The 230214-nt window shown below is 57.9% G+C and carries 211 protein-coding genes and 1 tRNA gene; 145 read left to right on the top strand and 67 right to left on the bottom strand.

What is annotated here, in order from left to right; all coding sequences use genetic code 11:
• Positions 1–25 precede the first annotated feature (25 nt).
• The 8 genes from B3Z17_RS04770 to B3Z17_RS04735 all read left to right on the top strand — a co-directional run bounded on the left by B3Z17_RS04770 (position 26) and on the right by B3Z17_RS04735 (position 7108).
• A complete protein-coding gene (locus B3Z17_RS04770) occupies positions 26–574 on the top strand; it encodes a PAS domain-containing protein (protein ID WP_286828776.1) in 549 nt (182 codons plus the stop codon).
• Positions 575–1460: 886 nt separating this feature from the next.
• Positions 1461–2120: a PAS domain-containing protein gene (locus B3Z17_RS04765; protein WP_286828775.1), complete on the top strand. Its 660-nt coding sequence runs from the start codon at positions 1461–1463 to the stop codon at positions 2118–2120.
• 320 nt (positions 2121–2440) lie between these two features.
• Positions 2441–3163, top strand: coding sequence for an RNA polymerase sigma factor (locus B3Z17_RS04760; RefSeq protein ID WP_286828774.1), 723 nt, complete (start codon positions 2441–2443; stop codon positions 3161–3163).
• Positions 3164–3213: 50 nt separating this feature from the next.
• Positions 3214–3828, top strand: a complete 615-nt coding sequence (locus tag B3Z17_RS04755) for a hypothetical protein (protein WP_286828773.1) — start codon at positions 3214–3216, stop codon at positions 3826–3828.
• 179 nt (positions 3829–4007) lie between these two features.
• The gene (gene folE, locus B3Z17_RS04750) at positions 4008–4721 is read left to right on the top strand and encodes a GTP cyclohydrolase I (RefSeq protein ID WP_286828772.1); all 714 of its coding nucleotides are present in this window, start codon (positions 4008–4010) and stop codon (positions 4719–4721) included.
• Positions 4722–4862: 141 nt separating this feature from the next.
• Positions 4863–5792: a TIGR02285 family protein gene (locus tag B3Z17_RS04745; RefSeq protein ID WP_286828771.1), complete on the top strand. Its 930-nt coding sequence runs from the start codon at positions 4863–4865 to the stop codon at positions 5790–5792.
• A 120-nt stretch (positions 5793–5912) separates the two neighbouring features.
• Positions 5913–6782 carry a TIGR02285 family protein gene (locus B3Z17_RS04740; RefSeq protein WP_286828770.1) on the top strand — a complete coding sequence of 290 codons (870 nt, stop codon included), beginning with the start codon at positions 5913–5915 and terminating at the stop codon, positions 6780–6782.
• A gap of 32 nt (positions 6783–6814) precedes the next feature.
• Complete coding sequence (locus B3Z17_RS04735; RefSeq protein ID WP_286828769.1) at positions 6815–7108, top strand: hypothetical protein; 294 nt, start codon at positions 6815–6817, stop codon at positions 7106–7108.
• A gap of 3 nt (positions 7109–7111) precedes the next feature.
• Here the strand turns inward: B3Z17_RS04735 and B3Z17_RS04730 are convergent, their stop codons facing one another.
• Positions 7112–9541 (bottom strand): ABC transporter permease, encoded by a 2430-nt coding sequence (locus B3Z17_RS04730; protein WP_286828768.1) that lies wholly within the window; start codon positions 9539–9541, stop codon positions 7112–7114.
• A gap of 408 nt (positions 9542–9949) precedes the next feature.
• On the opposite strand from B3Z17_RS04730, the gene B3Z17_RS04725 reads away from it, so the two are divergent.
• From B3Z17_RS04725 to B3Z17_RS04705, 5 genes are all read left to right on the top strand, one after another.
• Entirely contained in the window at positions 9950–12769 is a 2820-nt protein-coding gene (locus B3Z17_RS04725) for a hypothetical protein (RefSeq protein ID WP_286828767.1), read from the top strand.
• A 248-nt stretch (positions 12770–13017) separates the two neighbouring features.
• Positions 13018–13458 carry a transposase gene (locus tag B3Z17_RS04720; RefSeq protein ID WP_286828766.1) on the top strand — a complete coding sequence of 147 codons (441 nt, stop codon included), beginning with the start codon at positions 13018–13020 and terminating at the stop codon, positions 13456–13458.
• Positions 13394–14695 (top strand): DNA-packaging protein, encoded by a 1302-nt coding sequence (locus tag B3Z17_RS04715; RefSeq protein ID WP_286828765.1) that lies wholly within the window; start codon positions 13394–13396, stop codon positions 14693–14695. The genes B3Z17_RS04720 and B3Z17_RS04715 overlap by 65 nt, the downstream gene beginning before the upstream one ends.
• A gap of 3 nt (positions 14696–14698) precedes the next feature.
• Positions 14699–15871: a phage portal protein gene (locus B3Z17_RS04710; RefSeq protein ID WP_286828764.1), complete on the top strand. Its 1173-nt coding sequence runs from the start codon at positions 14699–14701 to the stop codon at positions 15869–15871.
• Positions 15872–15910: 39 nt separating this feature from the next.
• Positions 15911–16441, top strand: coding sequence for a hypothetical protein (locus tag B3Z17_RS04705; protein WP_286828763.1), 531 nt, complete (start codon positions 15911–15913; stop codon positions 16439–16441).
• Positions 16442–16449: 8 nt separating this feature from the next.
• On the opposite strand, the gene B3Z17_RS04700 is transcribed toward B3Z17_RS04705, so the two are convergent.
• The gene (locus B3Z17_RS04700; RefSeq protein ID WP_286828762.1) at positions 16450–16725 is read right to left on the bottom strand and encodes a hypothetical protein; all 276 of its coding nucleotides are present in this window, start codon (positions 16723–16725) and stop codon (positions 16450–16452) included.
• 114 nt (positions 16726–16839) lie between these two features.
• Between B3Z17_RS04700 and B3Z17_RS04695 the strand changes: the two genes are divergently transcribed.
• Positions 16840–17808, top strand: coding sequence for an HK97 family phage prohead protease (locus B3Z17_RS04695; RefSeq protein ID WP_286828761.1), 969 nt, complete (start codon positions 16840–16842; stop codon positions 17806–17808).
• Positions 17809–17824: 16 nt separating this feature from the next.
• Here the strand turns inward: B3Z17_RS04695 and B3Z17_RS04690 are convergent, their stop codons facing one another.
• A complete protein-coding gene (locus B3Z17_RS04690; protein ID WP_286828760.1) occupies positions 17825–18565 on the bottom strand; it encodes a hypothetical protein in 741 nt (246 codons plus the stop codon).
• Between the two features lie 79 nt (positions 18566–18644).
• Between B3Z17_RS04690 and B3Z17_RS04685 the strand changes: the two genes are divergently transcribed.
• Both B3Z17_RS04685 and B3Z17_RS04680 read left to right on the top strand, forming a co-directional pair.
• Positions 18645–19190, top strand: a complete 546-nt coding sequence (locus B3Z17_RS04685) for a hypothetical protein (RefSeq protein ID WP_286828759.1) — start codon at positions 18645–18647, stop codon at positions 19188–19190.
• A 248-nt stretch (positions 19191–19438) separates the two neighbouring features.
• Positions 19439–19957 carry a hypothetical protein gene (locus tag B3Z17_RS04680; RefSeq protein WP_286828758.1) on the top strand — a complete coding sequence of 173 codons (519 nt, stop codon included), beginning with the start codon at positions 19439–19441 and terminating at the stop codon, positions 19955–19957.
• 35 nt (positions 19958–19992) lie between these two features.
• On the opposite strand, the gene B3Z17_RS04675 is transcribed toward B3Z17_RS04680, so the two are convergent.
• On the bottom strand, positions 19993–20691 hold the full coding sequence (locus tag B3Z17_RS04675) for a hypothetical protein (protein WP_286828757.1): 699 nt from the start codon (positions 20689–20691) through the stop codon (positions 19993–19995).
• A gap of 159 nt (positions 20692–20850) precedes the next feature.
• Here B3Z17_RS04675 and B3Z17_RS04670 point away from each other — a divergent pair, with 159 nt between their 5' ends.
• The 10 genes from B3Z17_RS04670 (at position 20851) to B3Z17_RS04625 (ending at position 30390) form a co-directional block, all read left to right on the top strand.
• Positions 20851–21156 (top strand): ubiquitin-like domain-containing protein, encoded by a 306-nt coding sequence (locus tag B3Z17_RS04670; protein WP_286828756.1) that lies wholly within the window; start codon positions 20851–20853, stop codon positions 21154–21156.
• Positions 21157–21346: 190 nt separating this feature from the next.
• Positions 21347–22474 (top strand): phage major capsid protein, encoded by a 1128-nt coding sequence (locus tag B3Z17_RS04665; RefSeq protein ID WP_286828755.1) that lies wholly within the window; start codon positions 21347–21349, stop codon positions 22472–22474.
• A gap of 88 nt (positions 22475–22562) precedes the next feature.
• On the top strand, positions 22563–27617 hold the full coding sequence (locus B3Z17_RS04660; RefSeq protein WP_286828754.1) for a beta strand repeat-containing protein: 5055 nt from the start codon (positions 22563–22565) through the stop codon (positions 27615–27617).
• Between the two features lie 93 nt (positions 27618–27710).
• The gene (locus B3Z17_RS04655) at positions 27711–27905 is read left to right on the top strand and encodes a hypothetical protein (RefSeq protein WP_286828753.1); all 195 of its coding nucleotides are present in this window, start codon (positions 27711–27713) and stop codon (positions 27903–27905) included.
• An 80-nt stretch (positions 27906–27985) separates the two neighbouring features.
• The gene (locus tag B3Z17_RS04650; RefSeq protein WP_286828752.1) at positions 27986–28240 is read left to right on the top strand and encodes a hypothetical protein; all 255 of its coding nucleotides are present in this window, start codon (positions 27986–27988) and stop codon (positions 28238–28240) included.
• Positions 28237–28692, top strand: coding sequence for a hypothetical protein (locus B3Z17_RS04645; protein ID WP_286828751.1), 456 nt, complete (start codon positions 28237–28239; stop codon positions 28690–28692). The genes B3Z17_RS04650 and B3Z17_RS04645 overlap by 4 nt, the downstream gene beginning before the upstream one ends.
• Before the next feature lie 33 nt (positions 28693–28725).
• Positions 28726–29007: a hypothetical protein gene (locus B3Z17_RS04640; RefSeq protein WP_286828750.1), complete on the top strand. Its 282-nt coding sequence runs from the start codon at positions 28726–28728 to the stop codon at positions 29005–29007.
• Position 29008: 1 nt separating this feature from the next.
• Positions 29009–29638, top strand: coding sequence for a head-tail connector protein (locus tag B3Z17_RS04635; protein WP_286828749.1), 630 nt, complete (start codon positions 29009–29011; stop codon positions 29636–29638).
• A complete protein-coding gene (locus B3Z17_RS04630) occupies positions 29635–29961 on the top strand; it encodes a phage head completion protein (protein WP_286828748.1) in 327 nt (108 codons plus the stop codon). The genes B3Z17_RS04635 and B3Z17_RS04630 overlap by 4 nt, the downstream gene beginning before the upstream one ends.
• Positions 29962–29976: 15 nt before the next feature.
• Positions 29977–30390 (top strand): DUF3168 domain-containing protein, encoded by a 414-nt coding sequence (locus tag B3Z17_RS04625; protein ID WP_286828747.1) that lies wholly within the window; start codon positions 29977–29979, stop codon positions 30388–30390.
• Position 30391: 1 nt separating this feature from the next.
• Here the strand turns inward: B3Z17_RS04625 and B3Z17_RS04620 are convergent, their stop codons facing one another.
• From B3Z17_RS04620 to B3Z17_RS04610, 3 genes are all read right to left on the bottom strand, one after another.
• Entirely contained in the window at positions 30392–30781 is a 390-nt protein-coding gene (locus B3Z17_RS04620) for a hypothetical protein (protein ID WP_286828746.1), read from the bottom strand.
• Between the two features lie 74 nt (positions 30782–30855).
• Positions 30856–31203: a hypothetical protein gene (locus tag B3Z17_RS04615; RefSeq protein WP_286828745.1), complete on the bottom strand. Its 348-nt coding sequence runs from the start codon at positions 31201–31203 to the stop codon at positions 30856–30858.
• Between the two features lie 72 nt (positions 31204–31275).
• The gene (locus B3Z17_RS04610; protein ID WP_286828744.1) at positions 31276–31626 is read right to left on the bottom strand and encodes a hypothetical protein; all 351 of its coding nucleotides are present in this window, start codon (positions 31624–31626) and stop codon (positions 31276–31278) included.
• 162 nt (positions 31627–31788) lie between these two features.
• Between B3Z17_RS04610 and B3Z17_RS04605 the strand changes: the two genes are divergently transcribed.
• The 14 genes from B3Z17_RS04605 to B3Z17_RS04540 all read left to right on the top strand — a co-directional run bounded on the left by B3Z17_RS04605 (position 31789) and on the right by B3Z17_RS04540 (position 42467).
• Complete coding sequence (locus tag B3Z17_RS04605; RefSeq protein WP_286828743.1) at positions 31789–32187, top strand: phage major tail protein, TP901-1 family; 399 nt, start codon at positions 31789–31791, stop codon at positions 32185–32187.
• Positions 32188–32196: 9 nt separating this feature from the next.
• On the top strand, positions 32197–32562 hold the full coding sequence (locus tag B3Z17_RS04600) for a GTA-gp10 family protein (RefSeq protein WP_286828742.1): 366 nt from the start codon (positions 32197–32199) through the stop codon (positions 32560–32562).
• Positions 32563–32603: 41 nt separating this feature from the next.
• The gene (locus B3Z17_RS04595; protein WP_286828741.1) at positions 32604–32786 is read left to right on the top strand and encodes a hypothetical protein; all 183 of its coding nucleotides are present in this window, start codon (positions 32604–32606) and stop codon (positions 32784–32786) included.
• On the top strand, positions 32783–33736 hold the full coding sequence (locus tag B3Z17_RS04590) for a hypothetical protein (protein WP_286828740.1): 954 nt from the start codon (positions 32783–32785) through the stop codon (positions 33734–33736). Before B3Z17_RS04595 ends, B3Z17_RS04590 begins: the two co-directional genes overlap by 4 nt.
• 29 nt (positions 33737–33765) lie before the next feature.
• A complete protein-coding gene (locus B3Z17_RS04585) occupies positions 33766–34269 on the top strand; it encodes a hypothetical protein (RefSeq protein WP_286828739.1) in 504 nt (167 codons plus the stop codon).
• On the top strand, positions 34269–34820 hold the full coding sequence (locus B3Z17_RS04580; protein ID WP_286828738.1) for a baseplate hub protein: 552 nt from the start codon (positions 34269–34271) through the stop codon (positions 34818–34820). Before B3Z17_RS04585 ends, B3Z17_RS04580 begins: the two co-directional genes overlap by 1 nt.
• On the top strand, positions 34820–38176 hold the full coding sequence (locus tag B3Z17_RS04575; RefSeq protein ID WP_286828737.1) for a phage tail protein: 3357 nt from the start codon (positions 34820–34822) through the stop codon (positions 38174–38176). Before B3Z17_RS04580 ends, B3Z17_RS04575 begins: the two co-directional genes overlap by 1 nt.
• 10 nt (positions 38177–38186) lie before the next feature.
• Positions 38187–38675: a hypothetical protein gene (locus B3Z17_RS04570; RefSeq protein ID WP_286828736.1), complete on the top strand. Its 489-nt coding sequence runs from the start codon at positions 38187–38189 to the stop codon at positions 38673–38675.
• A gap of 16 nt (positions 38676–38691) precedes the next feature.
• On the top strand, positions 38692–39138 hold the full coding sequence (locus B3Z17_RS04565) for a hypothetical protein (RefSeq protein ID WP_286828735.1): 447 nt from the start codon (positions 38692–38694) through the stop codon (positions 39136–39138).
• Positions 39138–39380, top strand: a complete 243-nt coding sequence (locus B3Z17_RS04560; protein WP_286828734.1) for a hypothetical protein — start codon at positions 39138–39140, stop codon at positions 39378–39380. The genes B3Z17_RS04565 and B3Z17_RS04560 overlap by 1 nt, the downstream gene beginning before the upstream one ends.
• Positions 39380–39913: a D-Ala-D-Ala carboxypeptidase family metallohydrolase gene (locus B3Z17_RS04555; RefSeq protein ID WP_286828733.1), complete on the top strand. Its 534-nt coding sequence runs from the start codon at positions 39380–39382 to the stop codon at positions 39911–39913. The genes B3Z17_RS04560 and B3Z17_RS04555 overlap by 1 nt, the downstream gene beginning before the upstream one ends.
• Positions 39914–39976: 63 nt before the next feature.
• The gene (locus B3Z17_RS04550; RefSeq protein ID WP_286828732.1) at positions 39977–40477 is read left to right on the top strand and encodes a hypothetical protein; all 501 of its coding nucleotides are present in this window, start codon (positions 39977–39979) and stop codon (positions 40475–40477) included.
• Between the two features lie 43 nt (positions 40478–40520).
• Positions 40521–40931: a 3TM-type holin gene (locus tag B3Z17_RS04545; RefSeq protein ID WP_286828731.1), complete on the top strand. Its 411-nt coding sequence runs from the start codon at positions 40521–40523 to the stop codon at positions 40929–40931.
• A gap of 396 nt (positions 40932–41327) precedes the next feature.
• Positions 41328–42467, top strand: coding sequence for a hypothetical protein (locus B3Z17_RS04540; protein WP_286828730.1), 1140 nt, complete (start codon positions 41328–41330; stop codon positions 42465–42467).
• A 14-nt stretch (positions 42468–42481) separates the two neighbouring features.
• Here the strand turns inward: B3Z17_RS04540 and B3Z17_RS04535 are convergent, their stop codons facing one another.
• From B3Z17_RS04535 to B3Z17_RS04525, 3 genes are all read right to left on the bottom strand, one after another.
• Complete coding sequence (locus B3Z17_RS04535) at positions 42482–43381, bottom strand: hypothetical protein (RefSeq protein ID WP_286828729.1); 900 nt, start codon at positions 43379–43381, stop codon at positions 42482–42484.
• Between the two features lie 426 nt (positions 43382–43807).
• On the bottom strand, positions 43808–44641 hold the full coding sequence (locus tag B3Z17_RS04530; protein WP_286828728.1) for a response regulator: 834 nt from the start codon (positions 44639–44641) through the stop codon (positions 43808–43810).
• Positions 44642–44811: 170 nt separating this feature from the next.
• Positions 44812–45669: an Hpt domain-containing response regulator gene (locus B3Z17_RS04525; protein WP_286828727.1), complete on the bottom strand. Its 858-nt coding sequence runs from the start codon at positions 45667–45669 to the stop codon at positions 44812–44814.
• Positions 45670–45837: 168 nt separating this feature from the next.
• Between B3Z17_RS04525 and B3Z17_RS04520 the strand changes: the two genes are divergently transcribed.
• From B3Z17_RS04520 to B3Z17_RS04435, 18 genes are all read left to right on the top strand, one after another.
• A complete protein-coding gene (locus B3Z17_RS04520; protein WP_286828726.1) occupies positions 45838–46362 on the top strand; it encodes a DUF6438 domain-containing protein in 525 nt (174 codons plus the stop codon).
• Between the two features lie 247 nt (positions 46363–46609).
• Positions 46610–47683 carry a calcium-binding protein gene (locus tag B3Z17_RS04515; protein ID WP_286828725.1) on the top strand — a complete coding sequence of 358 codons (1074 nt, stop codon included), beginning with the start codon at positions 46610–46612 and terminating at the stop codon, positions 47681–47683.
• 303 nt (positions 47684–47986) lie between these two features.
• On the top strand, positions 47987–48115 hold the full coding sequence (locus tag B3Z17_RS04510) for a hypothetical protein (RefSeq protein ID WP_277620375.1): 129 nt from the start codon (positions 47987–47989) through the stop codon (positions 48113–48115).
• Positions 48116–48160: 45 nt separating this feature from the next.
• Entirely contained in the window at positions 48161–50464 is a 2304-nt protein-coding gene (locus B3Z17_RS04505; RefSeq protein ID WP_286828724.1) for a calcium-binding protein, read from the top strand.
• A gap of 272 nt (positions 50465–50736) precedes the next feature.
• Positions 50737–55227: a beta strand repeat-containing protein gene (locus B3Z17_RS04500; protein ID WP_286828723.1), complete on the top strand. Its 4491-nt coding sequence runs from the start codon at positions 50737–50739 to the stop codon at positions 55225–55227.
• 136 nt (positions 55228–55363) lie between these two features.
• Positions 55364–56113, top strand: a complete 750-nt coding sequence (locus B3Z17_RS04495; protein WP_286828722.1) for a 4'-phosphopantetheinyl transferase family protein — start codon at positions 55364–55366, stop codon at positions 56111–56113.
• A 193-nt stretch (positions 56114–56306) separates the two neighbouring features.
• Positions 56307–57134: a flagellin gene (locus B3Z17_RS04490; RefSeq protein WP_286828721.1), complete on the top strand. Its 828-nt coding sequence runs from the start codon at positions 56307–56309 to the stop codon at positions 57132–57134.
• A 98-nt stretch (positions 57135–57232) separates the two neighbouring features.
• On the top strand, positions 57233–58051 hold the full coding sequence (locus B3Z17_RS04485; protein ID WP_286828720.1) for a flagellin: 819 nt from the start codon (positions 57233–57235) through the stop codon (positions 58049–58051).
• Between the two features lie 93 nt (positions 58052–58144).
• Positions 58145–58987, top strand: coding sequence for a 3-deoxy-8-phosphooctulonate synthase (gene kdsA / locus B3Z17_RS04480; RefSeq protein ID WP_286828719.1), 843 nt, complete (start codon positions 58145–58147; stop codon positions 58985–58987).
• A gap of 6 nt (positions 58988–58993) precedes the next feature.
• Positions 58994–59500 (top strand): KdsC family phosphatase, encoded by a 507-nt coding sequence (locus B3Z17_RS04475; RefSeq protein WP_286828718.1) that lies wholly within the window; start codon positions 58994–58996, stop codon positions 59498–59500.
• A 3-nt stretch (positions 59501–59503) separates the two neighbouring features.
• Positions 59504–60256, top strand: coding sequence for a 3-deoxy-manno-octulosonate cytidylyltransferase (gene kdsB / locus B3Z17_RS04470; protein ID WP_068303746.1), 753 nt, complete (start codon positions 59504–59506; stop codon positions 60254–60256).
• Complete coding sequence (locus B3Z17_RS04465; protein WP_286828717.1) at positions 60253–62346, top strand: capsular polysaccharide biosynthesis protein; 2094 nt, start codon at positions 60253–60255, stop codon at positions 62344–62346. The genes kdsB and B3Z17_RS04465 overlap by 4 nt, the downstream gene beginning before the upstream one ends.
• 201 nt (positions 62347–62547) lie before the next feature.
• Entirely contained in the window at positions 62548–63453 is a 906-nt protein-coding gene (gene cysD, locus B3Z17_RS04460; protein WP_068303740.1) for a sulfate adenylyltransferase subunit CysD, read from the top strand.
• On the top strand, positions 63453–65375 hold the full coding sequence (gene cysN, locus B3Z17_RS04455) for a sulfate adenylyltransferase subunit CysN (RefSeq protein WP_068303737.1): 1923 nt from the start codon (positions 63453–63455) through the stop codon (positions 65373–65375). The genes cysD and cysN overlap by 1 nt, the downstream gene beginning before the upstream one ends.
• Positions 65376–65494: 119 nt before the next feature.
• Complete coding sequence (locus tag B3Z17_RS04450; protein WP_286828716.1) at positions 65495–65878, top strand: DUF805 domain-containing protein; 384 nt, start codon at positions 65495–65497, stop codon at positions 65876–65878.
• 64 nt (positions 65879–65942) lie between these two features.
• Positions 65943–66956: a DUF805 domain-containing protein gene (locus B3Z17_RS04445; RefSeq protein WP_286828715.1), complete on the top strand. Its 1014-nt coding sequence runs from the start codon at positions 65943–65945 to the stop codon at positions 66954–66956.
• Positions 66957–66958: 2 nt separating this feature from the next.
• Entirely contained in the window at positions 66959–67585 is a 627-nt protein-coding gene (locus tag B3Z17_RS04440) for a hypothetical protein (protein WP_286828714.1), read from the top strand.
• 64 nt (positions 67586–67649) lie between these two features.
• Positions 67650–68549, top strand: a complete 900-nt coding sequence (locus tag B3Z17_RS04435; protein ID WP_286828713.1) for an alpha/beta hydrolase — start codon at positions 67650–67652, stop codon at positions 68547–68549.
• On the opposite strand, the gene B3Z17_RS04430 is transcribed toward B3Z17_RS04435, so the two are convergent.
• On the bottom strand, positions 68521–70089 hold the full coding sequence (locus B3Z17_RS04430) for an LTA synthase family protein (protein ID WP_286828712.1): 1569 nt from the start codon (positions 70087–70089) through the stop codon (positions 68521–68523). The two genes, B3Z17_RS04435 and B3Z17_RS04430, sit on opposite strands and share 29 nt — an antisense overlap.
• Before the next feature lie 54 nt (positions 70090–70143).
• Positions 70144–71439: a capsule biosynthesis protein gene (locus B3Z17_RS04425; RefSeq protein WP_068303719.1), complete on the bottom strand. Its 1296-nt coding sequence runs from the start codon at positions 71437–71439 to the stop codon at positions 70144–70146.
• A 592-nt stretch (positions 71440–72031) separates the two neighbouring features.
• Here B3Z17_RS04425 and B3Z17_RS04420 point away from each other — a divergent pair.
• Genes B3Z17_RS04420 through B3Z17_RS04390 form a run of 7 tightly spaced genes read left to right on the top strand, consistent with a single transcriptional unit; the run spans position 72032 to position 79591 of the window.
• Positions 72032–73051: a KpsF/GutQ family sugar-phosphate isomerase gene (locus B3Z17_RS04420; protein ID WP_286828711.1), complete on the top strand. Its 1020-nt coding sequence runs from the start codon at positions 72032–72034 to the stop codon at positions 73049–73051.
• A gap of 47 nt (positions 73052–73098) precedes the next feature.
• Complete coding sequence (locus tag B3Z17_RS04415) at positions 73099–73881, top strand: ABC transporter permease (protein WP_068303712.1); 783 nt, start codon at positions 73099–73101, stop codon at positions 73879–73881.
• Positions 73878–74528: an ABC transporter ATP-binding protein gene (locus B3Z17_RS04410; protein ID WP_068303709.1), complete on the top strand. Its 651-nt coding sequence runs from the start codon at positions 73878–73880 to the stop codon at positions 74526–74528. Before B3Z17_RS04415 ends, B3Z17_RS04410 begins: the two co-directional genes overlap by 4 nt.
• A gap of 23 nt (positions 74529–74551) precedes the next feature.
• Entirely contained in the window at positions 74552–75748 is a 1197-nt protein-coding gene (locus tag B3Z17_RS04405) for a hypothetical protein (RefSeq protein WP_286828710.1), read from the top strand.
• Positions 75741–77402, top strand: a complete 1662-nt coding sequence (locus B3Z17_RS04400) for a polysaccharide biosynthesis/export family protein (RefSeq protein ID WP_139167697.1) — start codon at positions 75741–75743, stop codon at positions 77400–77402. The genes B3Z17_RS04405 and B3Z17_RS04400 overlap by 8 nt, the downstream gene beginning before the upstream one ends.
• A gap of 18 nt (positions 77403–77420) precedes the next feature.
• Positions 77421–78434 carry a glycosyltransferase family 2 protein gene (locus tag B3Z17_RS04395; protein WP_286828709.1) on the top strand — a complete coding sequence of 338 codons (1014 nt, stop codon included), beginning with the start codon at positions 77421–77423 and terminating at the stop codon, positions 78432–78434.
• 2 nt (positions 78435–78436) lie between these two features.
• Complete coding sequence (locus B3Z17_RS04390; protein ID WP_286828708.1) at positions 78437–79591, top strand: hypothetical protein; 1155 nt, start codon at positions 78437–78439, stop codon at positions 79589–79591.
• Here B3Z17_RS04390 and B3Z17_RS04385 read toward each other — a convergent pair.
• The 5 genes from B3Z17_RS04385 to galE are packed head-to-tail and all read right to left on the bottom strand — an operon-like array spanning position 79588 to position 85065.
• Positions 79588–80184, bottom strand: coding sequence for a hypothetical protein (locus B3Z17_RS04385; protein ID WP_286828707.1), 597 nt, complete (start codon positions 80182–80184; stop codon positions 79588–79590). The genes B3Z17_RS04390 and B3Z17_RS04385 overlap by 4 nt on opposite strands.
• The gene (locus B3Z17_RS04380) at positions 80181–82025 is read right to left on the bottom strand and encodes a hypothetical protein (RefSeq protein WP_286828706.1); all 1845 of its coding nucleotides are present in this window, start codon (positions 82023–82025) and stop codon (positions 80181–80183) included. Before B3Z17_RS04380 ends, B3Z17_RS04385 begins: the two co-directional genes overlap by 4 nt.
• Positions 82022–83164: a glycosyltransferase gene (locus B3Z17_RS04375; RefSeq protein ID WP_286828705.1), complete on the bottom strand. Its 1143-nt coding sequence runs from the start codon at positions 83162–83164 to the stop codon at positions 82022–82024. Before B3Z17_RS04375 ends, B3Z17_RS04380 begins: the two co-directional genes overlap by 4 nt.
• Positions 83165–83183: 19 nt before the next feature.
• Positions 83184–84005, bottom strand: coding sequence for a sulfotransferase (locus tag B3Z17_RS04370; protein WP_286828704.1), 822 nt, complete (start codon positions 84003–84005; stop codon positions 83184–83186).
• Between the two features lie 58 nt (positions 84006–84063).
• Complete coding sequence (gene galE / locus B3Z17_RS04365) at positions 84064–85065, bottom strand: UDP-glucose 4-epimerase GalE (protein ID WP_286828703.1); 1002 nt, start codon at positions 85063–85065, stop codon at positions 84064–84066.
• A 202-nt stretch (positions 85066–85267) separates the two neighbouring features.
• On the opposite strand from galE, the gene B3Z17_RS04360 reads away from it, so the two are divergent.
• From B3Z17_RS04360 to B3Z17_RS04310, 11 genes are all read left to right on the top strand, one after another.
• Positions 85268–86485: a glycosyltransferase gene (locus B3Z17_RS04360; RefSeq protein ID WP_286828702.1), complete on the top strand. Its 1218-nt coding sequence runs from the start codon at positions 85268–85270 to the stop codon at positions 86483–86485.
• Between the two features lie 249 nt (positions 86486–86734).
• Entirely contained in the window at positions 86735–89263 is a 2529-nt protein-coding gene (locus tag B3Z17_RS04355) for a calcium-binding protein (protein WP_286828701.1), read from the top strand.
• A gap of 327 nt (positions 89264–89590) precedes the next feature.
• Complete coding sequence (locus B3Z17_RS04350; RefSeq protein WP_286828700.1) at positions 89591–91411, top strand: type I secretion system permease/ATPase; 1821 nt, start codon at positions 89591–89593, stop codon at positions 91409–91411.
• Positions 91412–92782 (top strand): HlyD family type I secretion periplasmic adaptor subunit, encoded by a 1371-nt coding sequence (locus tag B3Z17_RS04345; RefSeq protein WP_286828699.1) that lies wholly within the window; start codon positions 91412–91414, stop codon positions 92780–92782. It abuts the gene before it with no gap.
• Between the two features lie 30 nt (positions 92783–92812).
• Positions 92813–94960 carry a DUF6212 domain-containing protein gene (locus B3Z17_RS04340; RefSeq protein WP_286828698.1) on the top strand — a complete coding sequence of 716 codons (2148 nt, stop codon included), beginning with the start codon at positions 92813–92815 and terminating at the stop codon, positions 94958–94960.
• Complete coding sequence (locus B3Z17_RS04335) at positions 94953–96980, top strand: glycosyltransferase family A protein (protein WP_286828697.1); 2028 nt, start codon at positions 94953–94955, stop codon at positions 96978–96980. Before B3Z17_RS04340 ends, B3Z17_RS04335 begins: the two co-directional genes overlap by 8 nt.
• A 109-nt stretch (positions 96981–97089) precedes the next feature.
• Complete coding sequence (locus B3Z17_RS04330; RefSeq protein WP_286828696.1) at positions 97090–98217, top strand: DegT/DnrJ/EryC1/StrS family aminotransferase; 1128 nt, start codon at positions 97090–97092, stop codon at positions 98215–98217.
• Complete coding sequence (locus tag B3Z17_RS04325; protein ID WP_286828695.1) at positions 98214–100103, top strand: hypothetical protein; 1890 nt, start codon at positions 98214–98216, stop codon at positions 100101–100103. Before B3Z17_RS04330 ends, B3Z17_RS04325 begins: the two co-directional genes overlap by 4 nt.
• An 86-nt stretch (positions 100104–100189) precedes the next feature.
• Entirely contained in the window at positions 100190–100627 is a 438-nt protein-coding gene (locus tag B3Z17_RS04320; protein WP_068304643.1) for a MaoC family dehydratase, read from the top strand.
• A 26-nt stretch (positions 100628–100653) separates the two neighbouring features.
• Complete coding sequence (locus tag B3Z17_RS04315; protein WP_286828694.1) at positions 100654–101529, top strand: HpcH/HpaI aldolase/citrate lyase family protein; 876 nt, start codon at positions 100654–100656, stop codon at positions 101527–101529.
• Positions 101522–102202 (top strand): hypothetical protein, encoded by a 681-nt coding sequence (locus B3Z17_RS04310; RefSeq protein WP_286828693.1) that lies wholly within the window; start codon positions 101522–101524, stop codon positions 102200–102202. Before B3Z17_RS04315 ends, B3Z17_RS04310 begins: the two co-directional genes overlap by 8 nt.
• Positions 102203–102233: 31 nt before the next feature.
• Here B3Z17_RS04310 and B3Z17_RS04305 read toward each other — a convergent pair whose 3' ends face one another.
• Positions 102234–103094, bottom strand: a complete 861-nt coding sequence (locus tag B3Z17_RS04305) for a sulfotransferase family protein (RefSeq protein WP_286828692.1) — start codon at positions 103092–103094, stop codon at positions 102234–102236.
• 187 nt (positions 103095–103281) lie between these two features.
• On the opposite strand from B3Z17_RS04305, the gene B3Z17_RS04300 reads away from it, so the two are divergent.
• On the top strand, positions 103282–103953 hold the full coding sequence (locus B3Z17_RS04300; protein ID WP_286828691.1) for a sulfotransferase: 672 nt from the start codon (positions 103282–103284) through the stop codon (positions 103951–103953).
• 130 nt (positions 103954–104083) lie between these two features.
• Here B3Z17_RS04300 and B3Z17_RS04295 read toward each other — a convergent pair whose 3' ends face one another.
• The 6 genes from B3Z17_RS04295 to rfbC form a co-directional block, all read right to left on the bottom strand.
• Complete coding sequence (locus B3Z17_RS04295; protein WP_286828690.1) at positions 104084–107020, bottom strand: glycosyltransferase; 2937 nt, start codon at positions 107018–107020, stop codon at positions 104084–104086.
• 111 nt (positions 107021–107131) lie between these two features.
• Positions 107132–109663 (bottom strand): glycosyltransferase family 2 protein, encoded by a 2532-nt coding sequence (locus B3Z17_RS04290; protein WP_286828689.1) that lies wholly within the window; start codon positions 109661–109663, stop codon positions 107132–107134.
• A gap of 50 nt (positions 109664–109713) precedes the next feature.
• Positions 109714–110595 carry a glucose-1-phosphate thymidylyltransferase RfbA gene (rfbA, locus tag B3Z17_RS04285; RefSeq protein ID WP_068303650.1) on the bottom strand — a complete coding sequence of 294 codons (882 nt, stop codon included), beginning with the start codon at positions 110593–110595 and terminating at the stop codon, positions 109714–109716.
• Between the two features lie 53 nt (positions 110596–110648).
• Positions 110649–111548 (bottom strand): dTDP-4-dehydrorhamnose reductase, encoded by a 900-nt coding sequence (rfbD, locus tag B3Z17_RS04280; RefSeq protein ID WP_286828688.1) that lies wholly within the window; start codon positions 111546–111548, stop codon positions 110649–110651.
• On the bottom strand, positions 111545–112594 hold the full coding sequence (gene rfbB / locus B3Z17_RS04275; protein ID WP_286828687.1) for a dTDP-glucose 4,6-dehydratase: 1050 nt from the start codon (positions 112592–112594) through the stop codon (positions 111545–111547). Before rfbB ends, rfbD begins: the two co-directional genes overlap by 4 nt.
• Before the next feature lie 12 nt (positions 112595–112606).
• A complete protein-coding gene (rfbC, locus tag B3Z17_RS04270; RefSeq protein WP_286828686.1) occupies positions 112607–113176 on the bottom strand; it encodes a dTDP-4-dehydrorhamnose 3,5-epimerase in 570 nt (189 codons plus the stop codon).
• Between the two features lie 116 nt (positions 113177–113292).
• On the opposite strand from rfbC, the gene B3Z17_RS04265 reads away from it, so the two are divergent.
• From B3Z17_RS04265 to B3Z17_RS04255, 3 genes are read left to right on the top strand one after another with little or no spacing between them, the layout of a single operon-like run.
• The gene (locus tag B3Z17_RS04265) at positions 113293–114459 is read left to right on the top strand and encodes a glycosyltransferase (protein ID WP_286828685.1); all 1167 of its coding nucleotides are present in this window, start codon (positions 113293–113295) and stop codon (positions 114457–114459) included.
• Complete coding sequence (locus B3Z17_RS04260) at positions 114456–115448, top strand: hypothetical protein (protein WP_286828684.1); 993 nt, start codon at positions 114456–114458, stop codon at positions 115446–115448. The genes B3Z17_RS04265 and B3Z17_RS04260 overlap by 4 nt, the downstream gene beginning before the upstream one ends.
• A 49-nt stretch (positions 115449–115497) precedes the next feature.
• On the top strand, positions 115498–116931 hold the full coding sequence (locus tag B3Z17_RS04255; RefSeq protein ID WP_286828683.1) for a mannose-1-phosphate guanylyltransferase/mannose-6-phosphate isomerase: 1434 nt from the start codon (positions 115498–115500) through the stop codon (positions 116929–116931).
• A gap of 51 nt (positions 116932–116982) precedes the next feature.
• Here the strand turns inward: B3Z17_RS04255 and galU are convergent, their stop codons facing one another.
• The 3 genes from galU to B3Z17_RS04240 form a co-directional block, all read right to left on the bottom strand.
• A complete protein-coding gene (gene galU, locus B3Z17_RS04250; protein ID WP_286828682.1) occupies positions 116983–117852 on the bottom strand; it encodes a UTP--glucose-1-phosphate uridylyltransferase GalU in 870 nt (289 codons plus the stop codon).
• A 12-nt stretch (positions 117853–117864) separates the two neighbouring features.
• Entirely contained in the window at positions 117865–119139 is a 1275-nt protein-coding gene (locus B3Z17_RS04245; protein ID WP_286828681.1) for a hypothetical protein, read from the bottom strand.
• Between the two features lie 215 nt (positions 119140–119354).
• On the bottom strand, positions 119355–119963 hold the full coding sequence (locus B3Z17_RS04240; protein WP_068303627.1) for a 2OG-Fe(II) oxygenase: 609 nt from the start codon (positions 119961–119963) through the stop codon (positions 119355–119357).
• A 335-nt stretch (positions 119964–120298) separates the two neighbouring features.
• Between B3Z17_RS04240 and B3Z17_RS04235 the strand changes: the two genes are divergently transcribed.
• Positions 120299–120724: a hypothetical protein gene (locus B3Z17_RS04235; protein WP_068303619.1), complete on the top strand. Its 426-nt coding sequence runs from the start codon at positions 120299–120301 to the stop codon at positions 120722–120724.
• Positions 120725–120865: 141 nt separating this feature from the next.
• On the opposite strand, the gene B3Z17_RS04230 is transcribed toward B3Z17_RS04235, so the two are convergent.
• The 4 genes from B3Z17_RS04230 to B3Z17_RS04215 all read right to left on the bottom strand — a co-directional run bounded on the left by B3Z17_RS04230 (position 120866) and on the right by B3Z17_RS04215 (position 125614).
• Positions 120866–121288 (bottom strand): VOC family protein, encoded by a 423-nt coding sequence (locus B3Z17_RS04230; protein WP_286828680.1) that lies wholly within the window; start codon positions 121286–121288, stop codon positions 120866–120868.
• Positions 121288–123105: a glutamine--fructose-6-phosphate transaminase (isomerizing) gene (gene glmS / locus B3Z17_RS04225; RefSeq protein ID WP_286828679.1), complete on the bottom strand. Its 1818-nt coding sequence runs from the start codon at positions 123103–123105 to the stop codon at positions 121288–121290. Before glmS ends, B3Z17_RS04230 begins: the two co-directional genes overlap by 1 nt.
• 4 nt (positions 123106–123109) lie before the next feature.
• Positions 123110–124477 carry a bifunctional UDP-N-acetylglucosamine diphosphorylase/glucosamine-1-phosphate N-acetyltransferase GlmU gene (gene glmU, locus B3Z17_RS04220; protein WP_286828678.1) on the bottom strand — a complete coding sequence of 456 codons (1368 nt, stop codon included), beginning with the start codon at positions 124475–124477 and terminating at the stop codon, positions 123110–123112.
• A gap of 111 nt (positions 124478–124588) precedes the next feature.
• Positions 124589–125614 carry a phytanoyl-CoA dioxygenase family protein gene (locus B3Z17_RS04215; RefSeq protein WP_286828677.1) on the bottom strand — a complete coding sequence of 342 codons (1026 nt, stop codon included), beginning with the start codon at positions 125612–125614 and terminating at the stop codon, positions 124589–124591.
• 309 nt (positions 125615–125923) lie between these two features.
• Here B3Z17_RS04215 and B3Z17_RS04210 point away from each other — a divergent pair, with 309 nt between their 5' ends.
• From B3Z17_RS04210 to B3Z17_RS04200, 3 genes are all read left to right on the top strand, one after another.
• Positions 125924–127036, top strand: coding sequence for a sensor histidine kinase (locus tag B3Z17_RS04210; RefSeq protein WP_139167691.1), 1113 nt, complete (start codon positions 125924–125926; stop codon positions 127034–127036).
• 148 nt (positions 127037–127184) lie between these two features.
• Positions 127185–127703, top strand: coding sequence for a hypothetical protein (locus B3Z17_RS04205; RefSeq protein WP_286828676.1), 519 nt, complete (start codon positions 127185–127187; stop codon positions 127701–127703).
• Positions 127700–129211 carry a ParA family protein gene (locus B3Z17_RS04200; RefSeq protein ID WP_286828675.1) on the top strand — a complete coding sequence of 504 codons (1512 nt, stop codon included), beginning with the start codon at positions 127700–127702 and terminating at the stop codon, positions 129209–129211. The genes B3Z17_RS04205 and B3Z17_RS04200 overlap by 4 nt, the downstream gene beginning before the upstream one ends.
• Here B3Z17_RS04200 and B3Z17_RS04195 read toward each other — a convergent pair.
• A complete protein-coding gene (locus B3Z17_RS04195; RefSeq protein WP_286828674.1) occupies positions 129208–130104 on the bottom strand; it encodes a LysR family transcriptional regulator in 897 nt (298 codons plus the stop codon). The genes B3Z17_RS04200 and B3Z17_RS04195 overlap by 4 nt on opposite strands.
• 180 nt (positions 130105–130284) lie before the next feature.
• Between B3Z17_RS04195 and B3Z17_RS04190 the strand changes: the two genes are divergently transcribed.
• The 6 genes from B3Z17_RS04190 to B3Z17_RS04165 all read left to right on the top strand — a co-directional run bounded on the left by B3Z17_RS04190 (position 130285) and on the right by B3Z17_RS04165 (position 138598).
• Positions 130285–131790: a CoA-acylating methylmalonate-semialdehyde dehydrogenase gene (locus tag B3Z17_RS04190; protein WP_068303518.1), complete on the top strand. Its 1506-nt coding sequence runs from the start codon at positions 130285–130287 to the stop codon at positions 131788–131790.
• A gap of 138 nt (positions 131791–131928) precedes the next feature.
• A complete protein-coding gene (locus B3Z17_RS04185) occupies positions 131929–134733 on the top strand; it encodes a M16 family metallopeptidase (RefSeq protein WP_414672762.1) in 2805 nt (934 codons plus the stop codon).
• Positions 134734–135124: 391 nt separating this feature from the next.
• Positions 135125–136264 carry an acyl-CoA dehydrogenase family protein gene (locus B3Z17_RS04180; RefSeq protein WP_286828672.1) on the top strand — a complete coding sequence of 380 codons (1140 nt, stop codon included), beginning with the start codon at positions 135125–135127 and terminating at the stop codon, positions 136262–136264.
• Between the two features lie 3 nt (positions 136265–136267).
• The gene (locus B3Z17_RS04175; RefSeq protein ID WP_286828671.1) at positions 136268–137326 is read left to right on the top strand and encodes an enoyl-CoA hydratase/isomerase family protein; all 1059 of its coding nucleotides are present in this window, start codon (positions 136268–136270) and stop codon (positions 137324–137326) included.
• Between the two features lie 12 nt (positions 137327–137338).
• Positions 137339–138220: a 3-hydroxyisobutyrate dehydrogenase gene (mmsB, locus tag B3Z17_RS04170; protein WP_068303506.1), complete on the top strand. Its 882-nt coding sequence runs from the start codon at positions 137339–137341 to the stop codon at positions 138218–138220.
• A 165-nt stretch (positions 138221–138385) separates the two neighbouring features.
• Positions 138386–138598 (top strand): hypothetical protein, encoded by a 213-nt coding sequence (locus tag B3Z17_RS04165; protein ID WP_286828670.1) that lies wholly within the window; start codon positions 138386–138388, stop codon positions 138596–138598.
• 95 nt (positions 138599–138693) lie between these two features.
• Here B3Z17_RS04165 and B3Z17_RS04160 read toward each other — a convergent pair whose 3' ends face one another.
• Complete coding sequence (locus B3Z17_RS04160; RefSeq protein WP_286828669.1) at positions 138694–139428, bottom strand: response regulator transcription factor; 735 nt, start codon at positions 139426–139428, stop codon at positions 138694–138696.
• Positions 139429–139746: 318 nt separating this feature from the next.
• On the opposite strand from B3Z17_RS04160, the gene B3Z17_RS04155 reads away from it, so the two are divergent.
• The 4 genes from B3Z17_RS04155 (at position 139747) to astB (ending at position 144995) form a co-directional block, all read left to right on the top strand.
• The gene (locus B3Z17_RS04155) at positions 139747–141009 is read left to right on the top strand and encodes a hydrolase (protein ID WP_286828668.1); all 1263 of its coding nucleotides are present in this window, start codon (positions 139747–139749) and stop codon (positions 141007–141009) included.
• A gap of 115 nt (positions 141010–141124) precedes the next feature.
• Positions 141125–142171 carry an arginine N-succinyltransferase gene (locus B3Z17_RS04150; RefSeq protein WP_068303489.1) on the top strand — a complete coding sequence of 349 codons (1047 nt, stop codon included), beginning with the start codon at positions 141125–141127 and terminating at the stop codon, positions 142169–142171.
• A gap of 11 nt (positions 142172–142182) precedes the next feature.
• Positions 142183–143661, top strand: coding sequence for a succinylglutamate-semialdehyde dehydrogenase (gene astD, locus B3Z17_RS04145; protein ID WP_286828667.1), 1479 nt, complete (start codon positions 142183–142185; stop codon positions 143659–143661).
• Positions 143661–144995 carry an N-succinylarginine dihydrolase gene (astB, locus tag B3Z17_RS04140; protein ID WP_286828666.1) on the top strand — a complete coding sequence of 445 codons (1335 nt, stop codon included), beginning with the start codon at positions 143661–143663 and terminating at the stop codon, positions 144993–144995. The genes astD and astB overlap by 1 nt, the downstream gene beginning before the upstream one ends.
• 87 nt (positions 144996–145082) lie before the next feature.
• Here astB and B3Z17_RS04135 read toward each other — a convergent pair whose 3' ends face one another.
• Entirely contained in the window at positions 145083–145691 is a 609-nt protein-coding gene (locus tag B3Z17_RS04135) for a PAS domain-containing protein (protein WP_286828665.1), read from the bottom strand.
• A gap of 430 nt (positions 145692–146121) precedes the next feature.
• Here B3Z17_RS04135 and msrP point away from each other — a divergent pair, with 430 nt between their 5' ends.
• Complete coding sequence (gene msrP / locus B3Z17_RS04130; RefSeq protein ID WP_286828664.1) at positions 146122–147084, top strand: protein-methionine-sulfoxide reductase catalytic subunit MsrP; 963 nt, start codon at positions 146122–146124, stop codon at positions 147082–147084.
• Between the two features lie 207 nt (positions 147085–147291).
• Positions 147292–147909, top strand: coding sequence for a sulfite oxidase heme-binding subunit YedZ (locus tag B3Z17_RS04125; protein WP_286828663.1), 618 nt, complete (start codon positions 147292–147294; stop codon positions 147907–147909).
• A gap of 12 nt (positions 147910–147921) precedes the next feature.
• Here B3Z17_RS04125 and B3Z17_RS04120 read toward each other — a convergent pair whose 3' ends face one another.
• A complete protein-coding gene (locus B3Z17_RS04120; RefSeq protein ID WP_286828662.1) occupies positions 147922–149673 on the bottom strand; it encodes a hypothetical protein in 1752 nt (583 codons plus the stop codon).
• A 143-nt stretch (positions 149674–149816) separates the two neighbouring features.
• Between B3Z17_RS04120 and B3Z17_RS04115 the strand changes: the two genes are divergently transcribed.
• On the top strand, positions 149817–149945 hold the full coding sequence (locus tag B3Z17_RS04115; RefSeq protein WP_286828661.1) for a hypothetical protein: 129 nt from the start codon (positions 149817–149819) through the stop codon (positions 149943–149945).
• A 42-nt stretch (positions 149946–149987) separates the two neighbouring features.
• On the opposite strand, the gene B3Z17_RS04110 is transcribed toward B3Z17_RS04115, so the two are convergent.
• Positions 149988–150782 (bottom strand): substrate-binding periplasmic protein, encoded by a 795-nt coding sequence (locus B3Z17_RS04110; protein WP_286828660.1) that lies wholly within the window; start codon positions 150780–150782, stop codon positions 149988–149990.
• Between the two features lie 268 nt (positions 150783–151050).
• Here B3Z17_RS04110 and B3Z17_RS04105 point away from each other — a divergent pair, with 268 nt between their 5' ends.
• Complete coding sequence (locus tag B3Z17_RS04105; protein WP_286828659.1) at positions 151051–151566, top strand: GFA family protein; 516 nt, start codon at positions 151051–151053, stop codon at positions 151564–151566.
• Positions 151567–151621: 55 nt separating this feature from the next.
• Here B3Z17_RS04105 and B3Z17_RS04100 read toward each other — a convergent pair whose 3' ends face one another.
• On the bottom strand, positions 151622–152071 hold the full coding sequence (locus tag B3Z17_RS04100) for a MaoC family dehydratase (protein ID WP_286828658.1): 450 nt from the start codon (positions 152069–152071) through the stop codon (positions 151622–151624).
• Positions 152072–152291: 220 nt separating this feature from the next.
• Between B3Z17_RS04100 and B3Z17_RS04095 the strand changes: the two genes are divergently transcribed.
• From B3Z17_RS04095 to B3Z17_RS04045, 11 genes are all read left to right on the top strand, one after another.
• Positions 152292–153848: a methyl-accepting chemotaxis protein gene (locus B3Z17_RS04095; protein WP_286828657.1), complete on the top strand. Its 1557-nt coding sequence runs from the start codon at positions 152292–152294 to the stop codon at positions 153846–153848.
• An 81-nt stretch (positions 153849–153929) separates the two neighbouring features.
• Positions 153930–154286, top strand: a complete 357-nt coding sequence (locus B3Z17_RS04090) for a CidA/LrgA family protein (RefSeq protein WP_286828656.1) — start codon at positions 153930–153932, stop codon at positions 154284–154286.
• Complete coding sequence (locus B3Z17_RS04085; RefSeq protein ID WP_286828655.1) at positions 154283–154960, top strand: LrgB family protein; 678 nt, start codon at positions 154283–154285, stop codon at positions 154958–154960. Before B3Z17_RS04090 ends, B3Z17_RS04085 begins: the two co-directional genes overlap by 4 nt.
• A 95-nt stretch (positions 154961–155055) precedes the next feature.
• Positions 155056–155934, top strand: coding sequence for a DUF3108 domain-containing protein (locus B3Z17_RS04080; RefSeq protein WP_286828654.1), 879 nt, complete (start codon positions 155056–155058; stop codon positions 155932–155934).
• A 113-nt stretch (positions 155935–156047) separates the two neighbouring features.
• Positions 156048–156941: a DUF3108 domain-containing protein gene (locus B3Z17_RS04075; RefSeq protein WP_286828653.1), complete on the top strand. Its 894-nt coding sequence runs from the start codon at positions 156048–156050 to the stop codon at positions 156939–156941.
• A 112-nt stretch (positions 156942–157053) separates the two neighbouring features.
• Positions 157054–158364 carry a metal-dependent hydrolase family protein gene (locus B3Z17_RS04070; RefSeq protein WP_286828652.1) on the top strand — a complete coding sequence of 437 codons (1311 nt, stop codon included), beginning with the start codon at positions 157054–157056 and terminating at the stop codon, positions 158362–158364.
• A 30-nt stretch (positions 158365–158394) separates the two neighbouring features.
• Positions 158395–159048 (top strand): hypothetical protein, encoded by a 654-nt coding sequence (locus tag B3Z17_RS04065; protein WP_286828651.1) that lies wholly within the window; start codon positions 158395–158397, stop codon positions 159046–159048.
• 77 nt (positions 159049–159125) lie between these two features.
• On the top strand, positions 159126–159770 hold the full coding sequence (locus B3Z17_RS04060) for a hypothetical protein (RefSeq protein WP_286828650.1): 645 nt from the start codon (positions 159126–159128) through the stop codon (positions 159768–159770).
• A gap of 94 nt (positions 159771–159864) precedes the next feature.
• Positions 159865–160539, top strand: a complete 675-nt coding sequence (locus tag B3Z17_RS04055; protein WP_068303441.1) for a hypothetical protein — start codon at positions 159865–159867, stop codon at positions 160537–160539.
• Positions 160540–160683: 144 nt separating this feature from the next.
• The gene (locus tag B3Z17_RS04050; RefSeq protein WP_286828649.1) at positions 160684–161187 is read left to right on the top strand and encodes an energy transducer TonB family protein; all 504 of its coding nucleotides are present in this window, start codon (positions 160684–160686) and stop codon (positions 161185–161187) included.
• A gap of 140 nt (positions 161188–161327) precedes the next feature.
• Complete coding sequence (locus B3Z17_RS04045; RefSeq protein WP_286828648.1) at positions 161328–161864, top strand: putative signal transducing protein; 537 nt, start codon at positions 161328–161330, stop codon at positions 161862–161864.
• Here the strand turns inward: B3Z17_RS04045 and ychF are convergent.
• From ychF to B3Z17_RS04030, 3 genes are read right to left on the bottom strand one after another with little or no spacing between them, the layout of a single operon-like run.
• A complete protein-coding gene (gene ychF, locus B3Z17_RS04040) occupies positions 161861–162964 on the bottom strand; it encodes a redox-regulated ATPase YchF (RefSeq protein ID WP_286828647.1) in 1104 nt (367 codons plus the stop codon). The genes B3Z17_RS04045 and ychF overlap by 4 nt on opposite strands.
• A 1-nt stretch (position 162965) precedes the next feature.
• Positions 162966–163712 (bottom strand): aminoacyl-tRNA hydrolase, encoded by a 747-nt coding sequence (gene pth / locus B3Z17_RS04035; protein WP_286828646.1) that lies wholly within the window; start codon positions 163710–163712, stop codon positions 162966–162968.
• Between the two features lie 50 nt (positions 163713–163762).
• The gene (locus B3Z17_RS04030) at positions 163763–164410 is read right to left on the bottom strand and encodes a 50S ribosomal protein L25/general stress protein Ctc (RefSeq protein WP_286828645.1); all 648 of its coding nucleotides are present in this window, start codon (positions 164408–164410) and stop codon (positions 163763–163765) included.
• A 269-nt stretch (positions 164411–164679) separates the two neighbouring features.
• Between B3Z17_RS04030 and B3Z17_RS04025 the strand changes: the two genes are divergently transcribed.
• Positions 164680–165417, top strand: coding sequence for a hypothetical protein (locus tag B3Z17_RS04025; protein WP_286828644.1), 738 nt, complete (start codon positions 164680–164682; stop codon positions 165415–165417).
• A gap of 76 nt (positions 165418–165493) precedes the next feature.
• The gene (locus B3Z17_RS04020) at positions 165494–166291 is read left to right on the top strand and encodes a substrate-binding periplasmic protein (RefSeq protein ID WP_286828643.1); all 798 of its coding nucleotides are present in this window, start codon (positions 165494–165496) and stop codon (positions 166289–166291) included.
• Positions 166292–166297: 6 nt separating this feature from the next.
• Here the strand turns inward: B3Z17_RS04020 and B3Z17_RS04015 are convergent, their stop codons facing one another.
• Positions 166298–168490, bottom strand: coding sequence for a KAP family P-loop NTPase fold protein (locus B3Z17_RS04015; protein ID WP_286828642.1), 2193 nt, complete (start codon positions 168488–168490; stop codon positions 166298–166300).
• 768 nt (positions 168491–169258) lie between these two features.
• On the opposite strand from B3Z17_RS04015, the gene B3Z17_RS04010 reads away from it, so the two are divergent.
• Positions 169259–169960, top strand: a complete 702-nt coding sequence (locus B3Z17_RS04010; RefSeq protein ID WP_286828641.1) for a CPBP family intramembrane glutamic endopeptidase — start codon at positions 169259–169261, stop codon at positions 169958–169960.
• Positions 169961–170058: 98 nt separating this feature from the next.
• Positions 170059–170721 (top strand): hypothetical protein, encoded by a 663-nt coding sequence (locus tag B3Z17_RS04005; RefSeq protein ID WP_068303406.1) that lies wholly within the window; start codon positions 170059–170061, stop codon positions 170719–170721.
• An 80-nt stretch (positions 170722–170801) separates the two neighbouring features.
• On the opposite strand, the gene B3Z17_RS04000 is transcribed toward B3Z17_RS04005, so the two are convergent.
• Positions 170802–171734 carry a ribose-phosphate pyrophosphokinase gene (locus B3Z17_RS04000; protein ID WP_068304630.1) on the bottom strand — a complete coding sequence of 311 codons (933 nt, stop codon included), beginning with the start codon at positions 171732–171734 and terminating at the stop codon, positions 170802–170804.
• 156 nt (positions 171735–171890) lie between these two features.
• Complete coding sequence (pgeF, locus tag B3Z17_RS03995; protein ID WP_286828640.1) at positions 171891–172652, bottom strand: peptidoglycan editing factor PgeF; 762 nt, start codon at positions 172650–172652, stop codon at positions 171891–171893.
• A 69-nt stretch (positions 172653–172721) separates the two neighbouring features.
• On the opposite strand from pgeF, the gene B3Z17_RS03990 reads away from it, so the two are divergent.
• On the top strand, positions 172722–174029 hold the full coding sequence (locus tag B3Z17_RS03990; protein WP_286828639.1) for a hypothetical protein: 1308 nt from the start codon (positions 172722–172724) through the stop codon (positions 174027–174029).
• Positions 174030–174087: 58 nt separating this feature from the next.
• On the opposite strand, the gene B3Z17_RS03985 is transcribed toward B3Z17_RS03990, so the two are convergent.
• From B3Z17_RS03985 to B3Z17_RS03975, 3 genes are all read right to left on the bottom strand, one after another.
• On the bottom strand, positions 174088–175152 hold the full coding sequence (locus tag B3Z17_RS03985) for a class I SAM-dependent methyltransferase (protein ID WP_286828638.1): 1065 nt from the start codon (positions 175150–175152) through the stop codon (positions 174088–174090).
• On the bottom strand, positions 175152–176000 hold the full coding sequence (lgt, locus tag B3Z17_RS03980) for a prolipoprotein diacylglyceryl transferase (RefSeq protein WP_286828637.1): 849 nt from the start codon (positions 175998–176000) through the stop codon (positions 175152–175154). Before lgt ends, B3Z17_RS03985 begins: the two co-directional genes overlap by 1 nt.
• 135 nt (positions 176001–176135) lie before the next feature.
• Complete coding sequence (locus B3Z17_RS03975) at positions 176136–177035, bottom strand: hypothetical protein (RefSeq protein WP_286828636.1); 900 nt, start codon at positions 177033–177035, stop codon at positions 176136–176138.
• A 219-nt stretch (positions 177036–177254) separates the two neighbouring features.
• On the opposite strand from B3Z17_RS03975, the gene B3Z17_RS03970 reads away from it, so the two are divergent.
• From B3Z17_RS03970 to proC, 4 genes are all read left to right on the top strand, one after another.
• The gene (locus tag B3Z17_RS03970; RefSeq protein WP_068303389.1) at positions 177255–177506 is read left to right on the top strand and encodes an accessory factor UbiK family protein; all 252 of its coding nucleotides are present in this window, start codon (positions 177255–177257) and stop codon (positions 177504–177506) included.
• 308 nt (positions 177507–177814) lie between these two features.
• Positions 177815–178327: a YbjN domain-containing protein gene (locus B3Z17_RS03965; RefSeq protein WP_068303382.1), complete on the top strand. Its 513-nt coding sequence runs from the start codon at positions 177815–177817 to the stop codon at positions 178325–178327.
• A 162-nt stretch (positions 178328–178489) separates the two neighbouring features.
• On the top strand, positions 178490–179530 hold the full coding sequence (locus B3Z17_RS03960) for a zinc-dependent alcohol dehydrogenase family protein (protein ID WP_286828635.1): 1041 nt from the start codon (positions 178490–178492) through the stop codon (positions 179528–179530).
• A gap of 100 nt (positions 179531–179630) precedes the next feature.
• Positions 179631–180464 (top strand): pyrroline-5-carboxylate reductase, encoded by an 834-nt coding sequence (gene proC / locus B3Z17_RS03955; RefSeq protein WP_286828634.1) that lies wholly within the window; start codon positions 179631–179633, stop codon positions 180462–180464.
• Here proC and B3Z17_RS03950 read toward each other — a convergent pair.
• Together B3Z17_RS03950 and B3Z17_RS03945 are read right to left on the bottom strand one after the other, a co-directional pair.
• A complete protein-coding gene (locus B3Z17_RS03950) occupies positions 180461–181357 on the bottom strand; it encodes a hypothetical protein (protein WP_286828633.1) in 897 nt (298 codons plus the stop codon). The genes proC and B3Z17_RS03950 overlap by 4 nt on opposite strands.
• Before the next feature lie 81 nt (positions 181358–181438).
• Positions 181439–182308, bottom strand: a complete 870-nt coding sequence (locus tag B3Z17_RS03945) for a hypothetical protein (RefSeq protein WP_068303372.1) — start codon at positions 182306–182308, stop codon at positions 181439–181441.
• Positions 182309–182816: 508 nt separating this feature from the next.
• Here B3Z17_RS03945 and B3Z17_RS03940 point away from each other — a divergent pair.
• On the top strand, positions 182817–184511 hold the full coding sequence (locus B3Z17_RS03940) for a peptidylprolyl isomerase (RefSeq protein ID WP_286828632.1): 1695 nt from the start codon (positions 182817–182819) through the stop codon (positions 184509–184511).
• 128 nt (positions 184512–184639) lie between these two features.
• Here B3Z17_RS03940 and B3Z17_RS03935 read toward each other — a convergent pair whose 3' ends face one another.
• Positions 184640–185536, bottom strand: coding sequence for a LysR family transcriptional regulator (locus B3Z17_RS03935; protein WP_068303366.1), 897 nt, complete (start codon positions 185534–185536; stop codon positions 184640–184642).
• A 177-nt stretch (positions 185537–185713) separates the two neighbouring features.
• On the opposite strand from B3Z17_RS03935, the gene B3Z17_RS03930 reads away from it, so the two are divergent.
• The gene (locus tag B3Z17_RS03930) at positions 185714–186013 is read left to right on the top strand and encodes an ArsR/SmtB family transcription factor (protein WP_286828631.1); all 300 of its coding nucleotides are present in this window, start codon (positions 185714–185716) and stop codon (positions 186011–186013) included.
• The gene (locus B3Z17_RS03925) at positions 186010–186534 is read left to right on the top strand and encodes a hypothetical protein (protein WP_286828630.1); all 525 of its coding nucleotides are present in this window, start codon (positions 186010–186012) and stop codon (positions 186532–186534) included. Before B3Z17_RS03930 ends, B3Z17_RS03925 begins: the two co-directional genes overlap by 4 nt.
• Positions 186535–186585: 51 nt before the next feature.
• Here the strand turns inward: B3Z17_RS03925 and trxB are convergent, their stop codons facing one another.
• Together trxB and B3Z17_RS03915 are read right to left on the bottom strand one after the other, a co-directional pair.
• Complete coding sequence (gene trxB, locus B3Z17_RS03920; RefSeq protein WP_286828629.1) at positions 186586–187551, bottom strand: thioredoxin-disulfide reductase; 966 nt, start codon at positions 187549–187551, stop codon at positions 186586–186588.
• 177 nt (positions 187552–187728) lie between these two features.
• Positions 187729–187986 (bottom strand): hypothetical protein, encoded by a 258-nt coding sequence (locus B3Z17_RS03915; protein ID WP_286828628.1) that lies wholly within the window; start codon positions 187984–187986, stop codon positions 187729–187731.
• Between the two features lie 174 nt (positions 187987–188160).
• On the opposite strand from B3Z17_RS03915, the gene B3Z17_RS03910 reads away from it, so the two are divergent.
• Positions 188161–190140 carry a sensor histidine kinase gene (locus tag B3Z17_RS03910; RefSeq protein WP_286828627.1) on the top strand — a complete coding sequence of 660 codons (1980 nt, stop codon included), beginning with the start codon at positions 188161–188163 and terminating at the stop codon, positions 190138–190140.
• A 19-nt stretch (positions 190141–190159) separates the two neighbouring features.
• On the opposite strand, the gene B3Z17_RS03905 is transcribed toward B3Z17_RS03910, so the two are convergent.
• Positions 190160–190702, bottom strand: a complete 543-nt coding sequence (locus B3Z17_RS03905; protein ID WP_286828626.1) for a hypothetical protein — start codon at positions 190700–190702, stop codon at positions 190160–190162.
• A gap of 187 nt (positions 190703–190889) precedes the next feature.
• Here B3Z17_RS03905 and B3Z17_RS03900 point away from each other — a divergent pair, with 187 nt between their 5' ends.
• Both B3Z17_RS03900 and B3Z17_RS03895 read left to right on the top strand, forming a co-directional pair.
• On the top strand, positions 190890–192653 hold the full coding sequence (locus B3Z17_RS03900) for a vWA domain-containing protein (protein ID WP_286828625.1): 1764 nt from the start codon (positions 190890–190892) through the stop codon (positions 192651–192653).
• A gap of 111 nt (positions 192654–192764) precedes the next feature.
• Positions 192765–193355, top strand: a complete 591-nt coding sequence (locus tag B3Z17_RS03895; RefSeq protein ID WP_286828624.1) for a glutathione S-transferase family protein — start codon at positions 192765–192767, stop codon at positions 193353–193355.
• A gap of 15 nt (positions 193356–193370) precedes the next feature.
• On the opposite strand, the gene B3Z17_RS03890 is transcribed toward B3Z17_RS03895, so the two are convergent.
• Both B3Z17_RS03890 and B3Z17_RS03885 read right to left on the bottom strand, forming a co-directional pair.
• Positions 193371–194234 carry a hypothetical protein gene (locus B3Z17_RS03890; protein WP_286828623.1) on the bottom strand — a complete coding sequence of 288 codons (864 nt, stop codon included), beginning with the start codon at positions 194232–194234 and terminating at the stop codon, positions 193371–193373.
• Between the two features lie 98 nt (positions 194235–194332).
• Positions 194333–195259 carry an aldo/keto reductase gene (locus B3Z17_RS03885; protein WP_286828622.1) on the bottom strand — a complete coding sequence of 309 codons (927 nt, stop codon included), beginning with the start codon at positions 195257–195259 and terminating at the stop codon, positions 194333–194335.
• 126 nt (positions 195260–195385) lie between these two features.
• Between B3Z17_RS03885 and B3Z17_RS03880 the strand changes: the two genes are divergently transcribed.
• Entirely contained in the window at positions 195386–195961 is a 576-nt protein-coding gene (locus B3Z17_RS03880; RefSeq protein ID WP_286828621.1) for a hypothetical protein, read from the top strand.
• Here B3Z17_RS03880 and B3Z17_RS03875 read toward each other — a convergent pair.
• From B3Z17_RS03875 to B3Z17_RS03865, 3 genes are all read right to left on the bottom strand, one after another.
• The gene (locus tag B3Z17_RS03875; protein WP_286828620.1) at positions 195958–197706 is read right to left on the bottom strand and encodes an amidohydrolase; all 1749 of its coding nucleotides are present in this window, start codon (positions 197704–197706) and stop codon (positions 195958–195960) included. The two genes, B3Z17_RS03880 and B3Z17_RS03875, sit on opposite strands and share 4 nt — an antisense overlap.
• 111 nt (positions 197707–197817) lie before the next feature.
• On the bottom strand, positions 197818–198246 hold the full coding sequence (locus B3Z17_RS03870; protein ID WP_286828619.1) for an organic hydroperoxide resistance protein: 429 nt from the start codon (positions 198244–198246) through the stop codon (positions 197818–197820).
• A 112-nt stretch (positions 198247–198358) separates the two neighbouring features.
• The gene (locus B3Z17_RS03865) at positions 198359–198826 is read right to left on the bottom strand and encodes a MarR family winged helix-turn-helix transcriptional regulator (RefSeq protein ID WP_286828618.1); all 468 of its coding nucleotides are present in this window, start codon (positions 198824–198826) and stop codon (positions 198359–198361) included.
• 169 nt (positions 198827–198995) lie between these two features.
• On the opposite strand from B3Z17_RS03865, the gene B3Z17_RS03860 reads away from it, so the two are divergent.
• The gene (locus B3Z17_RS03860) at positions 198996–199832 is read left to right on the top strand and encodes a hypothetical protein (protein ID WP_286828617.1); all 837 of its coding nucleotides are present in this window, start codon (positions 198996–198998) and stop codon (positions 199830–199832) included.
• Positions 199833–199843: 11 nt separating this feature from the next.
• Here the strand turns inward: B3Z17_RS03860 and B3Z17_RS03855 are convergent, their stop codons facing one another.
• Positions 199844–200521: a winged helix-turn-helix domain-containing protein gene (locus B3Z17_RS03855; protein WP_286828616.1), complete on the bottom strand. Its 678-nt coding sequence runs from the start codon at positions 200519–200521 to the stop codon at positions 199844–199846.
• Positions 200522–200600: 79 nt separating this feature from the next.
• On the opposite strand from B3Z17_RS03855, the gene B3Z17_RS03850 reads away from it, so the two are divergent.
• The 6 genes from B3Z17_RS03850 to B3Z17_RS03825 all read left to right on the top strand — a co-directional run bounded on the left by B3Z17_RS03850 (position 200601) and on the right by B3Z17_RS03825 (position 205026).
• Positions 200601–200951 carry an NIPSNAP family protein gene (locus B3Z17_RS03850; protein ID WP_286828615.1) on the top strand — a complete coding sequence of 117 codons (351 nt, stop codon included), beginning with the start codon at positions 200601–200603 and terminating at the stop codon, positions 200949–200951.
• Entirely contained in the window at positions 200948–201292 is a 345-nt protein-coding gene (locus B3Z17_RS03845; protein WP_286828614.1) for an antibiotic biosynthesis monooxygenase family protein, read from the top strand. Before B3Z17_RS03850 ends, B3Z17_RS03845 begins: the two co-directional genes overlap by 4 nt.
• Before the next feature lie 56 nt (positions 201293–201348).
• The gene (locus tag B3Z17_RS03840; RefSeq protein WP_068303306.1) at positions 201349–201765 is read left to right on the top strand and encodes a hypothetical protein; all 417 of its coding nucleotides are present in this window, start codon (positions 201349–201351) and stop codon (positions 201763–201765) included.
• Between the two features lie 130 nt (positions 201766–201895).
• A complete protein-coding gene (locus B3Z17_RS03835) occupies positions 201896–202519 on the top strand; it encodes a TonB-dependent receptor (RefSeq protein ID WP_286828613.1) in 624 nt (207 codons plus the stop codon).
• Positions 202467–204068 (top strand): TonB-dependent receptor, encoded by a 1602-nt coding sequence (locus tag B3Z17_RS03830; RefSeq protein WP_286828612.1) that lies wholly within the window; start codon positions 202467–202469, stop codon positions 204066–204068. The genes B3Z17_RS03835 and B3Z17_RS03830 overlap by 53 nt, the downstream gene beginning before the upstream one ends.
• A gap of 10 nt (positions 204069–204078) precedes the next feature.
• Positions 204079–205026 (top strand): alpha/beta hydrolase, encoded by a 948-nt coding sequence (locus B3Z17_RS03825; protein WP_286828611.1) that lies wholly within the window; start codon positions 204079–204081, stop codon positions 205024–205026.
• A 186-nt stretch (positions 205027–205212) separates the two neighbouring features.
• On the opposite strand, the gene B3Z17_RS03820 is transcribed toward B3Z17_RS03825, so the two are convergent.
• Positions 205213–205818 carry a peroxiredoxin gene (locus B3Z17_RS03820; RefSeq protein ID WP_068303295.1) on the bottom strand — a complete coding sequence of 202 codons (606 nt, stop codon included), beginning with the start codon at positions 205816–205818 and terminating at the stop codon, positions 205213–205215.
• Positions 205819–206145: 327 nt separating this feature from the next.
• Here B3Z17_RS03820 and B3Z17_RS03815 point away from each other — a divergent pair, with 327 nt between their 5' ends.
• The 3 genes from B3Z17_RS03815 to B3Z17_RS03805 all read left to right on the top strand — a co-directional run bounded on the left by B3Z17_RS03815 (position 206146) and on the right by B3Z17_RS03805 (position 208845).
• The gene (locus B3Z17_RS03815) at positions 206146–207219 is read left to right on the top strand and encodes a helix-turn-helix domain-containing protein (RefSeq protein WP_286828610.1); all 1074 of its coding nucleotides are present in this window, start codon (positions 206146–206148) and stop codon (positions 207217–207219) included.
• Positions 207220–207396: 177 nt separating this feature from the next.
• Positions 207397–208221, top strand: coding sequence for a sterol desaturase family protein (locus tag B3Z17_RS03810; RefSeq protein ID WP_286828609.1), 825 nt, complete (start codon positions 207397–207399; stop codon positions 208219–208221).
• A 174-nt stretch (positions 208222–208395) separates the two neighbouring features.
• Entirely contained in the window at positions 208396–208845 is a 450-nt protein-coding gene (locus B3Z17_RS03805) for a DUF2147 domain-containing protein (protein ID WP_068303289.1), read from the top strand.
• Between the two features lie 75 nt (positions 208846–208920).
• Here the strand turns inward: B3Z17_RS03805 and B3Z17_RS03800 are convergent, their stop codons facing one another.
• Together B3Z17_RS03800 and B3Z17_RS03795 are read right to left on the bottom strand one after the other, a co-directional pair.
• A complete protein-coding gene (locus B3Z17_RS03800; RefSeq protein WP_286828608.1) occupies positions 208921–209838 on the bottom strand; it encodes a TraB/GumN family protein in 918 nt (305 codons plus the stop codon).
• 173 nt (positions 209839–210011) lie between these two features.
• On the bottom strand, positions 210012–211883 hold the full coding sequence (locus B3Z17_RS03795; protein WP_286828607.1) for a hypothetical protein: 1872 nt from the start codon (positions 211881–211883) through the stop codon (positions 210012–210014).
• Between the two features lie 251 nt (positions 211884–212134).
• Here B3Z17_RS03795 and B3Z17_RS03790 point away from each other — a divergent pair, with 251 nt between their 5' ends.
• Complete coding sequence (locus B3Z17_RS03790) at positions 212135–212614, top strand: Lrp/AsnC family transcriptional regulator (RefSeq protein ID WP_068303281.1); 480 nt, start codon at positions 212135–212137, stop codon at positions 212612–212614.
• A gap of 86 nt (positions 212615–212700) precedes the next feature.
• Here B3Z17_RS03790 and greA read toward each other — a convergent pair whose 3' ends face one another.
• The 3 genes from greA to carA form a co-directional block, all read right to left on the bottom strand.
• Positions 212701–213174 (bottom strand): transcription elongation factor GreA, encoded by a 474-nt coding sequence (gene greA / locus B3Z17_RS03785; RefSeq protein ID WP_068303279.1) that lies wholly within the window; start codon positions 213172–213174, stop codon positions 212701–212703.
• Positions 213175–213321: 147 nt separating this feature from the next.
• A complete protein-coding gene (gene carB, locus B3Z17_RS03780) occupies positions 213322–216576 on the bottom strand; it encodes a carbamoyl-phosphate synthase large subunit (protein WP_286828606.1) in 3255 nt (1084 codons plus the stop codon).
• 16 nt (positions 216577–216592) lie between these two features.
• Positions 216593–217774 carry a glutamine-hydrolyzing carbamoyl-phosphate synthase small subunit gene (carA, locus tag B3Z17_RS03775; protein WP_286828605.1) on the bottom strand — a complete coding sequence of 394 codons (1182 nt, stop codon included), beginning with the start codon at positions 217772–217774 and terminating at the stop codon, positions 216593–216595.
• A 261-nt stretch (positions 217775–218035) separates the two neighbouring features.
• Between carA and B3Z17_RS03770 the strand changes: the two genes are divergently transcribed.
• Complete coding sequence (locus B3Z17_RS03770; protein ID WP_286828604.1) at positions 218036–218491, top strand: GatB/YqeY domain-containing protein; 456 nt, start codon at positions 218036–218038, stop codon at positions 218489–218491.
• A 148-nt stretch (positions 218492–218639) separates the two neighbouring features.
• Here B3Z17_RS03770 and B3Z17_RS03765 read toward each other — a convergent pair whose 3' ends face one another.
• The gene (locus B3Z17_RS03765; RefSeq protein ID WP_286828603.1) at positions 218640–218846 is read right to left on the bottom strand and encodes a hypothetical protein; all 207 of its coding nucleotides are present in this window, start codon (positions 218844–218846) and stop codon (positions 218640–218642) included.
• Positions 218847–218948: 102 nt separating this feature from the next.
• Here B3Z17_RS03765 and B3Z17_RS03760 point away from each other — a divergent pair, with 102 nt between their 5' ends.
• The 5 genes from B3Z17_RS03760 to B3Z17_RS03740 all read left to right on the top strand — a co-directional run bounded on the left by B3Z17_RS03760 (position 218949) and on the right by B3Z17_RS03740 (position 226738).
• Entirely contained in the window at positions 218949–219854 is a 906-nt protein-coding gene (locus tag B3Z17_RS03760; RefSeq protein ID WP_068303263.1) for a LysR substrate-binding domain-containing protein, read from the top strand.
• A 96-nt stretch (positions 219855–219950) separates the two neighbouring features.
• Positions 219951–221876 (top strand): DNA primase, encoded by a 1926-nt coding sequence (gene dnaG, locus B3Z17_RS03755; protein WP_068303260.1) that lies wholly within the window; start codon positions 219951–219953, stop codon positions 221874–221876.
• A gap of 43 nt (positions 221877–221919) precedes the next feature.
• Positions 221920–223944 (top strand): RNA polymerase sigma factor RpoD, encoded by a 2025-nt coding sequence (gene rpoD, locus B3Z17_RS03750; protein ID WP_286828602.1) that lies wholly within the window; start codon positions 221920–221922, stop codon positions 223942–223944.
• Positions 223945–224027: 83 nt separating this feature from the next.
• Complete coding sequence (locus B3Z17_RS03745) at positions 224028–224876, top strand: retropepsin-like aspartic protease (RefSeq protein WP_286828601.1); 849 nt, start codon at positions 224028–224030, stop codon at positions 224874–224876.
• A gap of 89 nt (positions 224877–224965) precedes the next feature.
• Positions 224966–226738: a tetratricopeptide repeat-containing sulfotransferase family protein gene (locus tag B3Z17_RS03740; protein WP_286828600.1), complete on the top strand. Its 1773-nt coding sequence runs from the start codon at positions 224966–224968 to the stop codon at positions 226736–226738.
• Between the two features lie 51 nt (positions 226739–226789).
• Here the strand turns inward: B3Z17_RS03740 and B3Z17_RS03735 are convergent, their stop codons facing one another.
• Together B3Z17_RS03735 and B3Z17_RS03730 are read right to left on the bottom strand one after the other, a co-directional pair.
• Positions 226790–227617: a flagellin gene (locus tag B3Z17_RS03735; protein WP_068304628.1), complete on the bottom strand. Its 828-nt coding sequence runs from the start codon at positions 227615–227617 to the stop codon at positions 226790–226792.
• 155 nt (positions 227618–227772) lie between these two features.
• A complete protein-coding gene (locus B3Z17_RS03730; protein WP_286828599.1) occupies positions 227773–229257 on the bottom strand; it encodes an aminopeptidase 1 in 1485 nt (494 codons plus the stop codon).
• Positions 229258–229415: 158 nt separating this feature from the next.
• On the opposite strand from B3Z17_RS03730, the gene B3Z17_RS03725 reads away from it, so the two are divergent.
• The 3 genes from B3Z17_RS03725 to B3Z17_RS03715 all read left to right on the top strand — a co-directional run bounded on the left by B3Z17_RS03725 (position 229416) and on the right by B3Z17_RS03715 (position 230050).
• Positions 229416–229640 (top strand): hypothetical protein, encoded by a 225-nt coding sequence (locus B3Z17_RS03725; RefSeq protein ID WP_068303245.1) that lies wholly within the window; start codon positions 229416–229418, stop codon positions 229638–229640.
• A 45-nt stretch (positions 229641–229685) separates the two neighbouring features.
• Positions 229686–229910 (top strand): hypothetical protein, encoded by a 225-nt coding sequence (locus B3Z17_RS03720; RefSeq protein WP_286828598.1) that lies wholly within the window; start codon positions 229686–229688, stop codon positions 229908–229910.
• A 63-nt stretch (positions 229911–229973) separates the two neighbouring features.
• A tRNA-Ile gene (locus B3Z17_RS03715) sits at positions 229974–230050 on the top strand.
• Positions 230051–230214: the final 164 nt, after the last annotated feature.

The raw sequence follows: 230214 nt of genomic DNA, 5'->3' as shown, positions 1-230214 counted from the left end.
AACCATGTAGGCGAACAGTTAGGGGATGGAAACCTATTCATCCCTTAATGCTGCCGGCAAATTTGAAGCATTGTTGGCCTATTGGCTTCGCCTCAAGGAAGAGGAAGGCGGGGTGCCCAGGCGTTCAAATCTGAACCCGGTGGCAATCCGTGACCTGCTGCCCTTTGTCTTCCTTATGGAGCGCCGGGCGCCGGATGATCTGCTGGTGCGCCTGTCGGGGACTGCACTCGACGCCATTTCCCCCATGCCGATGACCGGCGCCAACTATCTGGATCTGTGTCCCGATGAAACGCGGGACATGGTTGCCGACATGGTGACGACTGTGCTGACGACCCCCTGTGGCCACCGTTTCAAGCGCGAGGCCACCTTCCAGAACGGTAAATCTCATGAGATCACCACATTGTCGCTGCCGATGACGTCAGAGCAGGGTGAATGTCGCTATATTGTTGGCGTGTCCGCCAGCAAGACAGACCTGATGCCGACCAATATCCAACCGGGCAAGTATGTTGCAGTCAAAGTCTTGCAAAGTGAGTTTGTGGACCTGGGGTACGGACTGCCCGACGCGGCAAAATAGCAGCGCCACGCCACTATATGGCGCCAAGGCTCCATACAAATGTGCTGCCGATCAAAGCAAAAAATGTAATCACGCCAACCAACACCAGCAAGCCATGTGTTGGCCGTGCGTTTGTGCACGACTGTTTCATTGCGTTCTCCCAAGCCCAACTGGGCGCACAATACAAAAAAAAATGCCATATGAAAAGCCTTTGGAATCATGGCGGGGTAACGGGATTGATGGAAAATTTCGATGGCAGAATAAGTGGTTGTATCATGTGCTTCGAAAGGTGGATTGCGCCAGCCGATAAACAAATTCAGAAAAAGCTAGGATTTTAGCAAAAAAACACTTGCGCCGACCCTGCCTGCTATTGCAGGGTAGGGATAGCCATAGTGACCGAATGTAGCTGGCCTCCAGGATCCTGAACCTGGGGCCAGCTTTTTCTTTTCAGGGCCTACCATTTTCCTTCTGCTTTTTCTTTTCAGGGCCTCTGTTTCCTTCTGCTTTTTCTTTTCAGGGCCACTGTTTCTGCTCCGCCCTGTTCTGGACCTCTGCGCCAGCACCAGCTTATTCCGGCCCGTTGTTCTCACGCCAGTTTCCTTCCGCCCTCTTTGTTTCTGCTTCGGCGTTTTCAGGCGCTGCGTCGCCGCCCGGCCTCATGTGCCTCCCGTACCTCCCGTGCCTCCCGTTCTGCGCCCTCGGTTTCTCTCCCTCAGGCTATCCTGTTTCAAACCACCAGAAGCATTCCGGCGCAGCCCGGAGGCAGCCTGGCGCACAGGGGCTGGTCAACCGGCAGGCTGCCGGGTATGGTTGGCCCATGGGCTTCAACCACGGCCCCAACAGACGCCGGAAAATCCCGTGCATAGGCACAGGCGGCGCACCAGGCAAACACGACACACAGGCACATATGACGAGTTTCCAGACATCCGACATTCATTTCACGCGCCACGCCAATGGGGCCGACGTCCCGGCGTCCAGGCAGGTTGCGGCTTTTGTCGAGCTTTGGCGCCAACTGGCGAATGAGCAAACCGCAGACGCGCACGCCCCGGCCCGCGTGCCGGCCAAACAGGCCTTCACCATGCAGCGCCTCAAGCCCTTCCTGCCGAACTACTTCCTGGCGGAATGGACCGGCGACGACCTCCGGAACCGGCTGGTGGGATCGGCGCTTGATGAACAGATGGGCCGCCGGCTGACGGGCGAGAGCTTCCTGGCGTCCTACAAAGGCGACCAGCGCGATTATTTCATGGCCTTCTGGCGCCAGCTGGTGGAGACGCCGTGCGGCGTGATCACCCGGCGCACGATCCACCTGGACGGCGAAACCACGCTCCGGCTGAACGGCGCGTCGCTGCCGCTTGCCGATGCGTCGGGCACCGTACGGTTCCTGTGCGGTGTGGGCGACATCGCGCGCGAATTTAGCCACGAACGCGCCCCACAAAACGGCCGCCATGTCTTTATCGACCACATCCAGTATCTGGACTTGGGCTTCGGCCTGCCCTCCAGCGTGCCGGACCCGGCCGTCTTCAACGCAGCAACAGACCGCGCCCTCGCCGCCGCATCCTCCTATTAGCGGCTACCGTTATTTCCCCAAATATTTCCCCCGTATATTTGGGTGGGATTGGTTATCAGTTACCTGTACGCAGATACACGGCCATTCCTGAACCGAAGGAAGAGACGAGAGTTCCTCGGGCATTCCCATGCCAAGCATTCTCGCTTCAGCTCTTTTCCCAATCCCGCCCATCGACACAACGCGCCTGGCGATATGGTAGGCTGCTTGCAACATGTTTGCGGCGTTCATCCAAACAGTGTGGAAAAAATTGTCACCTTTTCCAGATTGGCTGCGTCCAATGCATCACAGGCGTTCCAAAAGGAATTACCAGGAGACCCACCATGACCTATTCAATAGCGGCGCCGGATCACTCACTGGCAGACCTGTCAGACGCCGACCTGGTATCACGGGCCCGTCAGGGAGACGGCGCCGTGTTTGAACTCATTGTGCGTCGCCACAATCAGGCGCTGTTTCGCGCAGCCAGAGCAGTGTTGGATGACGAAAGGCTTGCACAAGAGGTTCTTCAGGAAGCTTACCTGAGTGCCTTTACCCATCTTCAATCCTTTCAGGGGCGCGCCAGTCTCAGGACGTGGCTGACACGGATTGTCGTCAATCAGGCCATCAGCCTTAAGCGGCGCGAGCGCCCAATGGTTTCGTTAGGCGATGAGAAGGTTATTCGAATGCAAGGCGAAAAAGCACCAGGGGATGAAATGGCATTTCTCATGGTTGACCACGCCACCCCTGAAACAGAGGCCCAACGGCACGAACTGAGAAAGCTTTTGGAATCTGCCATTCAGCGCCTGCCGTCGAAGTATCGCTGTGTCTTTGTGCTCCGGGACGTGCAGGGCCTGTCGGGCGCTGAAACCAGCTTCTGTCTGGAAATCAGTGAAGTGCTCGTAAGAAAACGTCTGTCGCGCGCTCGCGAGATGCTTCGTGTGGATCTGGCCCAAAGAATGCTTGTTCAGGCATCCGAAGCTTTCGAGTTCGCAGGCAAACGTTGCGATTCCGTAACCGCCTATGTTGTGAGCCAACTAGCGCGCCTGGGGTTGGTCGTCCCGAACTGACCACAGGCAAATAAATTCGAATTTATAGATAGTATGAGAGGAATATACCCATGAAAATCAAGTCATTGATGTTAACGGCCTGTGTGGCCACGCTGATGGCAGGCCCCATGCAGGCGACCGCCGTTGGCAAGCAATCTGCATCGGTCAATATGTTCGGCGGTGCTGCCTATGTTGGTGAGCCGGCTCTGGCTGTTACGGCGGCGTTGGTTGAAGCTGGCGGAGGAGTAGAGGATTTCAGCTTTGCTAACGCTCTTGTCACCATGCTGGGTGAGGAAACAGTCAATGCCGAAATCACCAAGCTGACTGAACAGTATGGCACACAGGAAGTGCACACCTTTATCAGCGGTATGGATATGGCGATTATCTATAGCCTCAAGCGGGCGGATGAACGAGGCATCACCTTGCCTGAGCCTGCAGCGCTTTCGGGCTTGGAGCTTGCAAAAGTGCTGGTTCAGGCTGGCCTGACGCCGGATGGAACATTCTGGAGCGGCTATATGTTTGACAAGGCTGTTTCCCATCCAATCCACAATCGTGTCATGGTGGACATCAACGAGAAAGCTGGCTTTGCCGCAGACAAGACCACGCACAAAATTTTGAATCAGGCCATGTATGATGTTGCGCAAGCACTGGGAATGAAGGACGTAAAGTTAGCCAAGCTGCACTAGCGGCCATAATCACCGCCCGATGAGTTGATATCTGCTGTTGCAGAATTTGTCCCGGCATCAGGTATGCCGGGAGCAAATTTCCCAGGCCACTCATGGAAACGCCCCCCCCCTTCTCAAGGTTTCTGTGGGTGGTGCAACGGGTCCAGCCAGAATTTATCGCCTGAGCCAAGGAAATTTCCGTGCAATTCGATCCCAATATACAAAGCATTAAGGTTGAAGCTGAGCCGAGCGCGTCAGAGCGTATCCGTCGCCGACTTGTGGAGGCAGGACATCGATTTTACGCTAACGACAATATCGCTGACTTTATTCACGAAAACGAACTGGATGAGCTTCGCGACGAACTTGAACTGCAATTAAGGAATGTACTTCGTGCCTTGGTGGTTGATGTCGAGAACGACCACAATACGATCGATACAGCTAAGCGAGTTGCCAAAATGTTTTTGGATGAGATATTTCGAGGTCGCTATGAAGCGCCACCGTCTCTGACGGCATTTCCCAATGTCTCCCATCTTGACGAATTGATAGTGGTGGGACCTGTTACTGTGCGCAGCGCTTGTTCTCATCATCTGTGTCCGATAATGGGGCGGCTGTGGGTTGGGGTCATGCCGAAACTGTCCTCGGATCTGATCGGCTTGTCCAAATACGTAAGGCTTGCAGAATGGATCATGAACCGGCCGCAAATTCAGGAAGAAGCGGTTACAATGCTGGCCAATGAATTGGAAACATGCATTCGGCCTGACGGTTTGGCAATTGTCATGGAGGCCACACACTTCTGCATGCATTGGCGTGGCGTGAAGGACGATGGCGCATTAATGCGCAATTCTGTCATGCGAGGCGCCTTCCTGGACGATGCGGCGCTAAGACTGGAGTTTCTGAATCTGATTACTACGTAAAAGTTTTGACTTGGAATTCCCCAGTCCTCGTTTTGCACTTTCCCCTCTCGCCTGCCTCCCCCGTTAAGGGGCACTTAAAGTTTCTCCGTTAGGCTTTTATCCAGGCCCTTTTGGGCTGCGGGCGAGGCACGGAGTTGCGGTTTGATCAAAGCATATTGGTTCATATGTCTGGCAGTGGCAGGCGCGCTTCAGCTGGCGCCCACACGGGCACAGGACACCCCGGTTCCGCTGCCCACCGACCCTTCCGTGCTGCGGCCCGAAGGCGCGGCGGCCAAGCCCACCGTCATGTGGTATGGCGGCGATTATCCGCCCACCTTCATCGCGCGCGGCGAGATGAAAGGCCAAGGCTACGGCGACCGCATCCTGGACGATATCATCCGCCACACCCCCGCTTACCGCCATGTGTTTGTGCGTTCCACCTTCAACCGGGGCCTTTCAGCCCTGAAGGACCGCGACAATGCATGCATCTTCGGGGTATTAAAGACGCCGGAGCGCGAGGCCTTCATCCATTATTCCGAACCGCTGTCGTCGACGCTGCCGAACCGGGTGGTGGTGCGCCGCGACCGGGCCGCCATCATGAAGCCGTTCCTGAATGAAGCGGGCGAAGTGGTGCTTGAAAAGCTGCTTGCAAGCCCCGACCTGATGGTCGGCCTGGTGACAGACCGTTTCTACAGCCCGCAGATCAACGCCAGGCTGAAGACCCACAAAAGCCGCCTGCCCCATGTGGAAATGCCAGAGCCGCGCTATGGCAGGCTGCTGGCGCGGGGGCGCATAGACTATACCTTCGGTTTTCCTTATGAAGCCGCCTTCAAATTCCGCGAGCTGGGCGACCCGAACGGTTTCATCACCTTCCCCCTGGCGGGTGAGGTGCGGCTTATGGATTCCCACATCGGTTGCGCGGACAAGCCACTTGGCCGACAGATCATTGCCGACATCAACCGCGCGGCATCTGAGGCAGGCGCCCCGGAAACCTTCCGCCGCTACTTCGAACAATGGCTGGATGTGGCGGCCCGCGCTGACTATCGCAGGGCCCTGCGCGAGCGAGACGCCCGGCCTGGCGATCAGAACTGAACATTTGTTGAAAACGCCTATTGCGCGAAAATCCGTATTCCGATACCCGTTAAGGTTAGATTAACCCGGCATGGCTAGGGTGCATCCTGCTCGAGACGGAACTTATTGACGGATTTTTTAATGCGCTTCATCCAAATGGCTGTTGTGGCGATTGCGATAGCTTCACTCTTTTACATCCAACCGGCTATGGCCGGGCCCGGCAGGGACGGCGAAAAGCCAACCATTTACTGGCATTTTGACCATAACCCACCGGTGTTTATCCGCCGTGGGCCGGACACGGGCGCCGGCGTGGGTGACCGCATCCTGAAGTATATCGAAAACCGCCTGCCTGATTACCATCACGTGGAAGTGGAAGCGGTTCTGAACCGGTCGATCCAGGAAATGGTGTCGCGCGGCGATGTCTGCATCGCGGGCGTGTTCAAAACCGCAGAGCGCCAAAACCTCATGGCCTTCACAGACCCGCTGTTTCGCCTGCTGCCGAACCGGCTGATTGTATTGCGCGAGCATGAGCAAACAGTGCACAGCTTTATGGACGAGGGCGGCGCGGTTGACCTGCCCACCTTCGTGCGCGAAAGCGGCCTGATGCTGGGTGTCACCAAAGACCGCGCCTACAGCCCCGCCATCAATGGCTTGGTTGACGATGTGTCGGACGAGATCGCCATGGTGCGCGTGCCGCACCCGGGCTTTGCCAAACTGATGGCGCGCGGCCGGTTCGATTACACGTTCGGGTTTCCGTTTGAAGCGGCCTATCAGTTCGCGAAACTGGGGCAGGGTGACGGCTATCTGTCGTTCCCGATCAAGGGCGAAGCGAAGGTGATGGAAGGCCATTTCGGCTGTTCGGACACACCGTTCGGCCATGAAGTCGTGGCCCGCGTCAACGCCATCGCCCGCGACAAACAAACCACCCAGGTGTTTGACCAGATTTTCAGCCCCTGGCTGGACCTGCGCACCAACCACAATCAGGAACAGGCGGCCAGCAGCGGCGAGTAGGGCGCGGGCAGCATCAAGGGACACGGTGTGTAATGGCAACCAATCCTGCAAAAGCTTACAATAGAATGGTGAACGGGATTTTCTGGTCCTGTGGGATTGGAGCTTTCGTTTTATATGCAGTGACAGGCCAGCCACTGCTTTCCAGTTTGGTGTTGCTTCTCAACATCCCTGCAGTGTGGTGGATAAGCCGAAATCGTGGCTGCCCAAATTGTGGCGCATCTTTTGGCTACAGGAAACTGTTTGGTCGTCATTTGCCCTGGTATTTCCAAGCGATCGCCGACAAAAAATGCCATCGCTGCGGCGTCGTATTTGAGGAGCTGCCATAGCCCTCATTCATGATACAGCACGCTGGCGGGCCTCAGGCGCAGCACGCGGCGCACGTGGCCCATCAGCATCAGCGCGGCGACAAGTATGATCGTCACCAGTGTCAGCGGGTAAACCCCGAGTGGTAGCACGGCCTGCTCGGCATGGTTTTCCAGATAGCGCATCATCAGCCACCAGGTGGGCACCAGCGAAATGACCCCGCCAATGGTTACCGGCAGCAGCATCTTCCTGAGGAAAAGCTGGCTGACCTCCCGCTTGCCTGCGCCCAATACGCGCCTTAGCGCAATCTCCCGCGCCTTGGTGGCGGTATAGTGGCTGGCCATGCCGTAGAGCCCGGCAAGACACAACAAAAGGCAGAAGCTTGCCATGGCGAACACTGCCTTGGCCATGCTTTCGGTTTTGCGGTAGCGGTCGGCGATGGCGTCTGAGAACCAGCGGATTTCGGCGTCTTTTTCAAAGTCCGGGAAGTGGCTTAGCCACAGGCTGCGTACGGCTTCCTTCAGCGCCGGATCGTCCGTGTCCGCCAGCACCACATATCTCGTGTACCAGGTCTCAAACAGGTCTGTCAGGCCGTAAACCACCGGCTGGCGGTGGCGGTAGCCGCTGTCTTTTACGTCCGGGATCACGGCCATGATGCGGTATTCGGTTGTCTTGTCCGGCACTCCCTCGCGGTTCTTATAGACGCTGGTCAGGGTCTGGTTGATCGCCGCCTCGGGGCTCTCGAACCCGAAAGCTTTCAGGCTGCTTTCCGGCAGGGCAATGACATGCTTCAGTCCTGTGAACTCTTCATCCACGATCGCCAGCGGCGTGATGTCGAAGGTTTCAAAATAGTGCGGGCCCACATCATTCACCGCAGTCTGGATGGGCGCGTCCATGCCCGGCCCCTTCAGGTTGAACAGCATCAATCCGCTGGAGAACGGCGGGTGGTGGATTTCATGCACTTCGCCCACGCCCTTTAGGGCCTCCAGCTCCTTGCGGAAATCGCCTTTGAAGCGCGCGGACTGGCTCTCGTCAAACGGGGGCGGGATCATCATCACGCCATTGACCCGGAGGCCGCGCTCCAGCGTCAGATAATGGTTGAACTGGTGGTAAATCTGCGCCGCCGCAATCAGGCTGCCCACCAGCGCCAGCGCCTGCAGGCCCACCAGCACGCTTTTCAGCCAACCGCGCCCGCCGGTGACAGCCCGCTGGCTGTGGTGCAGAAGCGCCTGCGGCTTCATCCGGCTGATCTGGATGATCATGGCGGCCGCGGTCAGAAGCGCCACCAGTAGGGCGGCGGTGCTGCCAACCAGCAGTAACGGCCCGCGCCCGGCGGCAAATATCTTCACCCCGCCGTTCAGCAGCATGTCGGCAGACGTGGCGATGTCCGCCGCGATCAGCAGGCCAAGGCCATAGGCGGCCAGCGCCATCACGCCCGCTTCCATCAGGAATACACCCATCAGGTGCGCCCGTGTGGCCCCCGCGATGCGGCGGATGGCCACCTCGCGCCCGCGCCCCAGATTGAGCGAGGTGAACAGATGCACGAAGTTGAAGCAGGCGGTGATCAGCAGCACCGCCGCCATGATCAGCACGATCCGGCTCATGCGGGTGGAGGTGGTGGGCTTCATGTCGTTATAGGCTTTGGAATAATATTGTGACCCGATCACCGGGCTGACGGTCATCTTGAAGGTCATGTCGCCGTGGGGTGGCCGCATGGGCGCGATCTGCTCTGCCACATGGGCCTTCAGGGTCTCCTCATCCGCGCCTGGCTCCATAAGCATATAGGTATAGGCTTCGGCCCCCGTGCCCAGGCCGTCCTTGACATCCATGCATTCATCGTTCCAGGGGATCAGCACATTCAGGGCAAACTGTGTGTTGGGCGGCAGGGGCTTCAGCACCGCGCCCACCTTATGGTCGAAGCTCTGGTCCTTGTAGGTTACCGTAAGCGTCTGGCCCATGGCGTCGCCGCCGAACAGCTTCTCTGCCTGCTCGGCCGTCAGCACAAGGCCTGATGGGTCGCTGAGCGCCTGGGCGATATCCCCCACTTGGACGGGGAAGGCCAAAAGGTCCGCCATGTTGGCTTCGGCCATCATAATGTCGGTTTTGAAGCTGTCGCCCAGGCTGTTGGTGACTTCCGCCTGGATCGGGAACAGCCGGGTGGTGGCCTGAACGCCCGGTGTGTTCTCCTCTATCAGCGGGCCGACCTCCAGCCCGGTGCTGCCCATCAATCCGAACACGCCTTCTTTGCCGTTCATCAGCCAGCGTTCGTTGGCGCGGTACAGCCGGTCCGCGTTCGCTAGCCAGGCGTCAGACCGCATGCCGTCATGGATATAAAGCGCGACTGTGGTGGTCACAGCAAAGGCGCAGGCCAGGCCGAGTACGGCCACCAGCACACCCATGATATGCCGCCGCCACAGGCGCATCGACGCCTTGAAAAAGCTGAATGATTTTTTCACCGGTAACTCCCCCAATCCCGTTTCCAGTACACAAACCTTAGTGATGCGAGTTCATTTTGCAATAACGAAAATACAACCGGTGGCGGCAGGCGGTGTTGCCGATCCTGCTCGACTTTTGCGGCGTTTTATGATACCTAAAATGGCATAATAACAACCCTGTTTCGGTTGCCATCCGCGCGTGTGACTTCGCTGATGTGGCATGGGGCAACTGGCCGTGGGGGCGGGTTTGTAGGGTGAGTATGGCGAGGCGCCTTTCAGGGGTCTCAATGTCTCAGTCAGTTCCGTTTTGCCGGGTGCCGGCACCTGCCAGACAATACATGTAATGCGTTCACCAATCCGCTGACCAATGCGTTGGGCGGCTGCCCCGTATGGGTGGCCTATTCATGATATTTGACCAGGAGCTGAACAATGACCCCGCCTGATGAACAAGCAACCGGTGCCGCAGCTGCCGCGCCAACCCAAGTCTGGAAGAAAGCTTACGGCAACCCCTGGCTGATTGCCGGCAAACTGGCGCCTGTGGTGGGCACGGTGGCCGAGCCGCTGTTCGAGGTGGTCAAGGCTGCCTCAACCGGCGTGACCGCCATTTCGGGCGACGCGGCGGCCCTGAAGGCCAAGCTGGAGGCCACCATTGGCAGCGAGCTGACCGACAAGGCCGAGCAGGAACTGGCCAAGCCGCTGGCGGAAATCCAGAATATCACTGGCCTCTTCAAGCCCGTGCGCGTGGTGGCGGAAGGCAGCGCGGCAGAGCGCACCATCGACTGGAACGTGGGCGATTTTTCCAAACAGCTGCCCGGCACCATCAAGCTGGCCACTTTCGCGCTGGACCTCAGCGCCTCAGGCAGCATGGCCTTTGTGGTGGACCCCACCGACACGGCAGCGCCCGACAGTATCCCCGGTACCAGCTTCCACCTGACGGCAGAAGGCCGCATCGGCGTGGGGGCGGAGGCGCAGGCCAGCTTCTCTGTCCTCTCGCTTGGGGCATCGGCCAAGTTTTCCTACATGGAATCGGTGGACTTCGGCTTCAAGGTGGACGTCGCCAATGACGCCGCCGTGCCCATGCTGCTGGCCATGACCGCGGGGCTGACGCAGGTTGGCTTCGACGTAACGGATTTTGAGGCCACGCGCAGCGCCATTGGCGTTTCAGATGGTTATGTGGCGCTGGAAAACATCACGCTGAAGCGCGGCACGGATATGTCCGCGGGCGGCAATATCGCCGCCACCATCCCCTTCAAGGTGGGCAGTATCAAGTTCGGTATCAGCGCCAGTCTGGTGAACGGCAAGCATGTCACCATGGGGGTCAGCCGCGAGGGCGCATCGCTGATCGTGGACCTGAATTCGAATGAGAGTAATGTCAAGACCGCGGGCTTCACCTTTGGCCTGTCGGTGGGCATCGCCGCCCTCGGCCAAGGCGTGCTGACCGAGATCCGCACAGCGCTGGGCGACGTGGGCAAGGGGCTTGATGAGGTCGAGGGCGTTATCAACAAGGGTCTCGCCCTTGAGGACAAGCTCAACACCCTGTTGCCCGGCCAGTATATTGAAAAAACAGTCCTCGCCAAACTGGCGGCGGACACGGATTTCAACACGCTTCTGGGCAAACTGTTGGGCAAGCCAGCAGGTTGGACGGTCACCGATATTGGCGATGACCTGGGTACCTTCATTGGGGACAAGGCCGATGATGTGCTGGGCCTGTTCAAGAACTCGGCCCTTGCCCAGAACACGGGCCTGACGGACCTCGCAGAAGAGATCAAGGCAGAGCTGGTGGAGCGTGTCGGCACCGGTATCAATGATCAGCTTTCGAAGGTGGATGACGCGGTCACCGGGGCGCAGCAACAGCTGGTGTCTGACGTGACCGAAAAACTCAACAGCCTGGACGCGGCTGTGCAGAAGGAAATCGCCAAGCTGCTGCACCTGAAGGACATCAATAATTTTGCCGCCAAGGTGCTGGGTGTGATTGAAGACATTCGCGGCCAGTTGAAGAAGGTGACAGATTATATCTCGGACGACTCGTCTGAACTGCTGGCGGTCTCGATTGCCCGTCAGACAGAGAATAAGTCGCTGATTACCGGGCTTGGCAAATTCCAGTTCAGCCCGACGGCCGCTGACGGCACTGATACGCTCGCGGGCGCGCAGACACAGTATAACGCGCTGCTGGCCAAGCCGCACCGCACCGTGCGCGGCTGGCTTGACCCCACGGTTGCCAGCCTGCCTGCGGGCGTGACTTTCCTTGAAGGGTCCCTCAAGGGCATCTGGCAAACCACCCGCACCGGCACGGCGGCGGTTGGCTTCCTGGGCATGGATTTCGCCAGTTCGATCACCGCCCAGTCGGGCGTCAGCGTGGTACGCCTGCCGTCCGGCATTCAGCTGGTGGCCACGGCAGACATCAAACGGGTGAAGAAAAGCTGGTGGGGCAGCCGCACGTTCGATATCAGCGCGGCGTCCACCTATGCTCTGGACCGCGCGGCGAATGAAAACACAGACGGTATGAAGTTCACGCTGACCTCCAAGGACGGCGGTGATCCGGACAAGGGCGAAATCTCAGCCGCCGACATGCAGAAATATCTGGCGCGCCTTGTGGGCATCAAGCTGGTGCCAATGGACCGGGCGCAGGCCATGGTCGATTACGGCAAGGAAAACGGTCCGGGCGAGGAATTCACCGTGCTGCTGTCGTTCGATGAAGCCAGCGCCGATGCCTTCTGCACCGCCATGATCAGTGACTATGCCACGGCCGTGAATTGCGCGGCACAAGCTCTTCTGGCCAACCACACCTACCTGCGGGCCTATATGGGGCAGCTGTTCGGCAGTGACTGGGAAACCACCCTCACGGGCGAGCAGCAGGTGACCAAGTTCCTGAAGGTCGGCTTCTTCCAGATCAAGGATATGGCGGCTGACATCAGTGCCAGCGAGGCGGCGGCCTCACAGGTTCGGGAATCTTTCCTGATCCTGCAGGACATGCCCGCCAAGCTGGCGACAGCCTTCAGTGCGCTGGGCAAGATCGTGTCTACCAAAGGCCTGACACAGGCCCAGATCGAAGGCCTTGTGGCGCAATATACCAAAGGCCTGAAGCCCTGGAACAACCCAAGCTATGGCGGTAAATATGTGGCCAGCGACGTGACGGTGTCTTTCTTCGACGCACTCATCCGCTTCGCCGCTGCCGCCCCCAATGTGGAGCTACCGGTGTCGGTACTGAAATACCGCCAGCAGGCAGACGGCCCGGTTCAGTTCTTCTAACGGTCGGGTCTTCTGGGGCGACCCAGCCGACCAAGCCATCAAAGGCAGGCGGTTTCGCCTGCCTTTTCCATCTGAGATCGGGGGTGTTTCAAAAATTACGATAATCGTAAAAAATAGCTTGCACCCTAATCGGGGTTTTTGTATATTTATTTCATCAAATCGAGACTTGCGGCCCCGGGCAGGGGGCTTCAACACAGACCGCTGAGGCACCTGTGCTTTCAGCGGTTTTCTTTTATCCCGGATATGCCATGACCTTCCCAACCCAGGCGACAAAGGCGCGTAAAGCACGCCAGGCTGACTTCCTGGGCGCGCTGGCCACGGGTGCTGCCGTGAAGGACGCGGCAAAGTCAGCCGGCGTGCAGCCGCGCACGGTCTATAAGTGGCGCGACAAGGACCCTGTTTTTGCCGAAGAATGGCAGACGGCCCTCAGGACAAGCCTGACAGCCCTGGAGCGCGAAGCCGCGCGGCGGGCGCTTGAGGGCACCAAAAAGCCGGTCTACCGCGGCGGCGAGCTGGTGGGCCATGTCACCGAATATTCCGACCAAATGCTGATGTTCCTTCTCAAGCGCCACGGGGAGCGGACAGCGGGGGAAGGGACCCTTGAAGACCAGGTGAAGGGCGCCCGTGAAACATTATTCGAAAAATTCGCTTCTGCGCTTGAAGGCGGCGGAGCGGATAAAGCTTCTTGAAAGCCTGACAGACATTGAAGCCGCCGCGCTTCTGTATGACTGGCGCTTCTGGGCACGCGAAAGCCAACTGCCGCCTGTGGGCAACTGGGCCCACTGGCTGGTGCTGGCGGGGCGCGGCTTTGGCAAAACCCGCGCAGGCGCCGAATGGGTGCGCGCGCTGGTGGAAGGCGGGCAGGCCAAGCGTATTGCGCTGATTGCCCCCACGCTGTCTGACGCCCGCGCCGTGATGGTGGAAGGCGACAGCGGCATTTTGGCCGTTTGCCCACCCTGGGCGCGGCCCAAATTTACGTCCTCAACCCGCATGCTTGAATGGCCATCGGGCGCGGTGGCAACGCTTTATGGTGCCGAAGAGCCCGAGCGCCTGCGCGGGCCCCAGCATGATGCCGCCTGGGCGGATGAGCTGTGTGCCTGGCGGCGCGGTGAAGACACGTGGGACATGCTGATGTTCGGTCTCAGGCTCGGGCGGCAGCCACGCACCATGATCACCACCACGCCGAAGCCGACGGCCTTACTCAAGAAGCTGGTGGCGGCGGCGAATGTGGCGGTCACCAAGGGCTCGACCTTCGACAATCTGGACAATCTGGCCCCCAGCTTCCGCGATGAGATCATCGCCAAATATGAAGGCACGCGCCTGGGGCGGCAGGAGCTGATGGCTGAAATACTGGAGGACGTGCCGGGCGCCTTATGGTGCCGCAGCATGTTGGACGACACCCGCGTCAGCGCCGCACCCCAGCTGGAGCGCATTGTGGTGGCGGTGGACCCGCCAGCAACCGCAGGCGAGAAGGCCGATGAATGCGGCCTTGTGGCCGTGGGCAAGGACGTGCGCGGGCATGCTTATGTGCTCATGGACGGCACCACGCAGGGGCTTTCTCCCCATGCCTGGGCGTCCAAAGCCGTGGGGCTTTATCACAGCCTGCAGGCGGATCGTATCGTTGCCGAAATAAATCAGGGCGGCGCCATGGTGGAAAGCCTGATCCGTCAGGTGGACGCCAGTGTGCCGGTGCGTACGGTGCATGCCACGCGCTCAAAAGCCGTGCGGGCGGAACCCGTCGCGGCGCTTTATGAACGTGGCCTGGTGCACCATGTGGGCGCGCTTGCGCTTCTGGAGGACCAGATGTGTGAATTTACCGGCATGCGGCAAGGCGGCAGCAGCCCGGACCGGGTCGACGCGCTCGTGTGGGCGCTTTCTGATCTCATGCTTCGGGCACAGGCCCACCCCAACATAAGGACGCTATGACCCATGGCATTTTGGAACCGAATTTTCAGTGCGCGACAGCACGCGGCAACGCAAAACGAAGAGAAGTCTACCTTAAGGCCGATCCTGTCGCGCATTACCCCCGGTCAGGCGGTGGCCACACCCCGGCGCTATGACGCGCTGGCGGCGGAAGGCTACCGCGACAATGTCATCGCCTACCGGGCTATTAATCTCCTCGCCCGCGCCATCGCCAGCGTGCCAATGCGGCTTTATCGCGGCGACGTGCGGCTGGACGAGCATGAGCTTTTGACGCTGCTTTCGCGTCCCAACCCGCGGGTGAGCGGTGAGAATTTCTTCTATAACCTGACGGGCTATTATCTGATCGCGGGCAATGCCTATGCGCTCAGTGTCGGGCCCGAAGGCGGCGCGCCGAAGGAACTGTGGCTGATGCGCCCCGACAGCATGAGCGTGCTGGCGGGCGAGGACGGCTTGCCGCGCGGGTTCGAGCAAAACGTCGGTGGCAAGAAACAGCGCTTCGCCGCGGATAGTGTGCTGCACTGGAAAAGCTTCAACCCGCTCAGTGATTGGTATGGCCTTGCGCCCCTTGAAGCCGCCGCGCTGGCGGTGGACAGCTATAATGAAGGCACGCGCTGGAACCTGGCGCTGATCCAGAATGGTGGTACGCCGTCGGGTGTGCTGTATCAGGAAGGTGCTGATGCGCCGCTGACGGACGCCCAGTTCAAAAGCCTGAAGGAACAGGTGGAAGCCCGCCACACCGGCCCCGCCAACGCGGGCCGTCCGCTGCTTCTTGAAGGTGGCCTCAAGTGGCAGGACATGGGGCTAAGCCCCAAGGATATGGACTGGACAGCCGCCAAGAATATGACCGCGCGGGAGATCGCCATGGCCTTTGGTGTCCCGCCCCAGATGCTGGGTGTCCCGGACGCGCAGACCTATTCGAACTATTCAGAAGCCCGCGCCAGCTTGTGGGAAGACACAGTGATGCCGCTGGCGGGCGATATTGCGCAGGAACTGACAAACTGGCTGGTACCCAAATATGCCAAGGACGGCGGGAGCGGCCTCAAGCTGGTGCCTGATTTTGATGAAGTGCCGGCTTTGGCTGAAAAACGCGCCGCGCGCTTCAGCCGCATCGCAAACGCCGCCTTCCTCACCGACCCCGAAAAACGCAAGATCCTGGGCTTTGGGAACAACAAAGGTTGAACCATCTTACTGTTGCGCTTACCTAATCCAGGTAGGGCATTGTGGGGGGCGAAAATTTACAAATTCCTGTTTATCGGCGGCTTGCTCATACTTTTGTTAACGGGTGTTCCCGGAGCAGCCATGTTTGGCGGCGCCATATGGAAGCTTCCGATTTTCATCGGTGCTTGGGGGTTGACGATCCTTTTCTGGATTTTTGCCCAATGGGAGCCGAAAGCGTTGGTTAAAAGGCGCTATCAGCCAACTGCGCGGCATCTTTTCAGCGACGCGGTCATGACCTTGATGCTGTCAGGTTATGTCTTCCTGGCTCTGTGCTGGGCCAACAAATTGCTGGACTTTGATCCGACATACTCAGTGGAGGTTCAGGTGTCAGACGTTGGCCAGCGCCATGTCAGGCGGTTGAATTTCGAGTTTATTTTGGTCGGTGGCTGGCCAGTTGGTGAAGATGCGCTTGAGTTACAGGCGGACTGCATGGCGCTGTCAGAACTCACGCGAGGGGATCAGCTTGAACTTAAAGTTGGTGACGGCCTATTCGGCATCCCATACGTTGTGGACTACCGCAAGATCGACTAATCGCCGCTTTAATCCCCACCCGGGCGGAAGCGCCAAGCCAGGTATAGCGTGGCGGCGGTAAAGCCGAAAAGCACGATACCCAATATATTGAAGGTGATGATGATGCGGGCAAAGTCATCCGGCGCGGCGTCGCCCGCCAGGCCTTCACCGGCAGCGAAGGAACCCATGGCCAGCGTGCCGAAAAGGGCAGCGACCAAAAGGGAAACCACAGATAGCCACGCCCGGTATTTGGCGACCTTTGTTGAGTCTGCCGCCTGCGGCGCACTGGTTGGGTGATCAGACATTTTCAAATCCTCGCAAAGGGGGCGCTTATGTGCCTCCCAGGTAAAAATTCGTAGCAGCACGCGCAGGCCCTGTCCAGCAGTTGGCAGGGCCCGGCGCGCAAGAAGGAGCGATCCATGGCAGCAAGCCAAACCATGACGCGGGAAATGGCCGCCGTGCCCCTGGAGGTCAAAGCCACCGATGAGACGGGCGAGAACGGCACCTTCGAAGGTTACGGCGCCATCTTTGGCAACCTGGACCGCGACGGTGATGTGGTCGCCCGCGGGGCGTTCGGGGAAAGCCTGAAGGGCCGCATGCCGGCGCTTCTGTGGCAGCATAACGCCAAGGAACCCATCGGCCGGTTCGATGTGGTGCGCGAAGACGCGAGGGGCCTTTATGTGAAGGGCCGCCTGTCGATGGAAGGGCGCGGGCGTGAGGCTTATGAGCTACTTAAAATGGGCGCGCTGGACGGCCTGTCGATCGGGTTCGTGACCCGCGAGGCATCACGCGACGCGGCCTCCGGCACCCGCACCATCACGCGCGCAGAGCTGATGGAGATTTCGCTTGTCACCTTCCCGGCCAATGAGCTGGCACGGGTCACGGGCGTTAAATCCCAAAGCGCCGGCCTGCCGGAAACCCCACGCGACTTTGAGCGCATGCTGAGAAGCCACGGCATCTCCCGCAGCCGCGCCAAGGCCATCACCGCCAGAGGGTTGGCGCCGCTTGACGGCACGCCCGATCACACAGCAATCGCCAATATTGTTGGCGAGGTAAAGGCCCGGCAGGCAGCCCTGGAGCGCAAGGAAGACGACACACAAATGATACCGGCGGGCAGGCGAAAAGCATTTTCCTTCACGCCCTTTTCCCGGGTTTCAGATGGCAGGTTCAGTATTGAAGTTTTTGCCGCCGGCAACAGTGACACGCCGCTTGATGTGCGGCTGACATATGCGGGCGGCGCCCCCGTTGCTTTCCGGGTGGCCGGTGCCGGGAGGAAGGACTTTGACATCAGCACAGGGCTTATACCGCCAATGGTCTTGTTCCATGTGACTGTAACCAACAAATCCAACCAGCCCCGGCGGGTGAAAGTGCGCATCAAACGGCGGTAGGGGCCGCTTCCGCGCCTTAGTCGGCAGGCGGCTTGGCCGTGGGCTCGAACAATGTCCTGGCTTGCTCTGCATCCATATAGCGCGAAGCGACGGCCAGAAGCTCGGTGACGCGGGCCTCATCATCCTTGCGGCAGAAGCGGACCTTTTTTCCGCCTGACCAGGCAATGATATGGCGGAAGGTGTCGACGATATGCTGAGGCTCTTCCATCAGATCGATGCGGTTCCAGCCGCTTATATTATCTGGCTCGTCAGATTGGGCCACCATGGTGTCGTATTCCGCGATCCAGTCCTGGTTGCTGCCCCATACGGCGTGGATCGCCCCGGGGCTGCTCAAGAGCATGTAGGGCTTGCTGGTGCCTGCTTCCCTGCTGCTGAGGCGGGCGAGGGCTTCGATGCTCTCCGCCGTCTGGCGGTCTGGGAACAGGGACAGCCTCAGGTCGGCACCGCCTGCATAATAGATGCATTTATCAGCGAGGTCTGAAGGCCTGATGGTGAGCGTGGGGTTGAAGGCAACGACGCTCAGGCTTGGCTCGGGTGTCGTGACCGAAGAAAGAAAGCCGTCCCGTGCCGGGGTGTCGAGCCAGATTCTGGGACCGCCAGAATGGGACGTCATCTCCCGCGTATGCGCTGTTTCAACCGCTTCTGGCGGTTCGTAGGGGGTGTCTGAATAGGTCCAGTGGGGAAAGAACAGATAGCTGACGATGCCCCCGGTGAGAAACGCGAGTGTGATCAGCACAAGGGCTTTTGTCCGGTTCATAATGTGGTCCCCATCTCGATTCATGCCTGAAATTTGCAACCTATCATGTAAGTAACATATGAACAAAAGGTGAACAATAATGTTCAATTCAAATGGTGATATCGTGCGGGACCCGCAGGCGTTTGAAGCCTTCCTGATCGAGCAGGGTTATGTGCCCGCCCGCGCCCACGCGATTACCACCAAAGGGTTTGTGACACTCCCACAGCCTGCCAATACCCCCGCGATCGCCGATGTGGTTGGCGAGCTGGAGTGTAGGCGTCAGGCGCTTGAGGCAAAAGCATCGCGCATTGATGTTTACGAAGGCCAGACGGTACGGCAGGAGCGCTTCTATAGTATTGCGCATGAATGGGTGGCTGTTTCCATTACGCCGAAAGACCGGGATGTCAGCTTTGATGCCCTTGTTTATTACCACTTTTGGACAGAAAATGGCCCGGTCGCGCGAGACGCGTTGCTGTACGGTGATGGCCGCCGTGGCCGCTTCAACGCGCGACTGCGCGTGCGTGACGGCGATGCCAGCTGGCTTGAGCGCATTCTGGGCGGTCCGCGTGGCGGCCTGTTGAAGCGACTGAATGTTGAGATCAAGGCTCATCGAGGATCAACCAGTTATGATGTCAGGCTGGGCTGATCCAGTAGGCCTGATAAAGACAGGCCCCGGCTTCTAGGCAATCACTTCATAATAGAGGATGACTAGAAGGGCGCCTAACAGCATGCCACTGTAATAGGGCTTCAGGCGGTAAGACTTGGGTTTATCTTCTGCGTTTTCATCCATGAAAGGCTTCTCCGGAAAGCTGATCTCTTGTTCCTGCATGACCCTGTGTGGTCTTGGAATGCAACCTATCATGTCAGGATCGTTAAGACAAAAGGTGAACAATCATGGTCAATTCAAATGGTGATATCGCGCGGAACCCGCAGGCGTTTGAAGCCTTCCTGATCGAGCAGGGTTATGCGCCCCCACGCGCCCGTTCGATTGCGGTGAAAGGTTTTGCTGCAGACGACCTGACCACTGGGCCTGAGATCGCAGCATTGGTGGACACCCTGAAGGCCCGCAAGGCACAGTTGGAGCAGAAGCGAATGCTGCCCTCTGTCCAGCTAAGGGTGACGGGGCTGTGGAGCCCTTGGGAGCGTGTGCCGGCCTTTACACTGGCCAAACCAACCAGCTTCAAGCTTCTGGTCTCCCGTTTCGCAAACAGCCTTGCCCGTAACCCACTCAAGGGGCCGTTGTTTCTCGAATTTTATTATATGTCGCCAACAGGGCGCCAGAAAGGCACCTGGCAGTCAAACGGCAACGGTATAGCAAACAGCTTCATGGCAGCAGCAGGGACCCAGGAAATCAGCATCCGGGGCAAGACCATCGGCTTTGACCAAGTGAAAGTGAGCTTTCTGTTTCGCTGACCCGGTTTGGTCCACTGATCAGTCCCGGCTGGCGCTTAATCTGCGCCGGCCTCGCCATTTTGAGCTGCCTGCTTTTCAGTGCTGGCACGGGTGATAGTGTCCATAAAGTCCTGATAGTGGGGGATCATGTCCGCGCTGTCGGTTGGCTCGCACATCTCAAGGTCCTTCCCGCCGGAGAGGATGTGGGCGTAATAGAGCCCCGTGAAGGTGGCACCTTCAGGTACCTCGAACTCGAAATCACTTTCCACAGTATCTGGTCGTTTCCCGTCGCCAAAGTCTTTCAGAAGGTCGGCCGACAGGATGAAGCTTGAGAGCTCTGTCCCCTTTAGGCGGAAGGAAAACTGCTTGCCTGCATCAGGGGCCAGTTTTTCAGCAACCCGGGCCTTGGTCTCGGCTGTGAGAAACCCCTGGACATTATATTGCGCGAAGACGTCGTCCCCGTACCAGGAGGGCATGAGGCAGACCCGCTCAATGTCGCCTGCGGCGAAGGTTTGGACCGGGGCGATTTCCACGAGCTGCAGCGTATCGGTTTCGAACAGGCCGGAATCATTGCTGAGGTTTTCCCCCAGGGCGTAGTTATAGCTGCTGCCGACACTGGTCCCGTCCGAATAGAGGCCGATATCGTCAGTCATATAGCCATAGGACTTCCAGAAGGCCTTTGGTGACAGAAACAGATACAGACCAAGTGGAACGAGCAGAAGCCCGGACACCAGGCCGGCGAGATATTTCAACATGTGCTTACCCCTGAGTTGCAAGGTTGATTGTAGCCATGAGGTTGCTGACAGCGTCATGAACAAAAAGTGAACATATCGCGAGGGTTGTTGGTTTACAATCAGTTTTTGTGCCGCTAGTCTGAGCTCCGAACTTTTGAAAATCAGGAAAGGATGGGGGATATGAAAAAGCTTTTGGTGGCAGGCGTGGTTTTGAGCGCCGTGGCCTCTGGCGCGGCGTTTGCCGGCGACAAGGTTGAGGTGGTTTGGGGCGCAGGGGCCAAACGCTTTGACGTGGGCCAGGTGGAAACCATGTCGGTTTGTTCGCTCAAGGCGATGGTTGCTGGTGAATTTGGCTTGCAGGCCCGGAAATTCGACCTGATGAAGGGCGGCCGCAAGTTGAATGACGGCAAGACGCTCGCGGGCGACCACATATACGCTAACCACAAGCTTCTGGTGAAGGAGGTCAGCTACTCTAACCAGTGCTGATGCCTCCAGGATCGGGCAACGGCCCGCATGTTTGAAAATCCAAAGGGCTGCGAGCGGGATGCTTGCGGCCCTTTTTCTTGGCCACTTTCGTCTGCGTGAGGCAGGCACGGCCACCCGCCCGCCGGTGCGGCAACCGGCATTTCACGCACAACAATCATATGACGACCAAATAGACGAAAGGACAGATGTCATGGAAATGACAGATCTGAAAGCTGCCATTGACGATTATACCGACACGGCGGAAAGCGGCCTGATGGCCATGAAAGACCGGCTGGACATGCTGGAAACCAAACTCGCCCGCCCCGGTGCGGCCAGTGATTTTGGCGGCGAGGACGCGACGGAGCACAAGGCGGCCTTCTTCGACCGTTTCATCCAGAAGGGTGACACGGACGCCCTGAAGGCACTGGAAGCCAAGGCGCTGACAACCGGCGGTGACGGCGGCTATGCCGTGCCGATGGTGATCGACAGTGAAATCGAGAAACAGCTGCGCATCCTGTCGCCGCTGCGCTCGGTCGTGAAGGTGAAAACCATTGAGACGGCTGATTATAAGCGCCTCGTGAACACCGGCGGTGCAGCGTCCGGTTGGGTTGGCGAAGAAGCGGCGCGCGGTGAAACGGCAGCGCCGTCCCTGCAGCAGGTGGTGATCACGCCGGGCGAGCTGTATGCCAATGCTGCGGCCACCCAGCGCGCGCTTGATGACATGCAGTTCGATGCTGAAGCCTGGCTGAGCGAAGAAGTTGCCGAAGAATTCGCGGCGCAAGAAGGCGCAGCCATCGTCAACGGCACTGGTGCGGCTAACAATATGCCCCAGGGCTTCCTGACCTACACGCAGTCGACCAATGATGACGATACCCGTGCCTTTGGCGAACTCCAGTATATTCCGACCGGTATGGATGCGGCCTTCCCGGCCTCCGATCCGGCGGATATCCTGATTGACCTGGTGCATGCCCTGTCTGCTCGCTACCGCCAGGGTGCGCATTTTGTGATGAACTCCAAGACGCTCGCGACCGTGCGCAAGTTCAAGGATGCGGACGGCAATTTCATCTGGCGGGCGGGCCTCGCGGAAGGCCAGCCGGACACGCTTTTGGGCTATCCGGTGCTTGAAGTTGAAGACATGCCGGACATCGGCACCGATAGCGCCTCCATTGCTTTCGGTAATTTCGAGCGCGCCTATACGCTGGTGGAACGCACCGGCACCCGGGTGCTGCGCGACCCTTATACCAACAAGCCTTATGTACATTTTTATGCCACCCGCCGGGTGGGCGGCGCGCTGGTGAATGACCATGCGCTCAAGCTGTTGAAGTTCGGCGTGGCCTAAAGCGCAGGCGTAATCAAACGGATGTTGGGGCGGGGCTTCGGCGCCGCCCTTTTTCAATTCTCCTCCATCTTCGATCAGGGATTTTCTCATGCTGGCAAACCGGGTTCGCGAACTCACATCCACCACCGGCACCGGTGACATTGCGCTTGATGGCGCGCTGCCGGGGCATATCAGCTTCTCCGACGCATTCGGCGCGGGTGAGGGCGTCATCTATGTGATTGAGGATGGCGATAATTATGAAATCGGCACTGGTACGCTGGTGGACGCGGCTACGCTTGCGCGTACAGAGGTGGCCGAAACCCTCGTGGACGGCACCTATGTGCAGGCCGGTGCCACACCGATTGACCTGTCGGGCAACGTGCGCGTCTACTGTGCGGCCACGGCGGACTTCCTGCTGTCGCCCACCCATGACGCTGACATCATCCGTGAGGTAACACCAGATGCTGGCGTGACTGCCGATGGTGTGCTTCTGAAAGATGGCGGCGTGAAGCTGACAGGGTATACCCGCTATGAAAACAGCCTGGGCAACACAGTTTTCGATGTGGGAACCACCGACAATCACGGCCTGCTGAAGCTGTATGACAATGCGGGCACGGAATTCCTGCGCGCGGATGCGCTGGCACAAAGGCTGACGATTGAGGGTGAAGCCTTGTTTGAAGGCGCTGTCGGGGTTGGTTCCGGGCCAGCTTATACCGGCTTGCATATTCATCAGGACGTGAATGCCTACCTGCATCTGTCAAACAGCAGTACCGGCAACGCTGCGGGCAATGGTACGTCCATCCTGGTTGAGAATAGCACCACAGACTTCATCATCAACCAGCGGGAGGTTGGTGGCAGCATTCGCTTGCATCATACTGGCACTGACGTCCTCACCATCGGGGCGGACAAGGCGGTTCAGTTTGCAGGGGGAGTGACTGTACGAGACACTCAAGGCCGATTGGTACTTCATAGTACAGGGGCATCCCAATCTCCGCAGCTCATATTCAAGGAGGACACCGGCGTCGAGCGGTGGTTGCTCCAGAGCAATGAAACCAATGGCGATTTCGAGCTGGTGCGAAGCGGCGGAACTGTTGTTGCCTCCTTTGAAGATGGCAGCAATGCCGCGACCTTGGCCGGCAACCTGACAGTTCAGGGGCTGACCACATTGGGTTCTTCTGCCTCGCTCGCGGGTAGCCTTGCCATCGAGGGTGCGGCCAATCAGTATCTCGGTGTCCTCCAGGAGCAGGATATCAATCTGACATTCGGTTCTGTGGCGGGCAGCGATGCGCGCATCTATCTCTATGGGACCGGGAATGGTCAGGCGAATGCCGGGAACATCGATATCCGGACGGCCAGCAATTCTGGCGTGGTAACAATTGGTGGATCGCTGAACGCATTGGGGGCTGTGTCCGTGACAGGCACGGGCACGTTTACTGGCAACGGTGCTTTTGGTGAGACGGTCACTAATAATCCGACATTGACTATCGGCAAGCAGGCGACTGACAATGGTGGCCAGGCTACGCTTGGTTTCTTTGCCAAAGCGGCCGGTGCCGGCGGCAACGGATTCAAGGTCAGCTATGTCAAGAATGCGACCGATGATGAGCTGCGGTTCATTGATGGTGGCGACAAAGCCGTCCTGACCCTTTCCAATGTTGGCGAGACAGCCCGCTTTGCAGGAACGGTTTCGGTGGCCGCCTCTTCCGGGGCTTATGCTGCCGCCAGCCAGGCGGATGTCGGTACGGGTATCAAGATTGATGCAATCAACTCGATTGCAGCTGAAGGAGAAGCATACGCGGCCCTGACCTGGGCATCGACCGGTTCAGATGCGTCAACCGGTGCCGCGATCGCACCGGTCCGGATGGGGACTGACAGCAATGTTACCGGTTTGAATTTCTATGTCCACCCAACACAGACCGCGGCGGATCCGCTCGAGATCGCCTTGACCCTGAACGCTGACAAGTCGGCTACCTTCAAAGGCAATCTGAATATCAATGGCGGCAACAGTGTTGTAAGTGCCAATTATGAGAACCTGTCAATCGGTGATTTTACTGGTGGCAATAATGGTATTACTATTCAGGCCCCTGACACGGGGCGGGGCGGAATTGCGTTCAGTGACAGCAATACCACTGGGGTCGCCTCTCGGCAGGGCAGGTTCGATTTTGACCATGTAACCGACACTTTTGAGTGGCTGACCGGTGATGTCCGGAGAATGTCCTTGTCCGGTGCATCAGCGACCTTTACGGTTGAGGTCCATATGGATAGGCGCCTTACCCTTCATGCCGCGACCGGGAACTGGTTTAACATTAGCGCCAACAGTGGTGCAGCCGGGAACTTCGGTACGTTCAAGAAGGTGGACGGGGCTACCGCGTTTGCCTACATCGGCGGTGGTGCGGGTGCGGCCGTCTCAGCCGGTACGGCTGATGACTTTGCGATCAGGGCTGAGGGCTCGCTCTATCTGGCTTCGGGCGGGAACACACCTGCTCTGATGCTTGATGATAGCCAGAACGCGACTTTTTTCGGCGCGGTCACTGGAGACCGATACGCTGCTTTTCTGAAAGGCAGTGCCACAGACCCAGTATTCCGGATTGATTCGGACGGCACGGGTGGGGCAACGGGTTTTGCCGGAAATAGCGATGCCGGATCTGAGCATATCATGGCCACCGTTGCGGGTGTGCAGCAGCTCCGGATTTCAGCTGGCGCCGTGACCTTCGCAGGCGATGTGTCCTTGGATGGAAAGAATTTGAAGCTGGAAAGCACGTCTGATGGCAATAATGGCCAGGCATGCTTCTATGACGAGCTGGGCGTTGAGGGCGGGCAAATTTATGCCTATTCCGGAGAGCTCAGGCTGTATGCCTCAGAGCAGCTGTCCATTAATGCGCCGACCAATTTTGCTGGCCAGCTTCATCAGTTGACGCCAGACGGTGTAAATGCGGCCCTCAAGTTGGAAGCATCGAATTTTACGCCGTATATTTCGATGTATTCGGGTGGCACCAACATTCAACCCATTATCCGCTATGGTACCGGCGCTGGCAAAACAGCACTGAGAATCCAGAAAATTTCCGCAGGAGCAGGTATTGACGCGGTGGGAACAGATGTCGCGGTATTTGGTGACGATCTTTCTGCCACATTTTCAGGAAATGTCACTGTCGGCGCAGGCCTTGCAGCCCCGATCACCCCCGGTGACATTGCGATCCGGGGGGCGAGTTCTGCACCGGAGTTGACATTCCATAGCGGGCCCGGCGGTGCGCTATATGCCTCGATGAAGGCAGACGGCACTACCAATAAGGTGACATTTGAGAATGTCATGGCAGCCGGAACCGGCAGGATTGAATTCCTCAATGACACGACCTTTGCCGGCGATGTCATTATCGGCAGCGACAATCTTGATCTGGGTGACAATTCGAATACAGGGTCTGTCCAGCGATTCCACGCGAACAGAACGGGCGAAAACCAGAATATCATGTCGCTTGAAAGCTGGTGGGACGGCAAGCGCGTGGCGTCTGTGACAGGGCAAAGTGGCACGGACACGACAGGCAAGGGCAGTGGCGAGCTGATCCTTGCCACGGCGCCCGATGAGGCCACCGGCATTGTCACCCGGTTGCGAATTGAGGAAAACGGACGTTTCCATTTTCACGGCAATGAGCTGACGGGGCTTGCCAGCCTGCACAGCAATGTCAGCTCCAGCAACGTGAATATCGCGGGCGGTAGCACGTTTAATTCGGGTGCCAACCTCTATCTTTACGGCCCTGATCACGCAAGCCAGGCCAGTGACATCGTTTTCAAGGTCGATGCCACAAACACCCTTCTCTATGACAACAGCAACGCCGAATGGAATTTTGAAGGCAATAAGATCGTGCGCGTAGGCCCCGGCAATGATGTGTCGATGCGCATTGGTGCCGACAGCACCGGTGCGGGCGTGACCGACGCCGTCATCAAGGTTGGCAGGGTTGGTGTGCCCCATTATCTGAATGCGGAAGAGCCCGTCGGTGTCTGGTCGGTTGTCAGTGACGGCACAGAAAACCAGCTGCGGCTGGGGGGCGCGACCTCGCTGATGAATGCGCCGACCGAAATCAGCTTCTGGACGGGCCCTGACGCTACCACGATAACCGGCTCCCAGCAGTGGAAGATTTCCGGTGACGGTAGTCTCGTTTCCCTGGGGGGTACCGCAATCCGCCGCGCCTCCGATACGGGCAGCCTAAGCTTCAGTGGCAGTACATCGACCGACGTTGGAGCCAATCTGGTGCTCTACGGCGCCAGCCACGCGTCCGAGGCGGGTAATCTTTATATCCGCACCGATACAACGACCCTGCTGAAGTATGATAGCGGCAGCAATAAATGGGATTTTAATAACCTCGCGCTCTCAGGCCTTGGTAGTCTGGTCAAGGGCGTATCTGCCGGCGAAATGGTGGTGTCAGGCGGCAGCGCCGTCACAGAGGGCGCCAACATCCGCCTGTTCGGGGAAGATCACGCAACCTTGCCAGGTAATATTCACCTGCGCACGGGCAGCACGGACCGCCTGGTGTGGGACGATGCTGCACAGGCCTGGAACTTCCAGAGCCAGGGTATTAATAGTGCTGCCTATGTCGTCGCATCAGGGAACATAACCACCTCCGGCCGTATCGAGGCCGACAGCCTAACCTTCGGGGTTGCGCCCAATGGATACTATAAGAACCGCTTTGCCGGGACGCTTAATAGCGACGGTGGCGATACCGTTGCGGCAGGGCTGGTGTGTTCTATTGATGTTGTAGGTGCCGCTGGCGACACGTCCTGGCTGTCGACAATGGTGGCGGGCAATGGTGTTGGGGCAAGCATCACAACCCAGGGCAACAGCGAGACCATTTCGACAGTTGCCACGCTCTACCTGTCTGAGCCTGGCCTTACGGTCGGTCCCGGCGACACAGTCAGCAATGCCAGTACGCTTTATATCCAGAATGCGCCCACGGAAGGCACGAATAACTACAGCCTGTTTGTCGCTGGCGGTACATCTCGCCTGGACGGCGATGTCCACTGTGGCGGTGTGGTTCGCCTGCTGGCCGACACCACAGCAAACCGTCCTGACGCTACGGCTTCAGGCACTGGTGCCTCTATGTTTGACACAACTCTTGGCAAACCCATCTGGTCAGACGGCAGCCAGTGGGTGGATGCTACAGGCACCGCCGTTTAGGAGCCTGAAATCACCTGCCGTTTTCACCCTTGAGGAGCGTAGGGCCAGCCCGGCATGCGCTCCTTTTTCCGTCTATAGAAGAGGATATTTTCCATGACACAACCCGTCCCAACCCTGAATGCCAAACAAGCCGCAGCAACGCTTCAGTTCCTGTCCCGCACCCAGATGCAGGGTGCTGAAATGCCGGCCTATGTGGATATTTTCAATGTCCTGAGCGCTATCGTTTCCGCAGAAGGCGCCCCCGCGCAAGATGCAGAGCAGGCACCCGCTGACGCCGCTGAGGCCTAAACGAAACACATGTGGGGTGCGGCTTTGCCGGTCGCAGCCCACGCCCTTTCCAATCACCCCACACGCACAAGGATCTGCCGATGTTTCTTGCCTCCTCCCCCACCGGTGGCGCGCCGATGGCCGGTGACCGGCTGCAACCCTTTTCAGCTGATGCCGAAGCCGCGGCCCTGTCTGCCACAGGGCAGCAGGCCGAGATGATCGGTCGCACAGTCACAGGCTTGTCTGCCACACGGCAAACGCTTGCCGTGCGTATGCGGACGCCTGTCACGGTGTCTTCGGGCGCTGCCATGCCGACGGTCACCGGTTCGGCTTCAAGTGATGAGGTGCAGCCATGATCACAGGTCCGCTTCAGCTTTATGACCAATCCCTGGTCGCGCTTCTGGATGGCAGCCGCAAGCTGCTGGATGAAGCTAAACTGACCGCGCTTCTTTTGAATGCGACATATGTGCCCGACCTTTCGGCGCATGCCACGCTCGCGGACGTCAGCGGATTTGAGATTGCAGGCGGTGACTACCATCGCCGGTCTGTCACCGGGGGTGCCATTCAGGCCGCCACGGGGGTTGCTGCTTTCACAAGCGACGCCATCAGCTGGGGAGATCCGGTCACCCTGCCGCCAGCCAAATATCTGGCCATCTGTTACGGCGCGCTGGGCACGCTCGCGCCCGAAAGCCCGCTTCTGGGCGTGATGGACCTGGCCGGGAGTGCGCCGTCTGTTGAGGCCGTGCGCTCAAGCTTCCGTGTCACACCGCCCGCAAGCGGCTGGTTCACGCTCTCTCGCGCTGCCTAGTCGCAACCACCTCCAACCTTCAGGAATTTCTGCATGACCTTCTATGCCAAAGACCCGGACAGCACGGTCGACTACAGCTTCGACTGGGCCGCCTGGCTGGCCAGTGGTGAAACCATCACGGCAACCAGCTGGACCGTCGCGCCCTCAGACGCCGACGCCCCCAGCCTGGGTAGCCAGACATCAGTGGGCACCGTGCAGGGCATTTATGTGTCCGGCGGGATGGCGGGCAACCGCTACCGCCTGACCTGCCATATTGAAACCGACGCCGGACGCACCGGTGAACGCAGCCTCAGCCTTCGGATCATGGAGCAATAATATGCGCATCGAGACGCTATCAGCACCAGCCAGCGAACCGCTGTTGCTGGATGAAATCAAGAACCACCTGCGGCTTGATGGCAGTGCGGATGACGTGGGCCTTGGCGGCCTTCTGCGCGCCGCGCGTGAAATGGTGGAAAATCATCTGGGCCTGTGCCTGATCAACCGGTCGCTGGCGCTTTACCTGGATGCCTGGCCCGGGTCCATGGGGCAGATGCCCTGGTGGCAGGGTGTGGCGTCAGGCAGCATGGCAGCCTTTGTGCGCATGGCGGAATATTTGCCTTTGCCGGTCCGGCCGGTCAGCGGCATTGGCGCGATCCAGACCTACGACGTGGACGGTGCTGCCACCGTTTGGGACGCAGAGAATTATAACCTGAAACCGGGACTTGAGCCCGCGCTTTACCGCACCAGCGGTAGCTGGCCCACACCGGGCCGCACGCTGGACGGTATCAGCATCGAGCTGACGACCGGGTTTGGCGACAGTTGGAACGATGTGCCCGCCGACATCCGGCAGGCGCTTCTGATGCTGGTGGCGCATTTGTTTGAAAACCGCGGCGATACCGGCACAAAAGCCATGGACGCCAGCGGCGCCGGCGCCGTGCTGAAGCCCTACAGAAAGTTGCAGATATGAGTGAGAGCCAACCCCTTGGCGCCCGGCGCCACCGCATAACCCTGATGGGTGAAGACAGAACCCAGGGCGCGGGCGGCCGTGTGATCCAGACCAGCCCGATCATCGCTGACGTGTGGGCCGAAGCCGACGAGGAAGTAAGCGTAGGCGAACGGGCAGGCGGGCAGGCGCTCTCGCACCGGGCCCGCTTCACGCTTGCCTACAGCAAGCCCTACCTGGCGGCACGGTTTGTCGAATGGCAGGGCCGGCGCTACCGGGTGTCGAGCCTGAAGGCTGTTGGCGTGAAGGACCGCCAGATCGATATCGCCGCCCAGGAAATCAATTAAACATAGGGAAGTATCATGACAGCATTTGCTGCCCACCAGCTTCAGCAGGCGGTGTTCGCCCTGTTGGCGGCGGATACGGGCCTGAAGGCCCGCGTGACCGGCGTGTATGACGAACCGCTCTTCGGTGCCCGACCGCCCTATGTGGCGTTTGGCGAAACCCAGCTTCGGGACACGGGCGTCAAGGGCCGCGACGGGGTCACCGTCAGTTTTGATGTGATTGTCTGGTCGGCGGAGCCCAGCCAGATGGAAGCCAAGGAATTGATGGCGCAGGTGGACGCGCTGCTGTCTGGCGCCTCACCCGATGTGCCGGGGCATGAACTGGTGGATATCAAGCTTGGGAGCGCCAGCGTTATCACCCAGTTCAGCGAAGCAGGAAGCCTTTATCGCGGGCGGTTGAACTATAGTGCCCGGCTGTTCGAGGCCGCGTGAGCTAGCGGCTTTCGGTGGCGCAGGTTGCGGAAAGTTTCCTGAGAACGTTGGAGATATTGACGATGTCCGGGTGGCTTTCCTTGAGCCCCATGGACATCAGCATGTCTTTCTTTTTCGTCAGGTCCGCAATGCGTGTGGCGCATTCATCCGGCTCTTCCTGAGTTTCCACTACCTCAGGTTTCTGCAGGTCGTGCAACACGATATTCACCTGGTTGAGGCGGGTCTGCATTTCTGATGTCATCAGGCGCAGGCGGCGCACTTCTTCCTTCAGCACAATAACCTGGTCTTCCAGAAGCTGGATGCGCGCCTTGTCGGCGTCATCAGTGGCTGCCCATGCGGGGCCAATTGAGATCAAAGAGGCAACAACAAACGCACTGACACAACGCAACATGGACCTATCCTTATCTGGTTCGGCGCGGACCATAGCAACAAGCGCTCAGGCGCTCAAGCGCTCAAGCTCTGGCGTTATCCACATTCATCCATCAGGGAAGCCTGCTGCATCCGGATATCGATAGCCTGATTCATCAGTTGTACGTAAAGGCGATTTGGTTTTTGTGACACGACATTGCCGTCCGCGTCCTTTTCCTGGACCATGGCCGGGATGTTCTTCAACTGCTGCTGAAGCGCTGCTTCTGTGCTTTTAAGTTCGGACAGCTTCGAGATGCAGGCTGAAGGGCTCATCGCCACCTGCTTTGTGGTGCTTGGTTGCGTGCCATTTGATGCTGCCAGATGGTTGGAAACCTGTACATAAGCCAGCGCCATCAGCGACAGCGTAATCAGGCCCAGGCAAGCTTTTGAAAATGTATCGTTCATGGAATTCCCCCTCTCCCTAATCAGGGCACTCTATGGCGGAATCATAATGCTGGCAACACTGGTTGTGTAAAATCAACCCAAAAGGGCGAGGGTGCAGGCGTGGTGGCGGGCCTGCATGCCTTCAACCAGAACCCGTTTTTCAAACTGCATCAATGTGTAGGTGCGGTTCAGCAGGGTGATGCTGTCACCGTCTGAAAGCTCAAAGGTCACCTGCGCTGGGCTGCGCGCGAGACGTTTATCAATGAAGGCGATGGCCTGCCTGTAGGCTTTCATGGTGTTGATGCAGCGTGATGCCACATGGATCATGGATTGGGAGACGGCTGGATCTGGCGGTGTGGATGCGCTTGCGGGCAGGGGCGTGGTGACCAGCACTAGGGCCAATACACCATAACTCAGAGATAACCTTCGGGCAGTCCCGTTCATCGGCATTCTCCTGACACCAGACTAGCGATTATAGCACAAAATTCACCGGCCTGCTCATCACTTTCGTTTAGGGCGGGGGCCGACACGGGTGCCGAAAACCGGCACCAAAAGCATTCGATTTCCCAAAATTAAATCCCAACCAACTTGCAAAGGAGAGCGTGCATGGCCGCGCAACAAGGTAAAGAACTGCTGCTGAAAATCCATGACGGCAGCGACTATCAGCTGATCGGTGGTTTCCAGTCGAATGAGTTCAGCATCAATGGTGAAACCGTCGATATCACCAGCAAGGACAGCGCAGGCTTCAAACAGCTGCTGGACGGCGCTGGACTGAGGTCCATCAGCACGTCTGGTAACGGCGTGTTCCTGAATGATGCAGCCTTTGCTGTGGCGCACGGCCATGTGCTGGCGGGCACGCATCCGGATTGCCAGATCGTGGTGCCCGGCTTCGGCACCTACAGTGGCCCCTTTGCCATCACCACGCTTTCCATGACAGGCGCGCGCGAAGACGCCGTGACCTACAATATCTCGCTTGAAAGCGCCGGTCCGGTGGCCTTCACCTAGGGCATATCAATGGCGAAGAAAATCTGTGGCGAAGCCAGCCTCCGCGTGGGTGCACGAACCGTGCGCCTGCGCCTTGATATCGGCACCATGATGGACCTGGAAGACCATTTCGGCATGGGTCTGGTGCCTTTTCTTTCAACCCGATTGCCGGAGTTTCGCCTGAAGGATATGGCTGCGCTGTATCTGGCCATGACAGGCGGCGATTTTGGCGACGACGCGGCCTGCCGCAAGGCCGCGGAAAAGCTTGTGCAGGCGGGGCTGGCAGATGGCGCGACCGCTATTTCGAGCTGCCTGGAGGCCACGCTGCAGCCTGACAGGGACCAGCCAGGAGACGCGCAAACCATGGGAAAGCCGGCAGCGGGCAGGACGGCATAGAAGCCGGCATTGACTGGCCTGGGCTGATTGAGCTTGGCGCCATGCTGGGCCAGTCACCACGCCAGACATGCCGCCAGACCTTGCCTGAACTGAAGCTGCGGCTTCGGGGCTGGCAGCGGGCCCACGGCATCAATCCCGACACGGGCGCAGCCCGCGACAGCCGCGCAGCCCCCATGACGCGGGAGCGCCTGCTCGCGCTTGCAGAAAGGTATGACCACCCATGACAGAAAATCAAACCGCAGCCGCGCCGACACTGGCCGATCAGTTGACTGCGCTGGCCCAGCCCATCGGGCAGGCCGGCCAGTCGCTGGTAACCCTTGGGCAATCGCTGGCGACCCTTGTGGGGTCAGGAGGGGGCGCCGTCGTGTCGCTCGCTGGTGGCACGGACAGCGGCACCTCGCTGCCCACGTCAGACACCGGTACCAACCCGTTCGAAACCCTGCTGCCTGACTTGCTGACCAGCCTGTTTGAAAGTTTGGGGGGCGGCCTCACCAGTCTTTTTGGTGGCGGGGAGGACCCATCTGCCAGCCCGGGCGTTGGTGGGTTGGCTGCCGGGGCTTCAGGCGGTGCCACCGCCGGCGCCCTGGGCGGCGGTGACCTGGATGAGGGCGAGAAAAAGCGCACACAGACCGAGCAGGAAGAAGGCCAGAAGCGGGTTGAAAGTGACAAGAAAGTTTGGGCTTCCAAGCTTGCCAACGCAGTCGCGGGGTCGAAGAAACTGGCGGCTGTTCACAAGGCGATGGCGATTGCCGCAGTGGTGATCGACACGGCGAAGGGGATTTCCTCTGCCTTTTCCGGCCCGCCAAACGGGCCGCCATGGCCGCTGAACATTGCGCAGGCCGCCCTTGTGGCAGCCACGGGTGCCAAGCAGATTTCCGCCATCAAGGGCCAGGCGCATGACGGCCTCGACAAAGTGCCCAGCACCGGCACCTACCTTCTGGAGAAGGGCGAACGGGTGGTGGACAAGCGCCTGAACCGGGACCTTTCCAGCTACCTGAAAAGCCCACAGACCACAGTGAATAGCCGCGAAAATACCGTCACCAACAGCCCCAGCGTCAACCTGACCATCAACGGCAACGCACCCGCCGACAGCGTTGAGAAGAACCGCGGTGCGCTTGAAAGCATGATCCGCGACATCTTCGCCGACCACGCGCTGGCCGCACCGTTCGACTAACGCCTGTTCCTCCCTTCAAGGACGCATCTATGCCCAGCCTTTATCTGCCGACTTCCCCGGCGCCGGTGTCGTACCGCATCCGGTCAAATTACCGTACGCAATCAAGCATGGCCATCAGCGGCAAGATCATCAGCCGCAAGTATGGCGGGCACTATTTTGAGATCACGCTTGTCTATCCGCCCATGCGGCGCGACCAGGCAGCCCCCATCATCGCGTTCCTGGAGGAACAGCAAGGCCAGAACAATATTTTCCGGGTGCGGTTGCCGAATGATATGGCCGGAACACCCGGATTGAAGGTGGGCAACTTTGCCAACATCGATGCCGCCAATCCATCGGACGATAACGACAAGCTATACCGGATCACGGCTGTTGATCCGGCTGTCACGGTCGCGCCGGAAGCTTTGGTTGCTGGCACTGTTGCCGCCAGTGCGCCGGTGATGCGTTGTTCGCTCAAGAACGCGGTGCAGCTTGTCACATTGGGCCGGTCCGGCCTGATCCGCCTTGAAATTGACCTGATCGAAAGGGTTGCGTGATGATTGATGCCCCAAACAGCATCCAGACAAAACTGTCTTCGGAAGCCTTTCGTTTCGCCTGGCTGGTGGATGTGGCGGGTACCCTGTTTCTGACCGATTTCGACAGGGACCTCAGCTTCAGCGGCCAGACATATAGGAGCCAGGGCGATATCCTGACCCTGTCGCCCATTGTGCGCGAACGCGGCATCAAGCTGCAAAGCTACAATGTCACCCTGACGGGCGTAGACGGATATATCCCCGCTGTGCTGGGCGCGGGTAACTGGACCGGACGGGACTGTACCATCTATCTGGCCTTCCCAGCCGCCGATGGCGCCCTGGACGAAACGGAGGTGATCAGCCTCTATAAAGGCACCTTCCACAGCTGGAGCCAGCACGAAAGCGACAGGTCCTCTGCTGTGACTGTCAAGATCACAAGCCCCTGGTCGAAGCCAGACCTGACAGCGGGGCGGGTCACCAGCAACGACAATCAGACACAGAATTACGCGGGCGACAAATTCTTCGAATTCGCCCACGAAGAGCGCACCAACCTGGGTTGGGGAGGCAAGGCATAATGGGATTGTTTTCGTTCATTGGCGGGCTTTTGGGGCTCAGTTCCGGTCCCAGCCAACGCATCCAAGTGTCAAAGGCATCGGCGGCTGCCGGCCTGCCGATCATCTATGGTCGCAGGCGCATCACGCCTGTGAAGGTGTTCAAGACCGTATCCCAAAGTAACGCGCCCGAAGGGTCATACGCCTATGACCACAGTTTCATCTCCCTGTCGGGCAGCAAATATGAGGAAACGCGCGATAACTATGACTTCCTGCACCGGGTTGACGTGTGGGGGCAGGGAGAGATTTCCGGCATTGAGAAATTCTGGCTGGACGGCGACGCCGCGACCGCAGCGCGCTTCAAGAAGCGTCCCTATTTTCGGGCGCTGAGCAACTATGGCAGCGACAGCCAGGCCGCGATGACGGCGCTTTCCGCCGCTTCCAGCCGCTGGACATCCAGTCACAGGGGCGCTGGCGTGGCCTACACATGGTCGCGCTTCTATAACTCCTCCAGCAAGCCGCAGTTCACGGCGGAGCCTGAAGTAAAAGCCGAAATCAAGGGCCTGCGGGTTTATGACCCCAGGCAGGACAATGACCAGCCCGGCGGCAGCGGGACCCAGCAGCTGGCTGACAAGTCAACCTGGACCTATAGCGAGAACCGGGCGCTTCTGGTGCTGGATTACTTGCAGGCTTCCTATGGTTTCGCGGCAGCGCCGAGCGAGATCGACTTTGAAAGCTTCATGACAGCGGCCGACCAGTGCGACCAGACGATGGCCATTCCGCCGCGGCTCAAGAATGAGACCGGCGGCACCATCTATGGCTGGTGGGACCGAGAGCTGGGCGAGTTCATCCAGATTGGCAATGGCCAATATTATCCCACATTCCGCCCCCGTCAGGTGGGGACCACCCAGCCGCGCTGGCATGGGGCTGCGGTTCTGGACCCCAAGAATGGCGTGGTGGAAAACCTGAAGCTGCTTCTGGAAGGGTTCGGCTGGGCGCTTAGCTGGTCCAACGGGCGCCACCGGCTGGTGCTGGAAGACCAGACCACCACAGCGGTCGCCAGTTTTGACAAAAACAGCATCATCGGTGACTGGACCAGCCATCGCGGCAACCGGGATGGCCGCTTGAACCGGATCACGGTCGAGTTCCAGAATGAAAACAAGAATTTCGAGGGTGATACCGTTTCCTGGCCCGAGAAGGGCAGCCAGACACACGCCAACTTCCTGATAGAAGACGGCGGCCAGGACCTGCATACAAACAAGCCTGTGAAAACCATCACGGATTTCTACCGCGCCCAGGCCTATGCCGAATATCTGGTGCGTAAAAGCCGGGTGGCCTATCAGATCCAGGGTATGCGGCTGGCGCCCCACGCCATGCTGCTGGAGCCCGGCGATGTGATCAGCATCGACTATCCTGAGAAGGGGTTTGTTGTTGATCCCGAAAATGAGACAGAAAGCTTCTTCATTGTCGAGAAAGTCCAGATATCGCCAACGCTTGAGGTCTCGGTCGACCTTCTGAAATATGAGGACAGCGTCTATAACCCGGACGCACGCACGGACGAACCACTCGACAACAGCATGGACATTGCCAACCTGTGGCTGGACCCACCGGCAATATCGGGTCTTGCGCATGTTGAAACCCATGACACCAAATCGGACGGCAGCGTGATCACCGGGCTGGAGATGTCATGGCAAGCCCCCGATGCAACGGTGGGAATTGACCGGATAGAGATCAGCTGGCGCGAACACATCGGGGCCGTGCCTGCCGAACATAATCACGACGGCGGCGATTTGCTGGATCACAGTGACGACGGCGAATATACCAATCAGGCGTATCTGGCGCGGGACGTTACCAGCTACCGTATCTCCGGTCTTGCAGATGACAAAAGCTATGACGTGCGGCTGGTTTACTGGACCCAGCGCGGGCAACAGTCAGATGAGCTTGTTGATACAATCTATATCAACCCAACGATTTCCAAGCTTTCGGGCATTGATGACAACGCAACGCGCAACCGACATCGCGGCGACTATCAAGCCGGCGTCGGCTATGAAAAGGGCGATGTGGTGGAATATATGGGCTTCAGCTATTGGATGAAGTGGGACTATGAAATTTCAGGTGTCCCGCCCACCAACACCACCTATTGGACCAAGCTGGCGTCGGTGACGTCGGGTGTTGAGGTGCTGCGCGCCAGCACGGCGCCATCAACGGCAGACCTGCCGGAAGGGTCTTTCTGGTTCGATACCAGTGAGGTGAAACTCTATGTTCTGGCCTCTGGCGCTTGGGAAGAAGCTGCGAGTTCCAACACGGTGATCTACCAGAATTCGGCACCATCTTCGGGCAAGGTGGGTGACCTGTGGTACGACACCAACGACAATATTCTTTACGGCTTCAATGGCGTGATCTGGGAGGCGGTCGGCAACATGCTGACCAGCACCAGCCAGCTTGTAGATGACGCGGGGCTGGGTACAACGGCCGTCTGGAACAGCGTATCCGGGCGCATGTCTGTCGCGCTGGCTATCAATGAACACAGCAACGGCAGCTACAATAATACCCGTATCCGTTTCTTCGGCGTCGATGGCGCCACGGGGCTGTATCCCGATCGGACCCAGAAAGCAGTTTTCTATAAGGGCAATGGCGTCAAATTCGAATTCGGAGGCACGACTGGGCTAGGTGAAAGCACCTGTTACGCAGGGAATGCCACGAATGGATACCATATGCTGGTGCTGGATGCGTCGGGGGGGAGACGCTTTGTCCATGATCAGGCCACCAATACCCACATAGGTGTGGTTCGGCGTCCCCTTCCAAGTGCCAGTCAGCTTGAATTCTATAGCGCGAATTTTGGTTGGCGGAACATTCCGTTCGATAACGATTTTTACATCATAGGCTGGGTGAACCGGCAGCGCAGGAAGTTCGTTTCTGCGGGTATTTTCCCTGAACCAGTTGCGATGAGTGGGATCGACAGCCTGGCAATTCCGGGCGAACTTACAGGCGGCGGCGATCTGCCGACACAGGTGCAGGCGGGTGTGATCACCATCGATCCATCTCAGCCTTTGCGGGGTGAATGGAACAGCGGCAGTCCCCGCATCAAGGTGCTGAGTTTCAGCATCCATCAGGATGATGCCCACTCCGTTAGCTATAGCACCGCATATATCTACAAGTCAGGTGGGACAAGCTGGCACGTTTATTTGGTGGACCCCTATTTGAACAGCATTGATGCAGAAATCACCTACATCACCAAATCCAACCGCACATCAATACCCGAGAATGCCATTTACCTGGGCTATGTCACCGTGCCCAGCGGCAGCGGCACCACCTATGGCTACACCGGTGGCGCCGGTGGCGGGGGCGGCACCTACGACCCGAATTATCAGATACCGTAAGGATGCAGACATGAATATCATTGAGATCGCCGGGCTTGATCCGGCCTACCGGGTCTATCAGGCTGCCAGTGGCACCCTGGTGCGGGTCAAGGTTGCGGAAAGCCCGACAGACAAGGCGCACAATCAGTACCGGTTTTTCCTGACAGCCCAGGTATGTGACGCAGGGGGGCAGGCCCTGCAGGACCCTCTGGCGTCCAGTTCTGTTGTTATCGAGTTGGCAGATCTTACGGCGCCGACTTTCTCCGATGCCTCAAGTATTCCGGCCACCCCCGGTTCCGCTGGCGAACTGATCCGCCATGATGGGCAGCTGTATCAATATTCGGATGATGAAGAGACTTGGATTCATCGCGGTCCGATTGACCCGGCCGCAAGTGAAGCCGTGGCAGAGGTTCTGGCGATTTGGGATCAGGTTGCACGTCAGGAAGTTGAAAAGGCGATCCGGGCCGCACACCGGCAGGCAGCTGGTGTGGAAATCAGGGCGCTGATCGGCGCCGAGTAAACACTTAGGAAGTATCATGACACTATTGAAACGCGCCCGGATATGGGCGGGGGCGCTTTTGCGCGTCCTATCGAGAACGGGCAGGAAATTTGGCGCGGCCATGGTCTCATCCATCGGCCGCTTTTTTTATACCCGCCCGGCACTGAAGCGCGGGGCGCTTGCGCTTGTGCTGCAACAGCTTGTGGTGCTGCCTTTGGGCCTGATTGCCGCGGGTAGCGGCGTGGGTCTTGTCGATATCTGGGCGGCGCTGGTGTCGCTTCAGTGGACCATCTTCCTCGTGGGCCTGTTTTGGGGCATGGGGGCGGAGCGCGCCTCCACCGAATGGGACGGCACTTTTGCCCTGCCGCCGTTGAAGTCCTTCGATTTCTGGCGCTGGCACGCGCTTGAGAAAAAGCGCTTCATGGCCGTTCTGGTGTCCCTCATGGGCGGGCTTCTGCTTGCCACATTTGTGGGAGCACTTTGATGACGGCACAGCCTTTCAAGAAAGAATATCATACCGGTGCCACCCGCCCCCTGATGCAGGACGGCAGCGAAACCGCCAACGCGGCGCTTCTGAAAGCCACGCTGGCGCTGGACCGCATTGAGCGTCACGAGGCCGAATGCGGCCGCCGCTGGGGCCTTGTGGTGAAGCTTCTGCTGCTGGCCCTCACGCAGCTTGGCGGCCTTCTGGTGTTTCTGGTGACAGACAAGCTGGGGTGGTTCTGATGACTGTCGGTATTCACCCGCGCATGCCTCTGTCCGACACGTTTCGCCTGCCGTATTTCACCCGCAGTCACGCGGCTTCAAGTTTGGGCCTGCCCAACGTGCCGCGCGATGTGGCACAGGTGGCGAACCTGAAGGCGTTGTGTGCCCGCGTGCTGGAGCCCATGCAGGCGCGGCTTGGACGGCGGGTCCGGATTGTATCAGGCTTCCGCAGTGAAACGCTGAACCGGCTGATGGGCGGCGCGCGCGACAGCCAGCATCTGTTTGGCGAAGCGGCTGACTTTATCGTTGAATGCATGGACAGTTTTGATGCTGCCTTTACCCTGGCGGCGCAAAGCGACCTGCCGTTCGACCAGTTCCGTCTGGTTCACAGGCAGGGGCGGTCGGGCGTCAGGCAAAGTCACATCCATGTGTCCCACCGGCGCCTGGGCGCGGGCAGGGGCAATGTGGAAACCCTGTTCCGGGACGCGCATGGTGTGCGGGCGGTGAACGGGATAGTCGGCATTGATGCCGGTATGCTGCAGGCCGCCGAATAAGCGGCTGGAAAATATGCAACTGATAGTATATTTTTACAGCTTAAGAATTAGCGGAGGTGAGCCATGGCCGAACCGGAAACCAATGCGGACGACTTCCTGAAGGATGTCATCAAGCCGGTGCTTAAAGACATGGCCATGGACGGCGCAGCGGCCGGGAAAATCCTGATGATGACGGCCTGCCATGAAAGCATGGGGTTCCGCTATCGTGCGCAGGTGGGTGGCCCCGCGCTTTCCTATTTCCAGATCGAGCCCAACACGCTTGATGACCTTTATACCAACTATCTGGCCTACCGCCCTGACAAGCAGGCGCTTGTGGATGCCTATCTGCCCGAAGGGCTGGACAGGTTGGAAGCGCTTGAAAATGACGACAAATATGCCTGTGCCGTCGCGCGTATGATCTATTGGCGCGTGCCGGAAAGCCTGCCGGCTGTCACCAATGATGAGGGCCTGGCCGCCTATGCCAAACAATATTGGAATACCGAGTTGGGCGCGGCGACAGCACAGAAATATCTGGATGACTATCGCCGCTATGGCCCGAACCCCGAGCCCGCCAGCTGGACCTGACGCACCGCGTTAACCCTTGAAAACTTAAGTGATGGAGGATCGCATGGGATTGCCCGTGATCGATACGCTGCTGGATATTGTCAAAGGCCCTTTGGACAAGCTGGTGCCGGACAAGAACGAGAAGCAGCGCTTTACCCATGAGCTTGAGATGGCGATCCTGAAATCCGGCCTTGGCCAGATGCAGATCAATAAGGCAGAAGCCCAGCACCCCAGCATTTTCGTGGCAGGCTGGCGGCCTTTCATTGGCTGGATGTGTGGCTTCGCACTCGCCTGGCATTTCATGGCGGCGGATATTCTGGCTTGGCTCAGGCTTGCCTTCTTCCCCGATATGCCCGCACCGCCCTCTCTTTCGGGCAGTGAAACACTGGTCACGGTATTGCTGTCGATGCTCGGCCTTGGTGGTCTCCGGACGGTTGAGAAGCTGAAAGGCGTCAGCCGCGAGAAGTGGAAATAGCCTGTGCAGGGATTTGCGATATCCTCAAGCGTGGGGCCGGGTGGCCGGAATGCCAGGCCCGATGTGGCGCTGGTACAGTTGGCGCTCCGAAAAGCGGGGCTTTTTTCAGGCACTATAAACGGTCAGTATCATGTCAGCCTGGGGAAGGTTATTGACCAGTTCTTGACGGCAAAAGGCTTGGTCCGGGGGGCTGCCCTGTCACCGGCCGGAGCGGGGTTCAAGGCCCTCGCTGCGGCGGTTCCGCCAGCCTACCAAAAAGCCAAAGCCTGGAAGCAGACGGCCTATCTTTATGTGCCGGCGAATACCGGGGTGGCTGACCCGTGGAAGCGCGAGGACCATAGCTTGCCGGACTTGGAATTCGAGGCGCTGAAGCGGTCGCTTCGTCGGGCCGCGTTTGTGCGGCAACTGGGGCTTGGTATTGCTGACGTTACAGTTACCGCCGATGGCCGGTTCATGGTGCGGCTGGGCTTCCAGGCGGCGCAGTTTGTTGATCCTGTCACCGCCAAACTGACCACCCTTCCGCCCAAACCCTTTTTGCGGCTGTTGCAGAATGATCTGCCGCTCGCCGGATGGCAGACAGTCGCTGGTCACGGCTTGATTTTCAAAACCAGCAAGTCTTGGCCAATTTTGAAACAGGCGAAAGACGTGACGCTTGAGCAGCTTGAACTGGTCGGCCTGAAGAAGCGGCCATCAAAGCCTGTGTTGGCGACCTGTTCGGCGGCCATTGCCACCAGCCTGTTGTCCGATAAGCCTGATGAGAAGCAAGCAAAAGAGCTGATGCAGTGTTTCGGCCAAGACCGCCTGACCATGGAGCAGAAGACGAAGGCGCGGCAATTGGCCTGCACAGAGTTACAACGAAAATGGGAGGCTGTTTTCTGGCGGCTTGTGAAAATTCATGAGGCGTTGCGTGCGATTTTTCCGCTGTATGCCAAAGCTTACGAGACGCGAGTTTTGATGGGGCGGGCAAGGGATGCCCGAACCTTGGAAAATCTCGAGATCGGGACACACAACACGCCGGGGGCGGATACCGCGAGAACGCTTTATGATATCCTGCGCGGTAACAAGACCTTGGGTGAAATTGTCGGTACCGTTGCAACTGGTGCGGATGCACCGGATGCTGCAATCAGGTTTTTGGAAAGTGCTGGCAAGGAAACCGCAGCTGGCGTTTTGAAAGCCCTCGATCTGGCGTCACTTTGGTATGATACCCAAAAGACTTTTTCCAACGCGCTGCAGAATACAATCGAATTGCCGGAATGGTACCGACTGATCGATTTGCATATCCAATTGTGGGTCGGTTTCTACAATGGTTTTGCGGAGCTTGAGGAAATCTGGCCCGAACAGGTCCGTCTGCTTGAGGCCATGCATGCGCTCAAGTGCCCGATCCCCGACGATGACTATGAAGCAATTTGGGTGGATCTGCTTAGTCTGCACAGAACCCTGTTTTCCAAGCAGCCGATTTTATATACCGAAGAATATAGACATTTACGCGATGTACGCGGTCAACGGGACAATGTTCTTTTCGGCCCAGGAGAGTAGGCGCATCAAGCATATTAGCGGAAGCTGTAGGTGTTCAGGAAGGGGCATTGGTTGATGTCTATTTCCCCTATGGACAAGTCCGCGGCCATAACCGGCGTTTCATCATTCCGGTAGCTGATACTGACTGTCAGCCTGCGGAAGAAACCCATCTGGTCACTGATGGCCGCAAAGTCTTTTTTCGGGTAGGTATCGCCCCACTCAGCCATGCGCGAAAGTGTTATGAACATCAGTTCTTCGCGCCTTTCCGGGACAGGATGATTCCGGTTCTGCTTAAGCCGGCAATAGAGCAGGTCCCGCCTTTTGACATCCTTTTGGCTCTGCAGCAGAGCAAGAAATGTATTGGCAAACCCAAGCTCCCCATTGCGAGGGGGAAGGGGGGCCTGTTCCTTAACACGGAGGTTTCGGAACGATGGGTCAAGAAGCCAGGCAATCGTCGTTCCGATATCTGAATAGTCCTTTGAGAAGCGGCCGATATCCACCATCCATTCCATCGCATACGTATTGCCGTAGGGGTGTTTGATCCGTCCTGCGCGCAAGGCCTTCGCGATTTCGACGCCTTCTTCCGGTCCTGCAAGGAAAATATCCGCCAAAGAAGCGGCAACGTCAGGCTCTGTCGGTGCTTCGATGCCAAAGTCGATCAGTTCTTTGATCGCCTGCTCAAGCCCCGGCCTGTTGTAGACCTGATGGGGCAGAAGGCGTGGTTTTTCGATGATCGGCGGCAGGATGGTGGACACATGTTGGAAGCTGCCATCGGGCATTCGCTTCTCAATGGTGAGTTTGCCAGGGTCACTCAAATGCTCAGGCCGGGAAGCAATTATCCGGCGATCATTCTTGCTCAGTATGTCAATAAGCGCTGCTGCATCCATTTCCCGAATTTGAAACCGCAACCCGCGGTAGATGGAGGGGCCAAGCATGTAAGCGTCCTGAACATAATCTTCAGGGATACCATTGTCCGTCGTCTCCGCCGGAGCAAAGCCAGCGAAGACCCATTGCATGAAAAATAATAGAAGTGCGCAGACCCGCATTTTGTCCCCCATCCCAAATATATGGTGCATGCACTCTAGCAATCATGAGCTGTAACATGCAATCAAAAAGAACAAACATGGAACATTTGGTGCTATCAGTAAGGGAGAAAGAACGGGGTGGGGTGGCCGTCAGGACCAGAGGACGCCAATCACTCTACTTCGGGTTAATCCCCACCCGGCAGGCTGTGGTGATATGTTTTTTATGGTTGTAAATATACCGCAAAAGGTGTGAACAAAGCCTTATCAAGCATGCTTAATGCGCGTTAACCTTGTGCGGGCGAGACATTCAGTCAGCCACCGGTGGCGGGCGGGCGATCAGAAGTTCTTCAAGATAATCAGCTTTTTCGAAAGCGCCTGACGGGTGTGCTCATAGGCGATATGCAAATCGAAATAAAGCTGGTTCAGTCCTTCGGTGCGTTCCTTGCTGGACCGAATTTCGATTTTGGCCGCCAGATGCGCCACTTTTTCCGCGCCGAAGGTCACGGACGCAGATTTGAAGTGGCTGGCGTACATATGGACGCGCGCGCAGTCCTTCGCCTCAATGGCATTGCTCAGCTCTTCCATCAGGCTTGGGGCTGCGATCAGATAGTCCTCGATCAGGCCGATCATCCCACCCTTCAGTAATTCGCCATATTCCCGGAAGGTGTCCCAGTTGACGAATTCCATTTCGTCAGAGACATCTTCATATTCGTCGCTGATCTCAATGTCTGCGTCTTCGCCGGTCAGGTGGCGTTTCACCATCACTTCCAGGCTCACACGGTCGACCGGCTTTTTGATGCAGTCGGTCATGCCTGCGTCCATATAGACGGCGTTTTCCGGCCCGGACATTTTCGTGGTTACCGCGATGATCGGCAAGGGGGCCTTGCCCGCCCTCTGTTCAAGCGCGCGTAGCCGCCTGGCTGCTTCCACGCCGCCCATCTTCGGCATCATGATATCCATGAAGACCATGTCAAAACGGCCGGCCTCAAAGGCTTCCAGCGCTTCTTCGCCGTTGCAGACATGGTCGTATGTGATGCCCATCTCATCCAGCGCACGGCCCAGGATTTTTGCCATGACGGGCATGTCATCCACCACAAGCGCGTGAAGGGGGGCATTTGGGCCCTGGCGGGAAAGGTGGCCTTCTTCAGACATCAGCGCGGCATCAGGCATTTTGACATTGCTCCTGCAAGATCGCTCATTTCGTACTCAATACATTGCCTGAAGGGTGTGGCAGCCATGCTGCCGTATCTTTGCCTGGCCTCTGTATGCCGGACAATTCTATCTAAAAGGTTAATGGGAAAATTTTAGCGATTGTATTTTTACAGCCTGAAAATGCGGGGCTACATATTCTGCAATAGCACCAGCTTCTTCTTCAGTGCATGCTGGGCGCGCTCAAAGGCGATGTGCAGGTCATGGAATGCTGGTATGGCTTCCCGGATGTCGCCATTCTTGCCCATGATTTCCAGCTGTGCTGCGATATCGGACACGACTTCCGCGCCAAACACCTGGCTGGTGGATTTGAATTTATGGGCGTGGAACTGCAAGGCGGTGGCATCATCAGCCTCAATGGCCTGTCCGATGGCTGCCAGAAGGTCTGGGCCTGCCACCAGATAGTCCTTCAGGAAATGCTTGAACTTGTCTTTCAGAATAGCGCGGTATTCATTCAGGGTTTCCCAGTTCAGAATATCCAGCCCGTCATTTTCAAAAGCGGCTGCTTCGTAGCTGTCCGGTTCATTGGCTGTCTGCTTTTCGGCAATACCCAGATGATCCAGCATCACTTGTGCCAGGTTCAGCCGGTTGATCGGCTTTTTCACCACCCCGCTCATGCCTTCAGCCAGATACTGGTCCATGTCCCGTTCCGAGACGCGCGCGGTCACTGCGATAATGGGAATGCCCCCGTAGTGAGAGCTGAGTTTCCGGATTTCCTTTGTCGCCTGCACACCGCCCATTTTCGGCATCAGGATATCCATCAGGATCAGGGCATAGTCTGTCTCATGTGCCGCATCGATGGCCTCCAAGCCGTCCGTGACGCGGTCATGCTGAACCGGAAAGGCGGACAGGAGCTTGGCGATAATCTGGCCCATCACAGGGTTGTCTTCCACCACCAGTACACGCGGGCCATTCACCTCCGGCATGGTGATGGCCGAGGCGTGGGGTGCGTCCTCAATCGGCGGGGTGTTGTCTGCGTCGTCCTGCATGGCCAGCCCAGGTTGGTTGCGGTGGTATGAATTAAGATTTTCCAACTGTGGGGGGCAAACTATCACGAAACAGTTAACACCCCCAAGATTCCGTTCAGCCTTCATTCATGCCTTGCATCCAATCCTGAAAAGGCGAAGATGAGACGAACAAACTGGAAGGGGTGGCGTATGAAAAAGTTACTGGCGGTACTGGCGACAACCTTTGCCATGGCAGGCTGCGCGGGTGACAGTAGCGGTGGCGGCACGCCAGTGCGGGACATCAGCCCGTCCGATTATGTTACCCTCAGCCGCACAGCCTGTTTCGGGGCCTGCCCGGTTTATGACATCACGCTGCAGGGCGATGGCCGTGTTACCTATCACGGTGGGCGCTTCACCAAGCTGCAGGGCCAGCACAACGATACCTACAGCGCAGGCCGCTTCCTTGAGGTGCTGAGCATGTTCGAGATGCGTGGTTTCAGCGATTTTGATGATGCCTACACCCGCGACACCTGCCGGCCCTGGGCGACCGACCATCCAACCGTAACGGTGGAGCTGAAATCAGCGGACCTCACGAAAAAGCTGGTCTGGTACACCGGGTGCCGCGGCATCGAAGAGCGCGCGCAGCTTGACGGCATGGTGGATGAGCTGGAGCGGATCCTGGACGTGGAGCGCTTCATCGGCACGCCGGAAGAACGGAAGCCCAAGCGCCGCTGACGCTTTTGCGGGGTGGCGGCGAACCTTTTCCCAAGACGAAGCGTCTATAGGAAAAAGCCGGGATCACGACAGGCGGATGAGACTACACAGGCACAGGTGGGCCCCCATCTGTGCCTTTTGCTTTTTGGGCTGGCACCCCTTTTTGCGCCTTTCCTGAAGGGGCCATTCATTTTCGGTTCAGGGCCGATCAGCCATAAGGGAGTCACAAAGAAACAAACACCACGACAGCAACCAGTGGGGACAGCATATGACCTTTGTGAATGAAATTAACGGCGACTTTGTATTTGACGGCTCCGGCATCGACAGTTTCTTCCGGGGCGGCAGCGGCGATGATTTCATGGTCGGCGGCTCAGGCGATGATTATCTGATCGGCGGCGCCGGCAACGACTTTATCGTGGGTGGTGGGTTTTCCGACGGCCAGACACTGCATATCGACTGGTACGGCGACAAGAATTTCTTCGCGCCCGTGGATTATGATGGCCCGACAGCAGAAGGCGCCGACACGCTGATTGGCGGGTCCGGCGACGACACGCTGATCGGTGGCGGCTGGGATGACGGCGCAGTCAATGACAATGGCTGGTATGACTATGGCGAAGAAGTCTCGGCTGATGTGTATGCCACCTACTACCCCTATGCGTATCCCGACAATGTCATCTGGGCCGGTAGCGGCAACGACGTGGCTGTGGGCGGCAACGCCAACGACATCATCGGCGGTGGCGACGGTGACGATGACATCTTCGGCGCCGGTGGCCGGGATATTATTTTCGGCGGCTGGGGCTATGACACCATTGATGGTGGGTCTGGCGACGATGACATATACGCCAGCGGCGGTGATGACCTGGTCTATGGCGGTGACGGCGAAGACTGGATCTATGGATCTAGCGGCTATGACGACCTGTTCGGCGGGGCGGGCAGCGACGTGATCTTTGGCGGTTCAGGCGACGATGTGATCGCCGGCAACAGCGGCCATGACGAAATCTATGGCGGCAGCGGCTGGGATACCATCTGGGGCGACGACGGCGACGACGATATCTTCGGCGGCGCGGGCAATGATGTGCTCACGGGCGGCAGCGGTGAAGACTATTTCTACTTCAAGGACGGCCAGGGCGACGACACGATCACGGATTTCAATATCTGGGACGACACGCTTGTGCTTTCCGGCGTCTGGGATATCCAGAATTTTGACGATCTCGACTACTATAGCTTCGAGACCTGGGTGGACGGCGAATATGGCCTGCTGATCGAAACCACGGCCAGCGACAGCATCTTCCTTGAGGGCGTAACCTCCTATGATCTCTACTATATGGACGTGATTTTCTAAGGGCCAGGTGAAGCCCAGAGGCGAAAGCCAATCCTCATTCCCTCTAGAGCAACCTCGGCGCCGCATCTCGCGGCGTCTTTTTTTGTGTTTAAATCACAATGTGTCATTCCTACGTTTATGTTGACGTGCAATCCTGTGCCGCGTTAGAAACTTCGGTGTTTTATTCGAGTAGGGCCCGTTTTGGGCGATGGGGGAATAATGACAGCCAGCTTGGGGGCAAAAGCGCCACGACCTTCATTGTGGGTTCCGAAATTGTAGTGAACACCAACACGGATGGCGACCAGTGGCGGTCGGACGTAGGTCGTGGCCAGCGTGCAGGCAGCTGCGACGGACACCGAAGGAGGCGTGTTGATCGACCTGGGTGGCGGCGACAGTCTGCTGTTGACGGGCCTGACGGTCGCTGACCTCGCAGACACGGATTTCATTTTTTAAACAGTTACGACAGATGTAACCCGGCTTCCGGGTAATGAGGAACATATGGTATATACAAAGCAACTTCTGGCCAGGCACGATGGCTTCGCATTCACTGAAGCTGACGCAGAAGCAGATGGCTTTCCGCTGGGCGATTTTACGGTAAATAGCGGGACCAGCGGCAGTCATTTCGGTGCCAAGGTAACAGCTCTCGCAGATGGTGGTATGGCCGTTGTCTGGATATCCTATGACCCGGATATTGATGATGACAACGGCGGGATTGCCCTTCGTATCTTTGGTGCAGACGGCCAGCCGGTTGGGGATGATATTGCGGTCAATACCATCAAGGAAGGATTGCAGCGCGAGGCCAAGGTTTTGCAATTGCAAGATGGCTCGCTCGTCGTGGTGTGGAAATCGCCTTCCGATGAAACAGAAGGCGATATCTATGCCCAGCGGTTTTCCCTGGAAGGCGAGCGTCTTGGTGAGGAGTTTGTGGTTCATGACGACCTGCAAGGTCAACAGGTTCAGCCCGTACTGGTGGCGCTGGATGATGGGGGCTTCATGGTCCTGTGGGCGGATGACCTTGCTGATGGATCAGGCCGGGGTATTGCTGGGCGCACATTCGATGAAAACGGTGGGGCGACATCTGAAATTTTCCTGGTGAACCAGCACACCGATAACAGTCAGGCAGTTCCGGCCGCCACCAAGCTCGAAGATGGTTCTATCGCTGTAGTGTGGCAATCACTGGATCCTGCGGTGAATAGAGATGAATGGGGCATTGCCTTGCGGCTGATTGACCAGCAGGGCAATCCCGTCACAGGAGAGAGCCGGGTAAATGACATTACTGAGACATTGCAGGTTGTGCCAACGGTGGCTCCTCTGGCCGATGGCGGATTTGTCGTTGTCTGGGAAAGCCGTGTTGCTGATGGCGTAGGGAACTTTGGGTATGCAGACCATGATGTGAAAGCCCGCGTTTTCGACGCCAGTGGCGATGCTGTTTCTGACGAAATCGCGGTCGCGCAAAATACCGAGAATTCCCAGGCTCGTACTTCGGTTGTTGGCCTGGAGGATGGCGGGTTTGTTGTTGTCTGGCGAAGTTTCGACCAAGAAGTGGACGGCGACGGCGCGGCGATCGCTGCCCGGCAGTTCAGTGCATCCGGTGACCCCGTTGACGGCGAGTTCCGGGTCAATGTGGCGGGTGAAAGTGATCAACGGTATCCGAATTCGGCCATCCTGGCTGATGGAAGCATAGCTGTTGCCTGGCAGAACCTCCGAGGCTCCAATGGCATTGAGATATCCGCCCGCATTCTGGTGCCTGACCAAAACGGTGAATATGCCTATATCGATCGGTTAATCGCAGGAACAGAAGCCGATGATACGCTCTCCGGTTCGGACAATGCCGAAAGGCTTTTGGGCGAAACAGGCGATGACGTGCTGAGTGGTGGCAACGGCGACGATACGGTTGAGGGCGGTGACGGCAATGACCGGCTTGATGGAGGACTGGGAAATGACCTTCTGAAGGCGGGCGACCATGATGATACCCTGCGCGGTGCCGATGGGGCTGACACGCTTCTGGGTGGTGGGGGCAATGACCAGCTTTGGGCCGGCGCCGGCGACACCGGCGATGACGTGATGAACGGCGGCGAAGGCAAAGACATCATCGGTGGCGGAGCTGGGAACGACAAACTGGTCGGGGGTACCGGGGCAGACATAGTCTTCGGCGGCAGCGGTGACGATACACTGATCGGGGGCGCATCCAAAAACAGCACCGAGACTGCGGCGAACCAGCTTTGGTCGGGGGGCGGCAATGACCTGATCTATGGCGGCGGTGGCCGGGATGCCCTTGGTGGTGGTGATAACAATGATGAAATCCATGGCGGTGGCGGCAATGACGTTATCTATGCCGGTAAAACCGGGGCCGACAGTCTTTATGGCGATGGCGGTAACGATATCATCTTTGGCGGCTCGGAAGATGATCTCATTGAAGGTGGCGATGGCGCTGATGAGCTTTATGGTGGCGCCGGTGATGATGTGGTCGCGGGCGACGCTGGCAGTGACACGCTTTATGGCGGCGGCGGCAACGACACACTCACAGGCGGCGCGGGCGATGACACGCTTCGGCCGGGTGACGGATTGGATATGCTGGTCTTTGCGGCTGGCGATGGCGCAGACCAGGTTGACGGCTTCACCATGGGTGATGACACGCTCGACCTGTCTGCCACTACGACAGACTTTACCGATCTGGCCAGCGTGCAGGCAGCTGCGACGGACACCGAAGGTGGTGTATTGATCGACCTGGGTGGCGGCGACAGTGTGCTGTTGAGGGGCCTGACGGTCGCTGACCTCGCAGACACGGATTTCATTTTCTAGGGGGCGCTTGGGAGGTGTTTGTTCATTTGCCCTTAATGTTGGCCGCTTAGGCTGATGCCCAAATAGGGGGGCTGATGCTTGCGCGGCGTCATCTTGATGATGACAGCCCGATCTTTTGGGGGCATAGTGAATGCAAGGGAGATGGGGGCGAGTAAGTCCCCGTTTCTGTGGAAAAAATTTAAAAATGAACCTTTCGTTAGGTTTGACGAATGATTCGCGGGCTGGTAGCTTGCGGGTAATTATATGATTTGGTCAGTTTATGGGGCTACACGATGGCAAATTTTCCAGGTACCGCTGGCAACGATAGCTTAGTTGGTAACGCAGCTGAAGATGACTCGATTACGGGTCTCGCAGGCGACGACACACTTATCGGTGATACGGGTAACGATACCATTGAAGGTGGCGCGGGCATCGACAAGATCGACGGCGATGGCGGCGACGATATCATCGACGGTGGCGACGGCGACGATATCATCATCGGCGCGGCAGGCGCAGACGTGATCGACGGCGGCGCTGACGACGACGAAATCTACGGCTGTGACGATAATGACAGCATCCTTGGCGGTGCCGGTGCCGATACGGTCTTTGGTGGCGCGGGTGACGACACGGTTCACGGTAACGCTGGCGCAGACAAGATTGATGGCGGTGCAGGCGCGGACAAGCTCTATGGCTGTGATGACGCCGACATTATCGTGGGCGCGGGCGGTGCGGACATCATCCAAGGCGGTGCTGGTGCCGACCAGTTATATGGCTGCGACGACAACGACAGCATTCTGGGCGGTGACGCCGGTGATACTATCGCGGGCGGCGCGGGCGTTGATACCCTTCATGGTAACGACGGTGCCGACCATATTGATGGCGATGCCGGCAACGACATCATCTTCGGCTGCAACGACAACGACCAGATTACCGGCGGTGACGGCGACGACAGAATCACAGGCGGTTCCGGGAATGATAATCTCTCCGGTAACAGCGGCGTCGATACCATCAATGGCGGTGACGGCATTGATAAAATCTTTGGTGGTAGTGACGCTGACATCCTGAACGGTGATGCCGGTGACGACCAAATCGACGGCGACGACGGAAATGATGTTATTGATGGCGGCAACGACGATGACGAAATCGACGGCGGTGCAGGCGATGACGATATCACCGGCGGCCTTGGCAACGACACCATGGTGGGTGGTGCCGGCAATGATGTGGTTCGCATCTCCGGCTCTATTGATTCCACCACGGACATCGTAAACACCTCCAAAGGTGATTTCCTGATCAGGGTTGAGGGCAACGACATCATTACGGGTGTCGAGACGGTCATTTTCGACAACGCCACCCTGACGGAGACTGCAAGCGACATTGGCACGACGGTAACGGCATCAACCACATCCGGTGTGGATGTTGACCTGACGCTGGCAGGCGATGTGATCGCATGGGACCCGGATGCTTCCAATCCGCTGGCGAAATCCTATAGCGACAACGACTGGAACATCACAGAAGTTGACGGCACGGCTATTTCGGCCAATGGCGATTCTGTTGACATCGCAACTGGTACGCTGACTGCAGTTGATACCGACGGCGACGGTGTTCGTGAGACGCTGGTGTTTACGGGTAATGTCGACGAGTCCAATGCGTCAGATGATATCAACGATGCTGCGATTACCGTGGTCATGACCAATGTGGATACGGCCAACACCGTTACCCTGACACTGGACCTGACCCTGTTGGCGGATGATGGCTTTGTGGCTGACCCCGGCGGCGATACGCTGGTGGGCGGCGATGACGGTGAAACATTCACAGGCAGTGACAGTGCCGACAGTATTATTGGCAACAACGGTGACGACACGGTCACCGCAAACGGCGGTAATGACACAATCAGTGGCGGGCGCGGCGAAGACGAGATCGACGGCGGCGACGGCGATGACAGCATTCTGGGCGACGACGGCGACGATGTGATCGACGGCGGCGACGGGGCTGACAACATTGAGGGTGGCGCCAACGATGATGAACTGTCCGGTGGCAACGGTGCCGACGATATCCTGGGCGATGCCGGCGCAGATACGATTTCGGGCGGTAACGACGACGATGTGATTGACGGTGGTGCTGGCAACGACAAGATCACCGGCGGCCTTGGCAACGATAGCATCATCGGTGGTGCCGACACCGATACTGTCATCATCAATGGCGACATCGACGATGCCGCTGACATTGGTGTGAATGGTGGTAACCAGTTGGTCATCACAACGGCAGACGGCACCGATACCGTGAGCGGCGTTGAATCCATTCGGTTCAACAATGTCACGCTGTCGTCTTCAGCCGATGAGAATATCGGCCTTGACTTCGAATTGTCAGCGGCCTCTGGCGACAGCTCAGCCGATACCGGTATTGCCCAATTTGTGCTGTTGTGGGATGCCTCCCAGGTCGGTGTGGGTGATCCACTGACCGCAGCCTATGCTGACGGTGATTGGAGAATTACCCGTGTGAACAGTTCCAGCGTATCGGACGGTTCGAACGTGAACCTCAGCTACGGTACACTCTCTGTTTCCGACAGCGGTAGCGGCGTGGCAGACACCCTGACTTTCACAGGCAGCACTGACATGAGCGATGCCAACGAAGCAGAAGACCAGACACAAACCGTGACGGTGCGCCTGACCAACGTGGCAACCAACGAGAACATCACGGTCAATCTCGATCTGACGCTATTGGCCGACACTGACTTCACCGGCAACGCCAGTGCGAATACGCTGACTGGTGATGAAGACGATGAAACCTTCGAGGGTCTTGGCGGCAACGATAAGATTTATGGCAACTGTGGTGACGACAGCATTCTGGGCGGCGATGGTGACGACCAGCTGTTTGGCGGCAACCACGATGACACGCTCGAAGGTGGTAACGGCAAAGACAAGCTGTACGGCGGTTGCGGGGATGACCTGCTGATCGGTGATTCAGTATTCGATACCAATGCAGATACGCTTGATGGCGGCGAAGGTAACGATAGGCTGCAAGGCGGTAAAGGTAACGACAAGCTCGATGGCGGTGCCGGCAACGACAGCATCAATGGCGGCGGCGGCACAGACGTTGTTACCTTCGATGGTGCGATCGATGAGGCAAGCGACATCACCACTGCGGCGGGCGACTATGTCGTCAGCGTGGACGGCGTCGATACCATCAGCGGCGTTGAAACACTGCAGTTCGACAACGCGACACTTAGCGCCAGTGCGTGTCAGGATCTGTTGGCTGATCTGGATCTGTTTGCAGAGGCAGGTGATTCCAACACAGATACCTTCGCAGACCATGTTCTGCGCTGGGATCCGAATGCAGCGAACCCGCTGTCAGACTATAGCGACAATGACTGGGATATCATTTCAGTAGACGGCACAGTGGTGAATCCTGGCACACAGGTCGAAACCGATTATGGTCGCCTGACCTTCACGGACGCTGTGGGCGGCGATAGTATCGTCGATACGGTATCCTTCAGGGCCGACAGTTCACTGGCCAATGAAGCAGCTAACCTTGACGAGACTGTGACCCTTGTGCTGGCCAGTGCGTCGAACGCAGATGACACCATTGAGCTTGACGTGAACCTGCGTGTGATCTCCGATGTGGATTTCTCCGCGGATAGCGATGGCGGTCTGCTGGAAGGTGGCGCTGGCGATGACGTCATGGCTGGTGGCAACTTGTTCGATAACATCAAGGGTAACGGCGGTAACGACACCATCTCGGCAGGTGGCGGCGGTGATTACATCACTGGCGGTGACGGCGATGATGTGATCTCTGGCGGTGCTGGCAATGACTCTGTCTTTGCTGGCGGTGACGGCGACGATAGTGTTCGCGGTGACGACGGCAACGACATCATCGGTGGTGGCTCCAATGACGACCTGATAATCGGGGGTGGTGCAGATGCCGATCCGTTCGGTGGTGCCGATACCTCATCCGGTGACGGTCGCGACATTCTGTTCGGTGGTACTGGAAACGATACGCTGGTAGGCGGAGCGTGGGACGACCGTGGCGGCGATGACGACAGCGTCGTGGATGTTGGCGAAGTGAGCAACAACAGTACCGACCAACGCAATGATATCTGGGCCGGTGACGGCAACGATAAGATTTACGGCGCAGGCGGCAAGGACGCACTTGGTGGCGGTACGGGCTGTGACGACATTCAGGGCCTGGGCGGCGATGACACCATCTATGGCGGTAAAGGCAGCAGCAACGCTGACGACACAATCGACGGTGGCGACGGCGATGACGTTATCTTCTCCGGCACAGGCGACGATATTATCGTTGGCGGTAACGGCAGCGATGTGATGTTCGGCGGCGACGGTGCTGACACCGTTCAGGGCGGGGCATCTGCCGATACGCTCTATGGCGGTGCTGGCGATGACACTATTTCCGGTGGCGCGGGTGCCGACAGCATCCGTGGCGGCGATGGTGACGATACCATTGAAGGTGGTGCCGGGGATGATACGCTCTTCGGGAGCGGCGGCGCTGACCGGTTCGTCTTTACCGACCAGACCAACGCATTGGATGTGATCAAGGACTTTGATCTGACGTCTGACGTCATTGATCTTACCGGCATTCTGGCTGCATCTGATACCAGGGTCGGTGATGGCGATGGTGACTTTGAAACTCTTGCCGAACTTAAGGGCGAGGCTGACGAAAGCACGTTGAACGGCGAGGCAGGCGTGTTGATCTCGCTTGGCGGGTCCTATTCTCTCTTTATCGTGGGTGTCACGCTCGCAGACCTAACAACAGACCACTTCGATCTATAACGGATCAGGTGGTCGTAGAGTTCAGCCCCTCGGCCATGGCCGGGGGGCTTTTGTTTTGTTCAGTTTTGGAATTGCAGTGGACCAGGCTTTGCGCTTAGATGGCGCTGGGTGCAACCGGGGAATGGCGCCGCCGCTTATGGCAGGACAGACTGAAAATAGTTTTGAGACCGTCAGGCTGATGGTGCGGGAGGCAGACCCGTCCCTTGCAGGGCAGGATATCCTGTCTGCGAACGAACATGAGCGCCTTGCGGGTATGCATGAAGGCGCGCGCCCGGCATTTGTGACAGCCCGCCGCATGCTGCGCACGGCCCTTGGGTCTTATATGGGATTGCTGCCAGGTGCCGTACCTCTTATGCAGGAGGGGGCAGGACGCATTTCCATTGATGGCTTTGCCGAAGACGAACCACCTTATTTTTCAGTATCACACACCGGGGCAGCCGAGGAAGGCATCGCTGCGGTTATGGTGTCCGAAACCTGCCCAGTGGGCATTGATATCCAGCAACTGGACCCAAGCGTAGACTGGCGCCGCGTGGCAGAGCGCCGCTTCCCGGAAGAAGACTGGATGCTCTTGTCTGCCATGTCGGATGAAATTGGGCGGTTGATGTTTTTCACGCTTTGGTCGATCCGCGAGGCCTTCGTTAAAATGGAAGATGGCAAGCTGATGCCCTACCTCAGAAACTTGAAAATCGACCTGACAGCGCGCCCGCCAAAGCTTGCGACGCCAACACCAAAAGGGCTAGCTGAAGCCTTCATCTATTTCGATTTCAACCCGGAGCATAATCTGATGATTGCTGCTGTGGCTGAAAAGCCGATCCAGGTTGAGCTTGATCTGTCCATCAAGCACATTAGTCGCCGCCCTGACCCTTTAAGGAATCGCGCTGACTGAACCAGTGGCCACATTCCCTGTATTGGGCCATATACTTGGCGCAAACGCAGGCATGTGCTATCATACGCGTGGGTGACCGGATAAATTTCAGAAGAAATCACAGGCGCATCGCTTGAAGGGCGTGCCGTGCCGGAACGGTTTAAGACGTCAAAACGACGCCGACTGTGTCTGAAAACATGGTGGAGAAGGCAAAATGGCTTTTTCCGTAAATACGAACGCGGGTGCCTTTCTCGCGCTTCAAAGTCTTAATCAAACGAACAGTCAACTGGAAACGACTCAGCGGCGCATCAACACCGGCCTTAAGGTGGAAAGCGCCAAGGATAGTGCTGCGACATATGCCATCGCGCAAAACCTGCGTGGGGATATTGCCGGCCTGAACGCCGTCAAGGGGTCGCTGGACCGGGCCATTTCCACACTTGATGTTGCAATTGCGGCCGGTGAAGCTGTCTCTGACTTGCTGACAGAACTGAAGGAAAAGGCGGTGTCCGCCAAGGATACCGGCATAGACAGCGCCAGCCGCGATGCGCTCAATGACGAGTTTGTCGAACTTCGGGATCAGATCACCAGCATCGTGGAAAACGCTGAATTCAATGGCGCCAACGCCGTGGATGGCAGCGGCACAGATATTGTGGCCATCACCAACGACAGCGGTACAAACACCATTACCATTGGGGCCCAGGACCTGACGCTGGGCGGGGCCAATGTGACGCTTTCGGCGACGCAGGAAATCTCAAGCGCGGCGCTGGCGTCAACGGCGGTGACAACAATTTCCGCATCGGCGTCCAACGTTACGTCTGCTCTGTCTGCCTTTGGGGCGGGCTCCACAAGGCTGGAGATACAGCGCGAATTTGTCGGCAAACTCTCTGACACCATTGAAGTGGGAATCGGGAATCTGGTGGATGCAGACCTTGCGAAAGAGTCAGCCACCTTGCAGGCACTGCAAGTAAAACAGCAGCTTGGCTTGCAGGCCCTGTCCATCGCCAATAATTCGCCGAGTGCCGTGCTGACACTTTTCCAGTGACCAAAGACGGCCCGGTCATGATATAATGCAACCGGGCTTTGAGATTGAAGACGCTGGCATGGGGATGCCGGCATAGTTAAACCAGAAGGGTGCGTTACATGGTTTTCACCGTGGATCCAAATGCAGGTGCTTTCGCAGTTCTGCAGAACAAGAAACAACCTGGCCGTGATCTGGCCGAAGAGCAGGCCAAATCCAAACAGTCTGATGATCGCCGGGCTGATGATGGCGCTGTTTCGGTTGCGGACCATCTGAAGGGCGATGCGACCGGGCTTGAAAGTGTTCGCGCGTCTCTCGGGCATGCGGCGTCGGCCCTTGAAGTGGCGTCGATTGCAGCAGGCAAGGTGGCTGATCTGCTGTCGCAGCTCCAGGAAAAGGCTGAGCGCGGGCTTGATCCTGATCTTGATAAAAGTGCGCGTGCCGCTCTCAATGAAGCCTTCGCCACAGAACGCGACCTGATCAATGACGTAATCCGCGACGCTGACTTTGAAGGCGTCAATGCGGTCAAGCGGGGTGGCCAGGCGATTACAGCGCTCACGAGCGCCAACGGCCGTCGGGCAGTAGAGATTCCGCCACAAGATTTGGCGCTTGGTGGGGAAAAAGTGACGCTGAAGCCAGATCAGGGGCTGGAAACAGTAACTGCCGCCGCGGATGCCCTAGAAGCCATTGTGGCCTCTCGCGCCAACGTGTCGAAGGCTCAGGCGGTATTTGAGGGCGGCGGCGAAAGCATCAGCGCCCAGCAAAGCTTCATCACCAAACTTTCCGATACCATCGATGCCGGTGTCGGCAACCTGGTAGAGCCCAGCCTGGAGAAGGAGACAGCCAACCTTCAGGCGCTGCAGGTGAAGCAGGCACTGGGTGTCCAGACGCTTCCTATTGCCAACCAGCGGCCGCAGGCGATCCTGTCACTGCTCAAATAAAAGGTCTTTTCGGTCGCGGGTGTCACTGCAGTCTTGCGCTTTCGTGCCGCCCGCGCTAGCCATGGCACTATAAGACAATTATCGGGGGAAGCTATGGCTCGATCTATCTCACTCGGGCGGGATATAACGGTCGCCAATGACGCGCCATTCGTTCTGTTTGGCGGCATGAATGTTCTTGAAAGCAGGGATCTGGCATTTGAAGTGGCAGAAGCCTTTGTGAAAGTCACGAAAAAGCTTGGCATTCCTTATGTTTTCAAGGCCTCCTTCGACAAGGCGAACCGCTCCAGTGTGCATTCTTTCCGGGGGCCGGGCCTTGACGACGGCTTGCAGCTTCTGGCGGATATCAAATCCAAATTTGACGTACCGGTGATCACTGATGTGCATGAGCCTCACCAGGCCGCGCCGGCCGCCGACGTGGCGGACGTGATCCAGCTGCCGGCTTTTCTCGCGCGCCAGACCGATCTGGTAACTGCCATGGCCGAAACCGGGGCGGTGATCAATGTGAAAAAGCCGCAGTTTCTGGCGCCCGAGGAAATGCGTCACATCATCAAGAAATTCAAGGAAAGCGGCAACGACAAGGTCATGCTGTGTGAACGGGGCAGCTGCTTTGGCTATAATAACCTGATCGTGGATATGCTGGGCATGGATGTGATGAAGGATTATGCGCCTGTGGTGTTTGATGCCACCCACGCGCTGCAGCGCCCTGGTGGCCGTACAGACAGCGCAGGCGGCCGGCGTGCCCAGGCAGCAGCGCTGGCGCGGGCGGGCATGGCCCTCGGGATCGCGGGCCTGTTTATCGAAGCGCACCCGAACCCGGACGAAGCGCTATGCGATGGACCCTGCGCTCTGCCGCTCGATAAACTGGAGCCCTATCTGGCGCAGATGAAGGCCGTTGATGATTTGGCGAAAAGCTTTCCTGCACTGGTAACGGAGTAGACGGCAATGGATATCCGGCTTTTGGTTTTGGATGTGGACGGCGTGCTGACAGACGGCACCATCTTCTATTCCGCCGAGGGCGAGGAACTGAAAGCCTTCAATGTGCAAGACGGCCTTGGCATCAAGCTTCTGATGCGCTCGGGCTTCGATGTGGCCGTGATTTCAGGGCGAGGCAGTGCGCCGCTTGAACGACGTCTCGATGACCTGGGCATTTTTCATCGCCGCTTCAAATGCAAGGACAAGGTGGCTGCCCTAAAGGATATCTGCGACGAGGTCGGATGCAATTTCAGTCAGGTTGCCTTCATGGGCGATGACCTGATCGACCTGAAGGTGATGCGGTCTGTGCGCTTTGCCGTGGCCCCGCCAAACGCAGTCCCGGAAGTGCTTGAGGCCGCGCACCATGTGACCGACCGCCGTGGCGGCTATGGTGCCGTGCGCGAGCTGTGCGACTATCTGGCAGCGCTGAACGGTATTCGTTTCGCTGATTATTATGTCATGCCCGAGGAGGACTAGGGCATGACCTTCAAGATAGTGATCCCTGCGCGCTATGCCTCAAGCCGCCTGCCAGGCAAGCCGCTTGCTGACATTTGCGGCAAGCCGATGATTCAGCATGTGTGGGAGCGCTGTGGCACGTGCGGCGCAGATGACGTGGTGGTGGCCACCGATGACGCGCGGGTGTTTGATGTGGCGCGCGGTTTTGGCGCGCAGGCTGTGATGACGGCGCTGGATCATGCGTCAGGCACGGACCGGATCGCAGAAGTGGTGGATATCCTGGGCTGCCATGACGATGAGATCATCGTGAATGTCCAGGGCGATGAGCCGATGATGCCCCCCGCGCTGGTTCGCGCCGTAGCGGACCTCCTGGCAGGCAGCCCTGACGCGGCGCTGGCGACCGCCAGTCACGCCATTGCCAGTATGGATGACCTTGTGAACCCCAATGTGGTGAAGGTGGTGACAGACAAGGCAGGCAGTGCCTGTTATTTTTCCCGCAGTGCCATTCCCCATGAACGCGGTGCCGAGCGGCCTGATCTACAGCGCTTCGCCTACCAGCGCCATATCGGCATTTATGCCTACCGGGCAGGGACTCTCAGGCAGCTGACACTTTTGCCGCCCGCGCCGCTTGAAGAGCTTGAAGCGCTGGAGCAGCTGCGGGCCCTTTATCACGGCATGAAAATCGTGGTGGCCGAAGTGGCCGATGCACCGCCTGCGGGTGTGGACACGGAAAAAGACCTGGCCGCTGTGCGCGCCATGATGGGGATTGGCGGATGACCGAGGACACCACAGACAAGGTTCAGGCGCCACGTGCCCTTACGTCGTCCAGCGGCATCGCCGGTGACGCGTTGATGGCTGCGCTGTTGGGGCGCGAGGTCAGAAAGGGCCTGTCGGGCGCGCGCGACGGTGATGTGGTCGTGGGCTGGGGCCAGAAGGAAAATACCGAGAAGGCAAGGGCCTATGCCAAGCGCCGTAATCTCGAATATTGGCGTCTTGAAGACGGATTCCTGGGCTATCTCAGCCACCCGTCATCGGATGGGCGACGCCTGTCGCTGGTGGTGGACAAAAGCGGCATCTATTATGACGCGCACACCCCAAGCGACCTTGAAGGCCTGTTGAACCGGGATGACTGGATTACCGATGATCTGCTGGCGCGGTCGCGTGACGCCATGGCACGTATCCGGCGCTGGCGGCTGTCGAAATATAACCATGCACCCTTTGATATCTCGCCTGACCTCCGGGAAAAGCTGAATGCTTTCAAGGGGCCCAAGGTTCTGGTTGTAGACCAGACGTTCGCTGACCAATCCATCCAGTACGGCATGGCCAATGACGGCATGTTCATGGAAATGATGCAGACCGCGCTTGAGGAAAATCCCACGTCGCTGGTGTTGGTGAAGGTGCACCCAGACGTGCTGGCAGGCACCAAGAAGGGCCATTTCGACCTGGAGCGCACGCATGAACGCGTGATGTTCATTGCCGACGATGTGGCTCCCCAGGCCCTGATGGAGCGGGTGGACCACGTGTATGTGGTAACCAGCCAGATGGGACTTGAGGGCCTGATCGCGGGCAAGAAGGTCACCTGCTTCGGCCTGCCGTTTTACGCGGGCTGGGGGCTGACGCACGACCGACAACTGTGTGAGGCGCGTATCGCCAACCGCAGCCTTGAGGAACTGTTCGCTGCCGCTTTCATCGTCTATAGCCGCTATGTGGACCCCTATACGGGTGAATCGTGCGAGCTTGAACGCATTCTGGATATCCTGACGGCCGAACGCCAGATGACACGGCCACGAGGCAAGCGCGCGCTGGCGGTGGGCTTTTCCTTGTGGAAGCGCGGCTTTATTCCGGAATTCGTTGGTCTTGGCGAAAAAAATACTGTCTTTGTCAAGCCGCAGGCGCTGGACGGATATGACTATCAGGACGGCGATATTGTCGTCCTGTGGGGCCGTAAGCACGACAAGGAAGCCGAAGCTGTGCCGGGGCATATCCCGGTGTGGCGCATGGAAGACGGGTTCCTCAGGTCTGTGGGGCTGGGCAGTGACCTCCGCCGCCCGTCATCGCTGGTGCTGGACCGGTCGGGCATTTATTATGATGGCCGTGGCCCAAGTGACCTTGAGACTTTCCTGAAGAAACATGAATTTGACCGGCATGACCTGGCGCGGGGCAAGGCGCTTCGGAAAGCGGTGTTGGGCGCGCGGGTGTCCAAATATAATGTGGGCACGTCGGGCTCCCTTGATTTTCGCGCCAAGGCGGGCGGCAAGCCGGTGATCCTGGTGCCCGGGCAGGTGGAAGCAGATGCCTCGATCAAGCTTGGATCGCCCGAAATAAAGACCAACGCAGAGCTGCTGGAAGCTGTGCATCAGTCGAACAGCGACGCCTATATCATCTATAAGCCGCACCCGGATGTGGTGTCGGGCAACCGTGAAGGCGCTGTGCCGAAGGATGTGCTTGACCGCTGTACCAGTGAAGTGGTGGTGGATGCGGACATCATTGATTGCCTGGAGGCCGTTGACTGCGTGCATACCATGACAAGCCTGACCGGTTTTGAGGCGATCCTTCGCGGCATCAAGGTAACGACCTACGGCATGCCCTTCTATGCCGGATGGGGGCTGACAACCGATCAGTTGGGCGCCCGTCTCGGTGAACGTCGGGGGCGTGACCTGCCGCTTGACGGGCTTGTATACGCCCTTCTGTGTGTTTATGCGCGCTATGTCCAGTGGCCGGGCGGTAAAAGCTATGGTCCGGAAGCGTTGGTGGCGGATATCGCGGCGATGGAGCGCGGCAGCAGCGTGATTTCGGGTGGCCCGGTGGCATCGGTTTCGAAGCTGGCGCGCAAGGCCATGTATATCGCGGAAGCGCTTCTTAGATAATCGACGCACATTGGCGGGGTCAGGCAAGGCCTTCGGAAAAGTTTTCTGGTTATATTTTGGAAAATATTTCCAAAATAGGCCCGCTAGCCCCTTAAAAAAGAAAAATTCGTTTTCTTTGGTGCTTGTGCTTGCGCTACACCCGCACCATCTTTAAAAGCCTTGAAGTTTAAGGGCTCAAAGCAATCTGTTGGTGGATTTTTGATGACAAAAACACTTACCCATCTGAAACGACTGGAAGCCGAGAGCATCCACATCATGCGCGAAGTCGCCGCCGAGGCGGAAAACCCGGTGATGCTTTACTCTGTCGGCAAGGACAGTGCAGTCATGCTGCATCTGGCGATGAAGGCGTTCCATCCTTCCAAGCCACCGTTTCCGGTCATGCATGTGGATACCACCTGGAAGTTCCGCGAGATGATCGAATTTCGCGATAATCTGACCAAAGACCTGGGCCTCGACCTGATCGTTCATATCAATGAAGACGGCGTCAAAGAGGGCATCGGCCCCTTCACCCACGGCAGCCAGGTTCATACCGACGTTATGAAAACCCAGGCGCTGAAGGCGGCGCTGGATAAATACGGCTTCGACGCAGCCTTTGGTGGCGCGCGCCGGGATGAGGAAAAGTCCCGTGCGAAGGAACGCGTATTCTCCTTCCGCTCTGCCCAGCACCGGTGGGACCCGAAGAACCAACGCCCTGAGCTGTGGAGCATCTATAACGCCCGCAAGAACAAGGGCGAGAGCATCCGCGTGTTCCCGCTCAGCAACTGGACCGAGCTTGATATCTGGCAATATATCCACCTGGAGGGTATCCCGATCCCGGGGCTGTATCTGTCGAAGAAACGCCCGGTCGTGGAACGCGACGGCCAGCTGTTTATGGTGGACGACGAGCGTTTCCCGCTCAAGGACGGCGAAGAGCCAATGATGAAATCAGTGCGCTTCCGCACACTGGGCTGCTACCCGCTGACCGGCGCCGTGGAATCGACGGCCGACACGCTTGAAGAAGTGATCCAGGAAATGCTGCTGACCACAAGTTCAGAGCGTCAGGGCCGTGTGATCGACCACGATAGCGCAGCCTCCATGGAGAAGAAAAAGCAAGAGGGATATTTCTAATGTCGCACCAGTCTGACCTCATTGCTGAAGATATCTCGGCCTACCTGAAGGCCCAGGAAGAAAAATCCATGCTGCGCTTCATCACTTGCGGCAGCGTGGACGACGGTAAATCGACGCTGATCGGGCGCCTGCTGTACGATAGCAAGCTGATCTTTGAAGACCAGTTGAACGCGCTTGAGGCCGACAGCAAGAAGATGGGCACGCAAGGGCAGGAGATTGACTTTGCCCTGCTCGTTGACGGCCTGGCGGCTGAGCGCGAGCAAGGCATCACCATTGATGTGGCCTACCGCTTTTTCTCAACCGACAAGCGCAAGTTCATTGTGGCCGACACGCCGGGGCACGAGCAATATACCCGCAACATGGCCACTGGTGCGTCCACTGCCGATGTCGCGATCCTGCTGATCGATGCGCGCAAAGGTGTTCTGACACAAACCCGCCGTCACAGCTTCATCTGCTCGCTTCTGGGCATCAAGCGCATCGTGCTGGCGGTCAACAAGATGGATCTGGTGGACTATAGCCAGAAGGTCCTCAATGACATTGAAGTCGAGTACCGCGAGTTCGCCAAGGACTTCGGTTTTAGCGAGATCGTCTCGATCCCGCTGAGCGCTCTCAAGGGCGACAATATTCTCGCAAAATCCGAGAACACCCCCTGGTATGACGGCCCGTCGCTGTTGCATTATCTGGAAACCGTTCAAGTGGGTGATGCCCGCCAGGCAGCGGACTTCCGCCTGCCGGTTCAGTGGGTTAACCGCCCGAACCTGGACTTTCGCGGTTTCTCGGGCACCATCGCTAGCGGCACCATCCGCCCGGGCGATCCGATCAAGGTTCTGCCAAGCGCGGTTGAAAGCACGGTCAAGTCCATCGTAACTTATGACGGGGACCTTGACGAAGCCGTTGCGGGCGAAGCGGTTACGCTGACGCTTAATGACGAGATTGACATCAGTCGCGGCGATGTGATTGCAGGCAAGGACCACCCCTGTGAAGTGGCCGACCAGTTCGAAGCCAAGATCATCTGGATGGCGGAAGAGCACATGCTGCCCGGTCGCCCGTACCTGTTCAAGACGGCGAACAAGACAGTCCCCGGCCTGGTGACGGACCTGAAGCACAAGGTGAATGTGAACACCATGGAGCATACGGCCGCCAAGCAGCTTGAGCTGAATGAGATCGGCATCTGTAACATTGCGCTCGATAGCCGTATCGCGTTCGACCCATACTCGAATAACCGTGAAACCGGTGCCTTCATTATCATCGACCGCATCACCAATTCGACTGTCGGTGTGGGCATGATCGATTTCGCGCTTCGCCGTGCGTCGAACATCCACTGGCAGGCTTTGGACGTGGATAAGATCGCGCGCGCCGACATGAAACACCAGCGCCCCGCGGTGCTGTGGTTCACCGGCCTGTCGGGTTCCGGCAAGTCCACCATTGCGAATATCGTTGAGAAACGCCTGTTCGCGCGTGGCCGCCATACATACACGCTGGACGGCGACAACGTACGCCACGGCCTCAATCAGGATCTGGGCTTCACCGATGCCGACCGGGTGGAGAACATTCGCCGTGTGGGCGAGGTGGCCAAGCTGATGGTCGACGCAGGCCTTGTGGTGATGACCAGCTTCATCTCCCCGTTCCGGGCAGAGCGCCGCATGGTGCATGACCTGATGGACGAGGGTGAATTCATTGAAGTCTATGTGGATACGCCGATTGAGGTATGCGCCGAGCGTGACCCCAAGGGCCTCTACAAGAAAGCCAAGGCGGGCGAGATCAAGAACTTCACGGGCTACGATAGCCCTTATGAAGCCCCTGAGCGCGCCGACATCCATGTCAACACAGACAAGATGAGCGCCGAAGAGTGCGCCGATGTGATCATCGCGTACCTCGAAGAAAACGGCTACCTCAATGCCAACGGTAACGGCCAGCGCTAACCACCGTTTCATAGATAATCAGAGAGAAGGCCGGGCATGTCCCGGCCTTTTTGTTATTGACGTAAGTCATACACGGTCGCTACCGTCGAATTCCAATCTCAACTTGGGGGAGAAAACTTATGGGTTTTGGTAGTGCTGTCGCAACGGCATTCAAGAAATACGCGACTTTTTCCGGGCGTGCTTCGCGGTCGGAATACTGGTGGTTTTTCCTGTTCTATATTCTGGCCTTTATGGCGGCCAGCTTCATCGACGTGGCTATGGGGAATGTGGAAAGCGGTATCATGGGCTGGATCGTCCTGTTGATCCTGTTCCTGCCGACAATTGCCATTTCTGTGCGCCGGCTGCATGACATCAATATGTCGGGCTGGTGGTATCTGGTTTTCCTGGTACCCATTGTGGGCATCTTCTTCATGGTCTTCTGGTTCACCAAGAAGGGCGACGAAGGCGACAACCGTTTCGGCAGTGACCCATTAGGCACGGACGTAGGCGAAGTCTTTTCTTAAGACAGCTTGAAAAAGTCGGAGGAAAAGGCTGGGATGTTCCCGGCCTTTTTTATGGGGAGATGACGTGAATATTCTGCAGGCCAACAAGGCAGTGTTCAGGCGGGCGCTGGATTTCACCGGACGGTCCAGCCGATCGGAATATTGGTGGAGCCAGCTGACCGCCGTGCTTCTGGCGTATCTGGTGCTGTTGCCGCTTATGAAGGTGGGGCCGCCCTGGGCGGTCAAAATCGCCATGGTGGTGGTCGCCGTTTATGCGCTGCCGCTGCTGGCTGTGTCCTTCCGCCGCCTGCAGGATACCTCGATCTCCGGCATGTGGATGATGGCCTTCGTTGCCGCCGGGATCATCGGTGGGCTGATACAGGCCTTTGTCTGGCTGCTGTTTCTGGGGCTGATGTGCGTGGCGTCAACCGATGGCAGGAACGAATACGGGCCGTCACCGCTGGAGCCAGACGGGCCCGCAGGCGAGCCAGAAGATGATGCCGCCCCGGCGCCCGAAGGCATGACCGAAGCGGCGGTTCCGGCGTCTGCTATGGTACCTGAGGTCGAAGACCGGCCAGAGCCAGCCCCGCAGCCACAGCCACATCCACAGCCACAACTACAACCGAAGGCACCGCGTCGCACCATTGGCTATACGCTCAGCCATGTCTTCGATTTCACCGGCCGGGCCCCGCGCCATGAATTCATCGGATTTCTCATGGTGGCCCTGTGGGGCTATCTGGCGCTGGTGGCGGTGGTGTATAACCAGCCCTCGCGGCTTGGTGTGCTACTGCTTTATGCCTATCACTATCTGTTCATCTTTGCGTCGCTGGGCCTGCAGGTGCGCCGCCTGCATGACATGAACCTCTCGGGCCTGTGGCTGCTGCCATCCTTCCTGCCGGCGGTGCTTATGCTGGTGCCGTTTCTGGGCCAGTGGCTGGACCCGGATTTCTGGGCCAGCGCGCTTTCGCTTCTGTATTTCGGCTGTTTCGCCGCGCTTGCCGGCACCGAAGGCCGCAACAGCTTCGGGGCTGATCCGTTGACTTCTGACACGACGGCAGACATCGCGGTTGAAATGCAGACAACCACAGCAGAGGATTAATCGTGCGCTTGATTGGCAAGATTGGTTTTTACGTGGCGGTGGCAATAGCCATGTATCTCACTGCCCTCTGGGGATGGGGGATTTGGCTCTATGTTCTCGCAATTCCTGTTGGGTTAATAGCATTTTTGGTCGGCATCCTGTTACTTATTGTTGCGGTTGGCGGCACTAAGCACTTCTTTTCAAAACGCAAGACTCATCCCTTCATTCGGCAGCCTCAAAACGAAATGGAAGCCGCTATGCTTCTGCAAAAGATACTCAATACTGCGGAAGATCCAGCTTATTCCGATTGGCCGGTTTTTGAGCCGAACCACCTAGCGTGGGCAAGGTTCATCTGGGATCAGGGTGTTGACTGCTCTGGTCAAGAATTGAAAGCACTCATCCAAGAGGTCGCTGACGTTGAAGCGCGATATGCCTATGAAAATGAAGACTATGATTATGAAACCGGGGCAGCATATTCCAGTGATGAAATTAGAACCGAGTTATACCGTCTGGTCTCCACTTGGTTTGAAAGAGCATCAAAAGTAGGTCATTGCCCAAGTGGGCAGTTCGATTATCTGAGGCAGGATGAAAAGATACTGCCCTCGCCAGCAAGCCGGATAATGAACCGAATCCTTCAGCGACAACCGTAGTCTTAACCTTGCTTTCACCCTTTTCGCGCCATAGTGTCGTGGACACAGCCTGTGGGGAGGATACATGGCCAGTTTGAAGTCGCGTTTGTTCGTGTTGATTTTGAAGCTATTGGACCGGAAGGGGGACCTGAAGGACGGCCCGACCATCCGTGAGACCATCAAGAAGCGGCGCGCCAGCGTTGACTATCGCCCCGGCCCCAAAATCCACCAGAAGCTTGATGTCGAAGAGATGGAGATCGGCGGCTTTCCCACCTATGTGGTAAGCCCGAAGGGCAAGAAACCCGATCATCATGTCTTCTACCTGCATGGCGGCGCCTATGTGTTCGAGATCATTCCGCCGCATTGGTCTTTCATCGCCGACTTCGCCCATCGGGCAAACGCGACCATCATGGTGCCCATCTACCCGCTGGCGCCCGAGCATGACATGGAGGCAGCCCTTGGCTATGCCGAGGCCGCCTGGAAGGTGTTCGAAGCTCGCGCGGGCGACCAGCCTGTTCATCTGATGGGCGACAGCGCCGGTGGCGGGCTTGGCCTTGCGTTGGTGCAAAAACTGGTGGCCGATGGTGCCCGTGTGCCCGAAAACCTGTTCCTGATTTCACCCTGGCTGGATGTGGCGTTGGACCGCGCTGAGATTGAGCTTCTGGACGCGGATGACCCCTGGCTGTCGATTGGTGGGCTGCAGGAAGCGGGGCGCATGTATGCGAACAAAGTGCCCATTTCAGACCCGCGTGTGAGCCCCGGGCTTGGCCCCATAGAGGGCCTACCGCCCTGTCATATCTTTATCGGCACGCGGGACATATTGATGCCCGACTGCAAACGATTTGCCGACCGGCTGACGGAAGCCGGCCAGGCCATGAGCTACCATCAGGAGCCCGGCATGTTCCATTGCTGGCCGCTGGTGAATATGCCCGAAGCGCAGCGCGCGCGGGCGGCGATCATTCGCCTGATGAAGGGGCTTCCCTGAAGCCTGCGGCTTTGAGCATGTCATCGCCCAGGTTTTCCACCCGCTTGCCGTCTTCGCCTTTGAGTGGGGCCTCGCTTGACCAGAGCAGATAATCAACCGCCTTGCCGTCTATGCCGTTTGCGCTGAACAGCTCGTGGAAAGCGGGCAGGTGGTCGCCGTAGAAGGCCATGGCGCGCGGGCGGTCGAGCGTGTCTTTTGCCGCAGGCCCAAGCCGGTCAAACAATTCGAGCAGATGGTCCATATGCTGGCGGTAGAGCGCGAAGGAACGATCCTTTGTTGGGTCCGCTGCTTGCGCTTCTGCCTCATCGATCCAGCCCTCCAGCCGTCCGGGCTGCCATGGCCCGTGGCTTTCGATCGAGATGACAAACACAAACAGCGGCTGGTCGGATTTGGCTTTATGGTCCGCAATCGTCTGCTCGATCACGTCGCCAAGCGCCTTGTCGCTGACATAGAGGCCGAAACGCTCGGCGTCCTCAAAGGCCTCAAGGCCGATGAAGTCATCGAAACCCAGTTTGGGGATCACCGTGTTGCGGCGGAAGAATTCTTTCTTGGCCGGGTGGATGCACAGCGTGCGGTAGCCCTGAGCCTTCAGCCGGGTGGCCAGCGTTTCCAGGCCCGAGTGGGCCGCGCGCTGGTAGGGGTTGATGCAGTCAATGCCCAGGTCTTCATTCCGGGTACCAGACAGGAATGCAAATTCGCTTTGCATGGTTGAGGCACCCCAGGCCGGGACCTCCAGCGTGCCAGCTGCCACGCCCTTGTCCCGCAGCGTCGCAAGCGGCTGCCAGACATGGTTATGGTGGCCATCAAGCTTGCGGTAGAGCCGGTCGATATCAAAATAGCTTTCCGCCTGGATCGCGATCAGGTCGGGCTTCACCTCGGGCGCCTTCAGGGCAGGGCGCTGCTGCTGCAGGGCTGGGTTCTCGGCCTTGTCCATCAACAGAACGGCATAAAGCGGCATCAGCGGGAACAGGCCGAAGCGAGCTGTGTCCGTGTTGGTATCAAATTGCATGCCCAGCTTGCGGGCGCTGTCTTGCGTCAGGAAGCTTGCTGTGGCATGGGCCAGGAACCACAGGAACAAGATCCACACCATGAGCCCCAACACCCACGCCACAGGCGCGGGCAGCAGGCTTTGCTGGCTGGCGAAGGATGTTTCAAACACAAGCCCTGCGGCCAGGCCGATCAGGAAGGTGGCAACCACCAGCATCAGCCGCCCGCCACCCACATAGGCGACATAGAATTCCGGATAGATGAACAGGTGGCGCACGGTCTCCAGGTCCGGGGCATTGAGGGGTTCCCCCAGCACTTTGTTTTTCACATTCGAGACAATGGTAAAGCCGCCATAGACCAGGAACCAGAAGCCGAGGGCGATATAAGGATGGCCCAGAAGCGCCGCCCAGCTGAGATAGACCAGCACGGAAACCACAGGTGTCAGCACATAAAACAGCCAGTGGCGCCGGACGGTTGGCCGCGTGAATCCAATGGTTACCATCGCTTCCAGAAGGAAGGGCAGAAGCACGAGGACTGCGGGTATCAGGAACATATCCAAAGGCGCCGGTTATCCGTTGTTTGAGTATGCCTGAAGGCCCAAGGCCTGTCAGGCAGTTGGCAGGCGGGGCAGGGCCCCGGCGATCACGCGGGCAGCTTCATGGCTTGCGCGTTCAATGCCGGCTTCCGAGAAAAAATCCCCCCTGACTTGCGTATATGTCTCTACAACGGTCAGGAATTCCTCCGCAAGCCTTTGTTGGGGCGGTTGGGGATTTTGCCAGAAGGCATCCAGCGGTTGTGCGTCTGTGAGGCCTTCGATGTCATAGACAGCAGTGCCGAGAGCCTTCAGCGGGCGTGTGAGCCGAAGTGTGGCAAAGCCCACTGTGCTGTTCACCAGCACTACGCCGCGAGCATTCGTGATGATACGGTCCAGGTCCCCACCCGCCGCAAAGGAGACCCGGCCCGTGATGCCGAGCGCTGCCGCCTTCTTCGCAATGATGCTGCGGTAGTCGATGATACCGTTATCCAGCGGATGGTTCTTGAAAAACAGATGGCACTCACCAGGTGCGTTGGCAGCGAAGGACTGCATGATCTCGTCAATGAAGGCAGGCATGCCGTCAAAGCGGGAATGAATGCGGATCTGGTAATCGCTGTTCAGCTGCAGGGGCACCAGGAAATAGGGCACCTGTGCGGCCTCAATATGGGCGATGGTGGCCTTGTTGGCGCTGCCGTGCATGACCGACCGCGCCCCGCGTTTGATCCAGCCGCCCGCTTCCTGCCAGATGGAGGCGGGTCGGTGGCTTTGAAAATGCGGGAAGCGACTGCGGTAAATGATGTTGGCGCCATGGGCCAGGATATCCATACGCGCGCGGCGGCCCATGTTGGTCTTGATCGGGGTGCTGGCCTCCTGCCTGGGGCCATCCGCCGCCAGCTTCGATATCACGTCTGCATCTTTTGGCATGTGCGAGTAGCCGTTGGTGCCGCCCGCTTCCATAGTCACGAAGCCCGGGCGGATATAGCCCTCGTCAAATGCGTACAGCGTAAGCCCGCGATCTGCTGCGATCTGCCGGGCGGGGGCATGTATAGGCCTGCAATCACCCAAAAGAATAATGGTGTCGATGCCGTGTTCGGTGATCAGGGCTTCATACCAATCCGGCAGGCTGTCCAGTGTGTCACCGTAAGCATGGTGGCTGACACCTGCCACCGTCCCGCCGCGGAAAGCCCAGTCCCCGCCGCAGAAATGCGCCCGGTGAACAGACGCGCCAGCGCGCGCGAGCTTGCATGCAAGTGTTTCGAAAAACGGAGTGGCCAGGCCCTGCAGGAACAGGATGGACCGGCCTTCTAGCGCCATGTCTGCCATGGATGCCGGGTGGTCGGTATCAGTGGCCGGTATGCCATTTTTCATGGTGTGTTCCGCCTGCTCGTGCGCCCTGATCCCTGCGCTCAGTTTATGGCCAATTCTGGGTTTCTGATGGGAAACAGAATTGTGACCTAGCAAATGCCCTTATGGCATTCAAATGCTTTTTAGGCGAAATAATTCGCTTTAGAGGTGCGGTTGGGCGGCAGGTGCGGCGTCTATTAACCAAGGGTTCATGTTTGGCCCGCTATCGGATGCCTGTGTTTTTCTGTTCTGACGGCTCTGGAAATCAGATAATAATTTGTTAACAAATTTGACGAACGGAAAAAGGCAGACTAATCATGAAGATACTTTAACGAAGGATAATCCGTTTGTTGGCGTAAATTCATGTATGATGCTGAAAACCTGGGCCGAACCGGCCGGCAGTTTTGAGTATATGAAGGGCGACATGCAAAGGCCTGCGGGGGCATGCTTCAAATGTTACGGGTTTGTTGAGAAGCGTTAGCGCATGTGCTAGCTTGCCGCGATTTTTTATGAATGCGAACTTGTTTGCACCAAAATTGCCACATTTAGGTCTTTAGTTCAGGGGCTTGGTACAGTAGTTCACATAATAACAACGACGTAGCTTTGGGGATATTTTATGAAAAGCACGGCGGACGAGCAAACAGCTCGCGAGAATATCCTAGACCTTCCGAACAGCGTGAAGGCCGACCTTACTGATACTCTGGAAAACATTGGCGGTAGCTTCCTCAAACAGGGGCAGGCGCTGGAACGACTTTCCCAAACCTATGACCATGATGCCTATGCTGAAGCGATCCGTATCGCGCTTCAGACCCGTGGGCACCTGATCGTCATAGGTATGGGCAAATCGGGCCACGTGGCACGCAAGATTTCGGCAACGCTGGCATCCACCGGCACGCCGTCTTTCTTCCTGCACCCGGCCGAGGCATCGCACGGCGACCTTGGCATGGTGACGCCGGGTGATACGCTTCTGCTGATTTCCTATTCCGGTGAAACACAGGAGATCGTGCAACTGCTGCCATCCCTGAAGTCATTCGGCAACAAGATCATCGCCATCACAGGCGCGAAATCCTCAACTCTCGGGCGTGCGTCCGATGTGGTTCTGGAAATCCCGATCGCGGAAGAAGTGTGCCCCAACAATCTGGTGCCCACCACGTCGATCGTTGTAACTATGGCGATGGGCGACGCGCTCGCCATTTCGCTGATGACGCTTCGTAACTTCCATGCCCGCGATTTCGCGCGCTATCATCCGGGTGGGTCGCTTGGCCGTCGCCTGCTGATGAAAGTGTCTGACCTGATGCTGACAACCAGCGTGCCTGTGGTAACGCCCAACATGGTGCTTCTGGAACTGGCGGCCGAAATGGCCGGCGGTGCGGCCGGTGTGGCTGTTGTGGTTGACGAAGACCGCAAGCCGATCGGGGTTGTCACCAAGGGTCAGCTTGGCGTGGCCCTCAGGGTTACCCGCCGGGTTCGCGAAGTGTCCGCGCACCAGTGCATGAGCAAGGAGTTCTCGGTGATCCGCAAGGATGTGATCGTGGACGAAGCGGAAAGCATGATGCGCGGCGACGAGGTGAAGTTCCTTGTTGCAGTAGACAGCGAAGGGCGTTACGCGGGGATCTACAAACACGAGGACGCCTAGGCGGCAGTTGCCACCATCAGGCGCTCGACAGGAGATAGAGCCGGCGCATGAGGGCCCGTTCCGCATTTTCCATCCAGAAGGATGTTATCTTTGCCATTTTTGTGCGGGAGATGAACGCGAAGTTCAGCTCCTACACATTTGGTAATGTCTGGCTGGTGCTTGAGCCGCTCCTGATGATCGTGATGTTCATCGTGCTGTTCGGCCTCAGGGGGCGTGGCGAGTTTGGCTATGTGGCGCCCCCGATTTTCGTGTTCGCGGCCTTCCTGCCTTTTAAAATCCTGTGGCAACTGACCATGCGGCAGAATATGGGGGCCGTTTCCGGCGCCCGGGGACTGATGGGTTTCCGGCAGGTCAGGCTGTTCGATGTCTTCATGGCCCACAGCTTTCTGCAGGGCTGTCTGTTTCTGGTTGTGGGTCTGCTCATGGGGCTTGCGCTCTATTGGTTCGGGTTTGACGCGACACCGCGCGATCCGCTGTTGCTTCTGGCCTGGTGCGCGGTTTTGTGGCTGTTCGCGTCATCGGTGGGCATTCTGGCCTGCGTGGCGTCCCAGTTCGCTCGCGAGATCGAAAAGGTGATCTCCATGATCCAGATGCCGCTCCTGTTCATATCCGCGGTGTTTTTCCCGATGACGATGGTCCCGGAACCCTACCGGACAATATTGGCCTGGAACCCACTGGTGCATGCGATGGAACTGATCCGCGAAGCCTGGTTCCCTGTTTATGTCAGCCCGGTTGCCGACGGTTTCTACCTGTTCCTGTGGACCATCGGGGCCATGGCGCTGGCTATGTCCAGCTATCGGCTTTCGTGGCAGAGGATACTGGCGCAATGATCCAGCTGGAAAATGTGTCCAAATATTATCCCACGCGTTTCGGCCCGAAATATGCGCTGAAGAATCTGAATATCGATATTCCGGATGATCGCGACGTGGCCATGCTGGGCGTGAACGGCGCGGGGAAATCAACCCTGATGCGCCTGATCGGCGGCATTGACTTCCCGTCGGCGGGCCGCATCAAGTCCGACCGGTTCATTTCCTGGCCGCTGGCGCTGTCCAGCGGGTTCCAGGGCAATATGACGGGGCGGGAAAATGTTCGCTTTATCTGCCGGATCCACGGTGTGCGCGGCACCCATGAAATTGAAGAGTTCGTAAAGGAATTCTGCGAACTGGGTGATATGTACGAATTGCCGGTGAACAGCTATTCAAGCGGCATGCGGTCAAAATATTCTTTCGCCGTTTCGATGGCTTTCGACTTCGACACCTATCTGATTGACGAGATCATGTCAGTGGGGGATGAAGGGTTCCGGAAAAAGTGCGAAAAGGCCATTTCAGAGAAGCGCGAAAACGCCAATATCATATTGGTTTCTCACAATATGGGCACGATCAGAAAGCATTGTAATGCCGCAATTTTGCTTGCATATGGTCGGGCGGAATTTTACGAAAGTGTGGATCGCGCCATTTTTAGATACCAGAGCCTTTAGGGCTCGTGGTTGCTCGGGGAAGCATGAAACAGATTTTGGAAAAACTCAGAGGCGCAGTAGCGCAGCGTCTTGACCAGCGTAAAGACCTGGCGATAAGGCAGGAAGGGATGCTGTCCGCAACCTATACTGATGTGCGGGCTGCTACGGTCAATTTCGGCAGCTACAAGTGGGTGCTGGCGATCACGCTTCTGGCTGCTGTCTATTATGGATTGTTCGCGTCTGACCGTTATATCACCGAAGCCCAGCTTTATGTGAAGTCCACAAAGAATGGCAGCGGCGCCTTGACCCAGCTGTCGATCCTGGCCGGTGGCGGTAGTGAAGCACGGGACGCCTTGCTGCTTAAAAGCTATATCCATTCCTCGGACATGGCTAGGTACCTGAACAAGGAAATCGCGCTGAAGACCCACTTTACGAACAGCCAGTGGGATATGATCGCGCGCCTTGGAAGTGAGCCGACCGAAGAAGAATTCCTCGATTACTACCGGGGTAAGGTGGGGGTCTCGATTGACCCTGAATCGGGCATTCTGACGGTATCCGGCGAAGCTTTCACGCCTGAATATTCCCAGAAGATGGTGAGTGCGATCCTGACCGAATCCGAGCGCTTCATCAATGGTGTCAGCCAGAAGATCGCAAGTGAGGAAATCCAGTTTGTCAGCCAGGAACTGGAGCGCGCACGCGACCGGGTAAACCTCGCGCGTGACGAGATGCTGGCTTTCCAGAATGAAAACGAGCTTCTTGACCCGGCGGCAACCGGAGCGGCCCTGCAGGCCACGGTCAACAGCCTTGAGGCCCGCCTGGTGGAACTGCAGACTGAACACAAGGTTCTTTCAAGCTATCTGAACAGCACGGCGCCACAGCTTGTATCCGTCCAAAACCGGATCGACAGCGTCGCCCAACAGCTCGAAGAAGAGCGTGCCAAAATTGCCAGTCAGGACAATGAAGCCATCAATGATGTGAACGCCCGATATCAGCAGTTGGAGCTTGAGTTCGATTTCGCCAGCAAGCTTTATCAGCTTGCCCTGCAAGGGCTTGAGCAGGCGCGGGTAGACAGCTACCACAAGATGAAGCACCTTGTAGTGCTGCAGACGCCGTCGTTGCCTGATGAGGCGCTCGCGCCACGGAAACTCTATAATCTGATCACGCTCTTCGTCTTGTTGAGCCTGGCCTACGGGATCGTCACCATGACACTCGCAACCATTCGGGAGCACCGCGATGTTTAATGCTTTGAAGAAAAAGCCTCTCGAAGCCCTGAAAGTGGGGCTCGCGGCCCTTGTGCTGATGGGCGCGTCAAGTTCGGTACTGGCGCAGGCCGTGCCGCCGCTCACCCAGAACGGTGCGCCGGTGGAGGAAAACACCAATGAGGTGATCGACCGCCATGAAGCTTTCGGTAACTGGATCTTTGGCGGCCAGTTCGCCAACCAGTCTTTCATCGGCTTCAATCCGTCCTATGAGATTGCTGTGGGCGACAAGATCAGTCTCAAGATGTGGGGCGGTTTCGAATTTACGGGTGAGCTGGTTGTCGACGCACAGGGCAATGTCTTTTTGCCGGAAGTTGGCCCGATCGCCGTGCAGGGTGTCAGGAATGAAGATCTCAACGCGGTGGTGACAGAATCGGTCAAGCGCGTGTTCAAGAAGAATGTTGGCGTCTATGCCAGCCTGGACGGTGCTGAACCAGTGAAGATTTTCGTCACCGGTTTCGTTGAGCAGCCAGGTCTTTATGCCGGGCACGCATCCGACAGCGTGCTGTTCTTCCTGGATCAGGCGGGTGGCGTTGACCCGAACCGTGGGTCCTTCCTGGAAATCAAGGTGCTGCGTGGCGGGCAGGTGTACCGCACCGTCAACCTCTATGACTTTATCCTGACCGGGATTATGCCGGTGTTCCAGCTGTCTGACGGGGACACGATTGTGGTGACGCCGGTCAAGGCACAGGCAGGCGTACTGGGGGACGTTCAGAACAGTAACCTGTTTGAATTCACAACAGAGACCGTTGCTGCCGGCAAATTGCTGGCGCTGGCCCGGCCACAGCCGCAGGCAACCCATGTGCGTATCAGCCGCAACAGTCAGGCGAAGTCCGAAGTGGAATATATCGCCATCGCACAAGCGGCAAATGTACCGATCTATCCGGGCGACGTGCTGCATGTGATGTCTGACAAGTCCAACGGCACCATTTCGGTGCGCGTTGAAGGTGAAACCGATTCCGCGCGTGAATTTGTCCTGCCGTACGGCGCCCGCCTTGGCGACCTGATCGAACAGATCGACTTCGGCAAGAACGCACAGCGCAATGCTATCCAACTGATGCGCAAAAGCGTGAAGATGCGCCAGAAGGAAATGCTGGAGGCCCAGTTGCGGGCTCTTGAAAGCAGCGTGCTGACTGCCCGGTCCAACACCACCAAGGAAGCCGAGCTCCGCAAAAGCGAGGCTGAGCTTATCCTGAAGTGGGTTGAGCGCGCGCGCAATGTGGAACCCAACGGACAGGTGGCACTTGCCGGGGCTTCGTCGGTAAACGATATCCTGCTGGAGCCAGGCGATGTGATCCGCATTCCGCGCACCAGCAGCCTTGTGATGGTGCACGGGGATGTCTTGTTCCCAAGCGCCATGGCGTTCCAGGACGGCCGTACGGTTGAAGAATATATCGAGCAGGCGGGTGGTTTTACCCAATCGCGGCGCAATACCAATGTGCTTCTGCTGCACCGGGATGGCAGCTTCCAGAAAGTCAAAAACGGTGACCTGGACAGCAGGCGGGTACAGCTGGTGCCGGGCGATGAGATTTTCGTCCTGCCGCGGGTCGCCACCAAGCATGTTCAGATTGCGTCTGATATCATCAACATCTTCTACCAGCTTGCGCTGTCTGCCGGCGTGGTGCTCAGGCTCTAGGGCCGGTCGGAGACACCTATGACGCTTTTCATTCGACGGATGCGCAAGTTAGGCAGGGACCCGGTCGGGTATTTGCTGGATAGTACCCATGGCCCCTTGCGGGCACTGGGCGCGCGCCTCTATGCGAATGAGACTGAGCGTTTCCGAAAGCTGGGAAAAGCGGCCGCGGATCGCAAGATTACCGTCATCATGACAGCCTTCAACACAGGCCATCTGATCGAGCGGGCGGTCAAGTCCGTGCTGGCGCAAAGCCACAGGAACCTGGAGCTGATGGTGATCGATGATGCCAGCAGCGACGATACATCTGCCATCCTGGCAGCGCTGGCTGCAGAGGACGACCGGCTTCGGGTTTTTACTTCGCCCGCAAACCACGGGACCTACTGGTCGAAAAACTGGTGTCTGACCAAAGCCACCGGCGAGTTTGTCGCCTTCCATGACAGCGACGACTATTCAGACCCCGACCGGCTGATGATCCAGATGGGTGCCCTTCTGGCAGACCCGGGCCTGATGGCCTGTACCTGCCGCTGGCGGCGCGTGGATGAAGCAGGTGACATGCAGTTGATCGACGGTGCGGAAGAGCGCATGGCGGCCATCAGTCTGATGATCCGCCGGGCGCCGGTGCTCAAGCAGGCTGGCTTTTTCGATACTGTGCGCATCGCTGCAGATACGGAATATATCCGCCGCCTGAAGGAAATATTCGGCTGGAAAGGTGTGCGTCATTTGCGCCAGTGCCTGTACATAGGGCTGCTGCGGGACGGGTCGCTGACCACTGACGTGGGTTCCGGTTTTGACTGGCAGCGTCAGGGAAACAGCCACAAGCGGGCCGTGGGCGGCAGCCGGGCAGCCTATTATGATGCCTTTACCAGCTGGCATAACGCCTGCGGCGGCGACCGTACCAAGCTGAGTATTTCATTCCCGGCTGAGCGCCGACCTTTTGATGTGCCCGCTGATATACTGCGAGGCTGCAATGATGATGATCTGACCCAGGTGATTGAGCTGGACGCCAGCCAACCACAGACAGCGAGAGGATAGCCATGAAGCCGCAGTCGAAAGTTCGCCTTGAGCGCTTCGTCCGCCAATCCAGGGCCTGGACCTGGCCACCGCTGTTTCGTGGGTTGCGCGAAAATGCGCTGGTGGTGATGGACGGTGACATCCTGCGGGCATTTGACAAGCAAATTGATGGTTTCCAGTGTCAGACAGCCACGCCGAATACGGTAGACACCGCGATTATCAAATCCGTCAAACGTATCTTCGTTCTGTGCCGGGAAGGCGAGTTGGCGCTGGTACGCAGGCTCCGGCGCGCCTATCCGCGCAAACGGATCTTTTCCTGCACCTATGACATCGCCCCCAAAAGCCTGTTCGAGCGTCCCAAGCTTATGCAGCAGCCCGAGGCAGACAAAGCAGAGAAAAAGCAGCCGATCCTGATCGTCGGCGCACCCTATTCAGATGCCGAATTCCTGGCAGAAATTATACGCCTGAATGGTTTCGGAAACCCGAGGGAGTACCTGGACCGGGCGCTGGGTGCCTGGCTTGCGGAACAGAAGGACTTCCAGATCGCGCGCTATATGGATGTGCTGGATAAGCTTTATCGCCAGGATGGTGTGTTTGACATGGTGCTGCATACCGATGTGATGAAGGCCCTGTTTGAGAACAGCCGGGCGAGCTGGAAGACTCTGCTGGAATGGATCCGCCGCAATGATGCCAGGGTGATCTATTTCACCCGGCGGGACAAGATGGCCCAGGCGGGTATCGCCGGGTCGCTTGATGGTTCCCGTTTCCGTTCAGTCTGGAACATGACCGACACTCAACGTAAGAATTTCAATCCGCCGACCCTTGGTTTCGCACAGAGCAACGCCTGGCTTCAGGACGTGCTTACGCAGGAAGCGCTCCTGGAGGATTTCCTGCGGGATGAAGTGGAAGATTTCCGGTCGGTGACGCTGGAAGAACTGGTGGAACAGCCGGTTGAGGTCCTGAAGGCACTGGCGATGTTCCTCGGTGAAAAATCACCAAAGGCTTTCTCTGTGCCGGACTACCGTGCGCCCTATCAGGCCATGCCGCAATTGTGGGCTGACGCTGTGAAATTCCGGCATGAGTTGATCGACCGGCTGGGTCTTCATGTGAATGCGGCCGGGTCATTGGTGACCTACACAGATGACCTGATCAAAGGCGACAAGAAAACCGCCAGTTAGGCTTTTTCAGCGGCTTTGTAATCGACCACACTGAGCGCCAGGCTGGCGTGGGTGTCCGGGCCCTTGTCGAAAGGTCTGATGCCACTTGTTTGCAGCCGCAGGATATGGAAGGGCCGACCAGCCAGCGCAGGAACATGCCCTTCAAAGCTCCAGCCATTGATGCCCTTGCGCACGGCCACGCCCTCAACGGGCATATTGTCCAGCCAGACAGTCAGGTCATCCACATAGCGGCGGCGCAGGTATCCCGTGCCGGTCAGGCGCACGATGCCGCCCCTGGTCGCATCTGCCGCGAACAGCAGCGTACCGATACGCGCCATCCAGCGGCGGCCGATTCCTTTCTTGGTATGGTCAAGTTTGCCCCAACCGCTGCCAGCAAAGTCATCGCCTTCGGCCATAAGTTCCAGCCGCTCCGGCAAGGTAGGCCAGGCTGGCTCTTCTCTTGGTGTCACGGCGGCTGCCAGCTCTTTTTCAAACCGTGTCCGCTCCACATCAAGGAGTGTGTCGATATAGTCGACCGCAGCTTTCGGGAAACGGCTTTCCGGTCCTTTCACTGGCAGATCAGCGGGCGTCGGGGATGTAGGTTTCTTCGTCATACGGCAGACCATTCCAGTAACAGGCCAGCTTGCGCAAGCTGTTTTCTCAAGTCTTCTGATGCCAGGGGTGTGCCCACGCTGTTATCCAGCGCCATCAGTTTGAATTCAAGGAGGCCCAGTTGATCCGACGTCAGCGTGGCCGCCGTGCCGCCGCTGACAGCAGTGCTGCAGTCGTGCCCGGCAACCATGAAGCATGTATCCGCCACTCCGGCCTTCAAGCGGAACGTACCAAGCCTGTGGCCGACCACGATCACACACTGCAAGGCATGCCGCACTGTGTCGTGGCTCCAGAACAGGCCGTACTCTGGCAGGAAGCCCTGTGTGGGGGCATTCCTGTCCTTTTCATCATAGTCGATTCGCAAAGCCAGCTTCGGGGCTATGCCTGCGCCGTCCAGAAGTTTGTCGCCGTCCACGCCTTCGTCCAGGCTGCAGCCGAAGCTGATGGCTGTCTTCGCCTTCAGGCCGTGCTTCAGGCTGCCGAAGGTGACAGGAGTGCGGTGGACAGCGTGTGTGCTTTTGCCGTCAAAAATCAGCGGTGCTTCATACCCGATCCGGGCCAACAGGCTGGCCGGGGCTTCGCCTGTCAGATCAGCAAGCCGGGATGCCAGCGCCGGAGTGCAGAACCGTGGGCAGCGGTTGATGTCCAGTTGGGGCAGTAGCTCCTGCAGGATTGCCGGTGGTGGCACGGCACCGATCAGGGCGGCTGTCCGGGTACTGCCTGCCAGTGTGCTCGTGGTGCTGTTATCAGTTTTCTCCACCGATTCTTGCCGCGGAGCTGAAAGGTCTGCGCTTGGCACCTCTGTGTCCTGCAGGCATTGGGCCAGTGAGGCGGCCACTCCGGCTTTGGTCCGGTGGTCCACAAAATGGTTCATCAGCCCTGGCTGTGCCAGGAGGGCCGCCACGCTGGTGGCCAGCGTGTCATGGGCTTTTCCGTGGGGCAGGGCGATATGGCTGCCTGTGGGCAGGTGCTGCGCCCAGGGCTGCCTGGCGGTGATGATGGCCTTACCCATGCAAGCCGCCACGGCAAGGCCGGGGCTGCTGGCATGATCATGGCCGTCCAGAAAGGCGACGATGTCCGCCTCTGCGATTGATGCCGCCAGATGCCGCGCCGCCGGATGGACACTGAGGTGCGATACGCTTTCAAAGGCGGGAAACACCGACAGGCTTGCCCGACAGGTCTGGGCTGCGGCGGCTTCTTCCGTGACATATAGAATTACCGATGTGTCGCCCTTCGCCGTGGATGGCGTTTCCGGGGCTGGCGCCATGTCCAGGACGGCTGACGGCGTCAGGCTCGATGCTGTCATCATGCGGGCCATTGCCGGGCTCGCGGCCACAAGCGCAGTCGCCGGGGCCAGCAGCAGATCAAGCGCCGGGGTGATTGTGCCCTGGGCCAGTGATTCCCGCCTGTGGTGCACTCTTGCGGCATATAGGGCCTTGGCGTGCGCGCCAGTGCTGTCCTTCAGCCACTGCCAATAGGCGTCCGGCCAAAGGCCCGTGGCGCGGCAGGTCGATTCGGCCAGTGGGAACAGGGACAGGGTTGCCGGCATCACAATGCCTGGTGCCTGGCGCAACAGCTCCAGCGGGAACAGGCTGTCACCGTCCGCGCCTGGAATGTATAGCCGGCGATGCGTCTCATATGTGCCCCAGTTTGCGCGAAGGTCCCGAATGCGGATGACCGAAAAGGTCAGGTCTGCAGGTGGGGCGGGCGCCAAATCATCAATAACAAAGGTGATATCATGATCTGCGGCCAGGGCTTCGGCGGTGCTCAGCCCCAGGGCAGCCGCAGCGCTGCGGAAAGGGGGCAGGGACCCAAAGACCAAAATGGGCAGGCGGCCGGTCATTGGTTTGCTGCCTTGGGCGCACCCACACGCGGGAACAGGAGGTCCAGCGTTTCAAACTGGGCCTTAAGGTAGGCGTTATAGATTTCCTGGCCAGACTGCTGCAGCACCGCTACTTCGCATGGGTCTGTGACGAGTGTCATAAGGCCGTCGCACAGGTCGCTGATAGTGGGGCAAGCGTGCAGCGGGTGTTCTGTCGGGATGCCAATCATGGCGTCGCTTGTGGCCACCAGCGGGCGCCCGAACCTGAGCGCCTCAACCGATTTGATCTTGAGCCCGGTGCCGCCCACATTGGGGTTCAGAACGATGTCCATGTCGGCGTAAAAGCCTTCGACGCTGGGGACAAAGCCCAGGCGATTATAGAAGGCTTCTTCGGCGGGCCCGGTGTTACAGATTGGGCCAGCCAGACTGAATTCGCACTGTTCCATCAGGGTCGGCCGGGCCTTGAGGGCGTCGCTCAGTCCCTTGAGCGCATTCACATTGATCGGGTTGTCGCTGGCGATATAGCCGACCTTCAGCTTGGCGCCTCGCTCTGGCGCTTTGGCCTTAAGGAAATTGGGCGGGTCAAAAAAGCCCAGAGTGCAGACGGGCGTATCCGTCAGGCCGCGGAAGGTTTTGGCTTCCTCATCCTGAATAGCAATCACATGGCTTGCGCGCGCCAGCGCCTTGGCTTCTTCCTTGGGGGTCGTATAGAACCATGATGGTTCAAGTCCGTCGCGCTTCAGTGCTTTGTGGCGATTGCCGAACACATCGTGGGTGTCAATATAGCGCGGCATATCGGCAGGCACTGCATCAAGCCAGGCGCTCTGCCAGACATAATTGGCCAGGCACAGCTTGATGTCCCAGATGCCCAGAATGCGGTTTGTCAGCTTGGTCACCGCCGGGGAGTGCCAATCATCGATCAGGTGATGACGGCGCTTGGAGCGTTTCTTGATCACCAGTTCACGCGGCAGGACATACACATGCTCCCATGCCTCGCGCATGGCCTGTTCCTGTTCCTCGCTCAGCCCTTCAAGGCCGGTATAGACATAATGCAGCTGGTAGCCCCGCGCCTGGATTTCCCGGCACACCGCATACACGCGGGCACGGTTGCCGTGATTTTGCGGGTGGCTGGGGATCGGGGCTGTGACAAGCGCGTGCATGGGTGCCTAATGGGTCCTTCTAGAAATCGAACGTGATCGCCGGGTCTTTGCAGTGCTCGGCAATCATGGTCTTTTCAGCGTCTGTCAGCTTGATCTTGTTGGCGCTGGTTTGGACCAGGCTTTTTTCACGCACCTCGGGCGGCAGGGTGGACAGGTAATGTTCTTTGGTCAGGGTTTCAACTGGCGCCGACAAGCCCAGTTTCTCGCCAATGATGTCTGTCTGGGCAAAGTCCAGGAAGCCGGCAGTATTGTCGGCGACCGACTGATATTGCACCATCTTCAGCTTGGCCCGGTTGTCTTCGATAATCTTGATATATTGAAGCCAGCGATTGCAGAAATTCTGCAGCATCTCGCGGCGTAACTCGAATTCCGGGTCATCGAATTTTTCGTCACGGTGGTCGCGCATATGCCGCATCAGGGACGAAAATACGGGGACCGCCGGCCGATATACGCAAACACTGACCGCCGCGGGGAAGGAGAAAGTGAGTTCCGGCAGGCGGAAGATATTGTGTGGTGATTTTTCAACGATGGCCACACAGTCGTTGGGAACCGGTTTGCCAGCGAAGAAGATGTGAAAGAATATTTTCTGCTGCAGGAGCCTCAGTGAGCCACGGTCTAAGGGCGGGATGCTGCCGAAGCCGTCATAGACTTCACGGTTTACGATCTCAATATTGTTGTTGAACTTGCGGACCAGATCATTCACGCCGTGGAACATGAGGCGGAAATAGTCTTCCTCGCCCTTCGCATAAACACCATTGATAATGTCGAAGGCGCGGCCCACGAAGGTTGTGCCGCTCTTTGTATAGCCACCGACAAAAATCTTCTTACACCGAAAGCTCATATGTCTGTCTCTGTTCTTCAGTTTGGCTGCCCAAGTTACGGATGTCGGGCAACTATTGTCAGGATTGGCCCATAAAATCCCAGGCGTGGGCGACCATGTCCTCAAGCGCTGGAATGGATGGCGACCATCCCAAAGTTGTTCGTGCCTTTTCCGCGTTGGCGACCAGTACAGCCGGGTCGCCTGGACGACGTTCTTCTTCTTTTACAGTAAAATCGATGCCGGTCACCTGTTTCGCGGCATCGACCACCTCGCGCACAGAAAAGCCCTGACCGTTCCCCAGGTTGAAGGCATCATAGAAGCCACGTCGACCCCAGACTTTCGAATCGTCCTGGGTAAAAAGATGCTCCAGCGCTTTCACGTGGGCATCTGCCAGATCCGCCACATGGATATAGTCCCGGATGCAGGTGCCGTCGCGGGTGTCATAGTCGGTGCCGAAGATGCTGATGGCATCGCGCTGGCCACTTGCTGCCTGAAGCACAAGCGGGATCAGGTGGGTTTCCGGGTCATGCCGTTCGCCCAGGCGACCCTCAGGATCTGCGCCTGCGGCGTTGAAATACCTGAGCGCAATGGCCTGCAGGCCGTCGGCAGCGGCTGTATCCCTGAGCATGCATTCCACGGCCCATTTGGTCTGGCCGTACGGATTGATGGGGACCTTCGGCAGGTCTTCGGTCAGAAGCGCATCGGTCGAATCGCCGTACACCGCTGCAGTAGAGGAAAAGACCATCTTGCGAACACCGTGGCGCACCATCGCCCTGACCAGGTTCAGGCTGCCGGCAACGTTGTTGTCGTAAAACTTCATTGGATCACGCACGCTCTCGCCTGCTTCAATGAAGGCCGCAAAATGCACAACAGCGTCGATGGCATGATTTTCGAACAGCTGGTCAAGAAGGGCTTCATCGCGGATGTCGCCTTCTATGAAGTCGGCATCCAAGACTGCGTCCTGGTGACCATTTGAAAGATTGTCCAGCACCAGGGGAGTATATCCGGCGGCTTTCAGGGCAAGCAAGGTATGGCTGCCGATGAAGCCGGCGCCGCCCGGTACCAGGATTGTTTTTGCCATGATCGCCCCCGACTGACTGTGATTAGAATTCTGAATGCGAGGCAGGCCTCGTCTCGCACTCTGTTAAAGTCTTCTCCGCCTGTGTCAAGCCATACAGTCACAGGCAGGCCAGTGCGACCTGTACAGACAACGCTTTCTTGCATCCGCCCCCTTTTTTGGCTAACAGCAGGGAAATCTTATTTTTTGGGGACTTGTCATACTCATGCGTATCCTTTTCATGCACAATAACTTTCCCGGCCAGTATCGCCGCATTGTCGATCATATTAAAGACAAGCCCGGCATTGAAATGGTGGCCGCGACGCTGGCGAGCAACGAACAGAAGTTTCGCCCGAAGCGCGTGAACTTCAAGCCGCACCGCGATGCGTCGACCAAGATTCATCCGGCCCTTCATTCCGTTGAAAAGGCGGTCCTGATGGGGCAGGCGGCATACAAGTCCCTGATGCCGCTTCAGGCAAAAGGCTACAAGCCGGATGTCATCCTGTCGCATTCCGGGTGGGGCTCGAACATGTTTCTGAAGGACCTGTTCCCGGATTCGAAACTGCTGACTTATTATGAATGGTATTACCACAGCCGTTTCTCTGACGGTGACTTTCTGCGAGGCGAGCCATATGATGCCAACGGCCAGTTGCGGATACGTATGAAGAACACGCCGATCCTGCAGGACTTGGCGGCCATGGACTGGGGACAGTGCCCCACGCAGTTCCAGCACAGCAAGTTCCCCGACATCTTCAAGGACAAGATCAGCGTTCTGCATGACGGCGTGGATACCGACTATTTCACGCCGAATCCAAATGCCAAGATCACGATTGGAGAGCATACCTTCACTGCTGAAGACGAGGTGGTCACCTATGTCGCTCGCGGTATGGAACCCTACCGCGGCTTCCCGCAGTTTATCGAGACAGTGGCGAAGCTTCAGAAGATGCGGCCGAATGTACATGCGGTGGTTCTGGGTAACGACCGGGTGGCCTATGGCGCAGAACGGCGGGACGGCAAATCATATAAGGAATGGTCGCTTGAACAGTTTCAGCCGGATATGAGCCGCCTCCACTTCCTGGGGCTTCAGCCGCTCAACGTGTTCCGGTCATTGATGCAAGTCTCGTCGGCTCACGTCTATCTGACAGTGCCTTTTGTGCTGTCCTGGTCGATGCTTGAAGCCATGAGCACTGGCGCTTTGATCGTTGGCTCTGATACAGACCCGGTAAGGGAGCTGATCACTGACGGAGAGAATGGCGTCATCGTGCCATTCAGGGAGCCTGAGGCGATTGCAGAGAAGCTCAACCATATTCTGGATAACCGCAAAGACTATGCGGAACTCAAAAAAACGGCCCGTGACCACATTGTTGCCAAATATTCGGTAAAAGATCTGTTGCCGCGATATTGGCAGCTGATTGAAAGTGTTGCAAACGGGTCACAGATTTAGCCCCTTTGGCGCTTTTATTGGGGCGGCATGAAAAGCACGGTTGAATTGACGGGCCCGTAATGGTGTTCTGTCGGCTGTGTATAGACACGGACGAAACTTTGTAAATTATCTTGACTATATAGATGTGTAAGCACAATTATGCGGTTGACATCATTGGCATTCTCTCGCTAGAGAGTGTGCAGGGGGCTATAAGACCTACGTTCGTGCCTCACAATTAGACAATGTGTTTGCTTTTTCAGGAGGAAAGCTATGGCAGACAAGATTTTTGGTACCGGTGCGGGCGAGACTATTCCCGGCACAGAAGCGGACGATTTTATCGATGCCCGCGGCGGTAACGATACCGTATTCGGCGGTGACGGTAATGATACGCTTTATGGGCGTGCTGGCGACGACAGCATCGGCGGCGGTAACGGCGACGATCTGATCGTTGGTGGTGACGGCCTTGATACGCTGAACGGTAACGACGACGACGATACGATCATCGGCGGCGATGGTGCTGACGACATCTCTGGCGGTGACGGCAATGACGACATCTCTGGCGATGACGGTAACGATGTTATCGACGCAGGTGATGGCGACAACACTGTTACTGGTGGTAACGGTGATGACAACATTACAACTGGTGAAGGTAACGACCACATCACGACTGGTGTAGCTGGTACTGGTACTGGTACAGAAACAGTTGTTGCTGACGCTGGCGACGATACGATCGACGGTTCAGCTAGTGCTTCTGTTGATGTTGATGCCGGTGATGGCGACGACATCATCTATGGTTCTGCCGGTAACGACACGATCGAAGGCGGTACCGACGCAACTGACGGCGGTGATGACACGGTGATCATTTCTGGCGAGATCAATGACCTTGCTGACTTGACCGGTAACAGTACTACGGCAGACTCCAATGTTGCGGGCGCTGACGACCTGCGGAACATTGAAACTGTTCAGTTCGACAACGTAACGATTGACCTGACCAGCACTGCTGATCAAGACTTCACATCTTCTGAAGACATCGTTGTTGCGGACGCTGAAGGTACGAACTCTTCGAACGCTGACTTCGGTGATCTGTCTGACAACCTGTTCCGCTTCACTGGTGGTGCTCTTGAAACGCTTGCGGGTAGCAACGAAGATGATGCACTCGACACTGACTGGACAATCGTTTCCGTAAATGGCGTTGAGATTACTGCTGACGGCGACACTCTGGAGCTCGATAGCGGTTCTGTTATCGAAGTTAACGCAATTGCTATCGATCCTTCTACGCCAGGCACACAGCACATCATCTATACTCCAGACGAAACTCTGGGTAACGATGCGGCTGGTTCTGATGCAGACGGCACGATTGAAGTTGTTGTTGAAGATGCCGACGGCAATCAGCACATCATCGAGGTGAACCTGAGCACTGTCGAAAAAGACGGCATTTTCACTGCTGCTGCTGGCGGTTCCAAGCTGGTGGGTAACGACGACGGCGAGACCTTCAACGGTGCTGCCGGTGACGACCGTATCCTTGGTAACGACGGCAACGACGTCATGACTGGTGATGACGGCAATGACACATTGACCGGCGGTAACGGCGACGACATCTCCCATGGTGGCAACGGCGACGATGCGATCTGGGCTGGCGGCGACGGTAACGACAGTGCTTCCGGTGATGCTGGTGACGATACAATCGGCGGTGGCGACGGCAACGATCTTCTCGTTGGTGACGGTACTAACCAGTTCGGCGGCACCACATTTACTGACGACGCTGGCGACGATGTTATCTTCGGTGGTTCCGGTAACGACAACATCTACGGTGACGGCTACAACGGTGCGACTTCCGACAGCTCTCTGGACGGCGCAGACGAAATCTGGGCTGGCTCCGGTGATGATGTTGTGTTCGGTGGTGGCGGCAACGACATCATCGGTGGTGGTGATGATAGTGATCAGCTGAATGGTAACTCCGGCGACGACACCATCTACGGTGGTGCCGACGGTAATGAAACCATCAATGGTGGCGACGGCGACGACCTGATCTTCGGTGGTGCCGAGAACGACACCATCAACGGTGACGACGACGACGACGTGCTCTTCGGCGGTTCCGGTGATGACCAGATCGCTGGCGGCCTTGGTGCTGACGAGATCTACGGCGGTACTGGTGCTGACGTGGTTACCGGCGGCGACGGTGTGGATACAATCCGCGGCGGCGACGGCGATGACAACCTCGATGCAGGCGCTTGTGACGACGTAGTCTTCGGTCAAGACGGCAACGACGACATCGTCGGCGGTGCTGGTAACGACGACCTCGACGGTGGTGAAGGCAACGACGACATCGCTGGTGACGCTGGTGACGACACTATTGCCGGTGGCAACGGTGACGACACGATGGATGGCGGTGCTGATGACGATGTGATCACTGGTGGTGCCGGTGCAGACTCAATCACTGGCGGTGCTGGTGATGATGATCTCAGCGGCGGTGACGGTGCCGACACGTTCGTAGCAGCGGACGGCGACGGCGATGACACCATGTCTGGTGGCGACGGCGCTGATCTCTTCGACTACAGCGATCTTGCCTTCGGCGCAGCCACTAACACCGGTGCTGATATCATCACTGACTTCGATACTGACGAAGATACCTTCCGGATTGAAGGCCTCATGGTTGGTGACGAGTCCCTGAATAACTGGGCAGAAGAAACCACCCAAGGCGGTGTGTCCGGTGTTCTTGTGACCTTCGACAGCGGCGCGACAGTCTTCATCCAGGGCGTAAGCCTCGGTGACTTCTCGAACGCAGTTATCATCGACTAAGTCGGTTATCGACGACAAAAGAACTTCGGAAAGGGAGGCTTTGGCCTCCCTTTTCTTTTGGCCGGGGCTGCCTATTCGGCCCGACCGACTTAGTGAATTTTCGACCTAATCACGTTATTTTGACACTAATGAAAAAAGTTCAGCTTTGATGCGGCTTTCCGGCGCACGATGAATTTGATCAAAATATCGACACAGTCCTAGCCATATGCTACCACTTCGCCCATAAGGGTTGTCTTCAAGGATAACCCTTGTTGCGCGGGGGCGAGATTTATACCATTTTGGATTTCTCCCAGTTTGGGGTTTTGACCAGAGCAAGGTTTTTGCTGAATGTCACTTATTGATGATTACAAGGCTGAAGAAGAGACTCTCAAGAAGTCACTGAAGAAGGCCGCACTCTATTCCGTACTCGCCAGCCTTGCTATGTTGGCGGTGCCTATGTTCCTGTTCCAGGTTTATGACCGCGTGCTTCAGTCACGCAGCATGGAAACCTTGGTGGCCATGGCAATCTTCGCCATTGTCGTGCTGATCGCCTATGGGGTCTTTGATTCCGTCCGCAACAGCCTGCTCACAAAGGCGGGAGTGGACATGGAAGCCAAGGTCTCCGGTCTTTTGCTAGCGGGAGAGCTGTCCCGGCAACATGGGGCGAATGCCCAAAGTCTGCGTGACCTGGCAGCGATCCGTCAGGCCGTGGCGTCACCCGCATTTGGTGCTTTGTTCGATTTGCCCTTCATGCCGGTCTTCATGCTGTTGATCTTCCTGATCCACCCGGTCCTCGGCGTGGTGGTCATTATCGGTGTCTGCATCCTGGCCTTTATGGGCGTCTGGGGGGACCGGGCCACTGCCGCTCAAAACCAGGAGCATATGCAGGCAATGGTGAAATCCCACCAGGTGCTTGAAATGCACATGAACTCTCAGGAAATCATTCGCGCACAGGGTATGTACCGCGAAGTTGTGGAACATTGGGGCGAGCACCAGGGCAAGGCGCTGGACCGGTATATCAATTCCACCCTGAACATGACCAATTTCAGTTCCGCCACGAAGGCTATCCGCCAGGTTATTCAGGTGTTGATGATCGGTACCGGTGCGCTGCTGGTGCTGGCCGACCAGGCAACAGCTGGCATTATCTTTGCGACGTCCATGATCGGTGGCCGGGCCCTGGCGCCTGTTGAACAGATTGTCGGCGGCTGGCGTATCCTGAAGCAGGCGCACGGCACGCGCGCCCGTTTGATGACACGCCTAGAAGAGATGTCTCTTCCTGAAAACCGGACATTACTGCCGCGCCCGAAAGGCGTGCTCCGGCTTGAGCGCGTTGTCTATGTTCCACAGCCTGGTGTACCGCCCATTATCAAAGGCGTGACCGGAACGATTCAGGCGGGCGACAGCATTGCTATCATCGGTCCTTCCGGTGCAGGTAAGTCCACCCTGGCGCGACTGATTGTCGGCTATCTGCTGCCAAGCGCGGGTGTCGTTTCCCTTGATGGGCAGGATCTGAAGGTCTGGGACCCGGTGGCAAAGGGCTTGCATATGGGCTATATGCCGCAACAAAGCACATTCTTTGAAGCCACAGTGCGGGAGAATATCGCCCGTCTCAGGAAAAATGATCCCGAGGAACTGGCCATTGAGGCGGCAAAACGTTGCGGGGTCCATGACCTGCTGCTGAAGCTGCCGCAGGGCTATGATACTGTCATTTCCAAGAGTGGCTTCTACCCATCTGGCGGCCAGGCCCAGCTTATCGCCCTCGCGCGCGCCTTCTATGGCAACCCGGCGGTGCTGGTGCTGGATGAACCGAACGCGTCTCTTGATACAGCAGGCGAAAAAGTATTCCACCGGGCGCTTCATACCGCGACGAGCAGTGGTATTACCACCATAGTGGTTACCCAGCGCCCTTCCGTGCTGCAACATGTGTCCAAAGTGATGGTCATGCAGGATGGTGCCATCAAGGAATTCGGGCCAAAGGATGAAGTGATGAAAAGCGGTGTTGTTCAGGCTGTACCTGGCAAGGCTCAGCAAAAAGCAGCCGCTAAACCAGGCCAAGCCGCCGCCGCGCAGCCGGCTGGTACGGGCAAACCGAAAACGGAAGCCCCTAATAAGCCGCGCAAGGTGGGTGTCAACATAGACCCCACAAGCGCTAAGAAGAAGGAGGCGTAGATGTCTAAAGAACTTGCGCCTGCATCTGGGCCACAACTGCCAGCATTGGCGAACGATCGCTTCGAGCGCGCTTCCCTGCAGACTTGGCATGACAAAGTAGACACTGATCCAACGTCGATCCTGAAAAGGGCGATGCTGGTTCTGATTCTTGTATTCGGCTTTGGCGGTCTGTGGGCTGTTTCTGTCGATATCGGGGGCGCTGTTATTGCAAGTGGTCGTGTGATCGCGAAAGACCGCAATCGCGTGGTGCAGCACCTGGAGGGTGGTATCCTCAATGAAATAATGGTGCGCGAAGGTGACAGGGTGAAGAAAGGCGATGTCATCGCCCGCCTCGATGATACCCAGATCAAGGCCCAACTGGACGCCGCCGAACTGCAACGTGCTGTGTTTGACGCTCAGCTTGCGCGTCGGCGTGCTGAAACCCAGTTTGCCGACAGCATCAATTTCCCGGCCGATGTTCCTCCCAGCATCCGCAATGCGGAACGCTATAAGGAAACGGTGGAAAGTGAGCGCCAGGAGTTTGACGCACAGCGTCGGTTCTACCTAGCCAAAATGGATATCCTTGATACCAAGATCGAAGGCCAGAAGGTCAATATCAAGGGCACGGAAGCCGTTCTTGATGCTTATGAGCGTCAGTTGGTGTCCTACCGGCTTGAGCTCAAGGACTTTCGCGAGTTGCTCGAACAGGGGCTGATCAAGCGGACACAGGTCTTTGCCACAGAGCGTAAGGTCGCTGAAGTTGAAGCCCAGTTGGCCAATGCCAAGCTCGATATTGAGAATGCGCGGAACAACATCGACAACCTGACCCGTGAAAAACGTCAGACCAGGCTGTCTTACCTGAAAGACGCCAACTCGATCCTCGTTCAGATTCAGCAGCGTATCAACCAGGCTGAAGCGCAGATTACGCGGTACCGCGACATGGCTGCGAGAAGCGAAATCAAATCGCCAGTGGATGGGACGATCTTCCGGATTGCCACCCGCACGCTGGGTGCCGTGGTGCGGCCGGGTGAAACGATTATGGAGGTCTTCCCCCATAATGATGCATTGACCATCGAAGCAGCCGTTCAGTTGAAGGATATTGAACAGGTCCAGATCGGACAGGAAGTTCAGGTGGTGTTCCCGTCTGACCGGGAAAAGAGCATGACGCCCATCCCGGGACATCTGATCTATTTGTCGGCTGATGCTGTCGTGTCTGAACAGAACCCGATGGGTAGCTATGTGGCCCACATCACCATCAATCCTGGTGAAGATACAACAGATCTGCTGCCGGGTAACTTCGCCGAGGTTTACATCAAAACTGAGCCAAAAACCTTCCTGGAGCATATATCACGGCCATTCACGCGCTTTGCGTTCCGTATGTTCAAAGGCTAGTCTGACACGGACATCGGGGGAGAAAATACGGTGAAGATTGAGCTGACGGTCAGTGCGTTCAGGGCGGCCTATTCTGGGACGTCCCTGTTCCTTGTGGGCGAAGATGTTCTGCCCGCACTTAAGAATATACTTGGGGACGACGTCCGCTTTTTGGTGCTTGGAGCCGATGGCTGCATCTACAGCGCCGGCGAAAAGCGTCGCGGACTGGATGCACGGCGCTCGCCGGTTGGCATGGCCATTGGGGTGCGTGGGATGCTGGTCGGTAAGGCGACCCATGCGGCGGCCAAGGCGTGGGACGAGCACGCCCGCCGCCAGAAGATGTTCACCCCGGTACCGATCAGACTGCTGACTGGCATGAAAGGCCGCATGAAGCTGGATGGCGCCCGGTTCATGTTAGACTGTAAAACAAGGGAAGCAGCGGATCTTCAGGCCCAGATGGCTGACAAGGAAGCCGGGATGTCATATCTGCGGCGCAAGAATGAAAGCTTGTTGCTGAATCTGGAAAAAGCCCGTCGCATGATCCGGGGCGCCGGCTTTGGCCTGCAACATATTGCGGCCGAACTGCCCGTGGGCCAGGAAACAGTTGGCCCTGGCGGCACCGTGAACACTTGTCACTTCAGCCAATTCCTGCCCGCAGACGCGTCAGGCCTTTGGGCTGTAGCGCTTTATGTGATGTCTGCCGATAGCGAGACTGCATCCCCTGATGGCTATCTTGAGGTGCGGGTGTTACGGGCAAGCGATGGAAAATGCCTCGCCCAGGACGCAAAACCTTATGTTCTGTCAAAAGGCTGGTTGCAGTTTGACCTGAGCGGTGCCTGCAGTGCCGTCTTTGGCGACGCCGTACTCGAAGTATCCTGGAGCAGCGATGCGGATAACGCGCCGCTGCTGGCGCTTGCGGGCGTCGACGCGGACCGTTTTGGCGATGACGCCGGGCAGACATTGGCGCTCCGTCTTATGAAAGGCCTTGCAGACCCAATGAGCGATGTAGGAACCGGTGATGGCTATGACCTGTCGCCGTTCAGGCATTGTCCGGTAGCGCCGCATGTCCTTCGGCGCCGCGCGACTTGGGCATTTGGCGACCTGCTGGCCGACATCCCTTACGGGGAATCGCTTGTCAGTACAGGTGCTGAAGGGGACAATTGGGTGCAGACGCACCCGCATGAAAAGGGCCCCTCGGGTGTCAAGGTCCGCGGCGCATTGGCCGCAGGTGTTGCTGAAGTCAGTATCTCCGTTCTGACGGACCATGAATCGGGGCCAAACTGTCTCTACAGCATTCTGGCCGTTGAGCACCTTGAAGGCGAGGACGATGCCGCGCGCAGCCGCAAGGTCCTGGCGTGTCTGGCGGGAAACATGGCCAACCAGGACAACGGAATTCATGCCGCCCAGGCCATGGTGGCCCCCAAGCAGACGAAAACCCTGACGCTGAACCTGGAGGCACCGCTGGAAAATCGCGCGGACCTCTATCTGGTGGTGGAAGTGCCAGGCGGGAAAGCCACATACGGCTGGTGTCGTTGGTCCGGGCTTGAAATCGGCCTTGAATGGGGCGCGCTTGAGGTCAGGGAAATGCCGACACCAAGTAACAGTGCCGCAGCGCTACGCATGCGGTCGCTTAAATTCCCGGCTTTGGCAGGACGGATTGAATTCGTGTCTGGCGCCAAGAAATTGGACGAACTGTCGAAGAGCCTTGGATTTTCACCGCTCCTGGTAAGTGAGGAAACGGGCAGCTTGCAAACGCACCCCCTTCAGGACGGCCTGTCAGCAGCGATTTTCGAGGGTGGGGTGCCGACCACGACCCTAAGGGTGGCGAGCGAGGTTGAAACCGCGCATGATGCTGCACCAGCATTCTTGTATGTGTTGGCTGTGGTTTCTCCGTCTGTGACCGAAAAGGCTCGTGCCATTCGCAATGTCATGTCCCGGATAGATCCGCAGGACCCGGCAACCTGGCAGGGCATTAATGGCCGCAAAACGGTCCAGTGGCAGGCCAAGGTGCTGTATGCCCGGCAGGCGGCCACCATCGAAATCGAACTGGCGCTTGCCCTTGACGCCCCTGGCGATGCAGTTTTTGCCGTTAAACCTGCGGGTCAGTCTGTAAGCTATGGATGGTGCCGCTGGTATTCGCTGAATATAACCACAGCGCCTGAAACACCGCTTTTGGCTGGTCCCGTTGATCATGGCTGAACTGCTGCCAAATAGGGCTGCAGATGCGCCCAAAGGGCAGGGGACGATTGGTGTCGTGATCCCAGGCTATGGCCATCCGCAGTTTTTGTCCGAAGCCATCATCAGTGCCTGCACGCAGGAAATTGACCAACCGCTGCAAGTGGTTGTCGTGGATGATGGATGCCGGTTCCCCGAAACCGGAAAGGTTGTGACAAACCTGATGGAACGGTTCCCGGGCATGCTCTATTACCTTCGCCAGGAGAACACCCGCCTGCCTGGTGCACGTAACGCCGGTGTGCGGTTCCTGATGTCGATGGTGCCAGACCTGGATGCCGTCTTCTTCCTGGACGCAGACAATCGCTTGTCACCCTATTCACTGCAGCGCTACCGTGAAGTGTTGGGTGATGACCCTCTCGTTGGTTGGGCTTACCCTGATATTTCTTTCATGGGGCTGACGTGGGGGGAGGAAGGCTTCGATACCCGCGAAACAGCCCCTGATTACAGCAAGCTGAAGCATCTGGTGGGGAACATCTCTGAAGCTGGGTCGCTGGTACGGGCAGACATGTTGCGCCAGGGCGTGCTGTTTGACGAAACCATGCGCTATGGCTTTGAAGACTGGGATTTCTGGCTGACGGCGCTTGATGCCGGCTATGTGGGGCGCCGCGTGCAGCATGCCGGGTTCCTTTACCGCCGCCGTCCGGAAAGCATGCTGGCCGATTCCCGGCGACAGGAAGACGAGCTGATTTCAAAGATGCGGCGCAAGCATGCGGCACTGTTCAAGCCTCGCAACGTGATGGCACTTGAGCACCGCGAAGCGCCTTATTTTGCGCTGGTGCTTGCAGGCACTGGCGACATATTGCTTACAAGTGATCCACAGGCGGATGGCCACTGCCTGACGCGGGAGGAGTTTGTGGCACTTGTTCGGCGCTGGCACCATAACCGGCGCGAATTCTTCTTCCCAGATAGCCTGATCATCCTGACCCAGGAGCAATGGGACCAGATGAAGGCTCAGCCGCAGTACTTGCGTTGGCTTTTCTGGGCCGTCAAGGAGCAGCCCGGCAATTATCATCGTTGGCTGTTTGAGGCGCGTCCGCGGCCCTATTTTGAAGGCTTGCCCGCAGACACGCCAGATATGGTCAACAGTATCCTTCATGTCAGCGCCGAAGGCTTTTCTGATCTCTTGCGTGACGCCGCGAGTGATGACGAAGCTGGCCCTGTAGAATTTGCGCCCGCGGTATTCCAGACGCCTGAGCCGCTTGTGTCAGGCCAGACCGCACCACGCTACCAAAGCCTGTTCGCCAGCCTGGAGACGCTGGTTGAAGAGGCCGCACCCAAGCGGCCACGAGTTCGCCATGCCGGCCGCAGGTTTGCCGGCCCAGGTGCTGCGGCCTGCCGCCTGAACCTGGTTGACGAAGTCTGCGCTGAAGAAGGGCGAAAGCCGTTCCCCGTTGCCACAGGCACCAAGCGAACCCTGGTTGCCGTAGATCAGGATATTCTGGCGAATAAAGCTAAATGCAGTCGCTTTGTCTGGCTTTTGGAGCAATTGCGCGAAGCGGCTGAGGAAGTCCTGCTGGTGATTGAGCGCGGCAAGAAGCAAGACCTGGCGGGATTGCATCCAGAAACATGGCTGCCGCTGGTAAGCGATATGGTGATGTTGGACCGGGTACCAAGTGGCCTTGAGTATCGCATCTATCTGGGACGTCGCATATACAGCCTGTTCACGCTCAAATCGAAAGAAGACGGAGCCATTCTGGCCCGGTCGGTTGATCGGGTTATCACCGTTGGGGCCGCCGCATTTCTTGAAGTTCTGGGTGACGCGCGCCAGCACGGCGTGAAGGGTTACGTGTTTTTTGATAGTATTTTTGCTGACGCAGGGCCGCTTGACTCAGAAGATAGTGCGAAAATTCTGGCATTTGAGCACGCTGAAGAGCTGGTTGTATGTGATAATGACGAAATGGTCAGGGCGCTGGCGGCGCAGGGCTTCCCCCCCGCCAAATTTATCGGGCCTCAGAATTTCTTCGATATGTTGCAAAACCAGTGAGACCCGTGTGGTATTTGGATATATGCGGCATATATTGAAAAGCCGGTTTATAGCTTTTATAGAAGGTCAGTCTCGGTCGCCCGTTGGGCGCTTTTTTTAGGGTACTCAATTGTCGACACCATACCGCATACATTGCCTTGTGCCTGATCTTCCGACCCCGGAAGCGGTTCTGCCGTTCCTGGAGGAAATGCATGAAAACCGATGGTATTCAAACTTCGGTCCTCTGGTGAAGCGTTTCGAGGCTGAACTGACGGCTTTTCTGGGGCGTGAAAACGGCGCTGAAGGCTGCCATGTTGCGACTTTTTCTTCGGCAACCACGGCAATGGAACTGGCGCTTAAGGCGATGAAATTTCCGGCAGGGGCCAACGTTTTGGTGCCTGCTGTTACCTTTCCGGCGACGGCACTGGTGGCGATGAACGCTGGGCTGACGCCAGTGCTGGCTGATGTGGACCTGGAAAGCTGGGAGTTGACGCCTGATATTGCGCGCGCGGCTCTGGCGCAAGACGAATACGCGGCGGTTGTGCCTGTTGCAGCATTTGGCCGACCTGTTGACCCGGCACCCTGGGTGGCCTTCCAGAAGGAAACCGGTGTGCCGGTTATTCTGGATGTTGCGGCTGCCCTTGGCCAACAGGATATCCACAAGGATCTGACCTATTGTTTCAGCCTGCATGCGACCAAGCCGTTCGGCGTGGGCGAGGGCGGCCTTTTGGTTAGCAGCGATGAGGCGATGATCAGCTTCAGCCGGTCTTTGTCCAATTTCGGGTTCCAGGGGGCAGCCGGTGTGGTACTGGAAGCTGGCACCAACGCCAAGTTTGCAGAATATTTTGCAGCAGTGGGCCTTGTACAAATTGCGCGCTGGCACGAAGTGTCAGAACGCCGTAAGGCTGTATTGGACCAATATCTGACAGGGCTGAAGAAAGCGGGAAACAGCGTTATCCTGCAGCAAGGCACGGGGGACTTCATCCCGGCTGTCTTCCCCATCTATATGCCAGGCAAGGCCGAAGAACTGGTGGCCCGCATGGATGTTGCTGGTATCCAGACCCGCCGCTGGTACCTGCCGCCGCTTTATGACCATCCGGCGCTTGGTCACCTGCCACATGCCGACAAGACATCAGATGCGCCGTTCGCAGCCTGTGAGGAACTGCGGACCGGCCTTGTGGGGCTGCCGTTCCACGCCTTTTTAAGTGACGAAGATATCAAGGAAATTTGCGACGTGGTCGCGGGGGTATATGCGTGAGTAAAAAGCCTGAACTGAAGCTGATCGAGCGTATCAAACGCTTTGACCACAATGTGCGGAACAAGAAGTTCGAGCCTGCGAACAAGTCGCTGGAAGGTATCCTGCAGGTTCTGGAGCGCGGCGCCCAAGGCTTTGGTGGCGCACTGGTCGGCCGCGGCCCCTTGATGGAACGCGAGGCGACCATGCTTGCCTCTGCAGTTACATCTTTGCTCGCAGACCCCGACTTCAAAATGACCAGTATGACGTTCCGCCTGTTCACTCAATATAAGCGGGCCCTGATGCAGGTCTTTGAAGTGAGTGGCTATCGTGGCACCGACCACTTGCTGGAAGTCATCGGAACCCGTGACAAGGACGGCAAGGTCAGCTTCAAAGGCTATGAGCTCCCCAAACTGTTCGCTGGCCTGTCTATCAATGCCCTGACGCCACAGCTTGTGGCATTGCTGAAGCGTCAAAAGCCAGAAATATCCTGGCCGTTGGTGATTGGTTATCTTTCTGAGCAACTCCTGTGGTCCCAAAGGGCGGAAGATGCCCGTTCGGAAATGCTGACGTGGAGCGACACCTGGAAGAATCTGCCAGGTTCGTTGCAGACCGTCCGCAACCTTGGACCAGCCTATATGGGCTGCAGTTATGCGGACGCCCGCCATAAGCATCAGATAAAGTGCGCCATGAACCGGATGGCGCGAAGCTATCTGGAAAGCAGGGGGGTGACAGACGCTGACCTGCCGGCTGAACGTCGCACGGTCAAGCGTCGTCCGACTGTGATCGTAATGGCGGAGCTATATGATTCCCACCATGCAATGCACCGCTGCTATGGGGGGGCGATCCGTTCTCTCAAGCGGGACTTCAAGACGATCTATATGTCACCGTCAGGCGAGTGTGACAAAGAAATCCATGACATGTTCGACAAGGTGGATAACACCAAGTTCGATGTCAATAAGCCCGAGATTTTCGTCAACAAGATGAAGTCCTACCGGCCTGACATCGTCTACTATCCGAGCATTGGCATGCGCTTGGTCAGCATTCTGGCCTCCAATGTCCGCATTGCGCCAATTCAGGTCATGACATTTGGTCACCCGGCAACCACATTCTCTGAGCATATTGACTATAGCATCTTGGTGGAAGGCCAGCTGGGGGCTGAAGACGTTATCAATGAAACCATACTATATCGTCCGTCTGCACCGCGCTGGCATCGTCGCCGTGATGCAGAAGACATAAAACCAAATATCCGCAAGAATCCTGAAACGGTGCGTATTGCGGTACCAGCCTGGTCCCGGAAAGTGACGCCCCGCTTCCTTGCGACGTGTGACGAAATAGCCAAGCGCTCGAAAGAAGCTGGTCGATCCGTTGAGTTTCATTTCTTCCCTAACGGGGTGGGGGCGCTTTATCAGGCGGTTGCACGCCGCATTGAGGAAATGCTCCCGGCCAAGGTTTGGCCGCGCACAGGTTACAACCAGTATATCAATCGGTTGAACCAGTGCGATATCTTCCTCAGTTCATTCCCATTCGGTGCCACCAACGGCATTATTGATGCTGCGCTTCAGGGACTGCCAGTTGTGAATCTGCGGGGAGATGAAGTGCATGCAAGAAATGACTCAGACATTGTTGCCAAGTTCGAGCAGCCGGAATGGCTAAGCACCGACACGGTCAAGGATTATGTCAGGGCCGTGGTGCGGTTGGTAACCAATGACGAAGAACGGGTGGAGATCAGTGAAGCTATTGCGAACTTTGATCATGAGTCGGGACTTCTTGTGCCTGACGATGATCATAGTGAAGAGTTTGCAACTGTTATGAACGCGGCTTATAAAAACCATGAAGCAATCCAGCAGTCGCCTGATCATAGCTGGTCGTTCGAACGCTTGAGAGCAAGCCTTACTCCTACGGCATAGGCTGGGGAATTTGAGTGGCCCTAGAGGCCAGAGACAATGTGGCGGTGCCAAAAGCGGACGTCGCGGCACAGGATCCGGGAGCGCCTATGAAAAATGCATCTGACTTTCCGGAGGGGCTTGTTATTGAGCATGCGAATTCGAAGACTATCTTCGAAAGCGATAACAATCTCTTCTGCCTTCTGACAATGAACAACCACCCGGTTCACACCAACGTGGTCCATGCCGAAGCGTCGCCTTTTGGCAAGGTTCTGGTGGTTGGCACGCTGGTGTTCAGCCTTAGCGTCGGTTTCACCGTTCCTGAGTTCAGCTATCATTGCATTGCCAATCTCGGATATGACAAGGTTGTTCATCATGAGCCGGTCTTTGTTGGCGATACCTTGCGCGCTCGCACGATCGTGACCGGAAACCGGGTCAGCAATTCAAATCCGGAAAACGCAGTGGTTTCAGTCAAGACCGAAGTCCTGAACCAGGATGATATAGTGGTGTTGAGTTTTGAGCGCAGCGCGCTTTTCAAAGCGGGTTAGCTGCCAAAGAAAAAGGGGGGAGTGCCATGCGCAGTGTGCTTTTTGTTCCGGCCCATCGGTATGACTATTTTGCCAAGGCCATCGCGACAGCGCCGGACATTATTGTTTTCGACCTTGAAGACTCTGTACCCGCCGGCCAAAGCAAGATCGACGCCAGAGAGAATATCGCCCGCTTGCTTGAAGAAACCGGGGCGGACATTCGGAGCAAGGTTTACGTGCGGATCAATGATATTGATTCCAACCTGATGTTCGATGAGCTTGAGTTCTTCGTTGGTACTGCCGTAGACGGCTTTATGGTGCCCAAGTCTTACCGGGCGGAAGACGTTGAGACAGTGGCCAAGATGTTGACTACTTTTGAACGACGCAAGAGCTGTGAACGGCGCTACGCCTTGATGCCTCTCATCGAGACTGCAGACGCTGTGGTGAATGTGCATGAAATTGCTCGCGCATCGGACCGGGTTTCGGGGCTTGCGCTCGGCTCGGAAGACCTCCTGGCGGCTCTCGGTGCGGTGGCGTCTCCGCATTATTACAATGTCATCGACCACGCTCGTTTTTCCATGCTGCTGGCTTGCCGGGCCGCAGGTATCATTGCGATCGATACAGTCTATATCGCTGTACATGACTATGACGGGTTCAAGATCGTTGTCACCAAGACCAAGGAATATGGCCTGGACGGGGTGCTGTGTCTTAATCCTCGGCAGGTGCAGATTGCAAATGACATCCTTACACCGTCGGACGAAGAATATGCCTCTGCGCTGACCATCCTGCGGGCAGGCGAAGATAAAAGCGACGGTACGCCGGTGAAGATGGCAGACAAGAAGTTTATTGGTCCGCCAATCATTCTGCAGGCGAAGCGGGTCGTGGAAAAATACCAGAGATACAGGGGCGAGAAGAATGGCTGACACCAAACGCAAACTGGTTATCTTTGGCGGCAACGGTGCAGGTATGATTGCCGCTTCCATCGCCGAACGCTTCTATGATTATGAAATCCTAGGGTTTCTGAACGACAAGCTTGATAAGGGTGCTTTGGTTGGAAAACACAAGCAGTTCCCTGTGCTGGGGGGTATTGCGGATTATGCCGACTTCCTGAGCCTGCCAGACGTGGACTTCTTTTTCGCGATTTTTGGCATGTCCAATCCTGCCGGTACATGGCAGTTGCTGCGGTCACTGGAAATTCCTGAAGACCGATTTCCAACCTTCATTCATCCGCTGGCCGAAGTGCCCGATGGTTACTGTAAGGTCGGCTACGGCAGCCTTGTATGCGCCCATGCCGTCCTGTCGGCCGATGTTACGCTGGCACCTCACGTTTGCCTGATGGCGGGCAGTTTTGTAGGGCACGATACTTCCGTGGGTTCTTTTACGCATTTTGCCACTAATGCAGTAGCGGGCGCGAGTAATGAGATTGGCTCGGGCGTTCATATGGGGTCGAATTCGACAACGCGAGAATTCGTCCATATTGGCGACTGCTCCATGATTGGCGCCGGTAGTGTCATTCTGAAGTCCGTGGATCCTTATTCGGTCATGGTGGGCAACCCTGCGCGGATGATCCGCAAGAATGGCGCTGGCGACGCTTAAAACGCCTTCCAGGTGCAATCTGACACTCTGATCAGGCTCCTGGCCGGTCAGAGGTGGCTACCCTGTCGTATCCCAAGACATCGAGAAGTGTGCCGACCGCCTTTTCGATCGCCATAATTTGCTCTTCCGTCAGCTTTTCCTGGAAACGCCCGGTGCGCGATGACGTGATGGCCCCGCCATGCATGACTTCTGTAATCCAGGGCTTTACACGGTCGCTTTCGCCACGTGCTTCCTTGCGGGTTGGGTGAATCCGCTTGGTCGGATTTTCCGGATCGAACAGCTCGAGTTTGAGGCCCGTGGTTTTTCGCAACTGCTTGATGGTGGTGGCTGGATCAGACACGAACTCTTCGTACCGAACCCACGTCACGGCTTTTCGGAAGGCGGGATTGCGGTTGGCCGTGTTGATGGTTGGGGCATAGAATTCTTGGGCCGATAGGGCCATGGCCGCTACATCACCGGAATTGAAAAGGTGTGTCTTTCCCTGGTCAGCAAGTTTCTCCCCGACACGCAGCATGGAGACCACAATATCCCGTGGATCCCGTTTGATCAGCACAAACTTGCTTTCCGGGATGAGGTGCCACATCAGTGGGAATAGCATGGTCAGGTGCGGTTCCTTCAAAACGAGCGACGTGGCGGGAGCGTTCGCTGTCAGCGTATGGCTGAGATAGGACCGGACGATGGTGGATGCATATTCGTCCAGCGCTGCCCGTGATCCAAAATGCAGCCCGGTTTCAGCATCAAAATTCTGGCGCATCTGATGAATGATGTTCAGCAACTTGCGCAGGCTGGGGCATTCACCGATATACATGTTGGTTTCTTCGCCAGCACAAAGCGATGTCGTCAGAAGGGACGTGCCGGACCGTTGCGAGCCACCCACAAATATATATGCCATAAGGGTTCACCTGACTTGTTGTTTCCGCTTCCTTAGCAGTGATAAGTCCCCTGTGCAACTACCCGTGCACGGCAGGCAGCCAGCCGCGGCTTTGCCGCTGTGCAATCCGGGTATTGGCCACATAGGCCCTTGGCAGGCTTGATAAAATACGCGATAACAGCGCGGATCAGACCAAGGAACAGATACCATGACAGACCGGCAGCCAAAAGACGGATATGTGTTTGTAGTTACCTACGGACGGTCGGGATCGACCCTGTTGCAGACAGTGCTGCAGTCGATTGACGGCTATTTTTTCCGTGGCGAGAATAATAACGCCATCCTGCCACTTTTCCGCAGCTTCAAGCGCATCAAGGGTGCGCTGGAGGATCACGGTTACCGTGAAATTCCTGATCACGGGCCCTGGTTCGGGGCGGACAAATTCAACCCGGACCGCTACGCACAGAAGTTGCTGCAGGTCTTCCTCGAAGAAGTGATCCAGCCGCCGAAGGATGCGCGCGTCGTGGGTTTCAAGGAAATCCGTTTCAATGAAACCGGCCCGATCGAGTTTGTCGACCTGTTGAATTTCATGGCAGACCATTTCAAGCCTGCAAGGTTCATTTTCAACATGCGCCGCTGGGAGGATGTGTCCCAATCGGGCTGGTGGAAGGATTATGAACCGGAAAAAGTGCGCCGCGAGGTGGAAAAGAACGACCGCCAATTCATCGCCTATGCAGAAGCCCACCCGGAAAGATCCTACCTGATGCGCTATGAGGATTATTCGGGCAAGCCGGAGCAGTTCGAAGGGCTGTTCGATTTCCTGGGCGAGCCGTTTGACCTTGAAAAGATGCGTGCGATATCTGAGCGGCGTCTCAAGCATTAACGCGGCCACATAGCAGCCTTACCCCTTTGGGGCTGGCCAATCTAGGCGATGTTGGTGCGTTTTTCCTGCGCCGCCCTGGAAAGGCGATAAAGCTCAGGCAGCTTGATGCGACATGGAAAACCTTCAGGTTTCAGAACATGCTGCAGGTATCGGCCTTGACACCAGCCAGATAGCCCTTCAAACGGGCTTCGTTCAACCGGTGGCGGGCTTCGATGTCTTCTGGAGCAACACCGTTTGCTTTGCCCCAATGGCTGTCGTTGGCATTGATGCCCGCGAGCGTTTTTTCCAGTTGTGTTTCATCCTTGATCAGCTCGTAGCCAAAGAAGTGCTTGAAGAAGGCGCTTTCTGTCATGTTGCGCTCAAAGGTTTCCTCGGCTCCGAAGTCGTGGGAGTGGAAGACAATTGCCTGCGGCGCATAGACCTTGCCGTATCCGGCGTCGATAACGTCAAGAGCCCAAAGCTGGTCCTCGCCGAATTTCGTCCGGCGGTAAGGAATGTCTTTCCAAACCGACCGGCGCATGCAGCTGTTGTTGTCACTGTAAAAGTGCAGCAGCTGCATCCATTGTGGGTCTTTGTCGTTGAACCTGCGGCGGTTGGTATCGCGCGATAGATAGATGGGCTGGGTTCCCAGCATATCGAAATGGCCGTTGAGGTCTCGCTTGGTGAAGGCGCAGGCGTCCGGCCAGGGCAGATGTTTCCCGAACGCACCAGCTGCATTCGGGAAATGCTCGATCGACGTCACAAGATTAAACAGCCAACGGTCATTCGCGGGCAGGGCGTCGTGGGTCAGGAAGGCGATAAATTCACCTGATGTCAGTTCCACCCCCAGGTTACGGGTGTCGCCGTGATTGAAGTCTTTCTTGTCAATCTGGTGCAACTTCACATCCGGATACCGCGCCACGATCTCCAGTGTTTCGTCGGTGGAGCCGCTATCGATCACCAGCACCTCATAAGGCCATGGCGCGCGTTGGGTCGTGGCAGCCGCCAGCACCTCGTCCAGAATGGGCCCGGCATTCAGCGTTGGAATCACCACCGAGGCCTTGATTTTTAGGGCGGCGTCCTTCTTTTTGTCGGAGACAGTATCCGTACCGAATTCGCGTAGCCGTTCAACCAGCGCTTCTTCCACCAGGTCGGCGGACGCGGACCAGGAAAATTGCGATACCCATTCCTGTGCAGCTGCCGCCTGTGCTTCACGTTTTCCAGTGTCACGCAGCAGCGCTTCAATACTGTCAGCAATTTTGACCGGGTCAGGTTCCGCCAGTGTGACGGTTTCCTCTGGGAAGATACAGCTCGTGTTATCGCCCTTCAGTTCCACAATCGGCAGCCCACAGGCCATCATCTCCTGAGGCACCAGCGAATAGTTGGTTGCGGAAAAGACAACGCCCACGTCGGCCTGCTGGAAAAGGTCGGCCAGCTGCCGCGGTGTTGCGACGCCATGGTCCACGAACGGGAAGGGCGCTACACCGAAGGTCAGTTTGGCGCCGAAGAAGTCTACCGCGAACTCAATGTCGCGAGTTGCCAGTTCCTCAAGCGCAAGCATGGCCAGCTCCACAGCCCTGCGGGCCGTGAAGTGGCGGGCATAAAAGGCGATGCGCGGTACCGTATTCGCGCGCGGCTCTTTCGGCGGTGCGTAGATGTTCTGGTCAGCCGCCAGCCAGAAATGGCGTGCCCAACGACTGTATTTTTCCTGCATCAGGCCGGAAAGCCAAGGGCCGGCGCAAATACAGTCTATATCTTCCCGGTAGGTGGCTTCCGCCGCCAGATAGGATGAACCCATGGGGTGGAAGCTGGGTTCGAAATCCTGAACAAAATAGAAACGTCGCTTGAAATTGGTGGGCGTCAGTGTTGGCCAGACGGTCCAGCAATCGGTGGCGATGATTGCATCACCGCTGGCGTCTCTGAAGCTGTCGTCGAGAAGCTTCACTGTGCCGGCGAAATGCTGGAAGTGTTTGACGATATCGTCATAGGCACCTTCGGCTGTCTTGTGAACAGTCGGGTCGTTGATCCAGATGGTCTGCCTGTGGCCTTTCAGCTCCAGGAAGTGCGCCATTCGGAAGATGGTCATGTGGCCACCGGCGCCGGCGGAAAAGTCAGGGATCACCCAGTGGATATCCATGTTGGACGAGTCAAAGTCCGGACTGTCGGGCGCCAGCACATTGCGTTCAAAATCCAGCATGTTGCGCAGCTGTTGCGGCAGCGGCAGTTTGACGGACTTCTCCACGGTCCCGGAGATGGAAACCGACCCATTGGGCGACGGAAGTCGACGCTTTTCCTTGAGGCCGAAATGCAGGTAATGGCCCAGGGCATCTACCTTATCACGCATAATGTCGTCATTTTCGGCGAAGTAAATCTCAGGCGAAAAATCTGGCGCAGGCCAATGACCTATCTGCGCGCCCTTACGGATATAGAAAGCCAGAGGGTTCTCATCGCCGACAACGTCACCATAGGTATCCATGTACCAGCGGGTATTGAAACACGGGTTCGGGTTGCGGCCCTGGCGTGCCCCTTGGCGAATGAAGTGCATCAGGGGGTCCTGATTCTGGTGCCAAAGGTCAGTATGGAAGGTCTTGTACCAGTCAGCAAAGAACAGCCCCGATTTGGCGATCAGGTCCATGTCCGCAGCCATGGAAGAGAATTTTTCCCGCTCGAACATCCGGGGCATCGCGATGCGCCCCTTTTCTGCCCCGCCTTCAAGGAAATCCCTCAGGGGATCGCGTTTGGCTTTGGCGACGTCCGGGTTGAATTTCAGGTAAAGCGGTACGGAAAAAGCTTCTGACGGGCTGCGCCCTTTGCGCCAGCCATTTACCGCATAATGGACGGCCGCAGGTGCCGGGAAACGAACTGCCGCCGGCGATCGTTTAGTGTACCAGACCTGATCGAAATAGGGGTTGGGATTATATCCCTTCTTTTCTCCAATGCGGACAAAATGCTCGATCGGGGAATAGCCTGACGTGCTGACATCGTCATAGGTGGCAACGTACCAATCGGCCTGAAACAGGCCTGTTTCCTCAAGCGCTTTGATGTCTCCCTTCACTGAGCGCAGCAGGGATTTAACATGTTTTTTCAAAGCTGGTGACATTTGTTGACCATTTGTCTGTGAGGAACACCTTCGATACGCGACCTAGCGGATTCTAGAGGGAAATACAAGCAGTCTGTGGCCGTTGGGCCTAGTCAACGGCTACGATGGATTGGCTGATTCCAGTATGGGTGGTGCGAGGCATGTGAAGGGGCTACCAGTGCGCGCAAAAGCCCTGGGGTAAAAGGGGTCTCCGTGGAATTGGTGCTGCCACCGACCTGCCATCAGGGACGCTTCCTTAAGCGCCCGTGCCCGCTTGGCTTCGTCTCGGGCATCATTGCCCCTGCTTTCAGACTGGAAATGCTGGAAGGTGATTTGGGGTTCATAAAGCACCCGGAGGCCTTGCTGGCGCATCTTGAAGCAGAAATCCACATCATTGTAGGTAACGGTGAACGCCTCATCAAAGCCGCCAACAGCGTTAAAATCTGTGCGGCGGCAGGCCAGAAATGCGCCGGTCACAGCAACGCAGGCATGACACCGCCTTGTACGGTGCATCGGATGAGGTGCGTTGCATGGGTCGCCCATGCCCTCGTGGCGCACATCATCAAGCCCATAAAGCACCATGCCGCCATGCTGCAGCGTGCCGTTGCGGTAAAGAAGGCGGGCGCCAACGGCTCCGACACTGTTGCGCGCCAGCTGGCCACGCAGAACTGTGTCCCAGCCCTTGTCCATAGCCAACGTATCGTCATTGAGGAACAGCAGATAAGAAGCATCTGTCGCAGCAGCACCAATATTATTCAGGTGCGACCAGTTGAAGGCCGTGTCAGACCGTACCACGGTGACGGTGCCGTTTTCCTGCACGTCAGCAAACCACTGCAGGACAGCATGGTCTTCCGATCCGTTGTCGACAATGATGATTTCTGTGCGGTCAGGATGGTCGAGCGTGGCCAGCAGGCTTTCCACACACGGCTTGATCAGTTCAATCCGGTCCTTGGTCGGGATGATAATGCCCAGTTTGGGCAGGCTTTTGTCCACTGGCCAGGACAGCATGAGCGTGTCATCCACCGGCCCGGTATAGGGGTCGTTCATCGGGACGGCGGTGGCTGCAATACCGCGTCGCTTCAAGTGGCTCTGGCAAACTCGAATCTGGTCTTCTTCAAGCAGATGTTGCCGCTGTGGGTCTACAGGGCGCTTCTCCAGGTGCCAGAGCATGCGCGGAATATGATGAAAAGCCTTGTCGCCGAACATTTCATAGTGCCGCATGAGCAGATACTGGTGGAAACACTGGCCGGCATTCTCGTCGAATGCTCCCAAGCTCAGCAACTGCTCCCGTTCAATGGCGAAGGCACGGCTGAAACTATTGTGTTGCAACAGCATGTCATAGTCGAACGCATGTTGGAAGCAGGGCTCCAGATGAGGATGTGCGCCGATTTCATAATGGTCATAGTCGGCATAAAAGACATGGGCGCTTGCATGGTCTTCCACGCTGCGTGCAATCCAGGCCAGGGCATGCATGGCCAGTTTATCGCCCGCTTCCAGCATCAGGATGTGGGTGCCCTCCAAACCGGGCACGGCGCTGGTGTAGGCGGCTGCCGGGTTCTGCGTGCCTTCCTTGCCGACAATCACGACAGACTGTGCCGGGAAAGACTGACGCCTCGCACTGGTAAGGGTTGCCTGCAGTGCATCGGCGTCGCCAGTGTCATACACCAGAATATCAAAGCGCACATCGCACCGCGCCAGCCACTGTGGCGGCGCCAGAGGGAAGGTTTCCTTGAACAGGGCATATTGCGATAGTGGGAAGGATGCATATTGCTGCAGGCGCGGCAATTGCGCTTCTATCTGGTCGAGGCGGGCCAGGACAGCATCACTGCCATGGGCATGGTCCCGCAATCCAGCCAATTCTGCGGACAGTCGCTGCATCACCTCCACGCCGAGAGTTGGGCTGATCACCATCTCGCGTGCGCCAATAACGGGTGCGCCGCTTTCTTTCTCGAAGATGGACAGGGTCAGGCGGTCGCAGGTTTTCAGTGCGTCAGGCACGGTAAATTGGTGGCGGAAGCCCCAAGGGGTCAATCCGCCGAAGTCACCGGCAAACTGGTCGCACGGTAGGTCAGCGTGGGTTGTGCCCGCATACAGGCCGTTGAGGTAGAAATCCAGCACCAGTGGCGCATCAGGTGCCCGGCGGTTGATCGCCTGGCCAACCACTTCCTGTCCGACCACGCGGGTGACCCGGCCTTTGATATCAGCGTCTGGCTTGCCCTTGAGATCCTGAAGGCCTTGCCGGAAAGCATCCAGCCGCAGGTGGCTATAGTGCGAAAGAAAGGCCTTTTCAAAGCGCGTTGCATTTGTAGCGGCTGTCAGGATATCCAGCCAATGCAGGGGTTCTTTGAAAGCCTCAAGGCCGAAATGCGCCTGCAGGCCCGCGGCCAGGTCGCATAGCTCAAGCTCGGAAAGGCTGGCATGCGGGGGCTGCTTGCCAAGGTCCAGCCGCGCCAAAACAGAAAGGCGGGTTTCCTGCTTGCCAAGGAGCAGCTTCAGGGTCGCGAAAAAGCGGGCCCCAACAAGCGGTGAGATTTCATCACCGTCCAGCGGCGCGCGACCAAGACAGAGCAGATAGAGGAAGCGGACGTCCTCGGCCGTGCAGTCAGTCGGTTTGCGTTTGAACCAGTGCCCAATCAAATGCCTGTATCCCATGCTTGACCCCGGGATGGGGCAGTTGCGCCAGTGGTATCGTGCGGTCAGGCCTACAGATAGCCGTCAGCACCAAACTTCAAGATGCCCTTCAGGTAGGTGCCGTAGCTATTCTTGTAGCCAGCGGCGACTTCCTCAAGCTGGGCGTCGGTGATAAAGCCGCCCCGCCAGGCCACCTCTTCGGGGCAGGCGATTTTGAGGCCCTGACGGGCTTCAATGGTCTGCACGAAATGGCTGGCCTGAAGCAAGCTGTCCACCGTGCCGGTATCAAGCCAGGCTGTACCGCGCTGCAGCTTGATCACATTCAGGTCGCCGCGCTGCAGATACACGTCATTGACACTGGTGATCTCCAGCTCGCCGCGGGCGGAAGGCTTGATCGATTTTGCAATATCCACCACATCTTTATCGTAAAAGTAGAGGCCGGTAACCGCAAGGTTGCTTTTTGGGTTTTCCGGCTTTTCTTCAATCGACAGCGCCCGGCCGTCCTTGCTCATTTCCACAACGCCGAAAGCTTCGGGGTTGCCCACTGGATAGGCAAAGACATACGCGCCATTTTCAACGCGCCCGGCTTGTTTCAGGTAGGTCGAGAAACCGGCGGCATAATAGATGTTGTCGCCCAGCGCCAATGCGGATGGCTGTCCACCCACGAACTGTTCGCCGATCAGGAAGGCTTGTGCCAGCCCGCCCGGATCAGGTTGTTCGGCATAATGAAGCTCAATGCCCCACTGCGATCCGTCACCCAACAGGCTTTGATAAAGGGGAAGGTGTTCAGGGCTTGAGATGATCAGGATTTCCCGTATGCCTGCCAGCATCAGTGTCGTCAGCGGATAATAGATCATTGGCTTGTCGTAAACCGGCAGCAGCTGCTTGCTGATGGCTTTGGTGATCGGATAGAGCCTTGTGCCCAAGCCACCCGCCAGAATGATACCCTTCATGGTTTCCCCCGTTTAATAAACTCGTTACCCCGTCTGGGGTGTTTCGCCAGAGCCTAGCTCAGTTCCCCGGCTTCGGAAAGCCTGTTCACGCAACTAAGCATGCTCTGCTCCCACGACGGCAGGTGCACGTCAAACGTCTCGCCCAGCTTGCTACAGTCCAGGCGCGAATTGGCTGGCCTTTTGGCCGGTGTTGGATACTGGTCTGTCGTCAGCGCATTCACCTTTGGGCGCTTGAGGCCGTATGCGGTACCCGCCTCAAAGATCGCCTCGGCAAAGCCGTGCCAGCTGACATCGCCGGTTCCCGCCAGGTGGTAGACACCGGCATAATCGGGTTTCCAGCCACCGGCATCAATACGCGCCAGTACCGCGAGAAGCGCGTCGGCGATATCAGGCGCGTAGGTGGGGTTTCCAACCTGGTCCGCCACCACACCCAGCTCATCGCGGGTTTTGGCCAGCCACAGCATGGTCTTCAGGAAGTTTTTGCCAAACGGGCTATAGACCCACGCAGTGCGGAAGACCATGGCGTTCGGGTTGGCAGCCATCACGGCCTCTTCGCCCTTCAACTTCGACCGGCCGTAGGCGCCTGTGGGGCCTGTAGGGTCGTCCTCCACATAGGGGGCTTCTTTCCCGCCAGCAAAGACATAGTCGGTGGAGATATGCAGGAAAGGGACATCAAGGTCAGCTGCGATGGCCGCGAGCGCTGCGGCACCATCTGCATTGATGGCAGTGGCCAGGGCTTCTTCCTCTTCCGCTTTGTCGACAGCGGTGTAAGCTGCTGCATTGATGATGGCGGTAGGGCCATAAGCCTCAATCGCTGCCCGCATCCCGTCAGTGTCTGTCAGGTCAAACTCTGGCCGCCCGGCACAGATAAGGTCAATGCCTTGGCGTACTGCCGCTTCCTTGAGCGAGAGCGCCACCTGTCCAGACGATCCGGCAACGAAAATTCGCATCATTTGCCTTTCAGCACGCCCTTGCGTTCGCCAGCGTGCTCGCGAAGTGGCGCCCACCACCATTCGTTATCCAGATACCATTCAATGGTTTTCTTGATGCCGCTTTCGAAGTTTTCTTCCGCTTTCCAACCCAGTTCATCCTCAAGCTTGGTGGCGTCGATGGCATAACGAACATCATGGCCCGGGCGGTCGGTCACGAAGGTGATCTGGTCGCGGTAGGGCGTATTCTTGGGGCGCAGCTCCTCAAGGATGGTGCAGATGCGCTTGACAACCTCAAGGTTGGTGCGCTCGTTTCTGCCGCCCACGTTATATTTTTCGCCCAATCGGCCTGTGGTCATGATGGTGAACAGGGCCTTGGCGTGATCATCCACATAGAGCCAGTCGCGCACGTTGGAGCCGTCGCCGTATACAGGCAGAGGCTTGCCGTCCAGCGCATTCAGGATCATCAGTGGGATCAATTTCTCGGGCAGGTGATAGGGCCCATAGTTATTCGAGCAGTTGGAGATCACCACTGGCAGGCCGTATGTCTCGAACCAGGCATTCGCCAGATGGTCGGCTGATGCCTTCGACGCCGAATAGGGCGAGGAAGGGTCATAAGGCGTGGTTTCTTCAAACAGGCCGTCAGCGCCCAGCGAGCCATAGACTTCATCGGTGGAGACATGCAGGAAGCGGAAGGCTTTTTTGCCCGCGTCATCGAGCGAATTGAAGTGGTCGCGTGCGGCCTCCAGCATCTGAAATGTGCCAACGATATTGGTCTGGATAAAGTCAGCCGCCCCGGTGATGGAGCGGTCCACATGGCTTTCTGCCGCCAGGTGCATCACCGCGTCCGGCTTGTGGCGCTTAAACACATCATCCAATGCAGCGCGGTCGCAGATGTCGACCTTCTCGAAGTGATAGTTGGGGCTGTCCTCAATTTCCTTCAGCGTCGACAGGTTGCCGGCGTACGTCAGCTTGTCCACATTGATTGCGGTGTGCCCCAGTTCGCCCACCAGATAGCGGCAAACCGCCGAACCGATAAAACCCGCGCCGCCTGTTACCAAAACTTTCATGGAATTGCTGCCTTATGCTTTGTCGTCATATGTGAAGGGCGATTCGAAATCATGGAACGCCTGCAGGCCTGCGTCCTTGCCCGAAAGGGTGGCGCTGTTGCGGTCAAACGGCCAGTCGATCCCGAGGTTCGGGTCATCAAAAGCAATGCCGCTGTCGCAATCAGGTGCGTAATAGTCGGTCACCTTATAGAGGAACTCTGTGTCCGGCTCCAGCGTGCAGAAGCCGTGAGCGAAACCTGCAGGTACCCAGAACTGAGTCCAGTTATCGGCGCTTAGTTCCACAGCCACATGTTGGCCATATGTGGGCGAGCCCTTGCGGATATCCACGGCCACATCCAAAACCCGGCCGCGGGTTACCCGCACCAGCTTGCCCTGAGCATGCGGTGGCGTCTGGAAATGCAGGCCGCGGATCACACCCGGATCGCGTGACAGAGAGTGGTTGTCCTGCACGAAGGTGACACCCGGCACGACTTCTTCAAAAGCGCGCGCGTTGAAGGTCTCCGAGAAAAAACCGCGGTCATCGCCAAACTGCTTCGGCGTAAAGGCATAAAGCCCCTTGATCGGGAATTCTTCAACTTTCATCGGGCCCCCTAAACACAGACTGCTAAAATAGATGTGGTATCAATATGGACGCCTTTATATTAAAAGGATAAGGCCTTGCAAAGGCAGAGTTTCGATAATCAGGAATTGCGGCATATATGCGCGGTATCAGGCAGCACGGATTGGGGCGATCTCTTTACGAGGAATGCACGGACGGCATGGATGCCCTTATGGCAGCAGGCTTCAGCGGAAGTGCTGGAAAACTGTTGGCTTTCTTCCCGCATGCCAGCCGTAATCCTTATCAGCGCATGCTCTATGCGCGCGGGTTTGATCATGGGTTTGCCTGTTTTCCCCTGAAAGCCATAGACGACGTGGAAGACCTGCCTGCAGATATGCAGCTGGTGCTGCACTATCATTGGCTGCACCGGGTGTTTGACACGTCAGGTAACAAGAACACTGCGAAAAAGGCGGCTGATCATTTCCTCGAGAAGCTGAAACGGCAGAAAGATGCTGGCCATAGCATCGTCTGGACGGCCCATAATATTCTGTCCCATGCCGCTCTGTTTCCTGAAGAAGAACAAGCGCTGCGTGCCGGAATGGCGAAGATCGCGGATGTGATTCACGTGATGAACCCAGAGACGCGCGGCTTGTGTCAGCAATATTACAGTATCGATGAAGCCAAGACCATTTCGGTGCCGCATCCGTCTTATCAGGGTGTTTATGGTGATTATATGTGTGCCCGTCAGGCGCGCTTTAACCTGAACCTGAACCCGGACGACAAGGTCTTCCTGCTGTTCGGGTCGCTCGGGCCTCACAAGGGCACGCGCCAGTTTCTGGCTGCGTTTGACAGGCTGCAGGCCCGGCTTGAAGGCAAGGGCAGGGTGCTGATTGCCGGCATCCCGGGCAAACCGGCATTTATGGAAGAAATCCTGGCGCTGACGTCGGGGCGCGCGGACATGCGTTTGTTCCAGACACATGTGGATGACCAGGCGGTGCAAACCTTCTTCAAGGCGGCAGACGTGGTGGTATGCCCATACCCGATTGGCCTGAACTCAGGCGTCATGGCGACAGCAGCCACGTTTGGCAAGCCCTCGGTGGTGCCGGATATGATGGCGCGGTCCCTGCCAGGGGCGGAAAATTGTGTGCTGCCGTTCGAGCCGGGAAACATGGATAGTTGCCATCAAGCGTGCCTGTCTGGCCTTGCATTGGCAAATGACGCCGGAGTGGTGACACGTCTGAACGACTGGGCATTGGCCAACAGCCCGACCCGCCTTTCGGATCGCTTTTTTTCGGCCCTTTCTGCCCGGCTAAGGGGAACGGCATGACAGCGCTTCAAGGGTATCGGGAGCTGGGACGGCGCGATTTTGCCGCGTCACGTTTTGCTGCCTTCGGCGTCGGAGGCCATCAAAGGGTTGTGCTGAAGAAGCGGCCAGTAAGGCGGGTGTTCGCGCTGCCGGTGCGGGGCGCGCGCTACCTGGATATCAGCTTCGTGACGGACGCCCGAGAAATGGCGCGGGGGGCAGTGGATGTCACCATCCGTTATCGTGGACTGCGTAAAGTTGCGCTCCGGCAGCCGGTGATTCACCGCCTGTTTGCAGACCCGGCCCCCAATGCCGGCGTACAACGGTTGTGGCTGGATCCGCCAAGAGGGGCCATGTTTGTTGAAATTTCCTTCGCTCGTGCAGTGAGGGGGCAGAAGGTTGCCCTTGATGGCCAGTTGAAGCTGGCGCGTGCGGATAGCCGACCAAATTTGGCTGATTTTGCCCAGGTGGTGGGCTCCCGCGATCTGACAGCCATGATCCTTCTGCTGGCGGACCTGATAGCCGAACAGGACCGGGTGCGGGCGCGTACGCTGCTCGCGCGCATGTGCTTCCTCAGCCATGACCCGAAATTCGCACAAGCCCTGTCGTCCCTGGACGATGCAGAACGCATTCTGGCCTTTGGCCCCAATGACACAGCACCTGCAGCCCCGCTGGGGCAGGGCATTTACAGGTATGTCCGGTCGCATCTGGATGCAAACCTGACGGCGTTGCCGCTTGGCAAGGCGCTCAGGCGTGAGGCGCGCTGCCTGGTACGTGATCTGCGTGCGGGCGACTATAGCACGCTGCACATTCCGGCGGGTGAGCATCAACTGGGGCGGCTATTGGCTGCAACAATGGTGAAACGTAGTACGCCGGGCCTGAAGATTGATATGGATTGGGAAGCCTTCAGCGGTGCGCCGCAACAGCTGGGGGATTGGCTAAGTTTCGATACTGGCGCAAGTTTCCTTGAAACCGAAGGCGGTCGGGCGGTACAATCCGGGTGTACGTCATAGTTTTTATTAAATGTATTAATTTCAAAGCGTTAAGAGATTTGGTGACTTCGTGAAAAAAATTAAACCTGTCATACTTTCCGGTGGTTCCGGGTCTCGCCTTTGGCCGCTTTCCAGGTCCAAATACCCAAAGCAGTTCCTGCCGCTATTGGGAAGCAAAAGCCTGTTTGCCCAAACACTTGAGCGTGTTGGTGTCGATTATGGCTTTGATATGCCACTTGTCGTGGCCAACGAACATCACCGTTTCATTGTCAACGAGCAGGCAGAAAAGGTAGGCATATCCATGCCCCAGATATTGCTGGAGCCGCTTGGGCGCAACACCGCGCCAGCGATTGCTGCAGCGACGCTGTTGGCCGCAAAGGATGACCCGGAAGCGCTTCTGCTGTTCCTGCCGTCTGATCATGTGATCATGGACGCACCGGGTTTCCACAAGGCGGTCAAGAAGGCGGCTGTAGCGGCTGCGGCAGGCCACCTGTGCTGCTTCGGTATGGCGCCCACGCGCGCAGAGACCGGCTATGGTTACATTGCTGCAGGCAGTCCGCTGGATGGCTGTGACGGCGCATTTCGCGTTGATGCCTTCAAGGAAAAGCCCGACGCAGCCACCGCGCAAGCCTATCTGGATGCCGGGACCTACAGCTGGAACAGCGGCATGTTCCTGTTCCGCGCCGATGTGATTCTTGATGAATTCCGGCGCCACCAGGCAGAGATGCTGGCGGCCACCGAAAAGGCGCTGGCTGGCGCACGTGAAGACCTGAACTTCCTGCGCATGGCTGAGGCGGACTTTGGGGCTGTACCCGCCGAATCCATCGACTATGCCATCATGGAGCCCACTGATAAGGCGGCTGTAGTGCCGGCTGAGTTTGGTTGGTCGGATGTTGGCAGCTTCACGGCCCTTGCAGATGTGCAGAAAGCCGATGCCTGCGGCAACGTGGCCCACGGTGATGTGATGCTCGAGGACACATCAGACAGTTTCATTCACCAGGGCGACGGCATGCTTGTGGCCACGCTGGGGGTAAAGGACCTGATTGTGGTCACCTCTGATGATGCAGTGCTGGTGGCTGATAAAAGCCGAGATCAGGACGTGAAAAAAATTGTCGACCGGCTGAAGGGTGCGGGCCGGGAAGAAGCACATTTCCATTCCGTCGTCTACAGGCCCTGGGGCAACTATAAGACGCTGGCGCTTGGTGACCGCTATCAGGTCAAGGAAATTGAAGTTTATCCCGGTAAGAGGTTAAGTCTGCAGAAACACCATCACCGGGCAGAGCACTGGGTGATTGTGGAGGGCTCGGCGGTCGTGACCCGCGACAAGGAAACCCATCTTCTGAGCGAAAACCAATCCATCTACCTGCCGCTTGGCGCCGTGCACCGGCTCGAGAACCCGGGCAAGATTCCGCTCAGGCTGATTGAAGTACAATCAGGCTCCTATCTGGGCGAGGACGATATCGTCCGGCTGGAGGATGATTTTCACCGCGAAGGCGAGAAATAGAATGAAAAGGAGCCGGCCCAAGGGTCGGCTCCAAACCTATTAGGGGTTGGCCTATTTGAATTCGCTGATCATCGCCTTGACGCCCGCGGCCATGTGCGGGTCTTCCGCCGCCATCGCGAGGTTCGCCTGAAGCCAGCCAAGCTTGCTGCCGCAGTCAAAACGGCGGCCATCAAACTCAAGCGCATGGAACGGCTGTGTGCCGATCAGCTTCGCCATGGCGTCTGTCAGCTGAATTTCGCCGCCCGCGCCAGCTTTGGTTTCGCTCAGGATATCCATCACCTGTGGCTGCAGGATATAGCGGCCTACAACAGCGGACGTGGAGGGTGCTTCAGCGGGATCCGGTTTTTCAACCAGGCCCTTGACCTCAATGCGCTTGCCTTTTTTGGTGCCAGGCGTGATCACACCGTATTTTGATGTGTCCTCGCGCGCGACATCCATGGTGGCAACCATGTTGCCGCCAAGCTCATCATAAGCCTCGACCATTTGTTTGAGCGCACCGGGCCTGCCTTTGATCAAGTCGTCGGGCAGGGCGACGGCAAACGGATCACTATTCACAAGGTGGCGGGCGCACCAGATGGCGTGCCCAAGCCCCAAGGGACGCATCTGCCGCACGTACACGATGCGACCTTCTTCAAGCAGCATGGAGCGCGCCACATCAAGCGCGCTGTCCTTGCCTTTTTCATGCAGGATGTTTTCAAGCTCATAGGCGTGATCGAAATGGTCTTCCATCACCTGCTTGTTGCGGCCGGTCACGAGGATGATTTCCTCAATCCCGGCTTCAACGGCTTCCTCAACCGCATACTGGATCAGCGGCTTGTCGAGGACCGGCAGCATTTCCTTTGGAATTGCCTTTGTCGCCGGCAGGAAGCGGGTGCCAAGCCCCGCAACTGGAAGAACGATCTTCTTGATCGGCCTGTGCATGAAAGTCCCCCGTTATTCAGGCAACTCCGATAGATATTGCCTGGTCAAAATCTTGCCTTCTTCAACGGCAGGCTGATCGAAGGCATTTACGCCCATCAGGTGCGCCGTTACGACCGTTTCAAGCATGAAGGAAACGAAAAGGCCACCCAAATTTTCTTCAGAAAGAGAATCGATCACGATTTCCCTGACCGTCCGGCCTTTTTTCCTGAGCGTTTCCTGCGTCGCACGCGATTGGCAGGTAACCGTGTCACCGATGGTGCGGTCTGCCATATAATCGAGGCCATAAGCCTTTGCTTCTGCCGCATCGATGCGCGGGCCTTTGCCGAAGCTCGGGATGGTGATGAAGGTACAGAATTTGTCGTTCGGGCCGTCCAGGAACAGCTGTAGCTGGCTGTGCTGGTCCACAGGGCCCACGGCGCGGATCGGTGTGGTGCCAAGGCCTTCCTTGCCCAGGCTTTCCGCCCACAGCTGACCATGCCAGCGGGTGAAGGCACGCAGGCTTTCCGCATAAGGCATTACTAGGACCTGGGTGACGCCTTTTTCCTGCTCCAGCGTATGCGTGAGCGCGGCGCCTACGACAGCTGTTGCGGTAGCTGGGTCTGATTTGAACTGGTCACATACGGCTTCAGCGCCCTTGCGGAAGGCTTCAACCGAAAGGCCAGAGACGGCCACGGGCAGCATGCCAACGTTGGTGAGCACACTGAAGCGCCCGCCGACATCCGTCGGGTGATCGAGGATCGGGGAGCCCAGCTTTTCGCCGTAGGTGCGCAGAGGGCGCTCACCCGGCTCAGTGATGAAAGTGAAATGGTCGCCCAGATTGTCACTGTGGTCGCCAGCCTCAAGCCACGCGCGGCACGCCAGAAGCTGCGCCAGCGTTTCAGCCGTGGTGCCGGATTTGGAAATGGCCAGCACGTGGGTGCGGGCGGTGTTCAGTTCCTTGAACAGCAAGTCCATCTCGAACGGGCACAGGCTATCGGGCGTATGGATGCGCACAGGGCCCTTGTTGAAGCGGGCGAGGGCGATGGCTGCCTGAGCGCCCAGGCTGGAGCCTCCGGTCCCGAGCACGATCAGGTCGTCGCAGGACGCCTTGATGCGGGCCGCTGCGGCTTCAATCGGGCCGGCGTCAGGACCGTTGTGGGCCTGGCGGGCGAACGGCAGCAGGCCGTCAGCCGCAAGTGCCTTTGCATAATCCACTGCGCTGTCGAGATTTTTCTGGAATGCCGCGGTGATGCCCAGGGCATCCAGCTGGCTGTTGAGGCTTTCATTTCCAAACGAATAACTGAACATGACTTTTCCAACTCTTTGATTCTGACCAATGCTTCCAATAAATGACAACGTTGCCATTTAGACCAAGGAGTGCCGGAGAATCAAGCTTTTCCTGATGTTTGTCGTAATCTGGCACCCAAAATGACAGCGCTGACAATTTTCGCAAGTGGTTTTGCAGTATTACAGACGCAATTATTTCGTTCTCGTTGCAGCAGCTTTTCTTTTTGGCGTGCGCATCAGTCTCGGCGCTTTTCCGCCCGAAACCACAAGTTGAAGGCCCATTTCTCGCCTTCTTCCACCGGGCAGCCCGCGTGCAGCGACATTGGATGGCGCACGGTGGTGCCGGCGTTGCAGTTGTGAAAAACCAGCAGCTTGCCCTTTTCCGGCGGTACCGTGATTTTAAGTTTCGGAAATTCGGTCGCGCCGCCTTTTTTGACGTTGCTCAGATATCCCAGCACAGTAATGATACGCTGGCCGCCGCCCTCCCAATTCCGTTTGCCTGCCTCCGTATCCGGGTCGAATGCGTCAAAATGCGGGCGGTATTCCTCGCCCACCCCGTAGCGGATCACCTGGAAATGCTCAGCATGATTGAGGGGCATGCCTACAAGCCCGGCAACCCGCTCTGCAATCCGCCGACACGCAATATCTGCTGTGTGGTCCACCCAGCAGACATCATTGGTACGCCCCTGTGACAGGACACCCTCTGCGCCGCCGGAGACCTTGGCGCGCTCCATGGTTTTGGTTTTGGCGCGTGCAATCAGGTGCGAGCACTCGGCATCGCTTACGAAATCTGCAATCGTGTAGACGCGCGGGTCCAGATGAAGGTCAATGATGGCGCGTTTCATAACTAAAGTCCGTTTGCCTATGCCTGGTCGTGTTTTTTTTGGCCCCAGACACAGAAAATCCTGTGCGGTACCATCAGCTTGGCTTCACCATACGTCTGCTCAAGCATGGCTGCCAGTTCCAATTTAAAAGTGTTTTGCTTCTCGCAAGCAAGCGACACCTTTTCTGGCTGCCACTTTCCCCCCTTCGTTCAGGTAAGAAGTTTATATCACGTCTAATTCAGCTGCCTTTTCATTTTTTTCCATTGTGTCGCCCCGTCACTCTTTACTACAAGTAGATATGTATAACGCGTCGGTTGGCTATAGACCGGGCGAAAGAATATTCAGGGAGGGCGTAAATGGCACAGTTGAAGGCAGGCATCTTGGGAGCCTTTCTAATTCTTGGTGTTGGTGCTTGCGGCACGGCAACGAATGCAATGGATGACGGTGTGCCCAAAGTGGCAGAAGACATGTCGCTGCCAAGTGGCGAGATGATTGGTGACATCGTGATGCCAGCGGGCTCCGCGATGGACGCCAAGGAATCCATTATCCTGGGCAATGGTGCAAACGCATACGGCAAGATCATTGCCGAAGTGCGCGCCAAGCAGGTCAAGGTGATGCAATTCTACAAAGAGAACATGCCAAGCCAGGGCTGGGGCCTGATCAGTGAAATCCAGGACGATGATATCATCCTGACTTTCCAGAAGCCCACACGCGTGGCTGTTATCCAGATCGAACGCGGCCGGTCGACAGACCTGACCATTACGGTTACACCGCGCAACTGATTGGCAGAACAAAAGAATTAAAAGGGGCAGGGCAGGACATCAGTTCCTTTCCTGCCTTTTTCTTTGCGGCTTCAGAAAGATTCGTCAGCTTGGGGCTGGGCACCCGGTCGTGCGGTCGGAGAAGTAGCCCCAAGCGTCATTTCAAATGCGTTTTGACGGTACCCAGCAATAGCCGTCAGGGTCCATGATGTAGCATTCCCTGAGGCCGTGTGGCCGGTCGAGGCTTTCGCGCAGGATGGTATAGCCCTGTTCTTCGGCTCTCGCTTCAGCCTCGTCCGGGTCAACGTCAAACAGGCGCAGCTCCACACCGCCACCGCGTATGCCGTTCTCCGCAATCAGGGAGGGCAGCGGATGCTCGGCATAGGTTGGGTCAGCATGCAGCTGAAACAGTTGGTTACCGTGTTTCAGCAGCGCGAAATCCTGATCCACCCGGATCAACTTAAAGCCCATCACGTCGGTCAGGAAATCCACCCCGGCCCGTGTGCGGCGCACCAGCAGGTTGACGCCAAAGCCGGATAGAGCGTGGCCTACCTGCGGGCCGGTGGCGTCCTTGAGGTCCGTCATTATTCCACCGTAACGGACTTGGCGAGGTTGCGTGGCTGGTCCACGTCCGTGCCTTTTTCTACGGCGGCATAATAAGCCAGTAGCTGCACCGGAATGGCATAAAGGATCGGTGTGACCAGTTCGCCCGCGGACGGCATCTCAAGTCGCGCAAACATGCCTTCAGCTTCGCTTTCCGCATTGTCGGACAGCAGGATCACCTTGCCCTGTCGCGCCATGATTTCCTGCAGGTTCGACACTGTCTTGTCGATCAGCTCATCATTCGGCGCGATACCGATCACCGGCACATTTTCGTCAATCAGCGCGATCGGGCCATGCTTCAGCTCGCCCGCCGCATAGCCTTCGGCGTGGATATAGCTGATTTCCTTCAGCTTCAGTGCACCTTCCATGGCGATAGGGAAATGGATGCCTCGGCCCACGAACAATACATCGCGGGCAGGAGCAATCGCGCGGGCGATTTCCTGTATCGCGTCGTCATGCGCCAGCACACGCGCCATCAGCTTTGGTGCGGATTCCAGTTCCTCAACGAAGGCGGCTTCCTGCGCAGCGTCGATCTGGCCTTTTGCGGCAGCAAGGTCAACCGCAAGCGCTGCCAGAACGCTGAGTTGGCAGGTGAAGGCTTTGGTGCTGGCCACGCCGATTTCGGCGCCCGCATGGATCGGCAGAACCACGTCCGCTTCCCGCGCCATGGTCGACCCCATCACATTGACGATGGTTGCCACGCGCTGGCCGGCTGCCTTGGCGTGCCGCATGGCCGCCAGCGTGTCTGCCGTTTCGCCCGACTGGGATATGAAGATGGCCAGGCCGCCGTCCATATAAACCGGCTCGCGGTAGCGGAACTCGCTGGCGATATCCACTTCAACCGGCACGCGGGCGAGCTTTTCGATCCAGTAGCGCGCCACAAGGGCCGCATAATAACTGGTGCCGCAGGCCACGAGGGTCACTTTCGGGACAGTTGCCAGCTCAAAAGGCATCTCTGGCAGGCGCACTTTGCCAGCCACCGGGTCCAGATAGCGCCCCAGCGCCTGCGCCACCACGGTTGGCTGCTCGAAAATCTCTTTCTGCATGAAGTGGCGGTGGTTGCCCTTGTCCACCATGGTAGCTGCCACTTGGCTGATGGTGGTCGGGCGGTCAACCGGTGTGCCGTCAGCATCAAACACCTGCACGCTTGTGTGGGTCAGTTCCGCCCAGTCCCCTTCCTCAAGGTAAATCAGCTTGCTCGACAGGCTGGCGAGCGCCATGGCGTCAGAGCCAAGATAATTTTCGCCGTCGCCGAAGCCTACCACCAGGGGGCTGCCTTCGCGGGCGCCGAACATCAGGTCGTCTTCGCCTTTGATCAACACACATAAAGCGAAAGCGCCGACAAGGCGGCTGAGGGTTTTCTGGAAAGCGGCGCGGGGGGGCATGCCTTCATCCAGGTAGGCCGTCAGCAGGCGGGCCACAACCTCGGTGTCAGTCTCACCTTCAAACGTCACGCCTTTGGTCAGCAGCTCTTCCTTGAGCGGGCGGAAGTTCTCAATAATGCCGTTGTGGACAATCGCCACACGGCCGGTCATGTGCGGGTGCGCATTGGCTTCGGTGGGTTCGCCGTGTGTGGCCCAGCGTGTGTGGCCAATGCCGTTGTTGCCTGAAAGCGGATGGGCGTCGATGACGGCCCGAAGTTCACTCAGCTTCCCGGGCGCGCGGCGGCGGTCCAGCGTGCCGCCCTCAACGGTGGCGATGCCCGCACTGTCATAGCCGCGGTACTCAAGCCGGGCCAGACTTTCAAGAATGCGTGGGACAGCGGGGGTGGCCCCCAAAATTCCAACAATGCCACACATAATCTCAGGATCCCTTCTTGTTCTTGCTTGCCGCTTTCTTGGCGGCCTGTTCTTCGCGGAACCTGGCGGCAAAGCCCGCCTTGCCCATCTGTTTGCCACGGCCCACAGCCAGGGCATCGGCGTCTACGTCTTTGGTGATCACGCTGCCTGCGCCCACCATGGCGCCGTCGCCGATGCTTACAGGTGCCACCAGTGCGGTGTTGGAGCCAATGAACGCCCCCGCGCCAATGGTGGTCTGGAACTTCAGGAAGCCATCATAATTGCAGGTGATGGTGCCTGCGCCAATATTGGCGTCTGCGCCGATCGTCGCATCGCCGATATAGCTCAGGTGGCTCACTTTCACGCCCTTGTCCAGCGTGGCTTTCTTGACTTCCACAAAGTTGCCGATCTTGGCGCCTTCGCCGATGTCGGCAGCGGGGCGGAGGCGCGCGAACGGTCCAACGGTTGCGCCTTTGCGTACGGTCGCGCCTTCAAGGTGGCTGTATGCCTTGATTGTGACACCGTCTTCAACCGTCACACCGGGGCCAAAGAACACGCCGGGTTCAACGGTCACATCCTGGCCGAGAACGGTATCAAAGCTGAAGTAGGTGGTTTCTGGGTCGATCAGGGTAACGCCTGCATCCATGGCTTGCTCGCGTTTGGCGTCCTGGAAGCAGACTTCGGCCAGCGCCAGGTCAGCTCGGCTGTTGACGCCCAGCACGTCTTCTTCGTCCGCCTCGACCACTGCGATGGTGCGGCCCGCCTTGCGCGCCACGGCCACAAGGTCTGTCAGATAATATTCACCCGCAGCATTCTTGTTCGACAATTGGTCCAGCCAGCCAAACAGGGCGCTGCCGTCAATCAGCATCATGCCGCTATTACAAAGCGTGATGGCACGTTCTTCCTCGCTGGCGTCCTTATATTCGACGATACGCTCCAGCGTGCCGCCGTCATCCAGCACCAAGCGGCCATAGCGGCCCGCGTCAGCAGGGGTGAACCCCAGCACAACAAGGCCTGCGTTGGCGTCGCGTGTACGGGCCTCGATCATGGCAGTCATCACATCCATCGGGACAAAAGGCACGTCGCCATACAGCACCAGTACGTCACCAGAGTGGCCTTCAAGTGCCTCGCGTGCGACCATCACCGCGTGGCCGGTGCCTTGTTGTTCCACTTGCGTAACGATCTCGCAGCCTTCCACAGCGGCTTCAACTTGCTCGCGCCCGGCGCCCACCACCAGGATTTTCCGGCTGGGCTCCAGTTCATCCACCGTTGCAAGCAAATGATGCAGCATGGGGCGCCCACCCACCGGATGCAGCACCTTGTGCAGATCCGACTTCATGCGGGTTCCTTTACCTGCGGCCAGAACAAGGACAGCTAGGTCTTTATGTGGCATAGAAAAACATCCCCCTGATGCCCGTTTGCGTGAAGCATAACGGCAGATACCTGATTTCTAAACAGAATTCAGGCCTTTTTTTGAAACTTGTATGTTCAACTGTGGCGGGTCTTAGTCCAGCATGTCCTGAGCGTCAATCAAGTGCCAGCTGGCACGGCTGTTTTTGGCTTCGGCGACCTTGTCTTTGTGGTGCCAGAAGCGGTGCAGGATGGCGTGCTCGATCCGCAAGCGCGCCTTCAGCCCCAGGCCGGGTAGGATAGAGAACGGGCTGTGGCGGCTGTAGGCCCATAGTTCAATCCGGCTGGCGCCATCCTTGGCCTGGCCACGACCGTGGAATCCGTTGGTGTTGGCGATCACCAGCGTGCCTGCCTTGGCGGTCAGCCCTTCAGGTGCGGGCAAGCCCATGGCTTCCAGGTCTTCGGGACCTGCCCGAAAAGAGCCTTTTTCGGAATAACCGTCCGCGATGTGTGCAGCCACGCGGGACCGCTGGTATTCCCATTTGAATCGTTTCCACGTCAGCCGGTTTGACCCGCGCACATAGGTGAAAGGCCCGTCTTCGGTCTTTACATCCTCCAGGAACAGCCAGGCCTTCATGGTGGGGTGGAAGGTATCTGAATGCATGGTCTTCTGTGGGTCGGCCTTGCCGCTACGGAAGCCGTTCCTGATGCGCTGAACATAGAGGATCGGGCGGATCGCCGTGGCGCCGCCATACGCCAGCAGGTCCAGAAAGCGCTTGTTCCCGGAAACAGCGGCAAGGACAGGGCGGCCATTGAGTGCGTCATCATCCAGCAAAATGCGCTGGGTGGCAGTGTTGCCCTGGGTCATTTGCCGTACTTCGCCGCTGTAGCCCTTGATTTCAGCCCGGAGTGCGTCAAGCGTGTCCGCGTCCAGGAAATCCGGCACTACGCAGAAGCCGTCGCGCTGGAACGCGCGGCGCAGGTCGCGCGGCATCTTGTGAGCCAGCATCAGCCAGCGCAGGTGGGCAGCCACGCGCGCCAGCAACACCCGCAGCATATGAAGGCCAAGTGTATTCAGAATCCGCGATCCAATCACTGGGTTCGCCTTGAACGACTTGCCTTGGGTTGCAAGCGCAAGCACCCAGACAGGCCACATGTGTATTTTAAAGGCGCGCCGCATGTGTTTCCCCCAACTGCCTTTTGCCGGATTGCCCGCTATCTTTATCGCCTTGGGCCCGCCTAATCAATTGAAAGCATGCCCGCAAGTGCTGTCGCCCTTTGGTAACATTGGGATGGAATATTGTGGCCTGGCAGGAAAGGGGCTTGAAGGTAATAGTTGCCGAACGCACCCCGGCGATCTATTAACAGATAGAAGGCCTTATTGGCTTTTCGAGATGGTGTCCCGGAATAGGCAGGTTGCCGATGGCAGCCTGGACTGTGGGGCGAAACAGTGCCCGAGAGGGCTATTCCTTGCCGTTGGGGGGCATGAGTGGGAATAGTGCACGCTGATCTTCTGATTTTCCTGGGCATCACCATGGTGCCCCTGATGTTGCTTGCCAAAGTCAGGCGGCTCAAGGGCCTTGACCGTGGCCTGAAGATGATCCTGCTTGGTTCTTCCATCCTCAGTATTGCAGCGCTTGTCGATTACCTTGAGGAAACCACTCTCAAGCCGCTCATGGATGCCATGGCCGGCAAGGATACCTGGAACCTGATGGTTGCGGCCTTTGGCTATGTGCCGGGAATCTTCCTGATGGCGCTTGGCCTGTCGCGCTGGTTCAAGATTTCCCTGCTGTGGGAAGAAGAGGTGCGGCGCCGCAAGAAGGCGGAAGCCGATCTGCTGCAGCGCACACAGGAATTGCAGCGTGCCGTTGAAGATGCAGAGCGCGCCAATCGCGCCAAGACCGAATTCCTGGCCAAGATGAGCCACGAGCTCAGAACGCCGCTGAATGCCATCATCGGATTTTCCGAAGTGATGAACCTCCAGATTTTTGGACGACTGGGGGAAGAGCGCTACCAGGAATACAGCCACTTGATTAACCGCAGCGGCAAGCTTCTCCTTGATATCATCAGCGATATCCTTGACCTGGCCAAGGTGGAGGCAGGCAAGCTTGAACTGGACGAGGAAGAATTCTGCCTCGGCGAACTGGTGGATGAATGCCTGCCGATTGTCGAGTTCAATGCCCGGGAAAAAGGCCTGCAGCTAATTCCCGAAGTAGCCCGAGAACTTCACATCTGGGCGGACCGACGGATCGTCAAGCAGATGATGCTGAACCTTTTGTCGAACGCTATCAAGTTCACACCCGCAGGCGGCACCATTACTGCCGGCTGCATTGTTTTGCCTGACAACAGCTACGCCATTATCGTGAATGATACCGGCGAAGGTATGAGCCAGGAAGAAATCTCCACAGCGCTGGAGCCTTTCGGTCAGATTGAAAGCGTGTTGACGCGGTCCCACGAAGGCACGGGCCTTGGCTTGTCGCTTGTGCGTACCTTCATCCAATTGCATGGCGGTGATATTTTCATCGAAAGCCAGAAGGGCGTTGGCACCAATATCTGCCTGAAGTTCCCGAAAGACCGGATGGTTACCAAAGCCGCAGAATAACCGTCAGGGGTTTTCGCGATGCGCCTGGTTCTGGGGGCTGGCTGGACAGGCTACTATTCCTGGTTTATAAGTGATCTCCGGGGGTTGTGCTGGGGTCGCGCGATGTGGACCGGTAGCGTCTGCTACGGTCTGTTTGCGCTGTGGGGGCTTGATGGCAGGCAACGATTCAAATCCACCAAATAATCAACCCTTGTTTCAGGCAGAAGGGGCAGGGATTGCCGTGCCCGCTGGGGGGCCCGATCCCAACCAAGATGGCTTCTGGAAGCATATCGCCACATTGATGGCGGAAATTATCCGAGATCCATATCTGTTTCTTGCCGGAGCCGTCGCGTTGATAGCGTTTGTCAGCATCACCGCAATATCGGTGTCGTTGGGTGACAATATCGAAGGCAACCATGTCGTGATGCTCTTCGTTTCCATTCTGGCCTTTGTTCTGATGATTGTGATGATGCATATGCGCGCTAGCGGCACAATTGCAGTGATGCGCAGTAAAACCGATGAGCATAGCGTCAATAATTTCGTGGCAGCGGCTGAAGAAGACCAGCGCCAACGCCTACGGCGCGCAAATGCTGCTCAGCAGGCGCAGGCGCCTGGCGGGGGTCAAGCCGACGCAGGCCACGTGGATCCAGACCAGGCGGGGGAAGGCCAAGAGGGGGGCGCTGCATGAGCGAAGAAGCCAATAGCCCGGGCCAGCAAAAGGACAACGCGCAGAAAGCACCGCTGATTGTTTCTGTGGCCAGCGGCAAGGGGGGCGTTGGGAAAACCCGGATATCGTTGGGGCTGGCGTGTGATTTCGCGAGAAGCTTCAAAACATTGATTGTTGACCTTGATTTTTTCAATCGGGGCATGACCGGTTTGTTGCCGAAAGGGCGACATGTCCGTTGGATTGATGGCCCTGCATTCATGGCCGAAGAAGGGGTGCCCGAACAGTGGCAACTGGTTCAGGCACAGGAGGATGCCACCGAAGCAGAGAATATCTACTTCCTGCGATATCCCGATCTCACTGAAACGCAAACGATGGCTTTTGTGTCAAACTCCATTGCAACGTTGGAGGAAAGCCTCAGCAACATGTTTGGTACGTTGGCCAAGGAATTCGGCATTGAAGTGATTGTGCTTGATTGCCATGGCGGGCCTGACAATACGTCCTTTGCAGCCAACGGGCTCGCAAACTTTTCCATTCTGGTAACGGATACAGACAAGGCCTCGCTCCATGGCACTTTCAATTTTGTCCGGCAGTTGGAATATGTTGAAGGAAAGCCGCCGCAGCGCACGCACATTGTGTTCAACAGAATCCCGGAAGACAGTAACTTCAGGGTGCTGGAGACCATGCACGATAGATATTTCAGGCCGCGACTGGGTAACCAGTCTAAGCTGCTGGCAGCGTTTCCTGCTGACCGCCAGGTCGCGCGGGCATCCGATAAAGCCTCCCTGTTTCCGTTGCTTATCCCGAATTCCCTCTGGGCGCGGAAGATACGCACCCTGATCTTTGACCTGTTGGCGGGAACAGAGTTTGAGGGTTACGCAGAGCGGTTAAACCTGCGCAACATTCCTATTGTGTCAGAGTTTCGCCGCCAGGCCATGTATAATGTGCCTTGGTTCCTTCAGCCGGAACGCGTGCTGAAGCTGGCATCCATATTTGCTGTGGTGATGATGTTCCTGATACTTGGCATTCAGTTCGCTCAGCAAACCTGGCCAGACGAATCTCGTGAAACCCTGGCGATACTGGATGAGACACTGGTGTTCAGCACTATTTGGGGGGTGCCGCTTGGGCTGACCTCATGGCTGATTTCATCTTTGTGGATATCCGGTACGATCAACACCAAAGCAAAAATCACCAGTGCGTCGCGTCGAGGCAAATATCTTGTTGTTACCTACAACATGATAAAGATATTCATGATCTGGATTGTGCCTGCCATCGGGCTTGGTGTTTTCATACTGTTTCTTGACGAACTCTCGCAAAATGGGATGGATGAGTTCGAGTTTCTTTATGGTGTTACCTTTAGCGGTGTTCTGGCGCTTTCCTATGTCGGGTATCTTCTAAAAGGGCTCTATGAAATTTTAAGAACCCACCTCGAACGTTTCCCTGCCAGAGAGCGTGTGCTCACTTTAGTGGCTGTCTCAATCTATATGCTCTATGCAGTGATTGGCATCGGTATCATTACATCCATCGACTAGCGCGCCCCCAATAGGGTGCGTCTTTCTGATGCAATCAGCGTGGTCAAAAACGTGCAGACCCGGTCCATGTGCGCCTCGGGCCGGAGGTCATCATGCACCACCAGCCAGAGGTCCCTCAACACCGAAATCTCGCTTGGCAGCACCGGCGTCAGGCCCTTGATGCGGTCGGCCAGATAGCAGGGCAGCAGCGCGATGCCGAGGCCTGCTTCGGCGGCGTTTGCCTGCCCGGTCACGCTTGTGGTACGGAAAATCACATGCGGGTCACTGATGGCCTTATCCAGCATCTGCAGTTCAGGCAGGGGCAGCAGGTCGTCCACATACCAGATGAAATGGTGGTGCTTCAGGTCCGGCAGGCTGACGATGGGCGGATGCTGCTGCAAATAACTGGGCGCTGCATAGAGGCGCAGGCGGTAAACCCCCGCCTTTTCGCTGACAATCCGGCCGTGGCTGGGGCGCGCAAGCGTGATGGCGGCGTCGGCCTCACGGCGGGATAAGTTCAGGGACCGGGTTTCGGCCACCAACTCGAGCGTGATGCCGGGATTACGTTGGCGGAAACCCATGCAGTGGCGCACCAGAAACTGGCTGCCGAAGGCTTCGGGGGTCGACAGCCGCACGGTGCCCTGCGGCCCACTGGCCACGGGGGCGACCTCATCCATCAGCGCAAGTGAACTGGCCTCCATCTTTTCTGCATAAGCCATCAGGCGGCGGCCATCTGAATTCAGTTTGTAGGCGCGGTTCTCCCGGTCGAACAGCTCGACGCCCAGCTCTTTCTCAAGCGCGGCAATGCGCCTTGAGACCGTCGTGTGGTCCACGCCCAGCCTGAGCGCGGCAGCGGCCAGCTTGCCGCGGCGCGCCAGCTCCAGGAAGTAACGCATGTCGTTCCAGTCGAACATTTTGAAGCACCTTTATGTCTTGTGCATATTTGCACAAACTATAATGCAAAACTTCTCAGTGACGTGCAATATTGCATATTGTAGGGTGCGAGCGATTTTGGGGCGGAGTCGCGGCCCACGACCTATGAATGTCCGATTTCCCGGACGGCGGCCGCGTGTATCATTTTTGGAGACTTACGCATGTATGAGCGTCATCATTTTATTGGCGGCAAGGACGTAGAAGGCACGTCCGGCCGGTTTGGTCCAATTTTCAATCCTTCGACGGGTGAGCAGGCGGGCAAGGTTTCGCTGGCTGCCAAATCCCAGGTTGAGGATGCCATCGCCGCGGCGGACGCCGCCTTCCCGGCGTGGGCTGCCACGTCTGTTGTGAAGCGTGCCCGCGTGCTGCAGAACCTGGTGCACATCCTGTACCGCGAAAAAGATGCGCTGGCTGAAGCGCTTTCGTCTGAGCACGGCAAGGTTTTTTCTGACGCGCAGGGCGATGTGCAGCGTGGTCTTGAGGTTGCCGAGTTCGCGCAAGGTATCCCGCACCTGATCAAGGGCGAGTTCTCCGACAACGTCTCGACCGGCATTGACATGTACTCCATGCGCAAGCCTTTGGGCGTTGTTGCGGGAATCACGCCGTTCAACTTCCCGGCCATGATCCCACTGTGGATGAGCTGTGTGGCCATCGCGTGTGGCAACACCTATGTGCTGAAGCCATCTGAAAAAGACCCGACTGTGCCGCTGATGCTTGCGAAATGTTGGGCCGAAGCCGGCCTGCCGGACGGTGTGTTCAACGTGGTGAACGGCGACAAGGAAGCCGTGGACACGGTGTGCACCGACCCACGCGTGAAGGCCGTGTCATTCGTTGGTTCCACGCCGATCGCACAGTATGTATACGCAACCGCCACGGCGCACGGCAAACGCTGCCAGGCCATGGGTGGTGCGAAAAACCACATGCTGATCATGCCTGATGCTGATCTGGACCAAGTGGCTGATGCGCTGATCGGCGCAGCTTATGGTTCTGCGGGCGAGCGCTGCATGGCGATTTCCGTTGCGGTTCCTGTTGGCAAGCCAACGGCTGACAAGCTCGTTGAAATGCTGAAGCCACGCGTTGAAGCGCTGAAGATCGGCCACTCCATGGATATGGAAGCTGAAATGGGCCCGCTGGTGACAGCGGACCATCTGGCGAAAGTGCGGGGTTACCTGGACCTGGCAGAGCAGGAAGGCGCGACTGCTGTGGTCGACGGCCGGAACTTCGAATACAAGATGCAGGGCTTCGAGAACGGCTATTATCTTGGTGGTTCCTTGTTCGACAACGTCAAGCCTGAGATGCGCACCTACAAGGAAGAGATCTTCGGCCCAACACTGCAGATCATGCGCACGGAAAGCTTCGACGAGGCCGCAAACCTGCCGTCCATCCACGAATATGGTAACGGGACAAGCATCTACACCCGTGACGGCGATACGGCGCGCGAGTATGTGAACCGCGTTGAAGTGGGCATGGTTGGCGTGAACGTGCCGATCCCTGTGCCGCTGGCATTCCACACCTTCGGTGGCTGGAAAAACTCCGCCTTCGGCGACATCAACCAGCACGGCATGGAAGGGGTGCGCTTCTATACCAAAACCAAGACAGTGACCTCTCGTTGGCCAACGGGCATTCGGTCTGGCGCGGAATTTGTAATTCCCACGCTGAACAGCTAAATTACAGGGGCCCGGAAGCAGAGCGTTTTCCGGGCCCGTCTGTTTTGGGGGTGGACGTTAAAAGTTCTAAGTAAATCAATACCTTCGAAGCAACGAGGGAGCGGGGCCAAGCCCCACCAATCACGAGAACGCGGGGAGATGATTCTCATGAAAATAAAATCACTGTTATTGGGCGCTGTGGCGCTTACGGCTCTTGCAGCCTGTCAGCCAGGGGGAGGAAACACGAATTCCGAGCCCATGGCAAAAGAAGTCGACACAAGTGTGGACCTGAAGGTCGACATTCCATTTGAAAAATTTGAACTCGATAACGGCTTGCGCGTTATCGTGCATGAAGACCGCAAGGCGCCGATTGTGGCTGTCAGCGTGTGGTATCATGTGGGCTCAAAGGACGAGCCTGAAGGCAAGACCGGTTTTGCCCACCTGTTTGAGCACCTGATGTTCAACGGTTCTGAAAACTATGATGACGAATATTTCAAGCCATTCCAGGCCGTTGGCGCCACTGCCATGAACGGCACCACATGGTTTGACCGTACCAATTATTTCCAGAATGTTCCGACACCTGCGCTTGATATGGCGCTGTGGATGGAATCAGACCGCATGGGCCACCTGTTGGGTGCTGTGACGGAAGAAAAGCTGGAGAACCAGATCGGCGTTGTGCAGAACGAAAAACGCCAGGGCGACAACGCGCCATACGGCCTTGTTGAATATCGCCAGCTTGAGGGCTTGTTCCCGGTTGGCCACCCTTACCGCCATTCCACCATCGGGTCGCTTGAGGATCTCTCGAACGCGTCCATGGATGATGTGAAGGGCTGGTTCAAACAGTATTACGGCGCCGCTAATACAGTCATCGTTCTTGCGGGTGACATTGATGTTGAAACCGCAAAAGAAAAGATGAACCAGTATTTCGGTCATATCGAGGCTGGCCCGCCACTGAAGGCGCACAAGGCCTGGGTGCCAACACGGACCAACAACACCATTGAAGAAATGGTGGACCAGAAGGCCCCGCAGGTACGCATTTACCGCAACTGGGCTGTGGCTCCACGCACGGATATGGACTTCGCCGAGCTTTCCCTTGCGTCTGACATTCTGGGCGGCGGCAAGAACTCTCGCCTCTATCAGGCGCTGGTGTACCAGAACCAGCTTGCTGTCAGCGTTGAAGTAAGCGCCCAGCCGTTCGAGCTGGCGTCCATGTTTGAAATTCAGGTGACCCTGAAGCCGGGCGTGGATGAAGCCGAGGTGCAGGCACTGATCGATGCTGAAATGGACAAGTTCCTTGAAGAAGGCCCGACAGTTGAAGAAATGAAGCGCGTGAAAACCAGCATTCTGGCTGGCCGTATTCGCGGGCTGGAGCAGATCGGCGGCTTCGGCGGCAAGGCAACGGCGCTGGCGCGGTCTGAACTGTATGCTGGTGATCCTTCCTTCTATGCCCAGATGTTGGACCATTTGAACAAGGCAACCAATGCCGACGTTCAGGAAGCGGCCAACAAATGGTTGGGGCAGGGCTATTATCAGCTGACGGTGCGTCCGTACCCGAAATATAAAACGGCTGAAGCACAGGTTGACCGTTCTACCGGCCTGCCTGAAGTGGGTGCCATGCCAGACCTGACCTTCCCGGCGATCGAGGAAGCCACGCTGAAGAACGGCATGCGTGTTGTTGTGGCCAACCGCCCAACCGTGCCTGTGGTTACCATGGCGATGCAGTTTGATGCCGGTTATGCCGCAGACGAAGGCCGTCCGCTCGGGACTGCCAGCTTCGCCCTTGGCATGCTGGACGAAGGCACCGAAAGCCGGTCCTCGCTGGATATTTCGGCGGAAGCGGAGCGCCTTGGCGCGACCATTTCCACCGGGTCCAACCTGGATATGAGCACAGTGAATATGTCTGCGCTCAAGCCAAACCTGGATGCCTCGCTTGCGCTGGCGTCTGACGTAATCCGCAATCCGGCCTTCGCGCAGGATGAAATGGACCGTCTGCGCACGCGCTGGATTCAGGGCATCGCACAGGAAAAGGCTCAGCCTGTTCAGCTTGCGCTTCGCACGCTGCCGCCGCTTCTGTATGGCGATGGCCACAGCTATAGCGCGCCGCTTACCGGTTCCGGCACGGAAGAGTCGATCGAAAGCCTGACGCGCGATGATCTGGTTAAATTCCACCAGGATTGGATCCGTCCGGACAATGCAACCATCTTCATGGTGGGTGACATCACGCTTGATGAAGCCACGACAGCGCTTGAAAAAGCGTTCGGTGACTGGGCCGCGCCCGCGTCGCCAGTGCCAGCGAAGAACATCGCAGAGGTTGAGCTGCCGGAAGAAAGCCGCGTGATCATTGTCGACAAGCCAGGGTCGCCACAGTCTCTGGTGCTGGCGGGCCATCTGTTCCCATCGACGGGCGATGACGCCTACCTGACCCAGGAAATGGCGAATGACATTTTGGGCGGTGCCTTCACCGCGCGGGTGAACATGAACCTGCGTGAAGACAAGGGCTGGGCGTATGGTGCCTATACCTTCACTACAGATGCCCGTGGTCAGCGCATGTGGCTGGTGTATGCACCGGTGCAAACGGACAAAACCAAGGAATCACTGGCGGAGCTCAACAAAGAGTTCGCAGCCTACCTTGGTGACCGTCCGGCAACATCGGAAGAGCTGGCGCGCTTTGTGGCGCAAAACACCAACAGCCTGCCGGGCCAGTATGAAACCGCTGGTGCGGTGCTCGGTAGCCTGCTCTCGAACAACCGCTTTGGCCGTGACAGCGACTATGTACCAAGCCTGAAGGCGAAGTATGAAGCGCTGGATATCAATGCCATCCAGGCGGCGGCACAGGAAAACATCCACCCGGGCAAGCTGGTGTGGCTGATTGTTGGTGACCGCGCGCAGATTGAGGACGGCATCCGCGAACTGGACCTTGGCGATGTTGAGGTTTGGGACGCAGAAGGCAACAAGCTGGACTAAATATCCACAAGCTTTTCGGGTGGCGCCCAGGCGCCGCCCGATCATATAAGCTTCGCATTTTGTAGAGGCTGGATAGAAACTGAAGGTCGCGCTGATTTAGAATGTTGTTAAGGACGAGAAAAATCTGGCTGTATTTCATTGTGGTTAGTTTGTGCGTACCAGCAGGTATTCGTCTGACTACGGGCCCATCATGGTTTCATGAGAGATTTTTCCTGATCTTGGTGATATGCGGCGCGGTTTTCTTGATTTCGTTACTTTTCGCTTTTCATTTGTATGATATCGCTTCAAGCGAGCGTGAAAAGTAGGAAAAGGGTAGGGGGCGATGGTCTCCGCCGGGTTTTAAGTCGACAAAAGACCGCCGTTTAGGCGGCAAATATTGAAGGGACGACCCTTGGACTTTTCATTGAATGAAGATCAACGCGCGATCCAGGATATGGCCCGTAATTTCACCGCCGACATGATCACGCCTGAAGCCCACAAGTGGGACGAAGACAAGGTGTGGCCCGCTGATGTCGCGAAAGCCGCTGGCGAGCTTGGCTTCGGCAGTATTTATGTATCCGAAGAGGGCGGGGGCTGTGGCCTCAGCCGGGTGGAAAGTGTGCTGATTTTCGAACAGCTCTCCATGGGCTGTCCGTCGACCGCCGCGATGATCTCCATCCACAATATGGCGACCTGGATGATCGACTGCTTCGGCAACGACGAGCAGCGCGCGCGCTTTGTGGGCGAGCTGTCGACACTCGAGAAGATGGCAAGCTACTGCCTCACCGAACCGGGCGCAGGGTCTGATGCCGCAAGCCTTAAAACCAAGGCTGTCAGGGATGGTGACGACTATGTGCTCAACGGCTCCAAGGCGTTCATTTCGGGCGGCGGCACCAGCGATGTCTATGTGGTGATGGCGCGCACATCGGACGATGGCGCCAAGGGCATCAGCTGCTTTATCGTTGAAAAAGACACACCGGGCCTGTCGTTCGGTGCGCAGGAAAAGAAACTCGGCTGGCACAGCCAACCCACCGCTGCCGTGATGTTCGATGACTGCCGTATCCCGGCCGCGAACCTTGTGGGCGCGGAAGGCCAGGGCTTTAAGATTGCCATGCAGGGCCTTGATGGCGGCCGCCTGAACATCGGCGCCTGCTCCATCGGCGGCGCCCAGCGCGCGCTGGATGAAGCCATCACCTACACCAAGGACCGCAAGCAGTTCGGCAAGTCCATCGCCGACTTCCAGGCCACCCAGTTCAAGCTGGCGGATATGGCGACAGAGCTTGAGGCCGCTCGCCTTCTGCTGTACGCCGCCGCCCAGAAGGTAACCAACAAAACACCGGACGCGGCGTCTGCGGCGGCCATGGCCAAGCGCCTCGCGACCGACACGGGCTTTGATGTGGTCAATGCCTCGCTGCAACTGCACGGCGGCTACGGTTATCTGCAGGATTACCCGATCGAACGCATCCTCCGGGACCTGCGCGTGCACCAGATTCTCGAGGGCACCAATGAGATCATGCGGGTGGTCATCTCCCGCTCGCTGTTGAAGGACTAGATCATGACTGACGCTGAAGTATTGTTCGAGCATCGCGGCAACATTGGCCTGATCACGCTCAATCGCCCCAAGGCGCTCAATAGCCTGACGCACGATATGGCGGTTGAAATCACCCGCCAGCTGAAAGAATGGGCCATCATGCCGTCTGTGCAGGCGGTGGTCGTTGTGGGCGCGGGCGACAAGGCTTTCTGCGCCGGCGGCGACGTGGTGAAGGTGACCCAGTCCTACAAGGACGGCACCACCGAGTGGCGCGATTTCTTCCACGACGAGTACCTCATGAACATCGCCATCGATGAATTCCCCAAGCCCTACGTGGCGCTGGTGGACGGCATCACCATGGGCGGCGGCGTGGGGGTCTCGATCCCCGGTGATTTCTGGGTCGCGACGGAAAAGACCTTGTTTGCCATGCCGGAAACCGGCCTTGGCCTGTTCCCTGACGTGGGCGGCGGTTGGTTCCTGCCGCGCCTGCCGGGCGAGACGGGAATGTATCTGGCGCTCACCGGCGCGCGGATCAAGGCGCCTGACCTCTATGCCCTCGGCATCGCCAGCCATGTGGTCATGAGCGATGACGTGGAGGCCATCGTGCACGCGCTGTCGAAAGAAGAAATCAAGTGCGAGGACTGTGTGCGTGTGGTGCTGGACAGGTTCCACAAGGACCCGGACCCCGCCCCGATGGCCGAAGTGTTCGACGATATCGACGGCGCTTTCGCTGGCGTTCGGGTTGACGAGATTTTGCACGAGCTGGAGCTGAACGAAAGCGACTGGGCGCAGAAGCAGTTCAAGATTCTGATGACCAAGTCACCCACCAGCCTGAAGCTGACCTTCGCGCAGCTCCGCCGCGGTGAGGTGCTGGAGACATTCCGCGACAATATGCGCATGGAATACCGCATGGTGAACCGGGTGATGGAAGGCAATGACTTTGCCGAAGGCGTCCGGGCCATCCTTCTCGATAAGGACAATAACCCGCAGTGGAACCCGAACACGCTCGACCGCGTGTCGGACGAAGAGATTGACCGTCATTTCTCAAGCCTTGGTGAGCTTGAGCTGAAAATTGCCGAGTAAGAGGGGACTATCATGACAACTGTTGCATTCATTGGCCTGGGGAACATGGGCCTGCCGATGGCGAAAAACCTGGTTTCCGGCGGCATGACCGTTCGCGGCTTTGACCTGTCGGCTGATGCCAAGGCGGGCCTTCAGGAAGCCGGTGGGCAGGCGTTCGACAGCGTCCATGACGCGGTCGAGGGCGCTGACGTGGTGATCACCATGCTGCCAAACGCCAAGATTGTTGAAGCCGTGTACGCCGACGTAACCAAGGCGGCCAAGGACGGCGCGCTGTTTATCGACAGCAGCACAATCGATGTGGCAACCGCCCGCAAGGTGGCAGACCGCGCCCATCACGCCGGGTTTGAAATGGTCGATGCGCCAGTCTCCGGCGGTGTGGGCGGTGCGGCTGCCGGCACGCTGGCCTTCATGGTGGGCGGGTCTGCTGAAGCGTTTGAGCGCGCCAAACCGGTTCTGGAGCCCATGGCGGGCAAGATCGTGCATTGCGGCCAGGCCGGTAACGGCCAGGCGGCCAAGGCCTGCAACAACATGCTGTTGGCGATCTCCATGATCGGCGTATCCGAAGCCTTCAATCTTGGCCGTGCGCTGGGGCTGGATGACCAGACTTTCTTCGATGTGGCCTCGAACGCTTCCGGCCAGTGCTGGTCACTCACCAGCTATTGCCCCGCGCCGGGCCCGGTGCCGACGGCCCCGTCGAACAATGACTATAACCCCGGCTTTGCCACGGCGCTGATGCTGAAGGACCTCGGCATTGCCATGGACGCCGCAGGCGATACGGGCGCCAGCACGCCGCTCGGTGCGCTTTCCCGCGAAATCTACAAGGCGATGGATGAAGCTGGCCATGGCGGCAAGGATTTCTCCGCCGTCATCAAGCATCTCGCGGGTAAGCTTTGACTTATTTGATCCGCTAAAAAGAATAGGTCGACCACAATGGCGTATTTATTTTCGGAACTTGTGCGGGCCATAAGGTTACGGCCTGAAACGTATATTTATTCCACAAATTCTACAGCCGGACCGCCAACTTTTGACGGGCTCTGTAACTTTTTGATGGGAGCCGCGTTGGCGGATGCAGACCAACCCCTTTTGGGTTTTGAAGAATGGTTGGGTGAAAAATACGGTGTGTCGAACCCGTTTGTTTGGCCACTTTTTGTCCATCGGCTGTTTCGTGGAGTGGACGGTGTTAAGCCGGAAGCAGAAGTTTCCTCTCAAACCGATTTGGCGTTCGATTTGTTGGACGAGTTCTTGTTAGAACGTTCTTCGGACGTTTCTTGAATAGTGCAGCCTACACCCAATGGGTTCTGCTGTGACAAGAAAAGGCCCGGGCAAATTTGCTCGGGCCTCCAAGCTTGGCAGCTTAGGGTTCTTTATCAGCTTGCGGCCGCATAGGCCCAGCTGGGGGAGTTTTGGGAGGCTCCGGTCGCCTGTGCAGGCGCGCGGCCCACAGCACCATAGCGGATCACCGCCTGCGTCCTGTTGGAAACACCCAGAACCTTGAAGATGGCATGCATATGCGCTTTCACGGTGCCTTCGGCGATATCAAGCCGTGCGGCGATTTCCTTGTTCGGCAGGCCGTCGGCGGCCATGGCGAGGATTTGTTTCTGGCGGTAGGACAGGCGGCCCAAGTCCACCGAATCCGCAACCGTTGGGCGGCCTGTATGGCTTGCCTGTGGGCGGTCCATGCCGCCTTCAAGGGCTGCGCGCACATTCGGGGCTGCAGGGCGGCTCGCAACCGCGCCAAAGCCGTCCAGCGGCAGTTTGAGTGCCCGGCGGATGGCGGTGACCATCTCGGCCACGCTGGCGCCGCGTTCTACCGCCACAGCACCGGCACAGTCACTGTTGCGCTGGCCGTCACGGTCCAGAATGGTGACGACTGCGGCATCAGGATACAGGCGGCGCACCAGCTTCATGCAGTCGCGGCCTTCACCGCCCAGCGAACCGGGGTGGGCAATAATCAGGGCAATATCATCGTGATTGGCGGTTTTCGCCAGAAATTCATGTTCGCTGGCGGCTTCAACAATTTCCTGGAAATTGCTGGATACCAAAATCACTTCTTTAAGGGAAAGACGGAGCAGTTCCTCTCCATCAACTATCAGAGCTTTCATAACACATCCTCGCTTTTTTTCTTGTCCCACGCCCTTTGCGGTTCTTTAAGGACAAGTGAAACATAAGTGAACCTCATATCTCTCATGTTTTTTTGTACTTTTACTTTACGCAAAAAGTAATGGAACTTTGGCATGATGCGATGAATTGAGCGCGGGATGCGATGAGCCGAACCGCCATTTCTGCGGTTTAGGCAAGCTGGGACCGTATAATCTAGGATAGTGGGGATTTGCCCCTCTCGGTCCCTTGACGATCACCGGGCTTTGACCGTACCCATGAAGGATACCAAAGCCTCAAAATCGCACCAAAACGGAGCCTGTATGACCAGCCTGCTGAAGAATCTGCCGTCTTATGATGAAGCCAGGGCCGCCCTGGACCGCATCGACGTGCGCCAGCAAGACATGGTCGACACCGTTATCAAATGGTCGCGCGTCAACAGTGGCAGCGGCAATCCTGAAGGGCTGGACGCCATGGAAGCGCTGATCCTGGAAGCTTTCGCACCCTTGGGTGCGGAGGTGGAGCTGATCGACCTCAAGGACGGCGAAGCGGTAAACGCTAAGGGCGAGGTGGTCACCGTGAAAAACGGCCGCTCCATCCGCCTCTTCAAGCGCCCGCAGGCCAACCGCAAGGTGCTGATGACTGGCCACACGGATACGGTGTTCGCCAAGGATCACCCGTTCCAGGAACCTGTCTGGCTGGATGATAACACGCTCAACGGTCCCGGTGTGGCGGACATGAAGGGCGGCATTATCGTGATTTTGAACGCTCTGAAGGCGTTCGAGGAAACGCCGCTGGCTGAAAGCGTGGGCTGGGAAATCCTGCTGTCGCCGGACGAAGAGACCGGCTCGCTCGCGTCGGCCCCAATCCTCGCCGAACGCGCCAAGGCGGCAGATATCGGCCTGACGTATGAGCCCGCATTGGCGGACGGCACGCTGGCGGGCGCCCGGAAGGGCAGTGGCAACTTTACCATGGTGGTGCGCGGCAAGGCAGCGCACGCGGGCCGTGAATTTCACGTGGGGCGCAACGCCGTGGTGCATCTGTCGAAGATCATCGCGGACCTTTCCGCACTCACGGACGGTCGCCCGGAACTGACGGTAAACCCGGCCGTGATCAGTGGCGGAGTGGCGCCAAATGTGGTGCCGGACATGGCCTGGTGCCGCTTCAATGTGCGGCTGAAGGAACCCGAGGACGCCAAGTGGTTCGAGGCCGAAGTGAACACGATTGTCGCACGCTACGCTGCTGAGGACGGCTATGACGTGTCGTTGCACGGCGGCATCAACCGCCCGCCCAAGGCGCTCTCTGACGCCAACCTGAAGCTGATGGATGCCATCAAGGCCTGCGGCGTGGATTTGGGTATCAAGATTGATTATGTGCCCACCGGCGGCTGCTGTGAGGGCAACAACCTGGCGGCTGCGGGCCTGCCGAATGTGGATACACTGGGTGTGCGCGGCGCGAACATCCACAGCGCGGACGAATTTGTTTGCGTGGACAGTTTCGCGGAAAGGGCTAAACTTTCCGCTCTGATTCTTCTGGCTTTCGCGAGCGGCCAGCTCGACGATGTGGTGAAAGCCAAGACTGCATGATGCGCACAGAAGGGGATTTTGCGCGTCACTGAGGTTTGGAAGACAAGGCCAAAAGGCCGCTTAGGCAACCGGGGCCCTGAAATGCTGCCCGGACACTAATTGAGGGATATGGCACATGTATGTGGTGCGACCAGCACGATTGAAAGATCTTGATGGCCTGCAGGCGCTCGCCAAAAAAACAGGCACGGGTCTGACGACCTTGCCTGTCGATAAAAAGGCGCTTGAGGCAAAAATCAGGGAATCCATGGAGGCCTTCTCAAACACGCCGGACATGAACAAGAAAGCCAGCTATCTCCTGGTGATGGAAGACCCGAAAGAGGGCAAGATTGTTGGCACCAGTGCCCTGATCGTGGGTGTGGGCCTCGACAAGCCTTTCTATAGTTACCGCATCCTGCATCAGACGCAGGTGAGCCACGAGCCGGAAATGCGCGTTGACACGGAACTGCTGCAGCTGTCCAACGATTTCGTTGGCGCCACCGAAGTGGCAACCCTGTTCCTGGATGAAGACTATCGCCGCGATAACCTCGGTAAACTGATGTCCAAGGCGCGCTATCTTCTTATGGCAGCGCATCCGGACCGTTTCTCCGACCAGGTGATTTCCGAGATCCGCGGCTGGGTGGACGAAGACGGCAACTCGCCCTTCTGGGAAGCTCTGGGCCGCCATTTCTTCGGCATGGATTTCAAGACCGCAGACCGCATCAACGGCATGGGCAACAGCCAGTTCATTTCTGACCTGATGCCCAAGTTCCCGATTTATACGGCACTGCTGCCGGAAGAAGCCAAGGCCGTGATTGGCAAACCGCACGACAGCGCGCGCCCGGCGATCAAACTTCTTAAGAAAGAAGGTTTCCGCTTCTCCCGTTCGGTCGACATCTTTGATGGCGGCCCTGCGCTTGAAGTGCATAAGCGCGGTATCTGGACCTGCCGCAAAAGCGTTGCGGGTGAGCTCGGGGGCACGGTTGAAGGCGGCGGGCATGACCCGCTTCATATGGCCTGCAACCCGTCGCTTGACGATTTTCGCGTGGTGTTGACCAATGTGGTTCAAGGCACCAGCGGCATCTGGGTGCCGGAGGAAGCGGCAAGCGCGTTGAACCTGAAGGCGGGGGATCCGATCCTTTACGCACCCATCGGCCGCCGTGTACCGGCGCAGCTGGCAGAGTAAGGAGTTCAAACATGACACACTTTATCGACGGCGCCTGGACAGAGGGCGCTGGTGAAGAATTTCGTTCGGTAAACCCCGCTGACGGCGCGGTGATCTGGACCGGAAATGAGGCTACGGCAGAGCAGGTCGACGCCGCTGTGGCCGCCGCCGCACGTATGGCAGATGGCTGGGCGATGACCCCGTTCGAGGACCGCGTTGCCATCGCCCGCCGCTACGCTGAAATTCTGGGCGAGCGCAAAGCCGAGATGGCAGAGCTGGTCGCCAAGGACGCCGGCAAGACGCTTTGGGACGCCACCGGCGAAGCCACGGCCATGGCCAACAAGATTGAGATCAGTTTGAAGGCTTACGATGAGCGCACGGGCTTTAAGGAAGCGGTGAACGGCGCGATCCGCTCCAAGCTCGCACACCGTCCGCACGGCGTGATGGCCGTCTTTGGGCCCTATAATTTCCCCGGTCATCTGCCGAACGGTCATATCGTACCGGCGCTGATCGCGGGCAACACAATCGTGTTCAAACCCAGCGAGCTAACGCCTGCCGTGGCGGAACTGATGGTGAAATGCTGGGATGATGCCGGGCTGCCGAAGGGTGTCCTGAACCTGGTGCAGGGCGCGCGCGACACGGGCGCGGCGCTGATCGCCAACAAACAAATCGATGGCCTCCTGTTCACGGGCAGCGCCCGCACCGGCCAGATCATCGCCCGCGAACTGGTGGACCGCCCGAATGTCATTCAGGCGCTGGAGCTTGGCGGCAACAACCCGCTGATCGTCCATGAAGTGGAGGATCACGCCGCTGCCGCCGTGATGACGGTACAGAGCGCCTTTATCAGCTCGGGCCAGCGCTGCACCTGCGCGCGCCGCCTGATCGTACCGGTGGGCGCTGAAGGCGACGCCTTTATCGAGACACTTACCCGCGCCATCGACGGCATCACCGTCGGTGCCTGGAACGACGACCCGCAACCCTATATGGGGCCGGTCGTGAGCGGCCATGCTGCAGACAATGTTCTGAAGGCGCAGGAAGCCCTTGAAGCCGCTGGCGGCAAGGTCATCCGCCGTGTGGAACGCCTGGACCGCGGCGCCGCTTACCTCGCGCCGGGCCTGATGGATGTGACAGATGTTGCTGACCGGCCAGACGAAGAAGTCTTCGGCCCGTTCCTGCAGCTCATTCGCGTGCCGGATTTTGAGGCTGCGATCCGTGAGGCCAACAACACCCGCTTCGGGCTGGCTTCAGGCCTGATTTCCGACAACAGTAAGAACTATGACGCCTTCTATCCGCGGGCCAAGGCTGGCATTGTGAACTGGAACCAGCAGCTGACGGGCGCCGCTTCCACGGCACCGTTCGGCGGCATCGGCCTGTCAGGCAACCATAGGCCAAGTGCCTATTATGCCGCGGACTATTGCTCCTACGGCGTGGCCACGATGGAGCAGGCAGACGGCAAGGTAGCCGTAGGCGCACTGCCCACCGGCCTCAATTTCAGTGAAGGAGAAGGCTGATGGCTTGGCGTGAAGTAAATTTTGACGGCATCGTTGGCCCAACCCACAATTATGCGGGCCTTTCCTACGGCAACGTGGCATCGGCGAAGCACAAGGGCATGGTGGCCAACCCGCGCGAAGGCGTGTTGCAGGGGCTTGAGAAAGCCAACCACCTGCGCAGTTTGGGCATGACACAGGGCGTTCTGCCGCCCCACGACCGCCCGCACCTGAAGACGCTTCGCGACCACGGTTTCACCGGCACGGACGCCGAGATGGTTGCCGCGGCCTGGAAAGCAAGCCCGGCGCTGATGGCCAATGTGTGCTCTTCGGCCACCATGTGGACGGCGAACGCGGCCACCATCAGCCCGGCGCCGGACACAGCCGACGGCAAGACCCATTTTACCCCCGCGAACCTGGCGGCCATGTACCACCGGTCGATCGAAGCACGGGTGACGGCGCGTATCCTCAAGGTGATGTTCCCGGAAGGTGAGCGGTTCGCGCACCATGATCCGCTTGTCGGCGGCACCCACATGGGCGACGAGGGCGCGGCCAACCACAGCCGTTTCTGCGCTGATTATGGCGAGGCGGGCGTGGCGCTTTATGTTTACGGTAGGGGCGCCTTCGAGAATGCCGCAGACCTGACATACCCGGGCCGCCAGACCGAAGAAGCCAGCCGGGCCATCGCCCGCATGCATGCGACAAAAGTCGATAAGACCTTGTTTGTGCGGCAAAATCCGGCGGCGATCAACGCTGGCGCTTTCCATAATGACGTGGTGGCGGTGTCGAACAAGAATGTGCATTTCTATCATGAGCAGGCGTTCGAGAACCCGGACCAGCTGGACCGCGACATCCAGGCGGCGATGGGCGACGTGGAAATGCAGTTCGTGCGCGTACCCTCAAGCGCGGTGCCGATTGGCGACGCGGTGAAAAGCTACCTGTTCAACAGCCAGCTGATTTCTGCGCCATCCCGAGACGGTATGACACTCATCCTACCGACCGAAGTTGAAGAGACGCCATCCACAAAAGCTTATGTGGATCAGCTGGTTAACTCAGGCGGGCCGATCCGCCACGCGGACTATCTGGACGTGCGTCAGAGCATGCGCAACGGCGGCGGGCCGGCGTGCCTGCGCCTGCGTGTTGCCATGTCAGACGACGATATTTCGGCCATGGGATCAAACAGCATTCTGGACGATAAGCTGTTGGAAACACTGAAGGTTTGGGCGAACAAGCATTACCGGGACCGGGTGGCGATTGAGGATCTGGCTGATCCGCAGCTGATGGAGGAAAGCTTCAAAGCAATGGATGAGCTGACGCAAATCCTGAAGCTCGGCAGCGTGTACGACTTTCAGCGCTGAGGGCGCCCGGGTAGGGCACAGAACACCCAAAAGGGCACACGACGGGCACACAGGTAGTGCCCGTTTTTCATTCGGCGGAAAGGGGGGCTAATCTCTTGGTTCTGGCGAATGCAGCGGGCCGCCCTGGCTCAGCTGACCGGCTTTCTCCGGTGGCGGCAGTCCGGCACCGATATCGAAAAAGTGGCGTTCGACGAGCCGGGTGCGGCGGAAGCAGCGGCGACCGAATTCCCGTTCGATGTCTTCTTCCTTGAGCACCACCCCGGTGCCGACAAAATGACGGACGTTGCCGAACGGGTCCAGAAGCGGCAGCTGGATGGTGCGATAGACAAACGGCACGTCGGCAAAGTTGATCATGCTGCGGGTAATCATGCCGGCGCAGGGCTGGTCCCTGAGCGCTTTATAATAAGCGCGCTCGTCTTCCACCAGTTCCTCGGGCGTCATATCGAAGATATTCTTGCCGGTCATATCGATGCCGATATGGCGGTCCAGCACAGTTCCTGCCTGCACCACGCGGAGGATTTCCGCGTCTTCCCATTCGCTGAGGAAGACTTCAGAAATGGAACCGTTGATCTGGGCTGACGAAAAGTCTGACCGCCTTGGGCATACGCTGCCTTCAGGGCGTGGCAGGTTCAGCCAGAATTGAATCAGCTGCTGCGTTGCTTTCGAATGTTGAAGCTGTTCGAGCGCGGTCGTCATTCAGTTACTGGCCTTCTAAACCCTAAACTTCAGGCCAAATCCATTGGCGAAAACCCATTATTGCCGGGATAGCGCCACAGGTATGCCCAATGGGCTGCCCGCATCACTGTTGGTCTGGAATGCAATGGAATACGGCGGTTTCCCGTATTTTTTCTCGCAGCCGACCCCCCGATTTGTGTCCAAATAGTTAGCGAATGACGGGCCTTTTGCAAGCCTTTTCAAGGAAAAGAATACACGTTTGGCTGTTACTTTACGCCTTCATGGTACATCTGGATCAGATATTCCTGACTCGAACAGGCAGTTTTCAAGTTTTGTGTGGCCCGCACACCATGGCGCTCCAGGCCTCAGCTCACATCATGCGCACCAAAGCGTGACTGGACCGGATCAAAAGCTTTGCTAGGTATTAGGTACCAAACAACCGGAGTATGAGATGTTGATCAAGCGGACGAAAAGCTGGCGCCTAAGCGAAAATGACGTAACCCCCGAGGCGGTGTATCTGGACAGGCGCCGCTTCATGACGGGCGCCGGCGCGCTTGTGGGTGCGGCGGCGCTGGTGGGCACCGGCGCGCTTCAGGCCGCGACAGACCGGTCGCTCAAGACCCTGCCGCACGCCAAAACCGCTTTCGACCCCGGCGAAACACCGACGCCCTATGACGCGGTGACCAACTATAATAATTTCTATGAATTCGGCACCGGCAAGGGCGACCCGTCCGAGAACGCCTGGCGGCTTCAGGTGGCGCCGTGGTCTGTGCGCGTTGACGGCATGGTGGACAAGCCCGGCACCTACGCGCTTGAGGACCTGATCGACTATAACGCGCTCGAGGAACGTATCTACCGCCTGAGGTGCGTCGAAGCCTGGTCGATGGTGATCCCATGGATCGGCGTGCCGCTCTCAAGCGTGCTCAAGAAATACGGGCCGCAGTCGGGCGCTAAATATGTCGCGTTCGAAACGCTGGCAGACAAAGACCAGATGCCGGGCGTGAAAAGCTTCTTCAACGTGCTGGATTGGCCCTACCGCGAAGGGCTGAGGATGGACGAAGCGATGAACGAGCTCGCCTTCCTGGCGGTCGGCCTTTACGGCAAGGAACTGCCGAACCAGAATGGCGCGCCCATCCGCCTTGTGGTGCCGTGGAAATATGGGTTCAAGTCCATCAAATCCATCGTGCGCATCCACTTCACCGACACGGAACCGAAAACCAGCTGGAACGTATCTGCGCCAAAAGAATATGGTTTCTATTCGAACGTGAACCCGACCGTCAGCCACCCGCGCTGGAGCCAGGCGTCAGAGCGCCGCATCGGCGAATTCGGCAAAAGGAAGACGCTGATGTTCAACGGCTACGAGGAGCAGGTGGCGCATATGTATGACGGCATGGACCTGAAGAGATATTATTGATGCCGGCTGTTATGTGTCACCCCGGACCCGGCGCGTATGCGCCGGAGACGATCCGGGGTCCAGGAAACGCACAAAGCCCTCGCCAAAGGCGAAGACACTTTATTGTTTCTGGATGCCGTGTCGTAACCTGCCTGCGGCAGGGCACGGCATGACGTGCTTGATGAGAAAGACCAAGCCTATGCCTGATGGTGCGATACAGGAAATTTAATGCAGATAGTCAGTGTTCAAAACCTCAGGCGCTTTGGCAAACCCATCGTGTTTGCCGCCTGCCTTATCCCCTTCGCGTGGCTTGCCTTCAACTGGTGGCAGGCGTTCGCCGGCCAGCCGCATGACCTGGGGTTCAACCCCAATGAGACATCCAACCGCTTTTCGGGGGACTGGGCGCTTCGCTTCCTTCTGATATCCCTCGCGCTCACGCCGCTTTCGAAAATCCTCAAGTCCCCGAAGCCGATCCTGTTCCGGCGCATGCTGGGGCTGTTCGCTTATTTTTATGTCTGCACCCATATCCTCAGCTACCTGTGGCTGGACCTTCTGTGGGACTGGGCAGGCCTGTGGGCGGATATCATGAAGCGGGTTTATATCACCGTGGGCATGACCGCCTTTGTGCTTCTCACCCCCATGGCCATCACCAGCACCAAGGGCATGATCAAACGCCTGGGCGCCAAGCGCTGGCAGAAGCTGCATAAGCTCGTCTACATCATCGCCCCGCTGGCGGTGATCCATTTCTTCATGATGCGCAAGGGCTTCCAGCTCGAACCGCTGGTGTATGGTGCCATCTATCTGGGCTTGATGGCGTTCCGGTTGAAGGGGCGGCGCAGAAGTTGAGCTGGATGGAGCCTAACCCGCTCTGGGCAAGGCTTCACATATGTCCAGTGCCCGAACCTCTGTCACTTTTTGCATGCCGTTGGGCCTGTCCCCTGCGCTGAAAGCAATATGGCAGCCATCTGCACTGACGTCGCCGAAAAGTGGGAACCCCTCCCAAATCTTTTTCCACTGCCCGTCTGTCCAAACATACAGGCCTCCGGCTTTTTTACCAACGACTGTATGCCTGCTAGGCATCAGTCTTATGATGCCGCGTTTGGTGTACAGGGTTTGTGTGTTTCCACGTTCTCCGGGAATTTCGTCGAAGTTGATGGTTTCAAGGTTCGCGACTTCGTTCTGGACACGAAGCAAGGAAACATTCTTCAGTCCTTGGCCTTGCTTCCTGCCTTTGTAATCGACATAGGCGTAGGGGCAGGCCAGCATCTGAATAGCGTCTGCGAAGTGCAAATATTTCATGCAGCGTAGCGGGAAAGTTTGATCAGAGATTTTCACCGCTTCGGTTTGCTGGAACGGATAGTGATAGGTCCCGTCTTTCACCGATTCCAGCAAGCCTCGGCGGCGTCCCAGGTCCATGATTATGTTGGCGTTTTGCGGGAGGTCTCCACTGTCTGGTGTCCTTATCCACTTACACGTGAGAGAACTTTGACCAAGACGGGCAAAGCCGGGACTGCGGGCGGGTCCGGATTGGAAACCACCTGATGCCACTGAGCGTTCAGTGTATTTTACTTCGGTGGTCTTTAGTCGCCTGCCTAAACGCCCTTCTTTGATTGTCAGTTTTTTCGGCGCCGTGGGGTCGTATTTGGGTTTTGGGCCGTCTTTTTGGAGTGGTTTGGGGCTGTAGGATATATAGTCATCGGCGAAACAGAACCTGATGCCAATGTCTTCGTACATTGGCTCGAGTGATGTTCCATCCCATTTATGGAGCACGCGTGGCTCCCTTGGAATACTCTCAAGTAAAAGCAGGCTACCATCATTCGCCCAAAAGAGATTCACGATAGCGCGATCGGTCGAAATCAGGTTTGGGACCGCTTTCAATGTCAGTTTTTCAACAGTTTCCTCTGTTGGCTGGGTTAGCCTTTCGAAGGTTGATCGGGTACCGTCCAATATTTTTTTGTATCGTGCGGCCATTTCCGCCTCAGGGATAAGCCAAGCTAGTGCCTCTGCCGGGTCGGTCCCCAGTGGCAGACCTAATGCTTCAACTTCCTCTGGAGATAATTTCTTCCTCAGTGCCCCTTTAATGGCATTATTCATGGCGCGGATACCATGGGAGCATATCCACCACGGCGAAGCCTTGCTCGCCAATAAGTCTGGGCCGTTCAACACCCTCAGTCCGGCTTCGCCAGCATCTTTTGGGTTGTCTCGAACATACTTTGAGACAGACCTGGCAAACCCGGGAAGAAAACTTACGCCTTGCGCCGCGGTTGTATCAGCACAAAGCACTGCATCTAGGCGAGCGCGAATGAACCCCAGCCAGTACCATTCAATGGCTTGGGTTTTATTGATCGGGAAAGTGCGTTCTGCCAGGTGAAAAAGGAAGGCCGGAGGAATTTCATCCTTTTTGTCAATAAGTTCCTGGCGAATATCATCGTCACCTAACGGGGCTTCCTGCAGCCGCTTGAGCAAGTTTTGTGTATCGGTTTGCCGGGAGATTGAGAAAGCGCGATCAATGCTGACAAATTCTATAACAGGAGGTGGGACCTCAGCTCGACCAGTATTTGATGCCAGAAAAATGGCGAGAAACAAGCTTGTCAACGCACGTAAGATCATAGAGGTCCCCATCAGTAACTTCCTTCTTCATAGAGGGACATACTGTTGAAGGCAAGGGAGCGGCCGCCTACCCTCTTTTGGCCACCATGGCGTTGCCCTTGACGATCATCACCACCTCGTCTTTCTGGTTCTCCACATGATAGATGGATTTCACCAGCCCCAGGTTCGGGCGGCGCTTCCTGTTCGAGCCGCTCGCCTACGGCGCCATCTACCTTGGCCTGATGGCCTTCCGGCTGAAGGGCAGGGGCCGGAAGCGCGTGAAAGCGGCCTAGCGGGCTGGTAGATTGCGACGCGAAGCGGTCTACAGGATCACTCTATCTGCCACGACGGTATAGCAAGTTGTCTACGCCGCCAGACAAATATCTCGCCAGTATTTTCTTCAGGGTGCCGTCTCGCTTCACATCCTCAAAGGCTGCCGACAGTGCTTTTACCAAAGCATCATCTGTCTGTTTGTTCACTGCAAAATAATAGTCGGATTGCTCAAGCGTATAGACGACTTCATATGCTGCAGGCGAATAGCCATGATGCTGGATAAGCCAAAACGACACAGTCGCCCCCGAAGCCCAAAGATCCAATCGGCCACGCTCCAACATGGGGATGGCGTTCATCGGAGAACGTACATCATATACAAACTTCGGCTTTGCGCCCGCATCCATCAGGGCAATGTGCGCAACGTCCTGATTGATTACCCCTACAACATACCGACTGAAGTCATCTATTGTCCGGATGTCGGCCCGCAGGTCCTTTTTTGCAATGACCGAAATGTCAGCCGGGGCGATGGGGCCAATCCATTTGAAGGCACTGTCGCGAGCCTGTGTCCGAACTGTTGAGAACAGAACAGTATTTTTCTCACTCTCCACCCGCGCATAGGCCCGCGCCCACGGCAGCACTACAATATCTGCCCGGGGCTGGGGTGCATCAAGGCGCTGCAACATCTCAATCAGGACATCCGGGGCAATCCCTGTAACTTGGCCGCCTTCCTCATAGTTGAGCGGTGGATAGATCTCGGTACAGAAGGTGAGGCTGCCAACATCAGGGTCTTGCGCCCGTGCCGGTACGGACAGGCACGCAACCAGCAGGATGCATATACGCCAGTTATGGAGGGGCATGTCAGTATCCTTTACTGTTCAACTCCCTACATGTGCCTGAATAGACCAGTCTACACGATCGCAGGTAAAGCGTTCGTTACCAAAGGTTGCGAGACAATTGGACGTGGTATGAGATAAGACATACGGAGACCAACGGGTTGCCGATACCCGGGGATTGCTCTGGATTGATGTGCCAAATACGGTCATGTTTCCCCTGTCAGGAAAACAAGGCTGAGCGCGGCAAGGCCAGGCATGCTACACTGGCGACGGACCAGCTAGGGAGGATTCAGTGATCGATGAGGCATTTCCGTGTGACGGGGGCTGTACATGCGGCCATGTACGCTATCAGGTAAGTTCGAAACCAATGATTGTCCATTGCTGCCATTGCAGCTGGTGTCAGCGACAGTCTGGCTCCGCCTTCGCCGTCAATGCGCTGGTGGAAGCTGATCGCGTCAAGCTGGTTGCAGGCGATGTTGAGGAAATCGATGTTGCGTCGCCAAGCGGGAAGGGGCAAACGATCGCCCGCTGCCCCAAATGCCGGGTGGCGATGTGGAGCAATTATTTTATGGGGGGGCTGAAGGAGCGTATTCGCTTCATTCGGGTTGGGTCGCTCGACAATCCAGACCTCATGCCGCCCGACGTTCATATCTTCACATCGAGCAAGCAGGATTGGGTTATCTTGCCGCCGGACGATCCATATGCTGAAGTTTTCTATGATGTGGCGACCACCTGGTCACCCGACAGCCTGAGGCGCCTGGATGCACTGGAGGCCGAAACCGGAGGCGAGATTACCTGGCGGCGATAGGTCTTTTCCGGCGGTAAATCAGCGTTATATTCAACCCCCATTACCCGAACGCCGCCTACCCCCTTTTGGCGACCATGGCGTTGCCGCGCATGGTCATCACAACCTCGCCATTCTGGTTCTTCACCTTGTAGGCTGATTTCACCAAACCGAGGTTCGGGCGGCTTTTGCTGTCGCGTTTGGCGGTATATTCGCTTTCGATTGAAAGCACATCGCCGGGGAATACGGGGCGTTTCCACTCAATGCCGTCAATGCCGGGGCTGCCAAGGCCAGCGAGGCCCTTGTCCTTCATATGGTCCACCATCATGCGCATCATCATGGCGCAGGTGTGCCAGCCGGATGCGCACAGCGCGCCGAAGACAGACTGTTTGGCGACCTCTTCATCCAGGTGGAAAGGCTGGGGGTCATATTTGGACGCGAAGTCGATGACTTCCTCTTTTGTCACCTTATAACTGCCAAATGCATCCTTTTGACCTACGTCAATGTCCTCAAAGAAAATCCTGAACATATTTAGTCTCCCTTAATGCATCTGAAATGGTGCCGTGGTGCATTGCGTCAAGGCCCATTGAGTTGAATGGATGGCAGGCAAGAACGGATGGCAAGGAAGGGATGACCAGCTGCGTCAATCGGTCGCTTGGGCAGGCGGCAGTGGTTTACGCTTCGTTTACCGGCCCGTTTTTATGGTGCCAAACAGGTTTCAACCAAACATATGTATTGGGGGTTAGTTGATGAACGAGACATTCGAAGGCCTTGACGGCATCCGCGCCCGGGTCGTGCAAATTCTTGTGCTGTTTCTGTGGGCGCACGTGCCGGCGGCGCTTGTGCATGGCTGGTGGTCCGGCAGCGACGATATGTGGCTGATCACCGGCATCATCGCGGGGCTTTCCGCGCTGGCGACCGCGGCTGTGAAGCTGGCGTCGCCACCCCGGGTGGGGCGCATGGTGCTGGCGGTGGCCATGGTGCTGACCTCCGGCGCGCTGGTGGCGCTGTATGAAGGCCACGCCTGGCAAAAGGATGTGCATCTCTATTTCGCCACCGTGATTGCGCTGCTGTCGTCCACCTTCTGTTGGCGCACGCTGGCAACGGCCAGCGGGGCGACGGTGCTTTATGTGCTTGTGGGCACGCTGGTGGCGCCGGCCTATGTGCTGGGGGCCGAAAGCGGCCTCTTGGAAGCCGGGTTTGAAGCCGTGGCCTTCCTGGTGCTGTCTGCCGGGCTTTTCTGGGTCACGAACCTGGTGCAGGGCCTGTTTGTGCAGGTGCAGGACCAGCATGCGCTCGCCGTGGCGGAAACCGAGAAGGCCCGCGAAGCTGAAGACCGCGCCAATGGTGCGGCTGATGAGGCCAAGGCCGCAGCCCTTGAAGCGCTGGCCGCGAAAGAAGAGGCCGACGCGTTGAGGGCCGAACAGGCCGACCAGGAAGCCCGGTTGGCGGAAGAAAAGCGCGCCATGCTGCAAGCGTTGGCGCAGGAATTTGAAGGCAGTGTGCAGGAGATCGTGCGCGAGGTGGCTGACATGTCTGTCTCCATCAAGGAAACCGCTGCCCACATGCAGGCGCAGGCCCGCACCGGCATGGACAGCGCGGCCCGCATCGCCAGCGCCACCATGGATGCCTCGAACAATGTGGAGTCGGTCTCAGGTGCGGCCACGGAACTGTCCTCTTCAACGTCCGAGATCGCCCAACAGGTGGACCAAAGCACCCGGCTGACAGGCGAAGCGGTGGAGAAATCCGAAGCGGTCTCCAGTCAGATTGCGCTACTATCGGAACGGGCGCAGGAAATTGGCGGTGTGGTGCATCTGATCACTGAAATCGCGGAACAGACCAACCTCCTCGCGCTCAACGCCACCATCGAGGCCGCGCGCGCAGGCGAGGTGGGCAAGGGCTTTGCCGTTGTTGCGACCGAGGTGAAGAACCTGGCGGGCCAGTCCGCGCAGGCCGCCGAAGGCATTCACGAACGCATCGGCGCCGTGCAGGAAGCCACCGAAGGCGCCGTGGCGGCCATGCGTTCGATCGCAGAGGTGATCAAGTCCATCAACCATGGGTCAAGCGCCATTGCAGCGGCGGTCGAGGAACAGGACGCCGCCACCCACGATATCGCCAATTCGGTGAAGCAGGCGTCTGCGGGCACCCGCACCGCGGCAGAGGACGCGCAGTCGGTCGAAGGCAGCGCGCGCTCAAGCGAGGAGGCAGCTGTGAGCGTGCTGGCGGCGATCGAGCAGCTTGAGGCGCTTGCAGGCACGCTGACAAACCAGACAGACAGCTTCCTGGCCCGCGTCCGCGCAGGCTAGCAAACCCGGAACAAGGGCATTGACGGCAGCGGGATAAGCCCTAGGGTTTATCCCGTTCCTTATTGTTGTGCGGGAGGTTTTGTGGCGCGGTCGCTGGTTGGTATCTTGATCCTGATGGCGTTTCTGTATGGCGCCGCTTTTCTGGTGCGCACCTTTGCGCTGCCGTTGCCCGCGCCCATTCTGGGGCTCCTGATGCTCACGGCCTTCCTGTTGGCGTGGCGCGACGTGCCCGACGTGATCGCCGCAGGCTCGGACACGCTGATCCGGATTTTCCCGCTTCTGTTCATCCCGCCGATTGTGGCGCTTCTGGACGCTAAGGCGCTGGCGCTGTCGGCGCCGCTGGTGCTTGTGCTGGCGGTCAGTGCCAGCACGCTTGTTGGCCTATTGGTCACGGCCTTTCTTTACCGGGCGCTGGTGCGCGGGAAGGAGCAGGCATGACCACCCCGGTCGCCCTGTGGCCGGCTGTGACCGCCCTTCTGTTTGTGGCCGCCAACTGGCTTTATGGCCGGGCGGGTGAACGGGCCTATGCCCACCCGATCCTGTTGCCGTCTGTGGTGCTGATGGGCTGGTTCAGCCTCAATGAGGAGGGCCTCAAGGCCTATGTGGCGGATACCGAATTCTTCCGCATGTTCCTGGCGGCGGCGGTGGTCGGGCTGGCGGTGCCTCTCTACCGCAGCTGGGGCGCTGTGAAAGCCAACAAACGTGCGGTCCTGGCCGCTGTGGCCGGTGGATCTATTGCTGGAGTCATGAGCGCGCTGGTGCCCGCTATGCTTTTGCAGGCTTCCCCGGAAATCATCGCCAGCCTTGGCACCAAATCCATCACCACGCCCATGGCTGTTACGGTGGCGGGCAGCATTGGCGGCGTGCCCTCCATCGCCGCGGCGGTGGTGGTGATCACCGGGCTTTTTGCAGCCCTCGTGGGGCCGGGGCTGTTGCGCGCGCTGGGGGTGGATGATGACGTGGCCACCGGGCTCGCGCTCGGCACCGCCGGGCACGCCATTGGCACCGCTGAGGCCGTGCGCCTCTCACGCACCATGGGCGCGGCGGCGGCCTTCGCCATGACCGCAAATGGCCTCGCCACAGCGGTGCTGCTGCCGCTGGTGTGGGGCTGACCCCTACAATTGTCTGCACTTCTTAACCAGATTTTTGGCCCTATTCTTGAATATAGAGATTGGTAAGGGAGCACACTTGTTACGAGGATCGTACCATGCGCTTTTTGCTGTCCCTTGCCGCCTTTGGCCTTTTCGGCCTTACCACCCCCACATTTGCAGCGCCCGAGAGAATTGAGGCCACCTATGATTTAATCTGGAAGGGTTTTCATGTCTCGACGGCGGAAACCGTGACGGAACTGAATGATGGCCGCTATTTCCTGGGCATCAATATCAAGACCCATGGCCTCTTGAAAATGGCCACCGGTGGGCACGGCACTTTTGAGATATCCGGGCAATTGTTGCCGGACGGCGGCGTACAGCCCGAAACACTGGATGCCGACGGCTATTGGGACGGCGATGCCTTTTCGCAAAAACTTCGGTACGGTGCCGACGGCCAGCTGGCCGCCTTTGAAGCCACACGCCCCGAAGACTGGTTGAAGGAAAACGCGCGCGAGGCCGTGCCGGACGAGATGAAAACCGGGCCCGACCCGGCGTCACTTTTCGTGTCCCTGATGCAGAACCCGGTGAATTTCAGCGCGGAGGACATGGGCCAGCCGATCCTGCTCAGAAGCTTTGACGGGGAAGCCGTGGTGGACTGGCAGCTGGGCTGCGCGGCCACGCCCGTGATGCTGAGCCAGTCCAAGCATTCGTCCATCACCGGGCAGGCTTTTGAATGCGCGCTCAGGACCACAACCGTGGCCGGTAAGCTTCTGAAGGAAGAAAAGCCGAAAAAAATGGTCACCCGTGGCCCGCGGGGCCGCCGCCAGACAGTGGACCTTGATGATGTCTCGCCAAAAGTGTGGCTGATGGCCATGGGCGAGGGCGACCGCCTGATGCCGGTGCGCGCCCAAGTGCCAAGTGAGAAGGGCCTTGTTGGCCTTTACCTCAGCAAGCTGACGATGGCGGGGGCGGAGCGCGGCACCGAGGGGCGCTAGAGAATGCTGCGCCCGGGCCGTTATGTCGCCCCAATTCTGGTATAGCATCCATCTGTTGCAGAGTTTACGAATTTGCAGCACTGTTGATTTCGGGAAAGTGGGAAGCGGGCCGAATGAAGAAATATATTGGCATAATGACGGGGGCGCTGCTGGCCGTGGCTGGCGGCGGCGGGCAGGCTATGGCCGCCGAGCGGCTTGAAGTGACCTATGATTTCATCTGGAAGGGGCTTTTGGTGTCGACCGCCGAAGCCCGCGCCGACCTGGCACCTGAAAGCTACGACCTGGCGATTGATTTTCGCATGCGCGGGCTGGCCAAGCTGTTCGCCAACGGCCGCAGCGAGCTGAGGTCGAACGGCAGCCTGGTGGACGGTGATATCCTGCCACGCGAATATATCTCTGCCGGCCGCTGGGACGGTGAGGATTATATGCGTACGCTCCGGTTCGCGCCGGACGGCATGCTCAAGGAAATCGAACAGGACTGGCCGGAAAAATGGGAAAAGAAATACCCGCGCGAAGAGGTGCCAACTGAACTGCGCCGTGGCCCGGACCCGGCTTCGCTGGCGATTGCGTTGTTGCGCGCCCGCATCACAGAAGCCCAGGCTGCTGAGCCCTTCACCATCCAGGTGTTTGACGGCGCCATGGTGTTTGAATGGCAAGTCAGCTGCGGGCCTGAGCTGGTAGAGATATCGGACAGCCGCCACTCGGACTTTGCAGGCGAGGCTCATGAATGCACCATCGGCGGCGAGCTGGTGGCGGGCAAGCGCATCCTGACTGAAAAAGAGAAGAAGAAGCTTGAAAAGGAGCGTGAGAAGCGCCGCCGCAAAGCTGAAAAGAACGGCGAGGATGACGACATGCCGCCCAAATTCTGGGTGATGTCAAAGGGCGATGGCGGCTATCTGGTGCCAGTGCGGGCAGAAGTGCAGACCGATATGGGCCGCGTGCATATGTATCTGAAAGAGCTGGCAATTACCGACCTCGAAGACGTGCCGGTGGTGGCTTCGCGCTGAAATTTTGCCCCTTTAATCTAATCTTAATCCCGTGAATTGACTTTTACAGTTGGTGTGTAAGACTGCGCGCCAATTAATGGTGGCGATCAATTATAAAATGGGAGGGACAGCCATGAGCGCGACGTCAAGGAAAGCCGGTTTGCTGGCACTGGGGCTGGGGGCAGCCCTGATTTCAACGGCGGCCACTTGGGCCGCGGATATCAAGGTTATTCATGCCGGCGAGCTGCTGACGGTGCCGGGCAAGGCGCCGGTCAAAAACCAGACAGTGGTGATTGAAGACAGCCGCATTCGGGAAGTGCGCGACGGCTTTGTGGCCGCATCCGAGTTTGGCGAAGACGCGACGCTGGTGGACCTCAAGGACAGCTTCGTAATGCCTGGCCTGATGGACATGCATGTGCATATCCAGGGCGAACTGGGCCCGAACCAATACCGTGACACCGTTCAGATGTCGGCGGAAGATTCTGCCATGCGCAGCGTGATGTATGCAAACCGTACGCTGATGGCCGGTTTCACCACAGTGCGTGATCTGGGGGCGAGCCCGCAGGAAGTTTTCGCGCTTCGTAAAGCCACGGCCAACGGCTGGGTGGATGGTCCGCGCATCGTTGCGGCCGGCAGCAGTGTTGCCGCCACTGGTGGCCATGGTGACGTGGACGACATGCGCCATGATCTCTTGGAAAAATATACCTCGAAAACCATCTGCGACGGCGCGGACGATTGCCTGCGTGCGGTACGCCACGCGGTCAAGTATGGCGCTGATGTCATCAAGATTACAGCCACGGGCGGCGTGCTGTCGGATACCAATACCGGCACCGGCCAGCAGATGACTGATGAAGAACTGAAGACCATCATGGATACGGCCCATGCGCTTGGTCGCAAGGTGGCAGCCCACGCCCACGCGGCTGAAGGCATCAATGCCGCCCTGCGCGCCGGGGTGGATAGCATTGAGCACGGGTCTTATGCGAACGCGGAATCGATCCGCCTGTTCAAGAAGAACGGCGCCTATCTGGTGCCAACCTTGCTGGCGGGCCACACGGTGGTGACCATGGCCAAGAATACGAATTTCATGTCTGAGGACATCAAGGCCAAAGCCATCCGCGTGGGCGGCGACATGATCGAGAATTTCCAGCGCTCCTACAAGGGCGGGGTCAAGATCGCCTTCGGTACCGACAGTGGCGTCTCCAAGCATGGCACCAACGCCTATGAAGCGGTGCTGATGCACGAGGCGGGCATGACGCCCATGGATATCCTCAAATCCGCCACGGTACATGCCGCTGACCTGATTGATATGTCAGACAGCCTTGGCACCATTGAAGTCGGTAAGATCGCCGACATCATTGCAACAGACGGCAGCCCGCTTGATGATATCAAAGAACTGCTGGATGTGGACTTCGTGATGAAGGACGGCCGGATGGTGAAGCAATAGCGGTCAGAACAGGCGGGAAGGCCGAAGTTGGTGGCAGTAAAGATTCACGATAGCAGGGCCCTGATGGGCGGACTGGCGATGATGATCATCGGCGCCATTCTGTCCATGATGATGGCTTTCTATCTGTTGCCGGACGTGTTCGGCGAAGAGGCCCTGGTCTCCCGCTGGTGGTGGGAAATCGTCCTGAACCTGCAGATCCTGTGCCTGGCCTTCATGTGGTTCTGCCACCACAACCGCATTATCTTCTCTCGTGGATGGTGGCGCATGCGCGCCATCGTCCATTTTATTACCGGGGTTGTCTCGGTTTCCTATCCTGTCGGCATCATGTTGATCAGCGCCTATATGGACTGGTTCCGCGAAGCCCCGAGCGAACGCCAGGTGTATCTGTTGATGCTGGGTGGCGTGGCGCTGTGGGCGGTGGGCAACTTTGTTGTGCCGATCATTGTCTGGCTGATGGCGCGGCCTTCTGCGAGAAGTGACGATGCCTCTCCGCTGAAGTTTCGACCTCACATATGGCTGATGGCTTTCTGGCCGACGCTTTCGGCGCTGGTGATCGGGATAATCGTCTGGTGGCAGCAAGGCGGCGCAGTCAGCATTCTTGTGCCGATCCTCCTGTATCTGCAAGGGGCGCTTCCGTATTTCCGCAAGGCGCAGCATGCATCCCCGCGCGACAGCGACATATAAATATCTGCCAATAAAGAATTTTCTTAACTTTTAGCGCTAAAGTTGGACCATTGTGATTTCCAGCCAGGTAGGCATAGATGCGTTTTGTAGGCAACAGAGCCCTGTTGGGTGCCGCGGCGATGATCATCGTCGGCATTGTGCTGTCAATGCTCGCCAGCGACTATGTTAGTGGCCGCGGCGAGGTCGAAGGCCTGACCACGTCGCGCTGGTGGTGGGAAATCGTCCTGAATTCCCAGATCCTGTGCGCAGCCTTCATCTGGTTCACCCATATTGAAAAGGTAAAGGCGTCAACGGGCTGGCGTGCACTTTTCAGTGCGCTGCAGTTGTTGTCCGGCCTTGTGGCGGTGTTGGTGCCGGTCTGGATTGCCCTGGCGGGCATCCTGCTCGACTGGTTCAAGACCGGCCCAAGCATGCAGGAGCTTAACGCCACCTTCTATGTATGTCTGGCGGTTTGGGGTCTGAGCTGGCTCGCGATGTGGACCGTTGAATGCATTGGCAGGCGCCGTTTTGTGTTGCCGTCATTTCTGGCGATGGGTCGCTGGTGCTATATCCTGATAGGGATCAGCCCCATGGTGCTTGCAGTGCTGCTGACCATTGTGGAAACCATGCGTGGCGGCAACCAGCACTATGTGTATGCACCCTTTCTGTTTTACCTGCAGGGGGCGGTGCCCTATCTGGTGGCATCCCAGCGCCCGCCTCGAAGTTCAGCCGAAGAGCTATAATCTGGCCTATAGCCAGCAATTTAGGAAAATCGTAAGCTTTTTCGCCAACCATGACGTCTGCGGCCTGCAACGGGCCGTGGTGTAGGGGAGAGGAATGAAGCTATTCGGACATCAGGTATATGACCAACGCGCCCTGGCTGGGGCCCTGGCGCTTCTGTTGGTGGGCGCGAACCTGTCCATCATGATGGCCTTCTATTTTTTCCCCGGCGGCGAGGCCTTCGCACTGCTGCAGTCCCGCTGGTGGTGGGAGCTGACCTTCAGCATGGAAATCCTGTGCCTGGCGCTCATGTGGATGTGCCATCACGAACGGGTCTTTGAAGCCAGCGGCTGGAAGAAGGCGCGGGCTGCCAGCCGGTTGATAGTGGGGCTCGCGGGCGTGTCCGTTCCCAGTTGGGTTCTGGTAATCTGCGCCGCCAACGACTGGTTCCAGCATCCGCCCGCCTTGATGGACCTGGCCTATTATGCGGCTGTTGTGTTTGTGGTTTGGGTGGCGCTGGCGTATGTAATCCCTGTCACGGTGGCGCTGATTGCCCGCAAGCCGGGGTTTATTTACCTTGGTCTCAAGGGAAAGCGTCGTGGCGGTGCCATTCTGTTGTCCTCCCCGTTTTTGCTTCTGTTACTGGTTGCCGCCATCGAGATACTGCGTGGCAGTCATTTGCACATAGTGGTATGGCCGTTCCTGACCTACCTGCACGGTGCGATGCCTTATCTGGTGAAGGCCTTTCGCCCCGCCCCGCCAAAAGCCGCCCCGTCCCTGATTGGGGGATAAATTATTTTTCCCCCTAAGTTTTTGAAAATACGCGACTAATTCGAAATGTCCCTTTTTCTAACCTAAGTTATTGAAAAAAGTTGAGGGGGATGAGCTTTCGATTGTCTCAAGGCTTGTACTCAATTCAATCCAAACGGGGGATGTATGAAAAAAACCGTAACGACAGTATTGGCTGCAAGCCTGTTTTGTGGCGCAGCTTTCGGGGATAACGCACCGCTTCAGGGGCCAAAAATCACGGAATTTGATGCCGAAATCGGCAAGTGGGCGGCACGTGCCGGCCGCTCTGGCTGTGCTCACGTTCAGTATAAACTAAATGATGAGGGCGACGTCTATGGCGTGAAGCTGCTGGGCTCGAAGGGCCACAAAAGCTTCGCGCGCGAAGCCAAATACGGCGTGCGCGGCATGTCCGTGGAAGCAGGCTCAGCGCCTGCGGGCACCTATGACCTCGTGGTTGATTTTGTCATCACCCGCCGCAGCGCTTCCAATGCCGAACAGGCAACAGACGCGTTTGAGCGCAACCCCAAGGTTTGCCCATACACAGCCAAGACAGATCACGAACCAATCGTGGTGTCGGCGCAGCGCCAGTATAGAGCGGTTCGCAAACAGTGCGACGCTACCGGCGTTGGGTCCAACATGAAGACTTGCTAGGCAGGCCATAAGCTCCGGTTTGTCTGGAACCGGTCATGACGGCGAATTACCAGGGCCGCAGCGATTTCCCGAGCTGCGGCCTTTTCTTTTTGCTGTGGGTGCGGCGGTGTTATAGGCTTTTCTCCAGGTGGGGGACGCGCATGAAAACACTGTATGAAACGGTCGATTATTCTGAAGCCCTGGTGATCAAGGCGCTGCTGGAGCAGGCTGGCTTCTTGGTCTATCTGGACGGAATGCATACTTTGGCGGCGTGTCCACATTGGACGGTCGGACTGGGGTTGCGGCTGTATGTTGCTCAGGCAGACTTTGATCCTGCTACCCATCTGCTATTGGAAGTGCGGCGGGAGAATGTTTTTGGCCTTGCAACAGAGGATAGCGTCGATGCCTGTCCAAAATGTGGTTGGGAAGACATTGTTCGTTATACCAGTCTTTTAGTGCTCCCTATTTTAGTTGCGCTCGGTCTATTGCTGCCAGTGCCTAATGGCAATAAGCGCGCCTGTAATACATGTGGTCACAAATACAAAACGAAAGGCCCCGCAATTGCAGGGCCTTTGAAGCTGGTTCTATTCTTTTGGATCGTGTTTTTCCTGACCTACTTCGCTTATGAAGTCTATTACATCTGGCCAGAAGGTCCCGGGCTTGAGCACTATTGGCCGTCAGGCTGGTTCTACGATTAGTTCGCGAAGCGGAAGTGCAGCACGTCGCCGTCCTGGACGATATATTCCTTGCCTTCAAGGCGCATCTTGCCCGCGTCCTTCGCACCCTGTTCGCCGCCACAGCCGACAAATTCATCATAAGCCGTGGTTTCAGCGCGGATGAAGCCTTTTTCAAAGTCCGTGTGGATCACGCCGGCAGCCGCTGGCGCCTTGGTGCCCTTGGTGATGGTCCAGGCGCGGCACTCTTTGGGGCCCACGGTGAAATAGGTGATCAGCTCCAGCAGGTCATAGCCAGCGCGGATCACGCGGGCCAGGCCGGTCTGGCCCAGGCCGAGCGTCTCGAGGAACTCTGACTTGTCTTCTTCGCTGTCCAGTTGGGCGATCTCTGCCTCGACAGCAGCGGAAATCACAACGCAGCCTGCGTTGTTCTTGGCGGCCATGTCTTCAACCGCGCGGGAATATTCATTGCCTTCGGACGCGCTGTCTTCGTCCACGTTGCAGATATAAAGGATCGGCTTACTGGTCAGCAGCTGCAGTTCCTTGAAGGCGCGCTCTTCGTCCGGGCTGTTGCGCTCAACGAAGCGGGCAGGCTTGCCTTCCTTGAGGAGCGGGATCGTGCGTTCGATCATGGTCATGGCAAGCACGGCTTCCTTGTCGCCGCCGCGCACCCGGCGGCCCAGGCCGTGGATGCGGCCTTCAAGGCTTTCAAGGTCAGCCAGCATCAGCTCGGTCTCGATGGTTTCAGCGTCGGACACCGGGTCAACGCGGCCATCCACATGGGTGATGTCGTCGTCTTCAAAGCAGCGGAGCACGTGGCAGATGGCGTCTGTTTCGCGGATGTTGGCCAGGAACTGGTTGCCGAGGCCCTCGCCCTTCGAGGCGCCGCGCACCAGGCCTGCGATATCCACGAACGACAGCTGCGTCGGGATGATTTCCTTGGAGCCTGCCAGTTCGGCGAGCTTGTACTGGCGGTCGTCCGGCACAGGGACCTGGCCCACGTTCGGCTCGATCGTACAGAAGGGGTAGTTTTCCGCAGCCGCATTCGCGGTGTTGGTCAGCGCGTTGAAAAGCGTCGATTTACCAACGTTCGGCAGGCCTACAATGCCACACTTGAAACCCATATCAGTCTTCCTTCTTCAGCGCGTTTTTCAACATTTGGAGCGCATCGGCCATGGGGCCATTGTTATTCTTCGGTTTGGCGGGGTCTGCCGCGAGTGACTTGGTCACCGGGCCACGCGCCGCCGTCTTGTCATTCTCTGTCGCCGCTTTATCAGCACCCAGCTTGCCGGTCGAGGGCCGCGGCGGGTTGATGCGGCGCGATACTTCCGTCATGAAGCGCGGGTTGTCGCGGTCTGCCAGATAGCCGGCCTCTGCCGCAATCGCATCCAGCACCTTCTCCAGCTCCGGCTGCTCGGCTTTGGCGAAATCGCCCAGCACATGGCCGTGTACGCGGGCCTTGTCGCCGGGGTGGCCAATACCGATACGCACGCGGGTGAAATCAGCGCCGATATGGCTCGTGATGGACCGGATGCCGTTATGGCCGGCGGCACCACCGCCCAGCTTCACCTTCACCTTGCCGAACGCGAGATCCAGTTCGTCATAAAAGACAACCACATCGGCTGGCGTCAGCTTGAAGAAGCGCATGGCTTCGCCAACGGCCTGGCCCGAGAGGTTCATGAAGGTTTGCGGCTTCACGACGATGACCTTCTCGGACCCGAGACGGCCTTCATGTGTCAGCGCCTGCCAGCGGCTCTTTTCAGGCAAAAAATTATGGCGGCGAACAATCTCGTCCACCGCCATAAATCCAACATTGTGCCGGTGGCCCTTGAATTTGTCGCCTGGGTTGCCAAGACCGACAAACAAAAGCATGGATCAATCCTTCCGGCAGGTGGGGCGCACCAGGTGCGCCCGCACAAGTCTTAGTCTTCGCCGTTCTCGTCAGCGGCTTCCGTAGCTTCAGCCTCTTCGCCGTCTTCAGCAGCGTTAGTGGAGGACTTGAGGCCGGACGGAGCAACAATCGCACAGATCGTGAAGTCACGGTCGGTGATTGTTGGCTCACAGCCTTTAGGAAGCTTCACGTCGGAAATCTTCACCGCGTCGTTGATGTCCAGGTCAGCAACCGAAACTTCGATATGCTCTGGGATCGCGTTCGCAGGAACGTTCACTTCGATTTCGTGACGGGTGTAGTTGATCACGCCGCCGCGCTTCAGGCCAACGGACTCTTCTTCACCAACAACATGGATCGGAATTTCCATGGTCACGACAGCACCTTTGCCCAGACGCAGGAAGTCGATGTGCATTGGCATGTCGGTTACAGGGTGAAGTTGCAGGTCACGTGGCAGAACGGAAGTCTTCTTCTTGCCAACCTGTACGTTGAACGTGTGGGACATGAAGCCGCCACGGTTCAGCAGACGGATTACTTCGTTCTGCGGGATCTGAATTGCTTCAGGTTCTTTGTTGTCGCCGTAGATTACAGCAGGCACTTTGCCTGCACGACGCGATGCACGGGAGGCTCCCTTACCTACACGCTCACGCGGCTCGGCAACGATGGTGACTACGTCAGCCATGTCTTTTCTCCAAAACTCTAAACGGTGCGGGGACCATCCCCACATCCGACCGCCACTTCCTCCAGGGATGCAAGGGCGGAGTTGCTCATACGGGCGATCCCATATGAGTCGGGCGCGATGTACCGCGAATTGGGCCAAAATGCAAGCTGGAAACGGCCTTGAAGCCATTTCAGGTGGGCATAATTACCACTTTCAGCCCCAGAGCGCCATTGACAGATGTCACCTTACCGCTAGGTTAGCGGGCAGGGGGCGTCTGGGAGTGTGTTTTTTTGGTCCAGAATCCGATCATACTGGGACTTGCCTTTTTCTTCATCGCAATCGCTGTCATCAGCCCGCAGGCTGAAGCCGATGGGGCCAATGCGCCGCACGGGCAACCGGCGTTGGTGCGGGTCTATACCCACGGCGAGGGCCAGTTCGGCATGCTGCGGTGGGATGGCACCATGGAAGGGGCGGGGGTTGACCTGCTGGCCTGTTCGCTGAAGCGATTGGGCGTGCCCTATACGCTTGGCGCGGTTTCCATGAGCCGGTCCATCCGGCTGGAAAAAGATGGGCTGCAGGATATCTGGTTCCCAACCTACGACACGGGCGATCCGGCGCTTGAGGGGCTTCTGGTTGGCCCCATTGGTTACATGAATATCTATTGGTTCACACTGAAGGACAGGGCCCTTGATGTGACCAGCGAGGCGTTCCGGAAAACGGCCCGGGTGACGGCATTTCCCGGCTCGCGGCCGGAACGGCTGTTGCACGACGGCGGCTTCAACCATATTGAGGGCAGCGACGACGAAAACCGGCTGGCCCTGTGGCTTGCAGAAGGCCGTGTTGACGCCTTGCTCGCGGCGGATTTTTCACAGACGCTCAAGCCCGGTGCGCAGGCGCTTTTGGGGCTGATGGACCGCCGCCTTTTCATTCGCTACCCCATGGCATTCCAGCTGGCGCCGCAGTTTGCCGCGGCTTATCCAGGCTTTCAGCCGCAAATGCAAACTGCGCTTGACGTCTGCCGGCAGTAGGTGGCCTGTTTCATTTTCTTAACGTTTTTTCCCCACTATGGCTCACATGAGATTGACGTAGATGCGGGTGATATTTTTGAAACGCTGTTTTCTAGTTCTGTTCTGGGTCTGGGCGATTAGTGCCGGGGGTGTTGCCGCGGCAGATCAGCCCACCGGCCCCACGCGGGTGATCGTGGGCGGGTACCCGTTCGAGCCTTTTGTGGAAGAAAACGCCGGTGTATCCGTGGCCTTCACAGCCTTCCTCAATGACATGCAGAAGGACTATCTGTTCGCCTACCGGCAAATTCCGGCCAGACGGCGCTATGAGCAGATGAGCGAAGGCCGGATCGACATGATCTTTTTCGAGATGCCGGTGTGGGGCTGGCAGGACCGCATGGAGCAGGTTGAAGCCACCCCGGTGTTGCTGAGCGGCGCAGAGGTGATGGTGGCCCGTACTGGGGATGCGATGGCGGCGGGCGGAGAGGCCTATTTCGGCGATCTGTCCGCGCGCAAGCTGGCGCTGACGCTGGGGTATCATTATGGCTTTGCTGACTATAACGCCGATCCGGAGTATCTGAAGGCCAGGTTCGATGTGGTGTTTTCCGACAGCCAGCGTCATTCGCTCAGGCAACTGCTGGCGGGCGGCGCCGATATCGCCATCGTCAATAACGCGTTTCTCGCCCGCCAGATGCGCCTGTACCCAGAGCTTCAGCAAGACCTCCTGGTGTCTATGAAGCCGGACCAGCTCTATGACCTGCCGCTTCTGGTCAGGAAAGGTGGGCCCATCAGCGCATGGGAGATGACAGACCTTCTCACCCGGCTCTCGAAGTCAGGCGCGCTGCAGACCTTCTTTACCGAAGAAGGCCTCGACCGTTTCCTTGAATTCAAGCCCTGAGCCGCGTCAGGCTTTTTTTGCGGTTGCCTCCGGTGTCTGCAGCAAGCTCAGGAAGGCCGGATTGGTACGCAGCAATAGGTGAACCCGCTGTTCAATTGTCACGGCGTCATCCAGTGTGGTGATCGTGTCTGGCAGGTCTTCCGCCACCTTGTTTTTCAGGCACCGCAGGGCCGCATCGATATTGCGCTCTTTGCCCTCAATGGTCAGGGTTGAATAGGCCCACTGGTAAGCTTCAGGGCATTCAAGCGCAATGGCTGCCATAACGGCGTCGGTGTAGAGGGATTTTTCCTCGCTCTCGGGTTGCCTGTCTTCCGTGATGAACCGGTTGAAGCGCAGCTGGTTGAAATAGCGCTTATATTGCCGGGGGTTGCTGCCAAGCGCGGGCCGAACCATGCTGAACATCCGGATGTTTTCATCGCTGCCTTCGGTGAAGTTTGCCGCCGCCTCCAGCCTTGCTTCAAACCGGGCAATCCGTTCTCGTTCCTCATCCAGCCTGGCCTTGGCGCTTTCATTGGACTCAATCATCGCCAGCCGGGCCGCAACGGGTTGCGGTGGTGGTGCCGGGTCAATGGGCTTGCCCATGCCCAGCAAACCTTTAACCCGGTGCCACAGATAGACATAGTATGACCATACGTGTTCCAGTCTGAGGGCAAACCGGTCGACTGTGGCCTTCTTTTCAACCGCTTCCTGCTTGGCAAGTGCCCGGAAATCTGCGTCGGTCATGCCGCTGGTCATATGCTGGAGGTATTTTTCCACCTGTTCTTCGCGCGGCTTTGGGACATGCAGTACGAATTGCACGATCTTCTCAAGGAACCGGCGGCCAAACGGGCGCTGCTCTTCCAAGAGGCAATTGCCTGCCATCTTGTCGGCAATGGCGCTGTAGGCAACCTCCAGCGACGTGGCGACCATTTCCTTGTGCATGCCCAGCACGAACAGGCAGCGGCAGTCCGGCTGGCCGAAGAAGACATTCAGCGCTTCAACGACTTTGTGAACTGCCGTGGGGGAACAGCGGTCCAGGTCATCGATGAAGATGGCCAGCGTATAGCCTTCGTCATCCAACAGTTGCAGGATACGGCGAAAATCTTCTTCGATTTCCTCGTCCGGCCCCATCAGGCCTTCATAGTCGGGGTTGGCGATAAAGTCGCTGACGTTCGCCACATTGCCGTTCTTGGTTAGCTGGCCGAGGATGCCTAACCCCGCGACCAGGGCGCCAAGAATGCTGTTGCCGTTCTCGGCGGACAGATTCAGGCCCAGGCTTGTGGCAAAGGTTTCAAGGAAATCCCGCGAGCCACCCTGTGCGTCATAGAGTATCAGGCCAAGACCAACGGCTATTGCGACCGCTGCGAAAAACCAGCTCTGGAACAGGCCTTTCGACAGGGATGTCAGCAGGGTTATCCTGTTCAGGCGCAGCAATCGGAGTTTGAGGAAGAAGCGGGCACCGCGGCGGTCCAGCAGCTCCGTGATGATGCTTTGCACGATAGACGCCTTCAACCGCACACCTTCCCCGTAGCGCCATGCGTTGATGGTGACAGTTTCAAACTGCCGCTGGGGATTGTTATGGCGTCTCCGCCGCCGGTACCATCTCAACATAAAGGCACCGACAGCCACATACAGGTAGGTACCCAAGAGAATTGCTGCAACTCCGCCAATCGATGGCCCGGTTGCATCCGGGTTGGTGCGGTACCACCACCTTATAAAGGCGATGGCCCCTATGAAGACCAGAGGTTCTAAAATCAGATAGCTGAGCCACAGGCTTTGGCGCAAGCTGCCAAACACACCGGGCGCAGTCTTCAGTTTTTCGCGTGCTTTGGTGCTGCCTTTCTGCAGGGCTTCCTGGATCATCAGCATCATCGATGATTTGCCAGACCCCCAGGGCCCGTCGATGGCGATGCACAGCGGCAGGCGCGTTGATTTGTGCTGGACAAAGGCCGCAACAGAATCCGCCACCGACTGGAACCCCAGGTAATCGTTCGGCGACGGCTGGTCGCTTTCCAGATGGCTGCGGGTGCGGAAGGTTTCACTAGATTTTTTGAAATTTAGGTCGCCCACAACCGTTATGCCAACTTGCTTAAAGCCGAAGGTTGGCGCATTTTCCTGCATCATTTCAGTGAATTGATCGACTTCTTCTGAATTTAGGCCCTCTGTCATGAAGAGTGTGTAGTTAAGCTTGTCGACTTCGCCGGGTAGGGCCTCCGCCATCGTGAAAAACTGATCATAAATGACCGCAAATGCATCGCTGGATTTACCTGCAGGGCTGTTCCTCCAGAGCGATAGGTCTAGGATATTTAATGTACGACTTTGGATGGCACGTTTCTGCTCCATAACAATCGGACGGATACTATCTGCCCCGATTGGACCAAGCCCGGAAACTTGTTTGTAATGGTACAGTATTAAGTCGGTTTCCTCCCCTGCTGCGACCATATGGATGGACTCGTCAGCAAAAAGCCGTTTTAGATCACTAAATTTGTGAGAGCTAGGTATCCCAAGGTCTTTGAGATGTTCATGTATGCCATTGTCATCGAATGGGACCAAAACAAGGTCGTAGCGACTAATATCAAATTTAGGGTGAGCCAAGAGTGATAAATTGAGCTGCTTTTCGTCAATGACGTGATTTCCTGCCAATGCATTTGGCTCACCAGCTTGTGCCGCGGGGTCTCCTGCCATTGTTGCAGGATGTGGCCTAAAACTAGTATCCGGTTCGGTAGTTTTGCGCTTGCTACCGCTTACGTGAACATTGCCAGTTTTTCCTTTAAGGACGGCCTTAACTTTCTCTTTTGGTGCATTGTCATCTGGCGGTGCGCTTGACATGGCTTCCCCCTCCACTGTTTGCGCCTGCGCATAAGTGTAGCCTTAAAAGGCATGGTTGTGGAGTCGTCGCTTCGGGGCTGTTTGACATGCGTTTGACATTGGCGGGGGTAGGGTCTCGCCAAACGAAGAAAAGTTCCGTGTCAGGACAGCGAGAGAGATATGAACAACAACGGCCCGAAGGGGCAGCTTACTTTCCAGAAGGAACCGGCTTTTGACCTTCTGGCCATTATTGCCACACTGGTAGTGGTCAAGCAGGCGCTGATCCCGGTGACCCTGCTTTATGCCGGGCCGATATCCACCTTTTCCGCCATGCTTGTGGGCACACTCCTGCTCCGGCGGCGGGGCATGGGCTGGCGTGACCTGGGCTTCCGGAAACCCGACAGTTGGCTCGGCACCCTGGGGCTGACGGCCCTTGTATTTATCGGCATTGTGCTGACGAGCGGTCTGGGCGGTGCGCTGGTGGACCTGATGTTTGAAGACATCGGTACCAGTGGCCGGTTCGACCATATCAAAGGTGACCCCTGGGCCTATCTGGTGATCATGGTCCTGACCTGGACGCATGCCGCCATTTTTGAAGAGGCCCTGTTTCGCGCGTTTGTCATCAATCGCGCGCTCGCAAGCCTGGGCGGAGGGCGGGCAGCGCAGGTGATTGCGCTGCTGTTCTCCGCCGTCTTTTTCGGCTATCGGCACTATTACTACAAGGGCATGAACGGTGCGCTGACCACCGGGCTGATTGGCCTGACGCTGGGGCTTCTGTACCTGTGGTTCGGGCGCAGGAACATCTGGCCGCTGGTGTTCGGCCACGGCATCATCAACACGATCGGCATGACCAGCCGCTTCCTTGGCCTAAAGGGCGACTGAACAGTTTGCCTCTCGATCTGCCACTAGACATGCCATCGGCACTTGCTAGATAGAAGGTAGCCAACTAGTTTGTTGGTAACAATTTCACGGGGGCTTGTATGCGTTTTCTTCTTATTGCGGTTTTGTTTGTCTTTGCTTTTGCAGTGCCTAGCGGGGCAGAGGCGTTGGATATCCAACTGAAATTCTCCAAGCGGCTGGAGAAGGATATGAAAAAGATCAACGAGAAGGAGCTTCAGCGAGAAGCTATGTTCCGCAAATACCGGATCGAGCTGGAGCCGGGCAAAAAGGCCAAGAATCTGATGATCGACAAATATCAGGACACCATCTGGGCCAACGAATATCTGCTGCCCGACCTCAATACCTATTCAGTCCCGAACCTGATGCGCACCATGGCCTGGGCCGCCTTCCACCAGATTGCAGAGCCGGGATTTAACGGCACTCTTGTGATTGAAGTGGACAGCTTCTTTATTCCTGAATTCCCACTGGCGCGCTACCGCAGCCACGGCCCGCGCATGAACGGTAAATTCACGCTGCTTGACGGTGCAGGCAATGTGATGGCCGAAGCCGAGGTGGCCGCCCGCGTGGTGAAAAGATATACCGTGTCCACCAGCTATCAGGGACCTGAATTCGCCTATGCTGAGACCGCCGTGGACGGCCGGATGGGGCCGATCGTTGCGGCCTTTGTCGAAAAGGGTCTAGAGGACCTTCTGCCGGGTGCTGATGCACCTGGGCCCATTTTGGTGCAGATGAAAACGCACTAGGTTTTGGCTGGAAAATTCAGAAAAGAAAAAGCCTCCGCCGGATCAGGCAGGGGCTTTTGAATTCTTGGTCGCAGAGCCGCTTATTCGAACAGGCTGGATACGCTTGTTTCGTGTGCGATGCGGTTCATGGCTTCGGCGAGAAGCGGTGCCACGGTCACAACCCGGATTTTCGGGTTGGCGTTGCAGGCCTCTGTTGGCCGGATGCTGTCTGTGATCACCAGCTCGTCCATCACGCTGTTCTCGATGCGCTCGTAGGCTGGGCCCGAAAGCACGCCGTGTGCCACGTATGCGGACACGCTGGAGGCACCGGCTTCGTGCAGCGCCTTGGCGGCGTTACACAGCGTGCCTGCGCTGTCGACAATATCGTCCACCAGCACACAGTGACAATCTTTCACGTCACCCACGATGTGCATCACCTCAGATACACCGGCGCGTTCGCGGCGTTTATCGATGATGGCGATCGGCGCATCAAGGCGCTTCGCATAGGCACGGGCCCGAACCACGCCGCCCACGTCAGGCGAAACGATCATGGTTTTCTTGCCAGCGTATTTTTCCTTCAGGTCGCGAACCAGAACCGGCATGGCATACAGGTTGTCGGTCGGGATATCGAAGAAGCCCTGGATCTGGCCTGCGTGCAGGTCCATCGTCAGCACGCGGTCGGCGCCGGCGGTGGTGATCAGGTTGGCAACCAGCTTGGCGGAAATCGGCGTCCGCGGGCCGGGTTTCCGGTCCTGGCGGGCATAGCCGAAGTAAGGGATCACAGCGGTGATGCGGCGGGCGGATGCGCGCTTCAGCGCATCGATGCATACCAGCAGTTCCATCATGTGGTCGTTGGCCGGGAAGTTCGTTGGCTGCACGAGGAAAACATCCTCACCGCGCACATTCTCATGAATTTCTACGAAAACTTCCTGATCGGAAAAGCGTTTAACAGCAGCTTTTGCAAGCGGCATGTTCAGATAGGCGGCAATGGCTTCCGCCAGTTCCGGGTTTGAGTTCCCGGTAAGGATCTTCATGCCCATTAAGGCCTCCGTGCGATGAAGATGTTGCGTTCGGGTGTCCTGTACCAGCCGGGGGGGCATGTGTAAAGGCGCCAGCCCGGCACGGGGCCATTTTATCTGGTCAGTGCCTCAAATCGGGACGGATGGGTTCATATATTCCAAAAGTGATAGTCAAGGCTTCAGCATGATTGCCGACAGCTGGCGACCGTAATCTGCCTCTTTCCTGTGAGTCGTCCGCCGGAAGGAGAAATGGTCCTCGCTTGTGTAAGTATCCAGCCCCGCCATCCAGACTGATTCGACATCGTCCGCCTCCAGCCGGTATTTCACGAACCCCGGCAGGTCGAACTGCACATGCCAGGGGTCCTTGCCGGGCAGGAAGAAGCGGTCGAAGTCCATCTGTTCGGCCGTGAAGCGGTCACGGAAATCCAGGTCCACCTCATAGGACGCCTGGTGGATTGTCGGGCCAACGGCAGCGCGGATGCGGTCGCGCCTGGCGCCCAGGCCTTCCATGGCGCGCACCGTGGCGTCCGTCACCCCCGCCAGCGCGCCTTTCCAGCCCGCGTGCGCGGCGCCAATCACGCCGGCTTCCCGGTCTTCGAACAGCACAGGTGTGCAGTCGGCGGTCAGAATGCCCAGAATAAGGCCCGGCTGGTTGGTCACCATGGCGTCCGCCTTGGGGCGGTCAGTGCCCCAGTCCTCGGTCGCGACTACCACATCGCGGCCATGCACCTGATAGCAGCTCAGCACCGGTGTGTCGGCGCTGCCGGACAGATGCTTTGCCGCGATGCGCCGGTTCTCCAGCACGCACGCCGGGTCATCGCTGGAGCCGGGGCCGCAGTTCAGGCCTTCATAGAGGCCGGTCGAGACACCGCCCGCGCGGCTGAAGAAGGCGTGCGGGGCGCTGATGGATGGGCATTTCAAATGGTCGGTCATGGGTGTGACTTTACTTTTCCTGTTGCATTCGCACTATAGAAAATATTCCAGCAAGGGACAGGGGGCGTGATGCGCTTTTTCATCACATTGGCGGCCATATGGGGCCTGAGTGGGGCAGCAGGCGCTGACGTGAGCGGCACGTTTGAGCTGACGCGGGAGGCGGAGCGCCGCTGGAAAGCCAGCTTCTGTTTCGGTGAAAGTGTCAGTGCACTGGGCTTTGAGCGTCCGGTCGCGGATTTTCGGGCAGCATCATGGGCTACAGGTGAGCCGGGGTTTGAGCTGATCCACACGGGCCGTACGTCGCTTATTCAGCGGGCGGACAAGGCCCCGTTCAATTGTGCGTCGGTCACCCTCACCACCAACACCATGATCCCACCCAAGGACTATATGCCCTTCTCCAGCTTCAGTGATGGCGGGGCCTCGGTCTTCACGGGCTACCTGATGGGGCAAGTATACAGGAACGGTGCGTGGGAAAGCTATGACCTGCGAGCGTCCTACAGGGGGCTGGAGGGTGACAGGGTCGTCACCCGGAACCCCAAGGCACTGGCGGAACAATTTGTCTATTTTGGCCCAAGGGAACCCAAGGAAGTTGCGGGTGCGACGCTGGTGATCGACCCGCAGGTTCCGGCGAGCGCCCGATTGGGTGTTGTGAGCACGCTGCCGCGGGGCACCAAGCTGTTGGCTGAGCTGTTCGGCTTCAGGCCAGCAGAGCCCTATCTGGTGTTTTTGGCGGCGGGCGAGCTGGAGACATCCGCCACCGACCAGACCAAGGCCGGCACCCTGCCGTACCAGATTCTCTTCACCATGAAAGGCAAGGGCAGCGCCCGGTGGGCTGATAGCGATCCGCTCTATTTCCCGCGCTTCACCATGCATGAAGTGCTGCACATCTGGCAGCGTGAGGTGTGGGGCGAGTGGCTTGGCGATGATCACCCCTGGGTACATGAAGGCGCGGCTGAGGCGCTGGCTTACGAGCTGATGAACCAGGCCGGTGCCTATAACGCGGCAGAACTGGAAAGCCTGTGGGCGACGGTAAGGAACAAATGCCGGAACCTGCTGGCGGAGACCAGCGTGCATGACGCGCCAGAGAAGGGCCGGTTTGATACGGTTTACCAGTGTGGCGCCCTGATCAACCGCATGGTGGGCGAGGCCCTCAACCCAGACGCGCCGGGGGGCGGCATGATCCGCTTCTGGCAGGAAATGGCAAAGTGGGATGCCAGCCAGAAGGGCGTGCTGACAAGCGAACAACTGTATCTGAACACCATGGCCAGGCTTGGCTTTGGCGAGGGCGCGCGCACAGCGCTCAGCGCCTTCCTCAAGGAAAAGCCGGCCAGTCCCGACGCGGCCCTGAAGGCACTCAAGGACGCGCTCACCCTTTGATTTGCCGCTTGATCTATAGTCCGCTGGCTGTGCCGGGGGCTTTGTGGTTGTGATCGGCCTAGAAGCCGGGTGCTGCGGGCAGGGCGGGGTTCTGGACCGCCAGCACCTTGAAAAGCGTGCCCATTTCATCGGGCGCGGTCAGGCGCTTCAGCTCCCCCAGAATGCGTTCCTGGCTTTTGTCTGATGCCCGTTCGGCCAGCTTCTGGGCGCGCACACCCAGCCCGATGGTCATCAGGAAAGTGCCCTGCTCAGTGGTCGGGGATGCCTTCGCGCCCGCGCTTTCGGCCGCTTCGGCGATGCGGTCGAACGCCACGTGGGCCGTAAGGTCCGCCTTGCCGGGTTCCGTGAACGGGTCAGTGAACTCGTGTTTTTTGAGGGCCTGGAACGTATCCCCCGGCGCGGAAATGCCGTAGCCATAATCAATATAGAGCGCTGCGCCGCCGTGGGCTGCCAGGTGGGCCGCAATGGTGGCGCTGGTGGAAATCGCACCCGGGCAGACTTCCAGCAGGCTGCCGTCCGGCGCCCTAAGCAGGTGGGGCGGCACCAGGGCGAACTGGGCGGCAGGCTGCGTGAGCACAAACCCGAGGCTGTCACCCACCATGCCCACAGAGCGCTCAAACCATTTGCCGCCCTGTTTCACATACTGGTGGATCGGCAGGGCATCAAAGAACTCGTTGGCGACAACAAGGCTGGGGCCTTCAGGCACGCTTGAGAAATCATCATGCCACGTCGCGTCTGGTACCTTTTCGGCCTGCAGGGCACGCAGCTGTGCGCTCGTCTCAATGAAATGAACCTCTGCGGCGTCTTTGAAGCCGGGCACCTTGCCGGCTGCCCGCAGGATATCCGCCATCAGGGTGCCGCGGCCGGGGCCCAGCTCCACCAGGTTCACCGGGTTCGGGCGTCCCATGACAATCCAGCGGTCCGCCAGCCACAGGCCGATGGTCTCGCCGAACATCTGGCTGACTTCGGGCGCGGTGATGAAATCGCCGTCCTGGCCGAAAACCCGCTCGCGCTGATAATAGCCGTGCTTGGGGTGCATCAGGCATTCAGCCATATAGTCTGCAAGGCTGATCGGCCCTGACGCCTCAATCCGGCGCGCCAGAATGTTGGCAAGCGGCGTCACTATTTGGCTTTCGCTTTTTGGGTGCGACTATGTTGGATGCCCTTGTTGATCAGCCAGGCGGCAAACAGGAACATCGGAACAGACAGCAGTTGCCCGCGGGTCAGGCCCATGATGTGGGCAACCCCTACATCTGGTTCGCGCACGAATTCCACCAGCACACGGGTCAGGCCGTATCCCAGATAGAAGACACCCGCGATCACACCGGGCATTTCCTTGGCCAGCCGCGTGCGGTGGTAAAGGAACATCAAAATCAGGAACAGGATTACGCCTTCGCCCAGCGCTTCATAAAGCTGGCTTGGGTGGCGCGGCAGCGGCCCGCCTGTTGGGAAAACCATGGCCCACGGCACATCCGTGGTGCGGCCCCACAGCTCGCCGTTGATGAAATTGGCGATGCGGCCTGCGAACAGGCCCACTGGGCTCACGAGCGCGACAATGTCCGCCACGCGCATCAGCTCAAGCTTGTGTTTGCGGCTGAAGAAGATGACCGCCAGGATCACCCCGATAGCGCCCCCGTGGAAGGACATGCCGCCATCCCACAGGCGCAGGACGGCCAGCGGATCGTCAAAATAATTCTCTGGCCGGTAAAACAGTACGTAGCCAAGCCGCCCACCGGCGATGACGCCGATGATGGCCCAGGTGATGAAATCGTCGATATGCCCCGCTGACATGGCGGCCCCAGGCTTGGATGTCAGGCGGCGGATGTACCACCAGCCGAACAGGATGCCCGCGATATAGGCCAGGCTGTACCAGCGGATGCCCAGCGCGAAGCCGCCCACATCGACGGGGCCGAGCGCAAACTCGCTGATTTTCGGATAAGTGAGAACCGCGAGGTTGGCGAGTAGCGACATAATTCCATTCCTTGAAAGCTTTGCGCCATCATCGCCGTGGACGCGCGCGTGTCAAGGCTGCAGCGCCGACAATGAAAAACGTCCGGCCACCACTGGCGGCCGGACGACGATCCATGATGGTGGTCTGCGGTTTAGTTACCAGGCAGGCAACTGAGGCATTTCGGCTGTCATCGTTGCATAGAATTTTTCCGACAGCAGCTCGAAGCCGTCCGCTGTTGGATGGATTTCATTGAGCCATTGATCGGCGCTTGTAAGCGTGCCCAGTGTCCGGGTGACATGGAAATTCCGGGTTGTGCCCTCAATTTCTTCCAGGATCACCGCCAGGCTGTTGAACATTTCCTGTACGATATCGCGGCGGAACCGAATGTTCGGCGTGACGCTATAATCGTCTGGTGCGATGCCCCGCTTGGTCATGGCTGGCCCGATCCACGCCTTGGCCCACTCGACCCCGTAAAATCGGGCGCCGATGCCGGTCATGTACGGCAGGTCATATGTGTGGGTGAAAATCTTGGTTTCAGCGGAATATTGGTCGCGAATATTGATCAACTCCAGCCAGGCGTATTTGATCTGGTTCAGCTTGATCTTGAAGGCATCCCAGTTGATGCAGGCGCGGGCCGTCATGTCGGGTTCAAACGGCAGCAGGAATCGCTCCATGTCATAGGTGCCGACAATGTCATTGCCGCCGCCGGAAAACAGAAGGGCATGAATAGGGCGTTTGCGACGGGCGCAGTCGTCCAGCAATTCTGTCAGGTTATGACGTTGGTCATCCGACATGATCTGGGTGATTTCATCGCCGTTCGATTCGAGCCGCAACAGGTTGGCTTTTCTGTGCAGGCGGTCTTCAATATGGTCGATGATATTGGCGGGTTTGTTAGGGAAAATCTTGCGCGGATAGTCAAACCAGCTGTCGCCTTCCGACACGATATTGAGCCTGTCGGGAAATTCCACCGTCGCCAGTTCGAACATATCGATACGGCTGAAAGATTCGCGGTTCTCGAATTCCCGTGGCTGTGGTGCTCTCAGTCTTTGTGGCATGGTCGATGCTCCTGATGAATATTTGGCTGAATACTGGGGAACAATCGATGGGGACTGCCACTATAAGAATGTTTTTGTGCAGCTGATAGTAAAATCGGGGAAGGTGTCAGGAATGATCTGCCGCCGCCTGGATGCAGCCCGGCTGCCTGCGGCAACTCGCCCATTGCAATTTTTCACCGCTTCGCCCATATGAAGGTCAAAGCTTCAAGGAACGGTAAGATGCAGACCAGCAACAAATTCTTCGATGACCTCTCCAAACTGGCAACTGGTGCAGTGGGTGCGGCCCACAGCGTGAAGGGCGAAATGGAAGATCACTTCCGCGCCTGGCTCGATCGTCAGCTCGCTGGCCTTGACCTTGTGACCCGTGAAGAATTCGACGTGGTGCGCGAGATGGCTGAAAAAGCCCGTACCGAAAATGAAGACCTGCGCGCCGAACTTGATTTGCTCAAGGCAAAGCTTGAACAAAAATAAGTCATTTGCGCAATAAAATTACGCGCTATATTTTCCTTCAACAGTGGAATCTAAGGGCCTGTTCCCGTGGTGAAATTCACCAAATTAGAACGGGGCTTCAACGACTTTTCCACAAGAAATTTCCCTTCCGAAACAATTCCTGCTTGCCACAGAGTCCCGGCTTTGGCACGCTATATCTAGTGTTGATTTTGATCAAGGGAGCCAGATTTCGTGTTTCTGGTGAATCGAAGATAACGCTAACCGGCGAAACCGAGTCTGCCGGTTAAGCTCCTTAGCCCGGCGGCACTCACTTTCCAGGGGGAAACGAGATGACGACACTGAGCACCGGGCATTCTGAAATCATTTCTCAGAATCCAGTTGATCTCGCCGAAGAGCTTGCAGGCGCCAATGATTGGGCGGTCGAGCGGCATGGCGAGGATGAGCTGACCATGTTCATCTCGGGCCAATATACCGACCTTCAGTTCCGGGTATTCTGGCGCGAAGACTTCAAAACATTGCAGTTTGCATGTCTGTTTGACCTGAAGGTGCCGGAAGGCCGACGGGCCGATATTTACCGTGTCCTTGGGATGATCAATGAGCGCATGTGGATTGGCCACTTCGAATATTGGTCGGAAGAAGATGCGCTTTTGTTCCGCCACGCAAGCCTGGTGGGCGATCCGCTCATCGGCGCGATCGGCGAGGAACATATGGTTACCATGGTGGAAACCGCGCTTGGGGAGTGCGAGCGTTTCTACCCCGTTTTCCAGTTTGTCATGTGGGGAGGGCAGTCTCCTGAAGAAGCGATCGAGAGCGCCATGCTGGAGTGTGCAGGCACGGCGTAAAAATAACAAAGATCGATTCTTGGCCTCGGGTGAGGCCCTGCCTGAAAATATGGGCGGTGCGGTGCGCCGCCCCTTTTTTTGTGCCTCGTCACTTTTTATGCGCAAAACGGGCGCCCTGATTGTCATACTGAATGAAGGTTTGCCTACAGGAAAGGATGCCAGATGAAAGCGATGCTCTATGAAGCTTTTGGTGCGCCGCCGCGCGTGACGGATGTGCCGGACCCGACACCAGAGGCGCACGGCGTGGTGGTGCGCGTGGAAGCTACCGGCATCTGCCGCAGTGACTGGCACGGCTGGGTGGGCCACGACAAGGATATTGAGCTGCCGCACGTGCCGGGGCATGAGCTTGCCGGCACGATTGTGGCGGTGGGCAGAGATGTGACGCGCTGGCGTGCGGGAGACCGGGTCACCGTGCCGTTCGTGGGTGGCTGCGGCGCCTGCCCAGAGTGCTATAGCGGCAACCAACAGGTGTGTGACAGCCAGTTCCAGCCCGGCTTCACCCACTGGGGATCATTCGCTGAATATGTCGGCCTGCATCACGCGGACCTCAATCTGGTCGCCTTGCCGGACAGCATGGATTTTGTCACGGCCGCCAGCCTGGGCTGCCGGTTCGTGACCAGCTTCCGCGCGGTGGTTGACCAAGGCCGGGTGGCGCCCGGCGAATGGGTGGCGGTGCACGGCTGTGGCGGCGTGGGCCTCTCGGCCATCATGATCGCGAGCGCCATGGGCGCCAATGTGGTGGCGGTGGACATCGCTGACGACAAGCTCAACTTCGCCAAATCGCTGGGGGCTGTGGCCGTGGTGAATGCATCGCCAGGGACGGATGTGGCAGAAGCGGTGCGGGAGATCACGGGCGGCGGCGCGCATGCCTCCGTCGACGCGCTCGGCCATCCGGCCACCTGCTTCAATTCTGTTGCGAACCTGCGTAAACGCGGCCGGCACATTCAGGTGGGCCTGATGGTGGCGGATCACGCCCATCCGGCGGTGCCGATGGACGCGGTGATCGCCAATGAGCTTGAAATCCTGGGCAGCCACGGCATGCAGGCGCACCGCTACGGCGCCATGATGGCGATGATCGAAAGCGGCAAGCTGGCGCCTGAAAGGCTGATCGGCAAAACCGTTTCGCTGGAGGAAGGCATTGATATCCTGACTGCAATGGACACGTTCGGATCATCTGGCGTTACCGTCATCGATAGATTTTAGCTTCCCTGAGTGCTGGATTTGGCAGCGAAACTGGCTCATTATCGCTCCCTGTTTCGGCCCTGCGTTCGCACGCGGGCTTCTTTCGCCAGAGGGAGAAACCATGGTGCAACATTTCAGCGAAACGTCCCCCCTTGTGCTTGTCGGGTGTGGTCATATGGGCCGCGCGATGGCGCAGGGCTGGATGCGGGCCGGTGTGCCCGCGGATCATCTCTATATTGTTGACCCCCAGGCTGCCCCTGAAAGCCTGCCGGGCAGCAAAGCTGACCACTTTGTCGCCAGTGCCGGGTTCCTGCCGAAGGGCATGAAGGCGCGTGCGATTGTGATGGCCGTGAAGCCGCAGATCATGAATGACGCGCTGCCGCTGATGGCACCCTTCATCGGGGACGGCACAGTTGTGCTCTCGGTCGCGGCGGGGGTGACGCTGGACCAGATGGCGCGCGGCACTGGCGGCAAGGGCACCTGCGTGCGGGTGATGCCCAACACGCCGGCGGCCATCGGCCAGGGCATCAGCGGGCTGACCGCAGGCTCAGGCATCAGTGAAGACGACCGCGCGCTGGCGCTTGAGCTGATGGGCGCCACCGGCGAGGCCGTCTGGATCGAACGCGAGGACCAGATGGACGCGGTAACCGGGGTATCCGGCAGCGGGCCTGCCTATGTCTTCTATATGGTGGAATGCCTGGCAGCGGCGGGCGTGCGCGAAGGCCTGCCCGAAGATACCGCCATGGCACTGGCGCGCCAGACTGTTATCGGGGCCGGCCATCTGATGGACGCTGAAACGGATGTTGAAGCGGCTGAGCTGAGGCGCCGTGTCACAAGCCCGGGCGGCACCACGGCGGCGGCCCTGAATGTGCTGATGCGCGCAGACGGGTTGGGGCAGTTGATGAGTGACGCGGTATCGGCCGCGCGCAAGCGGGGGGCAGAACTGGCGGGCTAAGGACCGCCGTTTTGGAACCGGTGCCAGAAACGGCCTGGGATGGCGCGCATGCGGCTGCTCGTATAGGGGTTGTTGATCCAGAACACCCGGCGGTCATGCGCCGCGACAATCTCAAGCCCTTGTTTGATAGCGGGATAATTTGAAAAATGCGCCATGAAGGCGCCGCTGTCGTAGGCGGCCAGAAGGCCTTCGGTGACAATGGCGGCACGCTTGCTGTCGCCCTTCGCCACAAAGAAGAACGAGTCATACAAGTAGCTGATGCGGACCTGGCCCGAGACGGTGATGGTGGCGTTCCCGTGTTTGCCGCCCTTGAGCGCCAGAAGCGGGAAGGCCTCATCCACACCGAACAGCAGGGCATGAAACCGCCCACGTGCCAGCAGCTGCCACTGGCTGTCCGACGGCGCGGAGATAACCTGCAGGCCGTTATATTCATAGATGGGCCGTTCCGGGTGGGAGATGGCCATCCCCAGCGTTACCAGGCTCTTGAACTGCGCCAACGTGTCGATGGAAGTCAGCAAGCTGTCGGTCTTTTCCTCAATGAACAAAAGCCGGTGCCCCAGAAGCCCGCGCGTGAGCGGGATATAGACCATCTCCAGCATGTCCTCGCGTTCCGGGCTATAACCGCTGAACAGAATATCGTAGGGGCTTTTGCCGTCGGCGAATTGGCGTAGCATTCTGCCCTGGTTTGCAGGGCGTTCATCGTCCGGTTCTACGAGGACAAGGCTGTGGTCGCCGGAGGCATGTGCAAGCGCGATCTGCAGCAGCTTGACTTCATAATCAAAATGACCATCGGGCGGCGGGGCTTCAATGCGGAAGGTTTCGGCTTGCAAAGGGTCTATGCTGGCAAGCCAGCAGACCAGAAAGGCAGCAATGTGGGTGTGTCTAAATGTCATCCATTCCTGCTTTCACCCCAGCCCCCAAATTATCTGATAACGCTGTCAGCCACAAGGCGTGTTTGTCTATCACCAACAGGGTCAGGGGTAGGTGTGCCAATAGGACTGGGGGAGCGCCCGCAGTTTGTCGCTCAGTAAGGGGTTTACAAGGCGGATCACCCGTCTGGGGTGCCTGCTGAGCTCCTCCCTGACCGCGTGCAGTTGGGGAACGTCATTTAAAAGCGCCTGCAGTTTGCCGTTTTCATGAGCCCGGATCAGCCCCTGTTCCACGATGGCCGCCTTGTGCGCGTTTGCCTTGGAGAAATAGAAGAAATGATCATACTTATAGACAAGCATGACATGCCGGTCGATGACGACTGTCGAGCCCAGCCAGCCAGTGTTGGCCCCTTCAACTTCCGGCAGGATTTCATTGACCCCGCGCGGGAAGGCATTGAAGCGGCCCCGTGCCAGCATTTGCCATAGGTTATTGTCTGACGCGGTGGCAACGGTGAGACCGGCGGCCTTCAGTATTTTCGTGTCAGGCCAATCGATGCCGGACCCCAGAACAGCCACTTGCTTCAGGTCTTCCAGTGTCTGGACGTTTGCGAACAGGTCTTTGTTGGCTTCTGTGACGGCGAGCAGCCTGTGGCCCAGCATGCCCATGGTGATGGGAAAGCGCACCATGGCCAGCTCCTGCTCTCGGTCCGCGTCATAGCCGCTATAGTGCATATCGTAGCGAGGCCGCTCTTCCGAAAGCGCCCGCAGGGCCCGGTTCTGCGCCAGGATCACCCGGCCCACAAGCTCCAGCGTGTGGTCGCCGTCTGCTTCCGCGAGGGCCAGCTCCACGATTTCAGCAACATATTGATCGTCATCGGTCGCCATGGCGAGGCGGAAGTCTTCTGCGTGCGCAGGGGGCGCTGCCATCATCAGCACACCATAAACAAACCATCGAACAGACTTCAAAATCTGCATCCGCACCTTCCAACCTCCCACAGCCATAATAATACACAAAGAAAGGTTACCTAACCCTCAACGCATGGGCGGTCGGCGGCAGAAAGGCTGGAAGACAAAAAAAAGAGGCCCCGGTATACACCGGAGCCTGGGGGATCAGTTTGTCAACATAGGGAGGTTAGTGCTGTCTCGAACTCACGAGACGAAAAGTAAAGGGCCGGTCCCGGGGGGGAAGTGGGGGGAGGGGGGAGGAACCCCGGGACCGACCTTTGTGACGGAAAACCGTCAAACTCAGAAACTGGGTGCCGCGAGCGGATACTCGGTACGTTGCTCAGCGGCGATGAGAGGTATATATGTTTGGGGAGCCAAGAAGAAAACCCATTTTTGGGTCGTAGCAGCTATGCGAAAAATGCATGGCTTAAAAAAATAAGGGTATCAGTTAACGAATGGCTGGTTTTTTGCAAAAAATAGTACAGCATTGCTGACCAAAAAACTGTTTAATGACAAACATTTAGCGGGGAGGATTTTCATGAAACTTAAGCATACGCTTGCGCTTGCGCTGTTAACCTTTGGCGTGACAGCACCGGTCATTTCTTCTGAAAAAAATGCAATTCTTAAGGAATTTAATGATTTCGACGTCCGATTGATGGAAGCAAAAGACGCCAGAGATCACCAGAATCCCGTTTTTGACGAAGCACTCGAGGCTGGTAAATGGGAAGCGCTGGAGTATCTTGGCCAGATTGGCGGCGAGGCCTGTGCGAAAATCGAACCTTATCTGTCCAACCAGAACTGGAAAGCCGTTGCAGCGGCGCGCAGGGGGGCGGCTTATTGCTACGAGAATGCCCCGATTGATGCCCTGATGGTGCATACCCGACCTGTACCCTTCAGGGTGGATGTCGACATGCTGCCGGTGGCAATGGGTTTTTCCGGCGCGACCGACTTGCGGATGATGTTAATCGAGAAGGTCAATGCCGTTCCCGTGACGCCGCCAAAGGTGGAGTTTGTAAACCAGGACCGGACGCTGCCTTTCTTCGGGCTGATGCAGTCCATCGTTTATGACCGGTTGGACCCATCGGCGCTGCCAGGGCTTGACGTGCCCCATCTTTTGGCACTGACAGCTGATGACGGCGTTGGTTACCATGCAGCCTATCTTCTCGGGCGCCTGCAGAATCTGGATGAACACCTGACGCTTGACGCGGTGACCACAGCGATGGGCGCGGCACCGTCCGCAGACGTGCAGCGGGCGCTGGTGCGTGTGCTTCGGCAGTTCGGCAATGAGGCTGCTGATTTTCTGGTGGCCATTGCGGGCGTTGATGACGCGGCGCTGGCCATGGAAGCCGTGCGCGCCATGGGCAGCCTGTCTGACCCGTCCAGCAAGCTTTACCTGATGGAAGTCGCGCGCGACGGCAGCGTGCCCATGCGGCACCTGGCGCTGTCCGCCCTTGCCGGGCGTGACGGGATGGATACAGACATCACCCAATTGATTGCCGCTAGCGTTCGTGACGAAAACCCCTGGATTGCGGTGACGGCGCTTCGCGGCCTGAACCAGCGCTCGCCGGAAGAAGGGCTGACGGTGGCTGAAGAATGGTTCGCGGGCGACGACTATTACAAAGCTTTCTCCGCCATGGGCCTGTTGGCACAGTCGGACGAGGGCAAGTTGGTACTGGAGGATTATGCTGCCGCGAACCCGGATACCATCCGCGGGCGCGAGGCGGCCATCGCGCTCGACCCGTCCATTGAAGGTGTCGAGAAGCCGCGCAAGACGCCATCATGGAATACGGTGCTCTCGTACCAGGGCCGCGAACTGAAGCTTCAGACCACGCGCGGCACCGTGTGCATCGCGCCGTCAAGCCAGGCACCCTACGCCGCCGCCAACTTCATGCTGCTCGCCGACCTGGGCAAGATGAACGGCATGCTGTGGCACCGGGTGATCCCGAATTTCGTGGCGCAGGCAGGCCAAAGCGAAGACCCGGAGCTCGCGAGCTGGGGCACCATCCGCGAAGAGTGGGGCGGTCAGCACGTTAAGGGCAGTGTGGGCGTAGCCACGGCCGGGCGTGACACCGGCAGCGCGCAATTCTTCATCAACACAGCCTATAACCTGCACCTTGATAGCCGCTATACGGTGATGGGGAATGTCATCAGCGGCATGGATGCCGCGATGACACTTCAGGAAGGCGATGTGATCACCCGCGCCGAAACCGTAATGGCCGGCAAGTGCCAGTAACAGCAAGGCCGTCACCCTGAACTTGTTTCAGGGTCCATGGCCTTCGGAGGCGGTGACGCGTCAACTATTTTATGGATGCTGAACCAAGTTCAGCATGACGAATGGGGGTGACGGATGAGTGCAGCAGCCTAGAGGATATTGCTCTCGGCCCTGATCTGGCGGACCATGAAGTCGCGGAACAGGGCCACCTTCAGGCTGCCCCTGAGTTCAGGCGCATAGCAATAATAGCTGTTGAACGGCGTGCCTTCAACTTTGGGCAGCACACGCACCAGCTTTTGCCGGTTGTGCACCAGATAGTCCGGCAGCACCGCAATGCCCATGCCCGCTTCCACGGCGTGCAGCACGCCATACAGGTTGTTGATCTGCAGGCGCGGGGAGCGTTCTTTTTTCGGGGTGCCCACGGTCAGCAGCCAGTTGAGGCCCCGGATGGTGGGCACGTTTGAAATGCCAAAGGTGATCAGGTCATGCTGGTCCAGGTCTGATGGCGTTACCGGGGTGCCCATGCGGTCGAGATACTCCGGGCTCGCATAAATGTGCGAGTGGAAGGTGGCGAGCGGGCGCTGGATCAGGTCTGCCTGCTCGGGCTCGTGCAGGCGGATCGCCACATCTGCTTCACCGGCAGACAGGTCAAGGTCGGCGTCATCCAGAATCAGCTTGATATTGATATCCGGATATTCGGTCATGAACTGTTCGAGGTGCGGTGTCAGCCACACGGCACCGAAGGTTACCATGGTGGTTACCCGCAGAATGCCTGAGGGGTTTTCCCGACTTTCCATCAGGGTGCGCTGGGTTTCTTCCAGCCTCAGCACCATCTCGCGCGCGGTGTTATAAAGCTCCTGGCCTTCCTGTGTCAGCACCAGGCCGCGGGCATGGCGGGTGAACAGGGAGACATTCAGGCTTTCCTCGAGCGCCCTGATCTGGCGGCTGACGGCGGACTGGCTGCAGTTCAGGCGCATGCCTGCGTTGGTGAAGCTGCCGCTTTCCGCAACCGTGTGAAAAATTCTCAGTCTGTCCCAATCGAGCACGCTTCTCTCCAGATCAATCTGACTGCCCTGAACTTTTTTGGCCTCTTTGGCCGGTTGATGACTATTTCACCAGAACCACGCAACCGCAACCCCAAAGGCACCCTTATGGCCGCTTGCTGTAAGCTGTTGTTTTGCATACTATATGGCGATAAAAGCCAGAACCAAGCGAGACAGGCTGTGGGCAACAAAGAATTCCTGCAAGAACTGACCAATGTTTTCAAGCGCAGTTACCCCGGCCTGACCGCCGAGGCGATCATCTGCTTTATGGTGGCCGCGAATGAAAAAGACCCCACAGTGGGCGATGTCGCTCGCGTGGTGGGTATGACAGAACCGACGGTGTACCAGCATCTGAGTACCCTGACATCCGCTGGCGCAGGGTTGGTTGGGCTGGTGAATACCGGCGATGGCCGCAACATCGTTCAACTCACGCCGGAAGGTGAACAGCTGGCAGCGTCCCTCAATCAGGCGGTTTCATGACGACAGTCACGGACGCCGTCTTGGATATGCTGGCGGAAGGGGACCGCAAGGACGTCGCCCGCGCCGCTGACGCCGCAGCCCTCGCGGAAGAAAGCCCCACTGTGCTGGCCACACTGATAGCGGCCCTGTTCCATGAGGACCCGGCCACCGTGTCCCACGCGGCCCACGCCCTGATGACGCTGGCGAAAGACAATGTAATCCTTCTGGACCCGCACCGCGAGGCCCTGGCGCGCGCATACGGCCTTGACCAATGGGAAGTGAAGGAACAGGTGGCAAAAATCCTGCCGCGCCTGAGCTTCCGCCAGAGCGAGCAGGGCCGTCTGATGGAAGAATTTGACGAGACACTTCGGCACCACGAAAGCAGCATCGCCCGCACCTGCGCCCTGCAGGCCATGGTGGATATGGCGGCGCTTGACCCAGCCCACACCGAAGCCGCTTTGTCGGCCCTTGATTACGCGATACGCAAAGGCAGCAAGGCGCTGCAGGCCCGGGCGCGCCAGCTGGCGGCTACCCTGTCATAAAAAAACGGCCCCCGAAGGAGCCGTTCTTGAATATCGGTATGTGCTTGGCGCCTATTCAGCCGCCGCAGCTGCATGTTCCATGGTGGCGATGTATTTTTCCGCCTCAAGGGCTGCCATGCAGCCCATGCCCGCGGCCGTTACAGCCTGGCGGTAGACCTTGTCTGTCACATCGCCGGCTGCGTAAACGCCCGGAATGTCGGTTTCGGTGCTGTCTGGCTTCTTGATCAGATAACCTTCGTCGTCCATCGGCAGCTGGCCCTTGAACAGTTCGGTCGACGGCTTGTGACCGATGGCGATAAACACGCCGTGGACATCCAGCTCACGCGTGTCGCCGGTTTTCACATTCTTCAGCCGCACGCCGGTGACACCCAGCGGGTTCTCGTCACCCAGCACTTCGTCCAGCACGCTGTCCCACGCCACTTCCACGTTGGCAGCCTTAAAGAGGCGGTCCTGCAGGATTTTCTCGCTGCGCAGCTCATCACGGCGGTGAACCAGCGTGACTTTCGAGCAGATGTTCGACAGGTAAAGCGCTTCTTCAACAGCGGTGTTGCCGCCGCCGATGACAACCACATCCTTGCCGCGGTAGAAGAAACCGTCGCACGTGGCACAGGCCGAAACGCCGTAGCCGTTGAATTTCTGTTCGGTTTCAAGACCCAGCCATTTGGCCTGAGCCCCTGTCGAGATCACAATCGTGTCGGCGGTATAGACTGTGCCGCTGTCGCCCACGGCGCGCTTAGGTGTGGCCTTCAGGTCGACTTCCGTGATCAGGTCATAGACGATGTCGGTGCCGACATTCTCGGCCTGCGCCCTCATGGCTTCCATCAGGTCCGGCCCCTGCACGGCTTCGGCAAAGCCCGGGTAGTTTTCCACGTCTGTGGTGATGGTCAGCTGGCCGCCAGCCTGCATGCCTGTCACAATAGTGGGGCTGAGGTTGGCACGGGCGGCATAAATGGCGGCGGTATAGCCGGCAGGACCCGACCCGATGATCAGCATTTTGGTGTGTTTGGTTTCAGCCATGAATGGTCCCCTGAACAAGTGCGCCGGCGGGCTGGCCGCCAGCGGATAATAAAGCTTGTCCTTTACATAGAGGCTCGTGCCGCCTTTGCCAAGACAGCACTTGATCGAGCCCTATGGATTGTTTCGATCAAACTGATCGGCCAGATCGAACAGTGACCAAACTGTATGGCAGCTTGGCTATTGCCCGCTGAACAGCATCACACCCAGCAGCCAGGCAAACACCACTGGCACGAGCACGTAAGCACCGGCAAGGACACCTGCGATGCCAAAGGTGAAACCAGCAAGGACCCAAAGCATGATCATATTCAGGGCGAAAAACACCACGGCGGTGTCGCCGCCCATTTTTACGTCTTTCAGCAACGGGCCAATGACGCTCAAGGCAAACAGCAATTTGGCCCAAAACGGGCGGGGCGCAATCTGTACGGTGTCTGACATGATATCTCTCCAACTCATGAACTGTGTGGAGGAGATAAGGATTCGCCCGCCTACCGTCACTGCGGGGAATTGTCGCGGGCGCTCAGTTTTTTGGCAACAATCATGAAAAATCCCTATGGTCCTGGGCTTTAAAGCAAGATAGCTTTGCTGGGAACGGATCGTGTGGGGGACGTCTTGAAAGGGACTTGGGCAACATTCATCGGGATTATCCTGCTGTTGGGGGCAATTGCTGCTGGCGCTGGCGCGCGCGCCGATGCGCCCTTGCCTATGGCCGTTACCGAACTGAAGGAAGGCTGGCGGCATGTTGCAGGCCAGTTACCCGCCCCAGAAGCTGCGCCCGCCCTGATTGACGAGGCAAAGCCCGTATCCCTGCCGCATATCTGGGAAGATGATTTTGGCGCGGGACCAACCGGATCGTACGGGGTTGCCACCTATATCCGCCATATCAGCTTGTCTGCCCCCGCCAGCCAATATGGGCTGAAAACAGGCAAGCAACGCACAGTTTACCGGCTCTATGCGGTGACGCGGGATCAGGACGGCGGGGCACAGGTGTATGACCTGGGCGGTAATGGCCAGCCCGGGGTGAATTCCGAGCAGGGCGCCGCTGGCCGGCTGTTCTATGTTGATCTGCCGTTTGATGCCACAGAGTTCGATCTGGTGGTGCAGGTGTCGAATCATATTTTCCCCAGTGCCGGTTTCCTTTGGGCACCGAAGATCGGGCCAAAGGCGGTGCTGTCGAAAACGCATGACATTCAGATTTCGGCGGCGTTTCTTGTTACCGGCTTCTTTTTCGCAGTCGGCTTCCTGACCATGCTCCTGTCTGCCTGGCATACGGCTGGGCGCTACTATTATATCGGTGGCGGCATGCTGATTGTGATGGCGGCAAGAACCCTTCTGGTCGACAATTACATCTGGGTCATCTGGCCCTGGCTGGACCTTGAGTGCGCCCTTCGGGCCGAATATGTCGGGCTTTTGTTGCTGGCGCCTGCCTATCTGTGGCTGGTGGCCGAACTGTATCCGAAGGAAAGCAGCCGCACCTTGGTCCAGATGGTCTGGACCCTCTGCGGACTTGGGCTTCTTGTTGCCCTTTTCGCGCCGCTGCCTGTGATGTTCCGGATGCGCGACCCATACCTTGTCGTGTCATTTCTGGTGCTTGCCAAAATCTTTCATGTGTTCTGGGTTGCCAACCGGAAGCGGTTGCCGGGGTCGAAGTGGGCGCTTTGGGGCGGCGTGGTTGCCGTATTGGGTGTTGGGCTTGATACCTATCTTTACATCCCCGTACCGCGCACGTCCTTTGAAACGGTGCCGTTTGCCGCGCTTGTTTTCACTTTCGTGCTGCTGGGGCTTTTCACCGTGCGGTACCGACAGGAGCAGGATGAAAAAGCTTTCCTGTCCAAGTGCCTGGAAAAAGCGAATGCAGAATTGAAGGATCGGGCGGAGAAGCTGGACCTGGCGCAAGCGGAAGCGGCCGCAGCGCTTGATCTCAAGAACAGCTTCCTGTCGAACCTGAGTAGCGAAATCCAGACTCCGCTCCGAACCCTTGTCAGCTTCACGGAGCGGTTAACCGACCAGGTGGGCGGGATCAGCGCACCGGAGCGTACCGAATATCTGCGCTTGATCCGCAGCAACAGCGCCAATCTGTCGAAGCTGATGGAAGATGTACTGAGCGTCTCAGACCTTGAAAGCGGACGGTTTGAAGTATCGCCCGAACCAACGGACCCCAAGGAAGTTGCCGACGAAGTCCTGGCTTTCGTGGAATCCGTCGCTCACGAAAAACACATCCTGATTGATCTCAAGTGCGACGAAGCGGTGATGACCATCGACCGGCGCCTGATGCGTCAGGCCCTGATCAAGATCGTTTCGAACGCCGTCAAGTTTTCGCCTGTGAACGGGGTTGTTACCATTCGCGGCAGTAAGGCAGGGCCGGACTTTGTCTTCACCGTTATGGATACCGGCCCTGGCATGGCTCCGGGGCAGATTTCTGTTGCCATGTCGCTGCTGGGCGGGGCCGACAAGGCGAAAGGGCTGGGCCTTGGTCTGCCGCTGGTGGCCCGCTTCATGGATCTGGTTGGCGGCAGCATACAGATCGACAGCATTCCCGATCTGGGCACTACTGTGACGCTATCTTTCCCGATGACGCCGCAGCAAAGCTAGGCGACAGGTCAGGCCCTTGCTAGGGCAGGTTGACCTGGGCCTCTGGCGCGTGCTCGTAAATCACAGTGTTTGGCTCTGTCCAGGCATCGCCGGTCAGGAATTTGGACCAGGCGTGGATACGGCCGTCGTCTTTGACTTCATAGTGGGACAGGGTTTCGGTCGGCCCGCTTGTTGCGCCGCGTACATATTCATGCACGTCAATGCCGCCGCCACCTGCGGGTGTGATGACGCCGTCCGTATAAAAACCGGCGGTGGTCACATAGCGGTAAATGATCTTCTGTTGCTGGCCGTCCCAGTGGATCAGGCTTTCGCCTGCATATGCCCCGTCGTTGACATTGTGGGTGATCCGGACCACCCGGCCGTTCAGGATGCATTCCCATTTGGCCACGTCGGTGAAGCTATTGGGTTCGTTCGGTGCGTCTGAAACGGTTTTCCAGGTGCCGATAAAGGGCTTCAGGATCACCAGTTCCGGGATCGGGTCACCAGCGCGGGCAGGCAGGCAAATGGCGGAAAACCCGATAAGGCAGGCAATCGCCCAAAGTGTGGTGCGTTTCATGAACATGCTCGTCTCCCGTGTGAACCGACAGTTGCAGCCTAGCGCAGGCTACCCGCCGCGCCAATGGCGGAAAAGCGCCATGCTTTCGGCAGGCCCTTGCCACAATCCGGGCACAGCTTGAATTGGTCATTTTGACGGGGATAAAAAGATATGTTATAAAGTAACTATAACAAGCTGGATCAGGAGACTGGATATGTCCATTCTGAAGTTTTCCACCACCACGATTACCGCCCTTTTTGTGACCACAAGCCTGTTGGCGATTTCCGCCTGCACCATGGCGCCGGAACCGGAGAAGACGGCCTCGAATCCGACGGTTACGGCCGATGTATTGGAGACAAAGCCATTTCCCCGCGTTGAGCAGGACGGCTTTGCCCAATCGGCTCCGCCAGCAGAGAGGGCGGCTATGGATATACAAATGGCGCCGCTTAGGGGGCTTGTTGCCAACGTGCGTAATGCAAACAAGATAGCACAGCCGTCCCAGCAGGGATTCTTCGGCGACATGCCGCAGCAAGGCTACGCTGCCACGGGCGATAAATACGCCCCCATTGAGCGCAGCGTGATCAAATCTGCGGAATCTGACCCTGTTTCGACCTTCTCGGTGGATGTGGATACAGGCGCCTATTCGCTGGTGCGCGACAGGCTGAACGGTGGAATGCTGCCGCACCCCGATGCGGTCCGGCTTGAAGAAATGATCAATTATTTCACCTACAGCTATCCACAGCCCGAAGGCGATGTGCCTTTTTCCGTAACCACAGACGCCATGCAGACACCCTGGAACAAGGGCACGCACCTTGTGCGCATCGGGTTGCAGGGCAAGTCTGTGCCGGTGGCCGAGCGGCCCAAGGCCAACCTGGTGTTCCTCGTGGATGTCTCAGGCTCCATGCGGGACCCTGACAAGCTGCCGCTTCTGGTGAAATCGCTTCAATATATGGCCGGCAGTCTGACGGCAGAGGACCGTATTTCCCTTGTGGTCTATGCAGGTGCCAGCGGGCTGGTGCTTGAACCCACGTCCGGCAGTGAGACGCAGACCATCCGTGACGCGCTTGGGCGCCTTCAGGCCGGCGGTTCCACAGCTGGCGGTGCCGGTATCAAACTGGCCTATGATACCGCCCGCAAGGCCTTCATCGATGGCGGCCTGAACCGCATCATTCTGGCCACAGACGGTGACTTCAATGTCGGCATCCACGACGTGAGCCAGTTGAAGACCATCATCGAGGAAGAGCGCAAAAGCGGGGTCAGCCTGACCACGCTCGGGTTCGGCGACGGCAATTTCAACGATGCGCTGATGGAACAGTTGGCGGACGCGGGGAATGGTAATTATGCCTATGTGGATAATTTCTCAGAAGCCAAGAAGGTGCTGGGCACGCAGTTGAATGCCACGCTGATGACCATCGCCAAGGACGTCAAGATACAGGTTGAATTCAACCCTGCCGTTGTCGCTGAATACCGCCTGCTGGGGTATGAAAACCGCGTGCTGGCGCGCGAGGACTTCGATAACGACAAGGTTGATGCCGGTGAGATCGGCGCGGGCCACAGCGTGACGGCGCTTTATGAAGTGGCGCTTGTGGGGTCGGAAGGCCGCCGGTTCGGTGACCTGCGGTATGACGCGCAGAAGCCGGTCGGAGCTAACGCACGCAAGGACGAACTTGCTTACGTCAAGCTGCGCTACAAGGAACCGGGCGGCGAGGTGAGCAAGCTGATCGACCAGGTGATCCCCACAAGCCAGCTGTATGTCCGCAAGGCCCCGTCGCCTGACCTGGTGCACGCATCCGCTGTGGCGGCCTATGGCCAGATGCTGGCGCACGACAAATATCTGGGGGACTTCGGCCCAAGTGACGTGCTGGCGTTGGCGCAGTCTCTGCGCGCCGAAGGGCCCTACAGGCAGGAGTTCAAGGCGCTGGTTGAAAACGCCACGGCACTGATTGCCATGCAAGGTCAAGCTGGCCCCGGCCGCTGAGAAGACCAGCCCCCATCCGGCATCAGTTCTGGTGCCGGATGGCGTGTGCGGGCTTGTTCACCTCCTCAGGCGCTGCTAGGCTTTCAGTCACACGACCAAGGGGGATAATTCATGATCACACTATTCTGGTGCCCGAACACACGGGCCATCCGCAGCTTGTGGCTTCTTGAAGAGATGGGCTGCGATTTTTCCACGGAACTGGTGGACATCCGCGATGCGGAAGCGCCGCGCAGTGACGCTTTCCGGCGCGCCAGCCCGATGGGGAAAGTCCCGGCCATTCTGGACGGGGACGTGGCCTTGTCTGATTCAACAGCCATCGCACTCTATCTGCTGGAACGCTTCCCCAATAGTGCACTGGATGTCACCGAAGGCGGGCAGGCGCGGGCTGATTTCCTCTATTGGATGCAGTTTATGGGCAGCGTGATGGAGCCCGCAATGGCAGAGAAATTCAGCAGTATGGAAGCCAAGAAATATGTCCATGCCTGGGGCGATTTCGACACCATGATCAGCCTGCTTGAAGGCCGCCTGGAGGGCCGCGAATGGATCATGGGTGACCAGTTTACTGCGGCCGATGTGCTGATTGGGGCGACCTGCTATTTCCTCAGGCTGTTTGGCAGCATGCCTGAAAGCGAGCTGCTGCACGCCTATACCGACCGCTGCATGGCGCGGCCAGCGTTTGCCCGGGCCACCGGGCGCACATAACTACGGGGTACCCACTTATTCGAAGGTCAGACGAAAGGCCGTCACGCGGTGATCATGCTCGCTCAGGTTCTGGGGCATGATCAACAGGCCTGTGACATTGTCATAATAGAAGTCCGCCGCATGAAATGGCTGGTCTGAAATGGGAACGGCGATGCCGTCGGCTTTCAGGCGCCACAGGCGCGGGTCATCCACCATGGACATCAGGAAGGCGCTGCCGTCCCACGCCAGGCCGTCGATATCCTTCACGTCCGGCTGGCGGGTGACAGGGCCATCGGCCAGGGGAGCACCGGAAAAGCGGTTCCACAGCCTGATCTGCCAGCCGCCGGACAGAAGAAGCTCGCCGTCCACGAACAGGCCGTTGACGAACCGAAGGGCGTCGGCGTCAACAATGAAACGGATCAGCTTGCCATCCTCGAGCTTATAGATGGTGCCGGTGCAACTGCCGGAGACAAACACAGTGCCGTCATCCGCCAACGCCACATCATTCAGGCAGGGTTCCCGGTCGGGCGCCACATAAGAGGCGACAATCTCGCCGTTTTCCACATCCAGCACCTTCAGCATGTTGACGTCCGCGAGGTAAAGTAGCTTGTCCCTGAGCGCCAGGCCCGTGGGGGCGTTCAGGCCTTCAATCCATTTGGCATCCACCATGCGGCCCGACATGGACATGCGGCTGATATAGCCTTTGCCGTTGATGCCGTAGCCCACAACGTTGGACGCATAGATGAAGTTCCGCGCTTCATCGACCGCGACGGATTCGGGCTCAAACAGGCCCTCGCTGATGCTCCAGATTTCTCGGATATGGGCGGTTTCAGCGGCAACGGGCATAGCCCCCGCGCTGACAAGCAAGCCCGTGATGGCGGCAATCAATGCCTTATACATAGTGACACATTTCCCTGACTTCCTTCCCCTTTACCCTAGGGCGAAAGGGGGCTCTCCTGCAATGCCAATCTGGGGAACGCAGGGGGCGCGGGAAGGGCTTATGGCATCCGCGCGCCACGGCTGGCTTCCAGAATGTCGTACCAATCCCGGCGGGTCAGCGGCACATCAAAGGCGGCTGTTGCCGCCGTGATGCGCGCCGGTGTCTGGGTGCCGATGATCGGGATCACGCCCGAAGGGTGCGCCAGCAGGAAGGCAAGCGCAACGGCCGTGCGGTCGGTGCCGTACGCGTTTGCCAGCCGGTCCAGAACCGTGATCACGGCTTTGGCTTTGCCTGTCGCCTCCGCGGCATCCGAGAGCAAGGCACCACCCGCCAGCGGAGACCAGGCCAGGATGCGCGCACCGGTGGCCATGGCATGGTCCAGCACGCCGTCAAACAGCGGGCTGATCTCCAGCGCTGAAAACTCCGGCTGCTGGCTTGCAACCGGGAAGCCCAGGTGGGTCTCAAGGGCACGGCTCTGGTCGGGCGTATAGTTGGAGACGCCAATCTCCCGGATCTTGCCTTGATACTGCAGCGCCAGCAGCGCGTCGGCCACTTCATCATGGCCGGTCAGCAGGTCGGGCCGGTGGATCTGGTAGAGGTCGATCACATCTGTCTTGAGGCGCTTCAGCGACGCCTCACAAGCGCGGATCAGATAATCCTTGGTGGAATTATAGGGCAGGCCCCTCACGATACCGCCCTTGGTGGCCAGCACCATGCGGCCCCTGAGGGTTGGGTTTGCCGCCAGCACGTCACCCAGCAGGGCTTCAGCCTCGCCGAAACCGTCCGGCCCGCTGCCGCCATAAATATCGGCGGTGTCAATCAGGGTCATGCCGGCGTCCAGCGCGGTACCAATTTTCACTGCGGCTTCATCCGCACCCGTGCCGGCCAAGCGCCAGCAGCCATAGGCCAATGCGCCCACACTCAGGTCTGTGCCCAGCGTGTGGCTTCTGCTGATGGTCAATCGGTTGTTTTCCTGCTCAAGCATCTGGTGGCTCCCCAAAAGTTTTCGCTCTTATGCCGTATTTTGACAGCGCTGTCTATTGTCGCCGAAAATCCGATCTGTACATCGGCTTGGGATTCTGCTCTGCTGCGGCGAAACGGAGGGCAGGATATGCGATTCATCACGATTATTGCTTTGACAATCACGGCAGTTTCTTCAGCGGCTTTTGGCTGCGCGAATTTTCTGTTCAGCGATCTCAAGGACCAGTGCGGCAAGGCGTTTGAGGGCCGCGTGGTCGAGGACAGCACGAACGACCCGCGCTGGGGCAATGCGCGTCTTGTCATGCATATCCGTGACTGTTCCGACACGCAGCTTAAAATCCCGCTTCACATGGACGATGACCGCTCGCGCGTGTGGGTGATCACCAAACTGCCGGACGGCCATATGCAGCTGAAGCATGATCACCGTCATGCGGACGGCAGCGAAGACAAGGTTACCCAATATGGTGGGCGGACGCGTACCATCGCCAGCGCAAGCAGCTTCGATTTCCCGGTGGATGATGCGTCCATCGAGAATTTCATGGAAAATGGGCTTGAAGCGTCGGTCACCAATGTGTGGCAATTGCGGGTAGAGCAGGCACAGAATACCTTCCATTACCGGCTGGAGCGCCCAGGCCGGTCGTTCGAGATTGTCTTTGACCTCACGAAGCCTGTGCCTGTGCCGCCGCCCGCGTGGGACCTGCGCTAAAGCATCCCCATCAGCATATCCCACAGAAGGCCCGCGTTGGTGCGGGTTGTCTTGCGCGCGTCCACCCGGCGGCCCGCAATCCAGGTGCCTTCCACCTTGATGTCTTCAAGGCTCTCGGGGGCCACGGTCAGCGGGTTGGCGCTCATCAGCACCAAGTCTGCGGCCTTGCCGGCCTCGAGCGACCCGCGATCCTCTGCGAGGCCCAGTTGCCAGGCGGCGTCCAGTGTCATGGCCCTGAGCGCTTCAAGCGGCGTCAGGGCCTGATCGGGCGCGACCTTGGGGGCGTCCCGGCGCGGCTGGCGCGTGATGGCGGCCTTGAAGGTTCTTAAGGGCCCAACCGGCGTGGCCGGGTTGTCTGAATGCAGGCTGATACGGAGGCCAGCATCCAGCGCTGACCGCGTGGGCATATAGCGGGCGGTGCGCGCTTCGCCCACCAGGTCCGGCAGCCGGTGGCCATAGAAGGTGACATGATCAACAAAGAAGCTGGTGGTCATGCCCAGCCCGGCGGCGCGCGCGAGCTGCTCGCGTGCGATCAGGGCATTGTGCTCCAGCCGGTGGCGGTGGTCCGCGCGCGGGTGTGCCGCCAGCACGCTTTCCACCACATCCAACACCCGGTCTACTGCCCGTTCGCCCTGCACATGCACGGCAACCTGGTAACCGCGCTTGTGGTAGGTCTCGAACACCTTTCGGAAGGTCTCAAGCTCATGATTGAGCGCGCCCATATGGCCGGGCTCAAGGTGCAGGCGTTCGGTTGTCAGGTCTGTGGTCTCATAGGGTTCGGCAAAGGCGGCGCCGCCCGCGTAAGGCGAACCGTCCATCCAGAATTTCACGCCGATGATGGCGCCGGGTGTGTGCGGGTCTTCCGGCCCGCCAGAAGCGGGGATCTGATGCGGCAGTCCGTAGGTGACGGCTTGCACTGGCGCAGCCGGGTCTGCCGTCAGGCGTTTCATCAGGCCGGGCATATCATCGCCGCTGCCCACAAGCCCGGCGGCGGCAATGGTGGTGAAACCCGCACGGGCATAGGCGCCCAGCTGCAGGTTCACCAGAAGCTCATTTGCACCCAAAGGCGGCTTGGGCGCGTTCGCAAACAGGGCCTTGATGGCCGACACCTCGCGCACCACGCCGGTCAAGTTGCCGTCGGTGTCCTTGATGAATTCGCCGCCCATGGGGTTGGGGGTGGTTTCCGTGATGCCGGCGGCCTTAAGCGCGGCTGAGTTGGCATAGGCGTCATGCATCATCTGGGTCAGGATCACCAGCGGCCTCTCGGGCGCGATGGCGTCCAGTTCTTTGAGCGTCGGCGGTTCAAGATCATCCACCATCACTGGGTCCCAGCCGAAAGCCATGATCCAGCCGCCCGCAGTGAAGCCGTCTGCGGCCTCCTCAAGCGCCGCCATGATACTGGCGCGGGATGAATGGGTGAAGCCGCTGACGTCCACCGTGGCGCCGAACTGGGCGGTCGCGACCGGGTGGGTGTGCGGTTCAATCAGGCCCGGCAAAAGTGCGCGGCCCTTCAGGTTGATCCGCTTTGCGGCGCCCGAGGCCTGCGTGGCCACGGTGTCATAATCACCCACGGCGACAATGCGACCATGGCGCACCAGCAGGGCGTTCTGGGTGCCGTTCGTCACGGTCACTACATCGCCGCCATAAAACAGCGTCTCATCCTGCGGCGCCGGCGGCGCCAGCCAGATGTACAGACCGAGAGTGATGATGATCAGCGCGGCGGCTGCCTTGCGAACAAAGCCCATAAAATTCCCCTTTTCCTAAGCCATGAGAATAGGGCGGCGTGGGCGCGCGGCAAAATAAAAGGGCCCCACCAGTGGCGGGGCCCATTGGAAGCCGTGGCTTCTGATTGCCGATTAGTCCTTGAGCGTCAGAGTGACCTCAATATTGCCGCGGGTGGCGTTCGAATAGGGGCATACCTGATGCGCGGCATCCACCAGCTTCTGAGCGGTGTCCCGGTCGAGGCCCGGCAGGCTGACCTCAAGCGCCGCTTCAATGCCGAAACCGCCTGGGATGGGGCCAATGCCGACGCTGGCGTTGATGGATGTTTCAGCCGGCACCGTAACGCCGGTTTTGCCGCCCACGGCCTTCAGTGCGCCGATGAAGCAGGCCGCGTAACCGGCGGCGAACAGTTGCTCCGGGTTGGTGCCCGCGCCGTCATCGCCGCCCAGGCCCTTTGGGGTCGACAGGTCAACCGCCAGGCGCCCGTCGTCAGACTTTGCCGTGCCCGCGCGACCGCCCGTTGCGGTGGCATGGGCGGTATAAAGTGTTTTCTCAAGTTTCATGGTCATCTCCTTATATGTGCACAATTAAATCGTGCACTATTTAAATGGCTGACAGGTGAACCGGGTGGGCCGTTATGGGAAGGACCATCGGTTCGGGGAATGACCTGACGCGTCAGCCGGTTTTCATCAGGTCAGTGCGCAGGCGCTTGAGGGCGTCCCTGAGCGTGGTTAACTCACTGGGCGTGCAGCCGGTGGCCGTCACGGCCTCGCCCGGCACGCTGGCGGCGTCATCCTTCAGCGCCTTGCCTTTTGCTGTCAGGCTCACGCGCACCACGCGCTCGTCCTCGGCGGCGCGCTTGCGCTCAAGAATGCCCTGGGCTTCCAGCCGTTTCAGCAGCGGCGTCAGCGTAGCGCTATCCAGAAACAGCTTTTCGCCAATTTCCGACACCGTCATGCCGTCTTTCTCCCACAGCACCATCATCACCAGATACTGCGGGTACGTCAGGCCGAGCCGGTCCAGCATGGGCCGATACATTTTCTTCAGCGCATTCGTCGCCGAATAAAGCGCGAAACACAGCTGGTCATCCAGCTTCAGCGACAGCGCAGGCGCGTCAGGCGTATATGGGGGCGTGTTGCTCATAAGCCCTATTTAATCGCGCACGATTTAATTTCAAGGCTGCAGCAGAATGTTCTTGATTTGTTCTTGCTGTTTGCTACCCTATAGAGTAGTTTGGTGTAGTTAGTGTATTTTTGGTTGTTTTTTATATGGGTGGGGCAAACTTTACTCCGAAATAATACTCGGGGTGAACATGGAACAAATTCTGATTAAGTACGATGGTTACGATGCAGATCAGCATGAAATTGACTTGCGGCTCTTGGGGAAGTCTATTTCTGGATTTGAGCGAATAGTTACTTCAGGACTAGTCTTATTCGAGCACGGACGGTGGATTCGAAAAAAGGAGCAGCTTCCGATATTGTTGCGGGCTAAGCAGCCTCAACAGGGATCGTTTGAACTACCTGTGTATTTTGGGCATCTAGGCGGAGTGTTGCCACTTCTTCATCAGGCTCTCGCGGATAAAGTTCATGAAGTTGCATGGGAATGGTTGAGTTGGGTGATGGCATCATTGGCTGATAAGAAAAAAGAGGCGGATCCTCACTTTGAGGGGTTGATGGCATTACATAGAGAAATGGCTGACCGACATGAGCGATCTGAACGAGAGCACCGCGAATTTCTCCAGCAGACATTAGATAAGTCTCTTGCGTTTGCGAAGGATGTTGTTGCTCCGGTTGGGCATAGTTGTAAGTCCATTGATTTTGGTACTGGGCAGAGGTTTCATAAAAAAGTCGATATTCCGGATGCTGACAAAATTCGGTCCAAGAAAGATACTAAGCTTGATGATGAGAAAGAATATAAGCTGCGAATTGATGGCCTTGTAATTCATAATCACCGACTTCAAGTCGAATTGGCCCATGAGCCTGGCCATTATATACCTGCTGAGGTTCGAGACCCTGTCTATGATAGTCTTCCGAATCCATACATGGAGGCAATCAACGATCAAGATGTGATACGAGTTAAGGCGCGTGCAGAGCTAAAGTTCGGTGAGATATCTCGTCTCTATATCATGGGGTATCTGGGTAAGGGTTAGGTGTCGCAGGCCTATCCAAAGCTCCGCTCAAACGCCTCTTTGCCGCTTTTGGAGAACACCACCTCACGGCTGTCGGGCTTTCGTTTGGCCCAGCCGCTTGCGTACATATGGTCCAGAAGCGCGGCGCCGAGTGACCCTGCCAGGTGGGTGCGGCGTTCGCTCCAGTCCAGGCAGGCTTTGCAGAGCGGCCGGCGCGTGGCCTCGAGCGCGTCGAGCCTTAGGCCAAGGCCGGTGACAAAATCGCGCCCGGCGACGGTGAGTGCCGGTTCGCCAGCCTGTTCCGCCAGGTGCCCGCGCTTCAAGAGGCTCTCGTACAAGCGGATGCCCATGTCACCCGCCAGATGGTCATAACACACCCGCGCGTGCCGCATGGCCGGGTCCTTCGGGCCGGGCCGCGTGCGCACATGCCCAGCGCGCATGGCCACGCCCATCAGGCTTTCGAGCAGCTCCGCCACATCCGTATCCGCCAATTGATAATATCTGTGCCGCCCCTGTTTGCGGATAGTCAGCAGGCCGCCAGCTTCCAGCTTCGACAGGTGGCTTGAGGCCGTCTGTTTGGTCACGCCCGCTTCCGCCGACAGTTCCGTGGCCGTCAGCGCCATGCCGCCCATCAGCGCCGTCAGCATGTTGGCGCGGGCCGGGTCCCCGATCAGGGCGGCGATATGGGCAATGTCTGGTCCGTCTTTCATAGTTCGATCCTAATCGAAACAAGGATGTGCCGCAATCGGCTAAATCCTGTGCAGACATCAAATCTGTATGGAGGAAACCATGACCATCCTGTGCTGCATCAAATATACGCTCGATCCCTTCAAGCGCGCTGAGTTCGAAGCCTACGCCAAAAACTGGGCGGCGATCATCCCGCGCTGCGGCGGTGATCTGATCGGCTATTTCATGCCCCATGAGGGCACGGACAATATCGCCCTTGGGCTGATCTGCTTCGACAGCCTCGCGGCCTATGAAGCCTACCGCGCGCGCTTGCGTACCGATGAGGGCGGGGCGGCCAATTTCCAGATGGCACAGCGCGAACGCTTTATCCTCAGTGAAGAACGCACCTTCCTGCGCGCAGCCGCCGGGTCTGAGATGTTGCGTTTCTTTGAAGGGCGGGAGCAGGTGGCATGATCGCCGTGATCTTTGAGCTGGAGCCCAAGGACGGGCAGGAAGATGGCTATTTTAGTACCGCAGCCCAGCTCGCGCCGCTTCTTGGTGGCATCGACGGCTTTATCTCTGTCGAGCGGTTCGAAAGCCTGAAGCTGCCGGGTAAATATCTGTCGCTCAGTTTCTGGCGCGATGAGGCGGCGGTTCAGGCGTGGCGCAACCTGGAAGCCCACAGGGCCGGGCAGGCCCGCGGGCGTGGGGGCATATTCAGGGACTACCGCCTGCGTGTGGCCCATGTGGTGCGGGACTATGGCCTGAACGCGCGGGACGAAGCACCCGCGGATTCCCGCCATCATCACGAATAGCTGGGCCTGCAGAGTTATATCTTGCCCAACCATGGATAGTTGGGCATGGTATCCGCATGACCGAGCCGGCGGAAAAAATGGTGCCAGAAGAACGCCTTATCCAGTGGATGGAGGCGCTTGAAGCCTATGCGCGCGACTGGGATAAGGTGTTTGAAGGCCACCCGCATTATTTCACGCAGGAATATTGGTATCTGTTCGTGGGCGTTGTCACCAGCGCGTGGGAAGGCCGGTCGCTGACCATCAATGCAGCCTGCCAGATGATGAAAACCGGTTCCGCCCGAACCCGGGAAGACAGGCTGAAAAAAGCGGTGCAGGACGGGTATCTGTTGAAGGTGCGCAGTGAAAGTGACCGCCGCACCACTTATGTGATGCCGTCAGAGATGCTTGAAAGCAAAATCCGCGGGCATCTGGAACGTACCTATCTGCGCACTGCAGAAGCTTTTCTGCCTCACCAGAAGAATGGTCAGGCCTGACGGAAAAATATCCGCAGCTTTTGCGGATAAAATTACCCCAATCTTTTCGATTTTTTTGTTGTTTCCAATATGCAGGCTTAGGCGTGGGAGAGGCCCCCAAGGCCAAGGAAGTATGTTGGGAGAAACAACCATGCCTAAATTATACCGGACTGCTGTGTTGGGCAGCGTATCGGCAATTGCACTTGTGTCAGCAGTGCCCGCATCGGCGCAGGACACGGAACAGGATACCGGTTTCCAGATGGAGGAAATCACGGTTACCGCGCGCAAGCGGGAGGAAAGCCTGCAGGATACGCCTGTGTCTGTGACAGCCCTTGGAGCGCGCGCGCTGGCGCGGCTGCAGGCCACCGATGTGGGCGACATCCAGAACAGTGTGCCGGGCCTGACACTGCATGTGGGCGATGCATCGAACGCTGTGGTGTATGTGCGCGGTATCGGCCAGGTGGACAGCCTGGCGTTCGCGGACCCTGGCGTGGGCATTTATCTGGACGATGTGTATCTGGGGCGTGCCCAGGGCAGTTTCCTGGATATTTATGACGTGGAGCGCATTGAGGTGCTGCGGGGGCCGCAAGGCACGCTTTATGGCCGCAATACCATCGGCGGCGCGGTCAAGTTTGTCTCGAAGGCGCCGGCTGATGAGTTTGGCGTGGCGGCCGAGGTTGCGGGCGGCAATTATGGCCAGCGCCGGGCCAGGGTGGCGGTGGATGCCCCCCCTTGTGGAAGGCAAGCTGCTGACCAAGGCTGTGGTGGCCTATAATGGGCGGGACGGCTATGCCATCAACAGCGTGACGGGCGAGGATGACGGCGACAAGGAGGCCCTGAGCGCCCGGTTCGCGGTGCGTGCCCACCTGAGCGACCGTTTCATGTTCGACTTGAATGCGGACATCAGTGACGACGACAGCGATACATCGCGCACGCCAAACCGGGAAACCAGCGTGTTCGGCGTGGTGCCGGCGAGCGACGAGCCCTTTGAAGTGGACGCCGATTTCAATGATTTGAACAGGCTGAAAACCAAAGGCATTTCGGGTGTCGCCACCTATGACGTGAGCGACGCGATGACGCTGAAGTCCGTTACCGCTTATCGGACCATGAATTATGACACCCACCTTGACCTGGACGCCACGGCCCTTGCCTTCCTGGGCGTGTTTGTGGACGAGGACCAGAAGCAGTTCAGCCAGGAATTCCAGTTGTCGTACGAGGCGGAAAGCGGCCTGTCGTTCGTGGGCGGGCTGTATCATCTGCGCGAGCATGACATCACCATGTCCGGCATTTTTGGCCCGGCGATCGCCTTCATCACCAATTCCGTCAATGACCAGATCAACCGTAGCTACGCGGCCTATGGCCAGGCGGATATTCCGGTGACCGACAAGCTGACGCTGACAGCGGGCCTGCGCTTCACCTATGAAGAAAAGGAGTTCACCCGGGTTCAGGAATTCTTCGGTGCCGACACACCGCTGGTGCCCGAGATCGGCCAGGGCCTGCGCGTGACGGATGTGGTCGTGGAGGAAAACTGGAATAACCTGTCGCCAAAAGTTGGTATGAACTACCAGCTGGATGACGACCATATGCTGTACGCCAGCGCCAGCAAAGGCTTCAAAAGCGGTGGGTTTGACGGCCGGTCCAACAGTGATACGGAAGCCGTGCCCTATGACCCGGAAACCCTGTGGGCCTTTGAAGTGGGCAGCAAAAATACGCTGGCGGGCGGCAAGGCCACGCTGAACATCGCAGCCTTCTATAACGACTATAAGAACCTGCAGCTCTCAAGCTTCACGGCGGATGAGGGCGGCGCCTTCCAGGCCCTGTTCACCAATGCGGGTGCCGCCACCATCAAGGGGGTGGAACTTGAACTGGCTGCCCGACCCATTCCCGCCCTCAATCTGCAGGCGTCTGTCAGCTACACCGATGCCCAGTATGACGAATATATTGGCGAAGGCGGCGTGGACATCAGCCATGAGCGGCATCTGGTGAACGCGCCCGAATGGACGCTTTTCGCCGCTGTCGACTATGATATCGACCTCGCGAATGGGGCATCCATCCTGCTGCATGGTGACGCGGCCTACCGCAGCAAAACCTATCCCACCGTCAGCAGCAGCGAAATCCTGGTTGAGGACGGGTATGGCCTGTTGAACGCCCGGGTTGCCTACGAGGCCGCAAGCGGCAGCTGGAGCCTCTATGCAGGCGTCAAGAACATCACCGACACGCGCTACCGCACGCACGGCTTTGACCTGTCTGCGAGCCTTGGGTTCCAGATGGGATATTACGGCGCGCCCCGCACCTGGGCCGCGGGCCTTGAGTTCCGTTTCTAGGGCCGGGTGTATGAATAAGCCAATATTGGACGCTGATACCCAGCAGCTGCTGGCTGAGCTTGCAGCTGCTGAGGGCCCCTCATTTGATGACATGACGGTGCCGGAAAGGCGCTTGGGGCTGGAAGCCATGTTTCTTGAAACAGGGGCCCAGGCCCCCACCGTCGCAGTGCGGGAGTTTCAACTGCCAAGCCGTCAGGGCGTGCCCATCCATGGGCTGGCCTTGCAGCCTGATGGCGAAGCTGATGCACCGCTGCCGGTTCTTTTCATGATGCAAGGTGGTGGCTGGGCACTGTCAGGCGCGCGGCCCTATGTGCCCCTCGGTGCCTTGCTTGCAAATGCCCTTGGGCGGCTGGTCGTTCTGGTAGACTTCCGTCTGGCACCCGAACACAAGTTTCCTGCCGGGCTTGACGATTGCACGGATACCTATGCCTGGCTTCGGGAGAATGCCGGACAGCTGGGAGGGGACCCGGACAATATTGCCCTTTTTGGGGACAGCGCCGGGGGAAACCTGGCCGCGGCGGTGGCGCTGCGCTGCGCCCGCGCGGGTGAGCGTTTGCCCGAGGCGCTTGTGCTTGCCTATCCGATGATCGATGTGCGCATAGGGGCAGACCGGCGCTATCCTTCCCGTCAGATGTATGGGGGCGGCGACTATTTCCTGACAGAGGCCTCTGTCCAGGCCGCAACCCTTGATTATCTGGAATTCGAAGGGCTCAGGGATCATCCCCTGGTGTCGCTGGCCGGGAACCCGGATTTGGCAAAGTTGCCCAAAACCGTTCTCGTATTGCCGGGGCTGGACCCACTGCGGGATGAGGGCCTGGCCTTCGCGGACCGGCTTGAGGCCGAAGGTGTGGAGGTTCATTGCCGGGTTTTTGAAGGCACCATCCATGCCTTCCTGTCCTTGTTCCACAGGATCGCCATGGCGCGGGATGCCGTGGCTTTTATCAGGTCGCGTCTATAACCCCTCCGATAGACTCGACAAAAAAGCCCCGACCGTTATGGCCGGGGCTTTTGCTTGTCTGTTCGTCACTCACCGCTTGACCGGTTAGTCTATTTCGGGGGCGGTGCCCCTGGCTGTAGATTTGCCGATCAGGTGGCGTGCCACCAGCTTCGCAAACGGCGAATGACGATACTTGATCGCTTTGGCTTAAAGCTCGTCAGCGTGCTTGCCGAGGTATGCAGCAACGCCCGCGGCGTCGGCTTTCATGCCTTCGTCGCCTTTGTTCCAGCCAGCCGGGCATACTTCGCCGTGCTCTTCGTGGAACTGCAGCGCTTCAACCAGACGGACGAATTCGTCAACGTTACGGCCAAGCGGCAGGTTGTTCACAGTCTGGTGCCACACCAGGCCGTCTTTGCCGATCAGGAACGTACCGCGCAGCGCGATGCCAGCGTCCTCAATGAGAACGTCATAGTCGCGGGCGATCTGCTTGGTGACGTCAGCAACCATCGGGAAATCAACCGGGCCCAGGCCGCCTTCTTTGGTCGGCGTGTTGCGCCATGCAACGTGGCTGAACTGGCTGTCGATGGAACAAGCCACAACCTTCACGCCAAGCTCTTTGAACTTGTTCATGCGGTTGTGGAACGCCAGGATTTCAGATGGGCATACGAACGTGAAATCCAGTGGGTAGAAGAACAGCAGACCATAGTCGCCGCCAAGGTAGTCCTTGAGGTTGAATTCTTCGTTGATGGAACCGTCTTCCATGACTGCGACGGAAGTGAAGTCCGGTGCTTGTTTACCTGCGAGAACGGCCATGTGCCCCTCCTTGATTATGGGTGATAAATTTTCAAATCTCATGCGCGCGCGGTGAATGAAGCGTGCCTGATGGGGCGTGGAATCACCTCCGCGCTGGTGGGCCATACTGTATGCTTCTGCGGGGCAATTGCAACCGTGCGTTCTCGATTTCTGTAATCGATAAATGCGATTTATATCTTTCCAAATAAAAGCCTTAACCGTTTACCGAATTTGCAGGCTCCATGCAAGGATGAAGGTCAATTGCGTTCGGGGCTGATAATCGGGACTGGCAATTGGAAAATGCTTTCCCATATATATCCCCGGTTCCGCTTGGGGAGGGTCTGGCCGTTGGAAACACTTGACGATATCATCCGGTATAATGCTGTTGGCATGCTTGTATGGCTGTCGGTGCTGATGGTCCGCGACTTTTGTGACCGGCTGGCCTGCTGGCTTGGCAGCTTGTCGGCCATCTGTTCGGCGGCCTACCTGCTCGCATCAAAGCCTGGGCTGACGCTTTTCGGTGTGGATGCGGACTATCTGTTTTTTCCGTTTGCCTTCATCAGCCCCGTTGCAGCCTGGCTGTTTTCCCTGTCGCAGTTTGACGACCATTTTCGCATCCGGCGCTGGCATGTGGCAGTTGCGGTGGCGAAAGTGGTCACCGGTGGAGTTGCCTTCTATGAATGGCAACAGCTGGAAGGCATGACGCTGCATACCCAGATGACAGTCGCAGGCGCGCTGACCATTGCCATCGTCATTGGCATTCTGGCGCACCTGACCTACGTTGCCTGGCGTGGCCGCAATGACGACCTTGTTGAAGCGCGGAGGCGGTTCCGCACCGTGTTTGTCAGCGGGGTGATTATCATCAGTGCGGGTGTGATGGTCGCGGAGGTATTTCTCATCGGCTACGGTTTTGAACCCTACCTGCTTTTGTTGCAGTCCAGCTCGTTCCTGGCAATCGCGCTTTACCTGCATTGGCGCCTGACTGCGAGCGGTGGACAGGATCTGTTCTTTGTGGACAAAAGGCCCGTCACGGTTCCCGAAGTGCGCCCGTCGAACGGCAATGGCGATGCTGCCGACGCTGTGGACCTGGCGGTGATCCGAAAACTTGAGGACACAGGCTTTATCCTGGAGCCGAGCCTGACCATCGCGCGCATGGCAGAACAGGCCGGCATGCCCGAGCACCGTTTGCGGCGCCTGATCAACCAGGGTATGGGGTACCGGAATTTTGCCGACTATGTGAACCATCACCGCATCGCTGTAGCCCAGGAACGCCTGGCGTCCGTTGAGGACCGCAATCTGCCGGTCCTGACAATTGCCATGGATCTGGGCTATGGCTCGCTCGGCCCCTTCAACCGTGCCTTCAAGGAACGCACCGGCCAGACCCCCACCGAATATCGCAAAAATACCATCGCCGCCACGTAGGTTGTGCTGCGCCCTAGGCGGGCTGGCCGAAAGGTGAAAAAGCTGGCTGATTTCTGAAATCATTGGCTGATTTCGAATTCGATAAGACCCAAACCCCAATTCCTGTTGTTGTTCAGCTCATTGGCAAAACCCCGGCACAGGGGTGCCATAAAATGACGACAGCAGGAGACACAAACCTTGAACTTTTCCACGGAAACCCAAACCCTGATTGAGGGACTGATCGACTGGTTCCAAGTGATCCTGACGATCGATTTCGCGCGCTACCTGTTTGGGGCAGGGGGCGTTTTCCTCCTGACCTTGCTCGGGCGGCAGTGGCTGGCGACGCGGAAAATCCGCACCAAGTCCCCGCGCAGGCGGCAGATGATGCGCGAGTTCCGCGCGTCTCTGATTACCGTTTTTGTATTCGGTGTGGTTGGGCTTTCTACCAAGTTCGGGCTGGAAGCCGGCTGGATGGAAATCTATGGCGACATTGACGATTATGGCTGGGGCTATTTCACCTTTTCGCTGATTGCCATCATCATCCTGCACGATGCCTATTTCTATTGGACGCACCGGCTGATGCACCTCAAGGGCATGATGAAGCATATCCACTGGCTGCATCACCGGTCTCATAACCCCAGCCCCTGGGCGTCCTATAGTTTCGATATGCCGGAGGCAGCTGTGCACGCGCTTTTCGTGCCGCTTGCCCTTCTCCTTCTTCCCATGCACGGCCTGGCGATGTGGTTGTTCCTTGGTCATATGATCATCCGGAACGCAATGGGCCATTCTGGCTATGAGCTCTTTCCGCGTCGCTGGGCCGTGCACCCACTATTGGGGTGGCTTACGCTTGTCACCCACCACGACATGCATCACGCCAATGGCAATTATAATTTCGGCCTTTATTTCAGCTGGTGGGACCGGCTTATGGGCACCGAGCACCCGGATTATCTGGCCCGGGTAACGGGTGATCCAGACCGCTGCCGGGCCCCGCTGGGCGTTACGGGGGCCAAAGAAAATGCATAGCTCATACATTAATGAAAGTTCAGCTATGCGTTTATTGGGGGTGGTATTAAAAGGTCGCCCCCGCCATATGCAGCACCATGTAACCGAGCGCGTAATGAGCTCCTTTGTTGGTGTCGCACAGAAACGGCCCGTGGCCGAAGACATATCCTTCCCAAAGAACGCGAGGACAAAGAGATGAAAACTTTTGTAAAAACACTGGGCGCAGCAGCCCTTCTGACCGGCCTGGCAACCTCAGGTGCCACTGCCGCAGACGCAGACCTGGTAAAAGGCTTCTGGCTGACTGGCGATAAGGGCCAGGTTGTCGAAATCAAAGCCTGTGATGAAGGCTCATCCCGCCTGTGTGGCGATGTGGTCTGGAGCCCAGCGGGCACGCCTGACGAAACCCTGGTACTGCTGGGCCTCAAGCCATCGCGCGCCAACCTTTCCAAAGGCCACTTCTGGAACAAAGGCAAAGTGATTGACCTCGAAAGCGGCAAGAAACGTGGGGGCAGCATCGAGCTTCTCGAAGACGGCACGCTGAAGGTTGCCTCCTGCAAGCGCAACCTGTGCAACAATCAGGTTTGGGAACGCCCAAGCGCTGAGATGGCTGAACTGCCAGAGCATATCCGTCTCGCCAGCCGCTAAGCAGGCCTGACAGGAATAGAAAAGGGCGGACCCCAGCGGGCCCGCCCTTTTTATTTGTCCGAACCTGACGCGCTGCTATTGCCGCACTGCGGTCAGGCCGTATTTTTCTTTCAGCAGTTCCTGCACCGAATCCTGACCCGCCAAGTGCGCAGCGCCAACCGCGATGAAGATTTTGCCTTCGCCGTCCATCATGGTTTTGATCTGGTCTGCCCAGTCCATGTTGCGGTTAAGGAGGAGCGCGTTGGCCAGCGAGTCCTGGCCTACCATGGCGGCTTGCATTTTGTCGCCAAGCGCGCCCATATTGCCGGTGAGCCACAGGTCAACAATCTCATCCAGCATGTCCGGGTCTTCCACCATCTGACGCACACTTTCCTCAAAGAAAGCCAGTTCGTCTTCGAAGCTCAGGTTGCCGAAGACCTGCATCTGCTGGTCCAGCGTCTCAAGGTAAGCAAGAGACTTGCCTTTTGCCTTTGCTTCCCGCCACAGGATGCTGTCTACGCCAGCTTCCGGGCTGCCGCCACGGGCCTGCAGCATCAAGGCCTGAAGGCTGATGCCGGCCAACCAGGGCCGGTAGGGCGCGAAGTTGTTCACAGCGGCAGCGGGCTGCCCCATGGAGGTGAGGACCGCCTCAAAATTGTTGCGTGCTTCGGGGCTCAGTTTGGTCAGGAAGGATGGGCCGGACAGGTTGATACCATACGTTTGCACCAGTTTCATCTGGGTTGCGGGCGCAATATCCACAGCTGGCGCTTCTGTCATCAGTGTGTCAGCGGCATCAAAAGCCGCGCTGATCTTGTCCGACCGCCACTGGATGGTTGGGTTCATGATGTGAACCGTGCCCAGGAGCCAGATTTCACTGTCCGCGTCCGACAGCTTCCACAAGGGAACGTCTGCTGCCTGTGCGCGGGCCGGGGATGCAAAGGCGAAAATTGCCAGCACCACCATAGGCGCCAGAAGGGCACCGATTGTGCGTTTAAGGGTCAATTCAAAAGTCATTATCGTATCCTCAAAGTCTGTGTGTCGTGACCGGGCCACGGTTTCGTGTGCCATTTGTCTGTTCAGTCTTATGACGGCGCCAAAGCTTACAGACCAGACCTAAAAAATTTAGGTCTGGCTGATTTTACCGTCTGCAGATGAACTGATGATGACTGCCCCGGAAGGACGGCAGGCTATTTCTTCAATTGGGATTTGAGGGCGCGGGCGCAGGCAGTTGCGATTTCCGACTGCAGCCGTACCTGTGCGATGGCGCCTTTTTCCCCGGCGTCTGTCAGGCGGGCGAGGGATTCTTCCAGCAGCTGCAGGGTTGCCAGAATTTCTTCCTGTGCTGCATCTGTTTCTGGCGCTTGTGGCGATGTATCGTCGGGTTCTGCCGCCTGCTTGCCGTACCGCGTGGCTTCCTGCTGTGGGGACAGCGGCGAAAGCGCATCAGAGACCGCCTCGCGCACCATGGCGGCCGCCGTGCTGTTGATCATGTCGGCAATGGGGTTCCGCTTGGGGGCATCACTCGCCGCCTCACCAGATGTGGCCTTGCTTTCCGCCATGCGTTGGTCGGTGGCCAGCTCTGCTTCCCGTGTTTCAATGGCAGACTGCAGCACACTCGGGCTATCTGCGAAGGCGGCTGGCGCCGGTGCAGGCTTACGCGTGGCTGGTGCGGCCGTATCGTGCTCGTCGTCAAGGAACAGAGGCTGGTCGTAGGTCAGCGTTTCTGTGCTTTTGGTTTCACTTGCGGGCTTTACCGGCGTCAGGATGCCTTCAAAGCCTTCAAAGATACCGCTTGTGGGGTTGAACACCGGCGCAGCTTCAAGCGTCCAGTGCTGTAACTGTGTATCCAGTTGCGGCAGGCTGATGGGCGCATCATGGATAGTGCTGCGGCGCTGGAACGCGCGGCTTACAGGATGGTCCAGCTTGGTATTCAGGCCCAGCATATCCAGCATGGCTGTGCCGATCAGGCGTGCGGCACCACCATAAATCTTGGCGGCGAACGGCGACACCAGGGTGATAAAGCCGTCACGGTCACTGCGCCAGGCCCAGCCGCCAGGGCCGGGATCGCGCAGGAAGCGCTGTTTCACCTGTTCGGCGCCGTGGGTGGAAGCCGCAGTATCCGGGGCTGTTTCAGTTAACTGCCCCGTGGCAACTGGGGTGCTTGACTGCACGACAGTGTCGGTCAGCTGGCGCGGGCGGCTATCGGCGCCCTGGTCCGATGTGCCAACCATCTTGGTCTCTGGCGCATTGGTGCGGTCGCTCATGCGCTCGGCAATCAGGTCTTCGTCCGTGCGCAGAATTCTGAGGCTGGCTGCCTTCTTTTCAAAACTCTCGACAGGACCGAAGCCTTCCGGGCGCAGCCGGGTCACGGTGGCGGCAAAACCTGTGTTGTCGCCGGTTGACCCTGCGGTCATGACAGCAGCGCTGCCGCCGCCCGCCGCAACGCGGCGCGGCTCGATTTCCTCAATGTGGTGGGTGTCCTGCTGCTCGTCCACGGCTTCGCTGGCGTCAGCCGTATCTGGCTGTGCGCCCAGGTCATCACGCCAGAGCGCCAGCGTGGAGCGGCCTTCAAACGGCGGCGCGGCGGGAGCGGCGCGGGCAAGCGCAATCCACACATTGGCGGAAAGGTCAGAGCGGGTTGCCAGAATCTGGTGATGTTCGCGGCCGGTCTGGCCGATCAGCTCAATAATGTCATCTTCATCGAACGGGGCGTTTTTCAGCAGGTCTTCCATCAGGCTGGCGCGGTCACGCACAAGGCGGTGCACCAGGTCCATTGGCGGTTTGGCCTGGCCCGCCAAAATTTCGGAAACAGTGCGCCGGCTGTCGGGCTCAACGTGAGGGATCAGGGCTTCAACCACATCCAGAAGCTGCGCACGCGTGGGCTCTTTCACAGGCGCCTTGCCTGTGAGGAACATGTCCACCAGCGACCGGAAAAGGGTTGTGCGGTCTTCGCCATCGCGCTCACGCGCGTAGGCCACCAACTCCCGAATCCGACTGTCCAGTGCGTTCATGTCGAATGCCGACACTTTGCCCACTTCGATACCCACTTCAACTGTCACGCATCACGAAGCATATGCCGCGCAATACCATGGCCGTCCCAGCCAGGAAAATTTTGTTTTTAAGTGGGGTGAAAATAGCTCCCGAATCACCCTGACTTCTATACTACTCAAAAAGAATCATGATGCTAGTGATGATTAACATTAGAAATATAATTGTTTGAAATTGGAACTTTATTTTAAAAACGCCCTTCTGTAGTATGCGGGTCAGTCCCTCGGGGGGATGTTTCGGGGGTTATTCAAGGAGTATAAGTATGGGGCGTGTCAAACTTGATGCGGTCGACCGCAAAATCCTGTCGTGCCTGCAGGCCGAAGGACGTATCACGAATGTGGAACTTGCGGAACGGGTGGGGATTACGGCCCCGCCATGCCTGCGTCGCGTGCGCGCACTTGAGGAAGAAGGGTACATCCGTGGCTACCACGCTGACCTGAACCAGGAAGCGCTGGGCTATGGCTTGACGGTATTCGCCATGGTTGGCCTGCACAGCCAGGCAGAGGCAGACCTTCAGAAGTTCGAGGAACAGTGCAAAGGCTGGCCGATGGTGCGTGAATGTTTCATGCTCAATGGCGAGATCGATTTCATGCTGAAAATCGTCGCCCACGACCTGGCGGCTTTCCAGCATTTCCTGACCAGCGAACTGACGCCGGCGCCCAATGTGGCCAGCGTGAAGACGTCGCTGACGATCCGGACGAGCAAGCATACGCCGGGTGTACCGCTGCCTGAAGTGTCGTGAATTTAGTTAGAGGCGGTTTAAAGACCCATGAAAAAGCCCGCTGGTGTCAGCGGGCTTTTTGTTTGTCTGCTATCTGGCGCGGCTACCTATTTGAATTCCACCTTGGAAATCTCATAGTAGCGCTCGCCGCCTGGCGTTTTCACTTCCACTTCAACGCCCACGTTGCGGCCAATCAGGGCGCGTGCGATCGGGCTTTGGTAGGAAATCTTGCCGGCTTTGACATCACCTTCATCGGCGCCGACAATCTGGTAGATCACTTCTTCGTCGTCTTCATCGATAAGCGTGACAGTGGCGCCAAACACGACCTTGTCGCCTGAAAGGCTGGTCGGGTCGATCACCTGGGCGCGCGACAGCTTGCCTTCAAGCTCCATGATGCGGCCCTCAATGTGGCCCTGGCGCTCTTTTGCAGCGTGATATTCAGCGTTCTCGGAAAGGTCGCCATGGGCGCGCGCTTCTTCAATCGCCGCCACCACAGAGGGGCGCTCAACGCTTTTCAGATTCTTCAGTTCTGCAGCCAGACGGTCGTAACCGTCCTGAAGCATGGGCACTTTGTCGTTCATGTGTCCCGTCCGTTGTTATTTTTCATTACAGGGCCAGCACAGTGCCGACCGTATACAAAACAGGAGCGCCGACCCGTTGGGGCCGGCGCACTTATTTCCATTTAGTCACAATTTGGCAAAAAATCAAGCCAGATCGGATGGTCGCGCCTAGGCCGCGAAATCCTGCAGGCGTTTGACATCAAGCGTTTTGGCCTTCAGGGCCTTCAGGGCCTGCACCGATGCTGCCGCCGCTGCCATGGTGGTATAGTATGGCAGTTTCATCAGAAGCGCGGTGTTCCGAAGCTCGAAGCTGTCCTTGATGGCCTGTTTGCCCTCGGTGGTGTTGAACATCAGCTGCACTTCGCCGTTTTTCATGATGTCCAGCACGTGCGGGCGCTGGCCTTCTGTCACCTTGAATACACGCTTCACTTCAAGCCCGTTGGTCTTGAGGTAATCTGCGGTGCCGCCGGTGGCGATAACGTCATAGCCCATGTCCAGAAGGTCGCGCACCAGGGGTACCAGCGCGTATTTGTCACCGTCCTTCACGGATACGAACACCTGGCCGCTTTCCGGCAGTTTCACGCCCGCCGCAAGCTGCGATTTGTAGAAGGCCATCGGGAAGTTGTCGGCAATGCCCATCACTTCGCCGGTGGATTTCATCTCTGGCCCCAGAAGCACGTCCACGCCCGGGAAGCGCGCCCAAGGAATTACCACTTCCTTCACCGCGACATGTTCGGTGATTGGGTCCTTGAGGTCGAATTCCGTCAGCTTGCGGCCGGCCATCACTTGTGCCGCAATGGCAGCCACGGGGTAGCCCACGGCTTTAGCCACAAATGGTACGGTCCGGCTGGCGCGCGGGTTGACCTCAATCAGGTACACATCGCCTTCCTTGACCGCGAACTGCACGTTCATCAGGCCAACCACATTCAGCGCCTTTGCAAGTTCGCGCGCCTGGCGCTTCACTTCATTGACGATGCCAACAGGCAGGCTGTAGGGCGGCAGGCTGCACGCGCTGTCGCCAGAGTGGATGCCCGCTTCCTCAATGTGTTCCATGATGCCGGCGATATGGATGTTTTCGCCGTCAGAAAGCGCGTCGACGTCTACTTCAATCGCGTCCTTGAGGAAGCCGTCGATCAGCACGGGGCTGTCGCCGGACACATGCACCGCTTCAGCGATATAGCGGTCCAGGCCTTCCTGGTCATAGACGATTTCCATCGCCCGGCCGCCCAGCACATAGCTTGGGCGGATCAGAACCGGGTAGCCAACGCGGTCGGCCACCTTGATGGCTTCTTCATGGCTGCGCGCCAGGCCGTTGCTTGGCTGTTTCAGGCCCAGTTTTTCAACCAGTTCCTGGAAGCGCTCGCGGTCTTCCGCCAGGTCGATGGCGTCCGGGCTGGTGCCCAGGATCGGGATGCCGGCAGCTTCAAGCGCATGCGCCAGCTTCAGCGGCGTCTGGCCACCGAACTGCACAATCACACCCTTCACGGTGCCGTTTTCCTGTTCCTTGCGGATGATCTCAACCACGTCTTCGGCCGTCAGGGGCTCGAAATACAGGCGGTCCGAGGTGTCATAGTCGGTCGACACGGTCTCCGGGTTACAGTTGATCATGATGGTCTCATAGCCCGCGTCAGAGAGCGAGAAGCAGGCGTGACAGCAGCAATAATCGAACTCGATGCCCTGGCCGATCCGGTTCGGCCCGCCACCCAGGATCACGATCTTTTCGCGGTCGGTCGGGTTGGCTTCGCATTCAGGCTTCTCGCCCGCCGCGAAGGTCTCGTAGGTGGAGTACATGTAAGGCGTTTTGGCTTCAAACTCGGCCGCGCATGTGTCGATGCGCTTGAAGCTTGGGCGCACGTCCATATCCAGCCGCGCTTTCATCACCGCCGCTTCCGGCACACCGGCCAGCTTGCCGATGCGGGCGTCGGAGAAGCCGTGCATTTTCAGTTTCCTGAGCTGGCGCGCGTCCGTCGGCAGGCCGTCATCAGCGATGCGCTTTTCCATGCCTACCAGCATTTCGAACTGGCGCAGGAACCAGGGTTCATAGTGAGTGATGCTGTGAATTTCCTCGAGCGTCATGCCCTCGCGGATGGCCTGCACGATGCGCAAGAGCCGGTCGGGCTTGGCCACGGCCAGGTCACGCACGATCGGGGAGAAATCACCGCTGCCGGGCACATAGCCGTCGAATTTCACTTCATCGAGGCCCGACAGGCCGGTTTCCATGGACCGCATGGCTTTCTGCAGGCTTTCGGTAAAGTTCCGGCCCACGGCCATCACTTCGCCCACGGATTTCATCGCGGTCGACAGCACCTGTTTGGTGCCGGCGAATTTCTCAAACGTGAAGCGCGGTACCTTGGTGACCACATAATCGATGGTTGGTTCGAACGACGCAGGCGTGACGCCCGTGATGTCGTTATCCAGCTCATCCAGCGTGTAGCCGACAGCCAGCTTGGCCGCGACCTTGGCGATCGGGAAGCCGGTGGCCTTGGATGCCAGCGCGGACGAGCGGCTCACACGCGGGTTCATTTCAATCACGATCAGGCGGCCGGTTTCCGGGTTCACGGCGAACTGCACGTTCGACCCGCCGGTTTCCACGCCGATTTCACGCAGAACCGCAAGCGATGCGTTCCGCATCACCTGATATTCCTTGTCCGAAAGCGTCAGGGCAGGCGCGATGGTGATGCTGTCGCCGGTGTGCACGCCCATCGGGTCCACATTCTCGATCGAGCAGACAATGATGCAGTTGTCGTTTTTGTCCCGCACCACTTCCATCTCATATTCTTTCCAGCCCAGGATGCTTTCCTCAACCAGCACTTCGTTGGTGGGGGATGCGTCCAAGCCCGCTTTGACGATGGCTTCGAACTCTTCCTTGTTGTAAGCCACACCGCCACCGGTGCCGCCCATGGTGAAGGACGGGCGGATGATCGCCGGTAGGCCCGTGATCTCTTCCATCACGGCGATGGCTTCTTCGTAGCTGTGGGCTGTGCGGCCGCGGCAGACCTCAAGGCCGATCTTTTCCATCGCGGCATTGAAGCGGCGGCGGTCTTCGGCCTTGTCGATCGCGTCCTCGGACGCGCCAATCAGCTGAACACCGTATTTTTCAAGCGTGCCGTCCTGCGCCAGCGCCAGGCCTGTATTCAGGCCGGTCTGGCCGCCCATGGTGGGCAGCAGTGCGTCGGGGCGCTCTTTCTCGATGATCTTGGCGACAACCTCAGGCGTGATCGGCTCCACGTAGGTTGCGTCTGCCACCTCGGGGTCGGTCATGATGGTGGCTGGATTACTGTTCACCAGGATGACCCGGTAGCCTTCTTCCCTGAGCGCCTTACAGGCCTGGGTGCCGGAATAGTCAAATTCACACGCCTGCCCGATGATAATGGGGCCCGCGCCGATAATCAGAATGCTTTTGATGTCGGTTCTTTTTGGCATTGGTAGGTCCCTTGGCTTACGCGGCGTTTTTATGTTTTTGGATCAGATCCATGAAGTCTTCGAACAGGTAGAAGCTGTCCTGCGGACCGGGCGATGCTTCCGGGTGCTGCTGCACTGAGAAGATCGGCTTGTCCGTGCATTCGATACCACAGACCGTGCGGTCAAAGAGGCTGATGTGGCTGATTTTCACGTTCGAAGGCAGGCTGTCCCCGTCGACCGAGAAGCCGTGGTTCATGCTGGTGATTTCCACCTTGCCTGACCTGAGGTCCTGAACCGGGTGGTTTGCCCCCCGGTGGCCCTGGTGCATCTTGTAGGTCTTGCCGCCGAACGCGAGCGCCAGCAGCTGGTGGCCGAGGCAGATGCCGAAGATCGGCAGGCCGGTTTCAATCAGCTTGTGGATAACGGGCAGGGCATATTCGCCGGTGGCTGCCGGGTCCCCCGGGCCGTTGGAGAGGAAAATCCCATCGGGCTTCAGCGCCATGATCTCGTCGAAGCTTGCGGTGGCAGGCACCACGGTGACGCGCGCGCCGGTCGCGGCCAGGCAGCGCAGGATGTTATCCTTGGCGCCGTAATCCACGGCTACAACATGGGCTTTCGGGTCCTTGAGTTCGGCGTAACCGTCGGCGATGGTCCAGCGGGCGCCGGTCCATTCCCGGTTTTCTTTGCAGGTCACTTCTTTCGCGAGGTCCATGCCCTTGAGGCCGGGCCAGTCTTCCGCTTGTTTCAGAAGGGCCGCGATATCGAACTTGCCGTCTTTATTATATATAACCACGCCGTTCGGGGCGCCGTTATCGCGAATGTGGCGGGTCAGCTTCCGCGTGTCGATGCCGGCGATGCCCACAAGGCCCATCGCGGCGCACCAGTCGTTCAGGTGCTTCACGGCGCGGAAGTTGGCGGGCTCGGTGATGTCCTCGCGGATCACGAGGCCGCGTGAGGCCGCCGTATCGCGTTCCATGTCTTCGATGTTGGTGCCGACATTGCCCACGTGTGGGAAAGTGAAGGTGATGATCTGGCCGGCGTAGGATGGGTCTGTCAGGATTTCCTGATAGCCGGTCATGGAGGTGTTGAAGCAGACTTCACCAACGGCGTCGCCTTCCCTTCCAAATCCATATCCCCAGAAAACAGTTCCGTCTGCCAACACCAGAGCGGCGGTGATATCCTCAGCGGGTCGCTGGGTGGGGAGTGTGGAGTCGGTCATGGGGGCGGGTTCCTCCTGCCTATGGTTTCACACATGTTCCCTTGCGTATCAAGGGATTAGCCGGTAAAAGAGCGCGCTGTGCGCCCTAGTGGGCGTCGGCCAAATTGACGGGACAATAAGCAAAAGGGCCCCGGGGGTCAAGTAAAGAATTTAAAAAAATACTCAATAAAATCAATGGGTTACGAGGTGTTTCCGATTTGCCAGCTGGTAGGCAATGCGGTATGATGTGCGCTTCCGACTCGTAAAATCAGGGTGGTGTTTATGTTGCGGGACGAACTCAATCAGTCAATGAAGGCGGCGATGCGCGCGAAAGAAACGCGTAAGCTCTCTACTGTGCGCCTGATTCTGGCTGCGATCAAAGAAAAAGATATAGAACTTCGGACAACAGATGGTGGCGACCGCGATGACGACGCCATGATCACCGATATTCTGTCGAAAATGGTCAAGCAGCGCCGGGACAGCATCAAGGCCTATGAAGAGGGCGGTCGGTGCGAGCTGGCGGAGCAGGAGAAGGCCGAGATTGCAATCATCGAGGAGTTCCTGCCCAAGCAGATGTCCGACGATGAGATCAAGGCGGCGTGCGAGGCAATCGTGAAAGAGCTGGGCGCAGAAGGCCTCAAGGACATCGGTCGCTGCATGGCTGCCATGAAAGATAAATATGCCGGTCAGATGGATTTCGCCAAGGCCAGCAAGACCATCAAGGGCATGCTGAGCTAACAGCTGACCAAAGCATGAATTCAAGGAGAAGGGCGGCGCCGGTTTGGCAGCCGCCCTTTTCAGTTGACCGGGCGGTGTCACACCCGGTGGGGTAAAAACGTGCGGGCAGAATAGTGAAGTAGGGGGGTCTCCCTGCCGTGCCGCGTTCCTAGATTTTGATCACCTGCATGGGGCGGATTTCGGGGTATGGCCGCTTCCGTCGCGCAGGTTCCTTGCTTGTCTCTGTGTCAGACTGCTCGCTGGCGATTTTTCTGCTGCTGTACAGGATCTTCTCGTCAATCGGCGCCAGGAGGGTCGCCAGTTTTGAGAAAAAGCTTATCTTTTGGCTTTCTTTAGATTTGATTTTCTTAGGCATATCGTGACTCCGTTTTCTTATAGTTGTTGATATCGTGTATTTTTTTGAGTATTTCAATTTCGTAGTTTTAAGGCTTTGACTTAGAAATATTAAGGAAATGATATGCGCTACAAGCTGCAGTCCCTGTCTGGTCTTCTGGCGTTCGATGCGGCGGCGCGCCACGGCAGCCTGACGCTGGCGGCAAAAGAGCTGGGGCGGACCCAGTCTGCAGTTAGCCAACAGGTGAAGGGGCTTGAGGAACAGTTGGGCTTCGCCCTGTTTGTACGCAAGCCGCGGGAGATCGAGCTGACATCGGCCGGCCGGTCGCTGGCGAAAGCGGTCAAGCAGGCGCTTGAAGGTATTGACGACAAGGTCACCACGCTGATGCGCCGACACGAGCCCAATGTGATCCGTCTTTCCGCTTATCATTCCTTCGCTATCCAGTGGCTCATTCCGCGCCTGCCGCGTTTTTCCATGGCACACCCGGAAATCGATATCCGGCTGAATGCGGACGATCACCAGGTTGATGTCGTCGCTGAAGGCTACGACCTGGCCATCCGGGGCGGCTGGCTTGGCAAGCTGCCAGCGGGCGTAACACCCATGCGGGTTGAAAAATATATGCCCGTGTATGCGCCGTGCCTTGCGGACGGGCGGGAGATCACTGTGAATGAGTTGGCGGACTATCCGCTGATCGGCTATGAGGACCGAAGCTATTGGAACGGCTGGCTGGAGCATAACGGGGTGGAGCTTGAGGACCCTGATTTCGGCAAGACCTACAGCCACTCTGGCCTCTTGGTGCAGGCGGCCGTGGTGGGCGCAGGCATCGGTATGGCACCACTGGCGACTGCGGCGCAGGCGCTGATCGACGGCAGGCTCAGGTGCGTGCCGGGCAAGCCATCCAGCAACGGCTTCTGTTTTCACGCCGTCACGGCGGGCGACCCGGTCAGTGAAAATGTTGCGCTGTTCATCGATTGGCTGCAGGAGGAGATGGACCAGATGGAGGTCGACCTGCAGCAATATATTGCATAATCGGCAGCAGGTGTTTCCTGATCGATTCCCTCTGTTCTCAGCCGGTGTGTTAGGCTAGAAGAGGTGTCTTCCGGTTTTTACTTTTAGTGGGTGGTTATGGCGCTTAGTCCGCAGTTTCTGGATGAGCTGAAGCACAGATTTACTCTGTCCGACGTGGTTGGACGGCATGTGAAGCTTGTGCGCCATGGGCGCGAGCATCAGGGACTGTGCCCATTCCACAATGAAAAGACCCCTTCCTTCACCGTGAATGACCAGAAAGGTTTCTACCACTGCTTCGGCTGCGGGGCGCACGGCAGCGTGCTTGATTTCGTCATGGGCACCCAGGGCATGGAGTTCATGGAAGCGGTGGAAATGCTGGCGGGCGAAGCCGGTATGGAAATGCCGCGCCAGACACCCCAGCAGATTGAACGCGACAAGAAGCGTGGCACGCTTTCCGAGGCCATGGACACGGTGGCCAAATGGTATATGGCGCAGCTGAAGGGCCAGATTGGCCGCGGCGCGTATGACTATATCAAGGGCCGGGGCCTGACGGATGAGACGTTGGAGCGCTTCGGCATGGGTTATGCGCCCGCCGCCCGCACCGCCCTCAAGGACGCCATGATCGCGCGCGGCATTGGTGAAGACCAATTGATTGAAACCGGTATGCTGATCAAGCCCGAGGGCGGCGGCGCCAGCTATGACCGGTTCCGCGACCGGCTGATGTTCCCGATCACCGACAGGCAGGGCCGGGTGATCGCATTCGGCGGCAGGGCACTAAGTAAAGACGCTAAGGCCAAGTATCTCAACAGCCCGGAAACCACGCTGTTCCATAAAGGTGCGACCCTTTATAACTGGGCCAATGCCCGCGCGGCCTCCTATGATGCCGGGCAGGTGATGGTGGTTGAGGGCTATATGGATGTGATTGCGCTGGCACAGTCAGGCATCGATTATGCCGTCGCGCCCCTCGGCACTGCGCTTACGGAAGAACAGATATCGCATCTTTGGCAAATGGCGGATGAGCCGATCCTGTCGTTTGATGGTGACAACGCGGGCCTGCGCGCCGCATCGCGGGCGGTGGAACGCTCGCTGCCGATGCTCAAGCCTGGCAAGTCGCTCCGCTTCATTATCATGCCGGAAGGGGACGACCCCGACAGCCTGGTGCAGCGCGAGGGTAAACGCGCCATTGAGAAGCTGATCGACAAGGCTGATCCGCTGGTAAATGTGCTGTGGCGCAACCTCACAGAGGGCGTGCCGGTGGACACACCAGAGCGGCGGGCAGGGCTGGAGAAAAAAATCTTCGGAACGCTTTCCGAAATCGAAGATGAAAACGTCAAGAAGCTGTACCAGACAGAATTCAGGAACCGGATCTGGGAATTGTTCCGCCCGGCCAAGCGGCAGGGCGGTCAGGGTGCGCGCCGTACGGGTGGCCCTGGTGGCGGCAACCAGCGGTTCCAGAAGAAGAATGCGGGCGGCATGCAGCCATGGCAACAGGGCGGCGGTTTGAAACACACATCATTTGCACAGGGTGACAAGGGCCGGCCGGTAACGGACCGGATGGAGAAGACGATTATCCTGACGCTGGTGCACCACCCCGAAATCCTGATCAAGCATGAAGAAATGGTGGCGGGCCTCGAGTTCGGCACATCAGGACTTGACGATTTGCGCAATGCGTTATTAGAGAAGGCCGCTGCGGGTGAGACCCTTGACCATGAGGCGGTGATTGCCCATCTGGAAGACAGACCGGAGATGGCGACGCTTGAAAAGCTCCTGGCGGAACGGGCGCTGAGGGATGACTGGTTCGCCTGGACGGATGCGGCGCTATCGGATGCGCTGACTGGATTCGAGCATATTGTCTCGCGATTCCAGCATATTACGGCGGCAAAAGCGGCATATGAACAGGCTGAGGCTGAATTTGCGGCCGACATGACAGAAGAAAATAGAGACCGATTTATCGCGGCGCAGGAGGCATTCCGGGCGCTCGAGGAAAAAGTAGCAGACAAAGAAGGATACCGGCTCGAATCAGGCAGGTTTTCTTTCAATTAATATGGTATAGACTGCGATTCGCGCAGATCTGGAGAAAAAATACATGGCAAAAGATGCGAATCAGGAAGACGACAAGGCAACCGGCACTGAGGAAAGCGGCTCTCGCCCCCTTGGTGACACCACGGAGGCCGCCGTCAAGAAGATGATCGCAAAGGCCAAGGAGCGAGGCTACATCTCGTATGATGAGCTCAATGCTGCCTTGCCGACCGAGGAAATGTCATCCGAAAAAATCGAAGACATCATGACCATGCTGTCTGAGATGGGGATCAACGTGACCGACGGCGACGACCCTGACGAAGCCGAAGGCGACGAAAAAGAAGCCGAAGAGACCGAACAGGAAGAGTTCAAGACCACAGACAAGAAGGAAGCGAGCGATCGCACCGACGACCCTGTGCGCATGTATCTGCGCGAGATGGGCTCTGTGGAACTGCTGTCGCGTGAGGGCGAGATCGCCATCGCGAAGCGGATCGAGGCCGGTCGAGCCACCATGATCGAGGGCCTGTGCATGAGCCCGCTCACGTTCCGCGCCATCATCGAATGGGCCGAGCGTCTCGAGAATGAAGAGATGCTGCTGCGCGATATTATCGACCTTGAAGCCACGCTGGGCAAAGAACCAGACAGCGCCGACCTTGAAGACGAGGACGGCGGCGACGTGATGAAGGAAGGTGCCGAAGCCGCAGACGACAAAGACAAGAAAGACGATGGGTCCAAGAAGGATGACGAGTCTTCCGACGAGGCTGGCGACGGTAACAACGATAGTGACAGCAACAATGATGATGACGACGATGAAGACGAGGCAGCAATGTCTTTGTCGGCCATGGAAGCGCATCTGAAGCCAGAAACTATCGAAAAATTCCGACTGATTACAGCGACTTACAAGAAATACGCCAAGCTTCAGGATGCCCGACTTGCGGCAGCTGTTCAAAGCGACACTCTGTCGACCGCGCAGGAGCGCCGCTTCAAGAAGCTGCGCGAAGACCTGATCGAGCTTGTGAGCTCCGTACGGTTCAACAACATGCGGATCGAAGAGCTGGTAGACGAACTTTACGGCCTGAACAAGCGCCTGATGAGCCTCTCTGGTCGCCTGCTTCGTCTGGCTGAAAGCCACAAGGTTTCCCGTACAGCTTTCCTGGACGAGTATCAGGGCAACGAACTTGAAGACGGTTGGGCTGAGCGCGTTGGCAAGCTCAAAGGCAAGGGTTGGGCGGCTTTTGTCCTCAACGAAGGCAGTGCCATCAACAACATTCGCGACCAGGTGAGCGAAGTTGTCGGCCGCACAGGCCTGCATGTGAACGAATTCCGCCGTATTGTTCGCACGGTGCAGAAGGGCGAAAAAGAAGCCCGTATCGCCAAGAAGGAAATGGTGGAGGCCAACCTCCGTCTGGTGATCTCGATCGCCAAGAAATACACCAACCGTGGCCTGCAATTCCTGGATCTGATTCAGGAAGGTAACATCGGCCTGATGAAGGCGGTGGACAAGTTCGAATACCGCCGCGGTTACAAATTCTCGACCTACGCCACTTGGTGGATCAGGCAGGCCATCACCCGCTCGATCGCCGACCAGGCGCGCACCATCCGTATTCCGGTGCATATGATTGAGACGATCAACAAACTGGTGCGCACAGGCCGCCAGATGCTGCACGAAATTGGCCGCGAAGCCACGCCGGAAGAACTGGCGGAGCGTCTGTCCATGCCGCTTGAGAAAGTGCGCAAGGTGATGAAGATCGCCAAGGAGCCAATCTCCCTTGAAACGCCAATCGGCGACGAGGAAGACAGCCACCTGGGTGACTTTATCGAAGACAAGAACGCCATCCTGCCTGTGGATGCCGCGATCCAGTCGAACCTGCGTGAGACCACAACCCGCGTGCTGGCATCGCTGACGCCGCGGGAAGAGCGTGTCCTTCGGATGCGTTTTGGTATTGGCATGAACACCGACCACACGCTCGAGGAAGTCGGCCAGCAATTCTCGGTAACCCGGGAGCGTATCCGTCAGATCGAGGCAAAGGCGCTCAGGAAGCTGAAGCACCCAAGCCGGTCGCGTCAGCTCAGAAGCTTCCTCGACACTTAGAGGCAGGCTTTGTGACTGGACTGAATAAAATCCGGGAAGGCAGCCGTGCATGGCTGCCTTTTCTGTTTTTGTGCATATGTCATGTGCTTCAGCCGCTGGTGGCCGCAGAAGATTCTGTGTCCGGGGCGCCGAAACTGCAACAGGATGAACATGGCCGCATGCTGGTGGATGTGCACGTAGGCGGTGAAGGGCCTTTCCCCTTCCTGCTGGATACCGCCGCCAGTCGCACGGTTATGTACCGCACGCTGGTCAGCCTCCTGGAACTGGAGGCTGTCCCGTTCAAATCCCGTCGTGTGATGACAGCGACCGGCGCGCGTGAGATGCAGCTGTACCGGGTTGGCGATCTTGAGGCGCTTGGCAAGACGCTGAGGGTCAATGAAACCGTAGCCATGCCCGACCCCGCGTTGGAGGGTACCTCCGGTATACTGGGGATTGATCTGTTGCGCGGGCACCAGTTGCTCTTGGACCGCACAGGCGCACGGCTGGATGACGACCGCAACCTGAAGCGTGAAGCGGGTTGGCTGGACTTGAAAGCCCGCGCTGTGGGTTATGGCTCGCTGGCGGTTACTGTGATCATCGAAGGCGTTGAAATCCACGCACTTGTCGATACGGGCTCGGGCCACACGGTGCTGAACGGCCCGGCGCTTCAGGCGCTTCAGGAGGTCATTCCGGAAGGCATGACGGATGATCAGGCCAGCGTGTCTGCCTCCGGCAGGGCGATGGCTGCCAGCGTGATCAAAGTGCCCGCCATGTCGGTCGGCCCTTGGCAGCTGACAGACCAGCGTTTGGTATCTGCGCACCTTCCCGTCTTCTCAACTTTCGGCGCATCCCGTGCGCCCGCTATGATCCTGGGCATGGACGTGCTGTTGCAGGCTGATGTCGTTGCCATGGATTTCAGGCGCTGGCGCATGATGGTCAGGCCGAAGGACTAATTAGAAACCTGGGGTGCTTCACTGTTGGAATTCAGCCTCTCGCGGTGTACCTCAGGAAGAGTAACCAGTAACACAGGCAATCTAAACCGATGAATGAACCACGCAAACTTCACCTGGAGAAAATTTCCAGGGCCGAACGCAGTGAAGACCAGTCGGCCTTGCGGGCGGCCTTTGCAGACGCCCTGCGGGAGCTGCCGGATGATCCGGTGGTGCTGGGAAAGTGGGCGGACTATATGTTCGGCATCGGGGAAAAGGATATTGCGCGCCAGGCGGTGCGGAAGGCCTTTAGCCTTACGCGGGACAATCAGCATCATTTGAAAATGGCCCTGTGCGACAAAATGTATGTCATGGGGATGCAGAAGATCGCGGCCAAGTCATTGCCGAAGCTTATTTCCAGCGAACGCACGCAGGAAACATTGGTGAGGATCAAGATTCTGTCGGCGGGCAGGGACGAGATCAGCGTGCGCCAGGCTTGTGAGCAGTTGGTTGAAAGGGCTGAGTTGGAGCCAGAACAATGGCGTGAGATATCGCGCCTTGCGCTTAACTGCGGCAATCCTGCTGTGGCGGTTAAGGCGTTCCTCAAGTGTATTAAGCTGGCCGATGCTCCGCCAAAGGATCTGGCAAGGCTTGTGGTGTTGCACATCGAAAATAATGACCTGGAAAGTGCCTGGAGGGTTTTGAAGGATTTGCCTCGTGAGGTTCTACAGCAGCCAGATATGCTGGCGGTGAAGGGTACTTGTTTGCGAAAGCGCGGCCAGAAGACCGAGGCCGTGAAAGCTTATCTGCAATTGCTGGATCATTGGCCCAGCAACCCTACTGCCTGGAGCGGCCTGGCAAATCTGGCGGACAAGGGCGACCTTCCAGGTCTCGTGACCCGATGCGAAGACATATTGAATGGCAATCAAGCGGGGGGCGACAATGCGATAAGTCTTTGGTATGCCCTCGGCCTGATGCAGGAGAGGTTGCACCGAACACGTGAAGCTTTTGAAAGCTACAGCAGGGCAAACAGCCGGGTGCATGAACGTTATGCCTCCAAGGGCCGTGCCTATGACGCGAAAAAGGTTGAGCAGGTACGTGCTCGCGTAACCGGTTGGTTCACGGGAGATATGTTCGAGCCACAACCTGCTGAGGTGTCGGCCAGCCAGCCAATCTTCATTGTTGGTATGCCGCGGTCAGGCACATCCCTGCTGGAACGTATTCTGGCATCTCTGCCCGAGGTGCGGGCCGGAGGGGAGAGCAAGGCGCTGGCGCTGGTTGCGACCGGGCATCACCAGGATGTGCTTCGTAAACATGCGCCGGAACCACGGGCACTGGACAGTGAGGCATGGCAAGCCATGGCGAGCGATTATTGGAATGCCACATGGGTTCAGGGCCGGTTCGTAACGGATAAACTGCCACAAAATTATGCCAATTTGGGCTGGGGCATGAAGATGTTCCCTACAGCCCCGATCATTCACCTCAAACGTGACCCACGGGATATCGGCTGGTCAATCTATAAGCGCTTCATGCGGGTGACGTTTGCCTACGCGACCAAGCAGGAATCAATGGCCCATGCTATCAGGCAGTGCGAAGACTATATGGACTATTGGAAAAGTGTGGCACCAGGCCGCATTCTAACGGTTCAGTATGAGGATCTGGTTCAAAACCCGGAATCCATGACCCGTAAGATCACAGAATTCTGCGGTTTGGAGTGGAAGGAAGCCTGCCTGTCACCCGAGAAGCTGGATATTCCCTCATTTACGCTGAGCGAACAACAGGTGCGGGAGCCCATCAATACGAAAGGTCTTGGGCGTTGGAAGGAATATGAAGAATTTCTTCAGCCCATGATCAGGGCCTTGGATGAATATGGCCTACTGACATAGAAAACGACCGGGCAAAGCTCCGGCCGTTTTTTCTGAAGCTGGTTATGGTGCCTAGCGGAACAGCGACAGGATCGCGCCCGGCGCCTGGTTCGAAATCGACAGGGCCTGAATACCCAGCGCCTGCTTCACCTGGTTGGCTTCGAAAGCGGCGCTGGTTGCGCCCAGGTCGGCATCAACAAGATTGCCGATCCCCTCTTCGGTGGCGTTCGAGAGCGATTCCGTGAAATCCTTGGTTTCCTGCAGCTGGCTGGCACCCGCGCCCAACTGGGACAGGGAGCTTGAGAGATTGCTGATCGAATCTTCAATCGCCGATACAGCCGCCTGCGCGTCCGCAACAGAGCTGATGCCCTGGCTGGCGCTCAGTGTTACATTCGGCCCGCCGAGCGACAGGTCCTGCGCGTCAATCTGGATCACACCCTGGCCGTCAGCGCCGGTGACCGCAACAATATCATCGCCGCCGGATTTCACCGCGTTGGTGCCGTTGAATTCGGCATTGTCGACGATCGAGGTGATCTGGTCACGGAGCGCCCCGAATTCGTCATTCAGCGCCTGTCGGCTGACATCATCAAGGCCGGGATCAGAGGCCGTTACGGCCTTTTCCTTCAGCTCCAACAACAGGTCAGACACACCGTCCCCGGCGGCCAGCGCCACATCGGTGGTGGAGAGCGCCCGGTCAAGGGATCCCTTGACGCTGTTGAGGCCCGCGACATCGGCTTTGAGGAGTTGCGCGATCGACAGGATCGCGGCGTTATCTTTTACACTGTCGACTTTCTTGCCAGTGGAAATTTCATTTTGCGTTTTAGCCTGAAGCGAATTCGTACGCTGCAGGTTACGCACGCCCAGCAAGCTGCTGGCGTTCGTATTGATCGAGTTTACCATTTTCAGCACCCATAGGTTCACCGGCGGACCCCTCCGCCAGTCGGTATTCTACCTGCAGGCAGTATGGCACAAATCAGGGGAAATATGAAGGAATGGATAAAATTGTCGGGGTCTGGCATCCCGGCGGGCCTTACCCACCGGGACGGAGGCAGCTTTTAATCTGCCTTGCTGATGAAGGCGCTGATGGCGTTCTTGAGCGCCAACACATCCATTTTATCGGATACCGCCACTGGTGTGTGGATCGACAACAGGGGTACGCCGAAATCGATGGTGTCGATATTCAGCTTCGCCAGTTCCTTGCCCAGCGTCCCGCCGCCGGCGCGTCCCACCTTGTATGTGGTGGTTTGCCAGGCCACGTTGGCGTCATCAAGGGCCGCGCGTGTCCAGGCGATAAATTCGCTGTTGGCGTCAAAACCGCGGCCATAGAGCTTGATGTTCACACCAAAGCCAAGGCGCGGTGCGTTCGTCAGTTCCCATGCACTTGGGCTCATGGGGTTCACGCCGGGGTTGACGTCAATCGACAGCGCTTTTGACGCCCTCAGCGCGCGGGTGAACAGCGGCTGGCGGTAGGCTTCGCCCAGCTCGGCATAGACAAGCTCGCTCACCAGATCCGGCAGGTAGGTGCTTGAGGCACCAGAGACATTCACATTGCCGCTTTCTTCATTGTCGGCAAACTGGATGATGGTGGTGTGCGGCAGGCGCTTCGTGTCGAAGGCTGCCATCATGCTGGCGAAGGCCGCCAGCCTGTCATCCTGGCCGTAAGCGGCCACAAGGCGACGATCAAGGCCCATGTCGCGGGGCTTCATGGCGGGCACCAGCGACAGCTCAGCCGATACAAGATCAGCCGCCTCGATATCATAGTTGGACTTGAGGAAACGGAACACCCATTCGCTGGCGCTGAATTTGCCGTCCTCGCCGTGCGGGCCGTGCGCCACAATGGGGTCGAGGTCTTCATGTTCGACTACTTCGCGGGCGTTTTTCTTCATCTGGTCGCGCGCCGTGTGGGGCGACAGGTCAGGGATCATCAGGATCGGATCGTCACCCTTCAGGCCAATGGAAATCTGGACAGTCTTGCCGTCCTTGGTGTCCACGCGGCCGACAAGCGCCAGCGGGATGTTGGTCCATTGGTAGGTCTTGATGCCGCCGTGATAGTTGGTCTGGAACAGGGCAAAGCCTTGGGCTTCATCCACGGGGCGGCCCTTCAGCTCAAGGCGCGGGCTGTCGATATGGCTTGCGACAATCCGCAGGCCGGCGCTGGTGGGGGCGCTGCCGCCGATGATCAGCGCCATGGCACGGTCGCGGTTGATATGGAAATATTTCGCACCCGGTGTCACGGGTGTGCCAGGCTTCCATTCCTCAAAGCCGTTGCGTTCGGCTTCGGCGCGGATCGCGGCCACGGTCAGCAGTTCCGTGCGGGCCTTGTCCAGGAAAGCCTTGTAGGTTTCACCGAACGCGTCGGCCTGGGCCTTGTCGTCCTTTGACGCTGTTTTCCACGCGCTGTCGCACGCGCCCTGGGGGCAGGTGGTGTCGGCGGCCCGGGCGGGCAGGGTTGCGATCAGGGCGCTGGCCATCAGGCCTGCAGCCAGCGCGGGCTTCAGGGCAGACTTGATGGCTGATTGGGGGCGCATCAACGATGACATTCTGTTTCCTCCAGTCGGTATGGGATTCTTGCTGAAGCAGACCCTAGAATGTGGCCGCATGCATTGCAAACCCTCTTCGCGCTCCTTATATCGGAAGATATAAAGATTTCGGGGCGGGCTTGCCCCGGCTATAATGAGACCGACGCGAGGAGTGGGGAATGAACCAATATTCAATGGTGGTGCTGATTGTTCTGGCCGTGATGTGCGCTGGCGCCTTTAAGCACTGGGCAAAACTGCAGCATGAAAAACTGAGGTCCCGGCAGGACAAGGCCGACGACGCCACAAGCAAACGCATCGCAGAGCTTGAAGACCGCGTCCGCGTGCTGGAGCGCATTGTCACCGACAAGAGCGAGCGCCTGAAACAAGAAATCGACGCACTGTAAGAACCGGGCAACTGGCTGCAGGACATTCATAAGGGGGGAAGACAGGTGAGCGGACAAGACTTTGTTCTGGCGATCATTTTCGGATCGTTCATATTCGCGGGCGTGATGCACTGGATGAAAATCAAGGCGGATGCCGTCAAGGCAAAGGCCGCCGGACTGGACGGTGACGCCCGGGCCGAGATCGCCGCGCTGAAGAAGCGCGTTGACGTGTTGGAGCGCATCGTGACCGACAGAAGCACACGCCTGAAGGAAGAGATTGACGCGCTTTAACCGCGCGCGTCATTTTTCACTACCCATCGGGGAAAGAGTTTGCTACCTAACGCTCCGTGGTTTGGGCCTGTAGCTCAGCTGGTTAGAGCCGGCCGCTCATAACGGCTTGGTCGGGGGTTCGAGTCCCTCCGGGCCCACCACTTTCCTTTTGTAAGTTCTCAGTATAACCTGGAAATTTCTCAGAAAAAGCTGGAAATGGATCTGGGCAGAGTTCACGAGGACTCGTCCGGTCTTTTCTGTATAGCGGACCTTGATAGGTTACACAACTAAGGCCGGCTATTCGCCTATTCCGTTGAAAAACTCT

The sequence above is a fragment of the Kordiimonas sp. UBA4487 genome (genome assembly GCF_002389025.1).
Taxonomy (GTDB): Bacteria; Pseudomonadota; Alphaproteobacteria; order Sphingomonadales; family Kordiimonadaceae; genus Kordiimonas; species Kordiimonas lacus.
Note: the sequence above shows the minus strand (reverse complement) of the source record. Positions and strands in the feature narration are given on the sequence as shown.

Bases quoted from the DNA above. Each gene is read 5' to 3' on its own strand.
- B3Z17_RS04100 (WP_286828658.1), bottom strand. From the start codon at position 152,071: ATGTTCAGGATTTTCTTTGAGGACATTGACGTAGGTCAAAAGGATGCA.
- cysN (WP_068303737.1), top strand. From the start codon at position 63,453: ATGTCGCACCAGTCTGACCTCATTGCTGAAGATATCTCGGCCTACCTG.
- B3Z17_RS04395 (WP_286828709.1), top strand. From the start codon at position 77,421: ATGACGCTTTTCATTCGACGGATGCGCAAGTTAGGCAGGGACCCGGTC.
- rfbD (WP_286828688.1), bottom strand. From the start codon at position 111,548: ATGATGCGAATTTTCGTTGCCGGATCGTCTGGACAGGTGGCGCTCTCG.
- B3Z17_RS04620 (WP_286828746.1), bottom strand. From the start codon at position 30,781: ATGTTGCGTTGTGTCAGTGCGTTTGTTGTTGCCTCTTTGATCTCAATT.
- B3Z17_RS04595 (WP_286828741.1), top strand. From the start codon at position 32,604: ATGCTGGGCCAGTCACCACGCCAGACATGCCGCCAGACCTTGCCTGAA.
- B3Z17_RS03800 (WP_286828608.1), bottom strand. From the start codon at position 209,838: ATGACTTTTGAATTGACCCTTAAACGCACAATCGGTGCCCTTCTGGCG.
- B3Z17_RS03865 (WP_286828618.1), bottom strand. From the start codon at position 198,826: ATGAGCAACACGCCCCCATATACGCCTGACGCGCCTGCGCTGTCGCTG.
- kdsB (WP_068303746.1), top strand. From the start codon at position 59,504: ATGACCTTCAAGATAGTGATCCCTGCGCGCTATGCCTCAAGCCGCCTG.
- carB (WP_286828606.1), bottom strand. From the start codon at position 216,576: ATGCCAAAAAGAACCGACATCAAAAGCATTCTGATTATCGGCGCGGGC.
- B3Z17_RS04155 (WP_286828668.1), top strand. From the start codon at position 139,747: ATGACCAGCCTGCTGAAGAATCTGCCGTCTTATGATGAAGCCAGGGCC.
- B3Z17_RS04535 (WP_286828729.1), bottom strand. From the start codon at position 43,381: ATGCTTGGCCCCTCCATCTACCGCGGGTTGCGGTTTCAAATTCGGGAA.
- rfbB (WP_286828687.1), bottom strand. From the start codon at position 112,594: ATGAAAGTTTTGGTAACAGGCGGCGCGGGTTTTATCGGTTCGGCGGTT.
- B3Z17_RS04515 (WP_286828725.1), top strand. From the start codon at position 46,610: ATGACCTTTGTGAATGAAATTAACGGCGACTTTGTATTTGACGGCTCC.
- B3Z17_RS04315 (WP_286828694.1), top strand. From the start codon at position 100,654: ATGCGCAGTGTGCTTTTTGTTCCGGCCCATCGGTATGACTATTTTGCC.
- B3Z17_RS04660 (WP_286828754.1), top strand. From the start codon at position 22,563: ATGCTGGCAAACCGGGTTCGCGAACTCACATCCACCACCGGCACCGGT.
- B3Z17_RS04450 (WP_286828716.1), top strand. From the start codon at position 65,495: ATGGGTTTTGGTAGTGCTGTCGCAACGGCATTCAAGAAATACGCGACT.
- B3Z17_RS04360 (WP_286828702.1), top strand. From the start codon at position 85,268: ATGCGTATCCTTTTCATGCACAATAACTTTCCCGGCCAGTATCGCCGC.
- rpoD (WP_286828602.1), top strand. From the start codon at position 221,920: ATGGCAAAAGATGCGAATCAGGAAGACGACAAGGCAACCGGCACTGAG.
- pgeF (WP_286828640.1), bottom strand. From the start codon at position 172,652: ATGACCGACCATTTGAAATGCCCATCCATCAGCGCCCCGCACGCCTTC.
- B3Z17_RS04125 (WP_286828663.1), top strand. From the start codon at position 147,292: ATGCAGATAGTCAGTGTTCAAAACCTCAGGCGCTTTGGCAAACCCATC.
- pth (WP_286828646.1), bottom strand. From the start codon at position 163,712: ATGCTTTTGTTTGTCGGTCTTGGCAACCCAGGCGACAAATTCAAGGGC.
- glmU (WP_286828678.1), bottom strand. From the start codon at position 124,477: ATGCCACATAAAGACCTAGCTGTCCTTGTTCTGGCCGCAGGTAAAGGA.
- B3Z17_RS04080 (WP_286828654.1), top strand. From the start codon at position 155,056: ATGCGCTTTTTGCTGTCCCTTGCCGCCTTTGGCCTTTTCGGCCTTACC.
- B3Z17_RS04310 (WP_286828693.1), top strand. From the start codon at position 101,522: ATGGCTGACACCAAACGCAAACTGGTTATCTTTGGCGGCAACGGTGCA.
- B3Z17_RS04590 (WP_286828740.1), top strand. From the start codon at position 32,783: ATGACAGAAAATCAAACCGCAGCCGCGCCGACACTGGCCGATCAGTTG.
- astD (WP_286828667.1), top strand. From the start codon at position 142,183: ATGACACACTTTATCGACGGCGCCTGGACAGAGGGCGCTGGTGAAGAA.
- B3Z17_RS04630 (WP_286828748.1), top strand. From the start codon at position 29,635: ATGAGTGAGAGCCAACCCCTTGGCGCCCGGCGCCACCGCATAACCCTG.
- B3Z17_RS03950 (WP_286828633.1), bottom strand. From the start codon at position 181,357: ATGACATTTAGACACACCCACATTGCTGCCTTTCTGGTCTGCTGGCTT.
- B3Z17_RS04675 (WP_286828757.1), bottom strand. From the start codon at position 20,691: ATGTTGAAATATCTCGCCGGCCTGGTGTCCGGGCTTCTGCTCGTTCCA.
- B3Z17_RS04215 (WP_286828677.1), bottom strand. From the start codon at position 125,614: ATGCGGCGCGCCTTTAAAATACACATGTGGCCTGTCTGGGTGCTTGCG.
- B3Z17_RS04045 (WP_286828648.1), top strand. From the start codon at position 161,328: ATGAAAACACTGTATGAAACGGTCGATTATTCTGAAGCCCTGGTGATC.
- B3Z17_RS04095 (WP_286828657.1), top strand. From the start codon at position 152,292: ATGAACGAGACATTCGAAGGCCTTGACGGCATCCGCGCCCGGGTCGTG.
- B3Z17_RS04550 (WP_286828732.1), top strand. From the start codon at position 39,977: ATGGCCGAACCGGAAACCAATGCGGACGACTTCCTGAAGGATGTCATC.
- B3Z17_RS04500 (WP_286828723.1), top strand. From the start codon at position 50,737: ATGGCAAATTTTCCAGGTACCGCTGGCAACGATAGCTTAGTTGGTAAC.
- B3Z17_RS03895 (WP_286828624.1), top strand. From the start codon at position 192,765: ATGATCACACTATTCTGGTGCCCGAACACACGGGCCATCCGCAGCTTG.
- carA (WP_286828605.1), bottom strand. From the start codon at position 217,774: ATGACCGACTCCACACTCCCCACCCAGCGACCCGCTGAGGATATCACC.
- glmS (WP_286828679.1), bottom strand. From the start codon at position 123,105: ATGTGTGGCATTGTTGGAATTTTGGGGGCCACCCCCGCTGTCCCACGC.
- B3Z17_RS04135 (WP_286828665.1), bottom strand. From the start codon at position 145,691: ATGACGACCGCGCTCGAACAGCTTCAACATTCGAAAGCAACGCAGCAG.
- B3Z17_RS04505 (WP_286828724.1), top strand. From the start codon at position 48,161: ATGGTATATACAAAGCAACTTCTGGCCAGGCACGATGGCTTCGCATTC.
- B3Z17_RS04400 (WP_139167697.1), top strand. From the start codon at position 75,741: ATGTTTAATGCTTTGAAGAAAAAGCCTCTCGAAGCCCTGAAAGTGGGG.
- B3Z17_RS04640 (WP_286828750.1), top strand. From the start codon at position 28,726: ATGACCTTCTATGCCAAAGACCCGGACAGCACGGTCGACTACAGCTTC.
- B3Z17_RS04265 (WP_286828685.1), top strand. From the start codon at position 113,293: ATGCGCGGTATCAGGCAGCACGGATTGGGGCGATCTCTTTACGAGGAA.
- msrP (WP_286828664.1), top strand. From the start codon at position 146,122: ATGTTGATCAAGCGGACGAAAAGCTGGCGCCTAAGCGAAAATGACGTA.
- B3Z17_RS04410 (WP_068303709.1), top strand. From the start codon at position 73,878: ATGATCCAGCTGGAAAATGTGTCCAAATATTATCCCACGCGTTTCGGC.
- kdsA (WP_286828719.1), top strand. From the start codon at position 58,145: ATGGCTCGATCTATCTCACTCGGGCGGGATATAACGGTCGCCAATGAC.
- B3Z17_RS04415 (WP_068303712.1), top strand. From the start codon at position 73,099: ATGAGGGCCCGTTCCGCATTTTCCATCCAGAAGGATGTTATCTTTGCC.
- B3Z17_RS04710 (WP_286828764.1), top strand. From the start codon at position 14,699: ATGGCATTTTGGAACCGAATTTTCAGTGCGCGACAGCACGCGGCAACG.
- B3Z17_RS04430 (WP_286828712.1), bottom strand. From the start codon at position 70,089: ATGTTCCTGATACCCGCAGTCCTCGTGCTTCTGCCCTTCCTTCTGGAA.
- B3Z17_RS04300 (WP_286828691.1), top strand. From the start codon at position 103,282: ATGACAGACCGGCAGCCAAAAGACGGATATGTGTTTGTAGTTACCTAC.
- B3Z17_RS04600 (WP_286828742.1), top strand. From the start codon at position 32,197: ATGGCGAAGAAAATCTGTGGCGAAGCCAGCCTCCGCGTGGGTGCACGA.
- B3Z17_RS04680 (WP_286828758.1), top strand. From the start codon at position 19,439: ATGGTCAATTCAAATGGTGATATCGCGCGGAACCCGCAGGCGTTTGAA.
- B3Z17_RS03830 (WP_286828612.1), top strand. From the start codon at position 202,467: ATGCCCCCCCTTGTGGAAGGCAAGCTGCTGACCAAGGCTGTGGTGGCC.
- B3Z17_RS04355 (WP_286828701.1), top strand. From the start codon at position 86,735: ATGGCAGACAAGATTTTTGGTACCGGTGCGGGCGAGACTATTCCCGGC.
- B3Z17_RS04765 (WP_286828775.1), top strand. From the start codon at position 1,461: ATGACGAGTTTCCAGACATCCGACATTCATTTCACGCGCCACGCCAAT.
- B3Z17_RS04405 (WP_286828710.1), top strand. From the start codon at position 74,552: ATGAAACAGATTTTGGAAAAACTCAGAGGCGCAGTAGCGCAGCGTCTT.
- B3Z17_RS04115 (WP_286828661.1), top strand. From the start codon at position 149,817: ATGGATTTCACCAGCCCCAGGTTCGGGCGGCGCTTCCTGTTCGAGCCG.
- B3Z17_RS04150 (WP_068303489.1), top strand. From the start codon at position 141,125: ATGTATGTGGTGCGACCAGCACGATTGAAAGATCTTGATGGCCTGCAG.
- B3Z17_RS04760 (WP_286828774.1), top strand. From the start codon at position 2,441: ATGACCTATTCAATAGCGGCGCCGGATCACTCACTGGCAGACCTGTCA.
- B3Z17_RS04060 (WP_286828650.1), top strand. From the start codon at position 159,126: ATGCGTTTTGTAGGCAACAGAGCCCTGTTGGGTGCCGCGGCGATGATC.
- B3Z17_RS04110 (WP_286828660.1), bottom strand. From the start codon at position 150,782: ATGCCCCTCCATAACTGGCGTATATGCATCCTGCTGGTTGCGTGCCTG.
- B3Z17_RS04490 (WP_286828721.1), top strand. From the start codon at position 56,307: ATGGCTTTTTCCGTAAATACGAACGCGGGTGCCTTTCTCGCGCTTCAA.
- trxB (WP_286828629.1), bottom strand. From the start codon at position 187,551: ATGGCTGAAACCAAACACACCAAAATGCTGATCATCGGGTCGGGTCCT.
- B3Z17_RS04350 (WP_286828700.1), top strand. From the start codon at position 89,591: ATGTCACTTATTGATGATTACAAGGCTGAAGAAGAGACTCTCAAGAAG.
- B3Z17_RS03940 (WP_286828632.1), top strand. From the start codon at position 182,817: ATGAAACTTAAGCATACGCTTGCGCTTGCGCTGTTAACCTTTGGCGTG.
- B3Z17_RS04740 (WP_286828770.1), top strand. From the start codon at position 5,913: ATGCGCTTCATCCAAATGGCTGTTGTGGCGATTGCGATAGCTTCACTC.
- B3Z17_RS04390 (WP_286828708.1), top strand. From the start codon at position 78,437: ATGAAGCCGCAGTCGAAAGTTCGCCTTGAGCGCTTCGTCCGCCAATCC.
- B3Z17_RS04615 (WP_286828745.1), bottom strand. From the start codon at position 31,203: ATGAACGATACATTTTCAAAAGCTTGCCTGGGCCTGATTACGCTGTCG.
- lgt (WP_286828637.1), bottom strand. From the start codon at position 176,000: ATGTCGCTACTCGCCAACCTCGCGGTTCTCACTTATCCGAAAATCAGC.
- B3Z17_RS04635 (WP_286828749.1), top strand. From the start codon at position 29,009: ATGCGCATCGAGACGCTATCAGCACCAGCCAGCGAACCGCTGTTGCTG.
- B3Z17_RS04085 (WP_286828655.1), top strand. From the start codon at position 154,283: ATGACCACCCCGGTCGCCCTGTGGCCGGCTGTGACCGCCCTTCTGTTT.
- mmsB (WP_068303506.1), top strand. From the start codon at position 137,339: ATGACAACTGTTGCATTCATTGGCCTGGGGAACATGGGCCTGCCGATG.
- B3Z17_RS04525 (WP_286828727.1), bottom strand. From the start codon at position 45,669: ATGCAGGACGACGCAGACAACACCCCGCCGATTGAGGACGCACCCCAC.
- B3Z17_RS03875 (WP_286828620.1), bottom strand. From the start codon at position 197,706: ATGGGCTTTGTTCGCAAGGCAGCCGCCGCGCTGATCATCATCACTCTC.
- B3Z17_RS04685 (WP_286828759.1), top strand. From the start codon at position 18,645: ATGTTCAATTCAAATGGTGATATCGTGCGGGACCCGCAGGCGTTTGAA.
- B3Z17_RS04305 (WP_286828692.1), bottom strand. From the start codon at position 103,094: ATGGCATATATATTTGTGGGTGGCTCGCAACGGTCCGGCACGTCCCTT.
- B3Z17_RS03880 (WP_286828621.1), top strand. From the start codon at position 195,386: ATGCGATTCATCACGATTATTGCTTTGACAATCACGGCAGTTTCTTCA.
- B3Z17_RS04575 (WP_286828737.1), top strand. From the start codon at position 34,820: ATGGGATTGTTTTCGTTCATTGGCGGGCTTTTGGGGCTCAGTTCCGGT.
- B3Z17_RS04030 (WP_286828645.1), bottom strand. From the start codon at position 164,410: ATGGCTGACGTAGTCACCATCGTTGCCGAGCCGCGTGAGCGTGTAGGT.
- B3Z17_RS04690 (WP_286828760.1), bottom strand. From the start codon at position 18,565: ATGAACCGGACAAAAGCCCTTGTGCTGATCACACTCGCGTTTCTCACC.
- ychF (WP_286828647.1), bottom strand. From the start codon at position 162,964: ATGGGTTTCAAGTGTGGCATTGTAGGCCTGCCGAACGTTGGTAAATCG.
- B3Z17_RS03850 (WP_286828615.1), top strand. From the start codon at position 200,601: ATGACCATCCTGTGCTGCATCAAATATACGCTCGATCCCTTCAAGCGC.
- B3Z17_RS04700 (WP_286828762.1), bottom strand. From the start codon at position 16,725: ATGTCTGATCACCCAACCAGTGCGCCGCAGGCGGCAGACTCAACAAAG.
- B3Z17_RS04185 (WP_414672762.1), top strand. From the start codon at position 131,929: ATGATTCTCATGAAAATAAAATCACTGTTATTGGGCGCTGTGGCGCTT.
- B3Z17_RS04485 (WP_286828720.1), top strand. From the start codon at position 57,233: ATGGTTTTCACCGTGGATCCAAATGCAGGTGCTTTCGCAGTTCTGCAG.
- cysD (WP_068303740.1), top strand. From the start codon at position 62,548: ATGACAAAAACACTTACCCATCTGAAACGACTGGAAGCCGAGAGCATC.
- B3Z17_RS04240 (WP_068303627.1), bottom strand. From the start codon at position 119,963: ATGAAACGCGCCATCATTGACCTTCATCTGGACCCGCGCGTCTACACG.
- B3Z17_RS04200 (WP_286828675.1), top strand. From the start codon at position 127,700: ATGAGCGAAGAAGCCAATAGCCCGGGCCAGCAAAAGGACAACGCGCAG.
- B3Z17_RS04015 (WP_286828642.1), bottom strand. From the start codon at position 168,490: ATGGCGGAGGCCCTACCCGGCGAAGTCGACAAGCTTAACTACACACTC.
- B3Z17_RS03870 (WP_286828619.1), bottom strand. From the start codon at position 198,246: ATGAAACTTGAGAAAACACTTTATACCGCCCATGCCACCGCAACGGGC.
- B3Z17_RS04345 (WP_286828699.1), top strand. From the start codon at position 91,412: ATGTCTAAAGAACTTGCGCCTGCATCTGGGCCACAACTGCCAGCATTG.
- B3Z17_RS04530 (WP_286828728.1), bottom strand. From the start codon at position 44,641: ATGCCTGATGCCGCGCTGATGTCTGAAGAAGGCCACCTTTCCCGCCAG.
- B3Z17_RS04670 (WP_286828756.1), top strand. From the start codon at position 20,851: ATGAAAAAGCTTTTGGTGGCAGGCGTGGTTTTGAGCGCCGTGGCCTCT.
- B3Z17_RS04235 (WP_068303619.1), top strand. From the start codon at position 120,299: ATGGCACAGTTGAAGGCAGGCATCTTGGGAGCCTTTCTAATTCTTGGT.
- B3Z17_RS03845 (WP_286828614.1), top strand. From the start codon at position 200,948: ATGATCGCCGTGATCTTTGAGCTGGAGCCCAAGGACGGGCAGGAAGAT.
- B3Z17_RS03730 (WP_286828599.1), bottom strand. From the start codon at position 229,257: ATGTCATCGTTGATGCGCCCCCAATCAGCCATCAAGTCTGCCCTGAAG.
- B3Z17_RS04190 (WP_068303518.1), top strand. From the start codon at position 130,285: ATGTATGAGCGTCATCATTTTATTGGCGGCAAGGACGTAGAAGGCACG.
- B3Z17_RS03765 (WP_286828603.1), bottom strand. From the start codon at position 218,846: ATGCCTAAGAAAATCAAATCTAAAGAAAGCCAAAAGATAAGCTTTTTC.
- galU (WP_286828682.1), bottom strand. From the start codon at position 117,852: ATGCACAGGCCGATCAAGAAGATCGTTCTTCCAGTTGCGGGGCTTGGC.
- B3Z17_RS04380 (WP_286828706.1), bottom strand. From the start codon at position 82,025: ATGACCGGCCGCCTGCCCATTTTGGTCTTTGGGTCCCTGCCCCCTTTC.
- B3Z17_RS04160 (WP_286828669.1), bottom strand. From the start codon at position 139,428: ATGAAAGCTCTGATAGTTGATGGAGAGGAACTGCTCCGTCTTTCCCTT.
- B3Z17_RS04725 (WP_286828767.1), top strand. From the start codon at position 9,950: ATGACCCCGCCTGATGAACAAGCAACCGGTGCCGCAGCTGCCGCGCCA.
- B3Z17_RS04010 (WP_286828641.1), top strand. From the start codon at position 169,259: ATGAACAACAACGGCCCGAAGGGGCAGCTTACTTTCCAGAAGGAACCG.
- B3Z17_RS03915 (WP_286828628.1), bottom strand. From the start codon at position 187,986: ATGTCAGACACCGTACAGATTGCGCCCCGCCCGTTTTGGGCCAAATTG.
- B3Z17_RS04655 (WP_286828753.1), top strand. From the start codon at position 27,711: ATGACACAACCCGTCCCAACCCTGAATGCCAAACAAGCCGCAGCAACG.
- B3Z17_RS04610 (WP_286828744.1), bottom strand. From the start codon at position 31,626: ATGAACGGGACTGCCCGAAGGTTATCTCTGAGTTATGGTGTATTGGCC.
- B3Z17_RS04055 (WP_068303441.1), top strand. From the start codon at position 159,865: ATGAAGCTATTCGGACATCAGGTATATGACCAACGCGCCCTGGCTGGG.
- B3Z17_RS04120 (WP_286828662.1), bottom strand. From the start codon at position 149,673: ATGATCTTACGTGCGTTGACAAGCTTGTTTCTCGCCATTTTTCTGGCA.
- B3Z17_RS04420 (WP_286828711.1), top strand. From the start codon at position 72,032: ATGAAAAGCACGGCGGACGAGCAAACAGCTCGCGAGAATATCCTAGAC.
- B3Z17_RS04735 (WP_286828769.1), top strand. From the start codon at position 6,815: ATGGCAACCAATCCTGCAAAAGCTTACAATAGAATGGTGAACGGGATT.
- B3Z17_RS03970 (WP_068303389.1), top strand. From the start codon at position 177,255: ATGCAGACCAGCAACAAATTCTTCGATGACCTCTCCAAACTGGCAACT.
- B3Z17_RS03900 (WP_286828625.1), top strand. From the start codon at position 190,890: ATGTCCATTCTGAAGTTTTCCACCACCACGATTACCGCCCTTTTTGTG.
- greA (WP_068303279.1), bottom strand. From the start codon at position 213,174: ATGAACGACAAAGTGCCCATGCTTCAGGACGGTTACGACCGTCTGGCT.
- B3Z17_RS04605 (WP_286828743.1), top strand. From the start codon at position 31,789: ATGGCCGCGCAACAAGGTAAAGAACTGCTGCTGAAAATCCATGACGGC.
- B3Z17_RS03890 (WP_286828623.1), bottom strand. From the start codon at position 194,234: ATGTATAAGGCATTGATTGCCGCCATCACGGGCTTGCTTGTCAGCGCG.
- B3Z17_RS04580 (WP_286828738.1), top strand. From the start codon at position 34,269: ATGATTGATGCCCCAAACAGCATCCAGACAAAACTGTCTTCGGAAGCC.
- B3Z17_RS04495 (WP_286828722.1), top strand. From the start codon at position 55,364: ATGGCAGGACAGACTGAAAATAGTTTTGAGACCGTCAGGCTGATGGTG.
- B3Z17_RS04000 (WP_068304630.1), bottom strand. From the start codon at position 171,734: ATGAAGATCCTTACCGGGAACTCAAACCCGGAACTGGCGGAAGCCATT.
- B3Z17_RS04385 (WP_286828707.1), bottom strand. From the start codon at position 80,184: ATGACGAAGAAACCTACATCCCCGACGCCCGCTGATCTGCCAGTGAAA.
- B3Z17_RS04245 (WP_286828681.1), bottom strand. From the start codon at position 119,139: ATGTTCAGTTATTCGTTTGGAAATGAAAGCCTCAACAGCCAGCTGGAT.
- B3Z17_RS04075 (WP_286828653.1), top strand. From the start codon at position 156,048: ATGAAGAAATATATTGGCATAATGACGGGGGCGCTGCTGGCCGTGGCT.
- B3Z17_RS04195 (WP_286828674.1), bottom strand. From the start codon at position 130,104: ATGTTCGACTGGAACGACATGCGTTACTTCCTGGAGCTGGCGCGCCGC.
- B3Z17_RS04050 (WP_286828649.1), top strand. From the start codon at position 160,684: ATGAAAAAAACCGTAACGACAGTATTGGCTGCAAGCCTGTTTTGTGGC.
- B3Z17_RS04370 (WP_286828704.1), bottom strand. From the start codon at position 84,005: ATGAGCTTTCGGTGTAAGAAGATTTTTGTCGGTGGCTATACAAAGAGC.
- B3Z17_RS03825 (WP_286828611.1), top strand. From the start codon at position 204,079: ATGAATAAGCCAATATTGGACGCTGATACCCAGCAGCTGCTGGCTGAG.
- B3Z17_RS03790 (WP_068303281.1), top strand. From the start codon at position 212,135: ATGGGGCGTGTCAAACTTGATGCGGTCGACCGCAAAATCCTGTCGTGC.
- B3Z17_RS03760 (WP_068303263.1), top strand. From the start codon at position 218,949: ATGCGCTACAAGCTGCAGTCCCTGTCTGGTCTTCTGGCGTTCGATGCG.
- B3Z17_RS04585 (WP_286828739.1), top strand. From the start codon at position 33,766: ATGCCCAGCCTTTATCTGCCGACTTCCCCGGCGCCGGTGTCGTACCGC.
- rfbC (WP_286828686.1), bottom strand. From the start codon at position 113,176: ATGAAAGTTGAAGAATTCCCGATCAAGGGGCTTTATGCCTTTACGCCG.
- B3Z17_RS04005 (WP_068303406.1), top strand. From the start codon at position 170,059: ATGCGTTTTCTTCTTATTGCGGTTTTGTTTGTCTTTGCTTTTGCAGTG.
- B3Z17_RS04520 (WP_286828726.1), top strand. From the start codon at position 45,838: ATGAAAAAGTTACTGGCGGTACTGGCGACAACCTTTGCCATGGCAGGC.
- B3Z17_RS04770 (WP_286828776.1), top strand. From the start codon at position 26: ATGGAAACCTATTCATCCCTTAATGCTGCCGGCAAATTTGAAGCATTG.
- B3Z17_RS04260 (WP_286828684.1), top strand. From the start codon at position 114,456: ATGACAGCGCTTCAAGGGTATCGGGAGCTGGGACGGCGCGATTTTGCC.
- B3Z17_RS04720 (WP_286828766.1), top strand. From the start codon at position 13,018: ATGACCTTCCCAACCCAGGCGACAAAGGCGCGTAAAGCACGCCAGGCT.
- B3Z17_RS03860 (WP_286828617.1), top strand. From the start codon at position 198,996: ATGGAACAAATTCTGATTAAGTACGATGGTTACGATGCAGATCAGCAT.
- B3Z17_RS04335 (WP_286828697.1), top strand. From the start codon at position 94,953: ATGGCTGAACTGCTGCCAAATAGGGCTGCAGATGCGCCCAAAGGGCAG.
- B3Z17_RS04570 (WP_286828736.1), top strand. From the start codon at position 38,187: ATGAATATCATTGAGATCGCCGGGCTTGATCCGGCCTACCGGGTCTAT.
- B3Z17_RS03805 (WP_068303289.1), top strand. From the start codon at position 208,396: ATGAAAACTTTTGTAAAAACACTGGGCGCAGCAGCCCTTCTGACCGGC.
- B3Z17_RS03925 (WP_286828630.1), top strand. From the start codon at position 186,010: ATGACGACAGTCACGGACGCCGTCTTGGATATGCTGGCGGAAGGGGAC.
- B3Z17_RS03855 (WP_286828616.1), bottom strand. From the start codon at position 200,521: ATGAAAGACGGACCAGACATTGCCCATATCGCCGCCCTGATCGGGGAC.
- proC (WP_286828634.1), top strand. From the start codon at position 179,631: ATGGTGCAACATTTCAGCGAAACGTCCCCCCTTGTGCTTGTCGGGTGT.
- B3Z17_RS04070 (WP_286828652.1), top strand. From the start codon at position 157,054: ATGAGCGCGACGTCAAGGAAAGCCGGTTTGCTGGCACTGGGGCTGGGG.
- B3Z17_RS04465 (WP_286828717.1), top strand. From the start codon at position 60,253: ATGACCGAGGACACCACAGACAAGGTTCAGGCGCCACGTGCCCTTACG.
- B3Z17_RS04545 (WP_286828731.1), top strand. From the start codon at position 40,521: ATGGGATTGCCCGTGATCGATACGCTGCTGGATATTGTCAAAGGCCCT.
- B3Z17_RS04230 (WP_286828680.1), bottom strand. From the start codon at position 121,288: ATGACGGACCTCAAGGACGCCACCGGCCCGCAGGTAGGCCACGCTCTA.
- B3Z17_RS03965 (WP_068303382.1), top strand. From the start codon at position 177,815: ATGACGACACTGAGCACCGGGCATTCTGAAATCATTTCTCAGAATCCA.
- galE (WP_286828703.1), bottom strand. From the start codon at position 85,065: ATGGCAAAAACAATCCTGGTACCGGGCGGCGCCGGCTTCATCGGCAGC.
- B3Z17_RS04375 (WP_286828705.1), bottom strand. From the start codon at position 83,164: ATGCACGCGCTTGTCACAGCCCCGATCCCCAGCCACCCGCAAAATCAC.
- dnaG (WP_068303260.1), top strand. From the start codon at position 219,951: ATGGCGCTTAGTCCGCAGTTTCTGGATGAGCTGAAGCACAGATTTACT.
- B3Z17_RS03725 (WP_068303245.1), top strand. From the start codon at position 229,416: ATGAACCAATATTCAATGGTGGTGCTGATTGTTCTGGCCGTGATGTGC.
- B3Z17_RS03840 (WP_068303306.1), top strand. From the start codon at position 201,349: ATGACCGAGCCGGCGGAAAAAATGGTGCCAGAAGAACGCCTTATCCAG.
- B3Z17_RS04175 (WP_286828671.1), top strand. From the start codon at position 136,268: ATGACTGACGCTGAAGTATTGTTCGAGCATCGCGGCAACATTGGCCTG.
- B3Z17_RS04475 (WP_286828718.1), top strand. From the start codon at position 58,994: ATGGATATCCGGCTTTTGGTTTTGGATGTGGACGGCGTGCTGACAGAC.
- astB (WP_286828666.1), top strand. From the start codon at position 143,661: ATGGCTTGGCGTGAAGTAAATTTTGACGGCATCGTTGGCCCAACCCAC.
- B3Z17_RS04755 (WP_286828773.1), top strand. From the start codon at position 3,214: ATGAAAATCAAGTCATTGATGTTAACGGCCTGTGTGGCCACGCTGATG.
- B3Z17_RS03905 (WP_286828626.1), bottom strand. From the start codon at position 190,702: ATGTTCATGAAACGCACCACACTTTGGGCGATTGCCTGCCTTATCGGG.
- B3Z17_RS03945 (WP_068303372.1), bottom strand. From the start codon at position 182,308: ATGCAGATTTTGAAGTCTGTTCGATGGTTTGTTTATGGTGTGCTGATG.
- B3Z17_RS04320 (WP_068304643.1), top strand. From the start codon at position 100,190: ATGAAAAATGCATCTGACTTTCCGGAGGGGCTTGTTATTGAGCATGCG.
- B3Z17_RS03820 (WP_068303295.1), bottom strand. From the start codon at position 205,818: ATGGCCGTTCTCGCAGGTAAACAAGCACCGGACTTCACTTCCGTCGCA.
- B3Z17_RS03885 (WP_286828622.1), bottom strand. From the start codon at position 195,259: ATGCTTGAGCAGGAAAACAACCGATTGACCATCAGCAGAAGCCACACG.
- B3Z17_RS03990 (WP_286828639.1), top strand. From the start codon at position 172,722: ATGCGCTTTTTCATCACATTGGCGGCCATATGGGGCCTGAGTGGGGCA.
- B3Z17_RS04650 (WP_286828752.1), top strand. From the start codon at position 27,986: ATGTTTCTTGCCTCCTCCCCCACCGGTGGCGCGCCGATGGCCGGTGAC.
- B3Z17_RS04645 (WP_286828751.1), top strand. From the start codon at position 28,237: ATGATCACAGGTCCGCTTCAGCTTTATGACCAATCCCTGGTCGCGCTT.
- B3Z17_RS04555 (WP_286828733.1), top strand. From the start codon at position 39,380: ATGACTGTCGGTATTCACCCGCGCATGCCTCTGTCCGACACGTTTCGC.
- B3Z17_RS04560 (WP_286828734.1), top strand. From the start codon at position 39,138: ATGACGGCACAGCCTTTCAAGAAAGAATATCATACCGGTGCCACCCGC.
- B3Z17_RS04695 (WP_286828761.1), top strand. From the start codon at position 16,840: ATGGCAGCAAGCCAAACCATGACGCGGGAAATGGCCGCCGTGCCCCTG.
- B3Z17_RS03960 (WP_286828635.1), top strand. From the start codon at position 178,490: ATGAAAGCGATGCTCTATGAAGCTTTTGGTGCGCCGCCGCGCGTGACG.
- B3Z17_RS03735 (WP_068304628.1), bottom strand. From the start codon at position 227,617: ATGGTAAACTCGATCAATACGAACGCCAGCAGCTTGCTGGGCGTGCGT.
- B3Z17_RS04290 (WP_286828689.1), bottom strand. From the start codon at position 109,663: ATGGGATACAGGCATTTGATTGGGCACTGGTTCAAACGCAAACCGACT.
- B3Z17_RS03835 (WP_286828613.1), top strand. From the start codon at position 201,896: ATGCCTAAATTATACCGGACTGCTGTGTTGGGCAGCGTATCGGCAATT.
- B3Z17_RS03975 (WP_286828636.1), bottom strand. From the start codon at position 177,035: ATGCCACAAAGACTGAGAGCACCACAGCCACGGGAATTCGAGAACCGC.
- B3Z17_RS03740 (WP_286828600.1), top strand. From the start codon at position 224,966: ATGAATGAACCACGCAAACTTCACCTGGAGAAAATTTCCAGGGCCGAA.
- B3Z17_RS03770 (WP_286828604.1), top strand. From the start codon at position 218,036: ATGTTGCGGGACGAACTCAATCAGTCAATGAAGGCGGCGATGCGCGCG.
- rfbA (WP_068303650.1), bottom strand. From the start codon at position 110,595: ATGAAGGGTATCATTCTGGCGGGTGGCTTGGGCACAAGGCTCTATCCG.
- B3Z17_RS04565 (WP_286828735.1), top strand. From the start codon at position 38,692: ATGACACTATTGAAACGCGCCCGGATATGGGCGGGGGCGCTTTTGCGC.
- B3Z17_RS04665 (WP_286828755.1), top strand. From the start codon at position 21,347: ATGGAAATGACAGATCTGAAAGCTGCCATTGACGATTATACCGACACG.
- B3Z17_RS04425 (WP_068303719.1), bottom strand. From the start codon at position 71,439: ATGAAAAATGGCATACCGGCCACTGATACCGACCACCCGGCATCCATG.
- B3Z17_RS04435 (WP_286828713.1), top strand. From the start codon at position 67,650: ATGGCCAGTTTGAAGTCGCGTTTGTTCGTGTTGATTTTGAAGCTATTG.
- B3Z17_RS04625 (WP_286828747.1), top strand. From the start codon at position 29,977: ATGACAGCATTTGCTGCCCACCAGCTTCAGCAGGCGGTGTTCGCCCTG.